The sequence below is a fragment of the Cronobacter universalis NCTC 9529 genome (genome assembly GCF_001277175.1).
Classification (GTDB): domain Bacteria; phylum Pseudomonadota; class Gammaproteobacteria; order Enterobacterales; family Enterobacteriaceae; genus Cronobacter; species Cronobacter universalis.
Genome location: NZ_CP012257.1, coordinates 1,720,791 through 1,949,271 on the forward strand (window position 1 = coordinate 1,720,791; position 228,481 = coordinate 1,949,271).

Sequence of the window (228,481 nt, forward strand, 5' to 3'; positions counted from 1 at the left end):
ACCGGTTATTCGTAGGGTGGGTAAGCGAAGCGCACCCACCGTGTAACGCCACATTTCCGAATCGTAGGGTGGGTAAGCGAAGCGCGCCCACCGTGTAACGCCACATTTCCGAATCGTAGGGTGGGTAAGCGAAGCGCACCCACCTTTACATCACGACATCGCGACGAAACTTACCGTCCCGCCTTTAACTTCTGGTAATACGACTCGTAAATCGCGCTGGCGTCGCCGACATCATTCTGCCATTCGCCTTTCTCAATGGTGGCTTCATCCGGGTAGAGCGACTTATCTTCCGCCACCTCTTTCTTCAGAAGCTTACGGGCCGCCAGGTTCGGCGTCGGGTAACCGATGGTCTCAGCGACCTGTTTCGCCACATCCGGGCGCAGCAGGAAGTTAATCAGCTTATGCGCGCCTTCAACGTTCTTCGCATTCGCCGGAATAGCCAGGCTGTCCATCCAGAAAATCCCGCCTTCTTTCGGCCAGACGACATCCAGCGGCGCGCCCGCCTGACGGGCGACCCACGCGGAGCCGTTCCACACCATGCCAAGGTTCACTTCGCCTTCCAGATACGGGTTCGCCGGGTTGTCGGAGTTAAACGCCGCCACGTTTGGCATCAGTTTTTTCAGCTCGTTATACGCCGCTTCAATCTCTTTCGGATCGGTGGTATTGCCGGAAAGCCCGAGCTTGCGCAGCGCCATCTGGAACACTTCGCGCGCATCGTCGGTCAACAGCAGGCTGCCTTTATATTCCGGCTTCCAGAGATCGGCCCAGGAGGTCACGCTCTTCGGATCGATGGCGTCGCTGTTCACGCCAATCGCCGTCGCGCCCCAGATGTAGGGGATGGAATAGTCGTTATTCGGATCGAAAGGCTTATTCAGCATCGCCGGATCCAGATTGTGGAAATTCGACAGCTTGCTCTTGTCGATCTTCTGGATCATTCCTTCTTTGCGCATCTTGTCGACAAAGTAGGTGGACGGCACCACGAGATCGTAGGCGCCCTGCTGATAGGTCTTGAGCTTGGCGTACATGGTTTCATTCGATTCATAGGTCGAATAGATAACCTTAATGCCCGTCTCTTTGGTGAACTGCTCCAGCAGCCCCGGCGGCACATACTCGGTCCAGTTGTAGAAATAGAGCGTATTTTTATCATCAGCATGCGCGGCGCTCATGCCGAACGCCAGAGCACCCGCGGCAAGCAGGTGGCGTGACCATTTTTTCATTTTACGTCCCCTGGGGTTAAGGCCTGGCGAGGCAGGCTTTTCGTTTTATCGCGAAGCATCAGCTGGCTTGCCAGTACGAGCACCAGCGACAGCATCAGCAGAATAGTGGCGAGCGCGTTCACTTCCGGCGACACGCCCACTTTGACCATCGAATAAATTTTCAGCGGCAGAATTTCATAGCCAGGCCCGGTCACAAACGACGAGACCACCACGTCATCCATCGACAACGTAAAGCTCAGCAGCCAGCCCGCCGCCACCGCCGGCATCGCCAGCGGCAGAATGATTTTGCGCAGAATAGTGATTTCGCTGGCGCCAAGATCGCGCGCCGCTTCAAGCATCCGCACGTCAAAGCCTTTCAGGCGTGAATAAACGGTCACGACCACAAACGGCAGGCAGAAGGTGATGTGCGAGAACAGCAGCGACCAGAAACCGAGCTGAATGCCCACCAGCATAAAGAGCACCAGCAGGGAAATCGCCATCACGATATCGGGCGACATCATCACCACAAACAGCATGCCGCTGACAAACGGTTTGCCGCGAAAACGGTAGCGGTAGAGCGCCACCGCCGTCAGCGCGCCGATAATGGTCGCGAACGTGGCGGAGAACACCGCCATCGTCAGCGAGTGTTGCGCGGCCTGTAACAGGCTGTCGTTATTCATCAGCAGGCTGTACCAGTTGGTGGTAAAGCCCTGCCAGTTAATGCCGAAACGCGAGCTGTTGAACGAGTTCACAATCAGGATCACGATCGGGATATACAGGTAAGCGTAAATGGCGGTCATAAAACCGCCGCGCAGCAGGCGACCGATCATTCCAGTTCCACCTTCTTGTTAAGCAGGCGCGCGGCGCGCCAGTACACCAGCAGCATCAGGCCCATCACCAGCGTCAGCGTAATGCTGGTCGCCGCGCCGAACGGCCAGTCGCGGATATTCAGGAACTGGCTCTTGATAACGTTGCCGATAAGCAGGTTTTTCGCGCCACCCATCAGATCGGAGACATAAAAGAGCCCCATCGCGGGCAGCATCACCAGCAGACACCCGGCGATAATGCCCGGCATCGTCAGCGGCAGAATAATGCGCACAAAGGTTTGCAGTTTGCTGGCGCCGAGATCTTTCGCGGCTTCGAGCAGCGGCTTATCGAGCTTCTCAATGCTGGAGTAGAGCGGCATCACCATAAACGGCAGCAGAATATAGACCAGGCCGATAATCACCGCCGACGGGGTATACATGATGCGCACCGGCGTGTCGATAACGCCAAGCCAGAGCAGAAATTCGTTCAGATAGCCGCGCGTGCTGAGAAACAGCTTCAGCCCGTAGATGCGGATAAGCGAGTTCGTCCAGAAGGGGACTATCAGTAAAAACAGCAGCAGCGGGCGCACTTTCGCCGGCAGCTTCGCCAGAAACCACGCAAACGGGTAGCCCAACACCAGACACGCCAGCGTCGCCTGTAGCGCCATATTCAGCGAATGCAGCAGGACCTGGAAATAGAGCGGGTCGAGCAGGCGCGCGTAGTTATCCAGCGTAAACACCAGGCTTACGAAATGCGCGTCGTCGCGGGTGAAAAAGCTGGTGGCGATGATCATCAGGTTGGGCAGGAAGACAAACAGCACCAGCCAGCCGACGATGGTGGCGATCACCCCATTCTGGAATTTACGCGAGATCTTCATCGGCCAGCACCACCTCCCAGCTTTCCACCCAGGTCACGGCCATTTTCTGATCGAGCGAGTGGTCGAAATCGGGGTCGTCTTCGTTGAAGAATTCGCTGACCAGCACCATTTTGCCGTTTTCCAGCTCAACGACAGATTCCAGCGTCATGCCTTTGTAGTTGCGCTCGCGCACAAAGCCTATCAGGCCGTCGGCTTCGCCATCGCCGTTGATCTCTTCTACGCGCAGATCTTCCGGGCGCAGCAGCACGTTGAGTTTCTGGCCCGCCGTCACCGGGAAGGCGACATACAGCACGCATTCGCGGCCCTCGACGTTTGCACGCACGCGCTGCGCGTCGATACGCTCGATAACGGTGGCGTCAAAGATATTGATCTCGCCGATAAAGCTCGCCACAAACAGGTTTTTGGGTTCTTCGTAGATTTCGCGCGGCGTGCCGTCCTGCTCGATGCGCCCGTCGCGCATCACCACGATGCGATCGGACATCGTCAGCGCTTCTTCCTGATCGTGCGTCACGAACACAAACGTAATCCCCAGCTTGCGCTGCAGCGCTTTCAGCTCGTTCTGCATCTGTTTGCGCAGTTTATAGTCGAGCGCCGAGAGCGATTCATCTAGCAGCAGCAGGCGGGGTTTATTCACCACGGCGCGGGCGATCGCCACGCGTTGTTGCTGGCCGCCCGAGAGTTGATGCGGTTTGCGCTGGGCAAATTCCTCAAGCTGCACCATCTTTAAAGCATCCATGACGCGCGGCGTTATTTCGGCGGCGGGCGTTTTTTGCATCCGCAGGCCAAACGCGACGTTCTCAAATACCGTCATATGTGGAAACAGGGCGTAGCTTTGAAAGACGGTATTGACGTGGCGATGCTCGGCGGGAACGTCGGTGATGTCTTGTGAATCGAGCGTGATACGCCCGGTATCGGCGTTCTCAAGGCCTGCGATAAGGCGCAGTATGGTGGTTTTACCGCAGCCGGAAGGGCCCAGGAGCGTGAGGAATTCACCATGATTGATGGTCAGTGAGAAATCAGAAATGACGGTTTTACCATCAAAGCTTTTCCCGATATCCGCCAGTTGCAGAAGCGGGGAAAGCGAGCGCGGCTGTGTATTCAATTTTTTGACTCTGTCCCGTAATAGACGCATCAAGAAGAAACCGGATGCGGGGTTTGTGATGAACCACCTTTGGGTCTGGCACATGATAAGGGCAGGCATTCTACGGCAAACCATTGAAATCGCCAATGCCGCAGACGCTTTCTTGCTGGTTTCACGCGGATTTCCGCGCGTGCTGTCAGGCCGGGCGCGCGAAGGGGGAAATACCTCCTTTTTGCCGGCAGGATTCTTGCTCTTCGCCGGGCGAAAGGTGACCTGAAACAATATTTGTCTTTAAATGCTTAATGATAATAACGTCACAAAATAACAGGGGTGAGAACATGGATAAATTACTCGAACGTTTCCTGCAATATGTCACTATGGATACCCAGTCACGGGCCGGGGTGAAGCATGTTCCCAGCACCGAAAGCCAGTGGAAGCTGTTAAACCTGCTGAAGAATCAGATGGAAGAACTGGGCATGGTCAATGTGTCGCTGAGCGAACACGGCACGCTGACCGGGACACTGCCGTCGAACGTGGATAAACCCGTCCCGCCCATTGGATTCATTTCTCATGTCGATACCTCGCCGGATTTCACCGCCAAAAACGTGAACCCGCAAATCGTTGAAAACTACCGCGGCGGGGATATCGCGCTCGGCACCGGCGAAGAGATCCTCTCGCCGGTGATGTTCCCGGTGCTGCATCAGTTGCTCGGCCATACGCTTATCACCACCGACGGCAAAACGCTGTTAGGCGCGGACGATAAAGCGGGCGTCGCGGAGATCATGACCGCCATGGCGACGCTTGCGCGGAAAAACATTCCCCACGGCGATATTCGCGTGGCCTTTACGCCGGATGAAGAGGTGGGCAAGGGCGCGAAACATTTTGATGTCGAAGCCTTTGATGCGCGCTGGGCGTATACCATGGACGGCAGCGGTATCGGGGAGCTGGAGTATGAGAACTTCAACGCCGCGTCGGTGACGATTAAGATCGTCGGCAATAACGTGCACCCCGGCAGCGCCAAAGGCGTAATGGTGAACGCGCTGTCGCTCGCCGCGCGCATTCATGCGCTGGTGCCCGCCGACGAAAGCCCGGAGTGCACCGAAGGCTACGAGGGTTTTTACCATCTGCATACCATGAAGGGCTCGGTGGATCGCGCCGAGATGCATTACATCATCCGCGATTTTGACCGTGAGAATTTCGAAGCGCGCAAACGCCGCATGATGGATATCGCGAAGCAGGTCGGCAAGGGGCTGCACCCGGATTGTTATATTGAGCTCGCGATTGAAGACAGTTATTACAATATGAGCGAGAAGGTGGCGGAGCACCCGCATATTATCGAGATAGCCCGCCAGGCGATTATCGATTGCGGCATTGAACCGCAGTTAAAGCCGATTCGCGGCGGCACCGACGGCGCGCAGCTGTCGTTTATGGGCCTGCCATGCCCGAACATTTTCACCGGCGGGTACAATTATCACGGCAAGCATGAGTTTGCGACGCTGGAAGGGATGGAGAAAGCGGTGCAGGTGATTGTGCGTATCGCCGAGTTAACCGCGCAGCGGGAGGCGTAAAGGCGCAAAAAAGGCGGGTGCGCTGACGCTTACCCGCCCTACAGTTTTAGTTGCCGTTCAGAGGATGTTGTAGGGTGGGTAAGCGAAGCGCACCCACCATTCACATCAAATCCATCGCGTTATGTCGTAGGGTGAGTAAGCGAAGCGCACCCACCATTCACATCAAACCCTTCACGTTATGTCGTAGGGTGGGTAAGCGAAGCGCACCCACCGTCATACGCTACCGCTGCTAGTCCGCGAAATACCAGTAGCCGCTGTTCACCAGCGCCGCCAGCAGCGCCAGGAACGACGGGTCTTCCAGCGCGTCGCCTAACATCGCCTCATTCACCACGACTTCATTGGCCAGCTGATGCAGCGCCGGGCGGTGCGGCGAGTCAATCTTCTCGCCGTTCACAAAGACTTCCTCGCCGATACGCAGCACGCGCAAGCCGCCGAGGCGCACCAGCGTGTCGCCCTGTTTCAGCGCGTCGTAAATTTCATCCGGCTGATACGGCGGCTCCGGCGGCGACACATCCAGCTCGTGACGCGACTGGGTGATAAACTCGCCAAACCACTCGTTGAAATTCGCCGGATCGCGGATCAGATCCAGCATCATCTCGCGCAGCTTATCGACTTCCGCAGGCACAATATCCGCGGCACATTCACGGGCCGGCACGTCCGGATCGCTGTAGCGCTGGCTACCGAGCTCTCGCTGCAACACATAATCGGCGAACCCGCTGATAAGCTCGCGGCCGCTCGGCGCGCGGAAACCGACCGAATAGTTCATCGAGTTTTCCAGCGAATAGCCTTCGTGCGGGAATCCCGGCGGAATATAGAGAATATCGCCCGGCTCCAGCTCTTCGTCGATCAGCGCTTCAAACGGCGCGACCTGCAGCAGATCCGGGTGCGGGCAGTGCTGTTTCATCGGCACTTTTTCGCCCACGCGCCAGCGGCGACGGCCGACGCCCTGGATAATAAACACATCGTACTGATCGAGATGCGGGCCAACGCCGCCGCCCGGCACCGAGAAGGAGATCATCAGATCGTCAATACGCCAGTCCGGCAGGGCGCGGAACGGGCGCATCAGCGCGGCGCTTGGCTCGTGCCAGTTATTGACCGCCTGCACCAGCAGCGACCAGTTGGTTTCGCCTAAATGATCGTAGCTCTGGAACGGGCCGTGGCTCACTTCCCATTTGCCGTCCTGATGACTGACCAGGCGGCTGTCCACCTCGTTCTCCATCGCAAGACCGGCCAGTTCGTCCGGGGAGAGCGGGTCGACAAAGTTCTTAATGCCGCGCTTTAACACCACCGGCCGTTTTTGCCAGTAGCGCTCAATGAAATCGGGCCAGTTTATCTCTACGTGGTAGTCCATATTGTATTCCGCAGGCTCTGAAGATGAGTCGGATTATAACGGACGCGCGTCACTCTGCGTGGTTGTCTGACAGGTTTTTTCGAAGCGTGGCGGAAGATTCGCCCACCGGCGGCTGCTGGCGGGCGAAAATCACTTCCATTCGCGCGCCGCCAAGCTCGCTGGTGCCGGTAAGGATCTGCCCGTTATACTGCTCCACCACTTCGCGCGCTACCGACAATCCAACGCCCTGGCCCGGGCGCAGCGTATCGGCCCGCTGGCCGCGGTCAAACACCAGCGCGCGCTTGCTTTCCGGAATGCCCGGCCCGTCATCCTCCACCACCAGATGCAGCGTGTCATCGGCCACCTGGGCGGTCACTTCGACGAACTCCAGACAATATTTACAGGCGTTATCGAGCACGTTACCCATCACTTCGAGAAAATCGTTTTTCTCGCCGATAAAGACAATTTCCGGCGAGATATCGAGCGTGATGCTGACGCCTTTGCGCTGGTAAACCTTATTGAGCGCGGAGGTGAGATTATCCAGCAGCGACGCCACCGGGTGCAATTCGCGGCTCAGCAGCATATTGCCGCTGCGCATACTGGCGCGATGCAGGTAGTAGCCTATCTGCTGCGAAATACGGCTGATCTGCTCCAGCATCACCGGCTCGGCCTGCTCCACGTCGGTTTTGCCGGTACGCAGCGACCGCAGCGTGCTTTGCAGCACCGACAGGGGCGTTTTCAGGCTGTGGGTGAGATCGGTGAGCGTCGTGCGGTATTTCTCATAGCGCTCGCGCTCGCTTTTCAGCAGCCGGTTTAGATTATGCACCAGGCTTGTCAGTTCGCGGGTGGTGTACGGGTTCAGTTGCTCGCGATGATGCTCTTCCAGCTCGCGCACTTCGCGCGCCAGCGCTTCTATCGGCCGCAGGCTCCACCACGCGGCGAGCCATAACAGCGGGATCACCAGCAGCAGATTCGCCGCCAGCACATAGATAAACCAGTTCCAGACGCTCCATGAGCTTTTCAGCTCGTCAGGGATGGTATCCACCACCACCACCGTCAGCGCGGGCATGGCGGCGGTTGCCGGGTAGACGTTCACCGCCACCGAGTGCGTGGTTTCGTCATCCCGGTCCGGATCGTAATCATTGAGCCGCTTTTGCAGGGCCCGGTTCGCGCCCAGCAGCGCGCGCGTATCGCTAAAGCGCGTCTCCAGCTCGTGAAAGCCGTTGGCGTTGAGCCATTCCGGACGGATCGCTTTCATCAGGCGCGGCACGTCGCGCTGCGACCAGAGCAGTTTGCCTTTTTCGTTATAGATAAAGGTCAGCGTCGGGCTCTGCCTGTCGATGTGATCGGGGATCTCGACGGTGAGTCTGCCGTTGTCAAAACGGGCAAGGGTGTAGAAGAGATTGCTCTCGCCGCGCAGCAGGCGGAAGGTGGTTTTATCGAAGCTCACGCTGTAGCCTACCAGCGCCACCATGCCGTAGGCGAGCGACAGCACCAGCACCACCGCCGCGGTCGCGAGTAAAAATCGCACCCGTAGCGAGAGCGGGAGAAAGTGGCGCAGGACGTTTTTATTCATTTAGCGCAGATCGAACCGGTAACCCTGGCCGCGCACCGTGGTGATCGCCTCGCCCGGATATTCCGCCTGAATCTTCTTACGCAGACGCCCCATTAATACGTCAATGGTGTGGCTTTCGCGAAGCTCTGCGTCCGGGTAGAGCTGGAGCATCAGCGAATCTTTGCTGACGACCTTGCCCGCGTTGCGGATAAGCGTCTCCATAATGGTGTATTCAAAAGCGGTCAGGCGGATCAGATTGTCATTAATGGTGACTTCACGGCGCGAGAGATCCACCACGAACGGCGACATTGAGATCACCTGCGAGGCGAGCCCGCTGTTGCGGCGCAGCAGCGCCTGCATTCTCGCCACCACCTCTTCGATGTGAAACGGCTTGGTGACGTAGTCGTCGGCGCCCGCGCCCAGCACTTCGACTTTATCCTGCCAGCCTTCGCGTGCGGTCAGCACCAGCACAGGGAGGGTTATCTCACCGGCGCGCCAGCGGCGGATAAGGCTCAGCCCGTCTTCGTCCGGCAGGCCCAGATCGACAATCGCCACGTCCGGCAGGTGTTCATTCAGATAATAATCGGCTTCTTTGGCGTCTTCGGCCGCATCCACCTGATGCCCGAGCTCAGAGAGCTGCACTTTCAGATGGTGCCGCAGCAGAGCGTTATCTTCGACGACCAGCACGCGCATGCGACGTCCCCTTATCAATCAATTATGTAAATAGTTTAACGCCAATTATTACTGAAAGGGCATAAACATTGGATAAACCAGCCAGGGATCGGCACGCGTGTGGAAAAGGCGAGGGGAGAGCGCAGCGCGCCACCCGAAGGTGGCGCGTAAGGGGGTTATTTCAGGTCATCGACCATCTGGATGGCGCGGCCGATGTAATTGGCCGGCGTCATCGCTTTCAGGCGCGTTTTTTCATCTTCCGGCAGTGCGAGGCTGTCAATGAACTGCTTCATGCCTTCGGCGTCGACGCGTTTGCCGCGGGTCAGCTCTTTGAGCTTCTCATACGGCTTCTCGATGCCGTAGCGGCGCATCACGGTCTGGATCGGCTCAGCCAGCACTTCCCAGTTGTGGTCCAGCTCGTCCAGCAGGCGATCGCGGTTCACTTCCAGCTTGCTCACGCCTTTCAGGGTTGACTGATACGCGATAAGCGCATAACCGACGCCGACGCCCAGATTACGCAGAACGGTGGAGTCGGTCAGGTCGCGCTGCCAGCGGGACACCGGCAGTTTGCTCGCCAGATGTTGCAGCACGGCATTCGACAGGCCCAGGTTGCCCTCGGAGTTTTCAAAGTCGATCGGGTTGACCTTGTGCGGCATGGTGGAGGAGCCGATTTCACCGGCGATGGTTTTCTGTTTGAAGTGGTTCAGCGCAATGTAACCCCAGACGTCGCGGTCGAAGTCGATAAGAATCGTGTTAAAGCGCGCCATGCAGTCAAACAGTTCGGCGATATAGTCGTGCGGCTCAATCTGGGTGGTGTACGGGTTCCACTGGATGCCGAGCGAGGTTACAAACTCCTCGCTGAACTGGTGCCAGTCCACTTCCGGGTACGCGGCGATGTGGGCGTTATAGTTGCCGACCGCGCCGTTGATTTTACCGAGGATCTCGACCTGCTGGAGCTGGCGGAACTGGCGCTCCATGCGGTACGCGACGTTCGCCATCTCTTTGCCCATGGTGGACGGCGTGGCGGGCTGGCCGTGGGTGCGGGAGAGCAGCGGGATATCGCGATACTGGTGCGCCAGATCTTTGACCGCGTCAATGATTTTACGCCAGAACGGCAGGATCACCTCTTCGCGCGCGGTGGAGAGCATCAGCGCATGAGAGAGGTTATTGATGTCCTCAGAGGTGCAGGCGAAGTGGATAAACTCGGACACCGCGTGCAGCGCCGGAACGTCAGCCACTTTTTCCTTCAGGAAATACTCAACCGCTTTGACGTCGTGGTTGGTGGTGCGCTCGATAGTTTTAATGCGCGCCGCGTCTTCTTCGCTGAAGCCTGCGACAATCGCATCAAGGAAATCGTTTGCGTTTTTGTCAAAAGCAGGAACTTCCTTGATCGCTGCGTGTGCGGCCAGCTTTTGCAGCCAGCGTACTTCAACCTGTACGCGGAATTTCAGCAGGCCAAATTCGCTGAAAATGGCGCGCAGCGCGCTGACTTTATCGCCGTAGCGTCCATCAACGGGGGAAACGGCGGTCAGTGAGGATAATTCCATCAGTCACTCCTGAGAGGTTAACATTGAGCAAGAATTTGTTTCGCCTGGGTGGTCAGACGATTACGGGAAAACATCAGTTGCAGGCGTCCGCCGCCGACCTGCTGCCAGAGCACCGCGGCGCGGATACCGGCGAGCAGCGTGGCGCGCACTTTCGCCTGAATCTGCGGGCTTTGCAGCACGCCGGGCGAGCCGTTGACCTGGATGCGCGGGCCGAGCGGGCTTATCACATCCACATAAATCCCGGCCATCGCGTTCATTAATGTGTCGGATTCCAGCCCGAAGTGCTCAAGCTGGCGGCTTAAATCCGCGATGCGGTTGCCAAGCGTATTCATCGCGCCTTTGCTGCCGGCAAGCTTACGTTCCAGCACCATCAGGCTTAACGTGTAGCGCGTCAGTTCCGCGCCCAGACCCTGACGGCTGCTGGTGTTCAGCATGCCAAGCAGCGTCTCAAGACCGATTTTCAGCCCGGCTTCGCGGCCGCCGAAAACGTCGAGCGTGGACGCCGGATTCTGGTCGATCACGCTGTTAAGCGAGACGCGCAGGGCCTCGCTGTCACAGGCGCCTTCATGCGCCAGTGACTGAACCAGGCGCGCCGACTGGCAGATGCCCGCCAGCGCAAGGGTGATGTCGTAGAAGTTCTTTGCCACACAGACTCCTTTTTATCGCGGCTGTTCATTCATGGCCGCGCAGGCGGCATCAGGCTTAAACCGGCAGCGGCAGGCGCTGTTCGATAATACCGCCGCCGAGGCACACTTCGCCGAGATAAAACACGGCGGACTGCCCCGGCGTGACCGCGGCGACCGGCTCGTCAAACAGCACTTCGATGCGATCGTCATCCAGCGGACGGACGGTGCAGGGAATATCCACCTGACGGTAGCGCGTTTTCACGGTGCAGGTAAACGGCGCGGCGACCGGCTCGCGATCCACCCAGTGCAGCTGCTGGGCGATAAGGCCCACAGACATCAGGCGCGGATGATCGTGGCCCTGGGCGACAATCAGAATATTGTTTTCGACGTCTTTATCCACCACGTACCACGGCTCTTCGCCGCCATCTTTGGTGCCGCCGATGCCGAGGCCTTTGCGCTGGCCGAGCGTATGGTACATGAGACCCTGATGCTCGCCGATAACATCGCCATCGACGGTCACAATTTTACCCGGCTGCGCAGGCAGATAGCGGCCAAGGAATTCGCGGAATTTTCGCTCGCCGATAAAGCAGATGCCGGTGGAATCTTTTTTCTTCGCCGTCACCAGGTCTAATTCCTCGGCGATGCGGCGCACTTCCGGTTTCTCCAGCTCGCCGACCGGGAACAGGCTTTGCGCGACCTGATCGTGGCCGAGCGTATAGAGGAAGTAGCTCTGGTCTTTATTGCCGTCGAGACCGCGCAGCAGGCGGCTTTTGCCGTCCACATCGGCGCGACGCACGTAGTGGCCGGTCGCGATGTAGTCCGCGCCGAGATCTTCCGCGGCGAATTCGAGAAAGGCTTTAAATTTGATCTCTTTGTTGCAGAGGATATCCGGGTTCGGCGTGCGTCCGGCTTTATATTCCGCCAGGAAATGCTCAAACACGTTATCCCAGTATTCCGCCGCGAAGTTGACGGTATGCAGCTCAATGCCGAGCTTATCGCACACCGCCTGGGCGTCTGCGAGGTCGGAGGCGGCCGTGCAATAATCCTCGCCGTCATCCTCTTCCCAGTTCTTCATAAAGAGACCTTCCACCTGATAGCCCTGCTGTTGCAGTAACCACGCGGAAACGGAGGAATCGACGCCGCCGGACATTCCGACGATGACTTTTTTCTGGCTGTTATCAGACATTGCACCACTCACGACTTAAAACAAAGGCGGCGTATTCTAGCACGCGCGGGCGGCGCAAACACCCCCTGAGCGCGCCGGGTTTGCCTTCGCGCGCGAAGAAAAGGGCTTAACGGCAATAATTGCGACGTGTCGGGGCTTACAGGAGAGGCGATAAAAGAGGGCGGGGGCGCGAGGCCCCCGCGGACAGGATTCAGGCGTAGCGGTCTTCGAGGCTGAACTGCTCGACGGTTTGCGCCAGCTGCTGCGCCTGCTCTTCGAGCGAGCTGGCCGCCGCCGCCATCTGCTGTACCAGCGCGGCGTTCTGCTGGGTCACGCCGTCCATTTCGTTGACGGCGATCGTCACCTGGCTGATGCCTTTCGACTGCTCATCCGAGGCGCTGACGATCTCGCCGATAATGGTTTGCACCGAATGCACCGCCTGGGTCATCTCCTGCATGGTTTTGCCTGCGTCATTCACCAGCTGCACACCGTTGGCCACGCGCTGGCCCGACTCTTCTATCAGCGCCGCAATCTCTTTCACCGCGTTGGCGCTGCGCTGCGCGAGGCTTCGGACTTCGCTTGCCACCACCGCGAAGCCGCGGCCCTGTTCGCCCGCGCGCGCCGCCTCTACCGCGGCGTTAAGCGCCAGGATATTGGTCTGGAACGCGATGCTATTGATCATCGTGGTGATATCGCTGATTTTCTTCGAGCTGTCGTCGATCTGCGCCATCGTCTGCACTACCTGGCCGACCAGCGTTTCGCCGCGGCTGGCGATCTGGGTGGCGTTGGCGGTGAGCTCGGTGGCGTGATGCGCGTTGGCGGCGTTATGTTTCACGGTCGCGCTGATCTGCTCCATGCTGGCGGCGGTCTGCTCCAGCGCGGCGGCCTGCTCTTCAGTCCGCGAGGAGAGGTTAATGTTGCCGCTGACGATTTCGCCTGCGCCCTGACGCACCGAGTCGCTCGCCTCTTTGATCTGCCCGACAATCCCGCGCAGCTGCGCCTGCATGGTGTTAAGCGCGTAGAACAGGCTGCCGCGATCGCCCGGTTTAACGGCAATCACGTTATCGAGCTTGCCGTCCGCCACCGCCAGCGCAATGGTCGCGGCTTCCAGCGGCTCGCCGCCCAGCGGCTTGAGCACTTTACGGCTAAAGACGATGCCCAGCAGCGCGCTCACCAGCAGAATGCTGACCACCATAAGGATAATGGCGTTCATCAACTGGCGATTCGCGGCGGCCATTACCTGGCTTACCGGCGCCACAATGCCCAGATACCAGTTATCCGTGCTGTTGCCGATAGTGACTGGCTGCCAGGTAACCAGCGCTTTTTCGCCAAGAATGGCATCGTCCTGTTCAACCACATGGCTGGTAAAACCGGCGGTGTCGCCAGGGAACGGTTTGCTGGTCAGCTTTTTATCCGGGTATGAGACGATTTTGCCTGCGGTGGAAAGCAGCATGGCGTAACCGCCGCCTTCCCAGGGTTTGATCTGATTCACTTTTTGCTGAAGCGACGCCAGCGAAATATCGGATGTCACCACGGCCTTGAGCTGGCCGTCGGAGACAACGGGCGCCGCCACCGAGGTCAGCAGCGTCGGCACGCCGTTGTAGGCGTAGCTGTAGGGTTCGATCAGCGTATCTTTCCGGGTTTTCTGCGGGATCAGGTAGTAATCGCCCTGGCCCGGCGTGAGATAGGAGAGCAGCGGATGAAACTGATAATTACCCGACTGGCCGTGGTCGACGAAAAACGCATAACGGCCTTTCGGCGCCTGACCGGGTTTGCCGGCAAACTCCGCATCGCGCCCGTCAAAAGCGTTTTCTTCAAAGATTACGGAAATGGAAAGATAGTCAGGGTTATCGCGCAGCGCGCCTTCCAGCAGTTGGTCGGCGACTTTACGGTCGGTGATACCGGCGCGGGGCAGGGACGCCATGCTGTGGCCAAGGTTATGCGCCACATCGCGCGCGTAGTTAAGTTCCTGCTGAATTCTCAGCGCTTCGCTCTGGGCAATCTGACGTAAATAGCTCTCCGCCAGCGCTTTTTGTTCGTTGCTGGACTGCCAGCTCAGCACGCCAATGGTGACGACAAACCCCAGCGTGATGGTTAATGCGCCCGTCAGCAGCATCTGCGCGCGGGTACTCATCTTTTTATGAACGGATTGTCTGGCCATCACGGCTCCTCAGGATCAACCACGAAATAGCATTAGTGTCCCTTCGTTACGAGCCTCCTGGTCAATGCTCTATCGGCGTGGATCCGGTGTTCTTTAATCGTGCGGAAAACGTGTCGGCCGGTGTAAAAACAGGCGCTTTTACTGCCGCGCAGCAGGAGCGCGCAAAGGCAGCGTGGAGAGATGGCGGAAGGTGCTGAGTGTAGCGGCAATCGGCAGCATGTTAAGCTGCCGTTAAAAGTTTCGGTGCGAAATAAATTGTGCTGAGGCGTTAACGCAGCGGCCAGTTGAACGCGCCGATAAGCGAGAGCGGATAGCGCTCGCCGCGCTGCCAGGTGCGGATGCTTTCCGCCACCAGCGGAGAGCGCAGGTTGCTCGCCGAGAGGATTTCGTCGGCGCTCACCCAGCGGCAGAGATCGATATCGCTGTCGTGCGGCTCGGTCGGCAGCGGCGCGTCGAGCTCAATACTGAACAGAAAGCGCAAAAAGGGCGTGTTGTCGGGCGCCAGCCACTGATGCAGACGCAGAAAATGCTGCGGCTCGGCATGGATGCCGGTCTCTTCCCATAGCTCGCGGCGGGCAGCTTCCACCAGTGTTTCGTCGGCCTCCAGATGGCCGGCGGGCTGGTTCCAGAGCGCTTTGCCGTTAATGGTCTCTTCCACGACCAGGAATTTGCCCTGCGCGTGAACCACGCAGGCGACGGTGACATGGGGTTTGAACATCCGGTTCTCCTTATTTGAGCGGAACTTCTCGCCACTGGCCGCAGGCCAGAGAGTCAAGAGTATAGTCGCCCGTCGCGTAACGAATCAGCCGGAGCGTCGGGAACCCCACATGCGCGGTCATGCGCCGCACCTGGCGGTTGCGTCCTTCATAGAGCGTGATTTTAAGCCAGCTGGTGGGAATGGATTTACGCTCGCGGATCGGCGGATTGCGCGGCCACAGCCAGGCGGGCTCTTCAACGCGCTCCACGCCCGCCGGGAGCGTCGGCCCGTCGTTCAGCGTCACGCCACTGCGCAACTGGGCCAGTGCGGCTTCCGTCGGCTCGCCTTCCACCTGCACAAAATAGACTTTGCCGGTGCGTTTGCCGGGCTGGGTTAATTTCGCCTGCAACGCGCCGTCGTTGGTCAGCACCAGCAGCCCTTCGCTGTCGCGATCGAGACGGCCCGCGGCATAGACATCCGCTACCGGGATGAAATCCTTCAGCGTCTGGCGGCCAGCTTCGTCAGTAAACTGCGGCAGCACATCATAAGGTTTATTGAAGAGGATCAGCCGTTTCGGGCCTTCGGGTTTGCGGCGCTTAGCGGAATGTTGTGAGCTGAATCGCTCAAGCCGGTGATTTCTAAAAGAAGTTTTCTTCATACTATTTTCAGGCTTTATCAATTGCCGCATTATACCCTATTCATAAGGGCGTGGCATGGGGCAGAACATTAAGGTAGTATTATCACGCCTATTACAAATCATTAACAAAATGAGTCACAACCAGAAGCGCTCGAAGGAGAGGTGAATGGAAAGCAAAGTAGTAGTTCCGGCGGAAGGTGAAAAGATCACAGCGCAAAACAGCAAGCTGAATGTCCCCCACAACCCGATCATCCCGTTCATTGAAGGCGACGGTATCGGCGTGGACGTGACGCCGGCGATGCTGAAAGTGGTCGACGCCGCGGTTGAGAAAGCCTACAAAGGCGAGCGTAAAATTTCCTGGATGGAAATTTACACCGGTGAGAAATCTACCCAGCTTTATGGCCAGGATGTCTGGCTGCCCCAGGAAACCCTGGATCTGATTCGTGAATATCGCGTTGCTATTAAAGGCCCGCTGACCACGCCGGTTGGCGGCGGTATTCGCTCCCTCAACGTTGCCCTGCGTCAGGAGCTGGACCTTTACGTCTGCCTGCGCCCGGTACGTTACTACCAGGGCACCCCGAGCCCGGTTAAACATCCGGAACTGACCGACATGGTTATCTTCCGTGAAAACTCCGAAGACATCTACGCCGGTATCGAGTGGAAAGCCGACTCCGCTGACGCTGAGAAAGTGATCAAATTCCTGCGTGAAGAGATGGGCGTGAAGAAAATCCGCTTCCCGGAACATTGCGGCATCGGCATCAAGCCGTGTTCTGAAGAAGGCACCAAACGCCTGGTGCGCGCGGCGATTGAATACGCCATCACCAACGATCGCGAATCCGTGACCCTGGTGCACAAAGGCAACATCATGAAATTCACCGAAGGCGCGTTTAAAGACTGGGGCTACCAGCTGGCGCGTGAAGAGTTTGGCGGCGAGCTTATCGACGGCGGCCCGTGGGTGAAAATCAAGAACCCGAACAACGGTAAAGAGATCGTTGTGAAAGACGTGATTGCCGACGCCTTCCTGCAGCAGATCCTGCTGCGTCCGGCGGAATATGACGTTATCGCCTGTATGAACCTGAACGGCGACTACATCTCTGACGCCCTGGCGGCGCAGGTTGGCGGCATCGGCATCGCGCCGGGCGCGAACATCGGCGACGAGTGCGCGCTGTTCGAAGCGACCCACGGCACCGCGCCGAAATACGCAGGCCAGGACAAAGTGAACCCGGGCTCTATCATTCTCTCTGCGGAAATGATGCTGCGTCATATGGAATGGTTCGAAGCCGCTGACCTGATTGTTAAAGGTATGGAAGGCGCTATCAACAACAAGACCGTGACCTATGACTTCGAACGCCTGATGGAAGGCGCTAAGCTGCTGAAATGCTCAGAGTTTGGCGACGCTATCATCGCGAACATGTAATCCAGATTCTGGGTTAGGTAAGAACGGGAGCCGGTTGGTTCCCGTTCGTTATTATTAGGTTTTGAACGGTTATCAAAATTTTATCAAAACAAGTTATCAAAACCCCACCCCAAAAACCTAAATTGCAATCGTCGTCCAGCCCTTACCTCGGTCGTCGTTATAACGATCGGTCTGCTGCTGCGACTTGTGGCCGAGCAACTTTTTAGTGTCAATCCCCTGTTCCTTATAAAGACGTTCAGATAGCGAGCGCTGCTCGTGGAATGTCGCTGGCGTTCCTTCCCTCCAGTCAATTTCTGCCTTATCCCGAGCCTTACTAAAATTCATGGTTAGCGTGTTCGGTTTAACTTGGGCGCCACGTTCTGCTTGCGACGTGGCCCTGAAAAAATGGACGAGGTAAGGGCTAACCGCATAATCCCGACAGCGCGCTATAACATCCCGCAAACTCCAATTAATGGCATTCAGGCGGAGCGATAATGGGATCGCTATTTTGCTTCCTGTTTTCTCCTGAACAATGTGTAAATGATCATCCCAGACATCGCTAAACTTCATTTTCGAAATATCACCAAGGCGCTGGCCGGTTACCAAAGCCAGCAACATAGCGTTACCCATATATTGATGGTTGGCGTCTGCAATCTCGAATATCCGCTGCCATTCCTCCAGACTGAGGCGCTGGCGGGTAACTTTTCGACGGGGCTTTTTAGTTGCTGAAGCTGGATCGTAAGTCTGTTTAAACAGGTTTTATTCACTCTCGTGAAAGGGGGCGGCCATCTGCACTGGCCGCCAGGTAGTTTCTCCACACAACACAGAAGTGCACCTGCGGTTCGGAGTCCCCCCGGGTGGATTGGGTTATGAACCCGTTACGCCCGACACAGCTGGCAGCCTCTTTTGTGAAGGCGGACCGGGTCGCGCATATGATGAGCGTGCTGATTGACCATGATCCGGATGCTGTCAGCCTCACCGGTCCGGCAATATATTATGATCTCGGCGATTCGTACTGTATGAATCCTTTCTGGAGCAACTGCCCGCACCGGATGGCGTGCATCGGTTGCGACTTTAATCTGCCAAAACAGAGCGCAAGAGGACTTCTGCTCGAAAGTAAGGCGTCCGTAAAAAGATATCTGGAGGAGGTGCCGCTGACGGTTGACGAGAGAGCCGTCGTGGAAGGAGATACGGAAAAACTGGAGGCTGCTCTGAGAAAAAGCGGTAAGGTTCTCATCCGGTAAAAACATTTGTCCGGACAGCATATTATCTCAGGTAAGTAGCAGCACAGTGCGTGAGTTCTGCCTCGTAACAGAAAGCCAGCAGTCAAAGCTTATTCGCTGAGCCATACCTCTTTTTGCCGCAGTCATTCCGGTTTGGATTATTTCTTTTTTCTGCCTGTAAAAAGATAGATAAAGGCCCTCTCTGGGCCCTGCCGGTCGGTTGAAATACAATCTTCTGGTATCAGCTGTAAACTATTTATTCAGCCATTTTTCCAGATGCTCAATCTCAGCCTTCTGTGCTTTGATGACATCTTCAGCCATCTTTCTCATTTCAGGATCTTTTCCGTACTTCAGTTCTGTTTCGGCCATGGCTATCGCGCCTTTATGGTGCTCTGCCATGCCTCTGGCAAAAGCCCTGTCTGCATCCTGCTCCTTCATCGCATCCATCATGCCGCGGTGCATATTCTGCATGCCGGCCATGTATTCTTTTGACGCCGGGGACATATGCATGTCCTGCGTCATCTTCATATCCGGCTTCTGGGCCATAGCCGCAACGGGCAGAACAACCAGCAGGGAAACCAGGGCTGTCTGTAATTTTTTCATGATCCATTCCTTTACTGGGCTAAGAGACTTCAGTTTAGTTAAGCACCCGGGATCGTTTCACAAAACCGGGAAAGAAATCCTTGATTTAAAGCAGTTCAGAATTATTACGGGCGACAGCCCGAAGAAAGCGCACATCAACGTAAATCATGCTGCCGGTATTTTTACCGTAAACGTAACGATGTCACCGTCCAGAAAAACCTGCAGCGTGCCATTGTGAGCCTGGACAACGGCACGCGTGATGGAAAGGCCCAGACCGGCACCGTCCGTGTTATGTTGCCTGGACGAGTCACCCCGGTAAAAGCGATCAAAAAGCCGGCCCAGATTTTCCTGTGTAATGGCTTCTGTACAGTTAGATATGTGAACAAACGCCATCCCGGCCTGCTGTTCAGCCCGGATCAGGATCGCCGCGCCGTCTGAAGAGTACTTTATGGCATTGGTTATCAGGTTGCTCAGCGCCCGGCGCAGCATCAGACGATCGCCCTTCATGCTGGCATCCCCTTCAAGCGCCAGGGTTTTACCGTTTTCAGCGGTCAGCGGCTCGAAAAATTCGATTAGTTCTTCGAGTTCTGCCTTTGCGGAAAAAATCTCATTTTCCAGCGCCAGCAGCCCGTTTTCAGACTTCGCCAGAAACAGCATGTCGCTGCTCATTCTGGCAAGCCGGCCCAGCTCCTCCAGGTTTGAGAAAAGCACTTCCCGGTAACTGGCAGCGTCACGCTCCCGGGACAGGGCAACCTGCGTCTGCATCATCAGGTTACTTACGGGAGTGCGCAGCTCATGGGCTATGTCAGATGAAAACTCTGTCAGGCGCCTGAAAGAGCCCTCCAGTCTCTCCAGCATGCTGTTAAACTCGACTACGGTAGGCATAAGCTCCGAAGGAAGGTGTCGGGCCGGCAGGCGCTCACTGAGATTATTAACGGTAATAGCCGAAGCCAGCCGGTTTATTTCATTCAGCGGCCGGAGTCCGATGCGGGTGGCAAGCCAGCCCAGCAAGACAGAAAGAAAAATCAGTCCCCCGTTAAGCCACATCAGCCACTCTTTCAGCTGGCCGATAAATTCATCATGAAAGCCAGTATCGTAGGCGGCTGTTATCAGCACGTCCTGGTGCCTGCCCGAGTTCTCTGTACCGATTTTTTTAATCATGACGTTATAGCGCCAGCCGTCTTCCTCCACCGTCTGCAGGATGTTCAGCTTCAGGGCCTCACCGGCAAAGCGCTCAGCCGGAACCGGGAAGCCGGGAGAGAAATAGTCGGCGAGTATTTGATTATCGGCAGTCCTGATCGACAGATAAAGTCCGCTGTGGCCCACCATGGCGTCGGCAAGCTTGCGGGCAAGCCCGGCGGTATCAAGCTTTCCGGTACGGGCTTCACTTTCCAGCAGTTCGGTAGCCAGCTCAAGCTTACCGGTCAGCAGCGTAAGATCCTGGCTGCGAAAGTAACTGCCCAGCGCGGCAACCAGCAGAACGCTGGTAAGCAGCCAGACGGACATCATGACACCGGCAAAGACCAGGCTAAGTCTGGAAGTCAGAGACCAGTTACGCTTCATTCTTCACGTATCTCCAGCACGTAGCCAATGCCACGCACGGTATGGATCAGCTTCGGGCTGAAGTCATCATCCACTTTGCTGCGCAGCCGCCGGACAGCCACATCAATTACGTTAGTATCACTCTCAAAATTAATATTCCAGACCAGGGAGGAGATGAGATTTCTTGGCAGCACTTCACCGCGACGCTGCAGCAGCAGCTCAAGCAGAACAAACTCTTTTGTGGACAGATGAATTTTTTTGCCGGAACGGCTGACGCTCCGGCGGGATATGTCCATCACCAGGTCAGCTATTTCGTACATGCCGGATGCCAGAGAGCGGTTACGCCTGAGCTGGGTCCGGATACGGGCCAGAAGCTCGGCAAAATCGAACGGCTTGAGCAGATAGTCATCGGCTCCCAGGTCCAGACCTTTGATTTTTTCGCTGACGTTATCCCTTGCGGTCAGAAACAGCACGGGCTCTTCGTGGCGGGCCATTCTCATCTGCCGCAGAATGTCCCAGCCGTCCAGGGAGGGCAGCATAACGTCAAGAATAATCAGGTCGTAGCGCTGCTGCAGGATATGCTCCAGCCCCTGACGGCCGTCATTCACGAGGGTGACGTCATACCCTGCTTCCTGAAGACCCTGTTTCAGGTAAGTCCCGGTTTTAATTTCATCCTCGACGATCAAAAGAGTGGTCATGGTATAAGGGCCCTGCAGCTGAGTGTCGTTACGCCATACCGTTACCGGGCGACAGCGTGCCAAGCCAGGCTACGGTCGCCAGAATCAGGATAGACACGCTGAACTCTGTAATAATACTTTTGCGCATCAGCGCAATACCCGTCTTATAGTGGCCCTGACTGAGCGCATTTTCCAGTGCCGGCGCAAGCCGGAAGCGGTTCGCGGCAGCCAGCAACAGCATGACGAAAAACAAGCCTGTCTTGATTAGCAGGAGCAGCCCGTAGTGGCTGCCCGGCAAAGAGTTGACCGGGTCTTCCACAATGAAGAAAAAGTTAATGACGGCGGTGATGACAATACTCAGCACAATCACCGTGCCGGCCCGGGAAAAGCCCGTCAGGGCTTCCGCAAGCTGCCGGACGTGGCTGGCCGTCTGCGCCTTTTTGATGCATAACAGAATGGCAAAGGCTGTCAGCGCGCCCACCCATGCACCGGCTGCCGACAGGTGGATGATATCGCTCAGCAGATGCAGATAGTAGCTCATACCGTCGTTCATGGCCGCATGACCACCCCATGCCAGGGTGGCCAGCGCTGTGCCTCCGGACAGCGTGAGAACGTAACGCGACAGAACGGCATTGCGCAGGCGCAGGCCCAGTCCGATGAAGGCCAGGACGAGTGCGGCAAGCCGGATAACCCAGCTGAGGCCGACCGCAGTCTCACCGATAACCATCTCTATGATGTGGAGCGTGATTTCACCTGCGTCGGCCACGCCACTCATCGCCTGCGCGACCAGCAGCATATTCGCCAGCGACAGAACAATGCCGACGGATATCAGAATAAAGAAGAACGACCAGACGCTGAATAAAGACACCGATTTTTTAAGCGTTCCCTTCACGGCATACAGTTCAAATAAAGGCAGCCCAAACAGAACCATAAGGTCAAGGTAAAGGAAAAAGCGGATGACAATAAAAGTCTGATCGTTCATGGCATTATTTCACGCTAAAGCTGACGTTGCCGGTGCGCGGGTGTGTATCGGAAGAGACCGCACGCCACTCCACCTTGTATGTGCCAGGCACTAGAGCTTTGGCCGGCGTGATCACCATGGTTTTCGGATCGCCACCGGCGGCCACTTTTGCCGCAACCGCCATCGGGGCATGAGAGGACATGCCGGGCATAGCGGTCATGACGAGACGTGCACCAGAAAATTTTGTGACCAGATTTTCAGTAAAGTGCAGCTCCACTTTTGAAGGCGCTGCCACCTGCGCTTTATCAGCAGGGACAGAAGAAGCCAGTTCCGGATGCGCCTGCGCGGCAAAAGCAGCAACAGAGGCGGCAACAGCGATGACGTAGCCAGCATAATTACGTTTCATATTCATACCTGTCTTGTTTGTTAGAATTAACTGCATCAGAACCACACGCGGGCACCGAGAAGAAAGCGCACTTCGTTGTCTTTCTCTCCTTCACGGGTCGCCATATCGGCCGTGTTGCCATAAAGCTGGCTCCACGATACGCCCACGTAAGGCGCAAACTCCCGCTTCACTTCGTAACGAAGGCGCAGGGAAAGCTCGGTACCGGACAGCCCTTTCCCGGTTTCACGCACCTCATCATCCTTTCCGTAAAAATTAGCTTCAAAAGACGGCTGCAGGATGAGCCGGCTGGTCAGCAGCACGTCATACTCTGCTTCAAACCGGAGCGCGGTGCGTCCCTGCTCACCGGCAAACGCGGTGAGTTCAGTTTCGAGATTATACAGCGGCATGCCCTGAAAGCCGGCGGCGGCCCATGTCTGGGGCCTGCCTGGTTTAAAATCCTGTCGGGCGCCCGCAACCACGTCCCACCAGGGCGAGATAGCGTGCCCCCACAGGGCCTGCACCTCCGCCGACTCGGTTTGTCCGTCGCTGGTTTCCCCTTCGCTGCGCAGCCAGAGACGATCTATATCCCCGCCGGCCCAGCCGCTGACGTCCCAACTGAATCCCCCGGCCTCATTATTTTTCTGCCACTCAAGCTGATCGGCCAGCAGATACCAGTTCACGTTGCTGTCATGCACCTTATGGCCGTGTACGTCCGGAAACGCAGCCCGGCGGTCGGCGTCCGTCAGCACCGGAACAGGCGTTCTGCTTTCAGTCGGGGCAGCAGGCTGCATGGACTCCATGCCTTCCATCCCGGACATGGGTTCCATATTGCCCATAGCGGAGTGGTCCATGCCCGACATTGCACCCATGTCATGCTCCTGCATGTTGTGCGCCGCTTCAGCCCGGGCATCAGGGGCGGCCGTAAGTGCACTGCCGGCAATGGCTGCGAAAACCAGCAGTCCGGCCGCCGGGCGGAAAAAGTTATATTTCATATCACCACGCTCAGAAGCTGACATCAGAAGTACCTCACTCATTAACCCGGACTTCACGGAACATGCCTGTTTCCATATGAAAAAGCAGGTGACAGTGGTAAGCCCAGCGGCCCAGCGCATCGGCCGTCACACGATAGCTGCGGCGCGTGCCGGGCGGCATATCAATGGTGTGTTTACGCACCAGAAAATTCCCTTCTTCATCCTCAAGGTCGCTCCACATTCCGTGCAGATGAATGGGATGCGTCATCATGGTATCGTTGATGAGCACGATGCGGACGCGCTCGCCATAGCGGAGCGTGACCGGCTCTGCATCGGAGAACTTGATGCCATTGAAAGACCAGGCAAATTTTTCCATATGGCCGGTAAGATGCAGTTCTATGGTGCGTGAGGGTTCGCGTCCGTCCGGATCGTCAAAAGTGCTCTTCAGGTCAGCGTAGGTCAGAACCCTGCGGCCGTTATTCCTCAGCCCGATACCCGGATCGCTGAGCTTCGGGACGGGCATCATGGCCTGCATGTCAACCAGGGGGTTGTTCGTTTCTGATGCCGGATGCTTCTGCATATCACCCATGCCGCCCATGCTGCTGTGATCCATGCCAGCCATACTGCCTGCCGGGGCGCTCTCCACAGCTGAACCATCCATGCTCTGCATGCTACCGCCGTCCATACCCTGCATCTGCCCGTGATCCATACCCCCCATGCTGCCGTGATCCATTCCCCCCATTCCCATATCATCCATGGTGAGCCAGGGACGAGGATCGGTGGAAGGAACCGGGGCAGTCATGCCTTCACGAACGGCAAGCGTGCCCCGTGCATAGCCGCTTCTGTCCATGGACTGGGCAAAGATGGTGCAGGCATCCTGGACGGGCTCCACAATGACATCGTAGGTTTCAGCCACGGCAATACGGAACTCATCCACGCTGACGGGGGTGACGTACTGGCCGTCAGCAGCCACCACGGTCATCTTTACGCCGGGAATGCGCACATCGAAGTAGGTCATGGCAGAGCCGTTGATAAAGCGGAGGCGGATTTTTTCGCCTTTACGGAACAGCCCGGTCCAGTTTTTACCCGGGCCCTGACCGTTCATGAGGTAGGTGTACGTCGCACCGCTGACGTCTGCAAGGTCAGTCGGGTTCATCTTCATTTCCGCCCACATCTTCCGGTCAGCCAGGGTATTACCCAGTCCCTTTTCCCGGGCATCCCGGAAAAAATCACCGGCGGTGGGCTTGGCGAAGTTGTAGTAGTCAGACTGTTTTTTCAGTTTTGCAAGAATGGTGGCGGCATTTTCATCTGACCAGTCGGTCAGCATTACCACATGTTCCCGGTCATATGTAAACGGCTCAGGCTCAGCGGAATCAATGATAATCGGGCCGTAAACGCCTTCCTGCTCCTGAAGACCGGAATGACTGTGATACCAGTAGGTGCCATTCTGCTTCACGCGGAATGAATAAATGAAGGTCTCATCGGGTTCAATACCGTGGAAGCTGAGGCCGGGTACGCCATCCATGTTGGCCGGCAGAATAATGCCGTGCCAGTGAATGGAAGTTGTTTCTTTCAGACGATTTTTAACCCGCAGCGTGACAGTATCACCTTCTTTCCAGCGCAGCAGGGGACCCGGCAGGCCGGCGTTGATGGTTTTGGCATAACGGATGTTTCCGGTGATATTCAGCGGCGTTTCGGCGATGAACAGGTCGAAATCGTTACCGGTAAGCGTGCGTGACTGTACCAGACTTACTGCCGAGAAAGCATCGAACGTCTTCATACCAAGACCGCCGACAATTCCGGCTGCTGTGATCCCTTTGATAAAATTACGTCGTGAACTTTTAAGCTGCATAATTGGGCTCCGGCAAAATGCAGTTTGTCCCGGGAGAAACTTTCTCGGCGCCGGAAGCATGAATAATGCAACCCGGCCTGGAACGTTATTTCTGTTACCGGAAAACTATCACAACTGAAACCCCGACTTGATTACATTTATGTCATGTCAGAACCTGCTGTTTTAAATTACATTTATGTCATTTTCGTTCACGGTATTTTTTTTCGGATACGATAAAAATCACTGAGACCAGTGTAGCTCTGGTCCGGGATTAACTGCGATTCCCATCCTGTAAACGTAAGGAAGTACGAATGAAAAAGATTATGCTTGTCGCCGCTGCGGTCCTTCTTTCCATTTCGGCCGCTCAGGCACAGCAGACTCCCATGGACATGTCCTGCTGTATGAACAAAAAGGCCCCGGCAGCCTCCGTAAATGAGCATGAACTGGCGATTCAGGCACATCAGGGCATGAATAACAGCAGTTCTGCCGCACATCAGAACATTATTGAAACGCACCGCAAGATGATGCAGGAAGATAAATAAGCGCAGATGACAGCCCGTAGCCTTAGCTGAAAAAACGCGGGCAAAAATCACCCGGATTTTGTCCTGGTTACTGTTGTTACAGAATGTGTTGTGCATTAACCCTCATTACACTGAGTTATCTGAAAAACTTTGTTGAGGCTGTAATCAGCCGGCCCGTCTGACTGTGGCGGGCTTCTTTTTAAAACCCTGTTTCACCCCTCTCCTGTTACCGTCTGTATAAAACGCTTTTGCAGCAATCAACATTTTGTTCCATGCTTACCACTTCTTTACATTTAACGATTACGGGAAGAAATTATGTCTGAACAATAACCGCAACTGCATTGAGGCCTGTTATATCTGCGCTGCAACCTGTGACTACTGCGCAACGTCCTGCCTGAAAGAAGAAAATATTGAGATGATGCGCGAATGCATCCGGGCGGACATGCAGTGCGCCAGCATCTGCCGCCTGGCAGCTGAGCTGATGACAATGGACAGTGAATTCGCTGCTCAGATTTGTAAGGTTTGCGCAGAAGCATGCCAGAAATGCGGTGATGAGTGCGCGAAACATGAGCACGAGCACTGTAAGAAATGTGCTGAAGCCTGTTACCGCTGTGCTGAAGAATGCCGGAAAATGGCAGCGTGACAGCAAATGGAAGCTGTCCAGTCGCAGCTTCCGGAAAGTACCGCCTGTCTCATTCCAGCCGGTGATTTTTGATACATACACCCGGCGTCAGGGTGGTAAAAATCACCGTTCTTACCCGGACTGCCCGCCATACAGCCAGAAGGGAAATGCCGCGTCCCTGTTCAGGCTTTTTTAAACTGACATCCCCTATATTAAATATCGCAAAAGCCCGGGCGTGTTTTTGCAGCCGGTCGGTACATATGCCCTCTGCCTTATCCACAAAAACGGGGGATAAGCCCTGTATAATTAATGTACAAATTTGTAGTGTACATCCTTTCAGAAAGATTTAAGTCTCGTGTTGAATTTCTATTCCACATAAACGGTGATATGAGCCAGCGGGTAATGACCACGCTTGAGGAAATGTGCCCGCGCGTCGAGGTATACAGCATCGATGAGGCATTCTGCGACCTGACGGGCGTGCGGAACTGCCGCGACCTGGCTGATTTTGGCCGGGAGATACGCGGCACCGTCCGGCGCAACACCCGGATCCATTGTGGTGTCGGTATCGCCCAGACGAAGACGCTGGCGAAGCTCGCCAATCGCGCGGCGAAGGAGTGGCCGCAGACGGGCGGGGTGGTGGACCTGTCGAACCAGGCGCGCCAGCGGCGGCTGATGGCGCTGATGCCGGTAGAGGAAGTGTGGGGCGTCGGTCGGCGTATCGCCAGAAAGCTGGAGGCAATGGGCATTAAAAACGCACTGCAGCTATGCGATACCGATATCCGCTTTATCCGCAAACACTTTAACGTCGTGCTGGAGCGCACCGTGCGCGAGCTGCGCGGCGAGCCCTGTCTGGAGATCGAGGAGTTTGCCCCGGCGAAACAGGAAATCGTCTGCAGCCGGTCATTCGGGGAGCGTATCACCGACTATGAAGCGATGCGCCAGGCTATCTGCAGCTATGCAGCGCGTGCGGCGGAAAAGCTCCGCGGCGAGCATCAGTTCTGCCGGTACATTTCGGTGTTCGTGAAAACGTCGCCGTTCTCTGCTGAGCCGTATTACGGCAACCACGCCGGGACCAAACTGCTGACGCCCACACAGGACACGCGCGACATTATCGCCGCGGCGACGCGCTGCCTCGATGCCGTATGGCGCGATGGGCATCGGTATCAGAAAGCGGGAGTGATGCTGGGTGACTTTTTCAGCCAGGGCGTGGCGCAGCTGAATCTGTTTGATGAGAACGCGCCGCGGGTGAACAGCGAGGCGCTGATGTCACTGATGGACAAACTGAACCAGCACGGGCGGGGAACCCTGTATTTTGCGGGGCAGGGGATCCAGCAGTCGTGGCAGATGAAGCGCGAGATGCTGTCGCCGTGTTACACGACACGGCTGGCTGATGTACCAACCGTACGGGCATGGTAAAAGGGATATCGTTCAGGCATTAAAGCAAAGAGAAGGTCCGCTTTGAGCGAAAAGCGGAATCCATCCTGCCAGCCCGCACAATGTCCAGTTAATAATTTTTAAATTAAGACACGCCATTTCACCGAAGAATAACATTTTCCTGACACCTGACCTTTGCGCTGGATAAAGCCTTTATTGCTGTAACACAAAGCGAGCGTGGATCTGGCGCATCGCGAACAGGACAAAAGGTGCATACACCATAACTGATATAGCACCTTGTTGGTGGGAGGCAGGATGCGTATCTGATGATAATGATTTATTTTGCGGAGTAGCTTAACGGTAATCTTTATCGTCCCAGCAATACCCGGCTGGAAAATTGTTTTTTGAGCTCAACGCTGTATGGGGCATTATAAAAGCTTACCCTCTGAAATTTATCATCAAATTCGTTATTCAGATGTTTATTCACAGGAATTGAACCAAAAACTTTATGGAGTTCGCTTTGCGTTTTCTCACTGACCAGCCAATTGACAAAAAGAGCAGACGCAGCGGGATGTGCTGAATTTTTAGCTATTACGACAGCGTTAGCTCCGGCAGGCATACTAAACCCGGGTACATAAAATTTTATACGTGATGTTACTGCACCTGTTTTTTTAAGAGTCAGCAGGTGATCTTCCCATGCAGGAGCCAAAACAAGCTCGCCATCATTGATGCGGGTAAGACTGTCTGCCTGAGATTTTGTGAGCGTGATCTTACTTTTATTTTTAATGAACCATTCCCATCCTTTATTCCACTGCTGCAGAACGGCTGGGTCTGTTTTATCAGTTAATTTATGCTCTCCCTGTCCCTGGAGTGTCAATACTCTCTGTATAAAAGCTTCACCGGCCCCGCCATTTTGCGGATCATTGTACCCAAACAAATTTGGATTGCTGTCGATGAAGCCCTGAAGCTCCTCCAGAGTCTGAGGAAGCTTTTTGTTCTGCATTTGCAGCGGGTCATACGCAAACCCGGTCTGGCTTCCCCAGAATGCAAGGCCATATCCGAGGAAGTCAGTACCATGGAGTTTACTGTAGCCATTCTGGTATTCGGGAAGCCAGGCTACCGGCGAAACGGTATAAGAATTAAGGACAACCGGCATCTGGCTCATCGTGAAACCTACTACGTCAAGCTTCCCGGTTGCTTTATTTTTTTCAGCCAGTATTTTATTAAGATTCCCGTCTATAGTAGATTCGGGAATGATAACTTTGATGCCATACTCCTGTTCAAATCCTTTTACAAAACTTCGCCATTGTGGCTTGAGATACCAGACATTAAAGCTAACTGATCCTTCTTTTTGCGCGCGGGAGACAACCTCGGCCCACGTCATTTCGGAAAGCTGCGCTCCCTCTGCCGCTGAAAAAGAGAGACAAGTAAGAATTATAACGGTAGTTAAAGTCCGAAAGCGTTTCATATTAACCTCTTAATATTTGCCAGTTGACTCAGCTGAATAATTATCCTTCAGCATTCTCTCAATAAAGATCATAAGGATGATGTTAGGAATGATGAGTATCATGGATACAACTGCTGCGTCTGGTCTTACAAACGCGTATCCCAGATAAGAATAAAGTATTGTCGGAATGGTAATAAAATCCGGCGAACCCAGTACGTAAGAGACAGAAAACTCCTCAAGGCTCCTGACGAAACACAGAATCAATGTCGCGAGGATAGCACTCCTCAGAAAAGGCAGATAAGCATTCCTGAATGTAGCCCACCTGTTCGAACCCAGATCGCGACTGGCGTCAATCATCTCCTGCGGAACAGCCCGAAAACCGGCGGAAAGTATTCTTATTGCATAAGGCAGCGCGAGCACAGTATGTCCTGTAACTATGCTGATAAAGGTGTTGTCGATATTGAGTTGCAAGATCATGGCACTGAAAAATATTCCGATCAGCATTCCCGGGATAACGAGGGGTATCAGTGTCAGGACTTCAGCTATTCCTTTTCCTCTGAACGGTATGCGACCGAAAGCATAAGCAGTAGGAAGAGCCAGTAACAGACTCAGGAGAGCCACTGTTAACGCTATCGAATAACTGTTGAACATAGCGTCAGGAAGCGATGTCGTCTGCCACATATTAACCCATCTCGTGAAAGAAAGGCTGTTAGGGAATATGTCAGGAAAACTCCAGGGATGAGCAGGGTCAACCATCGACCACAGTACCGCCATGCCCACGGGCAGCCCAAGCCATATAAAATTAGCAATGAGAAAAAAAACCACCGAAACTTTCATGACAGCACCGGTTTTTTTTCGACTCTTCATATTCATTTCAGGTCCCCTTTGCACGTCATAAAAGGTGTTATCAGTAACTTAACTAATATGCTGAACAAAAGTGAGGTTATCATGATGATCACGGCAATCACGGCAGCGTTATTCCATTCTCCGTACTCCATGGCTGTTGACTGCATCAGTCGCGCAAGCGAATAAACATCATGAGGCCCGGCGACAGAATAAAAAGCAAAGTCACCGATCGCATCAATGAATACAATGATTAATGCCACTTGCAGAGCGGGCAGGGTAAGTGGAAGTATAATAGTGATAAACCGCTGCCATTTATTTGCCCCTAAATTTCCCGAGGCGTATAAAATATCATTTTTCACTGCATTCACTGAACTGCTTATCAGGATCAGAGCAAAGGGCATGTTCTTCCATATCTGCAGGACAATGACTCCCGTTCCAAAACTGTCATTCTGCATACGCAGCGGTGTCCTGATAATGTTTGCAGCCAGGAGGAACTCATTAATAACACCATGAAAAGAGATGATATTAATAAACAAAAAGGCTGCAACCAGTCCGGGGATAAACATAGGTATACGCAATATGGCAATGATACTCTCTTTCATCGGCAGCGGCTTTCTCAGCCATAAAGCGATGGGGTATGCGAGAATAACGGCACCCAGTGCTCCCAGCAGTGAAACTTTAACTGAGTAAAGAAATGAGCTGATCAATACGGGATCGCGTAGCATCCCGGACCAGTACTGAAGTGTAAAATAACTGTTGCCCGTCAGATTAAAATAGCCAATGCTCTGCGCAATCAGAACATAAAATGTAGAGCCCATCAGCAGAAGGATTGTACCAAGCCCGCTCATCATAAGGAGCCAGGCGAATAATTCCTGCCGGATAGTAGTTTTCATGTTACTGGCTCCAGAAATACGATGGCGTTTTCAGGCAAATAGAAACATGCCTGCTCTCCGATTTTAAAGGAAGGTTTTTTTATAAGTTGCAGCCGCACGTCGGTTCCGTCACTTGTGTGCCCTGAAGCCTCGGTATGGCTTCCCATAAAAGCCATACTTTCAACCGTAATGGTAAAGTAATTAGCGCCTTTTTTGTTGTCGGGAATGTATATAGCATCTTCAGGCCGCCAGCATATCCAGCAATGGTCGCTTTCAGGTTCTCTCGAAGATCTGACGTAGAAGCCACCCATAGAAGTGGATACCCTGTAAAAACCGGGTTGTTCTGCTCTGCTTATGGTTGCCTTTATGATATTTGCTGCACCAATAAAATCGGCAATAAAGCGGTTTGCCGGATGATAGTATATCTCTTCAGGTGTGCCTGCCTGCGCAATGTTCCCGGCATTGAGCACCACAATTTTGTCCGACATGGATAGCGCTTCACTCTGGTCATGCGTCACATAAACTGATGTAAGATTGTGACGACCCTGAAGCTGCTTGATTTCATATCTCACACTTTCACGCAGCTTTGCATCCAGATTGGAAAGAGGTTCATCAAAAAGCATGACAAGTGGCTTCGTTACCATAGCCCTCGCGATCGCAACTCTTTGCTGTTGCCCGCCTGAAAGCTGAGAAGGCATTTTGTGTCTTTGTGATCCGAGCCCCATCTGTTTCAGAACGGTATTGATCGTCGCTTTTTGTTCGGCAAGGGGAATTTTCTTCTGCTTCAGACCATAAGCAATGTTGTGCATAACATTCAGGTGCGGGAACAAAGCATAGGACTGGAAACACATTGCGGTGCTTCGCCTCTCCGGAGGAAGTGTATTAATTGACTCACCGTTCAGGATGATGTTTCCACTGTCCGGAGTAACAAATCCCGCAATCATCTTCAGAAGTGTTGTTTTCCCGCATCCGCTCGGTCCAAGCAGGGTTACAAATTCTCCTTCTTCAACATCGAAAGAAATCTCTCTCGCCGCATAGTAATCATCAAAACGTTTGGTGATCTTTTCAAGTCTTAGTTTAGCCATCATGCAGTCTCTTGATATTCATCTAAAATAAGTTTAGCTATTAAACATTAAAATTTTGTGACAGAGAATAGAAAGCTGATTTTTTGCACTATATCTGTGTTAACTTTATGATTTTATTTGATAAAAAATAAATTAAAATTTCGCTGTTTTTTTAATTAAGTTTAGTTATTATACTTAATGCCAGTTGTTAATCTTTTTCTTCAGAAGGTGTAGAGCGTGTTCAACTTCCATCAGGCTAGTGAAGGTGTCGTGTTGGCGAACGGCCATCGCGGATACTCCAGCAGGTATCCTGAAAATACGTTATTGGCATTTGAAGGAGCTCGTCTGGCTGGTATGTCGAGCATTGAACTTGATGTGCACATGACCCTGGATGAGAAGATGGTGGTCACTCATGATTTCCGCATTGACAGAGTATCGGATGGCTCTGGTTATGTAGCAAATATGACGCTCGGCGAACTGAGGGCTTATAATTTTGGCGTCAGCGCGCTCACTGAAGGTACAAATGCCGCCATCCCGGTCCTGGATGACATCTTCGACTGGGCGATAAGGCACGATACGGGTCTTGTCGTGGAGATAAAACAGCGCAGTCGCCTCGACCGCTTTATTGAGAGATTCACTGAACTGGTTACCACCAAAACCGGCATAGTCGGAAGAATACAGTTACTCGGGTTTAACCATGTACTGCTTAATCAGATCAAGGACAGGGTTCCGGGACTGAAGATTCAGACAGTCTCACTTGAGCGATATAAAAATCAGCTTGAAGCGATTCTCAGTTCGAGCGCCGACTGTGTCTGTCTCGAATATGAACATACGCACATTGACGATCTGAAGGCGTATAAGCAGGCCGGGTTAGGTGTACGGCTTTATCTTCCACCGGGCAAGCTCGGTCTCGATACGCTGGAGTACTTCCGAGTTAAATTCGGGCATGATGTACGCAGCGAGATACTTTTCTGGATGAAAGAAGGCCTGATTGACATGGTCAGCCATGATGATGTCCTGTATGTCAAAAGACTCATAGATGACGCTGGGTTAAAATGCGCTTAAATAATTAACGCCCGGATACAGGAATTAATATGAATTTAGTCAGTGCACCTTTAGAACTGAGCGCTACACAGCGTAACCTGATCGACCTTATCAGAAATCACGGTACCGTTACACGGGCCGAACTCAGTCGCCTTTCAGGTCTTACGCCGGGAGCCATAACACAGCAATGTCGTGAACTGATTTTTTCCGGGCTGATTGTTGAAGGTGAGCCTGTGCACGATGGCAAGCGTGGCCAGCCTTCGTTACCCCTGCGCCTGAATCCAGGAGGGGCCTGCTCTGTAGGTGTTTCCTTCAGTCCTGGGTTTATTGACATTGCTGTCGTTGACTTAAGCGGAAAACCGCTCATACAGGTGTCAGAAAAACATACTGAAAATCGTGAAATAACCCTTACGGTCAATCAGGTTATACATATGGTTGCCGGTGCACTTAAAAAGAAACGTTTAAGTAACTCAAGGATACTGGGAATTGGATATGCCGTTCCCGGATTCCTGAAAAAAGACGGACGTAAAAGACAAACGGTAGCATGGCTTGATACCTGGAGGGAGGTTGACCTTCAGACGGTGTTTTCCGCAGCGTTACCGTACCCGACCTGGGTGGAAAACATCGTAAATGCTTCTGCTATTGCCGAGTATTACTCGGGTAATCACAGCAATATTTCTGATCTGGTCCTCATCGATCTGGGATATGGGATTGCTGCAGGCATTATTGCTGACAGCAAACTGTTGAGTGGGGGATTTTCGAATGCCGGAGAGTTGGGAATGAGTTTCCCTCTCGATCTGCCAAGGCCTTCTTATAAAGATTTGCTTATCACTCTTGAGAAGGCCGGTCTTAACCCCGGAGATCTTGATAGTCTTTATGACAGCGGAAATACAGTTATTGAGTGCTGGATAGCGCGGGTCTGTGATCAACTGGAACCCATTATATTCAGTTGTATCCAGTGGCTTGATCCTGAAGTTATCACGCTAGGCGGCGCCATGCCCAAACAAATCGTCGGTCGCTTGGTAAAGGAACTCAACAAAAGGGTAAGAGGAAAACTGGAGCCGTTACGGCCATCAGCACAAATCGAAGCTTCTGCTTTCAGTAAAGAGGGTGCTTCACGTGGTGCAGCAATGCTGCCGTTATATTACACACTTAATATTAAAAAATAGCAGCGCCACATTAGCGTTGCTCTGGTCTGCAGCATACGCCGGCCGTTATATTAATAAGAGAGGATGGGATATGTCACGTGATGTTGTGAGTTACGCACCCGATGTGGGAAGAAAATTTTCATCTTCGGGGTGTCCTTTACCTTTCCCGGGTAATACATTTCTGGGGCACCTTGAACAGCAGGGGGGAGGATTTGATACTTTTGACACTATTCTTAATGTATACAGAGTCCTTCCGAAAAGCAGATTTTTCAGGAAATTGGCGGTTCTCCCCACCAGCAGTTACCACATTACGCTTTTTGTTGGTGTAAACGAGTACGATCGTCGTTCAGGTCCATGGCCTGTCGGTATATCACGTAAGGAGTCGATGGAAAGCCTGAATACATCTTTTTTGAAGAAGCTTAAATTACGTCAGCCAGATATGTCAGCGCCCTTTGAATTTATTGTCGATTTAGATGCTCCATTGCCGGGAGAGAACGATAATCTTTTTATTCCACTTAAACCTGCCAGTCAGGAAATATATACCAGGCTACAAAATTTAAGGGATGAATTGTCAGATATAACGGGTATTCGTCGCGACGATCATAGTAGTTATCAGTACCACATTACCCTGGGGTATCTAGTGGCAACTCTTGATGAAGTGCAACTAACGGAATACAGAGCCAAAAACAGGGAGTGGAGAGAAATGATAGCGAAGGCCGGTAAAATTACCATTAAGAAATTTTATTTTTGCATTTTACAGGATATGTATTCATTCCGGAGCATTTGCGTAATCTAGATATGGTTTTGTTTACTTCCCGACAAGACAGTAATGAAATGCTCAGATAAAAGTTCGCCAGGTTAAACTGGACAGATTCAGGTTGAGCTGAATTCATAAAGAATTATTCAATTGCACTTTTATAAAGTTGAGGTTTTTCTGTGAACAAGACGTACATGCGGTGGATTTATTTAATTATACCTGTATTAATACTGACTGGGTGTGCAGGCTCTCCACTCGGCAACCTGATTTTTAATAAACGTTATCAGACCAGTAAAGATGTCTCTGCATCATGGGTAGGTGCATCGACAGATGAACTGATGATGGCTTGGGGACCACCACAAAACAGCCAGGCTCTGAGTAACGGAAGCAGCATACTGGTTTACCAATATGACTGGATTGTAAATGGATACGATTCAAGCATGTGGAACTATATTCCTGAGTATGCAAACTGTGAAAGGCGATTTCTGGTCGAGAATGGGATAATAACAAGATGGTATTCGTCCGGTGGCTGCCCAAAAAGACCTAAAGGAGCAAAATTGATTGATGGAAATGTACCAGTACCTGAACCAACGCTTTAGCTACTCCTGCTCTTGAACGGTATTTATTTGAAGGAGCCTTAAAGAAACCAAGGTTCACAAAGAGAGTGCCAGTAAAAAAACAAGGGGCGTTTCGGTTAGAAGGACAAAATTGACTAAATTTTTGTTCATAATCATTCAAAATCAAACCCAATCAATATAGGAAAAATGTTAAGGTCAATATTATGAAGACTCATATGGCAGTATTTGCATTGATGCTATTCGTTTCGGGATGTAGCTCCTTCAGCGGTGAGGATAAGTTTACCCGGAGTTATGTTTCAGCTCATATCACGCCTAATAAAACAACGGAGTCTGAAGTTAAGGCTCTCTATGGCACACCAGACAGACAGACATCCCATTCAGACGGTAGTTACGTATGGTCTTTTAATAAGGATGGTAATATGAGCACGCTTTCAACGGCTCTTTCTTACATTCCTGGAACCTCAGTGCTAAGCGGTGCCGTGAATAGTGCGACTATGGCACAGAACACCAAGGATGATATAAGTTCTGTTTCTGATAAAATGACAGGAAATTCAGAACACCGTAGTGACTCTTTAACCATTTATTTCACCAAAAACAAAATTGTCTCTGACTGGATTATGTGACTTTCTATTAATAAGCTGGGGGTAAATTACTTCAGGAGCGTATTTATACTTATTTGGAGCTTCCCTGATGCTCGTATCCGCCCTGTCCACCCGCCCGTCACCTCACCGGTAGCGAGTTGAAGCTAAAATAGATTATCACCAGGCCGAAGGTAAACAGGTCTTAAATATGAATGAAAATATACATAAAATAGCTGTTACTACTTTAGCAGCCTGGCTGCTTTCAGGATGCTCGACACTGGCTCCTGAGCGAACTGCAGCAGAAAATCTTATGGGGAAAAATGTTAGTGAGGCTTACAAGGTTTTTGGTAATCCATTGTTTATTAGTACGGAAACAAGTGTCAGCAAGGAAAGTAAGTTTTACGGCCATAATTTTTATCAGTTTTATTTTAAGGGTCTTGAATACGATCGGGAAAAATTCAACGGTTCTTATATGGACACATCACAAGGCCGTCCGGTTCTGGTTAATGAGTTCGAAACAGAACATGTGCAGGAGTCATGTAAGGTTGGATTATGGGCTGATCCAAAAACAGACATAATCGACTACTACGAAGTAAAAGGTAACTGTGGATGGGGAGGTTCGGGATTCGGTACAACCGGCATATTTCATTACTGGGGAATAAACTGACTTGCATACTTTCTGAGTATCAAACAGATCCCTAATCTTACAGGGATAACGCCTGTTAAATACCTGTGGGCATTCCCGGTGGGATAAAAAGCTTTTAACATATTACTGTTCAATGTCAGTAATAAAAAATCAGACATAATCCAAAGTCCGGAGTTAACATGATGAAAAAAATTATCTGTATTTCAGCTGTTTCTTTTCTTTTAAGTGCGTGTACTACGATGTCCCCTGATCTCGCAATCCCGATACTGCAGGCTGATACTTCCAAAATGCTAGGTTTAGGGTCTTCCGATGAAATCACTGTTACCAATGTTTCCATGTCTAAGCCTGACGCGCTCGGTTCTCAAGTGATATCGTACCGCGCAACTACCGATAAGGGGCGTATTTTGGACTGTGAGGCCCACGTGATTCCCGGCCTTCCGTTACAGGATCCAACCGTAAGCACTCCTACGTGTAAACCGGTTAAGACTTATAACAAATAAAATTATTAGTTTTCAAAGGCCTTAGTAAACGCGCGGGGCGGCTCAGAATGACGGACATGCAGCGGATGAGCCGTAATGAAACAGCATGATATATGCCAGTGTAATTTACCTTATACATGCATTTTGTACGGATGCCCGCGTTTTTACGTTCAAATATCCTCAACATCAGGGACTAACCCAGAAGAACATCATGAACAGACATGAAGTGAGATCCACGCTTTTCAGAAGTGCGGGATATGATGCGACTACAGGTGTGCTGGAACTGGAGTACCGGAACGGCGCGTGCAGGCGCTGGCTTGCCGTGCCGGCAAAAGTTTACCAGGCGTTCTGTGCGGCCGCAGACAGCGACACTTTTTTCAAAACCCGTATCGATGGTCGCTACCTATCTGATGCACGGTGAAAGCAGCTTTGAAGATGCCTGCATCGTCAAACGTTCAGTGCTGGCCATCTACTGTGCGTACTTAATTAAGCAATGTCCGCTTCTGGCACAATGCGGGCATTATGAAAGGGATGTGCTCAAGCGAACCTCCATTTAGCCTTGAAGTGGTTATCAAAACTCTACGTAAACTATGCAAAATCAATGAGTTATGGCGAAGGCAAAAATAATAAGTTTAGATGCTTATTAAGCATAAAAGTTTTTAAATTCAATCGGATGCAATGAATTTCTAAATCTACTGCTGCGTCATATGGAATGGTTCGAAGCGGCTGACCTGATTGTTAAAGGTATGGAAGGCGCTATCAACAACAAGACCGTGACCTATGACTTCGAACGCCTGATGGAAGGCGCTAAGCTGCTGAAATGTTCAGAGTTTGGCGACGCTATCATCGCGAACATGTAATCCAGCGTCTGGGTTAGATGAGAACGGGAGCCGAAGGGCTCCCGTTTTTTTATTCGTTTTCGAAAGATTATCAAAGATTTATCAAAACAGATTATCAAAACCCTCACTTAAACAGATGTCGCTTCCTGTTTTTCTGCGTTCGCCATAACAATTTAACGCATGACATATTCGCTAATGTAAGTAAATAACAGATATTTAGTTGTTTTACCTCCCAATATCAGGAACTGAAAAATCCGATTACCCTATCCTTAAGCCCCTTTATCCGGGATGGCTGGTTGTGTTCGCAATCTTGTCAATATACAAAAATAAACATTTTATTGTGCTATTAAAATCTTTGCATGTGTATTTATATGCTGGTAACACCATTTTATCTCTGTATATTTAAGTGGGATCTTTGGAGGCGCTATGCATAAACCTAATCCTGCGGCTGCCTTTCTTTTTTCTGGCGCTTTTGCCACGCCTGTATCTGCTGGTGATTCAATGTCTGTGAATGATGCGCCAGGCAAAGAGCATGGTGCGGAAATAATGCATGGAGTGAATGTAATGCTTAAGCGCGATATGAATAATTTTACGCTGGTAGCCTCAGGGAATGATATCCGGAATATCAATGATTCTGTGGGGGATATTTAAAAATATACATCTGTTATTCCGTGGGTAGGTTTTAACGTCACGCAAGATATAAGCCTGTATGCGGTTGTTGGCCTTGCTTGTTGTTCAAGACTGAAACCTAATCAAAGGCATGAGATTTATGGAACTGCATTTGATGCTGTTTTTTTACAACTTAACAGGCAGTTTATTATATTAATTATATATGCATATTTACTTGAAGTGTGCATTGAGCACAATAAATCCTCTGATTCTATATATTGCGACGCTTATTACCGGAGCACTCACCACATTCTGATTTAGGTTGAACAGCATTGAGCCTTAAAGCGAGGGGGTAATATGTCAGTATTGTTTTTATGCATTTTTCTGGTGATGCTAATGGTTGTTGTTTTTTATTTTGTTCGAATGAATAAAAAGAGTATGGATATAAGTAAATTCGCAGACTTACTTTATAAAGATGATAAAGAGAAATAAATATTTAAATGAGGTTGGGTAAGTGTTGACTAAAACTCAAAACAATTTTTTGTGGATGATTACAGAGAAATCAATCGGCGTAGTAGGTCTTTTCTTTATAAACGCTTTAGTCGCTAAATACCTGGGGCCTGCTGTTATTGGGCAAATGGCAATCGCTACTGCTATTTTTCAAATTGTTCAGGTTGCCGGCGTGTTTGGTAGCGATAGTATCTTCTATAAAAGAATAAGTACAAATTTAAAAAGCGGCATTGAATTAATGATGCCTGTATTTTTATTGAGAAGTGCGATATTTATCTTTTTTGCAAGCGCCTGTATGATGTTTTTGAATGCGAAGATGGATTTAACAGGGATGATATTAGCACTGTCAATATGTCTGGCTTACTATTTTTACACCATTGACACGTATACAAGTTTTAATGAGTCATTGTTGAATTCAAGAATAAATGCCCTTGCAAACGTAACTGGCCTTATTGCTGGTTTGGTAGCAAGGGCATTAATGGTTAAATATAAAGCACCGATTATACTTTTTGGATTGCCTCTTGTAATAATAAGTGCCATCCCTTATTTTCTGAAGTTGTATTTATTTCGAAAGCAATATGAAAATAAAGGAACAATGAAACATAAAGCTTTAAGGAAAAGATTTTTTCATCTGAGTTGTGCTGGAAGCATTCTCGTTATTCCTTCTGTCATTGCATCGATCTATCCGAGATTAAATATAATGGTAATTTCATTTCTGTATGGTAATCATGATGTCGGGATCTATTCAGTTTCCCAAACTCTTGCTACGAGTTGGAGTTTCATTTTATTATCGTTATTAACTTCTTGCCTTCCATCGATATTCCAGGATAAAAATTATCCGAAAATAATTAACCTGGGTGCCAGGTTACATCTGAATATCATTTTATTGTCGATTCCAGTAATGTTACTAATGACACCTTTGATAAGCTTTCTAATTGTTTACATATACGGAGGATCGTATAAAGGGTCGATAACTCCCTGCATTTTATTATGTTTCGCAACAGTATTGTCGACACTTGGTATGGCTTCATCGAAAATAATAATTAAGCTTTCGGGATATAGATTTCTACTATATAAAACTATATGCATATTATTTTTGAGTCTGGTTCTTTCCTATTTGTTTTCTCTCAGGTACGGATTGATTGGCGCTGCCTCAGCGGTTATCATCACTGAAGTTTGCTCTCTGACTGTTATTAACTATCTGTTCATGCAAGGCTTTATATTGTCAGTGCATATTGAGATGTTAAAAATGATATACGAACGCATACGAAATTTTTCTGGAGTAGTCAGATTAGATAAATCAAATTAAAGAAAGCCTCAAATGAATGAGTTAAATTAACAACAAGGATGGAAACTGTTTAGCCGGTAAGTGTCGCTAACCAATACGCTGCTGCTGCGCACGCTCTGAAGCCACCCAGCCAACGACCGCATCGATAAAAGCGCGTACCTGCGGCAATAAAAAGTGGCGATCCGGGTAAACCACGGCAATCTGCATTTCAGTCCCTATGGTCTCCCGCAGGACCGGGACAAGAGCGCCCTGCTGCAGGTGTTCACGAATCAACTCTTCAGGCAAAAGCGCAATGCCGCGGCTATTAATGGCAGCCTCACAAAGCAGGGAGATATCGTCCGCGAAAAAGGCGCCGTCCACCTTTACCCGGTCTCCGGAAATGAGAGGCCAGTACATATCGGGCAGCTCTCCACGGGCGAATCCCATCAGGCATTGATGATCGCTGAGGTCATTCAGGGTGACAGGAACCCCCATCTTTGAAAGATAATCCGGCGAGGCGACGGCAATAACCGGGTCGCGAAACAGCGTGCGGGCAATCAAACCAGGCTGCATTTGGCTACTGGCTCTCAGTGCAACGTCAAATCCTCCGCTTCGGAAATCGATATGATGACTGGAGGTGTGAACATGGACGCGCAGCAAAGGATGCTGCGCGATAAATTCACACAGCATTTCCCGGAAGCTTTTTTTCATACCGGGAGGAAGCGATACGCGTAAGTCGCCCCGTAAACCCCCTTCGATTCTGGACACGCTCTGCTCTGCCTGCCTTATCGCCTCAAGCGCGATGATAGCCTCTTTATAAAAGATGATGCCCAGATCCGTCAGCGCCAGACTCCGCGTTGTCCGCAGGAGCAGACGTGCATCCAGTTTTTTTTCAAGCTGCGCAATCCGACGACTCAGCGTTGCCCGGGGAATGCCCAGTTCAGCGGCGGCACGGGAAAGCGACTTCGCGTCGACGGTTTTCGTAAACGCAATGAGCTCGGAGGTTTCTGCAGTAAGCGCCATAAGGATCATTTTCGGTCAGATGATGACAATTTAAAGAGTATTGTCACGGATTCCGCTCAGCGGCAAGCTTTGCCTGCGACATCCGGGCACCAGTCTGATGCCTGGCCATTTATCCAGAACGTTATCCAGAAGGTGTGAAATGGCAGAAGAAAAGAAAATCATTGCAGTGTTTGGCGCAACCGGTCATCAGGGAAAAGGCGTGGTGCAGGCGCTAAAAGCCGCCAGTGAGTTCAGGGTGCGGGCGTTGTCCCGTAAGCCGCAGACTTATACCGGAGAGGCTGATGAAGCCCTGTATGCGGATCTTGAAAAGCCTGAAACGCTCAACGACGCCTTGAAAGGCGTATACGGCGTATTTCTGGTGACTGATTACTGGCAGCAGGGCACAGATGAGAAGAAGCAGGCAACATCAGCGATCGAAGCCGCAAAATCGGCTGGAGTGAAACATTTTATCTGGTCCACGCTTCCCGACATTGAATCTGTTACTCAGGGGGAATTCAAACTCCCGCAGTTTACCAATAAAGCCAGAATCGACAGTCTGGTAAAAGCGGCGGATTTCACTTATTACACCTTTGTCGTGCCACCAGCCTATTATCAGAACTTCACAGGCCCCTTTGGCCCACAAAAACAACAGGATGGTACCTATGGATGGATTCTGCCGATTAACCCTGACGTTCGCTGCATTCATATGGGCGATATAAACGAGCTTGGCAAAATTGTGGCCGGTGCGTTTGCAAATCCTGATATCGCCGGGCAGGGCGCTTACCTGCCGCTTGTCGGCGATTTCCTGAGCTTCAGTGAGATTGTAGAAACGCTAAACCGGCATGGACACCGCGTCACCTTTAAACAGGTTCCACGGGACGTCTATGCGGGTTTTTTTCCTGGCGCTGAAGCGCTGGGCGATACGCTGGCCTATTACGAGAAATATACCTATCTGGGGCCGGGTTCGCACGACGCTGCCATTGCCCTGGCAAACAGAGTCGCAGACTTTCATCCGGCCACGTTTGAATCCTGGGCCAGAGAAAACTTTATCCTTAACATGAAATAGATCCTCTCAGGTTGCCGCAATTTTTCACGGGTGGGTAATGATGTTGCGGCGATCCTGATTAATCACGTCTTCCAGCGAGGGCGAATCAGGGAACGATGCCCTTCAGGCGCCGCGGTAACCGAAATATTCATATATTTTTTGAATCCAGTATCACGTTTTACCCCTTGCGGATCTGGCACAAAAGGGAGCCTGAACCGTGGTGTATCGGATACCGTCACAGTCCAGAGAGACTCACCGATAAACCTGAAACTGATGCTGTCTGCTGTAACCGATAACGCCTCAAAATATCCTGTGGCGTATTCATTGCCCACCCGGACAACCTCTTTGATACCGCCACGAAGATCAATGAGCGCGACTGTCAGCGATTCTTCGAAAATAACGTCGTCAGTGAGAAAAAGAACATAACGCTGTTCATTGATCAGAACAGCTGCCTCCAGTATTTCTCCAGGGACAATAATCCCGGTGTTATTGCCATTAAGTACAACTTCAGAGCGGGCCTGTGACAAATTGGTCGCTTCCTGAACCTTCACCAACGAGAGTGAGTTAACCTGTTGCATCATTCATCCCATAAATGGCATCACCTTTATACATAATAACTTACAATAAGTTAGCCTCACTTCGCTTTCGCTGCAGAGAGCCGATACCGGAGATAAAACATGTTGATGTACACGACGATAGGGACAAACCACCTGGATCGTATGACGGCGTTTTATGATGCCATCTTTGACGTACTGGGAATCCCACGGATCCCCTCATGGACTGAAGGCTGGGCGACGTGGGGAGAGCCATTAGGTGAGGGCTTCAGTTTTTGCATCTGTCCGCCGTTTAACAAGAAACCGGCAACGGCCGGGAACGGCACGATGTTTTCCTTCAAAGCCAGCAGCGCGGAAGAGGTGAGAAAATTCCATGCGGCAGGTCTGCGCAATGGCGGAACGGATGAAGGAAAGCCCGGCGTCAGAGAGGCGTATGGCCCGGATTTTTACGTGGCTTATCTTCGTGACCCGGATGGACATAAGCTGGCGTGCGTTTGCTATCCCTTCAGCCCGGAAAGTGATAAACCCGCGCAACAGTGAATGTGGCGCTACGGGAAGAATAGCGGGCGGCAAAATGTCTTTTCCCTCAACCAGCCCAGGCGCAAAGCGTTATCAGCGATAGGCCCGGTCTGAACATCGACAGTTGCAGGGCGGCAGAGCGGGGATTATGAATCACGCAGAAAACATTTAAGCCCCTCAATAAAAGCCCGGACCCGAACAGGAAGATGTCTGCGGTTGGGGTAAATGGCGTGGATGGCAGCCTCTTCGCCCAGTGTTTCGGGAAGCACATGTACAAGGCGGCCTGCCAGAAGATCGCTTTCCACCATAAACGTGGGTAAAAAGCCGATACCCAGACCCATTATCGCCGCGGTGCGAATAGCGTCGCCACTGTCAAATCTGACGTGGTGGCGGCCGTTCAGCGTGATTTGCTCCTGCTGCGCATCAACCAGAGTCCATGCCGTGGATGCCGCTCCCAGTCCATAAACCAGGCGGCGATGGTTTTTCAGTTCCTCAAGCGATGCCGGTTCTCCACACTGACGCAGATAATCCGGCGACGCCAGAAGCAGTGGCCTTGTCCGGTCTATCACCTGCGTTATGTACTGATAGCTGGTAGCGCCATTGCCCACACGAAGCGCAAGATCGAACCCTTCTTCGACAAGATCCACCACCCGATCGCTGAAGCTGACCTCGATACTGACCCCCGGCGAAGCCTGTAAAAATTCACGGATAAACGGCAGCACAATCATTTTGCCGTAACCTTCTGAGACAGTCAGTCGGAGGATGCCTTTTGGTAGCGGCGCGTTCTGACGGATACTGGATTCGGCTTCTTCCAGGTCTTCCAGAATCTGACAGCAGCGGTGATAAAACTCGTGTCCCTCCGTCGTGAGAGACAGGCTGCGGGTGGTACGCTGAAAAAGCCGCGTCTCCAGGTAAGCTTCCAGACGCGCCAGCGCTTTGCCTGCCGCAGAACGCGTCAGCCCCATTGCCTTACCGCCCGCGACGAAACTCCCGGCTTCCGCCACCGCAACGAAGATACGTAATGCATGAATGTCCAGCCCGGCCCCGGTTGCGTTTCCCGAAGCGATTTTTCTGCCTGTCATTGGGGAACCTCTTTCGCCAATAGATTAAATACAATCCCATTGTAGAAATTACACAACAGAGGTTTCAATCATGCTCCCGAACAATGCCCAGGAGATCCTGAATAAATGGATCCATGTCGCCGGTCCCGTGGTAGAGAAATTGTATGGTCAGTCAGACGCGTGCTGGCCTGAGGTGCGCGCTCGCTATATGCAGGGGCTTGAAAAAATCTTTCCTGCAATCGACGGGGTGTCTTACAGCACCGTTACGTTAAAAAACGTACCGGCGATGCTCAGCGAGCCGCATGAACAGGCAGAAAACCGGGTGGTGCTTTACCTTCACGGCGGCGGTTATGTCCACGGCGGTGTCGAGGCATACCGTGGCCTTACTGGCCGCATCGCTGGCGGGCTGAAGGCCCGGGTTTACACGCCAGACTACCGGCAGGCGCCTGAATTTCCCTTCCCTGCGCCCGTTGACGATGCCTTTCTCGCGTATCGGGCCCTGCTTGATAGCGGCATCCAGCCTGAAGACCTCGTGCTGGTGGGCGATTCAGCGGGGGGAGCGATGGTGGTGACGATAATGCGCAGGGCCCGTGACGCGGGGCTGCCGCTGCCGGCGGGCGGGGTGGCGATCTCACCCTGGGCCGATCTTACCCATCGCGGTTTATCGGCGACCACGCGTGATGGGATCGATCCGCTCTGTCGCGTCGATTTTCTCAATGCGCTGGCACGATGCTTTCTGGCAGGCGAGCTGCCCACCCATCCTGATGCTTCCCCGGTTTACGCGAATGTTCACGGGCTTGCGCCGATCCTTATCCAGATCGGTGAGAATGAAGTCATGCTGAGTGGCGCTATCAGGCTTGCTTCAAATCTGGGGGAGGCGCGCGTGCGCACCACGCTCGAAGTCTGGCCCGGGATGTTCCATGTCTGGCATCTTCTGGCGGGTAACCTGCCGCAAGCCGATCGGGCGCTGCGTAACGCGCTTCGTTTTCTTGAGGACGCTTTTATTAGTGCGAAGGACGCGGCGAAACAAGATTAATAATACGGATATGTCAAAAGTGCGCTGAGTATGCGTCTCCAGGCCGTTCGCGCCATGAAAACCGTGGCGTATGGCCAGATAAAGCGGATCGAGAGAGGGAAAGAGAAAAGGGCTGAAATGTCAGCCCTTGCATTAATGGGTACGTGTTGAGCGGTATCAGAACCCAGGCGTGCGGGTCTGTTTGCTGTCCATAAACTTAATGCGCGCCTGGCTCCAGGAGGGGTCAGTGAGTTCGAGCGCGGTATTCGCCAGTTTCAGCGTGGCCTGGTTCATGTCATTGCTACACGCATCGCTCGCCATTTTTCCTGGATTCTTACACCACACCATGGGCGTGGTGTAGGTGCCGTTAGACTGAGGCCCATATTTTTCCAGGGCTGCCTTCTCCATGGCCGTTTTATTATCCGTTGACCACGGCAGCTTATAGGTAATCATGGATACCGCGAGAGGGTGCGCCGGATCTACCGGTACGCGGCCTTCAAAGTGCACCGAAAGCTCCACGCCATCTTTTTCATAGCCGACATACTGCGGCTGCTTATTGCCGGTTACGGGATTCATCATCGGGAATTTATCAACGTTCAGCGCGGATGCCGGGACATGGAAATGATCCGTCATCGCTTTCACGGCCTGATCGTAATCCATCCCCGTTTTGACACCGGCGACATCAAAGGTAGTCACATCAACGGCGCGAAGATTGTCGGCCTGCGCAAGCGGGGCGGCCAGCATTGAAAAGACAATAAGCGATGAGCAGCGTTTTAGCATGGCGAACTCCTGTTCTTTATTAAAATCCCTGCGTCTGTTCTCACGCAGGGATAACGGCGGAATGACGAACCTTACGCGAATCAGAAAGAAGATGAAAATGTTCCACGCCAGAATGTCCCCCCTTAATCTGGGGGGGACGACACTATTACGGCCTGGATGATGGTTGATGCATTTTACAGTACAGCGCCCCCAGTAATGAGAGATCCATCAGCAGGGCGTCTGCCAGCGTTAGTCCGCTGTACGTATTAACCACAAAGATAATGGCGCCGTTACATTAACGCGCCTGCCACGCCACAACACACCACCACCAGCCAGGGCGGCAGTTTCCAGAAGATGAGCGCCACCAGCGCCACCAGGGCAACGCAAACGTCTTGCGGGGTATGGATTGCGCTGGTCCAGACGGGGTTATAAAGCGCCGCCAGCAGTAATCCCACCACCGCCGCATTAATACCGGCCAGCGCGGCCCGCATCCGCACGTCGCCTTTTACGCGTTCCCAGAACGGCAGCGCGCCGGCCACCAGCAGAAAAGAAGGCGCGAAGATGGCCAACAGGCATAGCAGGCCGCCCTCCCAGCCCGAAGGGGAAGGGTTCATCGAGGCGCCAAGAAAAGCCGCGAAGGTAAACAGCGGGCCGGGCACGGCCTGGGCGGCGCCATAACCCGCCAGGAACGTGTCATTGCTGACCCAGCCGTTCGGTACGACGTCTGCCTGGAGTAACGGCAACACTACATGACCGCCACCGAAAACCAGTGAACCTGTCCGGTAGAAGGCGTTCACCATCGCGAGCGCAGGATGGGGACAGAAGGCGGCCAGCAGGGGTAATCCCGCGAGAAGTATCACAAACAGCACCAGCCAGACAGCGCCGGAGCGAAGCCCTGGTGAGACCGTCAGGGCCTCAGATTTTTCGTCCGCAGCAGGTTTGCAAACATACAGCCCGGCGAGGGCCGCCGCGCCAATTACCGCCAGCTGGCTCACCGCCGCAGGGAAAAGCAGGAGAACGCAGGCCGCCGTGGCCATTATGGTCACACGCGTGGCATCCGGGCAGAGCGTTCGCGCCATCCCCCATACGGCCTGGGCGACCACGGCTACGGCGACCACTTTAAGACCGTGCAGCGCGCCGGAAGGCACGATGCCGCCGGAGCCTGAAAGGCCCAGGGCAAAAAGGATAAGTAAAATCGCAGACGGCAGCGTAAAGCCTGCCCAGGCGGCCAGCGCCCCGGCATAGCCAGCCCGCGACAGGCCCAGCGCGATGCCCACCTGACTGCTTGCCGGGCCTGGCAGAAACTGGCAGAGCGCCACAAGGTCTGAATAGTGTTGATCGCTTATCCATTTGCGCCGCGCCACAAACTCATGCCGAAAATACCCCAGATGCGCAATCGGCCCGCCAAAGGATGTCAGGCCAAGCCGCAGGAATATCAAAAAGACGGCCAAAGGCGACTGGTCAGAACGCATGTCATGTTTCATCTCGTTAATTCCTGTGACGTAACCGTGCCCCGGTTTTTGTTTATCGCCGCTACCGGTAATGCATGAAGAGGATTCGCCGCGGGCGTAACCCTGCTGTTCAGACCATGTTGATGGTCCCGGTTAACCAGTCAGGCAGGTTTTCCCGGTACCAGTTCAGGTAGCGCGGTAGCGCCGCTTTTTGTCGCGCGTGAAGCAATATAACGACCTCGGTGACAATCCAGGCTTTGGCGAGGGCGATATCGCGCGCCAGCTCATTGACGTTATAGCGAGAAGCGAAGCGATTGTAACGCTCCGCCAGTTCAACAAACGCCCGCCGCGTGCCCATGCCTTTAATCAGCGGCGCCAGGTCAATCGCCGGGCTTCCTCGTCCGAACCTTTCCCAGTCGAACAGCACCAGATCGCCGTTCTCTCTTTTTCCCCAGTTGCCCGCATTGCTGTCGCCAGAAATCAGGCAATCCTGATAAAACAGACCCTCACTGTGGCGGTGAAAAAAGCGTAATTGCCGGGCGGCTGTCTCAGGTAATGCCAGGAGCGCCAGCGATGTTTCAAGCGCAGCGTCTGACCAGCCATGCTCGTGATAGCGCCAGCCGGGATCCGCAGGGTAACAATGTAAGCGCGAAAGCATGTCGAGTGCGCTGTCGGCTGCCGCCGTTTCCTGGTCAACAGGGTAGGGAATCGATTCAAGCGTCAGTTTTCGGAGCGCCGGGCTTGCGGCTAACAGGGCGGGCGTCTCCACTCCCGCCCCGGCGAGTTGCCGGGCGGCGTGATGATAAAAATGGTATTCGACATCGCCGACAGGGCATTTCTCGATAACCTGGCGGCCTGTCTCATCCAGCGTCGCGACGACGCGGGCTTCGCCCATTCTGGATAAATCATCAGACATGCGACCTTCCTTAAGCGTGGGCCGGTTAATATTTTCTGTTGCGGATGAATATAGCGCCAACAGGATGCGATGCCGCTGATGGCATTCATCTTAAGTGACAGTGAAGCGGCTGTTAACCCCGGCAGGAATGCGCCGCTCAGCTGAAAGAATCAAACAGCCGGGTCTGTTCGGTTACCCGGCTGTTTGGGACGAACAGGCTAACGGCGATGCCGTGTTGCTGTGTGCACCCGCGCCCTGCGCCCATGACGCTCTGTCAGTTCACTTTGAAGATATCCACGGTTTGCCTGAGCAGGTGAGACTGTTCTTTTAATGACATCGCGGCGGAGGAGGCCTCCTCAACGAGCGCGGCGTTCTGCTGCGTTACCGCGTCCATTTGCGTCACCGCGATATTTATCTGTTCAATGCCGCGGCTCTGCTCGCGGGTGGAGAGCGCCAGCTCAGACATTAACACCGAGACCTGATTGACCGAGGTGATGATGGCTTTCATACTTTCACCCGCACGGGTTACTTTTTCGCTGCCGGAAGAGATATGGGTGCCGGACTGCTCAATAAGCTCTTTAATTTCCTTCGCGGCGGCGGAAGAACGCTGCGCCAGGTTCCGCACTTCGCTGGCGACCACCGCAAATCCGCGGCCCTGTTCGCCGGCGCGCGCCGCTTCAACGGCGGCGTTAAGCGCCAGGATATTGGTCTGAAAGGCGATGCCTTCGATGATCCCGGTAATGGAATCGATGCGTCTGGCGCTTGATTCAATCTCCATCATAGAGCCCACGGCTTCTTCCACAATCTGATTTCCTTCCTGCGCCGATTGACGCATCGAACCCGCCAGCAGGTCTGCATTATGGGTGTTATCAGACGTGTGCTTCACGGTGGAGGTCAGCTGTTCCATGCTGGCCGCGGTTTCGCCGAGAGACGCCGCCTGCTCTTCGGTGCGGGCGGAGAGATCGATATTCCCGGCAGCGATTTCATCAGCCGCATGCGCCACGCTGTCGCTGGAATCGCGGACCTGAATGATAATCTCGCGCAGCGACTGGCGCATCTGCTCAAGCGCGGCGAGCATCCTGCCTGTTTCATCGCGGGAATGCGAAATAATCGGATCCTGCAACTCTCCCCCGGCCATTTTCTGACAGTGCGCGTGGGCGATATCTAACGGCTTGAGGATCCGACGCTGGATAAGAATAAACACCGCAAGCAGGATCAGAACCAAAATAAGCGTAAACCCACCCAGTAACGTAAGGCTGTATTTAAATTGTTCCTGCGCATCCAGATTAAGCTTATGCGCATAATCTTCACGAAATGAAAGCAGCTTCAGCAATTCATTTTCAAACTGATAATCCAGCGCTGGCACCGTGAAGCTGGCGAGCTGGTTAAATCTTTCCGCGTCATTATTCGCCGCGGCCTCCATCATCGGGCGCAAACCGTTTTCGAGGTAATTCTGCCAGGTCTGGCGATAGGGCGCTAAAATTTTCTCTTCTCCCGGCGCGCGGGGCGAAGCCATATACGAGTCGAACGTTTCCGTGGCGTGCTGTAAGAATTCCCTGGCGCCCTCCAGTGACGTTTCCGCCTGTGAGGTTTTTCCTGACGACTGATTAATCATGGCTTCCATCAGGCGAACACGTACCGTCCGGCTGTGGTTGATCGGATCGACCACCGAAAGCACAACGCGGATTTCTTTATTCACATCATCCAGCGCCTGATTGCTGCGCATTAAAGACCAGAGATTAGAGAATGCGCTGGCAAGGAAAATGACTATTAACGCGCCCAGCGTTAAAAATGAAAAAAGCCTTATTGTCATGTTCATTCCTTTTACATCCATTTTCATATTCGACGATACCTCTTCATTATGCGATCTCTATTAATCAAGGCATTTATCGGCGGCGGAATGGCGGCTTTTAGACGAGGAAAAAGTAAATAAAAGCAAAGAAGTGCAGGCAGACGTTTTGGCTTGTTAACCAAATGTTTTACGTTAACGGTTTATTATTAAAATAATGACGATTTCATTAAGGGGATGTTTACAGGATTGCGCTTCGTTAATACCTGTTTGCGAGGTTGTAATGAGGTATTTATCGGGTAATAAGCGGGTGGCGTTATTAACAGGAGAGGCGTGAATATCGCCGGGCATGTCGGGAGCAAAATATTATTAAAAGCACCAGCAAAACCGGCGCTTTTAACCGGGGGTGAAAAAAGAGCTTAGTATTGATTCGCTGGGGTTTGCGCGGAAACAAATAAATGGTTGCAGGCGGGGCAGATGAGCGTTTTTTTCTTGTTGACGCGGGCGGAGCTGTGTTCAGATTTTTCGTTGCATTTCGGGCAGGTAACGCGGCTTAAGTAACTGTCTTGCGATTTTCTTTTATGAATAGCCATAAGTATCTTCTTTGAATTGTGGAGGGTGCACCTTACACACATTGAGTACCAATAGCCCGATATTTATTTTTTAAATTAACGGCTGCTGCCTTTTTATACGACGCGACCACGATTCTGGTAGTTTCAGGGCGCGGGCCGCTGCGTATCGCACAGGTGCTGGTGGGAACCCTGTCATACTGCACGCGATAAAAACCGTCATCTGGCTGTTTACGACAGCACCGCACGGTCAATGCGGCGACTGCGGCAGTAGCAGTAGCGATTAAAAAAGCCCGGTGCGCAGCCGGGCTCCTGCGGGCAATAAGGTTAACCTTAAGGGCGCGAATGACCGTTATGACTCATCGCCATAATAGAGCGTGCCAATCTTAATTAATGGCCGGCCCTGCGCTTTACGGTGCAGGTTGGAGTCGCGCAGCGAATAAACACAGCCGCAATATTCCTGCTGATAAAACCGCTCGCGCTTGCTGATTTCAATCATGCGCGCCGATCCGCCCTGTTTACGCCAGTTATAATCCCAGTAGACCATACCTTCATAAGGCGCCGCGGCGCGGTGCCCACAGTCGTTAATTTGCTGCATGTTTTTCCAGCGCGAAATGCCGAGCGAACTACTGATCACCTTAAAGCCATTCTCATGCGCATAGAGCGCGGTACGTTCAAAGCGCATATCGAAGCACATGGTGCAGCGCACGCCGCGCTCCGGCTCCCACTCCATCCCTTTAGCGCGCTCGAACCAGTTATCGGTATCGTAATCGGCGTCAACAAAAGGAATGCCGTGCTGTTCGGCAAAGCGGATATTTTCCTCTTTACGCAGCAGATATTCCTTCTGGGGATGGATATTGGGGTTATAGAAAAAGATGGTGTAATCGATACCGGAAGCCTGGAGCGCCTCCATGACTTCGCCCGAGCACGGGGCGCAGCAGGAGTGCAGCAGCAGTTTTTGTTCCTCATTAGGCAGCGTAAGCGTGGGCCTGACAAACGCGTTCATCATTACCTCGTTCAGTGTTGTCATCAGACAAACCTTAACAATATTTTGCGCATGACGCACGTCGACGCGCCGTTTTACCCCACCGGCGCACGCAACGAAAGAGTAAGACGTGGCTTATGGTAATGACATAACGCAACGTTAAAAAAATAGCGCCGCGCTTTAAACGACTGCGGAAAATATATTTCAGAAAAATAAACGGAACACGCCGCGACATTTTTTTAGCGCCCCTGCTATTTATTTTACGGTGGCACTGGCGATAAACGCGCGCATGAACTAGCGGTTATCGCTTCCTTTCTTTAAATATATAGTTTTGTAAAAGACACAGTATTGCTTGCTTAAAAAATCAGGGCGTGCGTTAATGAACTCCTCGGTTTGATACGCAGAACCCGTGTGCAGTGGTTGGTACGAGTCCTCCACTTCAGTAGTGCTCATCTCCAGACGTTATCCTTCGATATCTCTTCTTTTGAGTTTCCTCTTAAGCACTGAATAATTCTGTCATGCAAACCATTTTTCGCCGCAAGGCTCAAGTATAAGGTATTAAATATGGCTAACAGAATGAATGGTTCAGTGAAATGGTTTAACGCGGATAAAGGCTTTGGTTTTATCGCACCGTCTGACGGCAGCAAAGATGTTTTCGTCCACTTTTCCGCAATCCAGAGCGATAATTTTCGCACGCTGACCGAAGGCCAGCAGGTTGAATTCTCGGTTGAAAACGGCGCGAAAGGCCCGTCAGCCGTGAATGTGGTGGCGCTTTAAAGACAACATGATCGCGGCAGGTTTGCATTTCAGATGTCCTGCGTGTCATGGCTCGCAGTATCGTACTTCCCGTTTCGACGTGACCGATAAAAATCCGCACGGCGCAAAATGCATATTTTGCAAATCCGCCATGCTGGTTGGGATCGCGGCGGCTGAACGTTACGACAGTTACGCGATGATGCATTCGGAAACGAATACGCACCGCTAAAAAAAGTCCCCATTCAGTAAAAAAAGCCCGCTTGCGGGCTTTTTCTTTTTCTGTTCCCGGCTGAAGGGAAATATTTATCACGCCGGGCAGAATTAAAAACGCGACGCCTGCGCGCCGCGCTTATTCCTTTGCGCTGATCAGTGCTTACGGGCCAGCAGTTGTTCCACCACGGCGCGGGCGGCCGTAATTTTCTGCGCCCGCTCCGGGTCGCTGTTAACGCCCGCCTCAAGGCCTGCGAAGTGGTGGCGCGCATTATCGACCACCCGTTCTTTCAGCACGGCGGGCACTTCCTCCAGTAATGACTGGAACAGAATTTCATACGCCAGAATGCGCGTCTGGAGTTTTTCAATAATTTCGTCAATCGAGCCCGTCATTTGTACCTCTTCTGGTGAGTGCGTCGGCGCTACGTTTCACTTTAGCCGCTTGACCGGGCGTTGGCGAGGGGGCAAGCGAGAAAAGCGTCCGGCGCCGGCAGGCCAGGCTACACTTTTTCTTTGTCCCATGGAAATGAGGAAAGCTTAATGCCTGACAATCGCCATCCCGACAGACCGCTTGCGGACGATAATGAGCATCACGGCTTGCCCGAAGATGCGCCGAACACGATAAACCCGTGGGAAGAGGATGACCTGCCGGAAAAAGAGGAGCCGCACGGACGTGAATCGCTGCGCGACGCGTGGCGCAAGGCGCCCTGAATTTACGCGCTTCAGAAGCCGCCTGCGGGCGGCTTCGTTTTTTTGCGCTCGCTCTCCTTTTTGTTACCCACCGAAATTTTGTTGTCGCATTCCCCCTCTACTTTTTCCAAAACCTGCCGATAACGATTTAAACCAAATTCAGGCACACGGATTGCCTGAAACCAGGCACCAGCGTGTTATCCCTTCGCTGCATGAGCCATCACACACAAGCGTACCTTTGAGGTAAATATGGATAACTTCCAGAAAGATATCGATGAGAGGGCGAATCTCGCTTTATCGAACAAATTCGAATTGCTTCTCTTCCGGCTGGGATCTGCAAGTGAAGAGGAGAAACCTGAGCTGTATGGTATTAACGTGTTTAAACTGCGCGAAATCGTGCCGATGCCGACCATTACCAAAGCCGCAGGCATGCAGGCGCCGCTGCTCGGCATGGCGAACATCCGCGGGCAGATAATCCCGGTGGTGGATCTGCCGGCGGTCGCAGGCTGTAAACCGACGACCGGGCTGAACCTGCTGCTGGTCACTGAATATGCGCGCAGCACCCAGGCTTTCGCGGTGGAATCGGTAGAAAACATCATCCGCCTCGACTGGAGCCAGGTGCATACGGCGGAATCGGGCGTCAGCTCACGCAACATCACCAGCATCGCGCGCCTCGACAGCGACAACCAGAGCAATGAACTGGCACTGGTGCTGGATGTTGAACAGATCCTTTATGACATCATCCCGTCGGTGCGCGACGGCCAGCCGAACACCGTGATGCAGGAGCGCAGCTTCAAACTGAAGCCGGGCGCGGTCGCTATCGTGGCGGAAGATTCCAAAGTGGCGCGCTCGATGCTGGAGCATGGGCTTAAGAGCATGGGCATCCCGGCGCTGATGCACACCACAGGCCTGGAAGCCTGGGAAAAAATCAAGCTGATGGCGAAAGAAGCTCAGGCGGAAGGGCAGTCGATCACCGATAAGATAGCGATGGTGCTGACCGATCTTGAGATGCCGGAGATGGACGGTTTTACGCTGACGCGTAACATCAAAATGGATGCGACCCTGAAGAAGATCCCGGTCGTGATCCACTCGTCGCTCTCCGGCAGCGCTAACGAAGATCATGTACGGAAAGTGGGCGCGGACGGCTACGTGGCGAAGTTTGAAATCAACGAGCTTTCCGCGGCTATCCAGCGCGTACTCGACAAAGTGGCGAGCTGACGGCCAGGCTCCGGCCACCCCGGAGCCCGCGCTTTTCAGACAGACGGTAAGCGCGCCGCGCCTGCGAAGGCTTTCTGGTCAGCTACACTTAATGTGTTAACTCTGATGGATACAGGAGGTCATCATGTTTTTTGGTTTCGGATACTTCGGTGAATCGCAAAAAGAGCAGGCTTTTCGCTTACAGGCTGAAGAGCAGGGGGGCGGTACGCCGGGCCCGGAAGGGGAAGTGACGCGCAAGCGTGACGACAGCGATGACGACGAGAAAGGGCCGTATCGCTCGGAAGACGACGCAAAATAAAAAAACCGCCAGCAGGCGGTTTTTTAATGGGCGCAAGGGGTCAGCGAAGCTTATCTTCCGCCTCTTCCAGCACCGCCTGCGCATGGCTGCGAATCAGCGCAAAGCGTGAGGCGAGCCCGGCGCGGGCGGCCGGAGTTTCGTCCGGTGTGATGTGGCAATATCCGCGCCCTGGCTGAAGCTCATGCGCCACGGCGGCCTCAAGCTGCGGATGCGCTTCCAGTGCCGCTTCGAGAGGGCGGTAGTCGAGCGGCTGAAAACGCCCGTCATCCCGAAAGCTGCGATACGGGGCTGTTAGCCCGCAGGCGGCAATATCCGCTGCCAGTCCCGGAACCCGTGCGACGATAGCGTCCATCCTGCCAAGTCGCGCCAGCGCGCAGGCGGCCCAGCTGCGGTCGCTGTTGTCCGCGTTCTCGTCATCCAGGTGCCCGCAGAGCGCGGTGATGGCCTCATCCGTGGCGTCGTTAATTTCGGCGATAAGTTTGCAGGCGTTCCAGCGCTCGCCTGGCGCATCACCGCGCACTACCGCCGCCAGCGGCGCCACGGCAGGGCGCCCGATAGCTTTCAGCAGTTCGTCATACCCCCCATACAGCGTGCCCCGGACGACGCCGAGCGCCAGTGGCACCAGCTCGCGAAGCTGCTCTTCGAGGGGCAGGGCGGTCAGACGGCGGCGCTCTTTTTCGTCGGCGTCATATTGCGGAAAATGACGCAGCAGCTGCGCGCGGGTGAGGCTCAGCGGGACCAGCTCACCGGCGTCGTCTTCGGCGATAATAATAAAATGCTTATCCACCACGCCTTCACGGATGAGTTGCTGACGCGCCTTTTTAGCGGCCTTCGGGAAGCGGCGCATAAAGTGGTCGTAAGTTTTCTCCCACACCGTAAAGGTGCCGTCGCGCGCTGCGAAATCTCCGCACTTCTGCGCCAGCCTTTCAGCGTGCTCATCTGGTTCGATGTTGTAAGGCAGATCTGCCGAAGACCAGCGCAGGCTCTCGGTTAGCGATTCTGACGATGAAGTATCGCCCTGCGCCTGATATTCCGCCACGCGCCGCGCGAGACTTTCCTCAGTCCCCACCGCGATGCAGGGCCAGTACAGGACGGATCCGTCGCCATAAAAAGCATGGAAGGTGGCGCCGTACAGACGCTCCTGCGGGTGCTGTTGATGCACGTTGCGAACCGCAGCGACCATCATCGTGACGGCAGCCTCTTCAAGGGCTTGCCAGTCGAAAGCCTGTTGTGCCATGCGTTTTCCTTGTGGGCGATGCAAAACCTGACGCAGTCTACCAGGATGACGGCGGGCGGGTAAGCTGCGCAAACCTGGGGGAACGCCATAAAAAAGGCGGCCAGAGGGCCGCCTGAGCATTATCGCGAGTTCAGCGCGCGCCACTGCTCCGCCAGAGCATCCAGCAGCTCGTAGCGTTTGCGGTACTCTGAGCGTTTTTTGCTGGCGACCTCTTCCAGCGGCTTACGCGCTGCCGTGAGCGGCAGCGTGAAGCAACGTGCGCCGCGCCGCTCGCCGCCGATCGATTCCCAGAACTCATCGTAGCTTGCAAAAAAATGCCGCCCCTTGCTGAAGCGATAGCGCAGCCCGCGAAAGACGTGGCCGTTATTGCTCACCGCTTCGAAGCGCGTCATCCCATGTTGCTGAATCATCAGCCAGAGCACTTCCATCAGCAGACGCTTCGGAAAGACGCCAAAGCAGGCTTTTGTGGCATCACGAATGGCTTCATGCGGCACGCCTCTGCGCGGCCCCTGCAGGCCGCCGATGGCGATGCCATAGCCCGTGGCGTCGCGCACCACGCTGAACGTCAGGCTGGCGAGCAGGACGTCATCACAGTACAGCCACAGCGTGCTTTCGCCTTCGCGCTCGGCTTTATGGGCCGATGAGGCGCTGATGACGACGGTTTTCTCTTTCGCCGCGAGGGTAAACAGCGGCTGCGGGCTGGTGGCGCAGAGCGCATCGGCAAGGCGCGTCGCCGCCTTGTCGCGGATGAAATCGTAGTGATTGATAATGGCGCCGGCACGCTCGCCCGCGCTTAACCCAAGACGCAGATAGTGACGATGAATTTTGCCAGGCAGCGTGTTCTGTACGCTCAGCAGTTGCTCAAAGCGCGGATTAGCGGCAAGCGCGTCCATAAAGCGCAGCGTGGCAGGCAGGTAGATAGCGCTGCGCAGCGCAAACTTCAGACGATAGCTTTTTTTCTGCCACAACCCGCCGGGCATCAACTGGCCGGTGGTAAGGGCTTTAATAATATCCATGCCGCTGCGTGGGGAGGGGGCAGCGTGAGAGGTGATGACCGACATAAGAAAAACCTGAAAAATGGCAACCAGCCAAGTATATCGGGCAAGCGCAACGGCTTTTTAAACGGTGGCTCAATACCTGTTAATCAGGCTAATTCCAGGGGAAAAGCGCATGAAAAAAATACCCCGCAAACGCAGGAAGGGCATAAAGGGCTGTCGTTATCCGCCGCACGGACAGGGCAATTATCCGTACCGCGCTATCATGGTGCCGTAAGCCACGTCTGCTGTGGGGTAAGATGAGGCTAAATCAGTGCAGTGATGTGGGTCATCACAATAACAGCGGTAGCATACCGAACAGGCGAAACGGAAGAATGAAGAAATCAGGGAGATTTGCCAGCAAAACGCACATTTTTTTGATCCAGAAATCTTTACATCGCGACATAAGAATGTTCTGATCTGCGCGTGACATTTATTGTTTATTGCGAACGCGGAAAGACCATGCAACAACTCAAGCCAGGCGCTCTCGCCATTATCATCGGCGCCCGTACCGCTGCCGGACGGGAGAATATCGGTAAATCTGTTGAACTGTTCAGCCTCTGCCAGCCGGGCGAGCGCTTTATCAATCCGGTTACGGGGTTTATGACCGAACTGCCAAAAGCCTGCGCGCGCCCGCTGTGGCTGGTGACCGGCGATGTCATGGCCGCTGACGGCCAGGCGGGTTTCGCCTTTGTGCGCGCCGAACACCTGATGCCGCTGGACGGTCAGTTGCTGCCGCTCGAAGAGACGGCGCTACTGCTCGATTAAGCCTTTTCAGCAAGCTCCCGGAGCCACGCCGCCAGGATTTGCGCGTGGTTCTGGCGCCTGTCTTTCGCCGCATACAGGAGAGTGAGCGTTCCTTTGCGGGAAATCGCCGCCAGGCGCTCGCCGTCTTCCTGCCGCGCCGTAAGCTCTTCACGGTAGCGCGCGCTGAAGTGCGTAAAATCGATAACCTCGCCGTGCAACGCCTTGCGAAGCGCCGTCGAAGGGGCCAGCGCTTTATTCCATTCGTCTAACGGCAGATCCGCTTTCTTTATGCCGCGCGGCCAGAGTCTGTCCACCAGCACCCGGTAGCCGTCCTGCGCGTCCGGCTCGTCATAAACGCGTTTCAGCGTAATCATGTTTGCCTCCTGGCGTATTGTTATGCACTGCCGGATTATCCGTCTGGCGAGGGTATGTGGCAAACCGCAGGACATGATTGCCCGAGACGTCTCGCAAAATTTATGCGCCATTGACTGCTGATTTTGGGTGTTGTTAGCGGCCGCGCAGATCGGTATGCTGACGCTCCTTATGTTGTGTTTAATTCACTCAGGCATAAGGAAAACCCCATGGAAACCTCTCCGCTCACTTCCACGCTGCGCATTGCGCTGGTCGGCGACTACAACAGCGCGACCGTCGCGCATCAGGCGATCCCACTCGCGATTGACGACGCTGCCGCCGTACTGGAACTCACCGCCGATTACGACTGGCTTGCGACAAAAGATATTAAAAGCCCGGAAGATCTGGTGGGCTATGACGCCATCTGGGTCGTGCCTGGCAGCCCGTATGAAAACGAAGATGGCGCGTTTATCGCCATCCGCTACGCCCGTGAAAACGCCATTCCGTTTCTCGGCACCTGCGGCGGTTTTCAGCATGCGGTGATTGAATACGCCCGTAACGTCCTGGGCTGGCGCGATGCCAACCACGGCGAAACCGCGCAGGACGGCAGGCTGGTGATCACGCCGCTCAGCTGCTCGCTGGTGGAGCAGACCGGCGAGGTGGAGCTGCGCCCGCATACGCTTATCGCGCGCGCTTACGGACGTGAGGAAATTGCAGAGGCGTATCGCTGCAATTTTGGCGTGGCGCCGGAGTTCGTCGAGGCGCTGAACGCGGACGCGCTGAAAGTTACCGGTTGGGATAACGACGGCGACGTGCGCGCCGTCGAGCTGACGACGCATCCGTTCTTTGTGGCGACGCTGTTCCAGCACGAGCGCGGGGCGCTGGAAGGACGTCCGGTGCCGCTGGTTCGCGAATTCCTGCGCGCCGCCCGCCGCTAACCTACGGCGCGCCGATTTCCCGCGTGCGCCCGGCAAACCCGCCCGCGATCGCCATCACCACGGCGAGCGCGGCGCAGACCATCAACGGCAGGCTCCAGCTGTGCAGCAGATCGTGGAGCCTGCCGATAGCGGGCGGCCCGCACGCCGCCAGCAGATACCCCACCGACTGCGCCATCCCCGACAGCGCCGCAGCCTGATGCGCGGAACTGGCGCGCAGGCCGATAAACGTCAGGCCGAGGATCATTGTCGCCCCTGAGCCGAAACCGAAAATCACCACCCACCAGGCGGCAAAATGCGGGAAAAACCACAACCCGACAGGGCTTGCGGCGCAGAGCAGCGCCGTGAGAATGGCGATGCCGCGCTGGTCTCGCAGTTTTGCAAGCAGCAGCGGCACCGCAATGCCCGGCACGGCGGTCGCCAGCTGCATCAGGCCATGCAGCGAACCGGCCTGCGCTTCGCTAAACCCGGCGCTTATCAGTATCGACGGCAGCCAGCCGATGACGATGTAATAGATAAGGGAGTTCACGCCCAGAAAGAGCGTGACCTGCCAGGCGAGCGCAGAACGCCAGATACTGCGGCTGCGCGTCGCCGCATTGCCGCCGACGGCATCATGTCGGGTGGCGCGCAACTGCGGCAGCCAGAGGAGCAGGGCGAGGAGCGGAAAGACAATCAGCGCCAGCAGCGCGCCGCGCCAGCCGCCGCTGAGTGTGGCAACCGGCACCACCAGCGCCGACCCTGCGGCCGCCGCAAGACCCATCGTCAGTGAATACGCGCCCGTCAGTTTCGCCACTTTCCCCGGAAAATCACGCTTAATCATGCCAGGCAGCAGTACGTTGCCGATGGCTATTCCACAGCCGATAAGCGCGGTGCCCGCAAAGAGCGCCGTCGCGCTGCCGGAGGCGCGCAGAAGAATGCCCGCGCTGATAATCAGCAACGCGCCGAAGAGGCTGCGCTCCATACCGAAACGCCGCGCGCTGCCCGCCGCCAGCGGCGACACCAGCGCGAAGGCGAGCAGCGGCAACGTCGTGAGAAGCCCGGTGGCGGCGGTCGAGAGCGAGAAATCGAGGCGAATGGCGTCCAGCAGGGGAGCCGCGCCGGTAAACGTAACGCGCAAGGTGGTGGCGATGGTCAGCAGGCCCGCCAGCAGCAGCCAGCCGCCGAGACGCGAAGAAATCAGGTTAGTCATTAATACCTCATGGGCGCGCAGGCCGCGTGGCGCTGCGCGAGTACGGCAGGTGAAAACAGGGGGTTAAACGCACGCCTACTGACGGCCAATCAGCAAGGAAACCAGCCCTGCGGCGATAAGCGGACCGACCGGGACGCCGCGAAAAAGCGCCACGCCAAGAACGGTGCCGACTAATAATCCGGCGACTATCGACGGCTGGCTGCTCATCAGCGCCACGCCCTTGCCGCCAAGCCAGGAGACAAAAACGCCCACGACGATAGCGACCAGCGATTTCCAGTTTAAAAAGGCGTGAAACAGTGTCGATGTGGGCAGCGTTCCGCTGGCGATGGGTGCCATTACGCTGATGGTCAGAATAATAATCCCGACGGTGACGCCCTGTTTCTCCACCCAGGGAAACCAGGCGCTGAGCGGCGTCATACGAATTACAATCAACACCAGTACGGACACCGTAACGGCCAGATTGTGGCTGACAAACCCAAGCCCGGCCAGCGCCAGCAGGATCAGCAGCGTGATATCAAACATGAAAAGCTCCTTGCCAGAAAAGGGTATGCACGGCCTGTCGTCATTATTCTGCAATCAAAAGGCGCTATCAGTGTGAGCAGCATCCCCCCGATGTTTACGCGATAAACCTGGAGAAACGATGAACGATCTGCTGTCGCCCGACGCGCTCTGGATAACCACGTTCTTTCTCGCTACCGCCGCCACGCTGATTATTGCGGTGCGGTATCTGGAGCGGCGCTGGTAGACGGCGCGCGATGGAAGGCCACCAGTGTCGGCCTGGCGAGGCGCAGATAGTCGGCGGTGTCCATGATAATCGATTTTTCGAGCAGGCCGGCATTAAAGGCGATTTCGTCATGGCGCTCAAATAACAGCGGGTCGGCCACCAGTCTGAGTTCCGGGTGAAAACTGAACGGCGGGATGGCGCCAAAGACGCAGCGGGTGAGTTCATCCACTTCCGCCGGGCTTGCGAGCGACGCCTTTGTCCCGCCCAGATGCTGCGCAAGCAGGGCGAGATCCGCCTGGAGGTCGGCGCCGAGCACCGCCAGCACAACTTGTTTCACCCCGTTGCCTTTGATTTTACAGACCAGCGCTTTCGCCCCCTGGCTTAGCGGCGTACCGCGAATTTCCGATACCGCCTCGCATTTACCCACCGCCTCATGCTCCATCACGCGAAAGCGCGCCTGGCCGTGGGTCAGTAAATCCACGAGCTGCTGGTGTATATCCATACCTTTCATTTTCTCGCCTCGTTTTCAGGATAATGAATGCAACCTTACTGGCGCTTCGCTTATTTTGCAACGCCGGGAAATTTTCACAAAATAAAAGCAAATAAAATAAACAAGCTAGGGTCATTTCACACAGAAAATATCATCCTGTCGTTTGGCTTACTTTGCAAAGCTGTATTACAGTCATAAGAGTGACTAATGAAGCTGGCGCCAGTGATAATGCGGATATTAATAACGCCGTCCTGACGCCTCGTAATAAGCGCAACGCCGGAATGTGGCGAAGCAGTTTCACAATCGGGGCTCTGGCGGGAATAACCCGTACAAAGCGACGTTTGCGGAAGAAATGCACGGAAGCGCGCTCTGACCGGTAAGCGTAATGATACCTTCGGCAGGCGATAATTTTTTAAAATTGACGTTTTTTCTGGTAACACTAACCCAATCTCGGAGGCTGTTATGGCTGAACATCGTGGTGGTTCCGGCAACTTTGCCGAAGATCGTGAAAAAGCATCAGAAGCGGGTAAAAAAGGCGGACAGCAGAGCGGCGGGAATTTTAAAAATGACCCGGAACGTGCGTCTGAAGCAGGTAAAAAAGGCGGCCAGAACAGCCACAGCGGCGGACGTAAATAATCCGGCACGTTGATTTTATCTGTGATCGCAGCAGCCTCAGGGCTGCTGTTTTATTTTGCCTGCATCGTCAGCAATAAGCGTAACGCCTGGCGGTCGACAGGGCGGGAAAACCACCAGCCCTGGCCGTAACAACCCGGGAAATTATCCTGCAAATAATCCACCTGCAACCGCTGCTCCAGCCCCTCAAATACCACTTTTTGCGGCATCGCTTTCAGCATCTCAATTAAATTAACCAGTAGCGTTTTATTAAGCGTCGGCGTGCCAATCGCCTCGGTAATGCTTTTATCCACTTTAACTTCATCTATCGACAGCCGCGACAGCCAGGATATCGTCGAATACCCGGTGCCGAAATCATCGAGCGCGATTAAAAACCCCTGCTGCTTGAATAAAGCGATCGCCGCTTCCATATGCGCCAGCGTCGCATTTTCCCGCTCCGTTATTTCCAGCATTATGCGATTCGTTGCAAGGCCGTTTTTCCGGGTGAGTTGCGTCAGAAAATCAAGATAGTGACGGGAGAAGAGATCGTTGAGGCTGATATTAATACTTAGCGTCAGGTCATAGGGTGTCAGCAATTCCGCCATCTCCGTAATGGCCCGCGTCGTGACAAATTCAGTGACCTTACTTATCATCCCTTCTTTTTCGGCCAGCGGAATAAAAATATCCGGCGAGATAGCCTCGCCATTATTATCATGCCAGCGAAGCAGCGCCTCCATGCCTTTCATTCGTCCCGTTTCAATCTCATAAATAGGCTGGTAAGCCACGCACATCTCACCGTTTTTTAAGGCGTTTTCCAGACGGGCCGGGAGAGAGGCTTTTTTGCCGCGGTAAAGCGCGAGGCCCACGCACAGCAGCAGGCCGACCGCAAGACCGAGCGCGGCAATCAGCAGAAGGGTATACCAGCGCGCCTGCAAAAGACCATAAGGGTGCGTGCCGGCAATAACGCAGATATCGTATTGCGTATTGCAATGCTCACGGGTGATGTAATACCAGGCATAGTGCGAGCCGGTGTCCGTTTCGGATAATAGCGCCTGCGTCGGCCCCAGCGTAAACCAGCGGCGGTCGCGCTGTGAATTTGTAATAATCGCGCTGTAATGCGCCGTCGCGGCGTCATTTTCAAAGCGGGTAAAAACGAAAGGAGAAAATATCACCAGCAGATTGTCGCGCCACCAGGCGCTGACGCTAATCGTTTCTGTCAGCGGCAGATTTAATAACCAGCGAGCGCCGTCGCGGCTGACGATATTTTCCGTTGCGGCCAGCGGCTGTGGGACAGGAAGATGGCCCCAGAGCGCCGAGCAGATAATCCCGCGCGCGCCGGTACGACCAACATCTTTGATCATCTGGTATTCCCACAATAATGTGCGCAGCGCATTGAGATCCGCTTCGCTGCAGGGGGAATAGTGGGCCATTTTCATCTCGCGGGCGGCAAGGTTGTTTGCCTGCTGTAAAAGCGTTACGCTGCGCTCCAGCACCGCCTGGCTATAATGGTCAATCCGGTTTGTTTCTAATCGCCAGTACACTATTTGCGCAACAGCCAGGACGGCGAATATGCTGGCGATGATTATCCCCACCATCCCGGAAGTTTTATTCAAGCCCAATGAGACCCTGTTAAACATGATTCACGGTGGTCCTGCGACGGCGCCGCGTCGTTATTTATAGTGCCGCTCACTATAACTGATAGCGAACCGGCTGTAAGTAAAATCTGTAGGGTTATTAATACAGAGGCGTTGTACTGCTAAATATTCTGAGCCAGAAGATTCATTTAATTAAGCAGGGCTGACATTAAAGTTAAGTGTTGCTTTAATTGCAGGTGAGAAATAAAAAGCGTTAAAGGCCGGCGCATGGCCGGCCCCGCTGGTTAACTCCAGTTTTCGCTGGCTTGTTTGTGAAACAGTTCCCGGAATACCGGGTAAATATCATCCTGATCGCGGATATGCTGCATAGCGAAATTCTCATATTTCGCCTGGAGATCTTCATATTCCCGCCACAGCGTCTGGTGGGCGCGGCGGGTGATTTCGATATAACTGTAATAACGCACCACCGGCAATATTTTCTTAGCCAAAATTTCGTGACAGAGCGGCGAGTCATCGGCCCAGTTATCGCCATCGGAGGCCTGAGCGGCGTAAATATTCCACTGCGCCGGATCGTAACGGGCTTTCACCACTTCATCCATGAGCTTCAGCGCGCTCGAAACAATGGTCCCGCCGGTCTCCTGTGAATAGAAAAACTCATGCTCATCGACTTCTTTCGCCTGCGTATGGTGGCGGATATAGACCACATCGACGTTTTTATAGGTCCGGCTCAGGAACAGATAGAGCAGAATATAAAAGCGTTTGGCCATATCTTTGGTCGCCTGATCCATCGAGCCGGAGACGTCCATCAGACAGAACATTACCGCCTGGCTTGACGGTTCCGGGCGTTTCTCAAAATTTTTGTAACGCAGGTCGAAGGTGTCGATAAACGGCACGCGTTCGATTTTGGCGCGCAGCTCGGCGATCTCCTTACGTAACCGCTCCTCCTCAAGCAGTTGCGCCGGTTCGCTTTTCAGCGCGTCTTCCAGATTCGCCTCCAGCTCACGCAGCGCGCGGCGCTTGCCGGCCGTCATCGCGGTGCGGCGCGCCAGCGAGTTTTGCAGCGAGCGTACCACGCTGATGTTCGCGGGCACCCCGTTGGAGGTGTAGCCGGAACGGTGGGTTTTATATTCGTTTAACTGGCGATGCTGATTCTTTTTGAGATTCGGCAGGGCGAGATCTTCGAACAGGAGGTCGAGATATTCATCTTTGGAGATCTGGAAAACAAACTCGTCCTGGCCCTCGCCATCGGCGCTCGCCTGGCCCTGGCCGCTACCTCCGCCGCCGCCGCCGCCCTGCGGGCGCTCGATGCGATCGTTCTGGACGAAATGGTCGTTACCCGGATGCACGCGATGGCGCAGGCCGCCGCGCCCCTGATGGAACATCGGTTCGCTGATATCGTCATTCGGAATGGAAACGGATTCGCCGCTCTGGATATCGGTCACCGAACGCTTGTTGATCGCCTCGGAGATCGACTGTTTGATTTGTGCTTTATAACGGCGCAAAAAGCGCTGACGGTTTACCGTGCTTTTGTTTTTGCCGTTAAGACGTCGGTCTATGAACCAGGTCATATGCCCCCCGTACTGCATTGCCAACTTTATGCCGAACCGATATCGCCGCAAGCGCGGCGCGCTCCGGCGTACGGTTCGCTTCGTTGTAAACCCGGTCGGCGCGAACGCCGCCGGGCGATTCATCAGGACGATTTACGCACGCGCAGATACCATTCGCAAAGCAGACGCACTTGTTTGCGGGTATAGCCTTTTTCCATCATGCGATCGACAAAATCATCGTGTTTTTTCTGCTCATCAGTTGACGTTTTAGCATTAAAGGAGATAACCGGCAGCAGCTCCTCGGTGTTCGAGAACATTTTCTTCTCGATAACCGTGCGCAGTTTCTCGTAGCTGGTCCAGTTCGGATTGCGACCATTATTATTGGCACGGGCGCGCAGCACGAAGTTGACGATTTCGTTACGGAAATCTTTCGGGTTGCTGATGCCCGCCGGTTTCTCGATTTTCTCCAGCTCCGCGTTGAGCGATTCGCGATCAAACAGCTGACCGGTATCCGGGTCGCGATACTCCTGATCCTGGATCCAGAAATCCGCGTAGGTGACGTAGCGGTCAAAGATGTTCTGGCCATATTCGGAGTAAGACTCCAGATACGCCGTCTGGATCTCTTTACCGATAAACTCGGCATATTTCGGGATCAGATAGCCTTTCAGGAATTCCAGATAACGCTCGGCCTGCTCCTGCGGGAACTGCTCGCGTTCGATCTGCTGCTCCAGCACATAGAAGAGATGCACCGGGTTCGCCGCCACTTCGGTATGGTCGAAGTTGAAGACGCGTGAGAGGATTTTGAACGCGAAGCGGGTGGATAGCCCGTTCATGCCTTCGTCCACGCCCGCGTAGTCGCGATACTCCTGATAAGACTTCGCTTTCGGATCGGTGTCCTTGAGGCTTTCACCGTCATAGACGCGCATTTTTGAGTAGATGCTGGAGTTTTCCGGCTCTTTCAGGCGCGACAGAATGGAGAAACGCGCCAGCGTCTCCAGCGTGCCGGGCGCGCATGGCGCGTGCGACAGCTCACTGTGGTTAAGCAGTTTTTCGTAGATTTTGATCTCTTCCGAAATACGCAGGCAATAAGGCACCTTGACGATATAGACACGGTCAAGGAACGCCTCGTTGTTTTTGTTATTACGGAAAGTGACCCATTCCGATTCGTTGGAGTGCGCCAGAATGATGCCGTTGAAGGGCAGGGCGGAAATCCCCTCCGTCCCGTTATAGTTCCCCTCCTGCGTCGCCGTTAGCAGCGGATGCAGCACTTTGATCGGCGCTTTAAACATCTCGACGAATTCCATCACGCCCTGGTTGGCGCGGCACAGCGCGCCGGAGTAGCCGTAGGCGTCCGGATCGTTTTGCGCGTGGTGCTCGAGCTTACGGATATCCACTTTACCCACCAGCGCAGAGATATCCTGGTTGTTTTCATCGCCCGGCTCGGTTTTCGCGATAGCGATTTGCTCAAGAATAGACGGCCAGACTTTAACAACGCGGAATTTGGTAATGTCGCCGCCAAACTCATGCAGCCGTTTCGCGGCCCACGGCGACATAATCGTGCCGAGATAGCGGCGCGGGACGTTGTACTCTTTCTCCAGAATTTGCGCGTCTTCCTGCGGATTGAACAGGCACAGCGGGTGATCGTTAACCGGGCTGCGCTCGCCGTTAGCGCTCAGCACATATATAGGCACGCGCTGCATCAGCGATTTCAGACGCTCGGCGAGCGACGATTTACCGCCGCCCACGGGCCCCAGCAGATAGAGGATCTGTTTCTTCTCTTCCAGACCCTGCGCCGCATGTTTCAGGTACGACACAATCTGCTCAATGGCCTCTTCCATGCCATAGAACTCTTCAAACGCCGGATACCGGGCGACCACCCGGTTTGAAAAGAGACGGGAAAGCCGTGGCTCCTGGGCAGTATCCACCATCACTGGCTCACCGATGGCCATCAATAGCCGTTCCGCCGCATTTGCATATGCACTGCGATCCTGCCGGCAAACGGTAAGAAATTCCTGCAGTGTGAACTCTTCGTCCTTGGCAGCTTCATAGCGCTGGCGATAGTGATCGAATATATTCATGGCATGCCGTCCTTTCGTTTTTTAGCACAGGTTAAAGAGCCGTTCATATGAATAGTGGAGGCTCCAGGAAGACGTATTCTGAGTACAGCAACCCTAATGCCAACTTAAGCATTTTTTTGCGCGTTGCACTGTGCTACTGCGGTCAGGGTAATGCACCTTCTTAATTTTAAGCGTAGATGGCATTTGAAAATCTTGCATGCCGCCTTATGTGACATTCAGTGATATATCAAGCACTCATCCCGTTGTTTCTGCTACAGCATTTGCATACGACATGCGGATTAACGCCAAAGTCATAAAATTGCAAGGCGGCTGTCACGCGAAAATGCGAGGCTGCGCGATCCAGTGATGTAAAGAAGTGCGAAAAAATTTGGGGTGAAGCGTAAGGGGCGGTTACACTTCGCGAGCCGATCATTTGACTAAAGGACTTGATGGATTGTGAGCACATTCAAATTTCTGGCACTGGGTGCCGTGATGGCTTCAGCCGCTACCTTTGCGCATGCAGAAGGAAAACTGTCAGTTGGCGCGGGTGCAGGATGGGTAGTGAATCCTTATAAACAGTACGACCGCGACGTTTACCCTCTGCCGGTTATCAACTATGAAGGCGATAACTTCTGGGTACGTGGGCTGGGCGCGGGATACTACCTGTGGAATGACACTGCCGATAAACTTTCCATTATGGCGTATTACTCGCCGCTGCACTTCAAGCCGGGCGACAGCGACAACAGCGCGTTACGCCGTCTGGACGAACGTAAGTCCACGCTGATGGCGGGCCTCTCTTACGTACACAATACGCCGTATGGCTATCTGCGCACCTCTCTCGCGGCCGATACGCTGGATAACAGCAACGGTATCGTGTGGGATCTGGCGTGGCTCTATCGTTATACCAACGGCGGCCTGACCCTGACGCCGGGCATCGGTGTCGAGTGGAGCAGCGAAAACCAGAATGACTACTACTATGGCGTGAGCGGCAAAGAGTCGCGCCGCAGCGGGCTTAGCCGCTATGATGCTGACGACGGCTGGGCGCCGTATGCCGAGCTGACCGCCGTCTATCGTCTCTCTGACAGCTGGAGCGTTTACGGCAGCGGCCGTTACACCCACCTGAGCGACGAAGCGAAAGACAGCCCGATGGTAGACCGTTCCTGGTCTGCGCTGCTCTCTACCGGCGTGACTTACACGTTCTGACGAGCAACGCTATTTTGGGGCGCCTTATGGCGCCCTTTTTTATGGCGCAGGCTCAGGAGAAGTGGGGAAGGGGGATTAAAAAACGGCCCCGCTAATCGCGAGGCCGTTGGTTATCAGGCTTGCTTAACCACGCGCAGCGTCTGGGAGAGGCGTGACGGTTTATCTTCACGCGTCTGCTGCGGTTTCGTGACGCAGGCGGTTTCCACGCAGACAAAGGTTTTGTAACCGTCGTCCGGCATGTCGCCCATGCTGGCAGAGAGCGCCGGGCCGGGGTTCCAGCCCACCACATTACTGTTGTGATGATGCACCACTTCAATGGTGCGGTTAAGCGCACCGTCGTGGATCAGGCTGCACCCTTCCGGGCCCAGGTAGACGCGATCGGTACGGTCCGGGAACGCCTGTACGCCGCCGTTGAGTTTGCCTTCCTCGCCGCCATTCACTTTGTCGATATACGCTTCGCCAAGACCGCTCACTTTCACTTCAGCGATATCGCCAACGTTGAAATAGGAGTGCAGCGCGGAGGTGGTTTCAAATTCGCCGTGCGCTTCCAGTTCCATTTCACAGGTCTTGCCCAGTTTGTAGCGCGCATAAAGCGTGAAGTCATGCGGCCAGTACTGGCGGCTCGCATCGCTGGCGTGCAGTTCAAACGTCAGCACGACGCCGTTGTCATCTTCATTATGGGCGCTCAGGTTCCACGGCAGGTTGCGGGCGAAACCGTGCGAAGGCAGATCTTTTTGCGCCGAAGGGCCAAACCACGGCCAGCAGATCGGCACGCCGCCGCGGAGCGCGACGCCTTTTTTAAACGGCGTGTTGGCGCTCAGCCATAACACCTCTTCTTCGCCAGCCGGTTTCCAGCACAGCAGGTGCGCGCCCTGCAACGCCACGGCGGCGCGAACCTGCGGGTGGTCGATAACAATAATATCCAGTTCGTCATGCTGACGACGGGAGAGGTAAGGCGTTAACTGCTCAGACACCGGTAGGGCAAAAAGCGTATTGATCATTTCTGGCAATCCTCTGTCTTAAATCCAAATAAAAAGGGCGACCGAAGTCGCCCTTAAGATCAGAATCTCATCTCACTTATTTGGAGATGTGAGCGATCAGGTCCAGTACTTTGTTGGAGTAGCCGGTTTCGTTGTCGTACCAGGAAACCAGTTTCACGAAGTTGTCGTTCAGTGCGATACCCGCTTTAGCATCGAACACGGAAGTGCACACTTCGCCGTTGAAGTCGGTGGAAACCACGTCATCTTCGGTGTAACCCAGAACGCCTTTCATTTCGCCTTCAGCGGCTTTCTTGATTGCGTCTTTGATCTGCTCGTAGGTCGCTGCTTTTTCCAGGCGAACGGTCAGGTCAACAACAGATACGTTCGGGGTCGGAACGCGGAACGCCATACCGGTCAGTTTGCCGTTCAGTTCCGGCAGTACTTTACCTACAGCTTTAGCAGCGCCGGTAGAGGACGGGATGATGTTCTGAGCCGCGCCACGGCCGCCGCGCCAGTCTTTGTGAGACGGGCCGTCAACGGTTTTCTGAGTCGCGGTGGTCGCGTGAACGGTGGTCATCAGACCTTCGATGATGCCGAAGTTGTCGTTGATAACTTTCGCCAGCGGTGCCAGGCAGTTGGTGGTGCAGGATGCGTTGGAAACGATATCCTGGCCTTCATATTTATCAAAGTTAGCGCCACGAACGAACATCGGGGTGTTGTCTTTGGACGGGCCAGTCAGAACAACTTTTTTCGCGCCAGCGGTGATGTGTTTACGTGCGGTTTCGTCGGTCAGGAAGATACCGGTTGCTTCAGCAACCACGTCCACGCCCACTTCGTCCCACTTCAGGTTAGCCGGGTCTTTTTCAGCGGTAACGCGGATTTTTTTACCGTTAACGATCAGATGACCGTCTTTAACTTCAACGGTACCGTCGAAACGACCGTGAGTAGAGTCATACTTCAGCATGTAGGCCATGTAGTCAGCGTCTAACAGGTCGTTGATTGCAACGATCTCGATGTCAGAACGTTTCTGAGCGGCACGGAAAACAATGCGACCGATACGGCCAAAACCGTTGATACCTACTTTGATAGTCATATATTCCACCAGCTATTTGTTAGTGAATAAAAGGTTGGCTGTAAAATTACAAAAACCTTACGCAGCGTCAAGCGGAATCGTGTCAATCATTGCGACAAATCAATCCTGTGGACAAGCTTTGCACGACTGACTCACCTCACTCTTCCTTTTGGGCTCAGGTCCATATGGGGACGCTGACAGGAATTTAAAAGGGCGTCGAAAACAAAAGTGTGATGCTGGTCACATTTGCCTGTCTGCTGCATTTTCAGTGCTAAGTTTAGACCAAAAGTGTACGCGTTACTGTTAATGTTTTGTTAGAATATTACAGGTAATGTAACTGCTTAAACCCCCCGAGATGTCACCTTATGGCCAATCAAAACTCCCAGGACGATCTGAAAAATACCCTGACGGAAATGCAGTTTTACGTCACCCAGAATCACGGCACGGAACCGCCGTATACCGGGCGTTTGCTGCATAACAAACGCGATGGCGTCTACCACTGTCTGGTGTGCGATGCGGCGCTGTTTAACTCCGGGACCAAGTATGATTCCGGCTGCGGCTGGCCCAGTTTTTACGAGCCGGTGAGCGAAGACGCGATTCGTTATATCAACGACTACTCGCACGGTATGCAGCGCATTGAGATCCGCTGCGGTAGCTGCGACGCGCACCTGGGGCACGTTTTCCCTGACGGCCCGCAGCCCACCGGCGAGCGCTACTGCGTCAATTCGGCGTCGCTGAGCTTCACCGATGACGATAACGGCGAGCAAATCAAAGGCTGAAGAATCGATTCAGCAAATTATTCCACTGGAGCGTGATGTTATGAACCTGGAAGACCTGATTAGCAGCATGACGCCGGAAGTGTACGAGCGTCTCGCGACCGCCGTTGAACTCGGAAAATGGCCCGACGGCGTGGCGCTCACCCCCGAGCAGAAAGAGAACAGCCTGCAACTGGTGATGCTCTGGCAGATGCGCCATAACACCAATCCGCAGCATATGACGATCGGCACTGACGGCCAGCTGGTGATGAAAAGCAAGCAGCAGCTTAAGGCGGAGTTCGGCATTAACCAGCAGCCGATCGCCACGCTTAAGCCAGAGTGAGCTGACGTGTGCTGAAGCATAAAAAAGGCCGCGGATCGCCCGGCGGCCTTTTCTTTATGTTGCAACGTATGCCTGATGAGGCTTACGGCTGGGTTTCGCGCCAGTCGTCGAGCGTATAGAGCGTGGCGCCGCTCGCCGCCATCTCCTGAAACGCCAGCATACTGGCCTGCGGCGTCAGGTTCACGCCCCGGCAGCCGTCCGTAATCACATTCACCGAATACCCCAGGCTCAGCGCGTCGAGCGCCGTGTATTTGACGCAGTAGTCGGTGGCAAGCCCCATGACGATCAACTCGCTTACGCCGCGCTCACGCAGCCATGCGTCGAGCGCGGTTTTCTGACGGTGTCCGTTATCGAAAAACGCGCTGTAGCTGTCGATAGCCGGGTTTTCGCCTTTATAAAAGCGCTGTTCAATGGCTTTCTGGTTCAGGAGCGGATGGAGCGCCGCGCCCTCGCTCTCCTGAATGCAGTGATCGGGCCACCAGGTTTGCGGCAGGCCGTCGAGCGTGCCTTGCGTGAACGGCTCGGCGTGCTGAACAGAGGCAAAACTGCCGTGGTTCGCCGGGTGCCAGTCCTGGCTTGCCACCACCGGCTCGCCGCGGCTCTGGCACCATGCAATCATCGCGTTCGCGATATCCACCGTGCTGTCGCCTTCCGCGACCGCCAGCGCGCCGCCGGCGCAAAAATCGTTTTGCAGATCCACCAGCAGCAGGGCGCGTGAGTTCATACCATGCTCCTTTTAGTCGTCCGGGGTCAGTTCGCCGCGCAGGTTACGCATCATCGCTTCGCGGATCGCCTGCGGCTCCAGCCCCTGGCTTAACAGATAGTGCAGTTTGGTCAGCGTCGCCTCGACGGTCATGTCGAAGCCGCTGATGACGCCGGCATGGGCCAGCGCGTTGCCGGTGGCGTAGCCGCCCATGTTTACTTTGCCGGACATACACTGCGTCAGGTTAACCACCACAATCCCGCGCGAGCACGCTTCCTGCAACTCTTTCAGGAAATCGCCATGCTGCGGCGCGTTGCCGACGCCGTAAGAGCGCAGGATCAGCGCCCGCACCGGCTGGCGTAAGAAGTTACGCACCACGTCAGCGGAAATTCCCGGATAAATGGTCACCACGCCGATAGGCTGCGGCGTAATGGTATGCACGCGCAGTTCGCCGTGGCCGTGTGGGGCAGGCGGCGTATTCAGGCGACGAATATGAATGCCCGCTTCCAGCAGCGGCGGCAGATTAGGGGAGGCGAAGGCGTCAAAACCATCGGCATGGGCTTTAGTGGTGCGGTTGCCGCGATAGAGCCGGTTGTTGAAGAACAGCGTCACTTCGCTAATCGGGTAGTTCGCCGCCACGTAGAGGGAGTTCAGCAGGTTGATCTGCCCGTCGGAGCGCAGCTCCGCCAGCGGGATCTGCGAGCCGGTCACAATAACCGGCTTGCTGAGATTCTCCAGCATAAACGACAGCGCCGAGGCCGTGAACGCCATCGTATCGGTGCCGTGCAGGATAACAAACCCGTCATACTCATCGTAATGGGCTTTAATGTCTTCGGCGATATGCTGCCAGTCCTGCGGCGTCATATCGGAGGAGTCCATCAGGGGCGCATATTCGTGAATGGTGAAATCCGGCATTTCGGGGCGGTGGAACTCCGGCATCTGCGCCAGCTGCTGCTGGAGATGGCCGGAGACGGGAATGTAGCCGTGTTCGGAGCGTTGCATACCGATGGTGCCGCCGGTATAGGCAACGTAAATCGATTTCTTTTGCATAGGTTAGCTTTCGTTGTGCATAAACCCGCGCAGTATAGAGGCGCTGCGCAAAAAAATCAGCCCGGCGCTGGCCGGGCTGTGACAGGGTCGACGCTGACGCGTTAGCGCACGTCGCCGCAGGTCAGGCAGAAGGCGTAACGGTTCTGCGGATCGTTAAAGGCGGCGAGCTTATCGCCTTCCTTCTTGGCCGCCAGCGCCGCATCGGCCACCGGCGCAGGCAGCCAGGCCTGAAGCGCCTGCGGCAGCATCGCGTGCACCGAGCCGGTCAGGTTGGCAATCACCATATCGATAAAGCCCGGCTCATCCTGATAGAAATCGAGATGCCAGGTTTTCAGCTTCGCAAGCTCGGCGGCTTTCTTCACGGCGTCGTCGAAATCGCCGAGGCTGTCCACCAGACCGTTTTGCTTCGCGTCTTCACCCGTCCAGACGTGGCCCTGGGCTATCTGGTCGATCTGCTGCGGCGTTTTGTTACGCGACTGCGCCACCAGGCCGATAAAGCGCTGATAGCCGTTTTCGATGGTCAACTGCATCAGCTTCTGCACTTCCGGCGGCAGGGCTTTGGTGACCGCCACATCCGCCAGCGGCGAGGTCGCCACGCCGTCGGTATGCACGCCAATGGAATCCAGACTGTTTTCCACCGTGTTGATAACGCCAAAGATGCCGATAGAGCCGGTGAGCGTGCTGGGGTTCGCAACGATGTAGTTAGCGGGTGTGGAGATCCAGTAACCGCCGGACGCCGCCATGCCGCCCATCGACACCACCACCGGTTTACCGGCTTCTTTCGCTGCCGCCAGCTCCTGGCGGATGGTTTCTGAAGCCGTCACGCTGCCGCCCGGGCTGTTCACCCGCAGCACAATGGCTTTCACTTTCGGATCCAGACGCGCGTCGCGGATCTGCGCGGCAGTGGTATCGCCGCCGACGTTCCCCGGCGTCTCTTCGCCATCCATGATGGCGCCATTAGCGAACACCACGGCAATGCTCTCGCCCTGTTCGGACGGCTTGTTCACCGGGTAGTCGTAAATACTGACGGCGCGGAAATCTTTATCCTTGTCGCTCCAGCCAAACTGTTTCACCAGCGCTTTGTCGATGGCCGCGCTGCTCGCCAGTTCATCCACCAGCTTATTGTCGAGCGCGTATTTCGCGGTATCGCCGCCTGCGGCTTCAAGACCCGCAATCATCGCCTGAGCGCCAGGGAAGATCTGGCTTGCCGGTACCTGACGGTTAGCCGCGATCGTGCCGAGGTAGTTCTGCCACAGTTCGCCAATCCAGCGGCTGTCGGCTTCACGGGCGGCGGGCGACATATCGTCGCGGATAAACGGCTCGACGGCGGATTTATAGGTGCCGACGCGGAACACATGCGTGGTCACTTTCAGCTTATCGAGCAGGGATTTGTAGTAGAGGCCATTGGTGGCGAAGCCGTGCAGATCGACGGTGCCCTGCGGCGAGAGCCAAATCTTGTTGGCGAAGCTCGCGAGGTAATACTGGCCCTGGCTGTAGCTTTCGCCGATGGCGTACACCGGTTTGCCGGCGTCGCGGAATTCACGCAGCGCCTTGCCGATATACTGCATCGACGGCTGGTCGGCGCCGGCGAAATCTTTCAGATCCAGCACGATGCCGGTGATATTGCGGTCGTCTTTCGCCTGGCGGATCGCGTTGACGATATCAAACAGCGAATTTTCCTGTAAGCGGTCGGAGCTTGCGCCAAAGAGCTGACGGCCCAGCGCGCCAAGCTTATTATTGACCGACGGTTTATCCACCACCACGCCGCTGATATCAAGCAGCAGCGCGCCGCGTCCGGGCTCAGACGGGCCGCTGTTAAACTGCATCCAGACGCCGACGCACACCAGCACCAGCAGCAGAAACAGCAGATTCATCACCAGCTCTCTGATGATATTGAGCAGGCGCCAGGTCCACTTAAAGAATCCGGCAATAATTCGCCAAAGGGTACGCATTTACTCTCCCTAATCCGTGAATAACGGGGAACCCCGTAACCTCCCGCTACAGGCGGGACGCCGACAAAGTGTAAATACCACGGGCGGGCTTGTCAGCAGGAAACGCGGGCAGGGTGTAACAAAACATACCGCTGTGTTAATTTTATGAGTAAAAATCATCAAAGGAGAGTTGAGATGGATGCATTAGATATGCTGGTCAACCGCCGCAGCGCCTCACGTCTCGCTGAGCCTGCGCCAACGGGCGACGCGCTGGAAAACATTCTGCGGGCGGGCCTGCGCGCGCCGGATCACGGCACATTACAGCCATGGCGTTTCTTTATCATTGAAGGCGAAGGGCGCGAGCGTTTCAGCGCGCTGCTGGAGAAAGCCGCCATCGCTGACGGCCAGGATGAAAAGGCCATCGACAAAGCCCGCAACGCGCCGTTCCGCGCGCCGCTGATCATTACCGTGGTCGCGCATTGCGAAGAGCACCACAAAGTGCCGCGCTGGGAGCAGGTGGTCAGCGCCGGTTGCGCGGTGATGGCGATGCAGATGGCGGCGCTCGCCCAGGGCTTTAACGGCATCTGGCGCAGCGGGCCGTTCACCGATAACGCTTTGGTGCGCGAGGCGTTTGAATGCCGCGAGCAGGATCAGATTGTCGGTTTTCTCTACCTCGGCACGCCGCAACTGAAGGCCTCCACGACGATTAACCTGCCGGATACCGCCCCCTTCGTGCGTCATTTCTGAAGCCCGCGCGCAAAACTGTCTGGATTGTGAGCGAAAGCGGCGCAATTCAGACAGCCATACTTACCACCCCGTCTTTCTGGCGCTACCATAAGCGCGCTTTATTTATCGAATGATAACGATCACCTGATTCTGACCAAACAAGGAGCGGTCCATGAGTGAGCAAGCGATTCGTCTGACCCAGTACAGCCACGGAGCAGGTTGCGGTTGTAAAATTTCCCCGAAAGTGCTGGAAACCATCCTGCACAGCGATCAGGCGAAGTTTATCGACCCCAACCTGCTTGTCGGCAACGAAACGCGCGACGACGCGGCGGTGTACGATCTCGGCAACGGCACGAGCGTTATCAGCACCACGGACTTCTTCATGCCTATCGTGGACAACCCGTTCGATTTTGGCCGAATCGCTGCGACCAACGCCATCAGCGACATCTACGCGATGGGCGGCAAACCGATCATGGCGATTGCGATCCTCGGCTGGCCGGTTAACACGCTCGCGCCGGAAATCGCGCGCGAGGTGGTGGAAGGCGGCCGCTTTGCGTGTCAGCAGGCGGGCATTGCGCTCGCGGGCGGCCATTCCATCGACGCGCCGGAGCCGATTTTCGGCCTGGCGGTCACCGGCGTCGTGCCGACCGAACGCGTGAAGAAAAACAGTACCGCCGAGGCGGGCTGCAAACTCTTTCTCACCAAACCGCTGGGTATCGGCGTGCTGACTACCGCTGAGAAAAAATCGCTGCTGCGCCCTGAGCATCAGGGGCTGGCGACAGAAGTCATGTGCACCATGAATAAAGCGGGCGCTGATTTCGCAGAGATCGACGGCGTGCGGGCGATGACTGACGTGACTGGCTTCGGGCTGCTGGGCCACCTCAGCGAAGTGTGCCAGGGCGCGGGCCTGCAGGCGGAGCTCTGGTATGAGGCTGTGCCGAAACTGCCGGGCGTGGAAGAATACATCGCGCAGGGCGCGGTGCCGGGCGGCACCAGCCGTAACTTCGCGAGCTACGGCCACCTGATGGGCGACATGCCGGACGCCTGGCGCAGTTTGCTGTGCGATCCGCAAACCTCCGGCGGCCTGCTGCTGGCGGTGGAGCCAGCAGCAGAAGCGCAGGCGCAGGCCGTGGCGGCGGAGCATGGCATCACGCTCAGCGCCATCGGCGAGCTGAAAACCGCGCGCGGCGGCCGCCCGATGGTGGAGATTCGCTAATCGATGCGGTTGTTTATTGCCGAAAAGCCCAGCCTGGGGCGCGCCATCGCCGACGTGTTGCCGAAACCGCACCGCCGGGGCGACGGGTTTATTGAGTGCGGGAACGGCCAGGTGGTCACCTGGTGCGTCGGACACCTGCTGGAGCAGGCGCAGCCGGACGCCTATGACAGCCGCTATGGCCGCTGGAATCTCGCCGACTTACCCATCGTGCCGGAAAAGTGGCAGCTTCAGCCGAAACCGTCGGTCGCAAAGCAGCTCAATGTGATTAAAAAGCTGCTGCGCGAGGCGCAGGAGATTGTTCACGCAGGCGACCCGGATCGCGAAGGGCAACTGCTGGTGGACGAAGTGCTCGACTACCTGCAACTGCCCGCGGAAAAGCGCCAGCAGGTGCGTCGTTGCCTGATTAACGATCTCAACCCGCAGGCGGTGGAGCGCGCCATCGATAAGCTGCGAGAGAACCGCGAGTTCGTGCCGCTCAGCACCTCGGCGCTCGCCCGCGCCCGCGCCGACTGGCTGTACGGCATTAACATGACGCGCGCCTGGACGCTGCTCGGGCAGAACGCGGGCTATCAGGGCGTGCTCTCGGTAGGCCGCGTCCAGACGCCCGTGCTGGGGCTGGTGGTGCGGCGCGACGAAGAGATTGAAAACTTCGTCGCCAAAGATTTCTTTGAGGTCAAAGCGCACATCGTTACGCCCGCGCAGGAGCGCTTCACCGCGCTCTGGCAGCCGAGCGAGGCCTGCGAGCCGTATCAGGATGAAGAAGGGCGGCTCCTCAACCGCGCGCTGGCGGAGCATGTCGTTAAGCGCATTGAAGGACAGCCTGCGGTTGTCACCAGCTACAACGACAAGCGCGAAAGCGAAGCCGCGCCGCTGCCGTTCTCCCTCTCGACGCTGCAAATCGAGGCCGCCAGACGTTTCAACCTGAGCGCGCAGATGGTGCTGGATATCTGCCAGAAGCTGTACGAAACCCACAAACTCATTACGTATCCGCGCTCCGACTGCCGCTACCTGCCGGAAGAACACTTCGCGGGCCGCCATGCGGTGCTGAAGGCGATAGGCGTACACGCGCCGGATCTCCTGCCGCAGCCCGCGGTCGATCCTGAGCGCCGCAACCGCTGCTGGGATGACAAAAAAGTGGACGCGCACCACGCTATTATCCCCACAGCGCGCAGCGCGCCCGCGTCGCTCTCTGACGGCGAGGCGAAAATCTACGGGCTTATCGCCCGTCAGTACCTGATGCAGTTCTGCCAGGACGCGCAGTTTCGCAAATGCGTGATTGAGCTTGAAATCGCGGGCGGCAAATTTATCGCCAAAGCGCGCTTTCTGGCGGAGACGGGCTGGCGCGCGCTGCTGGGCGCGAAAGAGCGCGACGAAGAGAACGACGGCACGCCGCTGCCGGTGGTGGCAAAGGGCGACGAGCTGCACTGCGAACGGGGTGAGGTCGTCGAACGCCAGACCCAGCCGCCGCGCCACTTTACCGACGCCACGCTGCTCTCGGCCATGACCGGTATCGCGCGCTTTGTGCAGGATAAAGATCTGAAGAAGATCCTGCGCGCCACCGACGGGCTCGGCACCGAAGCGACCCGCGCGGGCATTATTGAGCTTTTGTTTAAACGCGGTTTCCTTGAAAAGCAGGGGCGCTATATCCACTCGACGCCCGCCGGGAAAGCGCTGATCCACGCGCTGCCGGAGCTTGCCGCGCGCCCGGACATGACCGCGCAGTGGGAGTCGACGTTGACGCAAATCAGCGAGAAGCAGTGCCGCTATCAGGATTTCATGCAGCCGCTGGTGCACACGCTCTACACGCTGATTGACCAGGCCCGCAGCGCCCCGGTGCGTCAGTTCCGCGGTCTGGTGGCGCCCCAGCAGGCGCAAAAACGCCGCGCGGGCAAGGGCGGCAAAAAGCCTGCCGCCCGTAAACGCAGCGGCGCGCAACCGGCGACGGAGTAATTCCGTCGCGCTAAACTCCGGGCCGGATGCGCCGATACTCTCTACACAGGAGCGCGACGCGCTATAGTGAAATCAGGAACATCATAAGAGGGGAAACGGGGTGTCAGTGAAAAAGAGCTTACTGGCGGCGCTGGCGCTGCTGGCCACACTGCCGGCGGGTGCCGACAGGCTGCGCCCGGATGTGCAGGTCAACGTGCCGGAAGAGGTGTTCAGCACCGGCGGCCAGCGTTCGCAGCAGCAGTGTATTCAGTGCTGCGTCTATCAGGATCAGAACTACTCCGAAGGGGCGGTGATCAAAGCCGATGGCGTGCTGTTGCAGTGCCAGCGCGACGAGAAAACCCTCAGCACGAACCCGCTGGTGTGGCGTCGCGTGCGGACATAAACGCCTCAAGCAGTGGAATATCCGCCGGGGCGAGCGCATAGCCGAACGCCTCGCGCGGTTCACACCAGACGAGCGCGCTATGGCACAACGCCTGCGGCTCGCCGTCAAAATCATCTACTCGCCACGCATGTAACCGGATAACCCGCCCGGAAACCTCACACGTGTGGCTTGCGACATACGCGCCGATACGCGCGCTTATCGCCAGCTCTTCGGCAAGCTCACGCGCCAGCGCCGCTGGCTGGCTTTCGCCCGGCTCCACTTTGCCGCCGGGAAATTCCCACAGCCCCGGCAGATCGCCGTCAGGCGAGCGCTGCGCCAGCAGCACCTGGCCGTCGCGCACGAGTATCGCCGCCACGACATCAATGATTTGCATGGTAATTTTCCGCAAAAGCTCCTCCCCGGACAGGAGGAGCGGAACAGATTACAGCGAGAAAGTCGCCCAGACCGGCGCGTGATCGGATGGTTTTTCCATCGCGCGGATATCGTAATCGATGCCGGTCTCAGCCAGACGCGCCATCAGCGGATCGCTCGCCAGCAGCAGGTCGATGCGCAGGCCGCGGTTATCGTCAAAGCCTTTCGAGCGGTAGTCGAACCAGGAGTAGCGGTCGCTCGTTTCCGGGTTGGCGTGACGGAACGTATCTTTAAGCCCCCAGTTCAGCAGGCGGCCCATCCATTCGCGCTCTTCCGGCAGGAAGGAGCATTTGCCGGTACGCAGCCAGCGCTTGCGGTTCTCTTCGCCGATGCCGATATCCAGATCGCCGGGGCTGATATTCATATCGCCCATAATCAGCACCGGTTTATCGTTGCTGAGCGCCGTCTCAAGATAGTCCTGCAAATCCTGATAAAACTTCGCTTTGGCCGGGAATTTCACCTCGTGATCGCGGCTCTCGCCCTGCGGGAAATAGCCGTTGATGACTGTGATATCGCCAACAGAAGAAGGGATTTCGGCCATGATGATACGGCGCTGGGCTTCTTCGCCGTCGCCCGGAAAGCCGCGGCGCACGGAAACCGGCGGGGCTTTGGTCAGCAGCGCCACGCCGTAGTGGCCTTTCTGGCCGTGATAAAACACGTTGTAGCCCAGTTTCGCCACCTCTTCGAGGGGGAACATATCGTCGTGAACTTTGGTTTCCTGCAGGCCGATCACGTCGGGCTGATGCTGTTCCACCAGCGCGGCAAGCTGATGAGGGCGGGCACGCAGGCCATTGATGTTAAAAGAGATGAATTTCATAGTCGCGAACACACTGGATGAACAAGAGTGGCGCGATGGTAACAGAAAAACCGCCCGCGCGTCTCCCGGCCCGGCAAGGTTGTGACGATTGTTAAAAGCGGCGCGAACCCCATTCTTTTGCACCATGACGGCGCGAATGCCCTGAAATGGGGCGCGTTATCATGGCAAATCCCGGTCACGATCACAAATCCAGAACAATATTTTATCAATGCATAAAAGTGCGGATTTTTTTATGGCGAAGGCCGCTTTGTCATAAAAGTATTCACTTTTTATGCAATAAAAGTGAATAGTATAAGCATGTAACTCGTTGATTTAACGTCGCTGCCTCTCTGGTATGCATTTTCTCCTCTGGCTGGCACGAAGCGTGCAATCTACAGTAAGAGCGTAAATGCACATTTAATTAACAACTAAACAACCTTTTATTTACCGGACGAGGTCGCTATGTCGCAGTCAATTACCCGCCAGAACTTTGATGAGTGGATGATCCCCGTTTATGCTCCGGCCGCGTTTATTCCGGTACGGGCCGAGGGCTCCACGCTCTGGGATCAGGAAGGCAAAGAGTATATCGATTTCGCGGGCGGCATCGCGGTAAACGCGCTCGGGCACGCGCACCCGAAACTGCGCGAGGCGCTGGAAACCCAGGCGGCGAAAATCTGGCATACCGGCAACGGGTATACCAACGAGCCGGTGCTGCGCCTCGCCAAACGCCTGATTGACGCCACCTTCGCCGATCGCGTCTTTTTCTGTAACTCCGGCGCGGAAGCCAACGAGGCGGCGCTGAAGCTCGCCCGCAAATATGCCCACGACCACTACGGCGCGCAGAAAAGCGGCATCGTGGCCTTTAAAAACGCGTTCCACGGCCGCACGCTGTTTACCGTCTCCGCTGGCGGCCAGCCTGCGTATTCCCAGGATTTCGCGCCGCTGCCGCCGCAAATCAGCCATGCCGTGTTTAACGATCTCGATTCCGCCGCGGCGCTGATTAATGACGATACCTGCGCGGTGATTGTCGAGCCGGTGCAGGGCGAGGGCGGCGTGGTGCCTGCTACTAAAGCCTTCCTGGAGGGGCTGCGCGAGCTGTGCGATCGCCACAACGCGCTGCTGATTTTCGACGAAGTGCAGACCGGCGTGGGCCGCACCGGCCACCTCTACGCTTATATGCATTACGGCGTGACGCCGGATGTGCTCTCCACCGCCAAAGCGCTTGGCGGCGGCTTCCCGATTGGCGCGATGCTCACTACCGAGCGCTGCGCGGCCGTAATGGGCGTCGGCACCCACGGCACCACTTACGGCGGCAACCCGCTGGCGGGCGCGGTCGCGGGCCAGGTGCTGGATCTGGTTAACACGCCGGAGATGCTGGATGGCGTCAAAGCGCGTCACGACGCGTTTGTCGAGCAACTCAACGCCATTAACCAGCGCCTCGGGCTGTTTAAAGAGATCCGCAGTCTGGGGCTTTTGATCGGCTGCGTACTGAAAGACGACTATGCGGGCAAGGCGAAGGCGATTTCGCTCGCGGCCGCGAAAGAAGGCGCAATGGTGCTGATTGCGGGCGCTAACGTGCTGCGTTTCGCGCCCGCGCTCAACATCAGCCATCAGGAAATTGAAACCGGGCTCGCCCGCGTGGCGCGCGCCTGCGAAAACTGGCTGAAGGAGGGCGCGTCATGATGGTGATTCGCCCCGTCGCACACCACGACGTTCCGGCGCTGCTGCGCCTCGCTGCAAAAACCGGCGGCGGATTGACCTCGCTGCCGGTAGATGAAAAAACGCTCAGCGCGCGCGTCGAGCGCTCCTTGCAAACCTGGCGCGGTGAACTGCCGCCAGGCGATCAGGGCTATGTCTTTGTGCTGGAAGATACGCAAAGCCGCACCGTGGCTGGCATTTGCGCCATTGAAGTGGCCGTCGGGCTTAGCGAGCCCTGGTATAACTACCGCGTCGGCACGCTGGTGCACGCTTCGAAAGAGCTGAATGTCTACAACGCGCTGCCGACGCTGTTCCTCAGCAACGATCACACCGGCAGCAGCGAGCTCTGCACGCTGTTTCTCGACCCGGAGTGGCGCAAAAACGGCAACGGCTATCTGCTCTCCAAATCGCGTTTTATGTTTATGGCCGCGTTTCGCGAACGCTTTAACGAAAAAGTGGTGGCGGAGATGCGCGGGGTGATTGACGAACACGGCTACTCGCCATTCTGGGAAAGCCTCGGGCAGCGCTTCTTCTCAATGGAGTTCAGCCGCGCCGATTATCTCTGCGGCACCGGCCAGAAGGCGTTTATCGCCGAACTGATGCCGAAACATCCCATCTATACCCAGTTTCTTTCCGAAGAGGCGCAGTCGGTTATCGGCCAGGTCCATAAAGACACCGCGCCCGCGCGCGCCGTGCTGGAGGCCGAAGGCTTTCGCTATCGCAACTATGTCGACATCTTCGACGGCGGGCCGACGCTGGAGTGCGATATCGACCGGGTGCGAGCTATCCGTAAAAGCCGCCTCGTGGAAGTGGCGGAAGGCCAGCCGGTCACAGATGATGAACTGCCCGCCTGTATGGTCGCCAACGAAAATTACGATAACTTCCGCGTGATGTTGATCCGCGCCAGACCGGACGCCGACAGGCTGATTCTGGACGCCCCCACGCTGGATGCCCTGCAATGTCGCCACGGCGATCGCGTACGCCTGGTGCGCCTGTGCCCTGAGGAGAAAAAAGTATGAGTTTATGGATCAACGGTGAGTGGACAACGGGGCAGGGCGAAGCGCTGGAAAAACGCGATCCGGTGGGCGGCGGCCTGCTCTGGCAAGGACATGCGGCGGACGACGCGCAGGTACAAGCGGCCTGCGCCGCCGCCCGCGCGGCGTTCCCGGCCTGGGCGAAGCGGCCTTTCGCCGAACGTCAGGCTATCGCCGAGCAATTCGCGGCGCTGCTGGAGGCGAATAAAACCGAACTGACGCGCATCATCGCGCTCGAAACCAGCAAACCGCGCTGGGAAGCGGCCACCGAAGTGACCGCGATGATCAATAAAGTGGGCATCTCGCTCAAGGCGTACCAGACCCGCACCGGCGAACAGCATTCGCCGATGCCGGACGGCGCGGCCACGCTGCGCCACCGCCCGCACGGCGTGCTGGCGGTCTTCGGGCCGTATAACTTCCCCGGTCACCTGCCAAACGGCCATATCGTTCCGGCGCTGCTCGCGGGCAACACGCTGGTGTTTAAACCGAGCGAACTGACGCCGCACACCGGCGAGGCCGTGATGAAACTCTGGGAACAGGCGGGCCTGCCAGCGGGCGTGCTGAATCTGGTGCAGGGCGCGCGCGCGACCGGCCAGGCGCTCTCCGCCCGGCCGGAACTCGACGGCCTGCTCTTTACCGGCAGCGCCGGCACCGGTTATCAGCTGCACCGCCAGCTGGCGGGGCAGCCCGAAAAAATTCTGGCGCTGGAGATGGGCGGTAATAACCCGCTGATTGTCGAAGATCCTGACGATATCGACGGCGCGGTGCATCTGGCGATCCAGTCGGCGTTTATCACCGCCGGGCAGCGCTGCACCTGCGCGCGCCGCCTGCTGGTGAAACGGGGTGGTGCGGGCGACGCCTTCCTGGCGCGCCTCGTTGAGATCGCCGGGCGTCTGCGCCCTGACCGCTGGGACGCCGAGCCGCAGCCGTTTATGGGCGGGCTCATCAGCGCGCAGGCGGCGGAGCGGGTGCTGGAAGCCTGGCAGGGGCATCTGTCGCGCGGCGGCAAGCCGCTGTTAACGCCAGCCCTGGTGCAGGCGGGCAGTTCGCTGCTCACGCCGGGCATTATTGAACTGACCGGCGTGCGCGACGTGCCGGATGAAGAGATCTTCGGGCCGCTGCTGGGCGTCTGGCGTTATGACGATTTCGACGAAGCGATTACGCTTGCCAACGCGACCCGCTACGGACTTTCCTGCGGGCTGATTTCGCCGGTTCGCGAAAAATTCGACCAGCTGCTGCTGGAAGCGCGCGCCGGTATCGTGAACTGGAACAAACCGCTGACGGGCGCGGCGAGCATAGCGCCGTTCGGCGGCGTCGGGGCGTCGGGCAACCATCGTCCGAGCGCCTGGTACGCCGCGGATTACTGCGCCTGGCCGATGGCCTCGCTGGAAAGCCCGACCTTCGCGCTGCCGCAGACGTTAAACCCCGGTCTCGATTTCAGCGGGAAGGAGCAGGCATGAAAGCACGCGAAGTCAACTTTGACGGGCTGGTGGGGCTGACCCACCATTACGCCGGACTCTCTTTCGGTAACGAAGCCTCGACGAAGCACCGCTTTCAGGTGTCAAACCCGAAGCTTGCCGCGAAACAGGGGCTCGCGAAGATGAAAGCGCTGGCGGACGCCGGTTTCCCGCAGGCGGTGATCCCGCCGCAGGAGCGCCCGAACCTCGCGGCGCTGCGCCAGATTGGCTTTACCGGCAGCGATCGACAGGTGCTGGAGAAAGCCTGGCGCGCCGCGCCGCATCTGCTCTCCGCCGCCAGCTCGGCATCGTCGATGTGGGTGGCGAACGCGGCAACGGTCTGTCCGTCCGCCGACGCGCTGGATGGCAAAGTGCACCTGACGGTGGCCAACCTTAACAATAAATTCCACCGCGCCAGCGAAGCGCCAGGCACCGAACGGCTGCTGCGGGCGATTTTCCGCGATGAATCCCGTTTCGCCGTGCACGGCGCGCTGCCGCAGGTGGCGATGTTCGGCGACGAAGGCGCGGCCAACCATAACCGGCTCGGCGGCGACTACGGCGAGCCGGGGCTTCAGCTTTTCATCTACGGGCGCGAAGAGAGCGGGGCGCTGGTGCCCGCCCGTTATCCGGCGCGCCAGACGCTGGAAGCGTCGCAGGCTGTGGCGCGGCTTAACCAGGTGGATCCGCAGCGCGTTATGTTCGCGCAGCAAAACCCGGCGGTGATCGACCAGGGCGTGTTCCATAACGATGTCATTGCGGTTTCCAACCGCCAGGTGCTGTTCTGCCATGAGCACGCATTTTTGCATCAGCAGACGCTGTTCGACGCGCTTGCCGAAAAAGTACCGGGCTTTACGCCGCTGGTGGTGCCCGCAGGCGAGGTGTCGGTGCAGGACGCGGTGGAGACCTACCTTTTCAACAGCCAGCTGCTGAGCCGCGACGACGGTTCCATGATGCTGGTGCTCCCTGAGGAGTCGCGCCGCCACGAGGGCGTCTGGCGTTATCTGAATACGCTCGTGGCGGCGGATAACCCGATCAGCGAGCTGAAAATTTTCGATTTGCGCGAAAGTATGGCCAACGGCGGCGGCCCGGCCTGTCTGCGTCTGCGCGTGGTGCTGACCGACGACGAGCGCCAGGCGGTGAACCCGGCGGTGATGATGAACGACGCGCTCTTTACGCGGCTTAACGCGTGGGTCGACAAATACTACCGCGACCGGCTGACGCAGGAAGACCTGGTTGACCCGCAGTTGCTGCGCGAAGGGCGCGAGGCGCTGGATGAACTGACGCGCCTGCTCTCGCTCGGCAATGTCTATCCGTTCCAGCAGTAAGGAGACGCCGTGGACGATTTTATTGCGAAGACGCTGCGCGGCGAGACGCCCGTGCAGACCACGCAGCAACGCGGCGGCGTGGCTATTGAGTGGCTGGAGGAAGGCATTCTGCAACTGACGCCCGCCGGTGACGTGCGCGGCGCGCTGGTGGTGAGCGCGGGCATTCACGGTAATGAAACCGCGCCGGTCGAGATACTGGAGCAGCTACTGGCGCCGCTGGTGCGCGGCGAACGACCGCTCGTCTGGCGGCTGCTGGTGGTGCTCGGCAGCCCGGCGGCGCTGCGGGCCGGTCGCCGGTTTGTCGATTACGATCTCAACCGTCTGTTTGGCGGGCGCTGGCAAACCGCCACGCCGGGGGTGGAAACCGCCCGCGCCGAACGTCTTGAGCAGGCGCTGGCGACGTTTTTCGCGGCGGGCGATGAAACGGTGCGCTGGCATCTGGATCTGCATACCGCCATTCGCGCGTCGCGCTTCCCGCGCTTTGGCGTACTGCCTGCGCGCACTACGGCGTGGCCGGAGGATTTTCTCGCCTGGCTTGGCGACGCCGGGCTCCAGGCGTTGGTGTTTCACCGCGCGCCGGGCGGCACCTTTACGCATTTCTCGTGTGAGCGCTTTGGTGCGCTGAGCTGCACGCTGGAGCTCGGGAAGGCGCTGCCGTTCGGCCACAACGATCTCAGCCAGTTCGCGCCAACGCAGCGGGCGCTTTCGGCGCTGCTGGACGGCTCGACTGCCTCTGCCGGTACGGATGCGCCGCGCCGCTTTGAAGTGGCGCAGCAAATCACCCGGCGCAGCGAGCGCTTTGTGTTGCATATGTCCGCTGAAACGGAAAACTTCACTGCGTTTAACGCTGGCACGCTGCTGGCGGAAGATGGCGAAGAGCGCTATTACGCGCAGGACGATGAGCGGGTGTTGTTTCCGAACCCGTCCGTCGCGCTGGGTTTACGCGCCGGATTAATGCTCAGGGAAATAAAATAATTCGCGGCCCAGGGCGGGCCGCGAAAATAATGCGGATAATTCTGAACCGGGCGCTTTATTTTGCAGCGGCGCCCTTATATACTGCGCTCACACTCTCTTCACAATCAACCGGTTGTGATATTTCAAAAATTTTCTCCTCCGTTTTTCCTTATTTTCTCCATAATCGCACAATAATTGTTTTTTATGCTTTCACTGTTTTACTCAGACTCTGACTGATTGACGAATCTGCCCGTAGAATTAATCTCGTCAAGGCGACAATCTGTTGCTGAATTAACTGAAAGTAAGGACAACATTATGCGTAAATTAACGGCTATCTTCGTTGCTTCTACCCTGGCGCTTGGCGCGGCTAATCTGGCGCAGGCGGCGGAGACCCCGGCACCTGACGCGAATAACGCACCGATGATGCACCATAAAGGTCCGCGCGGCCCGCATCACGATATGATGTTTCAGGGGCTGAACCTGACCGATGCGCAGAAGCAGCAAATTCGCGACATCCGTAAAGCCCAGCGCGAAAAATTCGAGCGTCCGTCTGTGGAAGAGCGTCGCGCGATGCACAACCTGATCGCCAGCGACAGCTTCGATAAAGACAAAGCGCAGGCCCAGATCGACAAAATGGAAGCGGATCATAAGGCCCGTATGCTGGCGCACATCGAAACCCAGAACAAAATCTATAACGTACTGACCCCGGAGCAGAAAAAGCAGTTTAATGCCAATTTTGAGAAGCGTCTGACAGAACGTCCGGCTCCGGAAGGTAAAATGCCAGCAGATTCAGAATAATTTCTGACTGGCTTAAGACCGCCGGTTTTGGTCAGCGCCCTTTGACGGCGCTGGCCAGGGCCGGCGGTTTTTCTTTTCCCGCGCCTCTTGCCACGTAATTTCTGCTGGTTATCATTCTCGTTGCCGCGTCGCGGCAGTTTTTGCCTGCGCATCGTAAAGGATCCGCGACCGTCATCCTCTGACGTGCCGTTCGCCAGGCGAACAAAATGTATAACGATATTTTTCGCCGCAGCCTGTCTGCGGCGATTTGCGCATGATGCGTTTCCAGGAGTGGGAATGGAATTTTTCGACATCAAAAAAATGCCGGTAAACCTGTGGCGTAACGGCGCAGGTGAAACCCGCGAGATCTGCTGTTTTCCGCCGAGCCGCGATTTTAACTGGCGCGCCAGCATTGCGTCTCTCGCCAGTAATGGCGAATTTAACGTCGTGCCGCAGGTGGATCGCGTGGTGACGCTGCTGGATGGCGGTGAAATCACCCTGCTGGGGGGCGGCGCGTTTCGCCACACCTTAAAGCGACATCAGCCGTTTACGTTCGCGGGCGAGCACCCGGTGCGCGCGGAGCTGACCGACGGGCGCATGTCGCTGGACTTCAATCTGATGACCCGCCGCGACCGCTGCCGCGCGCAGGTGCGCGTCGCCGATCGCACGTTTACCACCGGCCGCGCGCGCGGCGGTATCGTGTATGTCCTGAGCGGCGCCTGGCAGCTTAACGATAAACTGCTGACGCCGGAGCAGGGCGCCTGGTGGCAGGAGGGGAGCCATACCCTCCGGCTGCTGAAAGCCGAAGGGCAGCTGTTGTTCAGCGAAATAACCTATCTCTGAGACGCCTGCGCGCCGATTTCCACTATCTCATGCTCGCCGCTGATAAGCGGCTTGCACAGAATGCGATAGCCGTCGTTATCGAAGCCCTGCGGCGCGCGGGAGATATTCGCCGCGTCGCTTAACGAGGCTACCGATCCCAGCCAGTACCAGTTATGGATGATATGGTACTGGGTCATCTCGCCGAAACTCTCCCGCAGCCCGACCGGGCCCTCCCACGGCCAGCAGATAACGCGCATCCGCTCCAGCGCGTCCATCAGGCGCGCGTTGTGCGCCTCAAGCGGCTCTTTGCCGCAGCAGGCGCCCGCGCAGCGTTTCAGCGCCGAGCGGAAACAGGCGCGCCCCGGGCGCACCGACTCCAGCCCCAGCAGGCCGTAGCAGAGCTGTTGTTCGTCGGCGATAGACTGCAACGTGCCGAGCGCCGCGCGGCGGCTCGAAAAGAGACCATACAGACCCGGCTGGTGCGAGAAATCGACATCGCGCGCGTAAACCACTTCTGGCTTTTCGCCCTTGAACTGCAAGGAGCAGAGCTGGCGGTTACGGCGCAGGCGCTTATTGAACAGCGGCTGTTGCTCTTTGATCATCTGCGCTTCTAGCAGCAGCGCGCCGATTTCGCCCGCGGTGCGGATAAACGTGATGCGCCGCGACTGACGCAGCATGGAAGCTTCGTCCGGGGTACGCAGATGCGACAGCACCCGGCTGCGAATATTGACGCTCTTGCCGATATAAAGCGGCATAGTTTCGCTTTCGCCATGAAAAACATAGACGCCGGGGTGCTTCGGCAGATCTTCAAGCCACGGACGCAGGTGTTCGGGGTATTCATAAATTGCCGCTTTTTCAAACTCCAGCCGCGGCGCGCCTGTACGCCTTACCACATCACTCTCCTGAATACTGTTTACTTATCCAGTCTATCAGGGAATGTGTGGTTGAAAAAGCGTCATTTTCAGGTCGGGTTACGGGTGGCGAGCCAGCAGAGCAGCGAGCCTGCCACCACCATCGCCACACCCTGCCAGAAGGCGATACCCGGCGTAAGGCCCAGCCACAGGCTTGCCAGCAGCGCCGAGAGCACCGGCGTGAAGTAAGAGGCGGTAGCCAGCAGCGTCATGTTGCCGTGCTGAATACTGTAATTCCAGGCGGCGTAGGCGACGGCGGTGGAAAGCCCCATAAAGAGCAGTTGCGCGACGGCATGAACCGACAGCTGCATGGTCGGCTGCGGCGCAAGGCAATATTGCAGCCACAGGACAGCGGCCGTGGCGCAGAAAAAGAGCGCCACGCCGTTCTGGCCGTTGCTCCAGCGGCGCGTCAGGTTGCAGTACAGCGCCCAGACCAGCGCGGCGCTGAACGCGAGCGCGTAAGCAACCGGATTATCCTGCATGTTGAGCCACAGCTGCGCGGGCGACCAGCCGCCGTCGCCTTTCAGCACCTGAAACACGCCCGCGATCGCAAGCAGCAGGCCCGGCCAGAGCCAGACGCGGCAGCGCTGGCCGTTGATGAGCGCCGCCAGCAGCACCGTCAGGCTCGGCCAGAGGTAGTTGATCATCCCAAGCTCCAGCGACTGCGCGCGGGTATGCGCAAGCCCAATCGCCAGCGCGAGGCAGATTTCATAGCCAACGAAGAGCACACCGCCGATCGCTAAATAGCGACGCGGTAAGCGGCCAGGGTGAATGAGGCCGGGCGACACCATCAGACACAGCGAACTGACGGTATAAATCAGCGCTGCGCCGCCCACCGGGCCGAACGCCTCGCTGATGCTGCGCAATAAACCAACAGACGTGCTCCAGAGCAGAATGGCCAGCAGGCCCGGCAGCGTGGCGCGCTGCGTTGAAACTGACATACGTCATCCGTGAAAAAAGTGCGGCGGTACAAAACGTAATGATGAGAGGGACGACACTCCCCGGCCGTGCCGGGGAGGTTGCCGCAACGCGATTACTGTTTCCAGAAGTCGTCGAAAATCGTGATCGGCGGGCGACGCTTGTGCTCGGTTTTCACATACCAGCCGTCGATGATCTGGCTGATTTTCTCATCGATCGGTTTGCCTTCCAGATAATCGTCGATGTTGTCGTACGTCACGCCGAGCGCCACTTCATCCGGCAGGGACGGGCGGTCGTCTTCGAGATCGGCGGTCGGCACTTTAAGATAAAGGTGTTCCGGGCAGCCCAGGGTTTTCAGCAGCAGTTTGCCCTGACGTTTATTAAGGCGGAACAGTGGGTTGATGTCGGTGCCGCCGTCGCCATATTTAGTGAAAAAGCCGGTGACGGCTTCGGCCGCATGGTCGGTGCCCACGACCACGCCTTTGGTCATCCCGGCGATGCTGTATTGCGCTTTCATACGCTCACGCGCTTTTTCGTTGCCGCGAACAAAATCGCTCAGTTCAATGCCTGCTTCGCGCAGCGCTTTTTCGCTCGCCTGTACCGCTTCTTTAATGTTAACCGTCAGGACCTTATCCGGCTGAATAAACGCCAGCGCATCCTGACAATCTTTTTCGTCAAACTGCACGCCGAAAGGCAGGCGCACCGCGATAAACTGGTAGCCCTGATCGCCGGTTTCATCGCGAAGTTCGCTGATGGCAAGCTGGCTCAGTTTGCCCGCGAGCGTGGAGTCCTGGCCGCCGCTGATGCCGAGCACCAGGGTTTTCAGGAACGGATAGGTTTTCAGGTAGGCTTTGAGAAAATCGACGCTGCGGCGAATTTCTTCATTGGCGTCGATCTGCGGTTTTACACCAAGTGCCTGAATAATTTCTTGTTGTAGTGCCATTTACCCCTCCAGTCTTGTTTGCCTGCAACGCGCAGGCATTGAAACAGTGATCTGTTAAAGCTAACCCGTTGTGGGCAAAACGACAAGTTGTCGCCGCCCGGCGCGGCGCCAGGTGGTTTTTACATAATCAGTATTGCCTGAGGGAATACTCTTAATTTGGCACTCTTTCAGGTAACAAGTTGAAAAATGTTATTTTATATTCCAGGCTTATCTGCACACGCTGAAAAAAAGAGGATGACACAATGAACAAGAAGTTTGCAGGGTTTCTGGGTGCAGCGGCTGTTATGACGATGCTGGCAGGGTGTACCGCTTACGATCGTACCGCCGATCAGTTCACCCAACCGGTGGTAAAAGATGTGAAAAAAGGCATGAGCCGTCAGCAGGTAATGCAGATCGCGGGTAAACCGTCTTCTGAAGTGACCATGATCCATGCTCGCGGTACCTGCCAGACCTATATCCTGGGCAGCCGCAACGGTAAAACCGAAACCTATTTCGTCGCGCTGGATGAAACGGGCCATGTGCTGAACTCCGGCTACCAGACCTGTGCCGAGTACGATACCGATCCGCAGGCGCCGAAGAAGTAATCGCGCTGCTGACAGAAAAACCGGCTCCGGCCGGTTTTTTTATGCCTGCGTGTTGTGGGATGCGCGCTGGCAAATAAAAAACGCCGCGGTAAGCGGCGTTTTTGTGTAGCGCAGGCGGCGGTTACGCCGGGATGGCCGCCACTTTTGGCGTGCGCGCCCAGACGCGATGGCAGGCGAGCTGGTGGATGAAATCATCCATAAAGCTGCCTGAGGCGTCGTCGGCTTCGACAATCCCTTCCTCGCCCGTGTCCGGCACCGACAGTCGGCTCTTCAGCCCGCGCGCGTCGCCCATCAGGCCGATCGCTTTCAGGTGTTTATACGCCTCCAGCAGGTAATAGACCGCATCGCCGTTATCGGCAAGGGCGCTCGCAGCACCACCCGGCACCAGCACGGCGTCTACGGTCACGGACGGCGAGCCGGCGAACGTGCCTGCCACTTCCAGTTGCGAGCCGTCATCCGCCGTCACGCTGCCCATACGACTGTACAGCAATTTGGCATGTACGCCGTGCGATTTCAGCGCCTGTAACATGGCGAGCAGATCGGCGGCTTTCACATGGTCATTCAACAGGACGGCGACCACACGCCCTTTCACGGTCCCGCCCGGTACGGCATAGAGGCTCAGCGACGGATCTTTTTTCAGGCCATTAACATCTTTCGGCGGCGCGACATGCATCTGCTCGTCGGTGAGCGTAATGCCAAGGTTAGCGGCGACAGGATGCGCCAGTGAAATATCGATATGGCAGAGGTGATCCACCACGCGCTCGCGGATATAGCCGCGCACCACTTTGCTGAGTTCAAAGCTGAACGCGTCGATGATATGGCGCTGCTCCACCGGCGTCTGGCTTTGCCAGAAGAGGCGCGGCTGAGAGTAATATTCGCCAAACGACGGGCTGCGCTCGCGGATCTTGTGGCCCTCGATGCGTTCCTGATGGCTTTCAAATCCGCCTGCTTTCGGCGCAGGCGGCGTTTCGCGCGGCCAGTTATCGTTAATCGAGTTTGGTTCGTAATTGGCCGGATTGGTGTCGATATCCATCCGGTGCATGCCGTCGCGCTGGAAATTATGGTACGGGCAGGTCGGACGGTTAATCGGGATCTCGTGGAAGTTCGGCCCGCCGAGACGGCTTATCTGGGTGTCGGTGTAAGAGAACAGACGCCCCTGGAGCAGCGGGTCGTTGCTGAAATCCAGTCCCGGCACGATATGGCCCGGATGGAACGCCGCCTGTTCGTTTTCAGCGAAGAAGTTATCCGGGTTGCGGTTCAGCACCATTTTGCCGACCAGCTGCACCGGCACCAGCTCTTCCGGGATGAGCTTAGTGGCGTCGAGCAGGTCAAAATCAAACTTAAATTCGTCCTCTTCCGGGATCAGCTGCACGCCGAGTTCATATTCCGGGTAGTCGCCCGCTTCGATGGCTTCCCAGAGATCGCGCCGGTGGAAATCCGGATCGCGCCCGGTGAGCTTCTGCGATTCATCCCAGATAAGCGACGCTTTGCCCGCCACTGGCTTCCAGTGGAAGCGCACAAAGGTGCCTTTGCCTTCGGCGTTGATAAAGCGGAAAGTGTGAATGCCAAAGCCTTCCATGGTGCGGTAGCTGCGCGGAATGCCGCGGTCGGACATCGCCCACATGACGTTGTGCAGCGTTTCCGGCTGAAGCGACACGTAATCCCAGAAGGTGTCGTGCGCGCTCTGGCCCTGCGGAATGGCCCAGTGCGGCTCCGGCTTCACGGCATGGACGAAATCCGGGAACTTATGGGCGTCCTGAATGAAAAAGACCGGCGTGTTGTTGCCGACCAGATCGAAAATCCCTTCTTCGGTATAAAACTTGGTGGCGAAGCCGCGAATATCGCGCACCGTATCCGCCGAGCCCGCGCCGCCCTGTACCGTCGAGAAACGCACAAACACCGGCGTGATTTTTTGCGGGTCGCTTAAGAACGCGGCTTTGGTGATATCGCTCAGGCTTTTGTATGGCTGAAAGTAGCCGTGGGCGGCAGAGCCGCGCGCATGCACGATGCGCTCGGGAATACGTTCATGGTCAAAGTGGGTGATTTTTTCCCGCAGGATGAAATCTTCCAGCAGCGTCGGGCCGCGGGTGCCGGCGCGGAGCGAATTCTGATCGTCAGCGATACGCACGCCCTGGTTGGTCGTCAGCGCCTCGTTCTCACCGCCTTTGCGGAAGGTCTCCAGCGCGCCGAGCTTATCGTTCGTCACCTGCGGCGCCTTCAGGCTGCCGGGCGCGGTCGGTTGCTCGCCCGGCGGGGTGGGCGCCGGGGAAGGGCGATGGGAGCCATCGGCAGGCGCCAGCGACCCCATGCCCGGCTGGGATGAGCGCGCGTCGTGGAACGGGGCTTCATGGTTAGGGCGTTTCTCATCATTCGACATTGAACTCGTCTCCTTTCCTTTTTCTTAAGCAGTCGGATGGCTGCATGAAATGTAAGGTAACTATAGAACAGCACTGAAGTTCTTGCGGAAAAGGCGACGGCGTAAAAAACGGCAAATGCACCGCGCAGCGCACGCAGGATGCGACGCAGGGCCGTCCGATCCGCTATCATAGTGGTTTATCTTTTGTTTGCAGCCAGTGAATCCGACGCTTATGAAACCACTTCGTCATCAGAATCGTCCCGTTATCAGCTATGTCCCACGCGTGGAGCCAGCTCCGCCAGATCATGCGGATCGCATGGAGGGGTTTGACGATGTCTGGGTGCTGAAGGGCAAATATGTGGCGTTTGTGATGTCCGGGGATCGTTTTCGCCGCTCTCCCGTCTTCAGCAGCCCGGAAGCCGCCCAGCGCTGGGCCAATCAGCTCAAGCAGGATGAGGTATAGGGCGGAATTTTTGCCCGGCGCGACGCGCAGAAGAAAGAAGTCGCCTGAAACAACAAAGCCCGCCGGACAGCGGGTTTTTATTTGCCTTTAAAATGCACTTGCGCACTGTGCAGGTGGGCGTTAAAGTGATCGGGAAAGGAAACAGGGAGGTATCAATGGAATGCAGAAGCATATCGGCAGTTTTCGTGACGCCTGGCTGGCGGCTTTTTTCGTGTATTCGATGCCACACCGCAACATTCCGGCAGAGATTCATAACACACTGGCGCGCAAACTCGACATCATCAACGCAGCAACCTCATACCTCGATCTCCGCTCGCCGCCTGGCAACCGGTTTGAGGCGCTGAGCGGTAAATTGCAGGGGTATTCATCGATTCGGGTCAACCATCACTACCGGCTGATTTTCAGATGGGTGGAAGGCAAAGCGGAAGAGCTCTATTTAGATCCGCATGATTACTGATTGCGGCGTGCCGCAAAGTTAAGGAAATACACATGAAACAGGCAACCAGAAAGCCCACGACGCCCGGCGAGATCCTGGTGTACGAATACCTGGAGCCGCTCGGCCTTAAAATCAACGAGGTGGCGGAGATGCTTTGCGTCCATCGTAATAGCGTGAGCGCGCTGGTAAACAATAACCGCAAGCTCACTACCGATATGGCGTTTCGCCTGGCGAAAGCGTTCGGCACCTCTGTCGACTTCTGGCTTAACCTGCAGGCGGCTGTCGACCTGTGGGAAGTGGAAAATGATATGCGCATTCAGGAAGCGTTCAGCCGCATCATACCCGCCGCGGAGTTTATCGCCCGGCGCGACACGCAGAAGAAAGAAGTCGCCTGAAACAGCAAAGCCCGCCGGATGGCGGGTTATCAGCGCTGAACGTCTATAAAATAAAACCCCGGCGCGCAGGCCGGGGTTGATAACAACATCATCTTACGTGATTAACGGTGCGCCAGTTCGGCCTCGTCATCGCTGTTCAGGATGGCTTTATCCGTCTGCTTCAGCCACTGGCTGGTCAGCGTGCCGGCGGTCATGGAGCCGCTGACGTTGAGCGCGGTACGGCCCATGTCGATCAGCGGTTCGACGGAAATCAGCAGCGCCACCAGCGTAACCGGCAGGCCCATCGCCGGCAGTACGATCAGCGCAGCGAAAGTCGCGCCGCCGCCGACGCCCGCCACACCGGCGGAGCTTAAGGTCACGATGCCGACGAGCGTTGCGATCCACACCGGGTCGAGCGGGTTAATGCCGACAGTCGGGGCGACCATCACCGCCAGCATGGTCGGGTAGAGACCCGCGCAGCCGTTCTGGCCGATCGTCGCGCCAAAGGAGGCTGCGAAAGAGGCGATGGATTCCGGCACGCCCAGACGACGCGTCTGCGCTTCCACATTCAGCGGAATGCTCGCCGCGCTGGAGCGGCTGGTAAAGGCAAACGTCAGCACCGGCCACACTTTGCGGAAGTAGCGCAGCGGGCTGACGCCGTTTACCGCCAGCAGGATACCGTGCACCACGAACATGATGCCGAGGCCCAGATAAGAGGCGACCACAAAGCTGCCGAGCTTGATGATGTCCTGCAGGTTGGAGCCTGCGACGACTTTGGTCATCAGCGCCAGTACGCCGTATGGAGTCAACTGCATCACCAGACGCACCAGCTTCATCACCCAGCTCTGCAGGATGTCGATAGCCGCCAGCACGCGTTCGCCTTTCGGCGCGTCGTCTTTCAGCAGTTTCAGCGCCGCTACGCCCAGGAACGCCGCGAAAATCACCACGCTGATGATGGACGTCGGGCTCGCGCCGGTCAGATCGGCAAACGGGTTTTTCGGAATGAAGGAGAGAATCAGCTGCGGTACGGTCAGATCGGCGACTTTACCGGCGTAGTTGGTCTGAATGGCGTTCAGACGCGCGGTTTCCGCGCTGCCCTGCACCAGACCTTCCGCCGTCAGGCCGAAGAGATTGGTCACCAGCACGCCGACCAGCGCCGCGATAAGCGTGGTGAACAGCAGGGTGCCGATGGTCAGCACGCTGATTTTACCCAGCGACGAGGCGTTATGCAGACGCGCCACGGCGCTCAGGATCATCGCGAACACCAGCGGCATCACAATCATCTGCAGCAGCTGCACATAGCCGTTACCGACAATGTTGAACCACTGGATGGAGGTTTTCAGCGTCTCGCTGTCAGAACCATAAATGGTATGCAGCGCGAGACCGAAGACCACGCCCATGGCGAGACCGAGTAATACTTTTTTTGCCAGGCTCCACTGCGTATGGCGCGTGCGCGCCAGCAACAGCAGCAGAACCACGAACGCGACAACGTTCGCTATCAGTGGAAGATTCATCCCCGTTCTCCTGATTTTTTTATAACCGGCACGGCCGAAATGGCATGCCTTTATGCCGCAAAGGGTATCAGAATCAAAAGAGGGTGCCTTATATCCAAATGGAATGGTTTATATCAAAACGCAATTTCAGTTTATTTACTGTTCCATCTGGTGATGAATAAAGCGATTAAAGGTGTTTTGCAGTGAATTAATGGCGGCCGACGACCACTTCATTGCGCTGCTGTCGGTCATGCTTTGCGGCATCCATACCGCCCAGACGAACAGCGCCATGCATAATACGCGCTCAAGCTGATTGCCTTTCTGCGGATAGAGGAGCGGCAGGCGGAAGCGCCAGCGGCAGGGCCAAAGTAGCGGCACGCCGGCGGGCGTTATCATATCGGCGAGAATATGGCTGAGATAGCCGAGCACCAGCCCTTGCAGCGCATCGGCAGGCAGTATCCAGGTTTCCGGCACTTTTAACAGAAAGAGCGTAAGGCCGCCGAAGACCGCGAGCAGACTGTGCGTAAAGCCCCGGTGGCCGAACATTCGCGCCACGGGTTTTGATATCCATTTCAGCCGCTGCCCCAGAAACGACTTCGGGTGATCGATATCCGGCAGCAGGCAGGTGAGAATGGCGGAGGGAACAATATGCCACCAGTCGCCCTGCGCCAGCACAGGGGTCAGCTCGGCATTTTTGGCAAATACCGCGCAGGCAATCGAAAAAAGCAGGTGGCCTTCCGCCGTCATGATAAAACCCTGAAACTGTCAATCTATCCAGTATAGGGTTTTTATACAGTAGAGAAAAGTGGTGACGGTGTAACACTTTGTCACCGCAGCCCCCGTAACGCCTTGCCTCGAGGCTAACGGGCGAGCCAGCCGCCATCCACCGCCAGGGTGTAGCCATTGACGTAATCCGACGCCTTTGAGGCGAGGAAGATAACCGGCCCCTGCAAATCTTCGGGCGTTCCCCAGCGGCCTGCCGGAATACGTCCCAGGATTTCCTCATTGCGTTCCGCGTCTTCGCGCAGCGCCTGCGTGTTATTGGTCGCCATATAGCCCGGCGCGATGCCGTTAACGTTGATGCCATAGGGCGCCCATTCATTGGCGAGCAGGCGGGTCAGGCCCAGCACGCCGCTTTTCGAGGCGGTATAAGAGGGCACGCGAATGCCACCCTGAAAAGAGAGCATCGAGGCGACGTTAATGATTTTTCCGCCGCTACCCTGGGCGATGAACTGCCTGGCGACAGCCTGAGAAAGGAAGAACAGGGCTTTCAGGTTGAGATCCATCACCTCGTCCCAGTCTTTTTCGCTGAAATCGAGCGCGTCGTCGCGGCGGATGATCCCGGCGTTGTTTACCAGAATATCGATACGGCCCAGCGCCCCGACGGCCTCGGTGACGAGCGGCTGCACCGGCGCCGTGGCTAAATCGGCCTCGATGGCGACAAAACGGCGGCCCAGCGCGTGGACTTTGGCGGAGGTTTCCCGCGCTGCCCTGCGACTGACGCCTGCGATATCGCACCCGGCGGCGGCGAGCCCGAGCGCCATGCCCTGTCCCAGCCCGGTATTGCACCCGGTCACCATCGCCACTTTTCCGGCAAGCGAGAATTTATCCAGCATGTTCCGTTCCTCTTTGGCTCATCATTGCGGCGCAGGGAAATTCCCTTTCGCATTCAGAGCAATGATAGGAGCCGCCGGAAGAAAAGACAAAGCTAAATGAAACTGTGTTTTAAAAATATGACGGCGGGCATTTTTTTATGGAAGAGAAAAGCAAAAACCGCCGCCAGGCAGCGGCGGTGAGTGGTTTAACCTTTCAGATGCCAGGGCTCGAGCTCGGTCAGCGAGTTCAGCCGGACGTTGGCGAGCGCCCAGCGCGCATCGCTGCGGTTCTCTTCGGCCGGGACGACAATGGAACGCATACGCGCCGCTTTGGTGGCGACCATGCCGTTGACGGAATCTTCCAGCGTCACGCAGCAGAGCGGATCGACGCCAAGTTTCGCCGCCGCATCCAGGTAGACCTGCGGGTGCGGCTTGCTGTAAGGCAAATGTTCGGCGGAAGCGAGCACGTCAAACTGGTCGCGCAGATCAAACAGCGTCAGTACGCGCTCCAGCATCCGCAGCGGCGAGGCGGAGGCGAGGCCGACCTTCAGCCCCTGCGCTTTACAGAGCGCAATCGCGTCCGCCACGCCCGGCAGCAGCGGGCGTTTTTCTTCCACCAGCGTCATGGCGCGGGTGATAATGCGCTGCGTCACTTCATCCACCGACGGGCCGTTCCACGGCTGCTGCGCGAACCACAGCGCCACCACCAGATCGATGCGCAGCCCCAGCGTGTCGGGCAGCTCGTGGCGGCGGGAGGTATCGACCCCGAGCGTCGCGATCACTTCGAGCTCCGCCTGGTCCCAGAGCGGTTCGGAGTCAATCAGTAAACCATCCATATCAAAAATAGCGGCGAGGATCTGTCGCGGCGAAGACATCGTGTCACTCCTTCTTGTTACGCGGGAAAGGTTAATGAATAGCCGGAAAAACGCGTTATGGCTACCGCTTTCCGGCCATGTGCCGGAAAGTTCAGGCGAAAAGGCGCTTCACAGGGTAAACTTAGGCGAATCTGTCGCGTCGCTATCAAGGGGAAAGCATGACGTATCAACAAGCTGGACGCATTGGTGTCTTAAAACGCATCGCCGGATGGGTGATTTTCATTCCTGCCACGCTCTCCACGATTATCTCCGTGCTGAAATTCATGTATCAGCACAGCGAAAAGCAGCCGGGCATTAACGCCGTAATGATGGATTTCGCCCATGTGATGATCGAAATGGTGCGTTTTAACACGCCGTTCCTGAATCTTTTCTGGTACAACTCGCCGCAGCCTGATTTCACCCGTCACGCGAATATCAGTTTCTGGATCATCTATATTCTGATTTTCGTCGGTCTGGCGTTACAGGCGTCCGGCGCGCGCATGTGCCGCCAGGCGCGTTTTCTGCGTGAGCATGTTGAAGACAGCCTGATCCTTGAGCGCGCCAAAGGCGAAGAGGGACTGACCCGCGACGCGCTGGAGTCGCGCATCGTGGTGCCGCGTCACACCATTTTCGTGCAAATCTTCCCGCTCTATATCCTGCCGGTGATAGTGCTGGTGCTGGGCTACGTGTTTTTCTCTCTGCTCGGGTTTCTGTAAACACGCGCGCGGCGGCGCGCCTTTCTCATATGCCCAGAACGCGGGTTAACGCCTGTTGCGCGGCGACCAGATGCTGACCGCCGAAGAGCGTCGCGCGGTTTAACAGCGTATAGAGCTGATAAAGCGGCTGGCGTTCAAGAAAGCCGGCGGGCAGCGGCAGCACTGACTGGTAACCGTCGTAAATCTGCGGCGGCTGCTCGGGGTGCAGCGGCAGCATCGCCAGATCGCATTCGCGATCGCCCCAGTAGCAGGCCGGGTCGAAAATATACGGCCCGTCCGGTCCCAGCGCGCAGTTGCCGGACCATAAATCGCCGTGCAGCAGCGAAGGCGCGGGCTGGTGCGAAACCAGCTGTTGATGAACCGCGTCCACTATTCTGTCGATATCGCCGAACTCCATGCCTTTTTCCGCGGCCAGCTCCAGCTGCCAGCCGATGCGTTGTTCGGCGAAAAAGCTCGCCCAGCGGCGCTGCCAGGCGTTAGGCTGCGGCGTGGTGGAGAGGTGGTTGTCGTAATCCAGACCGTACTGCGGCTGTTCGCTCCACTGGTGCAGGCGCGCCAGCTGCTGGCCCAGCAGAAAGGCGTTATGGGCGTCAAGGGGTTTCGGCGGCAGATATTCCAGCAGAAGAAAGCTATATTCACGGTCGCTGCCGACGGCGATAACGTCCGGCACCGTGACCGTTTTACTGCGCGCCAGCAGGTTGACCTGATCGGCTTCGGCGGTAAAGCAGGGCAACAACGTCGCATCATCGCATTTCACGAAGATAGCGCGCCCTGCCCAGTCGATTCGCCATGCGGCATGAATTTCACCGCCCGGCAGTTCGGTTCGCTGGCTGATTTCACCGGCGCCCAGCTGTTCGTTTAACAAACGCGTAATGGCATGCCACATGATTACTCTCCCAGGTTTCCCGTAAAGAAAGTCAGCTTAACGCGCCCGCACGGATGAAAATCTGCGCGGGCGCACAACCTGCCGCGCACGGGCGGCGTTACACGGTATCGTTGTCGCGCAGCCAGGCTTCAAACGTGGTGACGGTCACCTGCGGCTTCTGGTCGAGCGCCGCCTCGCCAAGTCCTTCGGCCAGCGCAGCCACCTCGTCCTGACTGAGCGCGCTGACCAGCCCGAACGTATTGGTGCCCAGCTCGTGAATTTTGCCGTCGTCGTCGGCAAGCGTGAGCTGGAAACCGCCGCGCGTCAGGTGGTTATTCAGCTCATTAATATCGGTCAGGCTTTTCTCATGAAACGTAACGGTGACGACATAGCGGGTCACTTCACTCATGGCGAACCTCATTGTCAGCAATAAAACGCCAGCCCGGCAGGGCTGGCCTGTAAGTTAGCGTGTCAGCCAGTGATAGATGCGATCGGTGTTTTCCATCGAGCAGAGCCGCGTGCCCTGATTGATGGTGGCGGCGCTACCGGCGGCCACGCCGTAACGCACCATATCCAGCAGCGGGGCGTCCTGGGCCAGGCGCAGCGTCATGGCGCCGACCATGCTGTCGCCCGCGCCGACGGTGCTCTGGCTTTTCATCGGCGGCGGCACGACCTGAACGCAGTCTTTACCGTCAACGCCGAGCGCGCCCTGCGGGCCCAGCGAGACGACAACGCGGCGGGCTTTGCCTGTCTTCACCAGCTCTTCCGCCGCCTGGCGTACGTCGTCAGGCGCGGTCAGATCGCGTTTCACCAGCGCCGCCAGCTCTTTCTGGTTCGGTTTGACCAGTTCGATATCGCCAATCTCCAGCGCGGCGGCCAGCGCGTCGCCGGAGCTGTCGACAATCAGGCGAATCCCCTGCTGGCGGGCGGCTTTTATCAACTGCTGGAGTTTTTCCACGCTGACGCCAGGCGGCAGGCTGCCGCTTATCACCAGAATGGCGCCCGATTCGATCGCCAGCACTTTTTCTTCCAGCTGGCGAAGTTCATCGTCCGTAAGGGTGGCGCCAGGCATGACGAAGCGGTACTGCTCGCCGCTCGACTCGACATGCACATGAAGATTCTGGCGCGTCCAGTCGCGGGCGGAAACCGTCTCTACCACCACATGCTCATCATTGAGCAGCGAGACCAGATGTTCGCCGGTCGCGCCACCCGCGGGGAAGAGGGCGGTCGCGTTGCCGCCCAGATGGACGATTGCGCGTGCGACGTTAATACCGCCGCCGCCGGGTTCAAACACCGGCGCGCTACAGCGCAGTTTCCCTTCCGGATAGATTTGCGGCGTGATTGTGGCGCTGTCGAGCGAGGGCGCCAGCGTTAGCGTATAAATACGTACCATATCGCCTCCGTTTTTTTAGACTGCCCTAAGCGTAGCACCCGACAGCCAGACGGTGAGCGAATAACGTGCTGATTTTGCCTGAATCCCGGTTTAAATCAGATGACGACGCTATATAAATAAAAGTTTATTTTTCAGAGTGCGCTTATTCTTAAATGTCGAAAGGAATTCATTGCTAAGCCAGAGGGCTCTTTTTATAATTCGTTACCTTTCTGTGGGCGGATTTTATTGATCCAGAGAAAAAGTTACGGGACCGTAATGGTCCTTTTTTTTGTTGTATGGACCTGAAAATCAACATGAAGCTTTTTAAGACAGTACCCCTGGCAATGCTGCTGGCGGGTGGCGCGCTGCTGAGCCAGCACGCGATGGCTGATAATACCGTTTTTACTGTCATGGACGATCCTTCCACCGCGAAAAAACCGTTTGAAGGTGATTTAAACGCGGGTTACCTGGCACAAACCGGCAACACCAGAAGTTCTTCTTTAACGGCTGACAGCAATCTGACCTGGTATGGCAATACCACCGCCTGGTCGCTGTGGGGCAACGCCAGCAACACCTCTTCGAACGACGAACGCTCTTCCGAGAAATATGCCGTCGGCGGACGTAGCCGTGTGAACGTGACCGATTATGACTACCTGTTTGGCCAGGCGAGCTGGCTGACGGACCGTTATAACGGTTACCGCGAGCGCGACATCCTGACGATGGGTTATGGTCGTCAGTTCCTGAACGGACCGGTACACAGCCTGCGTTTTGAATTCGGTCCGGGTGTGCGTTACGACGAGTACACCAACGGCGACACCAAAACCCAGGGCCTGGGTTATGCTTCCGGCATCTATACCTGGCAGCTGACTGATAACACCAAATTCACCCAAGGCGTTTCCGTGTTCGGCGCTGACGATACCACCGTTAACTCCGAAACGGCGCTGGACGTGGCTATCAACGAGCATTTCGGTCTGAAAGTGGCATATAACGTGACCTGGAACTCCAGCCCGCCGTCGAGCGCGCCGGATCATACCGATACCCGCACTTCGGTGACGCTGGGTTACCGTATGTAAGACGCTTTCGCAAAAGCGTGATAAAGGCTGGCGCTGCCAGCCTTTTTTATTGCGCCGCTTTAGCATTGCGTGTGTTTTCACCGCCGTGGTTTATTTGTATCCCTCTTTATTTTCAATGGCCTGGAACCGTGTTCAGTTTCTTTGACGACGCACGCCAAATAATTTGACTGTTCGAAAGTGTGATCTGGATCTACCATTTGCAGACAGGTGGTGAATAAAACGTCACCCATTTTTATGCTGCAAAAAAGAGATAATAAAGATGAATACAATCAAAACCGCGACCGCCGCCCTCGCGCTGAGCGTGCTTTCCTTCAGCGCCTTTGCTGCCCCGACGACCCAGCCCTCGAATAACGCCCCCTATGCCGGATGGCGCGCAAGCGACATTGAAGCAGGCACAAATATTCAGCCTGGCGCGGCCACGACCGGCCAGTCCATGAACGATGCGTTTAACACGCAGACGCTGGTCGCAGGCGACTGGTCCTGATGGAGCCCCGCTCCATAACTAATCTGTAAAAGAATCTGTAAAAGCCGGATCGCCCGATCCGGCTTTTTATTTCTGCTCCGTTTCATCACGTTTCTTAATATTACTTAGCTGTTTTCATCGCCAGTCCGTGGCCATTCCGTGCTAATAATTTCATTCTTATCAGAATAATTCTCTGCGCCTGCAATTTTGGGGCCCTCCTGGTCGCGCTTCAGCGCAGGAAAAATATCCCTGGCGTAATCAGGTATTTTCGTCTGGTGTCAGTTTGCTTGCTAATTAAATATGCCGAATGAATGGTCTAAAACGCGATAAAATAAACTGTGAAGTTGATCGCAAATTTGTTCGCTGTTAGGGTAAAGAAGGGTCAGGCATCTGAAAACGCAGGTAAGCACATTCGGATGTGTCATTACTAACAGCGGGAAGAGATCCTGCTACGCTCTTAAAGGAAGTCCTGGAAAGATAAGGCTTCTTTATCGCTAAGGAAGCGGACTACGGAGGCGGCTTTCACCGTCAACCAAGTCAAAGAGCGAATTCAATGAGGATGGATATGAAGCTTAAAAGAAAAAAAGTAGAACCGATCTCTCTGAGTGACGTCACGATTATTGATGATGCGAAACTTCGTAAAGCGATTACCGCAGCCTCGCTTGGTAATGCGATGGAGTGGTTTGATTTTGGTGTGTACGGCTTTGTGGCCTACGCGCTCGGCAAAGTGTTTTTCCCGGATGCCAATCCCAGCGTGCAGATGATCGCCGCGCTGGCGACATTCTCGGTTCCCTTTCTTATCCGTCCGCTCGGCGGGCTGTTCTTCGGTATGCTCGGCGATAAATATGGCCGCCAGAAGATCCTCGCGATAACCATTGTGATTATGTCCGTCAGTACATTCTGTATCGGGCTTATTCCGTCGTATGCGTCGATCGGTATCTGGGCGCCTATCCTGCTGTTGCTGTGTAAAATGGCGCAGGGCTTCTCGGTAGGCGGCGAATATACCGGCGCGTCGATCTTCGTTGCGGAATATTCGCCGGACCGTAAGCGCGGCTTTATGGGCAGCTGGCTTGATTTCGGTTCCATCGCGGGCTTCGTGCTCGGCGCGGGCGTGGTGGTGCTTATCTCCGCAATCCTGGGGGAAGATAACTTCCTGAGCTGGGGCTGGCGTCTGCCGTTCTTCCTGGCGCTGCCGCTGGGCCTGATTGGTCTCTATCTGCGTCACGCGCTGGAAGAGACCCCGGCGTTTCAGCAGCATGTGGATAAACTGGAGCAGGGCGATCGTGAAGGGCTTCAGCACGGCCCGAAAGTCTCCTTTAAAGAGATTGCGACGAAACACTGGCGCAGCCTGCTGGCGTGTATCGGTCTGGTGATTTCCACCAACGTGACCTACTACATGCTGCTCACCTATATGCCGAGTTATCTGTCTCATAATCTGCACTATTCCGAAGAACACGGCGTGCTGATTATTATCGCGATTATGATCGGCATGCTGTTTGTGCAGCCGGTGATGGGGCTGCTGAGCGACCGTTTCGGCCGCCGTCCGTTTGTTATTTTCGGCAGCGTCGCGCTGATGGTGCTGGCTATCCCGGCCTTTGTGCTGATTAACAGTAACGTGATTGGCCTGATCTTCTCCGGTCTGCTGATGCTGGCGGTGATCCTCAACTGCTTTACCGGTGTGATGGCCTCCTCGCTGCCTGCGATGTTCCCGACGCATCTGCGTTACAGCGCGCTGGCGAGCGCCTTTAATATCTCGGTCCTGATTGCCGGTCTGACGCCGACGCTGGCGGCCTGGCTGGTTGAAAGCACCGAAAATCTGATGATGCCGGCCTATTACCTGATGGTGGTGGCGGTGGTAGGACTGATTACGGGCCTGACCATGAAAGAGACCGCGAACCGTCCGCTGAAAGGCGCGACGCCTGCGGCATCGGATATCCAGGAGGCGCGCGAAATACTGCGTGAGCACCATGACAATATCGAACAGAAAATCGAAGATATTGATAAAGAGATTGCCGAGTTGCAGGAGAAGCGAACCCGTCTGGTGGATCAGCATCCTCGCATTAACGAGTAAAGTTAAAGCCCCTGCGGGGGCTTTTCTTTTGGCTATTTTTGCTTCCCGTTTATTCCTTTCTGATTATTTCTTCTCCTTTAAGCCGTTTCATAATTCCGGCTTCTGCCGTTTCCCCGCGCCAGATTGTGCTCAGTAAAATCTTAATAGCTTGATTCTCAAAGTCAGAATGTGAATGATCGCCGTACACACACCAGCAATGAATAACAATGAAGACAACCCTTTTAGTTTGCTGCTTTTATCTCAGCAGCACAGTCCCTGCCAGCGCCGTGGTTCTGGGCCGCGAATATAATACCTGGTATGAAAAAGACGCGGTTTTATATGATATGACGCAGACCGCGGATGGCAGCCCGGTCATGCTGAGTATCTCCCAGGCGGGTTACCGAACGGCCAATATGGTGATTTCGTCCCTGACGGCGGGTAAATGCCCTGGCGCGGCCAGAACGCTTGAAATCAATAACGATACCGTCTCTGCCGACTATTTTTGTACTGAACAAGGTACAGAAAAGATTGAGCACTATCTGGTTCGCGATGCCGATAAAGTCAACGCGCTGGTGGATCGGCTGCGTTCAGATTTTACGGTGATGAGCCAGAGTGAGATTAAAATCTGGGCGGCGAACATTAAAACGCCAAAATACGGTATGACGCCGCGTCTGTGAACCAGACGGCGAGCGCAGGGCGCATAAGAGCAGCGCTGCGTAAATCCTGATTTTTACAGTTTGTAAACCCAGCGATACAGCAGAAATGAGGTGACAGTTTGCGAATTGGTGACATAAATCACTGCTTATGAATAATGTATCAGTGATTGTCACGGTTTTTGAAATTGAATTCATTTTTTACCGTGGAGCTAAAACCTGTGGAGAACCTTCATAATGAATAAAATTTCAGCGCTCATGTTAGGCCTGGTCGCGACCGGTTGCATTTCCGCCAGTGCATTCGCCGTTGAAAAAGCTTCCGAAAATATCGCGCCTTTTCCAAAAGCAGAAAAAGGCATGGTCCGCCAGGTGATCGAGTTACCTGAGCGCCAGGATGAGTCCTCTTATAAAGTTGAGCTGGTTATTGGTCAGACGCTTGAAGTCGACTGTAATAAACATCTGCTGGGCGGAAAATTCGAGCGTAAAACGCTGGAGGGGTGGGGTTATGACTATTACGCCTTTGAGCCCGCGAAGAACGCCGACGGCTCGGTAATGTATACGTCCACCATGATGGCTTGCCCGGACGGTAAAAAAGAGAAGAAATTCGTCACCGCTAATCTCGGTGAAAATAGCCTGCTGAATTACAACAGCAAGCTGCCGGTGGTGGTGTATGCGCCTGAAAATATCGACGTGAAATACCGTCTCTGGAAAGCGGACGATACCCTCTCTGACGCCAGCAAGAAGTAAGCGTAAACACGCGATTTCTGCAACGTCAGACAGGCAAAGCGTCACCTGTCTGACGTAGCTTCACTGCTCCTCACCCACGCATTCTTTTTGACGATTTTTGCGCTCTGCATTAGATTTGCCTGACCCCTTAACCGGCTGACGCAGGGACGCAAATGAAAATTGATTTTTCACCGCTTAATGACACGCACATTACCGCGTGCGCTCATCTCTACTGTAAGGTCTACAAAGAAACGCCCTGGTTCGAAAAGAGCGAGCCGGAGCCGGTCATTGCTTTTATCCGGGAACATCTGAACAACAATTATTTCAGGGGTTACATTGCCCGGCATGACGATAATATCGTCGCTGTTAGCATCGGTTTCAGGAAACCGTGGCCGGGCGGCGTTGAGTATTATATTGATGAGTTTTTCGTCGATCCTGACTATCAGGGAAAGGGGGTCGGTAGCGCACTGATGAATTTCATCGCCGATCGTTCTTCAAACGAAGGATTGAATGCGATCATTCTCAACACCCATAAAGCCTATCCTTCCGATTTCTTTTACAGAAAAAACGGCTTCGACGAGCATCAGGGGCTTATTATTCTTTCCCGAACGCTTGCGTGATATCAGCGCTTCAGCGCGTATTTCCTGAACGAATCAAGGCACAAATATCCTGCATCACATTGCGTGCGGTCTGACTGATGCCGCTAAGCTGAAAGAAACCATGTATCACACCGGGATAGCGTTGCGCCGTGCCGGGGATCGATGCCTCGGTATGCTGTGCAATGAATGCCTGGAACGCCAGTGCTGCACTGAATGTTAATTAACGAGAACGTGATATCTCACGTGCTACATGTTTATTGCCAGCGCTTGCAGGACGGTCTTAAGCCAGTCGGTCGCGCCGCGTTTACCACTGCGTTGATGCGAATAAATTTTCACTTCAAACGCAGGTACCCTGAAAGGCAATTCGAATAGCCTGATATCGATTGCCGGCAGCAGTTTCTTCGCGGCGAAGCGAGGAAGCGCCATCAGCAAGTCGCTTTCTGCAACGATAAACGGCGCGCCAAGCATAGAAGGGGTTTTGAGCGCGATCTGGCGCGTATAGCCCATCTGTTCCAGCTGTGTATCAAGCACGCCCTGCTTTTCATTCCAGGGCGTCACCACCAGGTGTCTGGCAGCGAGATAATCCTCAAGCGTCAGCTGCGCTCTGCTGGCGTTGCTGATAACGACATAGTCATCTTCGAGCCAGTTGATTTCGTCTAACTCCGGATGCCGGATATCTTCCGGCGCGCTGAATCCGAGCGCCAGATCCATTTCGCCCGCCAGCAGTTCAGTCAGCGCCGGGCTGTGCGGTAAATACCGTAGCTCGAAACGCAAGCCGGGCGCCTCACGCTGCAGCCGGTGCATAAGGGTCGGGAAAATGCAAAACGCAGTGAAGTCGGTGATGGCAATCTGTAAGCACTCTGTGCTGCTGGCCGGATCAAACTCGGGCTGCGGAGTCAGTTCCTGATTGAGAAATTTCAGTGCCGAAGCAATGGAAGGCGCGAGCTGGGAGGCGTATACGCTGGGGCACATACGATGGCCCTCGCGGTAAAATAACGGGTCATTGAGCGTGATGCGCAGTCGCGACAGCGCGTGGCTCAGAGCCGACGTGCTCATCGCCAGCTCATCAGCTGCCTTACGAACGGAACAGTGCCGATAGATAGCGTCAAAAACCGGTAAAAGGTTTAAATCAAGACGCCGCAAAGCGGGATGCATAATATTCATCATTGAGTGATTTCATTGCACTTAATTCTCCTGACATTACCCCGTATGCTTAACGCCATCAATGTCTGCCCATAATGAGATACCAGGAAAACCAATGAGCTATAAAATTCGCGCGGCCCGTCCGGAAGATGCAACTGCAATTTACGAGATGATTTATGAGCTGGCGGTGTATGAAAAAGCCCCGCAGGAAGTGGTGACTACGCCAGACGAGATCAGGCAGACGCTTTTTGGCGCAGACAGCAAAACGGAAGCGCTGATATGTGAAATTGATGATAAAGCCGTAGGGTATGCCGTTTTCTTTACCAGCTATTCCACCTGGCTTGGGCGTAACGGGATTTATATGGAAGATTTATATGTTTCCCCTGAGTATCGCGGCAAGGGCGCGGGAAGGGGGCTGTTAAAACATATCGCGCAGTGTGCGGTGCAAAGGCAGTGTGGCCGTCTTGAGTGGAGCGTGCTGGACTGGAATCAGCCTGCCATCGATTTTTATCTCAGCATTGGCGCGGCGGCGCAATCTGAATGGGTACGCTATCGCCTTGATGGGGAAGCGCTGTTGCAGTTTGCCGAATAAAAACGCCTTTCCTTGCCGGCGTGGGCGCCAGGCCCCTGAGCATGGATAGCTTTATCTATTTTATTAGTGTTACCATGGTTATAGACGCAAAGCACGAACGACATACGGATGAGGCTTTGCGCACCAAAGTGTGTACCAATTTGGCGAATGTTGGTCAGATGGTTACATAACTTGTTGAATAAAAACTACTTTTTTATCATATGTGATCTTGCGTGTGGGTCACCACTGTGAATAAGGATTTATAATGCCTGTTATTACGCTTCCTGATGGCAGCCAACGCCATTACGACCATGCTGTCAGCCCCATGGATGTTGCCCTGGATATCGGTCCGGGTCTCGCGAAAGCCTGTATCGCAGGCCGCGTGAATGGTGAGCTGGTGGACGCCCACGACAGTATCGAACAGGACGCTCAGCTCGCGATTATTACCGCGAAAGATGAAGACGGTCTGGAAATCATCCGTCACTCCTGTGCGCACCTGCTGGGTCATGCGATCAAACAGCTGTGGCCCCATACCAAAATGGCGATTGGCCCGGTTATCGACAACGGCTTCTATTACGATGTCGATCTCGACCACACCCTAACTCAGGAAGATATCGACGCCCTCGAAAAGCGTATGCACGAGCTGGCGGAGACCAATTACGACGTCATCAAGAAAAAAGTGAGCTGGCAGGAAGCCCGCGAAACGTTTGTGAAGCGTGGCGAGAACTACAAAGTCGCTATTCTTGATGAAAATATTGCCCGTGACGATAAACCGGGGCTGTACCACCACGAAGAATATGTGGATATGTGCCGCGGTCCGCACGTACCGAACATGCGCTTCTGCCATCACTTTAAGCTGATGAAAACCGCAGGCGCCTACTGGCGTGGCGACAGCAGCAACAAAATGCTGCAGCGTATCTACGGTACCGCCTGGGCGGATAAAAAAGCTCTGAATGCGTATCTGCAGCGTCTGGAAGAAGCCGCGAAGCGCGACCACCGTAAAATCGGCAAGCAGCTCGACCTGTATCATATGCAGGAAGAAGCGCCGGGTATGGTGTTCTGGCATAACGACGGCTGGACGATTTTCCGCGAGCTGGAAACGTTTGTTCGTTCAAAGCTTAAAGAGTACCAGTATCAGGAAGTTAAAGGTCCGTTCATGATGGACCGCGTGCTGTGGGAAAAAACCGGCCACTGGGATAACTATAAAGACGCGATGTTCACGACCTCTTCCGAGAACCGTGAATACTGCATCAAGCCGATGAACTGCCCGGGGCACGTGCAAATCTTTAATCAGGGTCTAAAATCATACCGCGACCTGCCATTGCGTATGGCGGAGTTCGGTAGCTGCCACCGTAACGAGCCTTCGGGCGCGCTGCATGGCCTGATGCGCGTACGCGGTTTCACGCAGGATGACGCCCATATCTTCTGTACGGAAGAGCAGGTGCGCGACGAAGTGAACGGCTGTATTCGCATGGTTTATGACATGTACAGCACCTTCGGCTTTGAAAAAATCGTCGTTAAGCTCTCCACGCGTCCGGAAAAACGCATCGGTACGGACGAAATGTGGGACCGCGCAGAAGCCGACCTTGCGGTGGCGCTGGAAGAGAACAATATCCCGTTTGAGTATCAGCCGGGTGAGGGCGCGTTTTATGGCCCGAAAATTGAGTTTACGCTCTATGATTGCCTGGACCGCGCATGGCAGTGTGGTACCGTACAGCTCGACTTCTCGCTCCCGTCGCGTCTGAGCGCGTCTTATGTGGGCGAAAACAACGAGCGTCAGGTGCCGGTGATGATTCACCGCGCGATTCTGGGCTCAATGGAACGTTTTATCGGTATCCTGACCGAAGAGTTCGCCGGGTTCTTCCCGACATGGCTTGCTCCGGTACAGGTCGTGGTGATGAATATCACCGATTCGCAGTCTGAATACGTTAACGAATTGACCCGTAAACTACAAAATGCTGGCATTCGTGTAAAAGCAGACTTGAGAAACGAGAAGATTGGCTTTAAAATCCGCGAGCATACATTACGTCGTGTCCCATACATGTTAGTTTGTGGCGATAAAGAGGTCGAAGCAGGCAAAGTGGCCGTTCGTACCCGCCGTGGTAAAGACCTCGGTAGCCTGGACGTTAACGACGTAATCGAAAAGCTGCAGCAAGAGATTCGCAGCCGCAGTCTTCAACAACTGGAGGAATAAGGTATTAAAGGCGGAAAACGAGTTCAAACGGCACGTCCGAATCGTATCAATGGCGAGATTCGCGCCCAGGAAGTTCGCTTAACAGGTCTGGAAGGCGAGCAGCTGGGAATTGTGAGTCTGAGAGAAGCTATCGAAAAGGCTGAAGAAGCTGGAGTAGATTTAGTTGAAATCAGCCCTAACGCCGAGCCGCCAGTTTGTCGTATCATGGACTACGGCAAGTTCCTTTATGAAAAGAGTAAGTCTTCTAAGGAACAGAAGAAGAAGCAAAAAGTTATCCAGGTTAAGGAAATCAAATTCCGTCCTGGTACAGATGAAGGCGACTATCAGGTAAAACTCCGCAGCCTGATTCGCTTTCTCGAAGAAGGCGATAAGGCCAAGATCACGCTCCGCTTCCGCGGTCGTGAGATGGCCCACCAGCAAATCGGTATGGAAGTGCTTAACCGCGTGAAAGACGATTTGCAAGAACTGGCAGTAGTCGAATCCTTCCCGACGAAGATCGAAGGCCGCCAGATGATTATGGTGCTCGCTCCTAAGAAGAAACAGTAAGGCCTTCAAGTAGCATTTTCTGTGGAGCCTTTGGGCTTCACAGATTTTGTTCGCCTACGTTTCGTTTAATTAACAATGCGAAGTGGATGTAATTAAGATGCCAAAAATTAAGACCGTACGCGGTGCTGCTAAGCGCTTCAAAAAAACCGGTAAAGGTGGTTTTAAGCACAAGCACGCTAACCTGCGTCATATTCTGACCAAAAAAGCGACCAAGCGTAAACGTCACCTGCGCCCGAAAGCCATGGTTTCCAAAGGCGATCTGGGTCTGGTAATCGCGTGCCTGCCGTACGCATAAGCCGTTTAACTTTTAACTTTTTTACAGAATAGAAACAGGAGAGCACTATGGCTCGCGTAAAACGTGGTGTGATTGCACGTGCACGTCATAAGAAAATTTTGAAACAAGCTAAAGGCTACTACGGTGCGCGTTCTCGCGTATACCGCGTTGCCTTCCAGGCTGTTATCAAAGCAGGTCAGTACGCTTACCGTGACCGTCGTCAACGTAAGCGTCAGTTCCGTCAGCTGTGGATTGCACGTATCAACGCAGCAGCACGTCAGAACGGTATTTCTTACAGCAAATTCATCAACGGCCTGAAAAAAGCCTCTGTTGAAATCGACCGTAAGATCCTGGCTGACATCGCCGTATTCGACAAAGTGGCATTCACTGCCCTGGTTGAAAAAGCGAAAGCAGCTCTGGCGTAAGCCAGTTGAAAGAGGGAGCGTGGCTCCCTCTTTTAATTTCTGCCATATCAATCTGTTGACATTTTTACTGGCGGGCCTTTCAATAGGGTAATTCGCCATTACGCCTCAGGGTAACGCAAGCATGAACGCTGCCATTTTCCGCTTCTTTTTTTACTTTAGCGCCTGAATCAGAGGGGCTTTGCGCGTAAGAAAAGAAACGGAAAATCAACGCCAGAAGCCTCCATCAGGAGGCTTTTTTTATATCTGCCATTTATGGGTCTGTTTCAAGTGGCAGGCGACATAAGGCGCCGCAGGCTTACGCGGCCGCGAGGCGTGTCACCTGAAACAGAAGAATAACAAGACAGAGTTCAACAAACCGGCGCAAGCGCCGAATAACGAGGAAAACCATGCCACATCTCGCAGATCTGGTTGCCAGTGCACAGGCGGCCATAACCAGCGCCCAGGATGTTGCCGCGTTAGATAACGTACGCGTCGAATATTTAGGGAAAAAAGGGCATCTGACCCTTCAGATGACCACCCTGCGCGAGCTGCCGCCGGAAGAGCGTCCGGCGGCGGGCGCGGTTATCAACGAAGCCAAAGAGCAGGTTCAGCAGGCGCTGAACGCCCGTAAAAATGAGCTGGAAAGCGCCGCGCTGAACGCCCGTCTGGCGGCAGAGACCATCGACGTTTCGCTCCCTGGTCGCCGCGTTGAGAATGGCGGTCTGCATCCGGTTACCCGTACCATCGATCGTATCGAAACGTTCTTCGGTAAGCTGGGTTTTACCGTGGCGACCGGCCCGGAAATTGAAGATGACTACCACAACTTCGACGCACTGAATATTCCGGGTCACCACCCGGCGCGTGCGGACCACGACACCTTCTGGTTCGACGCTACCCGTCTGCTGCGCACTCAAACTTCCGGCGTGCAGATCCGCACCATGAAAAACCAGCAGCCACCGATCCGCATCATCGCGCCGGGCCGTGTTTATCGTAACGACTACGATCAGACCCACACCCCGATGTTCCATCAGATGGAAGGGCTGATCGTCGATACCAATATCAGCTTTACCAACCTGAAAGGCACGCTGCACGACTTCCTGCGTAACTTCTTTGAAGAAGATCTGCAGATTCGTTTCCGTCCGTCCTACTTCCCGTTTACCGAGCCGTCCGCTGAAGTGGATGTCATGGGTAAAAACGGCAAGTGGCTGGAAGTGCTGGGCTGCGGCATGGTGCATCCGAACGTGCTGCGTAATGTCGGCATCGATCCGGAGGTTTACTCCGGCTTTGCGTTCGGTATGGGCATGGAGCGTCTTACCATGCTGCGCTACGGCGTGACCGATCTGCGCGCTTTCTTCGAAAACGATCTGCGTTTCCTCAAACAGTTTAAATAAGGGCAGGACAGAACAATGAAATTTAGCGAACTGTGGTTACGCGAGTGGGTAAATCCGGCCCTCGACAGCGAGGCGCTGGCGAATCAAATTACGATGGCGGGGCTCGAAGTGGACGGCGTCGAGCCGGTCGCGGGCGTGTTTCACGGCGTGGTCGTCGGTGAGGTCGTTGAATGCGGTCAGCACCCAAATGCCGACAAACTGCGCGTCACGAAAGTTAACGTCGGCGGCGATCGTCTGCTGGATATCGTCTGCGGCGCGCCGAACTGCCACCAGGGCCTGAAAGTGGCCGTGGCGACCGTTGGCGCGGTATTGCCGGGCGATTTTAAAATCAAAGCGGCGAAACTGCGCGGCGAGCCGTCCGAAGGGATGCTCTGCTCGTTCTCTGAGCTCGGCATCTCCGACGATCATAACGGCATTATCGAACTGCCGGCAGACGCGCCGATTGGCACCGATATCCGTGAATATCTGAAGCTTGACGATAACACTATCGAAATCAGCGTCACGCCGAACCGCGCTGACTGCCTCGGTATTATCGGTGTGGCGCGCGATGTCGCGGTGCTCAACGCCGAGCCGCTGAATGCGCCGGACATCGCGCCTGTCGCGGCCACCATCAACGATACGCTGCCGATTCAGGTCGATGCCGCAGACGCCTGCCCGCGCTATCTGGGCCGCGTCGTGAAAGGCATCGATGTGACCGCGCCGACGCCGCTGTGGATGCGTGAAAAACTGCGCCGCTGCGGCATTCGTTCTATCGATGCCGTCGTTGACGTCACTAACTACGTCCTGCTTGAGCTGGGCCAGCCGATGCACGCGTTCGATCTCGACCGTATCGACGGCGGCATTGTGGTGCGTATGGCGAAAGAGGGCGAAACGCTGACGCTGCTGGACGGCAACGACGCGACACTGAACGCCGATACGCTGGTGATTGCCGACCATCAGAAAGCGCTGGCGATGGGCGGTATTTTCGGCGGCGAACACTCCGGCGTTAACGGCGAAACCCGCAACGTGCTGCTGGAGTGCGCGTTCTTCGCGCCGCTCGCCATTACCGGCCGCGCGCGCCGTCACGGCCTGCATACCGACGCCTCTCACCGTTACGAGCGCGGCGTTGATCCGCAGTTGCAGTTCAAAGCGATGGAGCGCGCCACGCGCCTGCTGCTCGATATCTGCGGCGGTGAAGCGGGCCCGGTGATTGATGTTACCAGTGAAGCCCACCTGCCGACGCGCGAGACCATCACGCTGCGCCGCAGCAAACTCGATCGTCTGATCGGCCATCACATCGCGGATGCGCAGGTGACCGACATCCTTAAGCGCCTCGGTTGTGAAGTTACTGCAGGACAGGACGAATGGCAGGCGGTCGCGCCGTCATGGCGTTTTGACATCGCGATTGAAGAAGATCTGGTGGAAGAAGTGGCCCGCGTTTACGGCTACGACAACATTCCGAACGAGCCGGTGCAGGCCTCGCTGGTAATGGGCAACCACCGCGAAGCGGAGCTGTCGCTCAAGCGCGTAAAAACGCTGCTAAACGATCACGGCTTCCAGGAAGTGATCACCTACAGCTTCGTCGATCCGAAAGTGCAGCAACTGCTGCATCCGGGTGAAGAGGCGCTGATCCTGCCAAGCCCCATCTCCAGCGAAATGTCGGCGATGCGTCTGTCGCTGCTGGCCGGTCTGCTCACCACGGTCGTCTACAACCAGAACCGTCAGCAGAGCCGTGTGCGCATCTTTGAAACGGGGCTGCGCTTTGTGCCTGATACGCAGGCAGACCTCGGCATCCGCCAGGATCTTATGCTGGCAGGCGCGCTGTGCGGCAACCGTTATGAAGAACACTGGGATCTGGCGAAAGCCAGCGTTGACTTCTACGATTTGAAGGGGACGCTGGAGTCGGTTCTGGAACTTACCGGTAAATTATCTGAAATTGAGTTCCGTGCGGAAGCCATAACGGCCTTGCATCCCGGCCAAAGTGCTGCCATTTATTTAAAAGGCGAACGCATTGGTTTTATTGGCGTTGTGCATCCTGAGCTTGAGCGTAAGCTTGACCTCAATGGCCGTACGCTGGTGTTTGAGCTGCTCTGGAACAAGGTTTCCGAGCGTGCTTTACCGCAGGCGCAGGAGGTTTCCCGCTTCCCGGCGAACCGCCGCGACATCGCCGTTGTGGTGGCTGAAAACGTACCGGCAGCAGATATTTTGGCCGAGTGTAAGAAAGTTGGCGCAAATCAGGTAGTTGGCGTAAACTTATTTGACGTGTACCGCGGTAAGGGTGTTGCGGAGGGTTATAAGAGCCTTGCCATCAGCCTGATCCTTCAGGATACCGGCCGTACACTCGAAGAAGACGAGATTGCCGCTACTGTTGCGAAATGTGTAACGGCACTAAAAGAGCGATTCCAGGCATCATTGAGGGATTGAACCTATGGCGCTTACAAAAGCTGAAATGTCAGAATATCTGTTTGATAAGCTTGGGCTTAGCAAGCGGGATGCCAAAGAACTGGTAGAGCTGTTTTTCGAAGAGATCCGTCGCGCTCTGGAAAATGGCGAGCAGGTAAAACTCTCCGGTTTCGGTAATTTTGACCTGCGTGATAAGAACCAACGTCCCGGACGCAACCCGAAAACCGGTGAAGATATTCCCATTACGGCTCGCCGTGTGGTTACCTTCCGCCCGGGGCAGAAGTTGAAAAGTCGCGTAGAGAACGCTTCGCCGAAAGAAAGTTAATCTGACCTGACCAAAAAGGCCGCATCCCGCGGCCTTTTTTCTTTGCCCTGCGTAAAGCGAGCCGTAAAATCAAAGGCATGAAACCTCAACTGGCCTCACTTTCCCTCTGCATCCATACCCAACGCCGCCGCGAGCGACGCGTGCTGACGGGCCTTACGCTGGCGCTGCTGCTGGCAGTCATGGTAAGCCTCTGCGCGGGCGACCTCTGGCTCTGGCCTGCGGCGTGGTCCAGCGACGCAGGAAAGCTCTTCGTCTGGCAAATCAGGCTGCCGCGAACGCTCGCCGTCGTGCTGGTAGGCTCGGCGCTGGCGCTCTGCGGCACGATGATGCAGGCGCTGTTTGAAAACCCGCTCGCAGAACCAGGCCTGCTCGGCGTCTCCAACGGCGCGGGCGTGGGGCTGGTGGCGGCGGTCATGCTGGGCGGCGGCGTGCTGCCGGGCTGGTCGCTCGGGTTATGCGCCATCGCGGGGGCGCTTATCGCGACGCTTATCCTGCTGCACTTCGCGAGGCGTCATCTTTCCACCAGTCGTTTGCTGCTGGCGGGCGTCGCGCTCGGCATCGTCTGTAGCGCGCTCATGACCTGGGCCGTCTACTTTTCCACCAGTCTCGATCTGCGCCAGCTCATGTACTGGATGATGGGCGGTTTCAGCGGCGTCGACTGGCAGCAGGGCTGGCTGATGCTCGCGCTGCTTCCGCCGCTTGTCTGGGGCGGGATGCAGGCGAGGGCGCTCAATATGCTGGCGCTTGGCGAAACGTCCGCGCGCCAGCTTGGCCTGCCGGTCTGGCTGTGGCGTAACGTACTGGTTATCGCGACGGGCTGGCTTGCGGGCGTCAGCGTGGCGCTGGCGGGCGCGATTGGTTTTGTCGGCCTTGTGGTGCCGCATATGCTGCGTCTGTGCGGCATCGCCGACCACCGGGCTTTGCTGCCTGCCGCGATGCTGGCGGGCGGCGGGGTGTTGCTGGTGGCCGATATCACCGCACGCCTCACGCTTGCCGCCGCAGAGCTGCCGATTGGCGTGGTCACTGCCACCCTGGGCGCGCCGGTATTTATCTGGCTATTATTAAAGGCTGGACGCTAGTTCCATCACACTTTTCTTAAGGGGAAGCTATGCAACACGACATTCTGAATACCGAAGTGACCACCATTGACGGTGAAACCATTTCGCTTGAGCAGTACAGAGGCAAAGTCCTGCTGATCGTCAACGTCGCGTCAAAGTGCGGCCTGACCCCGCAATATGAGCAACTGGAAAATATTCATAAAGCCTGGGAGCCGTCCGGTTTCCGCGTGCTGGGCTTCCCCTGCAACCAGTTCCTGGGCCAGGAGCCGGGCAGCGAAGACGAGATCAAAACCTTCTGCAGCACCACTTACGGCGTGACGTTCCCGATGTTCAGCAAAATCGACGTCAACGGCGACAACCGCCATCCGCTGTATCAGAAGCTCATCGCCGCCGCGCCGAAAGCCGTCGCGCCGGAGCAGAGCGGTTTCTATGAGCGTATGGCGAGCAAAGGCCGCGCGCCGCTCTACCCGGACGACATCCTGTGGAATTTCGAAAAATTCCTCGTCGGACGCGACGGTCATGTGATCCAGCGCTTCTCGCCGGATATGACCCCGGAAGATCCGATTGTAATGGAAGCCATTAAGCTGGCGCTGGCGAAGTAATGACGCCTTTGATGCAACTGCGTGACGTGGCGGTGGGCGGCCGGCTTGGGCCGCTTAGCGCGACGCTTGAGGCGGGCGATATCGTCCATCTGGTCGGCCCCAACGGGGCGGGCAAAAGTACGCTGTTGCATCGTATGGCGGGCCTGTCTGATGGCGCAGGCGAGATCCTCTTTAACGGTAAAGCGCTTGATTCGCTGAGCGCGGCAACGCTGTCGCGCCAGCGGGCGTATCTGGCTCAGCAGCAGACGCCGCCGTTCGCCATGCCGGTGTGGCACTATCTGACGCTCCACGGCGGGGCGCAGTGCGCCGCCGCGCTGGAAGAGGTGACGTATGCCCTGATGCTTGACGACAAGCTGGCGCGTCCGGTTAACGCGCTCTCCGGCGGCGAATGGCAGCGCGTGCGCCTCGCCGCCGTTATCCTGCAGGTCCACCCGCGCAATCATGCCCACGGCAGACTGCTGATCCTGGACGAACCGATGAACAGCCTGGACGTCGCGCAGCAGGCCGCGCTCGACCGGCTGCTCTTTACGCTGCCGCAGGCGGGGATCGCGGTGGTGATGAGCAGTCACGATCTCAATCATACGCTGCGCCACGCGCACCGCGTCTGGCTTCTGCGCGAGGGCAAAATGCTCGCGCAGGGCGCGCGCGATGAGGTGATGACGCCGTCCCGGCTCGGCGAGGCTTACGGCGTGCCGTTTCGCCGTCTTCAGGTGGACGGCCACAGCCTGCTTATCAACGCGCTCTGAGCGCGACCATCTTGCCAGCCGGCGCGCTGGCGGCTACATTAGCGAAAAATCACAAGGCCAGAGGATTTGCCTGAAAAATGCGGCTATGGATCTTTCTTGTTGCGACGCTGCTGCTGGCGGGATGTAGCTCCCACCGCGCGCCGCCGCCAAACGCACGACTTTCCGACTCCATCACCGTGATCGCCGAACTCAACGACCAGCTTAACCACTGGTACGGCACGCCATACCGCTACGGGGGCATGAGCCGCGGCGGGGTGGATTGTTCCGGTTTTGTGATGATGACCTTTCGCGATCGCTTCTCGCTGAGGCTGCCGCGTGAAACCCGCCAGCAGGCGGAGATCGGCACTGAAATCGATAAAGACGAGCTGCTGCCTGGCGACTTAGTCTTTTTCAAAACCGGCTCCGGGCAAAACGGCCTGCACGTTGGCATCTACGACACCGATAACCAGTTTATCCACGCCTCCACCAGCCGCGGCGTAATGCGCTCCTCTCTGGATAACGTCTACTGGCGCAAGAAGTTCTGGCAGGCGCGCCGTATCTGATCCTCGCCCGCCGCGCCCGCGGCGGGACGCTCCTGTTTCTCCCGTTTCTGCTTTTTTTATAAGCATAATGAGAGCGCTCTCACAATGAGTCGCCTATAGTCTGCGCTACAGTCACTCCGAATTGAGAGCGCTCTCATTTAAACGTTACGCAACGGGGAATTCGCATGAATCAGGCAACGCGAGGCGCGCCATGAGTCTCTGTACCGGATTAATGGCGCTGGTTGAGCGCCGTATCGCGACGCTCGCCGGACGTATCGGGACCCAGCGGCATATTATCGCCATTCGCGATGGCTTCATCTGCGCCATGCCGTTTCTCATCATCGGCAGCGTCATGCTTATCATCGCCAATCCGCCGTTTGATCAGGCGACAACCTCAGCGTTCGGCAGGCTCTGGCTCGGCTTCGCCAACGCGCACTGGAACACTCTCACCATGCCGTTTTTCATGACGACGGGATTGATGAGCGTCTTTGTCTCCATCGGAACGGCGTATAGCCTCGCGAAATCGTACCAACTGGACGGGCTGATGGCCGGGCTGCTCTCCATGACGGCTTTTCTGCTTGCCGCCGCGCCGCAGGCCGATAACAAACTGTCGCTCGATTTCCTCGGCGGGCAGGGCGTGTTTATTGCGCTGTTATGCGCTATCTGGTCGGTGGAGCTGACGCGGCTGCTTAAAAAATATGGCATTACGCTGCGCCTGCCGGAGCAGGTGCCGCCCGCCATCGCGCGCTCGTTTGATCTGCTGCTGCCGATGACCGGCATTCTGCTCACCGTCTACCCGTTAAGCCTGGTCATGCAGAGCGAATTCCAGATGCTTATCCCGGCGGCGGTGATGCAGCTTTTCCAGCCGGTGATCGCCGCAGGCGACAGCCTGCCCGGGATTTTACTCTGCGTGCTGCTGGCGAATCTGCTCTGGTTTGCCGGTATCCACGGCGACAATCTGGTACAGGGGTTACTGAACCCGCTGTTTATGGCGAATATCGCCGCCAACGCGGCGCTGCTCTCCCAGGGCGCGCAGAACAACGGGAGAACCTCATGACCAAACAGGCTATCAAAATCGCCATCATCGGCGGCGGCAGCAGCTATACGCCGGAGCTGGTGGAAGGACTCATCGCCCGCAAAGAAAGCATCGCGCTGCATGAGCTCGCGCTGGTGGATGTCGAAGCGGGGCGCGAGAAAGTGGAGATCATCGCGGGCCTGACGCGGCGGATGCTCGACAAAAACGGCCTGGCGCATGTGCGCGTCACGGTGCATTTCACGCCCGATGAGGCGATTCGCGGCGCGCGGTTTGTCCTCACGCAACTGCGCGTCGGCCAGCTCCCGGCGCGCGCCGCCGACGAGCGGCTCGGACTGAAATATGGGCTGATAGGCCAGGAGACCACCGGCGTCGGCGGCTTTGCCAAAGCGCTGCGCACCATTCCGGTGTTGCTCGATATCGCCCGTAAGGTAGAGGCGCTGGCGCCGGACGCCTGGATAATTAACTTTACCAACCCGGCGGCGATTGTCACTGAGGCGGTCCAGCGCCACAGCCGGGCGAAAATCATCGGGCTGTGTAATGTCCCCGTCACCATGCACCATATGATCGCCGCCATGCTCGGCGCGCCGTCGCAGGAGGTCGCGCTGCGGTTTGCGGGACTCAACCATATGGTGTGGGTGCATCAGGTGACGGTGCGCGGCGAGGACCGCACGCAGGAGGTGCTCGATAAGCTGTGCGACGGGGCGACGCTCACCATGAACAATATTCAGGAAGCCCCGTGGCCTGCGCCGCTGCTGCGCGCGCTCGGCGCCATTCCGTGCCCGTACCACCGCTATTTCTACTTAAGCCGTCAGATGCTGGAAGAAGAAGTGGAGGCGGCGCGCGGCCGCGGTACCCGCGCCGAACAGGTGATGGCCGTTGAGCGCGAACTCTTCGGGCTTTACAGCGATCCGCACCTGGCGCAGAAGCCGGAGCAGCTCAGTTTTCGCGGCGGCGCGTTCTATTCGCAGGTGGCGCTGGAGCTTATCGACGCCATTCATAACAACCGCGGCGCGACGCTTGTGGTCAACACCGCCAACCGCGGGGCTATTCACGGACTGCCGGACGACGCCGTGGTGGAAACCAACTGCGTAGTGGACGCGCAGGGCGCGCATCCGCTGGTGTTCGGCGCGCTGCCGCCGGCGATGCACGCCTTAACGGTGCAGGTGAAAACGTATGAGCGGCTCACCATCCAGGCGGCGGTGGAGGGTTGCCGCGACAGCGGCCTGCTGGCGCTCGTAACCAACCCGCTGGTGGGCGACGCGACGCTTGCCGAATCGCTGCTTGATGAAGTGCTGACCCTTAATCACGACTACCTGCCGCAATTCCGGGGATAAGCTCACCCGGCGGGAAAATTTCGGGTACTATCAGGTGGCCTCGCAGATGAAAGGGATCGCCTGATGGTTACTCTGGAAGATGTCGCCGCCCATGCGGGCGTGTCCCGCGCCACGGTTTCGCGCGTGGTGAATGGCGACAGTAAAGTTAAATCACAAACCCGCGCGCGCGTCGAAGCGGCGATTCAGGCGCTCGGGTACTCGCCTAACCCGGCGGCGCGCGCGCTGGCCTCCAGTCAGAGCCACACCATCGGGCTCGTTACCACCTCTTACCGCGGCGGCTTTTTCGGCGCGCTGATGGATACCGTACAGAGCGAGGCGCAGCGCCACGGCAAACAGCTGCTGGTGACGCAGGGGCGCGATAGCGCGCAAAACGAACGTGACGCCATCAGCCAGCTCTACAATCTGCGCTGCGATGGCCTGCTGCTGCACCTCCGTATGCTGGAAGACGACGCGCTGCGCGAGATGGCGGCGGCGGGGCGGCGCTTTATCATACTGGACCGCGACGTGCCGGGGCTGGAATCGCGCTGCGTCACGTTTGATCATCATGGCGCGAGCGCGCTTGCCACCCGTTATTTTCTGACGCGCGGCCACACGGCGATTGCCTGCCTTCACGGCCCGCTGTCGCGCGCCTCCAGCCAGTTGAGGTTGCAGGGCTTTCTTGATGCGATGAAAGCGGCAGGCCTGACGCCGGTGGCCTGTCTGGAAGGCGATTACTCGCTGCAGGGCGGCTATCTGCAAATGCAAACGCTGCTTGAGCGTACCCGTCCGACCGCCATTTACTGCTGTAATGAGGAGATGGCCGTGGGCGCGATGCTGGCGATTAATGAAAAAGGTTTAAGGATCCCGCACGATATTTCCTGTATCTGTTATGACAGCGGCGAGCGCGCCGATTTTGTTCGTCCACGTCTGACCAGCGTTCACTTTCCTATTACGGAAATGGCGCGTTACGGCGCAAGAAAATTACTGGAAGAAGAAACTGAGCGGCAAATATTCACGCCAAAAATGGTGGAGCGTGATTCTGTAAAGGATCTGACTAACGCTGGTATCAAATGAAATACCAGGATAAGCTCTTTCTGTAAGGAGTAATCTGAAATTGATGCCGAAACGGCAGGATAAATAGTTTAACAGAATCAACCTGGTTGCACGTAGTAGTGACTTAATCCAGTATAGCGGGTTCCTATTAATAACGCGCAGGGCAGACAATATGATTGTTTCGCTCGATACACGGTATCAGTCTTATATGCTGTTCGCCCCGATCGCCCATACCTCCGGGGGGCTGATGGGCATGGAAGTTATTGCCCATTTTACGAGCCTGAATGCACAGGTTCGCTTTCCGACGGAATTCATTATCCCGCGAATTAATCCTGAAGAAAGATTAATGCTTTTTTACGAAAAAATAAGTTTGCTTGAAAAGTGGCGTGAGGCATTTATAAAAAATTCACTTTTCGCCGTCGTAAACATTGATCATAAGATCGCCAGCGCCATTTTATCCAGTCCAACATTACGGGCCCGTCTCGCGCAATTACCGTTTCTTGAGTTAGGTATTAATGAGAATTTTCCTGAACTTAATAAAGGTAAAGAAAATAAAACGATGTTTTCGCTGTCGCGTTATTTTCCATTAATGCTGAGCAACTTTGGCGCCGGGGCCGCAACGGGGCGGGCGATTTTCGACGGGCTGTTCCGTCGCGTGACGCTGGATAAAACGTTCGTGCAGAAACGCCGCGCGGGCGGGATGTTTGAGCCTTTTATGTATGCGATCGCCAATCAGGTCGGGCCCTGCTGCCAGACGCTGATCCTGCCTGGCGTCGATAATGACGAGGCATTACTGGAGGCGCGCCGCCTCGGCTTTAATGGCGCACAGGGCACGCTGTGGCCCGCTATGGATGGCGAAACCCTCGTTCTGACGCTCGCCATGGCGCAATAACCTTAAACCTGCACCGTGTTTAACGCCTCCATAACGCACTACACTTAGTGCAGGAGGAGCCATGAGCCAACATCCCCGTTTTACCGCCACCTGGCGCGATGAACTGCCAGGTTTTTATACTGAACTGACGCCCACGCCGCTGAACAACAGCCGTCTGCTGTGGCATAACGCGCCGCTGGCGCAGGCGCTGGAGCTCCCGGAAACGCTGTTTGACTATCAGGGCCCCGCAGGCGTCTGGGGCGGCGAAACGCTGCTGCCGGGCATGGCGCCGCTGGCGCAGGTGTACAGCGGCCACCAGTTTGGCGTCTGGGCGGGCCAGCTCGGCGACGGGCGCGGCATTCTGCTCGGCGAACAACAACTCAGCGACGGCCGCAAGCTGGACTGGCATCTGAAAGGCGCGGGCCTCACGCCCTATTCGCGAATGGGTGACGGCCGCGCGGTGCTGCGCTCCACGGTGCGCGAATTTCTCGCCTCGGAAGCGATGCACGGGCTTGGCATTCCCACCACCCGCGCGCTCAGTATCGTTACCAGCGACACCCCGGTGCGACGTGAAACCACAGAGCGCGGCGCGATGCTGATGCGCATCGCCGAAAGCCATGTGCGTTTCGGCCATTTCGAACACTTTTACTACCGCCGTGAACCGGAGCGCGTGCGTGAGCTGGCGCAGTACGTTATCGATCATCACTTCGCGCATCTGGCGCAGGAGGAAGATCGTTTCGCCCTCTGGTTTGGCGAGGTGGTGACGCGCACCGCGCACCTGATGGCGAGCTGGCAGTGCGTCGGTTTCGCGCACGGCGTGATGAACACCGATAACATGTCGATCCTCGGGCTGACGATGGATTACGGTCCTTACGGTTTTCTCGACGATTATCAGCCGGGTTTTATCTGCAACCATACGGATTACCAGGGGCGTTACGCGTTCGACAATCAGCCGGGCGTCGGGCTGTGGAACCTGCAACGTCTGGCGCAGGCGCTCTCGCCGATTATTCCGGCCGAGCGGCTTAACGCGCTGCTGGATGACTATCAGCCCGTACTGCTGCGCGAGTGGGGCCGCCAGATGCGCGCTAAGCTTGGCTTCACCGTCGAAAAAGAGGGCGACAACGACTATCTGCACGAGCTGCTCACCCTGATGGCGCGCGAAGGGAGCGACTACACGCGTACCTTCCGGATGTTGAGCGAGACCGAGCAGCGCTCGTCCGCCTCGCCGCTGCGCGATGAGTTTATCGACCGCGCCACGTTCGACGCCTGGTTTGCCCGCTACCGCGCGCGGCTGGAAGAAGAGGGCGTTGACGATGACGCGCGCCAGCGGCTGATGAAATCCGTCAACCCGGCGCTGGTGCTGCGCAACTGGCTGGCGCAGCGCGCCATCGAGGCGGCGGAGCGCGACGACGCGAGCGAGCTGTCGCGGCTGCTGGAGGCGTTGCGCTATCCCTTCGCCGACCGCGACGATGACTATACCCATCGCCCGCCGGACTGGGGCAAACGTCTGGAAGTGAGCTGTTCAAGCTAAGCGCTTAACGCAGGCGCGTAAAAAAGGGAAACCGCGGGTTTCCCTTTTTATTATGGATGCAGGAACACTACTCAGAGACGGCTTTCCACCGCCCGGGCGAGCCGCTCCAGCAGCGTTTCGCTGTCATCCCAGCCGAGGCACGGATCGGTAATCGACTGGCCGTAGGTCAGCGGCGTGCCGGGCGTAATTTTCTGGGTGCCTTCCACAATAAAGCTTTCCACCATCACGCCTGCGATCGCCGTTGACCCCGCGCGGATCTGCCCGCAAATATCGTCGCAAACGTCGAGCTGACGGCGGTGCTGTTTCTGGCAGTTGCCGTGGCTGAAATCCACCACCAGCCGCTCCGGCAGGTTAAATTCCCGCAGGGCCTCGCAGGCCTCGTTAAGGGCCGCGGCATGATAGTTCGGCGTTTTGCCGCCGCGCATAATGATATGCCCGTAAGGGTTGCCGCTGGTCTGGTAAATGGTCATCCGGCCATGTTTATCGGGCGAGAGAAACATATGGCTGGTGCGCGCCGCGCGAATGGCATCCACCGCGATACGCGTATTGCCGTCGGTGCCGTTTTTGAAGCCCACCGGACACGAGAGCGCGGAGGCCATTTCGCGGTGGATCTGGCTCTCGGTGGTGCGCGCGCCGATGGCGCCCCAGCTGATGAGATCGGAAATATACTGGCCCACTACCATATCGAGAAACTCGGTGGCGGTCGGGACCCCCAGCGCGTTCACCTCCAGCAGCAGACGGCGCGCCTGTTCAATACCGTGATTGACGCGGTAGCTGCCGTTGAGATCCGGATCGGAAATCAGCCCTTTCCAGCCCACCACGGTGCGCGGTTTTTCAAAATAGGTACGCATCACGATTTCCAGGCGGGAATCGTATTTCTCCCGCAGCCGCGCCAGACGGCGGGCGTAATCAATGGCCGCTTGTGGATCGTGAATCGAACAGGGGCCGATAACCACCAGCAGACGCGGGTCATCGCCGTTAAGGATTTTTTCAATACGGCGGCGGGCGTCAAGCACATGGCCTGCGACCGCCGGCGTCACGGGGTAGCGTTCTGCGAGTTCCGCCGGGGTAATCAGGCTGTCGATGCGCGCAGTACGAAGTTCATCGGTTTTAATCATGGGTGTCTCAAAATCTGTTGCTTCATCGGCATCAGCGCCGGAAGTGATGGGCATCACGATAAACCAATCCGCCCTGAATACAAGGCTCTTAAAAGATTCACCGGGCCAGGTGATGCAACCCTAACACAGACTTTTGCACCTTTGTACTAGTTTATCAGTACATGCGGCGATTGAGCCCCATGATGTCGAGGATTTTGGTGGCGATCTCTTCCACCGAATAGTTCGTGCTGTTGAGATAGCGGATCTGATGTTTACGGTAAAGCGCTTCCACTTCGGCGACTTCCATCCGGCACTGGCGCATCGAGGCGTAGCGGCTGTTTTCGCGCCGCTCTTCGCGGATCGCCGCCAGCCGCTCCGGATTAATCGTGAGCCCAAACAGCTTATGCTGGAACGGGCGCAGCGCCGCCGGGAGATTCAGGTTATCCATATCATCGGCGATAAAGGGATAGTTGGCGGCCCGGATGCCGAACTGCATCGCGAGATAGAGACTGGTGGGCGTTTTGCCGCAGCGCGAGACGCCAAGCAGGATCACCTGCGCCTGATCGAGATTGCGCATCGAAATACCGTCGTCGTGCGCGAGGGTGTAATCAATCGCCGCGATGCGCGCGTCATACTTAATCAGATTGGCGGGGTTCAGGCCGTGGGTGCGGTGGGCGACCGGCGTCGGGTCGAGCCGGAGTTCTTGCTGAAGCGGCGCGACCAGCGCCTGAACGATATCCTGGCAGAACCCCTGGCTTTGCAGAATAATCTCGCGCACCTCAGGCAGCACGATGGAGTAGAACACCAGCGGGCGCACGCCGGTCTGCTGATAGATGGCGTCGATCTGCTCTTTCACCGCTCTGGCGCGGCTTTCGTTTTCCACAAACGGCAGGGTAATGCTGTTGATGCTGACCGGAAATTGCGACATCACCGCATGGCCTAATACTTCCGCGGTGATAGCGGTTCCATCGGAAATATAAAAAACCTGGCGATCGACAACATTATCCATTGTATCCGTCCTTAATTCAGGTTGAGTATCATCTTAAGCATAAAATAATGCACAGGCAGAGAGCATGGCACTTCTCTCATTTTTAATAATGAAACGCTGTTTTTATTTTCAGTGAAAGCCACGTTTCGCTTTCTAAATATCACTGTAAATCATAGCTCGCCAGAGTAAGCCAGCCTAATCAAGCAGTTACCCAATCCGGAATTTATCTGAAAATTTGAAATTTTCAATTTGCTTGAACGATTCACCGTTTTTCCCGCAGCGTTTTCTATGCCAGGCTAAAACGGCTGTCAGGTGTTTCTTAATTCCGTTCATATCATAAAAGGATTGCTTCGATGTCCAACAATGGCTCGTCATCGCTCATACTTTGGTATAACCAGCTCGGCATGAATGATGTAGACAGAGTTGGGGGCAAAAACGCCTCCCTCGGTGAAATGATTACTAACCTGTCCGGTATGGGCGTCTCTGTGCCTAACGGGTTTGCGACCACCGCCGTGGCGTTTAATCAGTTCCTCGAAAGCCGTGGCGTTAACCAGCGTATCTATGAGCTGCTGGATAAAACCGATATCGACGACGTGACTGAACTGGCGAAAGCCGGCGCGCAGATCCGCCAGTGGATTATCGACACCCCTTTCCAGCCGGAGCTGGAGCAGGCGATCCGCGAAGCCTATGAGCAGCTCTCCGCCGATGACGCCGACGCCTCCTTTGCGGTGCGCTCGTCCGCCACCGCTGAAGATATGCCGGACGCTTCCTTCGCGGGCCAGCAGGAAACCTTCCTGAACGTGCAGGGCATCGATGCGGTCATGGTGGCGGTGAAACATGTGTTCGCCTCGCTGTTTAACGACCGCGCCATCTCTTACCGCGTGCATCAGGGATACGATCACCGCGGCGTCGCGCTCTCGGCGGGCGTGCAGCGCATGGTGCGCTCCGATCTCGCCGCCTCCGGCGTGATGTTCTCCATCGACACCGAATCCGGCTTCGATCAGGTGGTGTTTATCACCGCCGCCTACGGTCTTGGCGAGATGGTGGTGCAGGGCGCGGTCAACCCTGACGAATTCTACGTGCATAAACCGGGTCTGGCGGAAGGGCGCCCGGCGATCGTGCGCCGCACCATGGGCTCGAAAAAAATCCGTATGGTGTATGCCGATACCCAGGAGCATGGCAAGCAGGTGCGCATCGAAGATGTGCCGCAGGCTGAACGCGACCGTTTCTGCATCACGCCGGAAGAAGTGCAGGAGCTGGCGAAACAGGCCGTACAGATTGAGAAACACTATGGCCGCCCGATGGATATCGAGTGGGCTAAAGACGGGCACACCGGCAAGCTGTTTATCGTGCAGGCGCGCCCGGAAACCGTGCGTTCGCGCGGCCAGGTGATGGAGCGCTACACGCTGCATTCCCAGGGCAAAGTCGTGGCCGAAGGCCGCGCCATCGGCCATCGCATCGGCGCGGGCACCGTGAAGGTGATCCACGACATCAGCGAGATGAACCGCATTCAGCCGGGCGATGTGCTGGTCACCGACATGACCGACCCGGACTGGGAACCGATCATGAAAAAAGCGGCGGCGATTGTCACCAACCGCGGCGGGCGTACCTGTCACGCGGCGATCATCGCCCGCGAGCTGGGCATTCCGGCGGTGGTCGGCTGCGGCGACGCCACTGAGCGCATTAAAGATGACGAAAAAGTGACGGTTTCCTGCGCCGAAGGGGATACCGGCTACGTCTATGCCGATCTTCTCGATTTCAGCGTGAAAAGCTCCAGCGTTGATACGATGCCGGATCTGCCGCTGAAAGTGATGATGAACGTCGGCAACCCGGACCGCGCCTTTGACTTCGCCTGCCTGCCGAATGAAGGCGTGGGCCTGGCGCGTCTTGAATTTATCATTAACCGCATGATCGGCGTGCACCCCCGCGCGCTGCTGGAGTTTGACCAGCAGGAGCCGACGCTGCAAAACCAGATCCGCGAGATGATGAAAGGCTTCGACAGCCCGGTGGAGTTCTACGTGGGACGTCTGACGGAAGGCATCGCGACGCTTGGCGCGGCGTTCTGGCCGAAGCGCGTGATTGTGCGTCTGTCCGACTTTAAATCTAACGAATACGCCAACCTGGTGGGCGGCGAGCGTTACGAGCCGCATGAAGAGAACCCGATGCTCGGCTTCCGCGGCGCGGGCCGCTATGTCGCCGACAGCTTCCGCGACTGCTTCGCGCTGGAGTGTGAGGCGGTGAAACGCGTGCGCAACGAGATGGGCCTCACCAACGTGGAAATCATGATCCCGTTTGTGCGTACCGTGGATCAGGCGAAAGCGGTAGTGGACGAACTGGCGCGCCAGGGGCTGAAGCGCGGCGAGAACGGGCTGAAAGTCATTATGATGTGCGAAATCCCGTCCAACGCCCTGCTGGCAGAGCAGTTCCTTGAGCACTTCGACGGCTTCTCGATTGGCTCTAACGACATGACGCAGCTCGCGCTCGGCCTCGACCGCGACTCCGGCGTAGTCTCTGAGCTTTTCGATGAGCGCAACGACGCCGTCAAAGCGCTGCTGTCGATGGCGATCCGCGCCGCGAAAAAGCAGGGCAAATATGTCGGCATCTGCGGTCAGGGCCCGTCGGATCACGAGGATTTCGCCGCCTGGTTAATGGAAGAGGGGATCGATTCGCTCTCGCTGAACCCGGATACCGTGGTGCAGACCTGGCTGAGTCTGGCCGAGCTTAAGAAATAACTGCGATATATTTTAAAAACCCGCCTGATGGCGGGTTTTTTATTTGTAACAGGTAATTTGCACCACATCACAAATACGGGAAAAAGCAAAAAATCATAAACTGGCTGTGGATTTCTGCAATTGTTGGGGGGCGGCGCGTTCACAATACTTAGGCCTGATATCGCACCCGTGGTTTGCGTGCGAGAAACACGCTTTCTAACGTTGATAAGGCCAATAATAATGAACCTCACCTCTGCTCTTACGACAAAAGATAAAATAGGATACGGCTTAGGCGATATGGCGAGCGCGCTGGTCTGGCAAACCGCCACGCTATTTCTCGCGTATTTCTATACCGATGTTTTCGGCCTGCCCGCCGCGATTATGGGCACTATGTTTTTACTGGTCAGGGCGGTGGACGCGTTTGTCGACCCCTGTATCGGCGCGCTGGTGGATCGCACCCGCACCCGCTATGGACGCTTTCGCCCGTGGCTGCTCTGGTTCGCCATTCCATTTGGCGTCAGTTGCCTGATCACCTTCTACGTGCCGCAGGCAGGCGAAACCACCAAAATTGTTTACGCCTGCGTCACTTACAGCCTGCTGAGCCTCGTCTATTCCGCCATTAACGTCCCGTATTGCGCCATGCCAGGCTCGCTGACGATGGACCCGCGCGAGCGCCACTCCCTGCAATCCTGGCGCTTCGGACTGTCGTTTATCGGCGGGCTTATCGTCACCGTTATCGCGCTGCCGATGGTCGACTGGCTCGGCAGCGGCAACGCCCAGAAAGGCTATTTCTACGCCATGGGGCTGATGGGATTGCTGGGCGTGGTGCTCTTTTTCTGCTGTTTTTTCATGACCCGCGAACGCTATCTGCCGGTGAATGACGCCGGTAGCTCAATGCTGAAAGATTTAAAACTGCTGGCAGGCAACAGCCAGTGGCGCATCATATTCCTGTTCAATATTTTATTATTAACCGCGGTGGTGACGCGCGGTTCAGCGACGATGTATTACGTGAAGTATGTTCTGCTGCGTCCGGACCTGGTGTTTGTATTTATTGTCTCCGGCATGGTGGCGAATCTTACCGGTGCGTTATTATCGGAGCGCCTGCTCGGGAAATATGACCGGGTGCGTTCTTACCAGTGGATGATTATTAGCTTCGTGGTTCTTGCCGCGCTGATCTTCTTTATTCCCCCCACCGCCGTCTGGTTAATTTTCGCCATCAATATTGTCTTTAGCTTTATTCAGAACCTGACCACGCCGTTGCAGTGGACCATGTTTTCCGACGTGGTGGATTACGAAGAGCACCGCAGCGGGCGCCGCCTCGACGGCCTGGTGTTCTCCACCGCGCTGTTCGCCATCAAGCTGGGCCTGGCGCTCGGCGGCGCAGTGGTCGGCTGGATCCTTGGCATGGTTGACTACCTGCCAAACCAGGCGACCCAGAGCGCCAGCGTGCTGACCACCATTAACGCGCTGTTTACGCTCATCCCGTGCGCGCTCTTTTTACTGATGGCGCTGCTGCTCTGCTTCTATCAGCTCAGCAGCCGCCGCGTGGCCGCCATCGCCGCGGAGCTGGTGCAAAAACGCCAGTTACGTGAAGACACCCCTTCTCTCAAGCCTGCCATTCAGGAGTAACTGATGACAATCTATAAGGACCCAACCCGTCCGGTGGCTGAACGCGTCGCCGATTTGCTTGCCCGTATGACGCCGGAGGAGAAATTCGCCCAGATGCACGCTTACTGGCTGGTGTTGTCGCCGGATGGCGATCACCGCGAGCGTACCGACCTGAGCGATGAGTTTTCCGGGGCCACCCAGCAGGCGGCCCTGGCGGAGCGGCTGAAGCGCGGCGCAGGACAGATAACCCGCCCGCTCGGCACCCATATTGTCGCCCCCCGCGAAGGCGTGCGCGCCGCTAACCGACTACAACGGATGCTGGTGGAAGAGACCCGGCTTGGCATTCCCGCCATGTTCCATGAAGAGTGCCTGGTGGGACTGTTGTGTAAAGACGCGACGCTGTTCCCGTCGTCGCTCAACTACGGATCGACCTGGGACCCGGAGCTGGTGGAGCAGGCCGCGCAGGCGATAGGCCAGGAGGCGCGCGCCGTCGGCTGCCATCAGGGGCTGGCGCCGGTACTGGACGTATCCCGCGACATGCGCTGGGGCCGCACGGAAGAGACCTTCGGCGAAGATCCGTGGCTGGTGGGCCTGATGGCGACGCGCTACGTAAAAGGACTACAGGGGCCGCATCGCGATCTGCTGGCGACGCTGAAACACTATGTCGGCCACTCGTTTAGCGAGGGCGCGCGCAACCATGCGCCGGTGCATCTGGGGTATTGCGAGCTTAGCGACACTTTCCTGCTGCCGTTTGAGATGGCGGTAAAGCTGGCGCACGCAGGATCGGTGATGCCCGCTTACCACGATATCGACAACGTGCCGACGCACGCGGACGATTTCCTCCTCACTAAAGTGCTGCGCGAACAGTGGGGCTTCGACGGCATTATTGTCGCCGACTACGGCGGCGTGAGCCTGCTGCATCAGCATCACGGCGTGGCGCAGGATGCCGCGCACTCGGCGGCGCTCGCCTTTAACGCCGGCCTGGATATCGAGCTGCCGAAAGATGACTGCGCGCGCCATCTGGCGCAGGCGCTGGAGCGCGGGCTGATAACGATGGACAAAGTGGATGAGATTGTCGCGCGCGTGCTGGCGGAGAAATTCCGTCTCGGGCTGTTTGAACATCCTTATGCCGATGAGAACGACATCGTGCTGCAAAGCGATGATACGCGCCGCATCGCCCGCGAGGTGGCGGCGCGATCCCTGACGCTGCTTGAAAACAACGGCGTGTTGCCGCTCCGGGGCGCGCCGCGCGTGGCGGTTGTCGGGCCGACGGCGGACGATCCGCTGGCGCTGCTGAGCGGCTACAGTTTCCCGGTGCATCTCATTATCAGCGACATGCTGGAGCAGACCAGCCAGGTGACGACGCCGCTGGCGGCGCTGCGCGAACAGCCCGGCATCGCGCTGACGGGTTATGCTAAAGGATGCCATATCATTGAAAAACGCATGGCGGGCGCGCCGGTCTTCCCCGGCGACAGCGGCGAAAAACCGATGCAGCAGTCGCCGGTCTCAGATGACGTATCGCTGATCCCGGAGGCGGTGCGGCTCGCCACCGAAAGCGACGTGGTGCTGGCGTTTGTCGGCGATCTTTCGGGGCTCTTCCAGAGCGGCACCGTGGGCGAAGGTTCCGACACCGACAGCCTGCAACTGCCGGGCGTTCAGCAACAGCTACTGGAAGCGCTGGTGGAGACCGGCAAGCCGGTAGTGGTCGTGATGACCGGCGGGCGGCCTTATCACCTGGGCGGGCTGGAGTCGCATGTGGCGGCGTGGGTGATGGCCTGGGCGCCAGGGCAGGAGGGCGGCCACGCGATTGCGGATCTCTTAACCGGTAAGCGCGAACCGCAGGGCAGGCTGGTGGTGTCGGTGCCGAAAAGCGCCGGCGCGATGCCTTACTACTACAACCACAAGCTCAAGAGCGGCGGCACGCCTTACGCGTTTCACTTCGGCTCGCGCTACCCGTTCGGCTACGGCAAAACCTGGACGACGTTCCGCTATGGCGAGCTGGAAATCGCGCAGGCGCGCGTGCCGATGCACGGCGACGTTGAGGCATCCGTCACCGTGATCAACAGCGGCGCGCAGCCGGGCAGCGAGGTGGTGCAGCTCTATGTGCGCGATAAAGTGGCGTCGCTGGTGCGGCCGGTGCAGGAGCTGAAAGCCTTCGGGCGGGTCTCGCTTGCGCCTGGCGAGCGCGCGCGCGTCACGTTCCGCATCCCTGTCGATATGCTCAATTTCACGAGCCGCGACGGCGTTCGCATCGTTGAGCCAGGCGAGTTTGAAATCCGCGTCGGCGCCAACAGCGGCGATATTCGCAGCCGCGGCACTGTGACAGTGGAAGGCGAAACGCACGAGCTCGGAAATAACTGGCGCATGCTGAGCGAGTGTTATATCGAGCAATAATTAATCAACAGCAGAATAAAAAAAAGCCCATCGTGGGAGATGGGCAAAGACTACACACAGCAATTCGTTGTTTCACTCAGGGGATTTCCATGTTTATAAATCAAGGCGTTGATTTATAACCGTGGATTAATAGTAGGCTTATCCATTTTTAGCGTCGATCAGATTCGTCTCAATAGTTCAGCGTTAATGAATTATTAAAGACTCAAAGGACGGGATTTACGATAAATCACGGGTCTGACCAGTAGGGGAGTGAAATAATTAATAAGCAATACTTAAGTAAAAGGCGGGTTTCCCCGCCTGCGTTTTTAATGTGCTGTTTTCTCTTTGTCGCTCTCTTCGAGTGCTTCGATCACCGTTTCTGAATTATCTTCCGGCAGCGGCGCTTCGCGCACCCAGACGGAGAACAGTCGCCAGGAGACCGCCAGCAATACCGGGCCGATAAACAGGCCAATCATGCCAAATGCAATCAATCCGCCGATAACCCCTGAGAGGATCAGCACCATTGGCAGGTCGGCGCCCATACGAATAAGCACCGGGCGGATAACGTTATCGAGCGTGCCGACCACGGCGCTCCAGACCAGCAGCACGGTGCCCCAGGTGGCGTCGCCGCTCCAGTAGAGCCAGATAATCGCCGGAACCAGCACCGGCAGCGGGCCAAGCTGCACCAGACAGCTTAAGATCATCACGACCGTCAGCAGCGTCGCGTAGGGGATGCCGGAAATCGCCAGCCCGATACCGCCCAGCACGCCCTGCACCAGCGCCGTGACCACCACGCCGAGCGCCACGGCGCGGATCGCCTGGCCTGCCAGCAGAACGGCCGCGTCGCCGCGCTTTGAGGCAAGACGAATGGCGAAGTGCCGAATGCCGAACGCCACCTGCTCGCCGCGCCAGTAGAGCAGGGCGCTGAACAGCAGCATCAGGCCGCAGTGCATCAGCAGCCGGCCAAGATGCGCGGCCTGGCCGATAAACCAGCCGGTCGTGGTGCCAAGATACGGACGCACTTTCGCCATGATGGCCGTGCCGCCGCTCTCCACGAGGTTATGCCAGCCGAGATAAAGTTTATTGCCGATATAGGGGATGCTGTTAAGCCAGGCCAGATCCGGGATCGTCATCTTGCCGGAGGTCAGCCAGTGGATAAACGGCCCGCTGCTGTCCACGAGACTGTTAACCAGCAGCGCCACCGGGATGACAAACAGCATAATAAGGATAAGCACCATCACCAGGACGGCGAGTGAGCGTCTGCCCCACAGCATCTTCTGCAGCCGCAGCAACAGCGGCCAGGTGGCGATGACCACCGTCCCTGCCCAGGCGAATCCCAGAATAAAGGGCTGCACAATCCACAGGCAGGCGATGATCATGACCGAGAGAAACAACACGGACAGCAGAATTTGCGGCACGTCCATGGGCTGTCGAAGTTTTACCATAAACCACATTCACCTTTTGTCATTCGCGTTACGCCCGAAAGGGCGCTCCCGCCCCACGCGGGGCGCTCCTATGATGAGTGATTTCCGCGCATTTGGATAGCCGCCTCCCTGGCGCATTTCTGGCAGGCATGACATATAAAAATGTGATACAACCTTGAAGGCACAACGCAAACGATAACTTCCAACATCTCATTGTCAGGCAGGTTCAGGATCCATGATCCCACAAATTTCTCAGGCGCCAGGGCTGGTACAGGTGGTGCTGAATTTTTTGCAGGCACTGGAGCAACAGGGTTTTACCGGCGATACCGCCACGAACTACGCCGATCGCCTCACGATGGCGACCGACAACAGTATCTACCAGCTCCTTCCCGACGCGGTGATTTTCCCCCGCTCCACCGCCGATGTGGCGCTGATGGCGCGTCTCGCCGCCGAACCGCGCTTTAAATCGCTTATTTTCACCCCGCGCGGCGGCGGCACCGGCACCAACGGCCAGTCCCTGAATCAGGGGATCGTCGTGGATATGTCGCGCTACATGAACCGCATTATTGAAATCAACCCGGAGCAGGGTTGGGTGCGCGTCGAAGCGGGCGTTATCAAAGATCAGCTCAATGAATATTTGAAGCCCTTCGGTTACTTCTTCTCGCCGGAGCTCTCCACCAGCAACCGCGCCACGCTTGGCGGGATGATCAATACCGATGCCTCCGGGCAGGGCTCGCTGGTGTATGGCAAAACCTCCGATCACGTACTCGGCGTGCGGGCGGTGCTGCTGGGCGGCGATATTCTGGATACCCAGTCGATGCCGACCGCGCTTGCCGAAGAGCTGGGCCGCGCGCAGACCACGCTCGGGCGCGTCTACCACACCGTGCTGGAGCGCTGCCGCGAGCAGCGCGCGCTGATTCTGAAAAAGTTTCCGAAGCTCAACCGCTTCCTGACCGGCTACGACCTGCGCCACGTCTTTAACGACTCACTTTCAGAATTCGACCTGACCCGTATTCTGTGCGGATCGGAAGGTACACTGGCGTTTATTACCGAAGCGCGGCTCGATATTACGCCGCTGCCGAAAGTGCGCCGTCTGGTCAACGTCAAATATGACTCGTTCGACTCGGCCCTGCGCAGCGCGCCTTTTATGGTCGAGGCGCAGGCGCTGTCGGTGGAAACCGTGGATTCACGGGTGCTGAACCTGGCGCGGGAAGATATCGTCTGGCATTCGGTGCGCGAGCTGATTACCGACGTTCCCGATAAAACGATGCTCGGTCTCAATATTGTGGAATTCGCAGGCGACGACGAAGCGCTGATTGACCAGCGCGTTGAAGCGCTGTGCGCGCGGCTCGATGAGTTTATGGCGCAGGAGCAGGGCGGCATCATCGGCTGGCAGGTCTGCCGGGATCTCGCGGGCGTTGAGCGTATCTACGCGATGCGTAAAAAAGCGGTGGGGCTGCTCGGCAACGCCAAAGGGCTCGCCAAGCCGATCCCGTTTGCCGAAGACACCTGCGTGCCGCCGGAGCATCTGGCGGATTACATCGCGGAGTTTCGCGCGCTGCTGGACGGTCACGGGCTGAGCTATGGCATGTTTGGCCATGTTGACGCGGGCGTGCTGCATGTGCGTCCGGCGCTGGATATGTGCGATCCGCAGCAGGAAGTTCTGATGAAGCGCATCTCCGATGAAGTCGTGGCGCTTACCGCCCGCTACGGCGGTCTGCTGTGGGGCGAGCACGGCAAAGGCTTTCGCGCGGAATACAGCCCGGCGTTTTTCGGCGAAACGCTGTATGACGAACTGCGGCGCATCAAGGCGGCGTTCGACCCGGACAACCGCCTGAACCCCGGTAAAATCTGCGCGCCGTACGGCCTCGACGCGCCGATGATGAAAGTGGACGCGGTGAAACGCGGCACGTTTGATCGCCAGCTCCCGCTCGCGGTGCGCACCTCCTGGCGCGGCGCGATGGAGTGCAACGGTAACGGCCTGTGCTTTAACTTTGACGTGAAAAGCCCGATGTGCCCGTCGATGAAAATCACCAGCAACCGCATTCACTCGCCGAAAGGGCGCGCGACGCTGGTGCGCGAGTGGCTGCGGCTGCTCTCCGATCGCGGCGTCGATCCGCTGGCGCTCGAAAAAGCGCTGCCGCAAAAGCGCGCCAGCCTGCGCTCGCTCATTGAGCGCACCCGCAATAGCTGGCACGCCGATCGCGGCGAATATGACTTCTCGCACGAGGTGAAAGAGGCGATGAGCGGCTGTCTCGCCTGTAAAGCCTGCTCGACCCAGTGCCCGATTAAAATCGACGTGCCGGAGTTCCGCTCGCGCTTTTTGCAGCTCTACCACACGCGTTATCTGCGTCCGGTGCGCGATCACCTGATTGCGACGGTGGAAAGCTACGCGCCGCTGATGGCCCGCGCGCCGAAAACCTTTAACTTCTTTATGAGCCAGCCGTGGGTGCGCACGCTCTCGGAACGGCATATCGGCATGGTCGACCTGCCGCTGCTCTCCACGCCGACGCTCCAACAGCAGCTGGTAGGGCACCGCAGCGCCGGCATGACGCTGGAGGAGCTGGAGCGGCTGCCGGAGGCCGAAAAAGCCCGCACCGTGCTGGTGGTGCAGGATCCCTTCACCAGCTATTACGACGCGCAGGTGGTAGCCGATTTCGTGCGGCTGTGCGAAAAACTCGGATTCCAGCCGGTAGTGCTGCCGTTCTCGCCGAACGGCAAAGCGCAGCACATCAAAGGCTTTCTCCAGCGCTTCGCCCGCACCGCGCAGAAAACCGCCGATTTCTTAAACCGCGTCGCGGCGCTCGGCATGCCTATGGTGGGCGTCGATCCGGCGCTGGTGCTCTGCTATCGCGATGAATATAAACAGACGCTTGGCGAGGCGCGCGGCGAATTCCATGTGCAACTGGTGCACGAGTGGCTCACCACGGCGCTGGCGGAGCGTCCGGTCGCGCCGGTGGGCGGCGAGCCGTGGTATCTGTTCGGTCACTGTACCGAAGTGACGGCACTGCCAGGCACCGCCGGGCAGTGGGCCGCGATTTTCGCGAAATTCGGCGCGAAGCTTGAAGGCGTTAACGTCGGTTGCTGCGGCATGGCGGGCACTTACGGGCATGAGGTGAAAAACCACGCCAACTCGCTTGGGATCTATGAGCTCTCCTGGCATCAGGCGATGCAGCGGCTGCCGCGCACGCGCTGTCTCGTCACGGGTTATTCGTGCCGCAGCCAGGTGAAACGCATCGAGGGCAGCGGCGTGCGCCATCCCTTGCAGGCGCTACTGGGAATGATTGTATGATCTGGCGACGTACCGCGACGCTTGACGCGCTCAACGCCATGGGCGCGAATAATATGGTCGGGCTGCTTGATATCCGCTTTACCCGGCTGGATGACCGTAAAATCGAAGCCACCATGCCGGTGGACCACCGCACGCATCAGCCGTTCGGGCTGCTGCACGGCGGCGCGTCGGTGGTGCTGGCGGAAACGCTCGGCTCGGTGGCGGGCTATCTCTGCACCGAGGGCGAGCAGAACGTCGTCGGGCTTGAGGTCAACGCGAACCATCTGCGCAGCGTACGCAGCGGCCGCGTGCGCGGCGTCTGCCGCGCGGTGCATGTCGGGCGACGCCATCAGGTGTGGCAGATAGAAATTTTCGACGAGCAGGACCGCCTCTGCTGTTCCTCACGGCTGACGACGGCTGTGGTGTAGTTTTCTCTCATCGATATAAAAAGCGCCATCACTGGCGCTTTATTTTTCAGTATTTCTTTACCAGCCTGTCGATTTTTTCCTGATATTCGTCGGCATTGCCGAGGCTTCTGCCCTGAACAATGCTGACGGAGACAGAGTACAAGTTAGCGACCCGGTTAGTGCGATCAAACTCAACATAGAGGCGGTTTGACTCCCCGGATTCCGTTCCTTTCGCCATATTGTAAAGCGGGATATAAGAGGACGCGTCGCGGGAAATTTCGGTTTTGCTGTAGATCCACAGTAAATCGCCGTTATCGGTAAATGTAGCATCGCGAGGCTGGCCCAGCAGTGACACCACGTTGCTCTGATTGTCGCCTTTATTGAGGTTTGCGAACGCGCTGTTTTTAGCGTTCACCGGATCTTTTTCGTAGTTATTTTCTTCCCGGAAATTATTGGTAATCACAGTGTGGTTAACAATCTTATCGCTGTTGTCGTAAGCCACAATCAGGTAACGATGCGCATAGGTTCCGGTCAGCCCGTTCAGATGACCAATATATTGCGCCAGCGCGTATTTACCATCAGGGAAGCTTTTTGTGCGCAGATCGCGTTTTTTTACGGGTTCACCAAACGTCTGGTTCACGTCCCGCAGCGTCATTTTTCCATCGACAACGCGCGTACTGACTTGCTGATCGCTTTCGCTGTCATTCGCGAGGGCTTTATTGCCGTGTATCCATGCCGAGCATGAGGTCAGAGAGAAGGTAACTAATGTAGCGGCCACTACTGCTTTAATTTTCATCCTGTTAATCCATTTATTTAAAAGCGTTATGCTTGTTTAAACAGAGCATCCTCACGCAGCAACGCCGTGGGCCGCGAGAATCAGCCCTCCTTGTTATATCAATCTCCACTGTGGATTAAGGTGTATCGGCAACGCGCTTTGTTTCTTTACGGATTTCAGTTCGGTATCCAGCTCAGGGGGAGAAGAGAAGCGTTTCGATACCTGATTTTGACTCATTTCGCTAATCCGCAATGCCCATTGGCTCTCTCAGCTTCTGTGTTTATTTATTACATATTTATCAGTATGAGTTATTTTTTTTGGAGAAAACGAGATAACAGGAATGTTAAAACTTTTCTTATCGGTGTAATTTAATGAAAACAAATTCTGTGTGCGGTGATGTTGTCTCTGGTCGTAAACGCCTGCAGATCAACGCTATTGGTTCCGGCATCGTGAGTTAAAACACCACCACCGGCGTGGATAACGCAGACCACTCCAGTGTGGCTGGCACCGCTGAACAGAATAATTTCATACTCAGGGAGCGGCTGACAACGATGCAGAAGCAACTGGATGGGAGGCGGAAATATATTAAAGAGGAATCATTTAAAATTGATCGGCAGCACGTTTTATTATAAATCATTTGATGTTTGACTGTCAGTGAAAATAACATGTTATAGGTAATAAACACGGAGGGAATATGCTGACTGGATTTAATCTCAAGTCTGATCCTGATTGTGCTGAGTATGTTTATGGCTGGGGAGTATGGCGTAGTTTTCCCTGGGATTTGGCCGGGATATTCCCAGCAAGAGAACAAGCAGAGTTAATCGCAGAGAAGAAAGGCGCTGACTACGAAATCGGATGGGGTAAACATCGCCTTGGTAGTCAGAGTTTTGAACCGATTTAATAGCCGGTAAATATACTTATTCGATAAATAAATGAAGTGTGGAGGACATATGTTTCCTGAATACAGGGAGCTGATTTCCCGTTTGAAAAAAGAAAATCACCGCTTTCAGACTTTATTTGAAAAACATAATGCTTTAGATCATGAGATCGCAAGGCTTGAGCAGAATATCGGAAGCGGATGTGGAAGTGAAATTATACGGCTTAAGAAAGAGAAGCTGTATATAAAAGATTGCCTGTACAAAATTCTTATAGAAGAAAGTCGCAGCAATAACATCTGAAAATGAAATAGAAGACCAGCGCATCCGCTGGTTTTTTTATTCCGCTACCAAGCAGTATCGGTATAAACGTTACCGGTTGACCAGCACACAGGCTGGTGCACAGGAGCTAAAGTTGGCGTGAGCGGTGGCAGTTATGGTCGCGATAAGGGGAGAGGGTGAAAGTAAGACGACTGCCACTTATCAGCGACAGTCGGGCAGATCCATATCTTTATATTTTTACTGATGATTAAAACAAGAATGTCATGGAACCATTAATAAAGGAATAATCGTTACCCGTTTTAAATTCCGGCGACACACGGTTAAATGATAAGGTGAAAGCGACAGGAGAATAACCTACAGTGGCCCCAAGCTGATACTCATCAACAGTATGATTAAGGGTGACGGTTTCGTTTTTAGTGAGAAGCGTTTGCCCTTGTAATGTATAGTTGCGGTCAACCTCACGGCGTTCCAGCCCGGCAAATATTTTATATATAAAACCGCCATTGTTTGATGTATGCATTAATCCACGCGTCGCCAGCAGACCATACCCGTTATCTGAGTTCAGCGTTTTGTCATTGCCAATGGCAAGCGTTGCACCGTATCCCACATATTCAAAAAGATTTCCACTTACCGCAGATATTTCTGGATAAATACCAACATGTGTTCCCATGATATCCACATCAGGAGTCAGTGACAGCATTCCTTTAACCGTGTATCCATAGCGATTTTCGATTTGATCATCCCAGGCTTGATATTTTTCAGCATTGATAATTTGATGCGCTTTATTCTGGACTTGTTGACCGCCAGCATCAGGTCCTGTCACGCCAAAGTCTGTACCTAAGCGATAGCGAAACCAGCTATTCGCTAAGGCATTCCATTCAACACCCGTGTAAAGAAATGCACTAAAAGCCCTGTCTCCAGTTATCGCTGTTGGTAGCCTTTTATTCTCTCCTGATGGAGAATAAATATCTTGCGCCAGATGGAGCGATAACTGACCAGAATCAGTAATATCATGGCTGTAACCCAGGAACAGACCTTGAGTATAATCATCGCGGGCTTCATCTTTATGACTATAGATTTTGTTGAGCAAAGGCTGAAAGACGCCTGCGTCATCATTTGACAATGATAATGCAACGCTATCAGCATGAACGGCAGGCGTCATTAAGAACATGGTGAATAATGCCACACTGGTTAATGACTTGCTCATAATCAGTCTCCTCAGAAAGGTTTTTATCCATCGTGCAGGTACGGTCTGGCATATAAATTAACATAAAGTAAACATGTTCTTTTATGCAACAGAATGCTGTCTGTCTTTTATTTTTTTATCACTTTATACTTTTGAAGTGTGGTAAAGAATTTTCGGGAGGGAGTAATGGATTTCTTATATTCTCAGAAGTTTATGAAGTGAACGCCGTCAGGAATCGATTACACTGCAAATAGTAAACCGGGACGGTAACAATAAAGCATTAATCCCGGTGAGAGAAACCAGAGGTCTTAAACTTTACCCTGTAGAGTATTGTCCATGTGCTAAAGGGTATGGTGTAATTCATATTACCGGCTGCAATGTAATAATCATGCGCTATTCGGGTGTGCTTGTTGATACAAAAAAACCGCATATTACTATGCGGTAATCCATCGACAGAAACATTAAGCATTTCTGATTTTCGCCAGTATGCTGTGGTAAATAGCTAAGTTTTTGTTACGTGTCATAGCTTAACTGTGCCAATCTTGTTATTTTATTATCATTTTGTTTGTGTTTTGTTCGCGATTAGACGGCATAATATCGATATGAGAATAAACTATTTTACCAAACCGTACGGGCAAATAGCTATTCTGCAGTTTAGATCATTGGTGCACCTGTCTCCTTTAGTGCTTTTCCTTCCCGGACATTCATTGCTCCGCTCGATTATTTCTCAAAAGATTTTGTTAAAAGGGGTGACGTTATAAATGGTTATCGGAAAGAATTTTCCATCGATATAAATTCCTGAGTTAGTCTGCATGACACTGGAACCAGGAGGCAGAAAGACATCAGATTCATACCAAATAATAAGCTTTATTTTACACCACAGGATTGAAAATGAAATTCTGGCGGAAGCACATACGATAGTATCAACAACTAACCATTCCATATTAGACACCTTAACATTATCAATGAGAGTGATTTGTAGGTGAGAAGTGTAGCCATTTATTTATAACTCATTGAAAAAGATCGACTTTTTAATTACCAATTTGATTTGTGAGTCATTGATTTTATTATTATAATGCCCTTTCTGCTGAAAATTTTTGTTTCACTTTTTTAATATTTCTTTATTTTTTTAAAGACTCATTAAATCTTTGATAAAATCACATCTATAGATTTTGTCAGAGCGTCAGGTGAGTATTCAGGCTGCGGTAATACATGTTCGCTATTATGCATAGTGACATGGCTCACTATTTTCATCCTTTATCAGATAGGGCGAGCAGCATGTATGTCGATGGGCGCTTCCCATCAGCAAAGCAAAGTATGTTGCATTTGGGAGACCAGTTATAGCGATGCTGCAGAGTTATGTCTCTCGTATGCGCCAGGGGGAGAAGGTTTTCGTTTAGTGAAAAATAGCGGTGGAGGTCTGATAAGAATCTCACTTTCTTAAGCAATGTTATTCATTGAAAAAGTGGCGTGTCAGGCGTGCTTATGTGATAAAATGACAAAGTAAAAATGCCCGTATTAGCTATTTATGGTTCATTAACTATAAGGTTGGCTGACAATGAATACGCTATTTTTTCGATTATTCATCTTCATCGTTATTTTCATGCCTGGTGTTTTCCCGTTACATGCGCAAGGGGCTAATAAAATGAAGCTTGAACGCGTGGTGATCGTCAGTCGCCACGGAGTCAGAGCGCCAACAAAGTTCACGCCGTTAATGCAAGAGATTACACCTTACCCCTGGCCTCAATGGGATGTTCCGCTGGGCTGGTTGACGACCCGGGGCGGTGAACTCGTCACCGAACTGGGGCGATATCAAAAAAGCGTACTCATCGATAAAGGGATTCTGGAAAGTAACGCATGTCCTTCACCAGAGCAGGTGGCCGTTATTGCGGATACCGATCAACGTACGCGTAAAACCGGTGAGGCATTTCTGGCTGGATTTGCGCCGGGATGTCAAAATAAAGTTCATTATCAAAAAGAGCACGATAAGAAAGATCCCTTGTTTAATCCCGTAAAAACGGGGGTGTGCTCGTTTGATATATCAAAGACTCAGGACGCGATTCTGACGCGTGCTGGAGGAAATATTGAACGGTACACGCAGCGTTATGACTCTGCATTCCGTACTCTGGAACAGGTTCTCAATTTCTCACAGTCAGCATCATGCAAATCAACACATCAGCCGGGTTGTACGCTCCCGGGAGTCTTACCTTCAGAACTCAGGGTTTCTTCAGATAACGTATCGCTATCCGGCGCATGGAGTCTGTCTTCCATGCTGACGGAAATATTTCTGTTGCAAGAGGCGCAGGGAATGCCAGAGGTCGCGTGGGGGCGCATTCACGGTGAGAAAGCATGGACAGAGTTATTAACTCTGCATAATGCTCAGTTTGACCTTTTGCAAAGAACGCCCGAAGTTGCCCGTACCAGAGCAACTCCACTACTCGATTTGATAAGCCGGGCATTAATCAGTAATGGGGTAACAGAAAATCCTTACGGCATTAAATTGCCCGTCTCGTTATTATTTATTGCGGGTCATGATACCAACCTTGCCAATCTCAGTGGGGTATTCAATCTTAACTGGTCTTTACCCGGTCAGCCTGATAATACGCCTCCTGGCGGTGAGCTGGTTTTCGAAAGATGGAAGCGAGTGAGTGATAATACTGACTGGATTCAAATTTCTTTTGTTTATCAGACCCTTCAACAAATGCGAGAGTTTAAGTCTTCTTCATCGTTCTCTTCCCCACATAAGATTGTGCTTACGTTACCCTCCTGTCAGGATAAAAATGCTGAGGGAATGTGTGCATTGAAAGCCTTTAGTGACATTGTGCAGACAGTACGTGTTCCCCAATGTGCGGTAATGGCTGATATAAACCGATAAAGAGACTGCGCCGGGCATTCGGGAGATTAAGGGCGGCTGTGACAGCCCGGTGCACGTTTAAAAGCGAATTTGGGGGATTTCAGGTGTGCATTCTGGGGCAAAGTAGTCTCAGGGACGCGTTTGGCGGCAAAATAATGTCCGCACCGCTCCGTATTTATCCGCTACACCATTCAGTCAGCTAAAAATCTATGTGTTTGATTTATCCCTGTCCATGAGATCTATAGCATAAATAGGTATAAACGATACATCTTTTCTTCAGGCCCTCACGCTGCCGCTTAATCTCTTCGTTTCGATTCTTAATTCATTGATAAGTAAAAATTTTTATCCGTCATTTTTGCCCGCTGCACGCTTGCGGAGAGGGTCTATGCTTAATGAAAGTGTTCAAAAAGTGCCGTTTAGAGTAATACCCCTGATCCACAGAGGTTGAAGTGAGAATTATTACCACTAACATAGCGTTATCGCCCGAAAGGCACTCACTCCAGGAGGCAGACCTATGGAATCACAAACAGGTACGTTCAATCCCGCCGAGTTTAACTGGCAGGGCCTGACGATGACCCCAGACGCGGCCAGACATATTCGCGACTTAATGGCGCAGAAACCGGGTCTGCTGGGTGTGCGTCTGAGCGTCAAACAGAGCGGCTGCGCCGGGTTTGGCTATGTGCTCGATACGGTCAGCGAGCCGAAAGACGAAGACCTCGTGTTCGAGGCCGATGGCGCGCGGCTTTATGTTCCGCTACAGGCCATGCCGTTTATCGATGGCACGGAAGTGGATTACGTGCGCGAAGGCTTAAATCAGATTTTCAAATTCAATAACCCTAAAGCGCAGCATGCGTGCGGCTGCGGCGAAAGTTTTGGGGTCCAGGCGGAGTAATTATGTCCCGTAACAGTGAAGCAACTGACGATGTGAACACCTGGAGCAGCCCCCTGAACTATAAAGAGGGCTTCTTTACCCGGCTTCAGACCGATGAACTGGCAAACGGCATCAATGAAGATGTGGTGCGCGCCATTTCAGCCAAACGCAACGAGCCCGAGTGGATGCTCGAATTTCGCCTGAGCGCGTATCGCGCCTGGCTTGAGATGGAAGAGCCGCACTGGCTGCATGCGCATTATGACAAACTGAATTATCAGGATTACAGCTACTACTCGGCGCCCTCATGCGGCCATTGCGACGACGCCTGCGCCTCACAGCCAGGCGCGGTGCAGCAGCCGGGCGGCAACAATAACAGCTACCTGACGCAGGAAGTGGAAGAGGCGTTTAACCAGCTCGGCGTACCGGTGCGCGAAGGGCGCGAAGTGGCGGTGGACGCCATCTTCGATTCCGTTTCCGTCGCCACCACCTACCGCGACAAGCTGGCGGAGCAGGGCATTATCTTCTGCTCGTTCGGCGAAGCGATTCACGATCATCCGGAGCTGGTGAAGAAATACATCGGCACCGTCGTGCCGTCGAACGATAACTTCTTCGCCGCGCTGAATGCCGCGGTCGCCTCCGACGGCACCTTTATCTACGTGCCGAAAGGCGTGCGCTGCCCGATGGAGCTCTCGACCTATTTCCGTATCAACGCCGAGAAAACCGGTCAGTTCGAACGCACCATTCTGGTGGCGGACGAAGGCAGCTACGTGAGCTACATCGAAGGCTGTTCCGCGCCGGTGCGCGACAGCTACCAGCTTCACGCGGCGGTGGTGGAAGTCATCATCCATAAAGACGCCGAAGTGAAATACTCGACGGTGCAGAACTGGTTCCCCGGCGATAACAACACCGGCGGTATCCTGAACTTCGTGACCAAGCGCGCGCTGTGCGAAGGCGAGAACAGCAAGATGTCCTGGACGCAGTCGGAAACCGGTTCGGCCATCACCTGGAAATACCCGAGCGTCATCCTGCGCGGCGACAACTCCATTGGCGAGTTTTACTCGGTGGCGTTGACCAGCGGTCATCAGCAGGCCGATACCGGCACCAAGATGATCCACATCGGCAAAAACACCAAATCGACGATCATCTCCAAAGGCATCTCCGCCGGGAAAAGCCAGAACAGCTACCGCGGCCTGGTAAAAATCATGCCGACCGCCACTAACGCCCGTAACTTCACGCAGTGCGATTCCATGCTGATCGGCCCCGACTGCGGCGCGCATACCTTCCCGTATGTCGAGTGCCGCAATAACAGCGCCCAGCTTGAGCACGAAGCGACCACCTCACGCATCGGTGAAGACCAGCTGTTCTACTGCCTGCAGCGCGGGATCAGCGAAGAAGACGCTATCTCGATGATCGTTAACGGCTTTTGTAAGGATGTCTTCTCAGAGCTGCCGCTGGAATTCGCGGTCGAAGCGCAAAAATTATTAGCCATTAGCCTTGAGCACAGCGTCGGCTAAGGTAAGAAAAAGGATAAGACATGTTAAGCATCAAAGATTTACAGGTCAGCGTGGAAGAGAAGGCGATCCTGCGCGGTTTAAACCTTGAAATAAAACCCGGCGAAGTGCACGCCATCATGGGGCCGAACGGCTCCGGCAAAAGTACGCTGTCCGCGACGCTCGCCGGGCGTGAAGATTATGAAATCACCGGCGGCGAAGTGCGTTTCAAAGGCAAAGATCTGCTGGAGCTGTCGCCGGAAGAGCGCGCGGGCGAAGGCATCTTTATGGCGTTTCAGTATCCGGTGGAAATTCCGGGCGTCAGCAACCAGTTCTTCCTGCAAACTGCGCTGAACGCGGTGCGCGAATACCGCGGCCAGGAAGAGCTCGACCGTTTCGACTTCCAGGATCTGATGGAAGAGAAAATCAAGTTGCTGCAAATGCCGGAAGACTTGCTGACCCGTTCCGTTAACGTCGGTTTCTCCGGCGGTGAGAAAAAGCGTAACGACATTCTGCAGATGGCGGTGCTGGAGCCGGATCTGTGCATTCTTGATGAAACCGACTCCGGCCTTGACATTGACGCCCTGAAAATCGTCTCCGAAGGGGTTAACGCGCTGCGCGACGGCAAGCGTTCGTTCATCATCGTCACCCACTACCAGCGCATTCTGGACTATATCAAGCCCGATTTCGTCCATGTGCTGTATCAGGGACGGATCGTGAAGTCTGGCGACTTCTCTCTGGTCAAACAGCTGGAGGAGCAGGGCTATGGCTGGCTTACCGAACAGCAGTAACGCGCTGCAACAGTGGCATCGCCTGTTTGAAGCGCAGGGCGGGGAACGCTCGCAAGAGGCGCGCGAGCATCTGCAACAGCTGCTGCGCCTTGGCCTGCCGACCCGTAAGCATGAAGACTGGAAATACACGCCGCTCGACGGTCTGCTGAAGCACGACTTCGTCGCACCCGTCGCCGCGGCGCTGAGCCGCGAAGAGCTCAGCGCGCTGGCGCTGCCCGTCGACGCGCTGCGCCTGGTGTTCATCGATGGCCGCTTCGCGCCGGAGCTGAGCGACGCGACCGATAACAGCGGCTTTGAGATTAGCGTAAACGACAGCCGCAGCGGGCTTCCCGCGCCGGTGCAGCCGGAGGCGTTTTTACACCTTACCGAAAGCCTGGCGCAGAGCGTGACGCATATTCGCGTGGCGCGTAACCAGCAGCCGTCGAAAGCGCTGTTGCTGATGCATATCAGCGCGGGCCGCGCGGGCGATGAAATCAACACCGTGCATTACCGCCATCATCTGGAGCTTGCCGAAGGCGCGCAGGCGACGGTTATCGAACATTACGTCAGCCGCGACGAAAAGCCGCACTTTACTGGCGCGCGCCTGACCATGCAGGTGGGCGCTAACGCGCAGCTTAATCACTACAAGCTCGCGTTTGAAAACCCGGTGAGCTGGCATTTCGCGCATAACGATCTGGTGGTTTCTCAGGACGCGCACGCCGCCAGCAGCAGCTACCTGCTGGGCGCGGGCGTGTTGCGCCACAACACCAGCACGCAGCTCAACGGCGAAAATATTACGCTGCGCGTGAACAGCCTGGCGCTGCCGGTGAATAACGAAGTGTGCGACACCCGCACCTGGCTTGAGCACAACAAAGGCTACTGCAACAGCCGTCAACTGCACAAAACCATCGTGCGCGATAAAGGCCGCGCAGTCTTTAACGGGCTGATTAAAGTGGCGCAGCACGCCATTAAAACCGACGGCCAGATGACCAACAACAATCTGCTGCTCGGCAGGCTGGCGGAGGTGGACACCAAACCGCAGCTGGAAATCTACGCCGATGACGTGAAATGCAGCCACGGCGCCACCGTGGGCCGTATCGACGACGAACAGATGTTCTATCTGCGCTCGCGCGGCATTAACGAACAGGCGGCGCAGCAGATGATCATTTACGCGTTCGCCGCGGAGCTGACCGAAAGCATCCACGACGAGGCGCTTAAACAGCAGGTGCTGGCGCGTATCGGCCAGCGCTTTGCAGGGGGAGAGGCATGAGTTTTTCTCTACAGCAGATCCGCAGCGACTTCCCGGTGCTGACGCGCGAGGTTAACGGCCAGCCCCTGGCCTATCTCGACAGCGCCGCCAGCGCGCAGAAGCCGACGGCGGTGATTGAGGCCGAGGCGGAGTTCTTCCGTCACGGTTACGCGGCGGTGCATCGCGGCATCCATACCCTGAGCGCGGACGCGACCCAGCGAATGGAAGCCGTGCGCACCCGCGCGGCGCAGTTCATTAACGCGCGCCTGCCGGAAGAGATTGTATTCGTGCGCGGCACCACCGAGGGGATCAACCTCGTGGCGAACAGCTGGGGCAACAGCCAGCTGCGCACGGGCGATAACCTGATTGTTACCACGATGGAGCACCACGCCAATATCGTGCCCTGGCAGATGCTCTGCGCGCGTACCGGCGCTGAGCTTCGCGTGTTGCCGATTAATGAGGACGGCACGCTACAGCTCGATAAACTGCCGTCGCTGATGGACGAGCGCACCCGCCTGCTGGCGGTGACGCACGTCTCCAATGTGCTCGGCACCGAAAACCCGATCGCGGACATTATCGCGACGGCGCACCAGGCGGGCGTTAAAGTGCTGGTGGACGGCGCGCAGGCGGTGATGCACCACAAGGTTGACGTACAGGCGCTGGATTGCGATTTCTATCTCTTCTCCGGCCATAAACTCTATGGGCCGACCGGGATCGGCATTCTGTACGCCAAAGAAGATATTCTCCAGGCGATGCCGCCGTGGGAAGGGGGCGGGGCGATGATCGCGACCGTCAGCCTGACCGAAGGCACCACCTGGGCGGCGGCGCCGTGGCGGTTTGAAGCCGGAACGCCGAACACGGGCGGCATTATCGCCCTTGGCGCGGCGATGGATTATGTCGACGCCATTGGCCTTGAGAATATTCACGATTACGAGCGCACGCTGATGGCTTACGCGCTGCGCGAGCTACAGGCGGTGCCGGACTTACAGATTTATGGCCCGGCGGAGCGCCTTGGCGTCATCGCGTTTAACCTTGGCAAACACCACGCCTATGATGTTGGCAGTTTTCTGGATAATTACGGTATTGCGGTACGTACCGGCCACCACTGCGCGATGCCGCTGATGGAGTTCTACGGCGTGCCTGCGATGTGCCGCGCGTCGCTCGCGATGTACAATACCGAAGATGAAGTGGACCGGCTGGTCGCCGGGCTTATCCGCATTCATCGTTTGTTAGGCTAAAAGGAGCGAGAATGGCTGGTTTGCCGGAGAAAGAAAAACTGCTGCGTAACTTTAACCGCTGCGCCAACTGGGAAGAAAAGTATCTCTATATCATCGAGCTGGGCCAGCGCCTGGCGCCGCTCGATGACGCCGAGCGCACGCCCGCGCACCGCATCCAGGGCTGTCAGAGTCAGGTCTGGATTGTGATGAATCCCGGCGAGAATGGGCTGATAGAGATGCGCGGCGACAGCGATGCGGCTATCGTCAAAGGGCTTATCGCCGTGGTCTTCGCGCTCTATCAGCAGATGACCGCGCAGGATATCGTGAACTTCGACGTGCGCCCGTGGTTTGAAGAGATGTCGCTGACCCAGCATCTTACCCCGTCCCGCTCTCAGGGCTTGGAAGCCATGATCCGCGCGATTCGCGCGAAAGCGGCCGACCTGAGCTAATCTTAAAGCACGGCTTTCACCTGTCACGCGCGGCCCTCCGGGCTTCGCGGATGCATTCCGGCCTCGCCGGTGAAAACAGGTCGTGCTTATGAAACAGATCTTTTCTTTCCCGCTGTTCGCGCTGCTGCTGATGGGCGCGACGCCGGCGTCGGCGGTGGATTATCCGCTCCCGCCGCCCGGCAGCCGCCTGATTGGCCAGAACCAGACCTGGCTTGTTCCCCCAAACAGTCAAAGCCTGGAGAAAATCGCCGAGCGGTATCAGACCGGCGTGCTGTTGCTGCTGGAAGCCAATAACACGGTTGACCCTTATCTGCCGATGCCGGGCAGCGAGCTCATCATCCCTTCGCAAATGCTGCTGCCCGACACGCCGCGCGAGGGGATTGTGGTTAATCTTGCTGAGCTGCGTTTGTATTACTATCCGCCCGGCGAGAACCGCGTGGAGGTTTATCCGATAGGCATTGGCCTGACGGGGCGCGAAACGCCGGTCATGACCACACGCATTATTCAGAAGATCCCAAACCCTACCTGGACGCCGACGGCCGCCATGCGCGCCCGTTCCCAGGCGCAGGGTATTACGCTGCCTGCCGTGATACCCGCCGGGCCGAATAACCCCTTAGGGCGCTTTGCGCTGCGTTTACAGCAGGGCGGCGGCGAATATCTCATTCACGGCACCAATGCCCGCAGCAGCATCGGGCTGCGCGCCAGCTCCGGCTGTATCCGTATGCGCGCGGCGGATATCAAAGCGCTGTTTAGCCAGGTGGCGTGGGGCGCGCGGGTGCAAATCATCAATGAGCCGGTGAAATACTCGACGGAGCCGGACGGCAGACGCTATGTGGAAGTGCACCAGCCGCTCTCGCGCAGCGATGCCGACAATCCGCAGACGATGCCGGTGGCGATTAACGCCGCTTTCGGACAGTTTATTGACGACGCGGGCACCGACGCGGTGGCGGTGGATAACGCGCTGACGCGCCGGGCGGGTTATCCGGTAGCCGTAGACGCGCACAGCGCGCTGCCCGCGCCCGTGACGACGATACAGAGCGTCAGAGCCACGGTGACGACGCCGGGTGGCGAGACGCTCTCTGAGAGCATGAATGCATCTTCGGGACGTGCGATTGCGCAGTAACGCTGTCAGGGAGTTTTAAAACGATGAAGGGCGTGGTGCGCCAGAAAGGGAGCATACCACCAGAGAACAAGCGGCGGGGCGAGGGGCAGGGGAGAGGCAAAAAAAAATGGCGCACAATGTGCGCCATTTTTCTTTCACACGGTACTATTACTTACGGTATTTAGTAGCCATGTTGTCCAGACGCTGGTTAGCGCGAGCTGCGTCGTCTTTAGCAGCCTGAACGTCGGAACGCATTGCGTTCACGTCGTTGCTCAGCTGGTCAACTTTAGCGTTCAGAGTCTGAACGTCAGAAGACAGCTGATCGATTTTAGCGTTGCTGGAGCAACCAGCCAGCAGAGTAGAACCCAGGATTACCGCGCCCAGTACCAGTTTAGTACGATTCATTATTAATACCCTCTAGATTGAGTTAATCTCCATGTAGCGTTACAAGTATTACACAAAGTTTTTTAGGTTGAGAATATTTTTTTGATGGGAATACGCTTAATTTTGATCGTTCGCTCAAAGAAGCATCGACATTGCGCGGATCATTAAAAAAATTGAGGGAAAACAGCTAACTTTCATCGGATTCATCTTAGAAAAAAACAGACTTAAATAGTGAAATCCGATTTGCTTTTTTATTCACAGCGTCTATTTAAGACAAATTAAAAAGGCGCCTTTCGGCGCCTTTTTAATCATATCTAAAAAAGGGTGGATATTATTACAGGACGTGAACAGACGCAGTATTGGTCGTACCGCTCGGTACCAGCGCGCCAGAGACCATCACCACCACATCGCCTTTCTTCGCCAGACCGCTTTCCAGCGCGGCGTCTTTACCCAGACGGTAGAAATCGTCGGTAGAGGAGATCTCTTTCACCAGCTGCGGCACTACTCCTTTGCTCAGCACCAGCTGACGCGCGGTCAGTTCGTTGGTGGTCAGCGCAAGGATAGTCGCGTCCGGGAAGTATTTACGAACGGACTTCGCGGATTTACCGCCTTCGGTCGCCACCACAATCAGCGGCGCTTCCAGTTTCTCGGCCGTTTCTACCGCACCGCGGCAGACGGCTTCGGTGATGCGCAGTTTACGGCTGTCGTTGTTGAACTCCAGACGGCTGGTCATCACGCGGTCGGTACGCTCGCAGATGGTCGCCATAATAGTCACGGCTTCCAGCGGGTATTTACCTTTGGCGGATTCGCCAGACAGCATCACGGCGTCGGTGCCGTCAAGAATGGCGTTCGCCACGTCGCCAGCTTCAGCGCGGGTCGGACGCGGGTTCTTGATCATAGAGTCCAGCATCTGAGTCGCGGTAATAACCACTTTGCGCGCGCGGATGCATTTCTCGATCATCATCTTCTGCGCGAAGATCACTTCTTCAACCGGGATTTCCACGCCCAGGTCGCCACGCGCCACCATGATGCCGTCAGACGCTTCGAGGATGTCGTCGAAGTTGTTCAGGCCTTCCTGGTTTTCGATTTTGGAGATGATCTGGATATGTTCGCCGCCGTGCGCTTTCAGGTGCTGGCGAATCTCTTCGACGTCAGAACGCTTACGAATAAAGGAAGCCGCCACAAAGTCGACGCCCTGTTCGCAGCCGAAGATCAGGTCTTTCTTATCTTTTTCCGCCAGGGCCGGCAGCGCGATGGAAACGCCCGGCAGGTTAACGCCTTTGTTTTCGCCCAGATCGCCGTTGTTCAGCACTTTACAGATCACTTTGTTGCCTTCGATGGCGGTGACTTCCATGCCAATCAGGCCGTCATCCACCAGCACGGTATTGCCGACGGAGAGATCTTTGGTGAAGCCTTCATAGGTCACCGCAACGATTTCGCTGTTGCCGACAACGGATTTGTCAGTGGTGAAGGTAAAGGTCTGGCCCGCTTTCAGAGAGACGTCGTTGCCGCCTTCCAGTTTAATGGTGCGGATTTCCGGACCTTTGGTGTCCAGCAGGATAGCGGCCTGTTTGCCGGTTTTCGCCAGAACATTGCGCAGGTTTTTGATGCGCTGACCATGTTCTTCGTAATCGCCGTGGGAGAAGTTAAGGCGCATTACGTTCATGCCCGCGTCGAGCATTTTGGTCAGCATTTCTTCGGATTCGGTTTTCGGGCCGATGGTGCAAACAATTTTCGTCTTTTTCATGACAGTCTTAATCTTTAGTTGAAGGATATGGAAATCATGCCCTGCGGCGTGCTCTGCCGTTCGGGTAAACTTGTGTTGCGAAAGTTGTGATGCCACAGCCTAAGGATAGGTGACATCAAAAAAGCGTGCAGGAGAATGTGTGCTTGAGGTTCAGCCAGGCGGCGGGTGAGCGATTGTTCGACGGTAAAGGCGATATCCAATGTGCTGAAACCATTCAAGTTAGAATGCCCGCATTATAGCTTCCACACGCGCAGAAAGGAATTAAAAACGCTGTTTCATAATGGAAAAGCTGTGACCGCTTCGTTTCTGTTGCTTGTCGGTTAAGGAAGGATGACAAAACGTTATCCCGCCGTCTTTATTGTACAACTTCCTTGTGAGGGGCTTCGCAAATAGCATAAGAATTGTTCGAAATATATTCGCCCGGCCAAAACGTTTCGGAATATCTATTATCGTTTATACACGAGCTCAAACAATAATTATTTTCACAAGCACCTGTGGCTGTGTTGTTTGATTTTTATTCATTAATTAATTCCCCAGAGTAACCAATCCCTACTAATATCTGTCTTAAGAAAGAGCCTATAGCTTCCGTTTTTCCTATTGAAAAGCCGCAAAGATTATGTTTTCAGCGTCTGGTTTACTGCCGTTTTAATATATTCTCCCCGCCCTAAAATAGCCTTATTTGCGTATTGCAAGGTAAGGATAATCCTAAAAGAGTGTCTCTCTAGAAGAGCTAAATGCTTGTAAAGTTTAGCTTTAGTGAAAAGTCACTGAGAGTGACATTTTTGCATATTGCTGATTTTAAAGGCTTTTTATATTTGGTAAAAATTTGCAATAAGTAACGATGTAGCTACACTAAAACCAGCTTTATGACGGCTCAAGGGATGGGCAAGATGTCGGATAAATAACTGCCTCGGGCAACAACGCTCCGAGAATTGACGTGTGTCTGATACACGGCGGGTTAATTATTTAATAGCAGCATAACCCTGATACTGATAATTAAGGTAGGTATGGCGATGACGCTTTCTTCATCTGCCAGTAATGGCTACGCCTTTATTTTACCCCCGGAAATACCCACGCAGCAGGGTCCGGAAGGCATTTTTTACGATTTTAACGACGGCGCCAGGCTACTGCTTCCGGCAGGCGACTGGCGCGTCGAAATAAGCGATGACGAAACGGGAAATATACTTTTTGCGAGTGATATCGCCGAAGGCTGGGTGATTAGCACCAAAAAATACTATGTGCCGTTTCGGTTGCAGGTCTGGAAGAAAGGGGAGAGCGAGCCGCTGCTCGATCACGCGCTCGATATGCGCGACAAACCGGTTTTGATCTCCTTTCCGACCGGTACGCTGGGCGACCTCGTGGGATGGGTGCCTTACGCTGAACGCTTTCGTCAGACTTACGGCTGCCAGGTGGAATGCACCATGGCGCAGCCGATAATCGATCTTTTCGCGCCAGTCTACCCGGAACTGCAGTTTTACGCGCCGGAGCGCTGGGCGAGCCAGCGCACTCACCGCGAACCGCCTTACGCCACCTGGCGCGTCGGACTGTTCTTTCAGGGCGATCTCGACAAACAGCCGTTTGACTTTCGCGCCGTCGGTTTGCACCGCACGGCCGGGCATATTCTGGGTGTCGACCCGAGCGAAATCGTTCCCGATCTGCGCGTGAATTCGCCGCGCCAGATAGCCGAACCCTACGTCTGCATCGCCACGCAATCCACCAGCCAGGCCAAATTCTGGAATAACGGCAGCGGCTGGCATGAGGTTATCGAATTTCTGAAAGCGCAGGGCTATCGCGTCCTGTGCATCGACAAAGAGCGCGTCGTCGGACGCGGCTACGTCTGGAACAAAATCCCGCACGGCGTAGAGGATTTCACCGGCAACCTGCCGCTGCGCGACCGCGTGGCGCTGCTGGAACACGCGGAATTTTTCATCGGCCTCGGCAGCGGTCTTTCCTGGCTTGCCTGGGGCTGTCGCATTCCGGTGGTGCTGATTAGCGGTTTCAGCCTGCCGGCCAGCGAGTTTTACACCCCCTGGCGCGTCATCAACACCCACGTCTGCAACGGCTGCTGGGATGACGTGCGGCTTAATTTTGACCATCAGGACTATTTCTGGTGTCCGCGCCACAAAGGCACGGACCGGCAGTACGAGTGTACGCGTTTTATCACGGGTAAACAGGTGATTGGCCATTTACGTCGGCTGATCTCTCTGAAAAGCAACCCATTCGACATCAAAACAACAGCATTGGCAGACCCAAATCAGCACGCCGCATAACGGCGTCTGAGCGGGTTTCGAGGGCATCAACATGAAGAGAAGTCTTAATTGCAGTTACCGGCTGGTGTGGAGTGAAGTCCAGCGTGCGTTTATCGTGGTCTCCGAGCTCACCAGAGCGAAGGGCAAACGCGCCAGCGGGGCGGTGTTGTTGACGGCGGCGGTAGGGAGTTCGCTTGCCAGCGGCGGGGCGTTCGCGTTTACGCCCGATGTCACCTCGTCGGTGCAGGATGAGCTGGTGCAGAACGGCACCCAGCAGGTTCTGGTCGGCGGGACGACGACGAATCATACTATCGGCGCGCTGGGCAATCAGATTGTCGCGGGCGGCCTTGCACAGAAAACCACGCTGAACGACGGCGGCGTACAGGTTGTCCGCCAGCAGGGCGTGGCGACCGGCACCACCATCAACGATGGTCTGCAGGTGATTGAAAAAGACGGCCAGGCGCAGAGAACCGTGATCCTGGACGGCGGCGTGCAGCAGGTGGAGGGTTCTGCCGTCCATACCGTGGTCGGCAACGGCGGCGAACAGCATGTGCTGACCAGCGGTACGGCGACCACCACCATCATCAACAACGGCGGCACCCAGTCGGTTGACGGCACGTCCATCTCCGCCGTGGTCAACGATGGCGGTCATCAGCTGGTTGAGCGCGGCGGTTACGCCCGTAACACCACCGTCAACGACGGCGGCATCCAGTATGTCAGCGCAGGCGGCTCATCCTCTGACGGCGTGATTTTCGGCGGCGGCATCCAGCAGGTCTCCGGCACCGCGTCCGGCACCAGCATCAACGACGGCGGCAGCCAGCAGGTCCAGGTCGGCGGCCAGTCCCGCGACGCGCAGATCAATAACCGCGGCACCCAGGCGGTGGACGGCACGGCGATTTCCGCGATTGTAAAAGATGGCGGCACCCAGATAGTCAACCGTGGCGGCCTTGCGAAAAACACCCAGGTCAACAGCGGCGGTCTGCAGCATGTGTCGCTTGGCGGCGCGTCTGCCGATGCCCACCTCTTCGGCGGCACGCAGCAGCTGGCGGGCACGGCTTCAAATACCCAGATCGACGCCGGCGCCGAGCAGCATATCGAAGCGACCGGGCTTTCCGTCAGCGCGACGGTCAACAGCGGCGGTCTGCAGAATGTCGACGGCACGGCTAATTATGCGACCATCAAAGACGGCGGTGTGCAACTGGTGCAGACCGGCGGCCATGCCAACAGCACCGTGGTGCGCGACGGCGGCATCCAGGACGTGGCGCTGGGCGGCTCGGCGTCTGACTCCATTCTTCTCGGCGGCACCCAGCAGCTCGCGGGCAACGCGGGCGGCACCATCATCGGCGACGGCGGCGTACAGCATGTGAAAACCGGCGGCTCGGCGTCCGGCTCGCTGATTAACGCCGGCGGCTTACAGCGCGTCGACGGTACCGCGAAAGACACCACCATCAACGACAAAGGCATCCAGCTGGTCAACAGCGGCGGCCTCGCGGACAACACCGCGGTTCACAGCGGCGGCCTGCAATACATCGCCCAGGGCGGCGCGGCCTCGGAAGGCGTCGTCTTCGGCGGCGGTATTCAGCAGGTGTCCGGCACCGCGTCAGGCACCAGCGTCAACGACGGCGGCTCCCAGCAGGTGCAGGTGACCGGTAAAGCGATCGGCACCCAGATCAACAATCGCGGTACCCAGTCGGTTGACGGCACGGCAATTTCTGCCGTGGTAAAAGACGGCGGCACTCAGCTTGTTAACAGCGGCGGCCTGGCGAAAGATACCCAGGTCAACAGCGGTGGCCTCCAGCACATCGCGGTGGGCGGGGCGTCTGCTGACGCGCACCTCTACGGCGGCGTTCAGCAGCTCGCGGGCACCGCGTCTAACACCCAGATCGATGCGGGCGCGGAACAGCATATCGAAGCGACCGGTAAATCGGTCAGCGCGACCGTGAACAGCGGCGGCCTGCAAAACGTCGACGGCACCGCCAATTTCGCGACCGTGAACGACGGCGGCACCCAGCTGATTCAGGTCGGCGGCCACGCCAACAGCACCGTCGTGCGCAGCGGCGGCGTTCAGGATGTGAAACTCGGTGGCGCGGCCTCTGGCTCCATTCTGCTTGGCGGCACCCAGGAGCTGGCGGGCACCGCGGGCGACACCATCATCGGCGACGGCGGCGTACAGCATGTGCAGGTGGGCGCGAACGCCTCCGGCACGCTTATCAACGCAGGCGGTTTACAGCGCGTGGACGGCACCGCGAAAACCACCACCATCAACGATAAAGGCATTCAGCTGGTCAACCGCGGCGGCAAAGCGGACAGCACGACGATTAACAGCGGCGGCCTGCAATATGTGGCGGAAGGCGCTTCCGCCTCCGACAGCGTCGTCTTCGGCGGCGGCATCCAGCAGGTGTCCGGCAACGCGTCCGGCACCAGCGTGAACGACGGCGGCTCGCAGCAGGTGCAGGTCACCGGTCAGGCGACCGGCACGCAGATCAACTCTCGCGGCACCCAGGCCGTTGACGGTACGGCTATTTCCGCCATCGTCAAAGACGGCGGCACCCAGATTGTTAACAGCGGCGGTCTGGCTAAAAACACCCAGGTCAACAGCGGCGGTCTGCAACACGTCTCCGTGGGCGGGGCCTCTGCCGACGCGCACCTCTTTGGCGGCGTGCAGCAACTGGCGGGCACCGCGTCCAACACGCAGATCGACTCTGGCGCGGAGCAGCATATCGAAGCGACCGGTAAATCGGTCAGCGCGACCGTGAACAGCGGCGGTCTGCAGAATGTGGATGGCACCGCGAACTACGCCACTATCAACGACGGCGGCGTACAGCTGGTGCAGAACGGCGGCCACGCCAACAGCACCGTGGTGCGCGACGGCGGCGTACAGGATGTGAAATTCGGCGGCGCGGCGTCTGATTCCGTTCTGCTCGGCGGCATTCAGTCGGTCTCCGGCACCGCGGGCCGCACCGTGATCGGTCAGGGCGCTATTCAGCATGTGAAAACCGGCGGTCTGGCTTTCGCATCGCTGGTGAACGCGGGCGGTCTGCAACGCGTCGACGGCACGGCCACCTCGGCGGTCGTGAATAAAGACGGCATCCAGCTCGTCAACAGCGGCGGTCTGGCGCGCGCCACCACGGTCAACAGCGGCGGCCTGGAGCATATTAACTTCGGCGGCGCGTCTTCCGACGGCGTTATCTTCGGCGGCGGCGTGCAGGTGGTCGCGGGCATGGCGTCCGGCACCAGCATCAGCGACGGCGGTCTCCAGCTCGTCACCAAAACCGGTATGGCGAACGATACCCACGTCAACCGCGGCGGTGTACAGAGCGTTGACGGCACCGTGACGTCCGCGGTCGTGAAAGACGGCGGTACGCAGATCATCAATAACGGCGGCCTGGCGCGCGGTTCTATTGTGACCGACGGCGGCCTGCAGCACATCAACAAAGGCGGCGCGTCCTCTACCGCGAAAATCTTCGCCGGCGGCACCCAGGTGGTGGCCGGTACAGCGTCCGGCACCAGCATCGGCGACCGCGGCACGCAGCTCGTGCAGGAAAGCGGTAAAGCGGTGGACGCGCAGATTAACCAGGGCGGCACCCAGGCGGTTGACGGTACGGCTATCTCTGCGGTCATCAACGACGGCGGCCTGCAAATCGTCAACGTCGGCGGTCTGGCGGCGGGCTCTATCGTCCACAGCGGCGGCGTCCAGCATGTGAAACTGGGCGGCGCGGCGTCTGACGGCACCGTCTTCGGCGGCGGCACGCAGCTGGTTGAAGGCACCGCGTCCGGCACCAGCATCAGCGACGGCGGCGTACAGCTCATCATGGCGAGCGGCCAGGCGAAAGGCACGCTGGTCAACAGCGGCGGCGTACAGCGCGTGGACGGCCAGTCCTTCGATGCGGTGATTAATAACGGCGGGCAGCAGATTGTCGACCCGTACGGCTGGTCGCGCAGCACCGTGATTAACGCCGGCGGCTCCCAGATCCTGAGCAACTCGGCAGTGGCTATCTCTACCGTGATGAACGGCGGCGAGCAGCACGTTAACAACGGCGCGCAGGCGCTGGCGACCCGTCTGCTGGGCGGCACGCAGAATATCAGCAGCGGCGGCAAGGCCTTCGATACCCGCGTCGAGAAAGGCGGCGTGCAGAACGTTAATTCCGGCGGCTACACCTACGGCGGCACCATCTCCACCGGCGGCAGACAAAACGTCTTTACCGGCGGCACTACCGATTTCACCTTCGTGGATGGCGGCCTGCAGGTCGTTGACGGCACCTCTATTGTCAGCATCGTTAAAAATGGCGGGCGTCAGATAGTCAACAAAAATGCCAACGCTGAAGTCTCGATTGTTATTGATGGCGGCGTGCAGGATGTTTATGGCACCACCACGGGCTCGGAAATCACCAGGGCGGAGCAGCGCGTGTATGAAGGCGCGAACGTCACCTCGACTTGGCTTAACGACAATGCGAAGCAGACCGTCTACAACGGCGCGGTGGTTACCGAAACCCGTAACCGCGGCGGCGAGCAGAACCTGCTGAGCGGCGCTCGCGCCGTCAACACGGTGATGGAAACTGGCGCGGTTCAGAACATCGCCGCAGGCGCGACGGCGGTTAACACGTCGCTGATTAACGGCTCCGTGCAAAACGTGCGTGGTACCGCAGACGGCGCAGATTTCTCAGCCAACACGGTGCAGAACGTTTACCGCGGCGGGGTAGCGAAAAACACCGGCCTCTATTCCACCGGTGTGCAGAACATCTACAACGGCGGCCAGACCTTCAATACCAATATTGAAAACGGCGGCATTCAGAACGTGCTGACCGGCGGTACGGCGACCAGCACCACCATCAACCTGGGCGGTACGCAGAACGTCAACAGCGGCGGTACGGTTATCTCGACCATCATCAAGGCGGGCGGGATCCAGAACGTCAATGACGGCGGGATTGTTATCGACAACACCGTGGTCGGCGATCAGGTCGTCAACAACGGCGGTACGGTGGCCTCGTCTACCGTCAGCGAAAACGGCAGCCAGAGCGTGACGCTGGGCGGTACGGCTATCGCGACCACCGTGACCAAAGGCGGCGTACAGTTTATCCGTAAAGGCGGCGTGGCCGACCAGACCATCATTCAGCAGGGCGGTATGCTGGCGGTGGCGGATGCCGCCGAGGCGACCAACATCGACCTCAACAGCGGCGCGGGCATTATCGCCAGCACCGACACCACCGTTAACGGCACCAACGCGCAGGGTCAGTTCTCCATCGCTAACAAGCTGGCGAACAGCCTGCTGCTGGAAAGCGGCGGCGCGCTCACGGTCGCGGCGGACGGTATCGCCAACAACACCGTGGTGCAGAACGGCGGTAAACTCAGCGTGGCGGATGGCGGTATCCTGACCGGCACCACGGAGCTGAAAGACGGCTCCTCCATCGCGGGCAACGTCACCAACACCGGCAAGCTGAGCGTGACCACCGATAAGAGCGACAACACGATTGCCGCGAATATCAGCGGTACCGGCAGCCTGTATAAAGAGGGCGACGGCAAACTGACCGTCAGCGGCATTCTGAACCAGACCGGCGGCACCTGGCTGCAGAGCGGTACGCTGGTGTTCAGCGGCCTGGAAGCGGTGACGGACGTTATCGCGCAGCTTGGCACCTCGCTGCAACTGACCAACGGCACCTCGCTCACCGGTATGATTGACCCGACCGATCTGACGGTAGATGCAGGCTCCACCTGGCTGATGACCGGCAACTCGCTGCTTGACGACCTGACGCTGGGCGGCAACATCGATTACCAGGCACCGACGGGCGCGTTTGTTCCGAAAACCCTGACGGTCACTAATCTGACGGGCAACGGCGGCACCATCACCCTGAACACGCTGTTCCAGGGCGGTACGGCGACCACCGACAGCCTGATCATCAACGGCGGCACCGCGACCGGCAACACCCGCATCGCCATCCGTAACCAGGGCGGTCTGGGCGCACGCACCACCGGCGACGGTATCCAGGTCGTGAACGCCATCAATGGCGCGACGACGACGGACAACGCCTTCAGCCTTGCCAATAACCTGCAGGCGGGGGCGTATAACTACAGCCTGCGTCAGGGCGCTGGCAACGAAAGCTGGTATCTGACCACGGCGTCCGGCAGCGGCAACGAAAACGGCCCGCAGAACTACCGTTCGGCCATGTACCTCTACAGCTCGCTCTATGCGCAGGCGATGGACTACGACAGCGCGCTGCTTGGCTCGCTCGACAGCCGTCGTTACGCGGCGCGCAGCCCGTCCGGGGATGGCAGCAACGTGTGGGCGCGCTTCCAGGCCGGCCAGCTGAACCATGAACATGGCGGTTCGGATCTGCGTAACGGCAACACGCCGGAAAGCAAAGGCGGCTACACCTTCCTGCAGATCGGTAGCGACCTGTGGAGAGGCCAGGCGTCCTCCATGGAATGGGGTGTCGGCATCTACGGTGCGGCGGGTCTGTCAGCTATCGACGTTCAGCGCAGCGAGAAATCGAAAGCGGGTACGGTACGTGACGACGCGTACAGCGTCGGTCTGTATGTTAACGGCGTGCATGAGAGCGGCTGGTGGGTTGACGTGGTGGCGCAGGGTACGCGTCATAACTTCGATACCAACCCGCGCGACGGCGACGGTATGAAGACGCACGGCTGGGGCTATGTCGGCTCCTTCGAAACCGGCCTGCCGTTTGATATCGGCAGCGGTCTGGTGCTCGAACCGCAGGTGCAATACCAGTACCGCGGCGTGAACCTGAAAGATGGTGGCGACGATGCCGCTGACGTGCAGTTTGGCGACGGCCACAGCCAGCAGGTGCGTGCCGGTCTGCGCTTTGGCAACAACGCGACGCTGAAAGAGAGCGGCAAACCGGTTCCGGTGAGCTGGTGGGTGCGTCCGTCCTTTATCCAGACGTTTGACTCCAAAGGCGACGTGAACGTGAGCGCGCCGGGTGTGGCAGGTAGCGAGGTCTCCTTCAATCCGGATCAGGACGGCACCGCCGCCGCGCTGGATGTGGGTCTCGACGGTCAGATCCGCGACAACGTGACGCTGGGCGTTCGCGCCGGCTACACCAAAACCATCGACGACGCCGGCACCGGCGGCTACGGCGGCCAGGTGACGCTGAAAGTCAGCTTCTGATAACAGGCAATGTGAACAGCCGCCCCACACGGGGCGGCTTTTTTTTGCGTGTAATAAAGGAAGAGGAATGGATGTGGTGGCGGCATCAGCGTCACGTGGTTCGTAGGGGGGGTAAGCGTAGCGCACCCACCGTTTACGTTTTGGGAAAATACCGGGAAAGGGAAATAGTCCAGGCCGGTGTACGCGTTCCGTTCGCCATAACGCCGCCTTTATATGGGCGCTCATCTCACGCGAACGTGCAAAGGGGGCTCGCCGCCGCCCCCTTTGCAATCCCGGCTCCCGGCGGAAAATCGCCCCTGCGGGGAAGCCTCGCCTTATTCCCTCCGGCCACGGGTCGGGCATGACAATACCTCCCTGTATTGTCATGCCCTCGCACCGGGTCCCTCCGGTGCGCCCCGGCCTGCGGCGAAACGGCGAAGCCGATTTTTTTTAGCCGGAGCAAAACCACCAACATCGCCGCCGCGTGGTTCGTAGGGTGGGTAAGCGAAGCGCACCCACCATGACCATCACACGCCCAGCCGATCGCGCAGGCTGTAATACGCGGCACCCATCGCGGTAAACGGGATCTGGAACGAGCGCCCGCCGGGGAACGGATAATGCGGCAGCGTCGCGAACGCGTCGAAACGCTCGGCGTCGCCGCGCAGCGCCTCGGCGATAAGCCTGCCGGCAAGGTGCGTACAGGTCACGCCGTGGCCGCTGTCGCCCTGCATATAATAGATGTTGTTCTCAAGCCGCCCGAACTGCGGCATTCGCGAGAGCGTCAGCAGGAAGTTCCCCGTCCAGCGGTAATCAATTTTCACGCCTTTCAGCTGCGGGAACGTCTTCAAAAGCTTCGGCATGATCAGCCGGTCAATGTCATCCGGGTCGCGCGCGCCGTAGACCACGCCGCCGCCATACAGCAGACGGTTGTCCGCCGTCAGACGGTAATAATCGAGCAGATAGTTACAATCCTCGACACAATAATTATTCGGCAACAGCGACGCCGCCACGTCCGGGGCCAGCGGCTCGGTCGTCACTACCTGCGTGCCGCACGGCATACTGCGCCGCGCGAGCGCAGGCTCAAGACGCGTGCCGAGATAGGCGTTGCCCGCCACAATCACATAGCGCGCCGTCACCTGGCCCTGCGCGGTTTTCACCACTGCAGGCTGGCCGTGTGTAATACTCACCGCCGCCGACTGCTCGAAAATCTTACCGCCGAGCGAGCGAATCGCTTCCGCCTCGCCGAGCGCCAGGTTCAGCGGATGAATATGGCCGCCGTTATGGTCAAGCAGCGCGCCGGTATAACGATGGCTCGCGATTTCGCCGCGCACCGCGTCGGCATCCAGCAGCTCAAGACGGTTATTGCCGTAGCGCTCCCAGGTGGCCTTTTGCTCCATCAGCCCGAGATATTGCTTGCGGTTCAGCGCCACAAACATCCCGCCAGGGCGGTAGTCGCACTGAATGTCGTAACGCGTAATGCGCTCGCGGATGATCTCGCCGCCCTCAAACATCATGCTGCCGAGCATTCGCGCCGTTTCTGCGCCGTAGCGCGCCTCGATAACGTCGATATCGCGGCTGTAGGAGTTCACCACCTGGCCGCCGTTGCGCCCGCTCGCGCCAAACCCAATCCGCGCGGCCTCCAGTAACACCACGTCATAACCTTGCTCCACCAGATGCAGCGCCGACGAAAGACCGGTATAGCCGCCGCCGACAATACAGACATCGCACTGGAGCGACTCCGTGAGCGTCGGGAAGGGCGCATGCGGGTTGGCGCTTGCGGCGTAGTAGCTGTTTACATGTTCAGTCATGACTGTGCTCCAGGCTCATCCAGATGGTTTTCAGTTCGGTGAATTTTTCCAGCGCGTGCAGCGATTTATCGCGCCCGTTGCCGCTCTGCTTATAGCCGCCGAACGGCACGGTCATATCGCCGTCGTTATAGTTATTGATAAACACGGAACCCGCCTTCAGCCGCCGGGCCATACGGTGGGCGCGGGAGAGCGAGCGGGTCCAGACGGCGGCGCCGAGCCCGTAGTCGCTGTCGTTCGCGAGCCGCAGCGCTTCCTGCTCGCTGCTAAACGTGGTGACCGCCAGCACCGGACCGAAAATCTCCTCGCGGGCGACGCGCATCTGATTATCCACGTCGGTAAAAATCGTCGGGCCGACGCAGGCCGGGTGGGGCTGCGCGCAACCATCGAGCCACAGCGTCGCGCCCTCGGCCTGGCCAAGCTCAATATAGCGACGCACGCTGGCGGCGTGATCGTCATCGATCAGCGTGCCCATGGTGGTCTGCGGGTCGAGCGGATCGCCCGGCGTAAAGCTTTGCGCATGGGCTTTCACGCACGCCAGAAACGCGTCTTTAATGGAGGCTTCCACCAGCAGGCGCGTACCGGCGATGCAAACCTGACCCTGGTTATAGAAGATCCCGGCGGCAGCCGACGCCGCGGCCTGGTCGAGATCCGGGCAGTCGGCGAAGACGATATTGGCGCTTTTGCCGCCCGCTTCGAGCCAGACGCGCTTCATGTTCGATTCGCCCGCGTCTTTAAGGAGCTGTTTGCCGGTGCGGGTGGAGCCGGTAAAGGTCATCACGTCCACATCCGGGTGCAGCGAGAGCGCCTGGCCCGCCTCGTGGCCGAAGCCCGGTATCACATTCAGCACGCCGTCCGGCAGCCCCGCTTCACGCGTAAGCCCCGCAAGGCGCAGCGCCGAGAGCGGCGATTTCTCAGACGGTTTGAGCACCACGCTGTTACCGGCGGCAAGCGCCGGGCCCAGCTTCCAGCAGGCGAGCAGCAGCGGGAAATTCCAGGGCACCACGGCCGCCACCACGCCGACCGGCTCGCGCACGATCATCGCAAGCGACGCGTTATCGGTGGGCGCCACCTCGCCATAGAGTTTATCGACCGCTTCGGCGTACCAGCGCAGCGCGCGGGCGGCGCCTGGAATATCATCACGCAGGCTATGGCGAATCGGTTTGCCGGTGTCGAGCGACTCCAGCAGCGCCAGCTCCTCGTGATGCTGCTCCATTAGCGCGGCCAGGCGCATGAGCGCCGCTTTGCGCGCGGCGGGCGCCGCCTGCGACCAGTCGCCGCGCTCGAACACCGCGCGGGCGCTCGCCACCGCGGCGTCAACGTCGCGCTTCGCGCCGCGTGCCACCTCAGCAAGCGTCTCGCCGGTGGCCGGGTTGACGACGGTAAAGGTGTCGCCGCTCGCGGCCTGGCGGTAAGCGCCCTGATAAAATAACCGGCCTTCGATGGACAGCCGCGCCGCCTTATCCTGCCAGTAGCTTAAATTGTGAAATTCCATAGCCTCTCCTGTTATAACAAAGGGTTAGCGCGTGTAAGGCGGCGGTTCCGCCTGAATTTTCGACGCAGAAGCCCGCAGGCGAAAAAAGCCCGTTTAGCTCAGGTCAGATGCGGCCCGTGTCAGGCGCGCCCGGCGTCTTCTTCCAACCGAACGCGCTGAACGGTTATCAGAAGGTGGTGGGCGTATGCGCGCTGATGATGCGGCAGATCCCGGCCGAGGTATTGCTGAAGCTGTGAGGTATGCCGGTGTTGATGGCATAGCTCTGGCCTGCGGTCAGGTGAAACGTCTGGCCGTTGACGGTCAGCACGATTTCCCCTTCCAGCAGGGTGCCAATCTCTTCACCCTGATGTTTAATCCTCTCCCCGGTCGTGGTGCCGGGCTGGTAGGTTTCAAAGAGCATCGCCAGCGTGCGATGCGGATCCCCGTTATGAATCAGCTTCATCGAGACGCCCTGGCTGCCTATCTCAATCAACTCATCCTGATTGATGACGACCTGCGGTTCGTCCGGTTTTTCTGGTTCGGCAAAAAATTCCGACAGCGAAAGCCCGTACACCTTCAGCAGCTTTTGCAGCGTACTGATGGCCGGACTCACTTTGTCCTGTTCAATGGTGCTGATAGCGCTATGCGTAAGCCCGGAAAGTTCAGCGACGCGGCGCTGCGACAAACCCAGTTGCTGGCGGATCTGCGCTAAACGCTTCCCCGGCGCCAGGGTGACATCGCTCATAGAGTCTCTTCCTTCATAGTAACGTCAGGCGGGTCGGGGCTTTTCGGCCCGAAACCCCCGACAGGCGGTAATAAAACCTTCAAACAACAGCCGCGAGAGTGCGTACTCGCTGCTGTTCCATTCCGGGTGCCACTGCACCCCCAGTGCAAACGGGTGATCGATAACGCTTGCAGCTTCCACAAGGCCGTCCGGCGAGCGCGCTTCCACGCGCAGCCGCGCGCCCAGCGTGCGGGCACCCTGGCCATGCAGCGAATTTACCCAAAACGTGTTGCAGCCCGGTATCAGTTTGCCAAGAAGCCCTCCCGGCACCACCTGTACCTCGTGCGAGGGCGCGTACTGCTGATCCAGCGGCAGTTCAGGATCTTCGCGGTGTTCCAGCAGTTCCGGCTCGTCAAACAGCCGACGATACAGCGTCCCCCTGGTGGCGACAACCAGTTCCTGAAGCCCGCGACAGATGGCGAAAAGGGGGATGCGCCTTTCCAGCGCGCGCTCAATCAGCGCGATGCTCAGAGTGTCCCGCCCGGGGTCGGCGGCAGGCTCATCGCCGTTTTCACCATACAGGTGCGGCTGGACGTTGCTGGGGCTGCCCGGCAGCATAATGCCGTCAAGCTCCGCGAGCAGCTGATCGAGGAGTACGGGTTCAGCGACGATATGGGGCAGGGGCACCGGCAAGCCGCCAGCGTTCAGCACGGCGTTAATGTACTTCTCTTGCAACGTCTGGCTTGGGTGCCCCTTGATACTGTTTCTGCACATCACGACGCCTATCATCGGCCTGTTAAATATAATGCCCATACAATCCTCTCGCGCTGGTCTAAATTATGCACAAACGCCACGTTTGCACCGCCATTTGTTCAATATTTTCTCAATCTAGCAGCGCTGTAACTAAAATTCAAACGTCATTTAACATTTGAAAAACATTTATGTTGCATCTAGATTCTAAAAATGGAAATTATATCGAACGGTCTGAATGCCCTGACCGGTATCTGCAACAACGGCGGTGAATCATGGAAACCAATATTGTGGAAGTAGAGAACTTTGTGCATCACAGTGAAGAGAGGCGAACCAGTGCGTTTGCGCGCGAAGTGAATGCCTACCTGGAGCGTTACCCGTTGACCGAGTATGTCGACGTAATGCTGACGGATCTCAACGGCAGTTTTCGCGGCAAACGCATTCCTGTGACGGGTCTTTTGAAAGTCGAGAAGGGTTGTTATTTCCCGGCCTCGGTCTTTGCGATGGATATTCTGGGCAATGTCGTGGAAGAGGCGGGGCTGGGGCAGGATCTCGGCGAGCCGGACCGCCGCTGCGTGCCGGTCCTGGGAAGCCTGGTGCCGTCGGCCACCGACCCGGAGTATCTCGGGCAGCTCCTGCTCACCATGCAGGATGAAGATGGTACTCCCTTTGACGTTGAGCCGCGCAATGTGCTTAACCGCCTCTGGCAGCAGTTGCGCCAGCGCGGTCTGCACCCCGTGGTAGCGGTAGAGCTGGAGTTCTATCTCATTGACCGCCAGCGCGACGCCGAAGGCTATCTCCAGCCGCCGTGCGCGCCCGGCACCCAGGATCGCAACACCCAAAGCCAGGTCTATTCGGTGGACAATCTCGACCGCTTCGCCGATGTGTTAAGCGATATCGACGAGCTGGCGCGCATGCAGCAGATCCCCGCCGACGGCGCAGTGGCCGAAGCCTCGCCAGGCCAGTTTGAAATCAACCTTCACCACACCGACAACGTCTTACAGGCCTGCGATCACGCGCTGGCGCTCAAGCGCCTCGTGCGGCTGGTGGCCGAAAAACACGGCATGCAGGCCACCTTTATGGCCAAACCCTATGAAGAGCACGCCGGCAGCGGGATGCACATTCACATCAGCATTGTCGATGACAACAGGCAGAACGTGCTGGCGCTTCCTGACGGCGAAGATTCCGACCTGCTTAAGCAGGCGCTCGCCGGCATGATCGACATGATGCCCGCCTCGATGGCGCTGCTGGCGCCGAACGTTAACTCCTACCGCCGCTTCCAGCCGGGGATGTATGTCCCGACGCAGGCCTCCTGGGGTCACAACAACCGCACCGTGGCGCTGCGCATTCCCTGCGGCGATCGCGACAGCCACCGCGTGGAATATCGCGTGGCGGGCGCGGATGCGAACCCTTATCTCGTGATGTCTGCGGTGCTTGCAGGTATAGTGCACGGCCTGGAAAACGACTTGCCGCTGCCCGAGGCGGTGGAAGGCAACGGTCTGGAGCAGGAAGGAACGCCGTTTCCTATCCGCCAGAGCGACGCCCTGTACGAATTCCAGGTTCATCCGGCGATGCGCGAGCGGCTGGGCGCGCGGTTTTGCGAGGTCTTTCACGCCTGCAAAAACGACGAGCTTATCCAGTTCGAGCGGCTCATCACCGAAACGGAAATTGAGTGGATGCTGAAAAACGCCTGACGGCTGGCCTGAAACTTTCCCCGCTTTTATGGCAGGCGGGCGTTATCCAGGCTACAGGTTGTTTATACCCAAAGCGGATTCAGTACGCACCATGCCGCGCCACAGAAGGCCGCGGCGAAAGCTCGCCGGGCCTGTCGTGCCGGCGTTTCCGGTGTCGCGTGAAGGAATAGCGCGCGGCAGCGGTTTACAGACGACGTTCAGGATACGTTACGAGGATAATGAGATGGTGCCACTTTATGTCTGTCCGCTGCGCGCGGGCACCCGCCTGAGCCGCAGTAATTACGGGCCCGCGCCCGAGGCTTTGCTTCATCCGCGTTTTCAGCGCGCGTCACGACGACTCCCTCCGGCCTCTGTTTCACGACGAATCACAGAGACGAAAGGGGGAACGCGCGATGGCGATTAACTACGATCTCAACGTTGCCGCGGCGCGTCCGCAGCTGCGCAAATCGCTTAAACTCTGGCAGGTGGTGATGATGGGCCTGGCCTATCTGACCCCGATGACCGTGTTCGATACCTTCGGCATTGTCTCCGGCATCAGTAACGGCCATGTGCCGGCCTCCTATTTACTGGCGCTGGCGGGCGTGCTGTTTACCGCCATCAGTTACGGCAAACTGGTCAAACGCTTCCCGACGGCGGGCTCCGCCTATACCTACGCCCAGCAGGCGATTAACCCGCACGTCGGGTTCCTGGTGGGCTGGTCGTCGCTGCTCGATTATCTGTTCCTGCCGATGATCAACGTCCTGCTGGCCAAGCTCTATCTCTCCGCGATGTTCCCGGAGGTGCCGCAGTGGATCTGGGTGGTGCTTTATGTGGGCATCATGACTGTCGCGAACCTCAAAAGCGTCAACCTGGTGGCGAACTTCAATACGCTGTTTGTCATGGTGCAGGTGGCGATCATCGCGGTATTTATTTTCCTTGTGATCCACGGCCTGCATAAGGGCGAGGGCACAGGCACCATCTGGTCGGTACAGCCGTTTGTCAGCGAAAATGCGCAGCTGTTGCCGATTATCACCGGGGCGACCATCGTCTGTTTTTCGTTTCTCGGTTTCGACGCCGTGACGACGCTCTCAGAAGAGACGCCGGATGCGGGCAAGACCATTCCGCGCGCGATTTTCCTGACGGCGCTTTACGGCGGCGTGATTTTCATCGCGGCCTCGTTTTTTATTCAGCTCTTTTTCCCGACGATGGGGCGCTTTAAGGAGCCGGATGCGGCGCTGCCGGAGATCGCGCTCTACGTGGGCGGCAAGCTGTTCCAGTCGGTTTTCCTCTGTTGTACGTTCGTAAACACGCTGGCGTCCGGCCTTGCGTCGCACGCCAGCGTGTCGCGCCTGCTGTATGTGATGGGCCGCGATAACGTGTTCCCGGAAAAGGTGTTCGGCTATGTGCACCCGAAATGGCGCACGCCCGCGCTGAACGTGATTCTGGTGGGCGTGGTGGCGCTGAGCGCGCTTTCCTTCGACCTGGTGACCGCGACGGCGCTGATTAACTTCGGCGCGCTGGTGGCGTTTACGTTTGTGAACCTCTCGGTGGTGAATCACTTTTTCCTGCGGGAAGGGCGCAATAAAGGCTGGAAGGACCGGATTAACTTTCTTGTCCTGCCGCTGGTGGGCGCGCTGACGGTCGCGGTGCTGTGGCTGAACCTGGAGAAGAGTTCGCTGACGATGGGGCTTATCTGGGCCGCGCTGGGGCTGATGTATCTGACATGGCTGACGCGCCGTTTCCGCCGCCCGCCGCCGATGTTTAAGGGTGAATGAGCCGTTCAGCGGTGGTGTATACGGTGGGTGCGCTGCGCTTACCCACCCTACAAGAGAAGCCCACCGTCGTCGTAGGACGGGTAAGCGCAGCGCACCCGCCAGTAAACGAAAATCACCGTCATCGTAGGGCGGGTAAGCAACGCGCACCCGCCATCGAGCATGTATTCAGGTGATATATACCCGGTCGGTGAACGCGTTCCGTTCGCCCTGATGTCACCCGCATATGAAGGGGGCTCTCACGCGAACGTGCAAAGGGGGCTCGCCGCCGCCCCCTTTGCAATCCCGGCTCCCGGCGGAAAATCGGCCTCATGGGCCGATTTTTTTTTAGCCGGAATAAAACCAACACCTTACCGTTCGTTTTGTGGCCGGGTAAAAAAACGGTGGGTGCGCTTCGCTTACCCACCCTACAAGGGAAGCCCACCGTCGTCGTAGGGCGGGTAAGCAACGCGCACCCGCCAGCAAGCGAAAACCACCATTACCGTAGGGCGGGTAAGCGCAGCGCACCCGCCATCGAGCATCTATTCAGGTGATATATACCAGGTCGGTGAACGCGTTCCGTTCGCCCTGATGTCACCCGCATATGAAGGGGGCTCTCACGCGAACGTGCAAAGGGGGCTCGCCGCCGCCCCCTTTGCAATCCCGGCCCCGGCGGAAAATCGGCCTCATGGGCCGATTTTTTTTTAGCCGGAATAAAACCAACACCTTACCGTTCGTTTTGTGGCCGGGTAAAAAAAACGGTGGGTGCGCTTCGCTTACCCACCCTACAAGTGAAACCCACCGTCATCGTAGGGCGGGTAAGCATCGCGCACCCGCCAAAACCCCAAACGCCTATAACGCTTCTTTATCGATTCCCAGCCGCTTCATTCTGGAAAGCAGCGTGGTGCGCTTCACGCCCAGACGCGCGGCGGCGCCTTTCGGCCCGGCGATCACGCCGTTGGTTTCCTTCAAAACCCTTGTTATCCGCGCCACCTCGTCTTCGCCGTCGCGCACCTCGACGGCCGGCGGCGCGGCCGGTTTTTTCGCCGGGCGCAGCGTCAGCTCCGGCAACGAGAGCTGCAACACATTGCCGCGCGTCAGCAGGACCGCGCGCTCAATCACATTCTCCAGCTCGCGCACGTTGCCCTGCCACTCCATCTCGCTCAGGACGTGCAGCGTTTCGGCGGGAATACTGTCGATGCTGCGGCCCAGACGGCGCGCGATCTTAAAGGTGAACGCCTTCACCAGCAGCGGAATATCCTCCGGGCGCTCGCGCAGCGGAGGCAGGTGGATCGGGAACACGTTCAGGCGGTAATAGAGATCGCTGCGAAACTCGCGGTCCGCCACCATCTGCCGTAAATCGCGGTTGGTGGCGGCAATCAGCCGCACGTCGGTCTGGATGACTTTGTTGCTGCCGAGCCGCTCAAACTCCTGCTCCTGCAACACGCGCAGCAGCTTCGGCTGCAAATCCAGCGGCATATCGCCCACTTCATCCAGAAACAGGCTGCTTTTATCAGCGAGCTCAAAACGCCCGATGCGCTGGGCGCTGGCGCCGGTAAACGCGCCGCGCTCGTGGCCAAAGAGATCGCTTTCCAGAAGCCCTGCGGGCATCGCCGCGCAGTTCATCTTCACCATGCGCCGCCCGTTGCGGTCGCTCAGGTTATGAATCGCGCGCGCGATAAGCTCTTTGCCGGTGCCGGTTTCACCCAGGATCAGCACTGTGCTGTCGCTTTTGGCGACCATCTCCACCTGCTTCATCACGGCCATCATCGCATCCGAGCGCCCGATGATCTCGCCGAAATCCGCCGGAACATTATTAATCTGCTCGGTCAGCGCCAGGTTTTCATCCACGAGCCGCTCTTTAAGGCGGTGGATCTCCTGGTACGCCAGCGCGTTATCCACCGCAATCGCGATGCGCTCGGCAATCTGGCGCAGCAGTTTGAGGTTGGCGGCGGTGAAAATATGCTCCTCGCACTGCGCGAGCTTCAGCACGCCCAGCATCTTCTCGCCGAACATCAGCGGCAGCAGACAGATGGTCTGGATCTGGTTATCCCACATCTCAAACAGCATCTGTTCGTAAGGCGCGAGATCGTCGCGCTGGTGCAGATTCACCAGCAGCATTTCGCGCGAGCTGAACACGCGCGCCGAGAGCGTGCCTTTCTCCTGCACCTCGCTCTGATCGTGCAGCGGCGCGGCCTCATCGACATAGTGCGTGGAGTAAATCGTCAGTTTGCCTTTGCGCGCCGCCGGCAGGACGATACTGATGGAATCGATGCTGAAATAGCGGTGGATCTCGTGAGAGATCTCGGTCACCAGTTCGTCGAGATGCAGTTTGGAGAGCACCGCGTTAGTGATGGCGACCAGAATGCGAAAGTCGTCGCGCTCGCGGCACAGCAGCGCGTAATCCTGGCTGTTGCCAAGCCGCGTCTGGATTTGTTCCGCCGCGACGCTCACGATTTGCGTGAGTGTTTGTAGCCGTGAAAACGCTTTTTCGCTAAAGCTTTCGTGCGTGTCGCGAATAAACTCGCAGCCGCCGAAAATATGCCCTTCGGCGGCGAGCGGCGCCAGGCAGTAGTAGCCAAACGCCGAGTAGAGCGGGAGCGCGGCAAGCTGCGGCCAGGTCTCGGCGAATTCGTCATACCGGCAGTGCAGCACCTCGGGGCGCGAGAGCAGCCGACGCACCGGGCCGTGAGAGAGCACCGTTTCGTCTTCATACGTCACGGCATTGCCGACGCTGTCGACGCTGTAAAAACAGGTACGCTGATGTTTCGGGTGATACAGCAGAATGTTAACCCGATCCGCCATGCCGGAGGCGTTGAGCAGCGATTTCAGCGCCTCCGCCAGCGCGCAGAGATCGGGCTGGCGCATCAGAGTGCGAGTGATGTCGAACAGCCCTTGCTGGCCGAGATCGCTCATGGGTGTGTATGACATTGGCTCATCCAGAATGCGTTCGCAAAATGCAGAAACGTAAATCAATATTGTAGGCACAGCCTGTTTATCAGGTTCTTGCGCAAAAACAGGGTTTAGCAGATCCGGGGTAAAGGTTCGCTATGCGGCAGATCAAGCGTGCGCTTCACGCCGTAAATACCGGCGAGACGTACCCCTTTTTGCGCCACCACCTCGCCAATGATGGCCGCGTCCTGCCCCAGCGGATGCGCGCGCAGCGCCGCCAGCGCGTGTTGCGCCTCCTCGCGCGCTACGCCTATCACCAGTTTGCCTTCGTTGGCGAAATTCAGCGCATCCAGCCCGAGCAGCTCGCAGACGCCGCGCACGGCGGGTTTCAGCGGCAGCGCGCGCTCCTGTAATTCGATCCCGCACCCCGCGCTTGCCGCGAACTCATGCGCCACGGCGTTAACGCCGCCGCGGGTAGCGTCGCGCAGGGCTTTCACGCCCGGCACGGCGCGCAACTGCTGAATGAGCGGCGAGAGCAGGGCGCAGTCGCTCGCCAGTTCCCCTTCAAGCCCCAGCTGTTCACGCAGGTTAAGGATAGTCGCGCCGTGATCGCCAAGCGTGCCGGAGACCAGCAGCACGTCGCCGGGCGCAAGCTGCCGCGCGCCCCAGTGAATATCGGCGGGGATAGCCCCAAGCCCGGCGGTGTTGATAAAGAGCTTATCCGCCGCGCCGCGCGGCACCACTTTGGTGTCGCCGGTGACAATCTGGATGCCTGCCGCGCGCGCCGTCGCGGCCATGCTGTGGGCGACTTTTTCAAGCGTCGCCATCTCCAGGCCCTCTTCAAGAATAAAACCGCAGGAGAGCCAGCGCGGCACGGCGCCGCTCACCGCGACATCATTGGCCGTGCCGCAAATCGCGAGCTTACCGATGTCGCCGCCGGGGAAAAACAGCGGATCGATAACATAGCTGTCGGTGGAGAACGCCAGCCGGTCGCCTCTGGCCGTCAGTTCGGCGAGCGGCAGGCGCGCCTGATCTTCCTGCTCCGCCAGCCACGGATTTGCAAATGCCTGCATAAACAGGCGGTCGATCAACTGCTGCATCGCCTGGCCGCCGCTGCCGTGGGCGAGAGTAATGATGTTCATGCGTCGCACTCCTCTGAACGATACTGATACCAGGCGGCGCAGGCTCCTTCCGAGGAGACCATCAGCGCGCCAAAGGCGTTTTGCGGGTTACAGCGCCTGCCGAAGAGCGGGCACTGGGCGGGTTTACAGCGGCCTGTCAGTACCTCGCCGCAGCGGGCGTCGGGGGAATCATTGACCTGCTGCGGCGCGGGCGCGAAATGCGCCTCGGCGTCAAAGGCCTGAAACGGCGCGCGAAGCCGCACGCCGGAGTGGTTTATCACGCCGAGCCCGCGCCATTCGCTGTCGCCCTTGACGCAAAACACCGTGTCGATCGCCTGCTGCGCCGCCGGGTTGCCCGCGTCCGGCACCACGCGGCGGTACTGGTTTTCCACGCGGCTTTCTCCGGCGATGCGCTGCTCGACCAGCATCAGCACGCCCTGTAGCAGATCCAGCGGCTCAAAACCGACCACCACCAGCGGGCGCGCGAAACGCCCGGCGATGAAACTATACGGATCGGTGCCTATCACCATGCTGACGTGCCCTGGCGCCAGAAACGCGTCAATCTGGTTATCCGGCTGCTCCAGCAGGCTTTGCAGCGTCGGGATAAGCGTAATGTGCTGGCAGAAAAAGTAAAAATTGCGTACGCCGCGCGCTTTCGCCTGGATAAGCGTCAGCGCGGTGGCGGGCATGGTGGTTTCAAAGCCTAAGCCGAAAAACACCACCTCGCGCTCTGGCTGCTGTTCGGCGATTTTCAGCGCGTCCATCGGCGAATAGACGATACGCACGTCCGCGCCTTCGGCTCTCGCCTGGAGCAGCGAGCCGTTTTTGCCCGGCACGCGCATGGCGTCGCCGAAGGTGCAGAAGATAACGCCGGGGCGGCGGGCGATTTCGGTGGCGTTGTCGATGCGTCCCATCGGCAGTACGCAGACCGGGCAGCCGGGGCCGTGGATAAACTCGATGTTCTCCGGCAGCAGGCGGTCGAGGCCGAATTTAAAAATGGCGTGGGTGTGGCCGCCGCACACTTCCATAATGCGCAGCGGTTTCTGCGCCGTGTGGCTTAAGCGCGGCGCGCGCTCGCACAGCCGGTCCATCAGGCGCAGCACCCGTTCCGGGTTGCGGTATTCATCGACATAACGCATCAGCGGTTCTCCTCGCCATACAGCAGCGCGCCGACATCCGGCTCCACCTCAAACATCGTTTGCAGCGCCTCCAGCGTCTCGCGCGCCTCGCGCTCGTTAATCAGACTCATGGCGAAACCGACATGCACTAGTACCCACTGGCCGAGGCGCGGCTGGCCGTTCTCGTCATGCGTGCCCACCAGCGTTAAGTCAACCTCGCGCCGCACGCCGCACACCTCGACGCGGGCGAGATTGCCGGCGAGCAGTTCACAGATTTGCCCCGGAATGCCTATGCACATCGCTGTTCCTCCAGCCAGGCGAGCCACGCGCTCATGCCGTCGCCGCGCGTGGCGGAGACCAGCAGGATAGTGATGTTCGGGTTGACCTCGCGCGCGTACGCCATGCATTGCTCGACGTCGAAGTTCAGGTACGGCAGCAGGTCGATTTTATTGAGCAACATGAGAGAGGCGGCGGCGAACATATGCGGGTACTTGAGCGGCTTATCTTCGCCCTCGGTTACCGAGAGCACCGCCACTTTGTGGCGCTCGCCGAGATCAAACCCCGCCGGGCAGACCAGGTTGCCGACGTTTTCAATAAACAGCACGCCGTTATCGGCAAGCGGCAGCCGCGCCATCGCGTCCTCGACCATCTGCGCGTCGAGATGACACCCTTTGCCGGTATTGACCTGAATCGCCGGCGTACCGGTGGCGCGAATGCGCTCGGCGTCGTTCACCGTCTGCTGATCGCCTTCGATAACGGCGCAGGGCGTGGCGTCGCGCAGGCGTTTGAGGGTCTCGGTGAGCAGCGTCGTTTTGCCGGAGCCGGGGCTGGAGACCAGGTTCAGCGCCAGCTGGCCGCGCGCGGCGAGCCGCTGGCGGTTGCGCTGCGCAATCTGGTTGTTTTTATCGAGCACGTTAATTTCAATCTCCACCATTTTGCGCTGGCTTAAGCCGGGCGCATGGGTGCCCGCCTCGCCGTGGCCGTAATCGAGAGCGCCATCTGGCGCTACGTCAGGCGAGAACGCGTTCAGGCTTATCGTGGAGATGGGCGCCGCGGCGCGCGGCGCGGCGGCAAAGGGGGCGGCGCGAAACGGCGAATGCGGGTTGCGCTCATCGCCTTCTATATACAGGTTGCCGTGCTGGCAACCGCAGGTCGTACACATCTTCTACTCCTGTTCTATTTCCAGACGCTTGATTTGCACGCTGTCATCGGCATCGATGCGCAGATCCGCGCTGTGGCAATGCGGGCAGCGGCGTACCAGCGTCGTCAGTAACTGAACGTTGCGCTGGCACTGCGGGCACCAGCACTGCGCCTCCTGCTGGCTTAAATGCAGCGCGCAGCCTTCGGCGCGGGTGTCGCGGCACGCCAGATCAAAGCAAAACTCCAGCGCGCTGCGCTCAACACAGGAGAACGCGCCGATTTCCAGCCACACGCCGGTGATCTTGCGCGCGCCAAGCTGCTGCGCCTGCTGTTCAATAATTTCCACTGCCCGCTGGCAGAGGGTGAGTTCGTGCATAACGCCTCCGGTACGTTTCGCGTTTGCGAATGCCATACGTTATGCAATAACGGTGCCAGCGCAGGAGAAGGGGGCGGGAGGCTGTCGCGGCGGGTGTCGAGGCTGTCGAAATGACATGTCATGACAGGCGGCGTGATGTGACGCTTCAGAATAAACCTTTTAAAAACAGTTAATTAAAAAATGGCATGGTTCCTGCTAAAGAGGGTTATCTCTGTTAAATGAGCTAACCACTATGATCCTGTCCGAACTTAGCCAGAAGGCGGAATTTATCGCCGACCGTCACCGCGCGTTACAGACGCACTGGCACACCTACTGCAATACGCTGGTCCAGGCCATTACGCTGTCGCGCCAGAAGCTGCATCACTCGCTCGGCTGCGAGCCGCAAAACGGGTTGTGCTTCTTTCTCTTTGAGCATTTCGCCATCCGCGTGGAGCAGGCCGAAGGCTTTCACTGCCGCACCATTAACTACCTGATAGCCCGCCGCGACGGCAGCGAAGAGACGCTGCTCGCCACCGCGCAGCTCGACGCAAAAGGCATGCTGGACGGCGCGGTCGATATCCGCGACCGCGAGCGGGTGCTGGCGCACTACCTCGACAAAATCGGCGCGCTGGTCGACGGGCTCTATGACGCCGTCCAGCAAGACGCGCCGCTGCGCATCAGCGAGATCCTGGCGGCCCGCGACGCGTCGTCACATTAACCGGGCGAGGTGTCGCCGACTGTCGAAATCGTCCGTCGTCGTCACTTTTCGTCAAAAATGTCCATCACCTGAGGAACACCTGGTGAACCGTTTTATCATTGCCGACTCCACGCTTTGCATCGGCTGCCACACCTGCGAGGCCGCCTGTTCAGAGACGCACCGCCTGCATGGACTGCAATCCAGGCCGCGCCTGACGGTTATGCGTAACCAAAAAGATTCCGCCCCGCAGCTGTGCCACCACTGCGAAGACGCGCCGTGCGCGCAGGTCTGTCCGGCGAACGCCATCACCCGCGAGGCGGGGGCGATTCAGCTCAATGAAAGCCTGTGCGTGAGCTGCAAACTCTGCGGCATCGCCTGTCCGTTCGGCGCGATTGAATTCTCCGGCAGCCGCCCGCTGCATATCCCGGCCAACGTCAACAGCCCGAAAGCGCCCCCCGCGCCGCCTGCGCCTGCGCGCGTCGGCGCGTTTCTCGACTGGACGCCGGGCGTGCGCGCCGTGGCGGTGAAGTGCGATCTCTGCCAGTTCGACGCGGACGGCCCGGCCTGCATACGCACCTGCCCGACCGGGGCGCTGAAGCTTGTCGATAACCACGACATCGCCCGCGCCAGCCGCCGTAAACGCGAGCTGACCATTAACGCCGATCTCGGCGACTTATCGCTGCTGCTGCAACCGCGCGGAGGAGAATAATGAACGCGATTTTCTTATATCAGGGCGCGCTGGCGGCCTTTGGCGCCGGGCTCGCGCTCGCGCTGCTGAGCGCCTGGCATAAGCCGCTCAGCGCGCTGTTTGCCGGTCTCGGCGGCGCGCTCGGTTGCCTGTGCGCGCTGGCGACCGGCGGCTGGCTGCTGCTCAACGTGAACGACGGGCCGCTTACGACGCATATCGGCGCGCTTGCGGCGCATCTCACCGCCTTTAACGCCATCTGGCTGGCGACACTCGGCCTGTCGGGCTTCTTTATCTGCCTGTTTACGCTTATCCATTCGCGCGACGGCCAGGCGCGCGCCAGCGGGGCGCTTATCAACCTGCTGCTTGGCGCCGCGACGCTCGCGGTGACCGCGCAGAGCCTCGCCGCGCTGGTGGTCATGGCGGAAATCATGGCGCTCGCCGCCGTGTTCCTGACCGGAGACAGCGCGGGCGGCAAGCTCTGGTTTGCGCTGGGGCGTCTCGGCACGTTGCTGCTGGCGCTCGCCTGCTGGCTGCTGTGGCGGCAGTACGGCACGCTGGACGTGCTGGCGTTAAGTTCGCTCACCGCCGGGCAACCGTTTAGCGCGGTCACCTGGCTCTCGGGGCTGGCAGGCTTCGGGCTGCTCGCAGGCGTGATTCCGCTGCACGGCGGCGTGGTGCAGGGCCATGCGCAGGCCGCCGCGCCCGCCGCCGCGCTCTTCTCCGCCGTGGTGCTGAAAGTGGGGCTCTACGGCATCCTGGTCTTTTCGCTGATGAACGCCGCGCTGCCGCTCTGGTGCGGCGTGCTGGTGCTGCTGCTCGGCATGGTGACCGCGTTTATCGGCGGGCTTTACGCGCTGCTTGAGCACAACATCCACCGGCTGCTGGCGTACCACACGCTTGAGAACATCGGCATTATCCTGCTGGGGCTCGGCGCGGGGCTTGCGGGGATTTCGCTTGGCGAGCCTGCGCTGGTGGCGCTCGGCCTGGTGGGCGGGCTCTATCACCTCTTCAACCACAGCCTGTTTAAAACCACGCTGTTCCTCGGCGCGGGCGCGGTCTTTCACCGCACCGGCCTGCGCGATATCGAAAAGCTCGGCGGTATCGGCAAAACCATGCCGCTTATTTCGATCTCCATGCTGGTGGGCCTGATGGCGATGGCCGCGCTGCCGCCGCTGAACGGCTTCGCGGGCGAGTGGGTGATTTATCAGGCGTTCTTTGACCTGGGCGCGCAGCCGCTGTTTATCGCCCGTCTGCTCGGGCCGCTGCTGGCGGTGGGGCTGGCGATTACCGGCGCGCTGGCGGTGATGTGTATGGCGAAGGTCTACGGCGTGACGTTCCTCGGCGCGCCGCGCACGCAGGCGGCCGCGCAGGCGACCGATGCGCCCTGGCTCATGCGCCTTTGTGTGATGGGGCTGGCGCTGTGCTGCGTGGCGGGCGGCGTCGCCGCGCCGTGGCTGTTGCCGCTGCTGGGCCGCGCCGTCCCGCTGCCGATCGTCACCGCCGGCACCACCGTCTCTCAGCCGGTGATCACGCTGCTGCTGGCAGGCTCGCTGCTGCTGCCGTTCCTGCTGGCGACGCTCTTCAAAGGCGATCGCCTGCCGTCGCGCACGCGCGGCAGTGCCTGGGTGTGCGGCTACGATCACGAACCGGAGATGGTCATTACCGCGCATGGTTTCGCCCGGCCCGTTAAGGCCGCCTTCGCGCCGCTGATTCAGCTGCGCCATATCCTTAATCCGGCGCGCCTGCTGCCGGGCTGGCAGAGCGCCAGCCTGCCGCTGCTGTGCCGTCGTCTGGCGGCGGTCGAACTGGCCGTGCTGCTGGTCGTCGTGATTTCACGGGGAGTGTGAGATGCAAAACCTGATTTTCCCTCTTTTACAGGCGCTGGCGCTCTTTGCCTGCTCGCCGCTGCTCGCGGGCGTCACCCGCGTGGCGCGCGCGCGTCTGCATAATCGTCGCGGGCCCGGCGTGCTTCAGGAGTATCGCGATCTGCTGAAATTGCTGGGCCGCCAGAGCGTCGCGCCCGCGGCGTCCGGCTGGGTGTTCCGGTTTACGCCGTACGCCATGCTGGCGGTGATGTTCACCATCGCCGCCGCGCTGCCGGTCGTGACCGTTCGCTCGCCGCTGCCGGGCGCGGGCGATCTCATCACGCTGATTTATCTCTTCGCCATCGCGCGCTTCTTTTTCGCCATTGCCGGGCTGGATACCGGCAGCCCGTTCACCGGGATCGGCGCAAGCCGCGAGGCGATGCTGGGCGTGCTGGTGGAGCCGATTCTGCTGCTCGGCCTGTGGGTCGCGGCGACGGTGGCGGGGTCAACGCACATCAGCCAGATCGCCGCGCGCGTCTGTGACTGGCCCGTCGCGCACAGCCTGACGCTGGCGCTGGCGCTCGCCGCCTGCGCCTTCGCCACGTTTATTGAAATGGGCAAGCTGCCGTTCGATCTCGCCGAAGCGGAGCAGGAGTTACAGGAAGGCCCGCTGTCGGAGTACAGCGGCGCGGGCTTCGCGCTGCTGAAATGGGGCATAAGCCTCAAACAGCTGGTGGTGTTGCAGATGTTCGTCGGCGTATTTGTGCCCTGGGGCCAGATGCTGACCTTCAGCCTGAGCGGCATGGCGATAGCCCTGGCGCTGGCCGTCGTCAAACTGCTGGCAGGCGTGCTTATCATCGCGCTCTTTGAAAACAGCATGGCGCGTTTGCGTTTTAACGCCGTTTCGCGCGTCACCTGGACCGGTTTCGGCCTGGCCTTTTTAGCTTTCGTCTCCTTGCTGGCGGCGTGATTAGAGAACTGAACAATGTCTGAAGAAAAAACAGGGCAACACTATCTGCGCGCGCTGCATGAGGCGTTTCCCGGCGTGGTGCTTGATGAAGCCTGGCAAACCAAAGACCAGCTGACGGTCACGGTGAAAATCAATTATCTGCCGGAAGTGGTGGAGTTTCTTTACTACCAGCAGGGCGGCTGGCTCTCGGTGCTGTTCGGCAATGACGAGCGTAAGCTCTGCGGCAGCTACGCGGTCTACTACGTGCTCTCGATGGAGCAGGGCGTGAAGTGCTGGATAACGGTGCGCGTCGAGGTGGACGCGAATAAACCGGAGTTTCCGTCCGTAACGCCGCGCGTGCCCGCCGCCGTCTGGGGCGAGCGTGAAGTGCGCGATATGTATGGTCTGGTCCCGGTCGGCCTGCCGGATGAGCGCCGCCTGGTGCTGCCGGATGACTGGCCGGACGACCTCTATCCGCTGCGCAAAGACAGCATGGATTACCGCCAGCGCCCGGCGCCGACCAGCGATAAAGAGACCTATGAGTTCATCAACGAACTGGGCGATGCCAAAAATAACGTGGTGCCCATCGGCCCGCTGCATGTCACCTCCGACGAGCCGGGCCACTTCCGGCTGTTCGTGGATGGCGAAAACATCATCGACGCCGACTACCGGCTCTTTTACGTCCACCGCGGCATGGAAAAACTCGCCGAAACCCGCATGGGCTACAACGAAGTGACGTTTCTCTCCGACCGCGTCTGCGGCATCTGCGGATTCGCCCACAGTACGGCCTACACCACCTCGGTGGAAAACGCGATGGGCATTCAGGTGCCGGAACGCGCGCAGGCGATCCGCGCGATTTTGCTGGAAGTCGAGCGGCTGCACAGCCACCTGCTGAACCTCGGCCTGGCGTGTCACTTTGTCGGCTTCGACTCCGGCTTTATGCAGTTTTTCCGCGTGCGTGAAACGTCCATGAAGATGGCGGAGATCCTGACCGGCGCGCGTAAAACCTATGGCATGAACCTGATTGGCGGCATTCGCCGCGATCTGCTGAAAGACGACATGACGCAGACCCGCCAGCTGGCCCAGCAGATGCGCCGTGAGGTGCAGGATCTGGTGAGCATTCTGCTCAGCACGCCGAATATCGAACAGCGCACGGCGGGCATTGGCCGTCTCGACCCGCAGATCGCCCGCGATTTCAGTAACGTCGGGCCGATGGTGCGCGCGAGCGGCCACGCCCGCGACACCCGCGCCGATCACCCGTTTGTGGGTTACGGCCTGCTGCCGATGGAAGTGCACAGCGAACAGGGTTGCGACGTTATCTCTCGCCTGAAAGTGCGCATCAACGAGGTGTTCACCGCGCTCAATATGATTGACTTCGGGCTGGATAACCTGCCCGGCGGGCCGCTGCTGGTGGAAGGGTTTACCTATATTCCGAACCGCTTCGCGCTTGGGTTTTCCGAAGCGCCGCGCGGCGATGACATTCACTGGAGCATGACCGGCGACAACCAGAAGCTTTACCGCTGGCGCTGCCGCGCGGCGACTTACGCCAACTGGCCGACTCTGCGCTACATGCTGCGCGGCAATACGGTGTCTGACGCGCCGCTGATTATCGGCAGTCTCGACCCATGCTACTCCTGCACCGACCGTATGACGGTGGTGGACGTGCGCAAGAAGAAAAGCCAGGTGGTGCCGTACAAAGAGCTGGAGCGCTACAGCATTGAGCGCAAGAACTCGCCGCTGAAATAGGCGGCCACGGTGGGTGCGCTGCGCTTACCCACCCTACGGGGGATGGCTCGCCTGTTAATCCTGGCGTGTAAGCGGTAGCGCACCCGCCGGGTAAAACCGCCGCAAAGTGACCGTAGGGCGGGTAAGCGGCAGCGCACCCGCCAGGTAAAACCGTCGCGCAGGCGACAGGAGACAACATGTTTACCTTTATCAAAAAAGCCTTAAAAACCGGCGTGGCGACGCAGCCTTATCCGCTGCAACCGATGCCGGTCGATAAAAATTTTCGCGGCAAGCCGCAGCACAATCCGCAGCAGTGTATCGGCTGCGCGGCCTGCATCAACGCCTGCCCGTCCAATGCCTTAACGGTCGAAACCGACCTTCAGCACGACCGCCTCGACTGGCAGTTCAATCTCGGCCGCTGCATCTTCTGCGGCCGCTGCGAAGAGGTCTGCCCGACGGCCGCCATTCGCCTGACGGCCGAATATGAGCTGGCGGTCTGGCGCAAAGAGGATTTTCTCCAGCAGGCGAGCTTCGCGCTCTGCCGCTGCCGCGTCTGCCAGCAGCCGTTCGCGGTGCAAAAAGAGGTGGATTACGCGATAGCGCTGCTCGCGCACAACGGCGATGAGCGCGCCGAGCGCCATCGCGCGAGCTTTGAAACCTGTCCTGACTGCAAACGCCAGCAGGGCCTTGCGCCCTCGGAGCTTATCGATCTGACCCGCGAAATGAAGGAGGCGGTGTGATGAACCTGCTCGGCCCACGCGATGACAACAACATTCCGGTGCCCGTGACGGTGGAAGAATCCATCGCGCGCATGAAAACCTCGCTACTGAAAAACATCAAGCGCTCGGCGTATGTTTACCGCGTCGACTGCGGCGGCTGCAACGGCTGCGAAATCGAAATTTTCGCCATGCTCTCGCCGCTCTTTGACGCCGAGCGCTTCGGCATCAAAGTCGTGCCGTCGCCGCGTCACGCCGATATTCTGCTGTTTACCGGCGCGGTGACCCGCGCCATGCGCTCGCCCGCGCTGCGCGCCTGGGAATCGGCGCCCGATCCGAAAATCTGTATCTCTTACGGCGCGTGCGGCAACAGCGGCGGCATTTTCCACGATCTCTACTGCGTCTGGGGCGGCACCGACAAAATCGTCCCGGTAGATGTTTATATCCCCGGCTGCCCGCCGACGCCCGCCGCGACGCTCTACGGCTTTGCGATGGCGCTCGGCCTGCTGGAGCAGAAAATCCATGCCCGCGCGCCTGGCGACGAGGACAATCAGGCCGCCGCCATTCTGCACCCGGAGATGGTGCAGCCGCTGCGCGTGCGTGTCGATCGCGCCGCGCGCCGCCTGGCGGGGTATCGCTACGGGCGCCAGATTGCCGACGACTATCTGCGCCACCTGACGGCAGGCGAGCAGAGCGTGGCGGGGTGGCTGTCGCAGGAGAACGATCCGCGGCTTAGCGAAATCGTCGCGCAGCTTGAGGCGGTGGTGGCGCAGGAGCGCATCGGATGAGCGAAACCGTGGTGTTCAGCCGCCTGTCGCGCAAGTTCGTCGATGAAAACGATGACACCCCGCCGCAGGCGCAGCAGGTTATCTACTACAGCCTGGCGATAGGCCATCATCTGGGCGTGATCGACTGCCTCAAGGCGTCGCTGGTCTGCCCGTTTGAGGCATACGAGGCGTGGATCGCCACCCTCGCGCCCGGCGAGGCGCAGCGCAAAATGCAGGGCGTGCCGCGCTACGGAGAGATTGTTATCGACCAGAACCATGTCTCGCGGCTGGCGCGGGCGTTTGACGAGGCGCTGCCGCGCCAGAACGCGCAGCAGCAGGCGTGGAGCCGCGAGCTTTTAGGGCTGCTTCAGGCCATCCAGCGGGAGCCGGCGGTGTATGTGATGGTAAGGAGGGATCGTGACTGACGTTTTATTGTGTGTCGGAAACAGCATGATGGGCGACGACGGCGCGGGGCCGCTGCTCGCCGAGAAATTCCGCGCCGCGCCGCAGGGCGAATGGGTGCTGGTGGACGGCGGCAGCGCGCCGGAAAACGATATTGGCGCCATCCGCGAGTTGCGCCCCGAGCGGTTGTTGCTGGTGGATGCCACCGAGATGGGGCTCGACTCTGGCGAGATCCGAATTATCGATCCGGATGATATTTCAGAGATGTTTATGATGACGACCCATAACATGCCGCTGAATTATCTGGTGGATCAATTGCGCGAGGATGTGGGTGAGGTGATTTTTCTCGGCATCCAGCCCGACATTGTGGGGTTTTATTACCCGATGACCGACCCGGTGAAACGCGCGGTCGACACCGTGTATGACCGTCTGGCGCAATGGACCGGCAAAGGTGGGTTTGCGGCGCTGGCAGTGGAGGAAGGCGTGTAGCCAGGCGGGATGGCGGGTGCGCCGCGCTTACCCGCCCTACCAATTATGGTTCGCACGTAGGGTGGGTAAGCGAAGCGCACCCACCGTTTTTCCGCCCCGAGTGTTAATTAGTTGGTAAGGTGGATGGTTTTGCTCCGGCTAAAGAAAATCGGCCCCTGAGGGCCGATTTCCGCCGGGAGCCGGGATTGCAAAGGGGGCGGCGGCGAGCCCCCTTTGCACGTTCGCGTGAGGGAAGCGCTCATATAAAGATGACATTGTGGCGAACGGAACGAATTCACCAACCTGATATATCAAAAACTGGATGGCGGGTGCGCATTCGCTTACCCGCCCTACGTTGAGAATGTTTTTTGTAGGGTGGGTAAGCATCGCGCACCCACCTTTAATTTCCCAGGACTAATCTCCCTCATTCATCGCCTCAACCGTTAAAAATCAATGCCTCCCGCTTACCGGAACGTTCCGAAAGCGCCTGCCGCCCACCAGGAATCCTCTGAATAAAAAAAGCGCGGTGCAGCATCGTATACAGTTGATGGAGTGGAGGGAGAAACTGATGAACAGACAAGATATTTATTCGTTCAAGAACTTTGATTTTCTGGCGAGCAGTTTTGCCCGTATGAACGGAGAAGGACGCCGTATCGATATCGACGCCGTCACCGGCAATATGAGCGAGGCGCAGTCCGCCTGGTTCCGTGAACGTTACAATCACTACCGTAAACAAGGGCTGCCGCGCAATCTCAGCGTCGCCCGTAATGAAACGGAGCTGTGCGCGTAACGCCGTAAAAAATGTACGACCGACGAAGCGGGTAATCAGACCCGCTTTTTTGTTGCCTGAAACCCGTCACTCTCATCGTCATAAATGTCGATGACACCTCCGGTCAAACACCTCTCGAAAATAAAACTATTTAAAATCAGTAAATTAAAATCTGGCATGGATCGTGTATTAACAAGTGGGTTCAACCCACAGCCGGAGATCATGATGAACCGCTTCATCATTGCTGATTCAAGTAAATGTATAGGATGCCGCACCTGCGAGGTGGCGTGCGTGGTGTCGCACCAGGAAAACCAGGACTGCGCCGCGCTTACCCCGCAAACCTTTCTGCCGCGCATTCATGTCGTCAAGGGCGTGAATGTCTCTACCGCCACCATGTGCCGCCAGTGTGAAGACGCGCCGTGCGCCAGCGTCTGCCCGAACGGCGCTATCAGCCGCGACGGCGATTTTGTCCATGTCCATCAACAGCGCTGCATCGGCTGCAAAACCTGCGTCGTGGCGTGCCCTTACGGCGCGATGGAAGTCGTGGTGCGCCCGGTGGTACGCAACAGCGGCGCGGGCCTTAACGTGCTGGCCGAGAAAGCCGAAGCCAACAAATGCGATCTCTGCCATCACCGCGCCGAAGGCCCGGCCTGCATCGAGGCGTGCCCGACTAACGCCATCGTCTGCATCGATCGTAACCGCCTGGAAGCGCTCAGCGCCGAACGCCGCCGCCGCGCCGCGCTCGATGGCCTCTCATCCCTGGCTTTTTAAGCCGCCGATTTCACTTTTAACAGGTCTGTTACTGATGAAAAAAATCACCAGCGTCTGTCCGTACTGTGGTGCGGGTTGCAAACTCAAGCTCGTTGTGGACAACAACAAAATCGTTCGCGCCGAGGCCGCCGAAGGCGTCACCAACCAGAACCAGCTCTGCCTGAAAGGCTATTACGGCTGGGATTTCCTTAACGATACCCAGCTTCTGACGCCGCGCCTCACCCAGCCGATGATCCGCTACCAGAAAGGCGGCGCGCTTCAGGCGGTCTCCTGGGATGAAGCCATTCGCTACACCGCAGAGCGCCTCTCGGCCATCAAAAAGCAGTACGGCCCGCGCGCCATCATGACCACCGGCTCTTCGCGCGGCACTGGCAACGAAACCAACTACGTGATGCAGAAATTCGCCCGCGCGGTGCTCAACACCAATAATGTCGACTGCTGCGCGCGCGTCTGTCACGGTCCGTCGGTGGCGGGGCTGCAGCAGACGCTCGGCAACGGCGCGATGAGTAACTCCATCGGCGATATTGAAAACTCCAAATGTTTGCTGGTGTTTGGCTATAACTGCGCCGATTCGCACCCGATTGTGGCGCGTCGCGTGCTGAAAGCCAAAGAAAACGGCGCGAAGGTGATTGTCTGCGACCCGCGCAAAATCGAAACCGCGCGTATCGCCGATCAGCATCTGCAAATCAATAACGGCTGCAACATGGCGCTGGTCAACGCCTTTGGCTACGTGCTGCTCGAAGAAGCGCTCTATGACAAAGAGTATGTGGCGCGCTACACCGAAGGGCTGGATGCCTACCGCGAGACGGTAAAAGATTACGCGCCGGAAGCGGTCGAGCATCTCACCGGCGTCAGCGCGCAGCAGATCCGCCAGGCGATGCGTACGTTCGCCGCCGCGCCGTCCGCCACCATTATGTGGGGCATGGGCGTGACGCAGTTCGGTCAGGCGGTGGATGTCGTTAAAGGCCTCTCAAGCCTAGCGCTGCTCACTGGTAATCTCGGGCGCGAGCATGTCGGCGTCGGCCCGGTGCGCGGCCAGAATAACGTGCAGGGCGCGTGTGACATGGGCGTGCTGCCGAACCAGTTCCCCGGCTATCAGGATGTCGAAGACGCGGCGGTGCGGGAAAAATTCGCGCGCGCCTGGGGCATCGATCCGGCCGTGATGGACGACAAAATCGGCGTGCGCATCACTGAGGTGCCGCACCTGGCGCTCGAAGGCAAAGTCAAAGCCTACTACATCATGGGCGAAGATCCGCTCCAGACCGAAGCCGATCTCGGCCTGGTCCGTCAGGGCTTCGACGCGCTCGATTTCGTGGTGGTGCAGGACATCTTTATGACCAAAACCGCCGAAGTGGCGGACGTTCTGCTGCCCGCCACCTCCTGGGGAGAACATGGCGGCATCTTTACCTGCGCCGACCGCGGCTTCCAGCGCTTCGAGGCGGCGGTGGAACCTAAATATAACGTCAAACGCGACTGGGAAATCATCAGCCTTATCGCCACCGCGATGGGCTACCCGATGCATTACGACAATAACCAGCAGATCTGGGACGAAATGCGCGAGCTCTGCCCGCTCTTTTACGGCGTGACGTACCAGAAAATGGGCGATATGGGACATGTGCAGTGGCCATGCCCGACGCTGGATCACCCCGGCACGCCGTACCTCTACGCCGGGAATCACTTCGACACGCCGACCGGCAAAGGCCAGCTTTTCGCCGCCCCGTGGCGCGCCCCGGCGGAACAGCCGGACGCCGACTACCCGCTGGTGCTCTGTACCGTGCGCGAAGTGGGGCACTACTCCTGCCGCTCGATGACCGGCAACTGCGCGGCGCTGCAAACGCTCGCCGACGAGCCGGGCCGCGTGCAGATGCACCCACAGGACGCGGAACGCCTCGGCGTGCGGGACGGCCAGCTGGTGTGGGTGAACTCCCGTCGCGGGCGGGTGATCAGCCGCGCCGATGTCAGCGAGCGCATCAACCCCGGCGCGGTCTACATGACCTACCAGTGGTGGATCGGCGCGTGCAACGAGCTCACCCAGGATAATCTCGACCCGGTCTCCAAAACGCCGGAAACCAAATATTGTGCGGTGAATGTCGAGGCTATCGCCGATCAGCGCGAGGCCGAAGCCTATGTCCAGACCACCTATACCAGCATGAAGGCGCGCCTGCGCGACGCCGCCGCGGTATAGCTCAGCCTGCGCGGGCCTCGCGCCCGCGCGTTTTCAACGAGACGATGAATCTTAACGGTACGATTTTACGCATTCAGGGCCGGGTGCAGGGGGTGGGCTTTCGCCCCTTCGTCTGGCAACTGGCGCAGCGGTTAGCGCTTACCGGCGATGTCTGCAACGACGGCGCGGGGGTGGAAGTGCGTCTCACTGGCGGCGAAGGGGCGTTTATCGCCGCGCTGTGGCAGCACTGCCCGCCGCTCGCCCGTATCGACAGCGTCAGCGCCGCGCCGTATCGTTGGCCGCAGCCGCCCGACGCGTTTTCCATTCGCGAGAGCGGCGGCGGGGCGATGCGCACGCAAATCACCCCGGACGCCGCCACCTGCCCGCAATGCCTGCGCGAACTCAACGATCCCGCAGACCCGCGCTGGCGCTACCCGTTTATCAACTGCACCCACTGCGGCCCGCGCTTCACCATTATCCGCGCGATGCCTTACGACCGCCCCAACACCGCGATGGCGGGCTTTCCGCTCTGCGCGCCGTGCGACGCGCAATACCGCGATCCGGCCGACCGGCGCTTTCACGCGCAGCCCGTGGCCTGCCCGACGTGTGGCCCGCAGCTGAGCTGGGCGAGAGGTGAACAGAGGGCACAAAAAGAGGCGGCGCTTGAGGCCGCCATCGCCGCGCTTAACGCAGGCCAGATTGTCGCCATTAAAGGCATCGGCGGGTTTCATCTCGCCTGCGACGCGCAAAATGCTGACGCCGTGGCGCGCCTGCGCGAGCGTAAGCATCGCCCGGCCAAACCGATGGCGGTGATGCTGGCGCATGCCGAAGGGCTGCCGGATGACGCCCGCGCGCAACTGACCACGCCCGCCGCCCCGATTGTGCTGGTGAATAACGCGCACCTGCCGCCGCTGTGCGAGGCCATCGCGCCAGGGCTTAACGAAACCGGCGTGATGCTGCCCGCGAACCCGCTCCAACACCTGCTGATGCAGGGCGTCGGGCGTCCGCTGGTGATGACGTCCGGCAACCGCAGCGGCGAGCCGCCCGCGCTCACCAGCGCGCAGGCGCTCTCGCAGCTTAGTGAGATTGCCGACGGCTTTTTGCTGCATAACCGCGAGATCCTGCAACGGATGGATGATTCGGTGATGCGCCCCGGCGGCGAGATGCTGCGCCGGGCGCGCGGCTTTGTGCCGGACGCCATCCCGCTGCCGCCGGGCTTTACCGATATCCCCGCCACGCTCTGCCTCGGGGCGGATCTTAAAAATACCTTTTGCCTCGCGCGCGGCGGCGAGGCGGTGTTGAGCCAGCATCTCGGCGATCTCAGCAATCCGCAGACCGAAGCGCAGTGGCGCACGGCGCTGGCGCTGTTTCGCGACATTTACGATTTTCACCCGCGGCAGGTAGTGGTGGATGCGCATACGGGGTACCACAGCCGCGCGCTTGGCGAGGCGATGGGGCTGCCGGTGAAACGCGTTCTGCATCACCATGCGCACATTGCCGCGTGCCTTGCCGAGCACCGCTGGCCGCGCGACGGCGGCGCTGTCGTTGCGCTGGCGCTCGACGGCATCGGCATGGGCGAGGGCGGCGCGCTGTGGGGCGGCGAGTGTTTGCTGGTGGATTACGCACGCTGCGAGCGGCTCGGCGGCCTGCCTGCCGTGGCGCTGCCGGGCGGTGACCTCGCGGCGCGTCAGCCGTGGCGTAACTGGCTGGCGCACTGGCAGGCGTTTGTGCCGCAGTGGCAAACGCTCCCGCAGGCCGCCGCTCTCCTTGATAAACCCTGGGTGCCGCTCACGCGCGCGATGGCGCGCGGCATTAATGCGCCGCTCGCGTCATCGATGGGGCGGTTATTTGACGCCGTGGCGGCAATGCTTGGCGTGGCGCCTGAGACGCAAAGCTATGAAGGCGAGGCGGCCTGCCGCCTGGAAGCGCTGGCAATGCGTCACGGGCCAGTGTCGCATTCAGTGACGTTGTCACTTAATGGCGATGCGTTTGACATGCCCGCCTTCTGGGCCAGTCTGCTGGCATTTGACGCATCAGCGGGTGCCCGCGCCTGGGCCTTTCACGACGCGCTTGCCTGCGGGCTGGCGGCGCTTGCGCGCCGTCACGCCAGCGCGCGCGGCATCCACACCATCGCCTGCGGCGGCGGGGTGCTGCATAACCAGCTTCTGCGCGAACGACTCGCGTTTTACCTTCACGATTTCCGGCTGCTGCTGCCGCAAGCGTTGCCCGCGGGCGACGGCGCGGTGGCGTTCGGCCAGGCGGCGATTGCCGCCGCCGCGTTTTCATCACTTACAGGAACGACGTCATGCTGACTCAATTGCGTAATCACCCGCCCCGCGCGCTGGCCCTGGTGGCCGCGCTCGGCCTTGCCAATCTGGCCGCCTGGATCTGGGCGTTTTATGCCTTTCACGACACTCCCGCGCTGATGGCCGCGAGCCTGCTGGCCTGGGGTTACGGGCTGCGCCACGCGGTGGACGCCGACCATATCGCCGCCATCGATAACGTCACGCGCAAAATGATGCAGCAGGGTAAACGCCCGTGTGGCGTCGGGGCGTGGTTTTCGCTAGGCCACTCCAGCATCGTGGTGCTGGCGTCCGTCGCCATTGCCGCGACCGCCGCGGCGGTAAAAGACGAGATGGCCTGGTTTCACGACGTAGGCGGGGTGATTGGCACCACTGTCTCGGCGGCGTTTCTGCTGGCGATGGCGCTGGTGAATCTCGTTATCCTGCGCGGTATCTGGCGCAGCTTCAGCAGGCTGAAACGCGGCGAGCCGCTGAATGATGGCGCAGACGCCCTGACTGCAGGCGGGCCGATGAGCTGGCTGTTTCGCGCGACCTTCCGGCTGGTGAGCAAAAGCTGGCATATGTATCTGGTTGGTTTTCTTTTTGGGCTCGGCTTTGACACCGCGACTGAGATTGGCGTGCTGGGCATCTCGGCGGCGGGCGCGTCAAACGGCATGTCGGTCTGGTCGATTCTGGTCTTCCCGGCGCTCTTTACCAGCGGTATGGCGCTTATCGACACGCTCGACAACCTGGTGATGGTGGGCGCGTATGGCTGGGCCTTCAGCAAGCCGCAGCGCAAGCTCTATTACAATATGACCATTACCGGCACGTCGGTGGTGGTGGCGCTCTTTATCGGCGGGCTGGAGGCGCTGGGGCTGCTGATGGATAAATTCGGTCTTTCCGGCGGCCTCTGGGATTGGGTGGCCGGCGTGAACGATAATCTTGGCGACGCCGGGTTTATCGTGGTCGGTCTGTTCATCGCCTGCTGGGCGCTGTCGATTCTGAACTACCGCCTGAAAGGCTACGACGCGCTGCCTGCGCGCTGAGCCGCAACGCGCCTTTCGTCACGTCACTTTTGACGACAGGCGCGCCCTCGACACGTATTTTCCTCTCCAACCCGCATGCGGCGCGCTTTCCGGCAGCTGGCACGCTTTCTGCATTATCCGCTCCACTATTTACGCAGTTAACTCTGGAGCATGACCGATGAAAAAAGTCGTTACGGTTTGCCCCTATTGCGCGTCGGGTTGCAAAATCAACCTGATCGTCGATAACGGCAAGGTCGTTAAGGCGGAAGCGGCAATGGGGAAAACCAATCAGGGCGATTTATGCCTGAAGGGCTATTACGGCTGGGATTTTATCAATGATACCCAGATCCTCACTCCGCGCCTGAAAACGCCAATGATTCGCCGTGAGCGCGGCGGCCGGCTGGAAGCGGTCTCCTGGGAGGAGGCGCTGGACTATGTGGCGCAGCGCCTCGGCGACATTAAAGCCAAATATGGCCCGGACGCCATCATGACCACCGGCTCCTCGCGCGGCACCGGCAACGAAACCAACTATGTGATGCAAAAATTTGCCCGCGCGGCGATCGGCACCAATAACGTCGATTGCTGCGCGCGCGTCTGACACGGCCCCTCGGTTGCAGGTCTGCACCAGTCGGTCGGTAACGGCGCCATGAGCAACTCCATCACTGGCATTGAAAATACCGATTTAGTCTTTGTATTTGGGTACAACCCGGCGGATTCGCATCCGATCGTCGCCAATCGCGTGATCAAAGCGAAGAAAAACGGGGCGAAAATTATCGTCTGCGATCCGCGGAAAATCGAAACCGCGCGGATTGCGGATATGCATCTGGCGCTGAAAAACGGCTCCAACATCGCGCTGTTGAACGCGATGGGGCACGTGATTATCGAAGAAGATCTCTGGGACCACGCCTTTGTATCGGCGCGTACTGAAGGCTTTGAAGAGTATCGCAAAATCGTCGAGAGCTATACGCCGGAGTCGGTGGAAGCCATCACCGGCGTCAGCGCCAGTGAGATCCGCGAAGCGGCGCGGATGTACGCCCGCGCGGAACGTGCGGCGATCCTCTGGGGCATGGGCGTAACGCAGTTTTATCAGGGCGTCGAGACGGTGCGTTCACTCACCAGCCTCGCGCTGCTGACGGGTAATCTTGGCAAGCCGAGCGCGGGCGTTAACCCGGTGCGCGGGCAGAATAACGTACAGGGCGCGTGCGACATGGGCGCGTTGCCGGATACCTATCCGGGCTACCAGTACGTGAAATTCCCGGAACACCGCGAGAAGTTCGCCAAAGCCTGGGGCGTGGCGTCGCTGCCTGCGCATACCGGCTATCGCATTAGCGAGTTGCCGCACCGCGCGGCGCATGGCGAAGTGCGCGCCGCCTACATCATGGGCGAAGATCCGCTGCAAACCGATGCTGAACTCTCGGCGGTGCGCCAGGCGTTTGAAACGCTGGAACTGGTGATTGTGCAGGACATCTTCATGACCAAAACCGCCTCGGCGGCGGACGTGATTTTGCCTTCCACCTCCTGGGGCGAGCATGAAGGGGTCTATACGGCGGCGGACCGCGGCTTCCAGCGCTTCTTTAAAGCGGTGGAGCCGAAGTGGGATCTGAAAACCGACTGGCAGATAATCAGCGAGATCGCCACCCGGATGGGCTATCCGATGCATTACGACAACACCAAACAGATCTGGGATGAGCTGCGCGCGCTGTGCCCCGATTTTTATGGCGCCACTTATGAAAAAATGGGTGAGCTCGGCTACATTCAGTGGCCGTGTCGCGATGAATCAGAGGCCGATCAGGGCACCGATTACCTGTTTGAGAAGGAGTTCTCCACGCCGAACGGGCTCGGGCAGTTCTTCACCTGTGACTGGGCGCCGCCGCTTGACCGGGTGAACGAGGAGTATCCGCTGGTGCTCTCCACGGTGCGCGAAGTGGGGCACTACTCCTGCCGCTCAATGACCGGCAACTGCGCCGCGCTGGCGGCGCTGGCGGATGAGCCGGGTTACGCGCAAATCAACAGCGCCGACGCAAAACGCCTCGGCATTGAAGACGAGGCGCTGGTGTGGGTGGTGTCGCGCAAAGGCAAAGTCATTACCCGCGCGCAGGTGAGCGACAGGCCGAACAGAGGGGCGGTCTACATGACGTACCAGTGGTGGATCGGCGCCTGTAACGAGCTGGTGGCGGAGAACTTAAGCCCGATCACGAAAACGCCGGAGTATAAGTACTGCGCCGTGCGGGTTGAGCCGATAGCCGATCAGCGAGCCGCCGAGCAGTATGTGATTGACGAGTACAACGCCCTGAAAACCCGGCTGCGGGAGTCCGCGCAGGGTTAAATAACGAATCCCCCGGCAGGGGGATTTTTTTGCCCGGCATTCAGCCTTCCGGCATCCGCGCGCGGCATTCGGCCAGGACAAACTGGCGCAGCCAGCGGTGCGCCGGATCGGCATCGAGACGTGGGTGCCACATCTGCGACACGGTAATAGGCCGGGTCGCCACAGGCAATTCAAACCACGTAAGCCCGGTGTCGCCCGGCAGATTAATCAGAAACGAGGCGGGCACCAGCGCCACCAGATCGGTGCCGCGCGCGACGGCGAGCGCCGCCGGGAACCCCGGCACCACGGCGGCGATATGCCGCGTAACCCCGTGTTGTGCGAGCGCGTCATCGACCGGCCCGGTAAAGACGCCGCGCCGCGACGCCGCCACATGGCTCCACGCGGTGTAATCTTCAGGCGTCACGTCGCGGCCCGCGAGCGGATGGCCGCTTCTCACCACGCCCACGAAGCGGTCGCGGAAGAGCCGTTGCTGTTTGATCTCCGGCCCCATTTCACCCGGCACGCCTATTTCCAGATCCGCTTCGCCTTCACGCAGCGGCCGGTCGCTTTTTACCGGCTTTGGCGCAAAGCGCAGGCGTACGCCGGGCGCGCACCGGGCGGCCGCGGCAATCAGCGCCGGGCCGAACGCCTCCACAAAACCGTCATTGGCGCGCAGGGTAAAGGTCTGCTGGTGGCTGACGATATCAAACGCCTGCGGCGCGGGGCGCAGCACGGCGCGCGCGGCGAGCACCGCGCCCTGGGTGCGTTCGCGAAGAGAGTCGGCGTAGGGCGTGAGCACCATCTGGCGGCCGGCGCGTACCAGCAGCGGATCGCCGGTGGCCTCGCGCAGACGGCTCAGCGTGCGGCTCATCGCCGACGCGCTTAAGTTCAGGCGACGCGCCGCCGCAGCCACGCTTTTCTCGGCGAGCAGGACATCCAGCGCAAAAAGCAGATTTAAATCCGGGTCATTCATCGTCAGGCTCCGGGCGCATGATGACAGATGGCGTTTCATGCAGGTTTATAGTGCAATCGTTGCGTCTTCCGCTATGTATCGCCGGAAAGTAGAGTGAACGCAAGCACACATTTTCGGAGTGACCATGACGTTATTTACTGACCTGCCCGGCGATGAAGGGCTGCCGGGGCGCGAGCGCGCGCTGGCGATGATCGCGGTGATGACCAGTACCACGATGGCGGTTTTTGATGGCGCGATGGTGAATATCGCGCTGCCGGAGATGGCCCATGCCCTGAATGCGACGGCGGCGCAGACCGTCTGGGTGGCGAACGGCTATCTGCTCTCGGCGGCCATGACGCTGGCGATTTTCGCCGCGCTGGCCGGGCGGCTCGGCTTTCGCACGCTGTTTGCCGCAGGCGTCGGGCTGTTTACGCTCGCCTCACTCGGCTGCGCGCTCGCGCCGTCGCTCCCCTGGCTGGTCGCAATGCGTCTGTTACAGGGCGTGGGCGGGGCGGCGACGCTCAGCATTGCGCCGGCTATTTTGCGCACCGTGTTCCCGAACCGGCTGCTCGGGCGCATTCTCGGCATGAACGCGCTGCTTATCGCCACCAGCACGGCCATCGCGCCGGTGCTGGGCGGGGCGCTCCTCGCCACGCTCGGCTGGCCGTGGCTGTTTGCGATTAATATCGCGCCGGGCGCGCTGGCGCTGTTTCTCGCGCTGCGCACCTTACCGGATGAGAAGCAGCCCGCGCGCGGGCCGTTTGACGTGCCGGGCGCGCTGCTCTCGGCGCTGATGCTGGGCGCGGCGGTGATGGCGTCAGACGCGCTGTCGCTTAAGGCGCTGACAGGCTTCGGCGCGCTGGCGCTGGCGGCGGGCCTGCTGCTGGCCTGGCGGCTACCGCGCGCGCCAGAGCCGCTGTTACCGCCACAGCTTTTTGCCAACGCGCGGTTTACGCTCGCGGCGCTGACCTCGCTGGCGTCGTTTGTGAGCCAGGGGATGACCTTCGTGGCGCTGCCGTTTCTGTTCCAGAGCGTGTACGGCTTTAGCGCGCTGCACGCCGCGCTGCTCTTTACCGCCTGGCCGGTAGGGATCATTCTGGTGGCCCCGCACGCCGGGCGGTTGGCTGACCGCTACGCGCCCTCGGCTATCGCCACCGCAGGTCTGGCGCTTTTTGTGGCGGGCTTGGTGGCGCTGGCGCTCCTGCCTGCGCACGCCGCCGCCTGGGATATCAGCCTGCGCGGATTGCTGTGCGGCATTGGTTTTGGCTGCTTTCAGAGCCCAAATAATCGCGAGATGCTGGCCGGCGCGCCCCGCGAGCACAGCGGCTATGCCTCCGGCGTACTGGCGATTATGCGCACCTTCGGCCAGTGCCTGGGCGCAGCGCTGGTGGGCGTGATCCTCACGCTTGGATCGCCTGCGGCCAGTGGCGTCGCCGGCGCTGCCGGGGTGCGTCTTGCGTTATGGATTGCCGCCGCCGCCTCGCTGCTGGCGCTGGCGTTTAGCCTTAGCCGGTTAGACAAAAGGCGGACGGCGTAATCCACTGCTTTCTGGTTTATATTGCGAAATGAAAGCGTGTTTCTGGTTGGTTTTGTCGGATAATTTTTTAACCGAACGGGGTATGGCGGCATAAAAAACCAGTAAACCGATCAATTCGTCTGCCTGCGTGTCATTTTCGCTACTTCGTGCCGGAGAAACGCAAATTACGCTACATTAATCGCTATTGGCAATTGATTGTTAATTTTCTATTGGTAATTCCGATCTCATGATAGGGTGGTTTGAGGGGCTGTACACCCAGCCAACACCAGCTACAGCGCCTGTTTACCCACCGTGCTTCACCCGTCAGGGTGGCACACGAGCCTGATACTTAAGCAAGGTAAACCTTTCCAAAGGTCGCGCTCCGGCGTGACCTTTTCTTTTTACGCGATCGCAGAAACGTTATTCCCGTAAGCACCATTTCTGGCGCTATCAAACGACCGGTAACGCCGTGGCACATCGCGTGCCTCATCTGATCTTTCTTTAAGGATGCTTATGCTTGACGTGATGTTATTCGGCCATGGATGGGCTGGCGAACTGGCCGAAGTGGCAGAAGGCGCCAGGACGTTGACGCAACCCTCCCGCGAAACGGGTGAGGGTGCCATTACCTTTTTTATCACCGTCTGGCTTTCGGACGACGGCGTGGCGTATCTGACCGGCACCGCAGACCTGGAGCCTTATGGCGACGATATTAAGGCGGCCGTCGCGCGCTGGCAGCCGAAACCCGCCCCATTCCCGCGTTACTAAGCGGGTTATAAAATCAGGCGCGCCCGCGCTGCCTGTGTTAAGGTCGATTTTTAATCACACCAGAGGGCTAACGTATGCCAAAGAATGTCGTGACAATTTTGCCAGGCGGACAGGTTGAGCATGTGGCTGTGGATGATGAGCTGCAGGTCATGCGGATCAGCGGAGAAAAGGGCGCCACGCTTGAGTTGCCGATTGAAAGTTATAAGCTCGACGGGGAGACCTATCTGGTAGCGCGGTTTTCCGGGCTGGTGAGCGATCAGGAAACCGAAAACGCGATCCGACAGTTTTATTAATTCTTCGCTACGGGGGCCTGGCCCCCGTAGCGGTTATTCTCGGTCAGAATTGCTTATCGCTGGTGAGAGAGGATGAGAGTTTACGCAAGGCTTCAATATCCAGTTCCGGCTTCTCGTTATCCAGCACACAGGCAATCGATAACAGCTCGTTAAACTGGTTGAGTAATATTTCAGTATCCGATTTAAACGCGTTATCTTCCGCATCCAGCGCCGCATTGATGGCTTTTTTAACGCCCTCAATCATTTCATCCATTCCGCCGTTTTTCCCGATGGTCATCAGCATGGCGCTTAACAGCAATGCCTGCGCTTCTACCTGGGCCGTGAGAATTTTCGCTTCTGCATCCATTTTCGAGATTTTAGCAATCATGCTGTAAATCACATTATTCATGGCACTTCCTCCTTTTGCCCGTCCAGCATATCAGCGGGGCGGGCACGGGCAATGTTGTGTAGTCTTAAATCAGCGCAACGCGCCGCAAGAATGCTGAACGCAACGGCCTGTGCCTGGCGCGCAGGTGTGGTTCAGAGAAAGTTGTTAAATGATGTCATTAAAAGAGAGAGGGTACCTATTATATATACGATAATGGGCCCGTCTGTCTGCATATTCACATGTAAAAGCGCGGGCGTAATCTCACAATAAATAGCGCGTAACGCCATGCCGGCGAGCGCATCTGAAAAGAAACGTTATTGGCGAGGAGACGTACATCATGAAAAAAATGAACGGCCAGTGTCACTGCGGCACGGTAAAATTTACCGTGGAATTAACGGACGGGCTGAATACCGCCCGACGTTGCAACTGTTCTTATTGTCGGATGCGCGGCGCCATTACGGTGTCGGCGCCGCTTACCGGTATTACGGTGCTGGAGGGTAAGGAAAAACTCACGGAGTACCGTTTTAATACCCGCCAGGCAGCGCACTATTTCTGTTCGGTGTGCGGCATTTATACTTTTCACCAGCGGCGTTCAAACCCGGATCAATATGGCGTGAATGTGGCTTGCCTTGAAGGCGTTTCGCCATTTGATTTTCCTGAAATCAAAGTCACGGAAGGCATCCATCATCCGAACGACGGCGGTGGCGGGGTGGCTGGCTATTTACGCTATACGCCTGCAGAAAAGTGACGGCCTGCGCCCGAAAACAGCGGTGCCGTCACGCCGGTATCAGGCGATAACCGTCGCCTGCCTGCTGCACATACGCAAAACCCTGGCGGCCGGTGTGCATCCCGGCAATCAGCAACCTTTCGCGGGCGGCCTGCGCCAGCACCGTCTGGCGCGTGATTTCAGCCTGCGCCGGGTCGTTATCAAACGCGATAGTCACCGAGGGATGCGCCGTCTGGATAAACGGGTAGTGCACGATATCGCCCCAGATAAGCAGACTCTCTGCGCATGAATCGATCCGTAAACCGGTATGGCCCGGCGTATGGCCCGGCAGCGGGACAGGGCGCACGCCCGGCGCGATGTCAGCGTCATCCGTAAAACGCAGGCGCGGCGCGTAACGCTCAAGCGTGCGGCGCGCCAGCAGGATATTGCGCTGCGTGCGTTCATTCGCCGCCAGCAACCGCGCCTCGTCCTGCCAGAAGGCCGCCTCCGCAGGGTGCAGGCAGAGGGCGGCATGCGGGTAAGCGGGTTCGCCGTCTTCGCGCAGCAGGCCGCCGAGATGATCCGGGTGGCCGTGCGTCAGGAACACGGTGTCGATATCCTCAGGCGCGACGCCGGACGCGCGCAGGGCAGCCGATAATCCTCCCCCGGCGTTATTCCTGCCGCCGGTTCCGGCGTCAACCAGCATGACGCGGCCGTGCCCACGGATAAGATAACTGCTGATATCTATCGTGGCGTGCGGCGTAACGCCGTGGCTGCTCTGTATTTCACCGGCGGCGGCCGCATCGATGCCCGCAAGCAACTCAAACCCCACGGCCATCGCGCCGTCGAAAAGCGCCGTAACCTGATAATCGCCAACCTGGCGTGACGAAAATGTATGACCTTCCATGCGAACCTCCGGTAAATACGCGCAATCAGTTGATTTTTCATCATGCTAACGGCTGCGCATCGCCTTCTGAAGCGATACTATGTCACGCTTTGATGACTTTTCGTCACGGACTGGCGCATAAGGAGCGCGTATTCATGCGCAGAAAAATCCCCGGCAGCGCATCGCTGCAGGCGTTCGAGGCGGCCGCCCGTCACGGTAATTTCGCGAGAGCCGCCGAAGAACTCGCGCTCACCGAAAGCGCCATCAGCCGCCAGATTGCGCGGCTGGAAGCGCTGCTCGACTGCAAGCTGTTTGACCGCACCGGCAGCCGCGTCAGGCTTAACCCGACGGGCGCGCGCTATGCCGTGCGCGTGCGGCAAACCCTGGCGCGGCTCGATATGGACGCGCAGTACATCCGCGGCATCCCTGAGGGCGGCCAGCACCTGGAGCTGGCGGCGCTGCCGACCTTCTCCAGCCGCTGGCTGATCCCGCGCCTCGGCGGGTTCCGTGAGCGTCACCCGGACATCACGCTTAACATCGCCGCCCGGACTGATCCGTTTATTCTGAGCGGCAGCGGCTTTGACGCCGCGCTGCATTTTGACCATCCGGCCTGGGCCGGAATGCGCGTCACGCGGCTGTTTGAAGAACGGCTGCTGCCGGTGTGTCACCCGGCGCTGCTGACCACCGGGAACCTCAATACGCTGCCGCGCATCCACCGGCGGCAGAACCCGCAGGCGTGGCAGGAGTGGGCGAATGAAACCGGTACCGCGCTGGAAAACCCGGCGCAGGGCGTGCGTTACGACTTACATGAGATGGCGATCGCCGCCGCGCTGGCAGGACAGGGCGTGGCGCTGGTGCCGCGCAGGTATGTGGAAGATGAACTGGCGCGCGGCGCGCTGGCGGCGCCCTGGCCGGAAGCGGTCAGCCTCAGCAAAACGTTTTGTCTGATAAAACCGGCGGAATCGGGTATGAACGATCCGGCGCTGGCGGCGTTCGAACAGTGGTTGCGGGACGAGATGGCGGCAGAAGGACTCGTGTAACTGACGGGCAATAACAGGGGCGGTCGGGAAAGCGCCGGTAAGCGTGATGCCCACCGGCGATAAGGTTACGAACGCAGCGGCTCGCCGCGCACCGGACGGTCGCCCGCCACAAAATAGCGGGCGGTGCTGCGCGGCAGCGGCGTGCGGCCACGGATGTTATCCGCGATTTTTTCGCCGATCATGATGGTGGTCGCGTTCAGGTTGCCGGTGATAATCAGCGGCATGATGGACGCATCCACCACGCGCAGGCCTTCCAGCCCGTGCACGCGGCCTTCGCCATCCACAACGGCCATCTCATCGCTGCCCATTTTGCAGGTGCCGCACGGGTGATAGGCGGTCTCGGCATGGTTGCGGACAAATTCGTCGAGCTGTTCATCGGTCTGGCAGTCGATGCCCGGACTGATTTCCCGGCCGCGGAATTTATCCAGCGCGGGCTGGTTGATTATCTGGCGCGTGATGCGAATGGCGTCGCGGAACTCCTGCCAGTCCTGCTCGTGCGACATGTAGTTAAACAGGATCGCCGGATGCTGGCGCGGATCGCGCGATTTAATGCGCACGTGGCCGCGGCTCGGCGAGCGCATGGAGCCGACGTGGCACTGGAAACCGTGCGCTTCGACGGCGTTCGAGCCGTTGTAGTTAATCGCCACCGGCAGGAAGTGGTACTGAATGTTCGGCCAGGCGAACTCTTCGCGGCTGCGGATAAACCCGCCGCCTTCAAAGTGGTTGCTGGCGCCGATACCGGTGCCGTTAAACAGCCACTCCGCGCCGATTTTCGGCTGGTTCCACCATTTCAGCGCCGGGTAGAGCGAGACCGGCTCTTTACATTCGTACTGCAGATACATCTCCAGGTGATCCTGCAGATTTTCGCCGACGCCCGGCAGATCATGCACCACCGGAATATCACATTGTTTCAGCAGTTCCGCATTACCGACGCCGGAGCGCTGGAGGATCTGCGGCGAGGCGATGGCGCCCGCGCAAAGCAGCACTTCGCGGCGCGCATGCACTTCCTGCGGCGTGTTGCTCGCGCCGTGAAGATACGCCACGCCCACCGCGCGTTTGTTCTCAAAAAGAATGCGGTCGGTTGTAGCATGGGTGATGATTTTCAGGTTCGGGCGCTGCTTCGCGGTATCGAGATAGCCGCGCGCGGTGCTGGAGCGGCGGCCCTTCGGCGTGACGAAGCGATCCATCGGGCCAAAGCCTTCCTGCTGATAGCCGTTCAGATCGTCGGTGCGCGGATAGCCCGCCTGCACGCCTGCCTCAATCATCGCTGCGAACAGCGGGTTGTTGCCCGGCTTGCAGGTGGTGATGCTGACCGGGCCGTCGCCGCCGTGGTAGTCGTTCGCGCCGATATCGCGCGTCTCCGATTTACGGTAGTAGGGCAGGCAGTCGAGATAGGTCCAGCGCTCAAGACCAGGCTGCTGCGCCCAGTTGTCGAGATCCATCGCGTTGCCGCGGATATAACACATACCGTTAATCAGCGACGAGCCGCCGAGTCCCTTGCCGCGCCCGCACTCCATGCGGCGGTTGTTCATATACGGCTCAGGCTCGGTTTCATAGGCCCAGTTATAGCGTTTGCCCTGTAACGGGTACGCCAGCGCCGCCGGCATCTGGGTGCGGAAATCAAAACGATAGTCAGGACCGCCCGCCTCCAGCAGTAATACAGTGACATCGCTGTCTTCGGTCAGTCTTGTTGCCAAAACATTCCCTGCGGATCCGGCTCCGATAATGATGTAATCAAATTCCATTAGTCGTTCCTCAGGTTAAAAGGTGGATCAAAATACGGACTGAAAGCGGGTCATCTCGACCTGCACGGATTTCACCTGCGTGTAGTTTTGCAGGGTCATCAGCCCGTTCTCACGGCCAACGCCGGAGTGTTTGTAGCCGCCGACCGGCATCTCGGCCGCGGATTCGCCCCAGGTGTTGATCCAGCAAATACCGGCTTCAATCTGGTGAATCACGCGGTGCGCGCGGTTGAGATCCTGCGTGACGACGCCTGCGGCGAGGCCGTAGTCGGTGGCGTTGGCGCGGCGAATTACTTCGTCTTCGCGCTCGTAAGTCAGAATCGACATCACCGGTCCGAAGATCTCTTCGCGCACGATGGTCATGTCATCGCGACAATCGGTAAAGACGGTGGGCTCAACCCAGGCGCCGTTATCGAACCCGGCGCCGGTCATACGTTTACCGCCGCACAGCACGCGCGCGCCTTCACGAATCCCGGTGTCGATGTAGCGCATGACGTTATCGCGGTGCGCGAAGCTCACCAGCGGGCCGAAGTTGGTGGCGGGATCGTTTACGTCGCCCGCTTTGATACGCGCCACGCGCGCGGCGATTTTCTCTTCAAAGGCCGCCTGCCATTTCGCCGGGATAAACACGCGCGTGCCGTTGGTGCAGACCTGGCCTGAGCTGTAGAAGTTAGCCATCATGGCGATGTCGGCGGCGAGATCGAGATCCGCATCGTCAAAAATGATGAGCGGCGATTTACCGCCCAGCTCCATCGTCACGTCTTTCAGCGTCGAGCCCGCCGCGTTCGCCATCACTTTTTTGCCGCTGGCGACGCCGCCGGTAAATGACACTTTATCGATGCCCGGATGTTCGGTCAGCAGTTGCCCGGTGACCGCGCCGCTGCCGTTTAGCACGTTAAAGACGCCGTCCGGCACGCCCGCTTCGGTGTAGATTTCCGCAAGCTTAAGCGCGGTGAGCGGCGTCACTTCGCTCGGCTTGAAAATCATGGCGTTGCCGGCGGCGAGCGCCGGGGCGGATTTCCATAGTGCAATCTGGATCGGGTAGTTCCACGCGCCGATGCCCGCCACCACGCCGAGCGGCTCGCGGCGGGTATAGACGAAAGAGCTTTCGCGCAGCGGGATCTGCTGCCCTTCGAGCGAGGGGATAAGCCCGGCGTAGTACTCCAGCACGTCGGCGCCGGTGACGATATCGACCGCCTGGGTTTCGCTCAGCGGTTTACCGGTGTCGAGCGTTTCCAGCGCGGCCAGTTCGTCATTGCGCTCGCGCAGGATATCAACCGCGCGGCGCAGGATGCGCGAGCGCTCCATCGCGGTCATGGCCGCCCAGACTTTCTGGCCTTTGCGGGCCGCTTCGACGGCGCTGTCGACATCGGCCTTGCCTGCTTCATGCACCTCGGCGAGCACGTCGCCGTTCGCCGGGTTGATGGTCTGGAAGGTGTTACCCGCGGCGGAGGGTACATATTTGCCGTCAATATAAAGCGGCTGTTCTGCGAATCGGGACATCATTCCTCCTTCTCATGGGGTGCTGCGCCAGCCAGTTGCTGGCGGATGAATTGGGTGGTGAGTGTGCGGGCGGTCTCCAGATTGAACGGCTGGCCGCTGAGCGCCGCGCGCAGCCACAGGCCGTCGATAAGCGACGCCAGCCCATGCGCCGCCAGCCGCGCCTGTTCGCGCGGCAGCTCGCGGCGAAACTCGGCGGCGAGCGTCGAAAACAGGCGGCTGCTGCTGACGCGCTCCAGACGACCGAGCTGCGGCTGATGCATGCTGCTGGCCCAGAAATCGAGCCAGGCTTTCATCGCCGCGCTGTGCACCTGGGTGTCATCGAAGTTGCCTTCAACAATCGCCAGCAGGCGCGCCTCGGTGCTGGCCTGGGCCAGCGGTCTGAGACGGGCGGCGACGGCGTCGCGAAGCTGGCGGGTGATATCGCGCATGGTCGCTTCGAGCAGGCCGTTTTTGTCCTTGAAGTAGTGGCTGATAATGCCCGCCGAGACGCCCGCCCGCCGCGCGATCTGCGCGATGGTGGCGTCGTTGATCCCAACATCATTAATGGTGCTTAACGTTGCATCAATTAACTGCCTGCGCCGTATCGGCTGCATTCCTACTTTGGGCATGACCCGGACTCCGCTTCACCACGTTGTTAATATCTATTAGAACTTTTTTTGATTGGACGTTCAATATAAAAAAAGAAATTGTTAAGATACTGTGATTGATTTGTCGCAAAAGCGAAACGGTACGCTACGCTAAAAGGCGATTAATCACCGTCGTGAACTATTGGAAGGGAGAAGAGACGCGCCTTGCGGGGCGGATAACAAGAAACACGCGAACGCTTTCATTTTTGACAGGACATTAACCAGAGGTAACCGATGACTAATCCACCTGCCAGTGAAAAAAACAGAATTAACCCCGTGGTGTTTTACACCTCAGCCGCGCTGATTCTGACTTTTTCACTGGTCACCATCTTCTTCAGTGAGCTGTCTGCGGCCTGGATCCAGACGGCGGTCAACTGGGTCTCGGCGACGTTTGGCTGGTATTACATGCTGGCCGCCACGCTCTATATCGTTTTCGTCATTTACATGGCCTGCTCGCGTTACGGCGATATCAAACTCGGGCCAGAGCAGTCAAAACCCGAATTCAGCCTGCTGAGCTGGTCGGCGATGCTGTTTGCCGCAGGCATCGGCATCGACCTGATGTTTTTCTCCGTGGCCGAGCCAGTCACGCAGTACATGCAGCCGCCGACGGGGGCAGGGCAGACTATCGAGGCCGCGCGCCAGGCGATGGTCTGGACGCTGTTTCACTATGGCCTGACGGGCTGGTCGATGTACGCGCTGATGGGGATTGCGCTCGGCTACTTTAGTTATCGCTATAACCTGCCGCTGACCATTCGCTCCGCGCTGTACCCGATTTTCGGCAAACGCATTAACGGACCAATCGGCCACACCGTTGATATCGCGGCGGTGATCGGCACCATTTTCGGCATCGCGACGACGCTTGGCATCGGGGTGGTGCAGCTTAACTATGGCCTGAAAGTGCTGTTCGATATCCCGGAAGGGCTGACGGCGCAGATGGCGCTGATTGTGCTGTCGGTGATTATCGCCACCATTTCGGTGACGTCGGGCGTCGATAAAGGTATTCGTTTTCTCTCGGAGCTGAACGTTATTCTGGCGCTGGGGCTTATCCTGTTTGTGCTCTTCATGGGCAAAACGGATTTCCTGCTGAACGCGCTGGTGCTCAATATTGGCGATTACATCAACCGTTTTATGGGGATGACGCTCAATACCTTCGCCTTTGATATGCCGCGCCAGTGGATGAACAGCTGGACGCTCTTCTTCTGGGCCTGGTGGGTGGCGTGGTCGCCGTTTGTCGGGCTGTTCCTGGCGCGCATTTCGCGCGGGCGCACCATTCGCCAGTTCGTGCTCGGCACGCTGATTATTCCGTTTACCTTTACGCTGCTGTGGCTTTCGGTGTTCGGCAATGCGGCGCTGTATGAGATCATTCACGGCGACGCAGGCTTTGCGCAGGAAGTTATCGCCCATGCCGAACGCGGCTTCTACAGCCTGCTGGCGGAGTATCCGGCGTTTAAACTGAGCGCGTCGGTTGCGACCATCACCGGCATGCTGTTTTATGTGACGTCCGCCGATTCCGGCTCGCTGGTGCTCGCGAACTTCACGTCGAAGCTGAAAGACATTAACAGCGACGCCTCAAACTGGCTGCGTATTTTCTGGTCGGTCGCCATCGGCGTGCTGACGATGGGGATGCTGATGACCAACGGCATCTCAGCGCTGCAGAACACGACGGTTATCATGGGGCTGCCGTTCAGCTTCGTCATTTTCTTCATCATGGCCGGGCTCTATAAATCGCTGAAGGTCGAAGATCACCGCCGCGCCAGCGCCAGCCGCGATACGGCGCCCTATATTCCATCGGGCAATGACCGCCTGAGCTGGAAAAAACGCCTGTCACGCCTGATGAACTATCCGGGGACGCGCTATACCCAGCAGATGATGGAAACCGTGATTTACCCGGCGATGGAAGATGTGGCGAAAGAGCTGGAGCTGCGCGGCGGTCGCGTGACGCTGAGAAAAGTGGCACCGGACGACGAGACGCCGCTGGGGTATCTGGATCTGCGCGTGCACCTCGGCGAGGAGCAGGACTTCATCTACCAGGTCTGGCCGCAGCAATATTCGGTGCCGGGCTTTACCTACCGCGCCCGCCGCGGGAAATCGCACTATTTCCGTCTGGAAACCTTCCTGCTGGAGGGCAGCCAGGGCAATGACCTGATGGATTACAACAAGGAGCAGGTGATTATCGATATTCTCGACCAGTACGAGCGTCACCTGAACTTTATTCATCTTCATCGCGAAGCGCCGGGGAATAACCTGGTCTTCCCGGAAGTGTAAAAATGAACAAGGCCACGCGAGTGGCCTTCTTTAATCCCGGTTCTGAATAAAGAGACCGCTATGACAGGCCGGGACGGGAGGCGCAGGACGATACCGGCGATTATCGCAACCGCATGGTTAAAACAGACACTGGCGACAGATCAGCGCGGTTTCTGCTCGTGTTGTCGCCTGCGCGCGCGACAGATGCGCGCGTGATTTTCATCCGCCCACTGGACGAGTTTCTGCATTGGCTCAAGAAATGACTCTCCCAGCGCGGTCAGCCGGTATTCCACGCGGGGCGGGACTTCCGGGTAAACCGTCCGGCTGATATAGCCATCCGTCTCCAGCCGCTTAAGCGTACGGGAGAGCATCTGGCGCGAGATATCGCCAATTTCGCGGTTAAGCTCGTTAAACCGTACCGTACGCCCGGCGAGCGCCTCAAGAATAAGCAGGCTCCATTGATCCCCTATCTGGTTAAGTACATCGCGAATCGGGCAGGGCTGCCCGAACTGCGTGATGTCGTCACGTTCTTCTTTCGTCATTTTTCTGCGCCAGTTCCCGGTTACCAGTCAGTCTCGTGTGACTGAGTATGAAAAAGATGACCTCTTGTTGAGGTAGCTTGCGCAATGTACCATCCGTTCGCCTCACGGTCTATTTATGTGACCAGGTATGAACAGGCGACTTTATGGCGCGATCCCGCGCCATTGCTTCAGTGAATAACAACAGGAGATAACGATGAAAAAAGTCATTCAGGGGGTTCTGGCGGCGGCGTGTCTGTTTTCGGGGGTGGCCGTGGCGGCTCCATCGCCCGCCGCGAATCAGTCTGGGGTGGAAGAGGCGAACCGCCAGCTGGTACTGACCTTCTACGACCGCTTCTTTAACCGTCACGACCTCGCAGCAGCAGAGGTTGTGGCGGATAACTATCGCCAGCACAACCCGGAAGTGCCGGATGGTAAAGCGCCTTTCGTGAACTACTTTACCGGCTTCTTCCGTGATAACCCGCAGTCAGGCGCCAGGGTTATCCGTAGTGCTACCGACGGCGACCTGGTGTGGCTACAGGTGCATTCCACTAACGGGAGCAAAGATCGCGGGCAGGCCGTGCTGGATATTTTCCGCGTCAGTAACGGCAAAATCGTCGAGCACTGGGACATTATTCAGGATGTGCCAGAAAAAGCGGCGAATCAGAATACGATGTTCTGATGATGAGGCGTTGCGTCCTGCGTGGTTTTTAATGCCTGATATCTGCTTACTGAAGATATCGTTATCCGTCCCCTGGCCTGACGTTTTGCTTGTCTGAGGATTTTCCGAAATCGCCATCAAGCCGCATCGTTAAAACATTTTGCGGCGCTCGTCCGGGCAGAAAAAAGCGATACAGGCAATACTGAAAGTCTTTTTAGCCGGTTTATCAGCGGGATGAACCGCTGATAAATAAAACAGATGAGGGACATCTGATGCTGAAACCCAGCGACTACGCCAAAGCAGACGGTTACAACGAACTGGTTCATGCCATTGGCACCACGCCCGCCAGCCATCTCATCGCGCACACGGTCCGCGCGCTGGATGTACAGGACAAAGAGATGCTGGGCGGATTACTGACGCTTGAATGCAAGAAGCTGGCCCGGCTGGCCGGCCACTTTGCAAGGCTTACCCCGGCGCACCCCGGAACGCCCATGCAGATAACGGAAGAAGAGGCGATCGAAGAGGCCGCGCAGTGGATTGCCGGCGCCTCGACCTCGTCGGCAGTCACCGCGCCGTTGATTAAAAGCTATCTCTCCCACTACCTGAACTTTGGGTTTTCAATCTCATCGCTTGCCGATGTCGAAGAGCTGCACCGCCGGGTCGCGCCGTCGGCGGTTTCAACCCCCCGCGGTATTGTGCCTAATGACACGCCGGTGCCGTCTTCGTTTGCAGGGCGGGAACTCTTCAGCCAGCAGCTTGGCATGAGTACGGTGTCTGCCGGTTCGCCGCATTATCCGCAATGCCTTTTCGCCTGGATCACCGGCTGGCATCCGTTCCCCGACGGTAACGGCAGAACGGCGCGCGCCGCCTATGCGATCGCCTCCATCAGAAACCGCACCTGGCGGCCGCTCACCAAATCGGATGAAGATCGCCTGAGCGGGTTGTAACGGGCTGCGCGATCGCGTGTGATGAAAATATAAAACGACATCTTTCTTCGCCGGGGGCGAATGTTCTCCGGCGCGATACCACGCTAATGCTGTTTTCAGGAGCCACGCGATGAAACTGATTCTGACGATGGTGTTATCCGGAGGGGTAATGCTCAGCGTTCCGGCACTGGCCTCAGGCGAGGAAAGCTGGCAGGCGCTGTTTTCGGAGATGAATAAGGCGTGTGTAAGCGCGGCAGGGGGAAAGGATGTGCAAACCTCGAAACCCATTCTCTTCCCGGATGAAACAGGTATGGCAGGGTTACTGATGAAAAGCACCATGCCGAAGATGAAACAAAAAATTAGCCTGATATGCCTCTACGATAAAGCCAAAAAGAAAGCGTTTGTCAGCGAATATACGTGGTGATGGGCACGAATTCGCTGCGCTAAATTCCTTCTGTAACATTGCGCGCCTCCGCCGCAGGCCCCGTTTTATAAACCGGGCTGGGTTTAATTAAGGTTCTGCTGTTATCTGTTTGTCGAAATATATTTGTTTGGCGAATTATAAGCGTGGCATAGTTAAACTGGAGAATCCATTATTACGGTGGATTTTATTTCTCAGCGTTACCCTGCTCTGGTGGCGGACGATTTTTAATTTCCCCCCTTTTTATTTGGTTTTTTGTTGTCCGGGCGTGGATATTATTTTATCAATGCCTGCCGCTATTTTTGTCTTTAAATATACATGGTTTCTTTAATCCTGAAGTTTATTGGATAGCGTTTGTGACTTTTATTCGTTTTTGAAATGCGGTGTAACATCTATAAGTATTGAGCCTCTTGTTAAACTTTTCTCCGCGCGTAACATATTTAAAGTGATTAATTTCACCTGCCGTAAAGAATGCGGCAGAGAATGCGGCAGGGATTGTCGCTGACGTTCCCTGTTCTTTCCGTCAACGCCTAATAGCTTTTATGAAGGAACATGTCATGTCTGGTTCATTTCAGGAAGAAATTCCTAAAGCCCGTATTAATCTCAAATTAAATCTGCATACCGGCGGCGCTCAGAAAAAAGTTGAGCTGCCGCTTAAATTACTGGTGACCGGCGATTTCAGCAATGGTCAGGAGCACAGGCCGCTTTCTGAACGTAAAAAAATCGACGTCAATAAGAATAATTTCGACAGCGTACTTTCCGAATTATCACCGGCCGTGAATCTCGCGGTGGAAAATACCCTTGCAGGCAACGGCAGCGAAGAAAATGTGCGCCTGACGTTCCGCCAGATGAAAGATTTCGAGCCGGAGCAGGTGGCGCGGCAAATTCCCCAGCTGAAAGCCATGCTCGCGATGCGTAATTTACTGCGCGATCTGAAATCCAATCTCCTGGATAACGCCACCTTCCGAAAAGAACTGGAAACCATCTTAAAAGATCCGGCGCTGAGCGATGGCTTGCGCGTGGAACTGGCTTCGCTGGCCCCGAAAAACGCCTGAGGCGAACCGGGTTTATTACGGATTACTGAGAGAAATGCTGATGTCTGTTCAGAACACCCCTTCTTCTGTCGGCGAAACGCAGGTGCTGGAAACCGCCGGCGGCGTCTACGCCTCGCTGTTTGAAAAAATCAATCTCCACCCGGTCGCCGCGCTTGGCGATATCGATACCTGGCAGGACAGCCAGCGTCTGGCGGACGCCTCCGCCGATGAGCGCGTGACCGCCGCGGTTCAGGTCCTTCTGGAGCGCCTGAAACAGTCTGGCCAGAAGGTCGAAAAGCTCGACAAAACGCTGCTCGATCACCACATCGCCGGGCTGGACTGGCAAATCAGCCGCCAGCTGGACGCGGTGATGCATCACCGCGAATTCCAGAAAGTGGAATCTCTGTGGCGCGGGCTCAGGCATCTGGTGGATCGCACCGATTACCGCCAGAACGTGCGCACCGAAATCCTTGATATCTCCAAAGAGGATCTGCGCCAGGACTTCGAGGATGCGCCGGAAATCATCCAGAGCGGCCTCTACTGGCACACCTACACGGCGGAATATGACACGCCCGGCGGCGAGCCGGTAGGCGCGGTGATCTCCTCGTATGAGTTTGACGCCAGCGCGCAGGATATGGCGCTGCTGCGCAATATCTCTAAAGTCTCCGCCGCGGCGCACATGCCGTTTATCGGCTCGGTCGGCCCGAAATTCTTCCTCAAAGACACGATGGAAGAGGTGGCGGCGATTAAGGATATCGGCAACTACTTTGATCGCGCCGAATACATCAAGTGGAAATCCTTCCGCGACACCGACGACGCCCGCTATATCGGTCTCACCATGCCGCGCGTGCTGGGTCGCCTGCCGTATGGCCCAGACACTGTGCCGGTGCGCAGCTTTAACTATGTGGAAGAGGTGAAAGGCCCGGATCACGAGAAATACCTGTGGACCAACGCCTCGTTCGCGTTTGCCGCCAATATGGTACGCAGCTTCATTAAAAACGGCTGGTGCGTGCAGATCCGCGGCCCGCAGGCGGGCGGCGCGGTGCAGGATCTGCCGATCCATCTCTACGATCTCGGCACCGGCAATCAGGTGAAAATCCCGTCGGAAGTGATGATCCCGGAGACGCGCGAATTCGAGTTCGCGAACCTCGGTTTTATCCCGCTCTCTTACTACAAAAACCGCGACTACGCCTGCTTCTTCTCGGCGAACTCCGCGCAGAAACCGGCGCTGTACGACACCCCGGACGCCACCGCCAACAGCCGCATCAACGCGCGCCTGCCTTACATCTTCCTGCTGTCGCGCATCGCGCACTATCGCAGCGACGCGCGGCTGCGCCTGACGGTGCCGGTGCATTTGCTGCCGGAACCAAAACTTGCGAAACATAACCGCATCCAGCTTGGCCGCACGGGTCTTCTGGGGCTGAAAGAGGGCCAACTCAGCGACAACCGCCAGTACATCACGGTCAGTCTGGGATGCTTCGAAAGTCTGACCTGCGCGGTAACGCCTCCAGCCTGGGACGGCGGTTATCGCTTCGACTAGTCACTTTTCTGAAAGGAATATTTCTATGCCAAACAAAGGATGGCATGCGCTCACCTTCGCGTTGTGCTGCGTTATAACAGGCTGTGGTCTTACCCAGGCGGTGAAAGACGGTACGGTCAATATGGCGAAATCGGTCTTCTACAAAAAGATCAAAACGCTACATCTCGATTTTTCTCCGCGCGCGGCGCTAAACGTCGATGGCGACCAGACGCCGCTTGCGACCATGGTCAGGGTCTACCAGCTTAAGGATCGTAAAACTCTCGATGCGGCCGATTACGGCTCGTTATTGCAAAACGCCGACACGGTACTGAAAGACGATCTGCTGACTTCCCGCGAGATATTAATCATGCCGAAGGGCAACGTCACGCTCGATATGCCGATGGAGGAGAACGCGCAATTTGTGGCGGTGGTGGGGCTGTTCAACCACCCGGATGTCAAAGATAAGCGCTGGCGGCTGGTGCTGACTCGCGACGATCTTGATCCCGACAAGCCGAGATTGGTGGAACTGGGCGACGGCTGGCTGAATCTGGTGGAGACCAGGGAGTGATTAATGGACACGGAGCATGAGTTTAAGACGAAGAAAAGCCTCTCGCGGTATGTGCTTACTATCCACAACAGTGACATAACGGCAGATGTGCTGCGCTTTCGCGGACGCGAGGCGTTAAGCGAGCCGTTTTGCTGGAATATCGAATTTACCACCCCGAAGGCAGACATACGGCCAGAACAGGCGCTGATGAAATACGCAAGCCTCGGAATGCAGGGCGGCAGAACGGTTTACGGCATTATTACCCGGCTGGAGTGGTTCTCCACCAGCGCAGATCAGTCGCACTACAGCGTGACGCTCTCCTCCCGGCTGGCGCTGCTGTCTCACACGCGTCAGTGTCGCGTGTTTCTCAACCAGTCGGTGCCGGAAGTGGTGGAGCAGGTGCTGCGTGAGCATGGCCTGGAAGGGGAGGATTTTGATTTCCGGCTGGAGCGGGAATACCCGGAGCGCGAGCTTATTACCCAGTGGCGCGAGACTGACCTTGGGTTTATTCAGCGGCTGCTGTCAGAAGTGGGGATCTGGTGGCGCACGGAGATGGACAACATGCGCGGTCTGGATGTGACTATTTTTGCCGACACCCAGCTTAACTATCATTTTGACGTTCGCCTGCCGTACCGCGAGCCGTCCGGCCTGCATGACGGCGCGCAGGAGGCGGTGTGGGGCGTGCGGACCTGGCATAACGCCGTCACCGGCGGGGTGCAGACGCGCGATTACCATTACCCTGACGCCACCACGCCGCTGGACGCCACCGTCAGGGTGCGCAGCGCGGCGATCACCACCGGTGAGCATTACCGCTACGCGGAGCCGTACCAGGCGCAGGGCGATGACACCGATCCCGAGCCCGACAGCGAGAGCGGGGCGTTTTACGCGCGTATCCGTCACGAGCGTGAGCTGAACCCCTCGCTGCGTGTGCATCTTTTCAGCAACGCCTGGGCGCTCACGCCGGGGATGGTGCTGGAGCCGCAGGGCGACGTCATCCGCGCGCTGAAAGAGGGGGTGATTATCACGCTTACCACCTTTCGCGCCTCGCGCGATTCGCGGCTGCACGTGTCGGTGTGGGGGATGCCGTACAGCGAACGCTACTGCTACCGCCCGCCAGAAATCCCGCGCCCGGAAATACACGGCACGGTGCCGGCGCGGGTGGAAAGCCGGGACCCGAAGGACACATACGCCTGGCTGGACGACGCGGGCCGTTACCGCGTGAAGCTGGACATGGACCGCGGGGACAGCGATAGCGGTTACAGCTACCTGTGGGTACGCCTTGCGAAGCCGTATGCGGGCGAGACGTACGGCTGGCACACGCCGCTGCTGGCCGGCACAGAGGTGTCCGTCGCCTTTGACGGCGGCGACCCGGACCGGCCGTATATCGCGCACGCGTTTCATGATTCGGCGCACCCGGATGTGGTTAACCGCGACAACCGCAGCCGCAATATCCTGCGCACGCCAGCGCAGAATGAGCTGCGCATGGAAGATAAACGGGGCGAAGAGCATATCCACCTGACCACCGAGTACGGTAAAACGCAGCTCGGTGAAGGCCGGCTGGTGGACGGGCAGGATAAACCGCGCGGGGCGGGCTTTGAACTGCGCACCGACGAATACGGCGTCATCCGCGTGGCGAAGGGGCTGTTCATCAGCGCCGACGGCCAGCAGAAGGCCGCAGGCGAGGTACTGGACCGGGAAACGGCGCTGAAGGAAATCGACCTGTGCCTGCAGCAGATAGCACAGCTCTCCGCTGCGGCAGACGCGGCGAACGCGCTGCAGGCGGACATCGCCAGCCAGAGCGCGATGTTCGGCGAACGGCTGAAACCCCTGAACGAAATGATACACATGTCCGCACCGGCAGGGATGGCGTTCACCAGCGGAGAGCACATGCAGCTTACGGCCACAAAAAACGTGGCGGTGAATGCTGGCGGCGATATCAGCATGGGCGTTATGGGCAACATGACCACGCTGGCGGGTGAAAAACTGGGGCTGTTCGCCCGCAGCGGGCCGCTGAGCCTGAAATCGGGCGAAGGCCCAGTGGAGGTGCAGGCGCAGAACGGCGGCATGCAGCTGGCGGCAGAGAAGAAACTCACCCTGACGTCGGTGAGTGATATCTCCTTTGCAGGCAAAAAGCGCATCACCTTAATCGGCGGCGGATGTTACCTGAAGCTGGAGGCCGGGAAAATAGAATACGGGACACCGCAGGTATATCTGAGGAAGGTGGAGAAAACTTATCTGGGAGCGAGTAAATCCCGGCAGGTTGAATTCCCCTATCTGCCCGGTAAGGGGGGTATTTATAGCAGAGGTTTTATTCTGCTTGATGACAGAACAAATGTGCCAGTCGCAGGAATAAGATACCTATTGGCGTTGTCATCAGGAGAACAACTAGAGCATTATTCAGATAACAAAGGATGTACTCATATTGTGAGCCATAAAGAGCAATGTGAAGTTGAGTTGACGGTTTTAAGACAAGAATCTTTGATAATAGGTTAATATCATGAGTGAGATAAAAGTTATATCCAGCCTCACTGAACAGGAGGATAATCAGCAAAAAGTGCCTGTTCGGTTGTTTAAAATAACAGACATACCTGAGGTAATGGAAAGTATGGGGTGGGTTGTTGCAGCAAGATTCATGAGAAAATGGTTTTACGATCCGTTTTATGAAATGAGCAAGGAAGAGAAACTTAACAAAGTTGACATGGCTCTAATAGATAAATGTCATATAGTCGATGATATCTCGTTTGAGTGGCTTTGTACTGCGTCTGAAAGAGTATCGCCAGTAATTGACGATGTTCTGGAAAGCATTTCTATAGTTCGAGAGTTTAATGATACTTTAGGTAAAATAGAGGGAGGGGTTAAACAGCTTTCCAATGGGCTGATAGCAATAATTAATTGTCTGTATAAACAAGGTTTGGTTGATTTAAAAACATATTCGATAAAAAATATAGCGCTTGATTATGAAGAATTATCCGCGATTGAGCTTGATAGAAAAAGTCAATTTAATTACTTCTCAATCGGGAGTACTTTATGGGAGAAAGCTACTGATGAATTAGATGATGTTTATGGTGCGCTTGGAAGTTTTATCGTTAAAATTGCCTTTTTAAACCTAATAGTATCTAGTGATAACGACGGTTTTTATAGGATTGAGATTAATCAAATTGGTTTATATGTGAGGGATACCTATGAATTTATGAATAATGGGAATGATCAGCCTCTTGGTTATTGGGGGTGGCATGGTGTAATAAAACCTGGTTTAATAAATGAGCTTTTTGAAAGTGAAGTGGTCAGTAAAAATGGTAATGATTATTATAGAGTAACTAATAATTCATTTGTTGAGTATAGACAAAAATGCAAAAAAGAAAGCAACATGAAAACAGGGGATTTTTTTGTTTATTCCACAGTTAAAAAAATACCTGTAGATGTCATTGTTCATATCAGTAAATTAGATTTGTTAGAATACCAGTCGAGGAGTGATAAAGTTGCGTAGTTTTTTTAAAAAAGTAGTGATATTTTTTTAGGGGTTTTTTTTATAATACTATCTATGCTATTTGCAATTAAAATATTAGCTTATAAAACGGCCACGCCAAGCGGGAAAATATGGAATTACTCGCACTCATGCTATTTTGTTTCATATATTCCTAACTATAAGCCCTTTGGTATCGCTGGTCGTTTTTTAAAGTTTTTTTCTAATCAGTCTTTTTTTATTGTTTATAGTAAGGCCGGCGATAAGTTAAAAAGCTCCGCATGGTATTTCTGGGAGTATCAGTTCTCTGATATGGTTTCGCCAAAATGGTCGGGGATTGATTTTGTTTATCCAACTGATCAAGGCATGTCAGGATGGACTTTACATGAGTGTGAAGGTAAAGCATGACAGTGAAGTACTACTCAAAGGATATTAACCAGAACTTAAAAAAATAATAGAATATAAATACTGCGGCGTATCGTTTATTTTGACGTCCGCCTGCCATACCGCGAGCCGTCCGGCCTGCATGACGGCCTGCATGACGGCCTGCATGACGGCGTGCAGGAGGCGGTGTGGGGCGTGCGTACCTGGCATAACACCGTCACCGGGCGGGTGCAGACTCGTGATGATCATTACCCCGCCGCCACCACGCCGCTGGACGCCACCGCCAGGGTGCGCAGCGCGGCCATCACCACCGGCGAACACTACCGCTACGCGGAGCCGTACCGGACGCAGGGCGATGACACCGATCCCGAACCGGAAAGCGAGAGCGGAGCGTTTTACGCCCGGATTCACCATGAGCGTGAGCTGAGCTACTCTCTGTGTATATCTCTTGAGCAACGCTTGCGCGCGTGTTCAACGAACGGCTGAAACCGCTGAACAAGGTAATTCACGTCAGGCGGCGGAAAGATGACTTTCACCCGTTTGACCAGGAACCCTCATCGTATCCGCATAATACAAAATGATGATAAGACACTGTCGGAAATACTGACTGAAATGCATTGCATCAGAAGATTTAAGACGAACAGAAAGGGGAAACCTGAAGACTACTGAATGGTGCGTCCGAGTGGACTCGAACCACCGACCCCCACCATGTCAAGGTGGTGCTCTAACCAACTGAGCTACGGACGCACATTAGGATGGTGCGTTCAATTGGACTCGAACCAACGACCCCCACCATGTCAAGGTGGTGCTCTAACCAACTGAGCTATGAACGCATTGCTGTGTGACAGCGGGGACGAATATTAACGGCAGCCCCGGCGCCTGGCAAGGGGCAAACGTCAATTTTCTTTCATATTTCACGCGATTGCCGCCTATTTGCGCAGAATGATGACAAAGTGATCGGCGTGGCGGGCTAGTCTGTACCCAGAGGATAAAAAAGCCGCCCTGAGGGGCGGCCAGTAATTAGCGCGCGGCGCGCGCCAGGATGGTTTCCGACGGCAGGCGTTGCAGGTAACGCATGCGCCACATCATCATGATGGCGGCCGAGGTCAGGCCGAGGATAAAGCCGAACCAGAAGCCCGCCGGGCCCATTGGTTCCACAACCCAGTCGGTCAGCCCCAGGATGTAGCCGCTCGGCAGACCCAACACCCAGTAGGCGATAAACGTAATAAAGAAAATTGAGCGCGTATCTTTATAGCCGCGCAGCACGCCGCTGCCGATCACCTGAATGGAATCCGAAATCTGGTAAATCGCCGCCAGCAGCATCAGGTGCGAGGCGAGGGTAACCACTTCCGGGTTGTCGTTATAGAGCAGGGCGATGGGCTCGCGGAACACGACGGTAAAGAGCGCTGTCCCCACCGCGAGGCAGATGCCGACCACAATACCGGTGCGTGCGGAGGTCTGCGCCTCAAGCGTCGACCCCTGGCCCAGACGGAAACCCACGCGAATGGTCACCGCGGCGCTCATCGACATCGGCAGTACAAACATCAGCGAACTAAAGTTGAGGGCAATCTGATGGCCCGCCACATCGACAATCCCGAGCGGCGACACTAACAGCGCCACGACCGCAAACAGCGTGACTTCGAAAAACAGCGCCAGCGCCACCGGCATCCCAATCTGCGCCAGACGACGGATAACCGGCCAGTCAAAGCGGCTGGCGTCCGGTTGCAGGCGAATATCACGCATCGAGCGCGCGTGTTTCACCCACAGACGCATACAGAAAAACATCACCCAGTACACCGACGCCGTCGCCACGCCGCAGCCGACGCCGCCCAGTTCCGGCATGCCGAAATGACCGTAAATGAAGATATAGTTCACCGGAATATTCACCAGCAGCCCGATAAAGCCCATCGCCATACCTGGCGTGGTTTTGGCAAGCCCTTCGCACTGGTTACGCATCACCTGGAAGAAAAGATAGCCCGGCACGCCCCACAGCAGCGCACGCAGGTAATTCACCGCGGTATCGGCGAGTACGGGATCGATGTTATGCATCGCGCGGATGATATGACCGGCGTTCCATAACACAATCATGATAAGCACCGACACCAGCCCCGCCAGTACAAAACCTTGCTGTACCTGATGCGCGATGCGGTCGCGGCGGCCTGAGCCGTTAAGCTGAGCGATGACTGGCGTGAGCGCCAGCAGCAGGCCATGGCCGAAGAGGATGGCAGGCAGCCAGATCGAGGTCCCGATGGCGACCGCCGCCATATCCGTGGCGCTGTAGCCGCCGGCCATGATGGTATCGACAACCCCCATTGAGGTCTGGGCGATTTGCGCGAAAATCACCGGGATTGCCAGAGCTAATAACTGACGCGCTTCGACAAAATACTTCTGCACGAGAACACCTGTATATTGTTGTTATTTGAGAGACAAAAAAGCCGCCGCAACGGGCAGCAAGAAGAAAATGCAGGGGAATGAGTCAGACTATTGTAGCGAGAGTTCACTATTAAGCCAGTGAAATAATGCGCTTAAGGCCGCTCAGGCTGGCAAGGGCATATTCCACCTGTTATTGTTCTGGTTATGAATCTCGCGGCCGCGCGCCGCCATGTAAGCGAATCCAGGAGTGGCAAAATATGTTTACCGGTATTGTTCAGGGCACCGCGAAAATCGTGGCTATCGATGAAAAACCGAATTTCCGCACCCATGTGGTGGAGCTGCCGGATGAGCTGCTGCCGGGGCTTGAGACCGGCGCATCGGTGGCGCACAACGGCTGCTGCCTGACGGTAACGGAAATTAACGGCAACCGCGTCAGCTTCGATTTAATGAAAGAGACGCTGCGTATTACCAATCTCGGGGATTTACAGCCGGGCGACGTGGTGAACATTGAACGCGCCGCGAAATTCAGCGATGAAATTGGCGGTCATTTAATGTCCGGGCATATTATGACCACGGCGGAGGTTGCGAAGATCCTGACGTCGGAAAATAACCGGCAGATCTGGTTTAAAATTCAGGACCCGACGCTGATGAAGTATATCCTGCACAAAGGCTATATCGGCATCGACGGTATCAGCCTGACGGTCGGGGAAGTGACGGCGACGCGCTTCTGCGTTTTCCTGATCCCGGAAACACTCCAGCGCACCACGCTTGGCACCAAAAAGCTGGGTCAGCGGGTGAATATTGAAATCGATCCGCAGACCCAGGCCGTGGTGGATACAGTTGAGCGTGTATTAGCGTCTCGCGAAGCCGCGGCGGCGATTACCGCGCAGCTGCATCCCGCAGAATAAGATCTCGCTGGTGGGCTCAGGCGCTCACCAGCGTACCCCGCACCCGTTCGCCCGGCGCGCCGCCGGAAAGCAGCGCCACCGCCTGCCGGGCGATACTCTCCAGCGAATACCCGATGGCCGGAACGCTCTCCAGCCCCATTCCGCGCCCTGAACTCTCAAGACTGAACACCAGCACCTGCCCTGGCACCGCGAAACGGTATTCGCGCAGCATCGCCACCGCTTCGCGCGCCTGGCTGTCGTCGGTCACCAGCAGCGCATTAAACTTCACGCCGCTGTTGATAAGCTTTTGCAGGGCGATACGCAGCACCGTCTCATCTTCGATGACGCGCTGACGATGAAACGGGATCAGGTGGTTTTCCGCCGCCTGGCGATACCCCTGTAAAATCTCCGCCGCCGCGTCGCCCGCCGGAAAGTTAATCAACGCGATATCGCGCCGCTGGTGGCTGCATAAATACTGCACCGCCGTCTGGGCGGCAAAGAGCCAGTCGAACTGAATGCCCTGCGACGTGGCGGCGCTTAAACAATCCACCAGAATCACATCATCATCAAGCGCGGGCAGAGGAAAGCGGGCGCCGACAATCATCAGCGCGTCGCACAGGCCGGAATTGAGTTCGGCGCGGGCGCGCGTCACTTCCTGCGCGGAACTTGCAAAGCGCAGCAGCAGATGTTTGCCGTGTCGGCTGAGCTCTTTTTCCAGCGCCTGTAACCAGCAGGTGGCCTGTTGAATATGTTCGCTGGCGCAAATCACGCCGATACAGTGGGTCATCTGGCTGGAGAGCGACTGCGCAATGGCGTTCGGCTGATAGTTCAGCATCTCGGCGGCGCGCAGCACCGCGAGACGGCTCTCTTCCTTCACGCCGCGATTGCCGCTCAGCACGCGGGAAACGGTGGCTTTCGAGACGCGCGCCAGGCGCGCGACATCATTAATGGTGGACATCGTGTTTTCCTGCAAAGCGTGGCGACGCGAAGGCCGCCACTCGGTTACTCATCAAACCCGTTCCTGGCCGCCACCTGGCGGTACCACTCGCCGCTCTTTTTGATCGTACGTTTCTGGCTTTCCAGATCGAGCGATACAAAGCCGTAGCGGTTCTTGTAAGCGTTGCACCAGGACCAGTTATCAATAAAGGTCCACATGTGGTAGCCCAGACAGCGGCTGCCTTCGCTGATGCCCTTATGCAGCCATTTCAGGTGATCGCGCACAAACTCGATGCGGTAATCATCCTGAATCTGCCCGTCGCGCTCAAAGCGCTGTTCATTCTCAACGCCCATGCCGTTTTCCGAGATATAGCAGCGCGGGTTGCCATACTCTACACGCAGGCGGGTGAGGATGTCGTAGACGCCTTTCTCATAAATCTCCCAGCCGCGGTACGGGTTCATTTTGCGGCCCGGCATTTCATAAGCGCTGAAGAACCACTCCGGCATAAACGGGCTGTCCGGGTTGACCTGCGAATCGCGGCACTGTATGCGACGCGGCTGATAGTAGTTGATGCCGAGCAGATCCACCACACCCGCCGCCAGCAGCTCTTTATCGCCGGGCTGGCACGCTGGCAGCTGATCATACTGCGCCAGCAGCGCCACTAAATCCTCCGGGTAACTGCCGCGCAGCGCCGGGTCGAGGAAGCTGCGGTTAAACATCAGATCGGCGATATGCGCCGCTTTTACGTCCGCCGGGTTTTGCGAACGCGGGTAAGAAGGGGTGAGGTTCAGGATAATGCCGATTTCGCCGCCGTCGTTACGCTCGTGATAGGCCTTCACTGCGCGGGCGTGGGCCAGCATCGTGTGATAGGCCACCGTCGCGGCACGGCGGAAATCAACGACGTTCGGATAGTGGAAGTCATACAGGTAACCGCCTTCCACCGGCACAATCGGCTCGTTGAAGGTGAACCAGTGAGTGACACGGTCGCCAAACAGCTCAAAGCAGGTGCGGGCGTAAGCTTCAAACGCGTCGATGACTTTGCGGTTCTCGAAGCCGCCCTGTTCCTGAAGCGACAGCGGCATATCGAAATGGAACAGGTTAATAAACGGCGTGATGCCCTGGCGCAGCAGCTCATCAATCACCTGGTTATAAAAGGCGACCGCCTCCTGGTTTACCGCGCCGGTGCCGTCCGGGATCAGGCGCGCCCAGGAGACAGACGTGCGGAAGGTGTTGTGATTAAGCGCTTTCAGCAGCGCGATATCTTCTTTCCAGTGCTGATAAAACGTGGAGGTCTGCGCGGGGCCAACGCCGTGGTGAAAACGCTCCGGCTGCAGGCGGAACCAGTGGTCCCAGGTCGTGGGCGTTTTGCCGTGGCTCAGACTTTCACCTTCGGTTTGCGGCGCCGAGCTGGCGCTGCCCCACCAGAATCCTTCAGGAAATGAGTAGTGCATATCCATCCTCATAGCTCAGTCAGGCGCCTGCCGGAAGGGCCGGCGCGGTAAAATCAGGCGTTATTCGTGACAGTGTCACCTTCGGTATTATCTTGTGCCGCTTCCTGCTTTTGCAGCGTGCGCTCGTAGGCTTTCACAAACGGGTAGTACATCAGCGCCGACATCACCATACAGATAAGACACATGACGACCGGGCTGAAGGCCCAGTTAGCGGCCCAGGACGCGCCGATGGGCGCGGGCGTGGTCCACGGCGTCAGCGAAACCACCTGCGCCAGCCAGCCCAGTTTGGTCGCGGTCCAGGCAAGAACGGCGTTTACCATCGGCACCAGAATAAACGGCAGGAAAAAGACCGGGTTCATGATGACCGGCGCGCCAAACAGAATCGGTTCGTTGATGTTAAACATACTCGGCACGACGCCCATTTTACCGATCGTACGCAGGTGCACCGCGCGGCTGCGCAGCAGCAGGAACGCCAGCGGAAGCGTGGAGCCGACGCCGCCAATGAGCAGGTAGTGATCCCAGAACCCTTGCAGGTAGATATGTGGCAGCGCCTGGCCCGCCGCCAGCGCGGCCTGGTTGGCGGAGAGGTTCGCCATCCAGAACGGATTCATGATGCCGGTGACAATCAGCGCGCCGTGAATACCGGCAAACCACAGGATCTGACAGATTAAAACGGAGATCAGGATCGCCGGCAGGGAGTCCGACGCGGCCACCAGCGGCGAGAGCAGGTGCATAATCGCTTCCGGCAGGATCATGCCGGTAGTGGATTCAATCAGCAGGTTGAGCGGGTGGAGCGTGAAGACAATCACCACCACCGGGATCAAAATCTCAAACGAGCGCGCGACGCCGGTCGGCACCTCTTTCGGCAGGCGGATAGTAATATTGTGGCGTTTCAGGAAGGCATACATTTCGCTCGCGTATATCGCCGTGATAAGCGCGGTGAAAATGCCCTGGCCTGAGAAATATTGCGTGGAGATCTGCCCGTCTTTATAAGGCGCCGCCACCAGCAGAAACGCCATAAACGCCAGCAGGCCGGTCATGATCGGATCAAGCTGATAGTGCTTGCCGAGGCTTGCGCCAATCCCGACCGAGATAAAAAAGGTCATCACGCCCATGCTGAGGTTAAACGGCAGCATCAGCTGTTCACGGTATTTCAGCGAGATATCAAGCCACGCGCGGCAAAAGCCGATTTGCGTATCCGGCGAGAAGGGCGGAAAGATAAAAACCAGCAGAAACGAGCCGATGATCATAAACGGCAGGGCGGCCAGGAAACCGTCCCTGATAGCCACCACATGACGCTGCGAGCCCATCGCGCCCGCCAGCGGCGTAATTTTGTTTTCAATAACATGGACCATACTCTGGTACAGACTCATGACGTGTTTCCTTTATCAGGCAGGGGGAGAACTGCGCTCAGTTTGAAACAAAATGGAAACCGGTTTCCATGCGTCTGTCGCCTGTTTGTCGCCGGGATCACTTTTATGGAAGGAAACGTCGTGAAAGCGTGAGAAGCGTCACAAAGCAGGGAAGAGAAAGTGGTAAAAACGCCCCGGCGTGCGCCGGGGTGAACGCTTAACGGGCGACGCGCAGGCCGTTTTCCACGCCGCGGCTAAAAACCACCTGCCACAGCTGGATATCCCGCGCGCGAAATGCGCCCGCGCAGGCGTTGAGATAATAGGTAAACATACGTTTAAACCGCTCGGAGTAGTTATCAGCAATTTCCGGCCAGGCCGAGAGAAAACGCGCATACCAGGCCATCAGCGTTTTATCGTAGTCCGCGCCAAAGTTATGCCAGTCTTCCATCACGAAGTGCGGCTCGCTGGCGGCCGCAATCTGGCGCGCCGACGGCAGGCAGCCGTTCGGGAAGATGTACTTGTCGATCCACGGATCGACGTTGTTATCCGTTTTCCGCGAGCCGATGGTATGCAGCAGGAAAAGCCCGTCAGGTTTGAGATTGCGGTCGGCAACATCAAAATAGGTGGCGTAGTTTTTCGGCCCGACATGTTCGAACATGCCCACCGACACGATGCGGTCAAACTGGGAATCGAGATCGCGGTAATCCTGCAAGAGAATGGTGACGTCCAGCCCCTCGCAGCGTTCCTGCGCCATTTTCCGCTGCTCGGCGGAAATGGTCACGCCAGTGACCGACACGCCATAATGCCGCGCGGCATATGCTGCCAGACCGCCCCAGCCGCAGCCGATATCCAGCAGCGTCATGCCGGGCTTAAGCTGAAGCTTTTCGCAGATAAGTTTTAACTTCGCCTGCTGGGCGTCCTCAAGGTTATCGGCCTCTTTCCAGTAGCCGCAGGAGTACTGCATATACGGGTCGAGCATCCGGCTGAAGAGATCGTTGCCGAGATCGTAATGCTCTTTGCCGACAATCCAGGCGCGCTTTTTCGACTGCAGATTAAACAGACGGGCGCCGAGAATGCGCAGCGTGTCTTTCAGATGGTGCGGCAGCTGGTCTTCAAGCCCTGCGCGCAGCACTTTGGTGAAGAAGAGATCGAGACGCTCGCACTCCCACCAGCCGTCCATATAGCTTTCGCCAAGACCGAGAGAGCCTTCCTGTAACACACGTTTAAAAAAGTCAGGATTTTTCACCTGAATGTCGGAAGGGGCGCTGCCGTTAACGGCGATCCCGGCCCGGCTGAGCAGTTCAGTTGCGATGCGATACCAGTGGTTGTCCGGTATGCTGACTTCTTCTATACACGATGAACTCATAGCTTCTCCATCACTGATGTGATCAGAACCTTCAAACAGCGTAGTCGCAATTTTCGGTATGTGAGAAATATCACGGAAAGGTCCGCGAGCCTGATATCCGACGTAGAACAGAGGAAGGGAGATGACCCTTGCCAGAAATGTCATTCAAAATAAAAACGGGAGCCAGCGGC

212 protein-coding genes, 2 tRNA genes, 1 other RNA gene, 9 pseudogenes and 1 other annotated feature are annotated in these 228,481 nt (G+C 56.9%); of the genes and pseudogenes, 125 read left to right on the forward strand and 99 right to left on the reverse strand.

Annotated features, from left to right (window positions below; all coding sequences use genetic code 11):
• Positions 1-170: 170 nt before the first annotated feature.
• Genes potD through potA form a run of 4 tightly spaced genes read right to left on the reverse strand, consistent with a single transcriptional unit; the run spans position 171 to position 4,012 of the window.
• Positions 171-1,217, reverse strand: coding sequence for a spermidine/putrescine ABC transporter substrate-binding protein PotD (potD, locus tag AFK65_RS07860; RefSeq protein WP_007707996.1), 1,047 nt, complete (start codon positions 1,215-1,217; stop codon positions 171-173).
• Positions 1,214-2,026: a spermidine/putrescine ABC transporter permease PotC gene (gene potC, locus AFK65_RS07865; RefSeq protein WP_007707999.1), complete on the reverse strand. Its 813-nt coding sequence runs from the start codon at positions 2,024-2,026 to the stop codon at positions 1,214-1,216. The genes potD and potC overlap by 4 nt, the downstream gene beginning before the upstream one ends.
• Positions 2,023-2,880, reverse strand: coding sequence for a spermidine/putrescine ABC transporter permease PotB (gene potB / locus AFK65_RS07870; protein WP_032804504.1), 858 nt, complete (start codon positions 2,878-2,880; stop codon positions 2,023-2,025). Before potB ends, potC begins: the two co-directional genes overlap by 4 nt.
• Positions 2,864-4,012 carry a spermidine/putrescine ABC transporter ATP-binding protein PotA gene (gene potA / locus AFK65_RS07875; protein WP_038857441.1) on the reverse strand — a complete coding sequence of 383 codons (1,149 nt, stop codon included), beginning with the start codon at positions 4,010-4,012 and terminating at the stop codon, positions 2,864-2,866. The genes potB and potA overlap by 17 nt, the downstream gene beginning before the upstream one ends.
• 287 nt (positions 4,013-4,299) lie before the next feature.
• Between potA and pepT the strand changes: the two genes are divergently transcribed.
• Positions 4,300-5,529: a peptidase T gene (pepT, locus tag AFK65_RS07880; protein ID WP_007708009.1), complete on the forward strand. Its 1,230-nt coding sequence runs from the start codon at positions 4,300-4,302 to the stop codon at positions 5,527-5,529.
• Between the two features lie 229 nt (positions 5,530-5,758).
• Here the strand turns inward: pepT and AFK65_RS07885 are convergent, their stop codons facing one another.
• The 9 genes from AFK65_RS07885 to rluE form a co-directional block, all read right to left on the reverse strand.
• A complete protein-coding gene (locus tag AFK65_RS07885) occupies positions 5,759-6,880 on the reverse strand; it encodes a ribosomal protein uL16 3-hydroxylase (protein WP_007708012.1) in 1,122 nt (373 codons plus the stop codon).
• 49 nt (positions 6,881-6,929) lie between these two features.
• Positions 6,930-8,435 (reverse strand): two-component system sensor histidine kinase PhoQ, encoded by a 1,506-nt coding sequence (gene phoQ, locus AFK65_RS07890; RefSeq protein ID WP_007708015.1) that lies wholly within the window; start codon positions 8,433-8,435, stop codon positions 6,930-6,932.
• Positions 8,436-9,107 carry a two-component system response regulator PhoP gene (phoP, locus tag AFK65_RS07895; protein ID WP_007708018.1) on the reverse strand — a complete coding sequence of 224 codons (672 nt, stop codon included), beginning with the start codon at positions 9,105-9,107 and terminating at the stop codon, positions 8,436-8,438.
• A 155-nt stretch (positions 9,108-9,262) separates the two neighbouring features.
• Positions 9,263-10,633: an adenylosuccinate lyase gene (purB, locus tag AFK65_RS07900; RefSeq protein ID WP_007708021.1), complete on the reverse strand. Its 1,371-nt coding sequence runs from the start codon at positions 10,631-10,633 to the stop codon at positions 9,263-9,265.
• 17 nt (positions 10,634-10,650) lie between these two features.
• Entirely contained in the window at positions 10,651-11,280 is a 630-nt protein-coding gene (hflD, locus tag AFK65_RS07905; protein WP_007708024.1) for a high frequency lysogenization protein HflD, read from the reverse strand.
• A gap of 55 nt (positions 11,281-11,335) precedes the next feature.
• Positions 11,336-12,445 carry a tRNA 2-thiouridine(34) synthase MnmA gene (gene mnmA, locus AFK65_RS07910; RefSeq protein WP_007708027.1) on the reverse strand — a complete coding sequence of 370 codons (1,110 nt, stop codon included), beginning with the start codon at positions 12,443-12,445 and terminating at the stop codon, positions 11,336-11,338.
• 190 nt (positions 12,446-12,635) lie between these two features.
• A complete protein-coding gene (locus AFK65_RS07915; RefSeq protein WP_038857436.1) occupies positions 12,636-14,585 on the reverse strand; it encodes a methyl-accepting chemotaxis protein in 1,950 nt (649 codons plus the stop codon).
• A 268-nt stretch (positions 14,586-14,853) separates the two neighbouring features.
• Entirely contained in the window at positions 14,854-15,303 is a 450-nt protein-coding gene (locus AFK65_RS07920) for an NUDIX hydrolase (RefSeq protein WP_007708035.1), read from the reverse strand.
• A gap of 10 nt (positions 15,304-15,313) precedes the next feature.
• Positions 15,314-15,970, reverse strand: a complete 657-nt coding sequence (rluE, locus tag AFK65_RS07925; RefSeq protein WP_032804512.1) for a 23S rRNA pseudouridine(2457) synthase RluE — start codon at positions 15,968-15,970, stop codon at positions 15,314-15,316.
• A gap of 115 nt (positions 15,971-16,085) precedes the next feature.
• On the opposite strand from rluE, the gene icd reads away from it, so the two are divergent.
• Positions 16,086-17,336 (forward strand): NADP-dependent isocitrate dehydrogenase, encoded by a 1,251-nt coding sequence (gene icd / locus AFK65_RS07930; protein WP_038857434.1) that lies wholly within the window; start codon positions 16,086-16,088, stop codon positions 17,334-17,336.
• Positions 17,337-17,453: 117 nt separating this feature from the next.
• Here the strand turns inward: icd and AFK65_RS07935 are convergent.
• Positions 17,454-18,056 (reverse strand): annotated as a pseudogene (locus tag AFK65_RS07935) (tyrosine-type recombinase/integrase); the annotation flags it as partial.
• Between the two features lie 137 nt (positions 18,057-18,193).
• Here AFK65_RS07935 and AFK65_RS07940 point away from each other — a divergent pair.
• Positions 18,194-18,559, forward strand: a pseudogene (locus tag AFK65_RS07940) (site-specific recombinase); the annotation flags it as partial.
• Between the two features lie 231 nt (positions 18,560-18,790).
• On the opposite strand, the gene copM reads toward AFK65_RS07940, so the two are convergent.
• From copM to AFK65_RS07975, 7 genes are all read right to left on the reverse strand, one after another.
• Complete coding sequence (gene copM / locus AFK65_RS07945) at positions 18,791-19,141, reverse strand: CopM family metallochaperone (protein ID WP_007708050.1); 351 nt, start codon at positions 19,139-19,141, stop codon at positions 18,791-18,793.
• A 144-nt stretch (positions 19,142-19,285) separates the two neighbouring features.
• A complete protein-coding gene (locus tag AFK65_RS07950; RefSeq protein WP_007708053.1) occupies positions 19,286-20,683 on the reverse strand; it encodes a heavy metal sensor histidine kinase in 1,398 nt (465 codons plus the stop codon).
• Positions 20,680-21,360 carry a heavy metal response regulator transcription factor gene (locus AFK65_RS07955; protein WP_007708057.1) on the reverse strand — a complete coding sequence of 227 codons (681 nt, stop codon included), beginning with the start codon at positions 21,358-21,360 and terminating at the stop codon, positions 20,680-20,682. Before AFK65_RS07955 ends, AFK65_RS07950 begins: the two co-directional genes overlap by 4 nt.
• Positions 21,361-21,388: 28 nt before the next feature.
• Entirely contained in the window at positions 21,389-22,321 is a 933-nt protein-coding gene (gene copD, locus AFK65_RS07960; RefSeq protein ID WP_038857430.1) for a copper homeostasis membrane protein CopD, read from the reverse strand.
• A gap of 4 nt (positions 22,322-22,325) precedes the next feature.
• Entirely contained in the window at positions 22,326-22,706 is a 381-nt protein-coding gene (gene copC, locus AFK65_RS07965; RefSeq protein WP_007708063.1) for a copper homeostasis periplasmic binding protein CopC, read from the reverse strand.
• A gap of 35 nt (positions 22,707-22,741) precedes the next feature.
• Entirely contained in the window at positions 22,742-23,569 is an 828-nt protein-coding gene (locus AFK65_RS07970) for a copper resistance protein B (RefSeq protein WP_144421413.1), read from the reverse strand.
• A gap of 142 nt (positions 23,570-23,711) precedes the next feature.
• Positions 23,712-25,508, reverse strand: a complete 1,797-nt coding sequence (locus AFK65_RS07975) for a copper resistance system multicopper oxidase (RefSeq protein ID WP_007708071.1) — start codon at positions 25,506-25,508, stop codon at positions 23,712-23,714.
• A 290-nt stretch (positions 25,509-25,798) separates the two neighbouring features.
• Here AFK65_RS07975 and AFK65_RS07980 point away from each other — a divergent pair, with 290 nt between their 5' ends.
• The 4 genes and pseudogenes from AFK65_RS07980 to umuC all read left to right on the forward strand — a co-directional run.
• Positions 25,799-26,029, forward strand: coding sequence for a hypothetical protein (locus AFK65_RS07980; protein WP_032804514.1), 231 nt, complete (start codon positions 25,799-25,801; stop codon positions 26,027-26,029).
• Positions 26,030-26,327: 298 nt separating this feature from the next.
• A complete protein-coding gene (locus AFK65_RS07985) occupies positions 26,328-26,651 on the forward strand; it encodes a four-helix bundle copper-binding protein (RefSeq protein WP_032805322.1) in 324 nt (107 codons plus the stop codon).
• Positions 26,575-26,826, forward strand: coding sequence for a hypothetical protein (locus tag AFK65_RS22040; RefSeq protein ID WP_162139049.1), 252 nt, complete (start codon positions 26,575-26,577; stop codon positions 26,824-26,826). Before AFK65_RS07985 ends, AFK65_RS22040 begins: the two co-directional genes overlap by 77 nt.
• Positions 26,827-27,011: 185 nt before the next feature.
• A pseudogene (gene umuC, locus AFK65_RS07990) lies at positions 27,012-28,046 on the forward strand (translesion error-prone DNA polymerase V subunit UmuC); the annotation flags it as partial.
• Between the two features lie 325 nt (positions 28,047-28,371).
• Here the strand turns inward: umuC and AFK65_RS07995 are convergent.
• Genes AFK65_RS07995 through AFK65_RS08010 form a run of 4 tightly spaced genes read right to left on the reverse strand, consistent with a single transcriptional unit; the run spans position 28,372 to position 32,254 of the window.
• Positions 28,372-29,472, reverse strand: coding sequence for an ABC transporter substrate-binding protein (locus AFK65_RS07995; protein ID WP_007708084.1), 1,101 nt, complete (start codon positions 29,470-29,472; stop codon positions 28,372-28,374).
• Positions 29,473-29,481: 9 nt separating this feature from the next.
• Positions 29,482-30,324, reverse strand: a complete 843-nt coding sequence (locus tag AFK65_RS08000; RefSeq protein WP_007708086.1) for an ABC transporter permease — start codon at positions 30,322-30,324, stop codon at positions 29,482-29,484.
• Positions 30,321-31,190, reverse strand: coding sequence for an ABC transporter permease (locus AFK65_RS08005; RefSeq protein WP_007708089.1), 870 nt, complete (start codon positions 31,188-31,190; stop codon positions 30,321-30,323). Before AFK65_RS08005 ends, AFK65_RS08000 begins: the two co-directional genes overlap by 4 nt.
• Positions 31,187-32,254, reverse strand: a complete 1,068-nt coding sequence (locus AFK65_RS08010) for an ABC transporter ATP-binding protein (RefSeq protein ID WP_032805323.1) — start codon at positions 32,252-32,254, stop codon at positions 31,187-31,189. The genes AFK65_RS08005 and AFK65_RS08010 overlap by 4 nt, the downstream gene beginning before the upstream one ends.
• 216 nt (positions 32,255-32,470) lie before the next feature.
• On the opposite strand from AFK65_RS08010, the gene AFK65_RS08015 reads away from it, so the two are divergent.
• The 10 genes and pseudogenes from AFK65_RS08015 (at position 32,471) to AFK65_RS08040 (ending at position 40,733) form a co-directional block, all read left to right on the forward strand.
• Positions 32,471-33,298, forward strand: coding sequence for a glycerophosphodiester phosphodiesterase (locus AFK65_RS08015; RefSeq protein WP_032804516.1), 828 nt, complete (start codon positions 32,471-32,473; stop codon positions 33,296-33,298).
• Positions 33,299-33,327: 29 nt separating this feature from the next.
• Complete coding sequence (locus tag AFK65_RS08020) at positions 33,328-34,446, forward strand: ROK family transcriptional regulator (RefSeq protein ID WP_038857419.1); 1,119 nt, start codon at positions 33,328-33,330, stop codon at positions 34,444-34,446.
• Positions 34,447-34,516: 70 nt separating this feature from the next.
• Positions 34,517-35,221 (forward strand): DUF1868 domain-containing protein, encoded by a 705-nt coding sequence (locus AFK65_RS20880; RefSeq protein ID WP_081639383.1) that lies wholly within the window; start codon positions 34,517-34,519, stop codon positions 35,219-35,221.
• Between the two features lie 140 nt (positions 35,222-35,361).
• Positions 35,362-35,781, forward strand: coding sequence for a hypothetical protein (locus AFK65_RS20885; protein WP_226993390.1), 420 nt, complete (start codon positions 35,362-35,364; stop codon positions 35,779-35,781).
• A 182-nt stretch (positions 35,782-35,963) separates the two neighbouring features.
• Positions 35,964-36,383: a hypothetical protein gene (locus AFK65_RS20890; RefSeq protein WP_071602524.1), complete on the forward strand. Its 420-nt coding sequence runs from the start codon at positions 35,964-35,966 to the stop codon at positions 36,381-36,383.
• A gap of 166 nt (positions 36,384-36,549) precedes the next feature.
• Positions 36,550-37,008 (forward strand): hypothetical protein, encoded by a 459-nt coding sequence (locus AFK65_RS08030; protein WP_144421399.1) that lies wholly within the window; start codon positions 36,550-36,552, stop codon positions 37,006-37,008.
• Positions 37,009-37,677: 669 nt separating this feature from the next.
• Entirely contained in the window at positions 37,678-37,887 is a 210-nt protein-coding gene (locus AFK65_RS08035) for a KTSC domain-containing protein (protein ID WP_032805325.1), read from the forward strand.
• 271 nt (positions 37,888-38,158) lie between these two features.
• Positions 38,159-38,326: pseudogene (locus tag AFK65_RS20900) on the forward strand (NADP-dependent isocitrate dehydrogenase); the annotation flags it as partial.
• A gap of 405 nt (positions 38,327-38,731) precedes the next feature.
• Complete coding sequence (locus AFK65_RS21755) at positions 38,732-38,956, forward strand: hypothetical protein (protein ID WP_144421400.1); 225 nt, start codon at positions 38,732-38,734, stop codon at positions 38,954-38,956.
• Positions 38,957-39,428: 472 nt separating this feature from the next.
• Positions 39,429-40,733 carry an oligosaccharide flippase family protein gene (locus AFK65_RS08040; RefSeq protein WP_007708106.1) on the forward strand — a complete coding sequence of 435 codons (1,305 nt, stop codon included), beginning with the start codon at positions 39,429-39,431 and terminating at the stop codon, positions 40,731-40,733.
• Positions 40,734-40,799: 66 nt separating this feature from the next.
• Here AFK65_RS08040 and AFK65_RS08045 read toward each other — a convergent pair whose 3' ends face one another.
• Positions 40,800-41,714, reverse strand: coding sequence for a LysR family transcriptional regulator (locus AFK65_RS08045; protein WP_007708109.1), 915 nt, complete (start codon positions 41,712-41,714; stop codon positions 40,800-40,802).
• A 139-nt stretch (positions 41,715-41,853) separates the two neighbouring features.
• Here AFK65_RS08045 and AFK65_RS08050 point away from each other — a divergent pair, with 139 nt between their 5' ends.
• On the forward strand, positions 41,854-42,759 hold the full coding sequence (locus AFK65_RS08050) for an NmrA/HSCARG family protein (RefSeq protein WP_007708113.1): 906 nt from the start codon (positions 41,854-41,856) through the stop codon (positions 42,757-42,759).
• 62 nt (positions 42,760-42,821) lie between these two features.
• On the opposite strand, the gene AFK65_RS08055 is transcribed toward AFK65_RS08050, so the two are convergent.
• Positions 42,822-43,319, reverse strand: a complete 498-nt coding sequence (locus AFK65_RS08055; RefSeq protein WP_236692223.1) for a hypothetical protein — start codon at positions 43,317-43,319, stop codon at positions 42,822-42,824.
• 96 nt (positions 43,320-43,415) lie between these two features.
• Between AFK65_RS08055 and AFK65_RS08060 the strand changes: the two genes are divergently transcribed.
• Complete coding sequence (locus tag AFK65_RS08060; protein WP_032804521.1) at positions 43,416-43,832, forward strand: VOC family protein; 417 nt, start codon at positions 43,416-43,418, stop codon at positions 43,830-43,832.
• A gap of 125 nt (positions 43,833-43,957) precedes the next feature.
• On the opposite strand, the gene AFK65_RS08065 is transcribed toward AFK65_RS08060, so the two are convergent.
• Positions 43,958-44,893, reverse strand: coding sequence for a LysR family transcriptional regulator (locus AFK65_RS08065; protein ID WP_007708119.1), 936 nt, complete (start codon positions 44,891-44,893; stop codon positions 43,958-43,960).
• A 70-nt stretch (positions 44,894-44,963) separates the two neighbouring features.
• Between AFK65_RS08065 and AFK65_RS08070 the strand changes: the two genes are divergently transcribed.
• The gene (locus AFK65_RS08070; RefSeq protein ID WP_007708122.1) at positions 44,964-45,908 is read left to right on the forward strand and encodes an alpha/beta hydrolase; all 945 of its coding nucleotides are present in this window, start codon (positions 44,964-44,966) and stop codon (positions 45,906-45,908) included.
• A 156-nt stretch (positions 45,909-46,064) separates the two neighbouring features.
• Here AFK65_RS08070 and AFK65_RS08075 read toward each other — a convergent pair whose 3' ends face one another.
• The 6 genes from AFK65_RS08075 to AFK65_RS08095 form a co-directional block, all read right to left on the reverse strand.
• A complete protein-coding gene (locus AFK65_RS08075) occupies positions 46,065-46,667 on the reverse strand; it encodes a hypothetical protein (protein ID WP_007708126.1) in 603 nt (200 codons plus the stop codon).
• A 269-nt stretch (positions 46,668-46,936) separates the two neighbouring features.
• Entirely contained in the window at positions 46,937-48,130 is a 1,194-nt protein-coding gene (gene chrA, locus AFK65_RS08080; RefSeq protein WP_007708128.1) for a chromate efflux transporter, read from the reverse strand.
• Positions 48,131-48,227: 97 nt separating this feature from the next.
• Complete coding sequence (locus AFK65_RS08085; RefSeq protein ID WP_038857408.1) at positions 48,228-49,013, reverse strand: phosphotransferase family protein; 786 nt, start codon at positions 49,011-49,013, stop codon at positions 48,228-48,230.
• A gap of 253 nt (positions 49,014-49,266) precedes the next feature.
• Complete coding sequence (locus AFK65_RS08090; RefSeq protein WP_038857407.1) at positions 49,267-50,805, reverse strand: methyl-accepting chemotaxis protein; 1,539 nt, start codon at positions 50,803-50,805, stop codon at positions 49,267-49,269.
• A gap of 395 nt (positions 50,806-51,200) precedes the next feature.
• On the reverse strand, positions 51,201-51,374 hold the full coding sequence (locus tag AFK65_RS22095) for a YnfU family zinc-binding protein (protein WP_007696555.1): 174 nt from the start codon (positions 51,372-51,374) through the stop codon (positions 51,201-51,203).
• Positions 51,375-51,702: 328 nt separating this feature from the next.
• Positions 51,703-52,356, reverse strand: a complete 654-nt coding sequence (locus AFK65_RS08095; RefSeq protein ID WP_038857544.1) for an epoxyqueuosine reductase QueH — start codon at positions 52,354-52,356, stop codon at positions 51,703-51,705.
• Between the two features lie 543 nt (positions 52,357-52,899).
• Between AFK65_RS08095 and cspE the strand changes: the two genes are divergently transcribed.
• Together cspE and ymcF are read left to right on the forward strand one after the other, a co-directional pair.
• Positions 52,900-53,112, forward strand: coding sequence for a transcription antiterminator/RNA stability regulator CspE (gene cspE, locus AFK65_RS08100; RefSeq protein WP_007696560.1), 213 nt, complete (start codon positions 52,900-52,902; stop codon positions 53,110-53,112).
• Complete coding sequence (ymcF, locus tag AFK65_RS08105) at positions 53,096-53,320, forward strand: cold shock small protein YmcF (RefSeq protein WP_007696561.1); 225 nt, start codon at positions 53,096-53,098, stop codon at positions 53,318-53,320. Before cspE ends, ymcF begins: the two co-directional genes overlap by 17 nt.
• 137 nt (positions 53,321-53,457) lie before the next feature.
• Here ymcF and AFK65_RS08110 read toward each other — a convergent pair whose 3' ends face one another.
• Entirely contained in the window at positions 53,458-53,694 is a 237-nt protein-coding gene (locus tag AFK65_RS08110) for a hypothetical protein (RefSeq protein WP_004385763.1), read from the reverse strand.
• Positions 53,695-53,841: 147 nt separating this feature from the next.
• Here AFK65_RS08110 and AFK65_RS22100 point away from each other — a divergent pair, with 147 nt between their 5' ends.
• Complete coding sequence (locus AFK65_RS22100) at positions 53,842-54,012, forward strand: hypothetical protein (protein ID WP_007696562.1); 171 nt, start codon at positions 53,842-53,844, stop codon at positions 54,010-54,012.
• An 11-nt stretch (positions 54,013-54,023) separates the two neighbouring features.
• On the opposite strand, the gene AFK65_RS22320 is transcribed toward AFK65_RS22100, so the two are convergent.
• Positions 54,024-54,158: a hypothetical protein gene (locus AFK65_RS22320; protein ID WP_256596275.1), complete on the reverse strand. Its 135-nt coding sequence runs from the start codon at positions 54,156-54,158 to the stop codon at positions 54,024-54,026.
• Positions 54,159-54,240: 82 nt separating this feature from the next.
• Between AFK65_RS22320 and AFK65_RS08115 the strand changes: the two genes are divergently transcribed.
• A complete protein-coding gene (locus tag AFK65_RS08115) occupies positions 54,241-55,209 on the forward strand; it encodes a chemotaxis protein (RefSeq protein ID WP_007696563.1) in 969 nt (322 codons plus the stop codon).
• Between the two features lie 124 nt (positions 55,210-55,333).
• The gene (locus AFK65_RS22105) at positions 55,334-55,507 is read left to right on the forward strand and encodes a hypothetical protein (protein ID WP_007670864.1); all 174 of its coding nucleotides are present in this window, start codon (positions 55,334-55,336) and stop codon (positions 55,505-55,507) included.
• A 40-nt stretch (positions 55,508-55,547) separates the two neighbouring features.
• Here the strand turns inward: AFK65_RS22105 and AFK65_RS08120 are convergent, their stop codons facing one another.
• Positions 55,548-56,744 (reverse strand): DUF4303 domain-containing protein, encoded by a 1,197-nt coding sequence (locus tag AFK65_RS08120; RefSeq protein ID WP_038857406.1) that lies wholly within the window; start codon positions 56,742-56,744, stop codon positions 55,548-55,550.
• Between the two features lie 119 nt (positions 56,745-56,863).
• Positions 56,864-57,805 (reverse strand): VirK/YbjX family protein, encoded by a 942-nt coding sequence (locus tag AFK65_RS08125; protein WP_038857404.1) that lies wholly within the window; start codon positions 57,803-57,805, stop codon positions 56,864-56,866.
• Between AFK65_RS08125 and AFK65_RS22215 the strand changes: the two genes are divergently transcribed.
• Both AFK65_RS22215 and AFK65_RS08130 read left to right on the forward strand, forming a co-directional pair.
• A complete protein-coding gene (locus AFK65_RS22215) occupies positions 57,785-58,042 on the forward strand; it encodes a hypothetical protein (RefSeq protein ID WP_162139048.1) in 258 nt (85 codons plus the stop codon). The genes AFK65_RS08125 and AFK65_RS22215 overlap by 21 nt on opposite strands.
• A gap of 198 nt (positions 58,043-58,240) precedes the next feature.
• Positions 58,241-58,546, forward strand: coding sequence for a hypothetical protein (locus AFK65_RS08130; protein ID WP_007696574.1), 306 nt, complete (start codon positions 58,241-58,243; stop codon positions 58,544-58,546).
• Here the strand turns inward: AFK65_RS08130 and AFK65_RS08135 are convergent.
• Entirely contained in the window at positions 58,543-58,899 is a 357-nt protein-coding gene (locus AFK65_RS08135; RefSeq protein WP_038857403.1) for a DUF488 domain-containing protein, read from the reverse strand. The genes AFK65_RS08130 and AFK65_RS08135 overlap by 4 nt on opposite strands.
• A gap of 207 nt (positions 58,900-59,106) precedes the next feature.
• Here AFK65_RS08135 and AFK65_RS08140 point away from each other — a divergent pair, with 207 nt between their 5' ends.
• Complete coding sequence (locus tag AFK65_RS08140; RefSeq protein ID WP_007696582.1) at positions 59,107-59,814, forward strand: CTP synthase C-terminal region-related (seleno)protein; 708 nt, start codon at positions 59,107-59,109, stop codon at positions 59,812-59,814.
• 1 nt (position 59,815) lies between these two features.
• On the opposite strand, the gene AFK65_RS08145 is transcribed toward AFK65_RS08140, so the two are convergent.
• The 3 genes from AFK65_RS08145 to AFK65_RS08155 all read right to left on the reverse strand — a co-directional run bounded on the left by AFK65_RS08145 (position 59,816) and on the right by AFK65_RS08155 (position 62,235).
• Positions 59,816-61,000, reverse strand: coding sequence for a CynX/NimT family MFS transporter (locus tag AFK65_RS08145; protein ID WP_038857402.1), 1,185 nt, complete (start codon positions 60,998-61,000; stop codon positions 59,816-59,818).
• 75 nt (positions 61,001-61,075) lie between these two features.
• Entirely contained in the window at positions 61,076-61,522 is a 447-nt protein-coding gene (locus tag AFK65_RS08150) for a DUF441 domain-containing protein (protein ID WP_007696586.1), read from the reverse strand.
• 188 nt (positions 61,523-61,710) lie between these two features.
• On the reverse strand, positions 61,711-62,235 hold the full coding sequence (locus AFK65_RS08155) for a YbaK/prolyl-tRNA synthetase associated domain-containing protein (protein WP_007696588.1): 525 nt from the start codon (positions 62,233-62,235) through the stop codon (positions 61,711-61,713).
• A 441-nt stretch (positions 62,236-62,676) separates the two neighbouring features.
• Between AFK65_RS08155 and AFK65_RS20910 the strand changes: the two genes are divergently transcribed.
• A complete protein-coding gene (locus AFK65_RS20910; protein WP_007696594.1) occupies positions 62,677-62,850 on the forward strand; it encodes a con-10 family general stress protein in 174 nt (57 codons plus the stop codon).
• Positions 62,851-62,900: 50 nt separating this feature from the next.
• Here the strand turns inward: AFK65_RS20910 and AFK65_RS08160 are convergent, their stop codons facing one another.
• From AFK65_RS08160 to yeaG, 3 genes are all read right to left on the reverse strand, one after another.
• On the reverse strand, positions 62,901-64,421 hold the full coding sequence (locus AFK65_RS08160) for an EAL domain-containing protein (RefSeq protein WP_032804525.1): 1,521 nt from the start codon (positions 64,419-64,421) through the stop codon (positions 62,901-62,903).
• Between the two features lie 284 nt (positions 64,422-64,705).
• Positions 64,706-65,989 (reverse strand): YeaH/YhbH family protein, encoded by a 1,284-nt coding sequence (locus AFK65_RS08170; protein WP_007696612.1) that lies wholly within the window; start codon positions 65,987-65,989, stop codon positions 64,706-64,708.
• A gap of 122 nt (positions 65,990-66,111) precedes the next feature.
• Positions 66,112-68,046: a protein kinase YeaG gene (yeaG, locus tag AFK65_RS08175; RefSeq protein WP_004386628.1), complete on the reverse strand. Its 1,935-nt coding sequence runs from the start codon at positions 68,044-68,046 to the stop codon at positions 66,112-66,114.
• Positions 68,047-68,517: 471 nt separating this feature from the next.
• Here yeaG and AFK65_RS08180 point away from each other — a divergent pair, with 471 nt between their 5' ends.
• The gene (locus AFK65_RS08180) at positions 68,518-69,228 is read left to right on the forward strand and encodes a MipA/OmpV family protein (RefSeq protein WP_369835003.1); all 711 of its coding nucleotides are present in this window, start codon (positions 68,518-68,520) and stop codon (positions 69,226-69,228) included.
• Between the two features lie 113 nt (positions 69,229-69,341).
• On the opposite strand, the gene AFK65_RS08185 is transcribed toward AFK65_RS08180, so the two are convergent.
• Positions 69,342-70,229 carry a D-hexose-6-phosphate mutarotase gene (locus AFK65_RS08185; protein ID WP_038857401.1) on the reverse strand — a complete coding sequence of 296 codons (888 nt, stop codon included), beginning with the start codon at positions 70,227-70,229 and terminating at the stop codon, positions 69,342-69,344.
• A 76-nt stretch (positions 70,230-70,305) separates the two neighbouring features.
• A complete protein-coding gene (gene gapA / locus AFK65_RS08190; RefSeq protein ID WP_038857398.1) occupies positions 70,306-71,301 on the reverse strand; it encodes a glyceraldehyde-3-phosphate dehydrogenase in 996 nt (331 codons plus the stop codon).
• Between the two features lie 344 nt (positions 71,302-71,645).
• On the opposite strand from gapA, the gene msrB reads away from it, so the two are divergent.
• The gene (msrB, locus tag AFK65_RS08195) at positions 71,646-72,059 is read left to right on the forward strand and encodes a peptide-methionine (R)-S-oxide reductase MsrB (protein WP_007696627.1); all 414 of its coding nucleotides are present in this window, start codon (positions 71,646-71,648) and stop codon (positions 72,057-72,059) included.
• Positions 72,060-72,099: 40 nt separating this feature from the next.
• The gene (locus AFK65_RS08200; RefSeq protein ID WP_004386623.1) at positions 72,100-72,378 is read left to right on the forward strand and encodes a YeaC family protein; all 279 of its coding nucleotides are present in this window, start codon (positions 72,100-72,102) and stop codon (positions 72,376-72,378) included.
• Positions 72,379-72,460: 82 nt separating this feature from the next.
• Here AFK65_RS08200 and pncA read toward each other — a convergent pair whose 3' ends face one another.
• The 3 genes from pncA to sppA form a co-directional block, all read right to left on the reverse strand.
• Positions 72,461-73,102, reverse strand: a complete 642-nt coding sequence (gene pncA, locus AFK65_RS08205) for a bifunctional nicotinamidase/pyrazinamidase (protein ID WP_038857396.1) — start codon at positions 73,100-73,102, stop codon at positions 72,461-72,463.
• A gap of 12 nt (positions 73,103-73,114) precedes the next feature.
• The gene (gene ansA / locus AFK65_RS08210) at positions 73,115-74,131 is read right to left on the reverse strand and encodes an asparaginase (RefSeq protein ID WP_004386621.1); all 1,017 of its coding nucleotides are present in this window, start codon (positions 74,129-74,131) and stop codon (positions 73,115-73,117) included.
• Between the two features lie 101 nt (positions 74,132-74,232).
• Positions 74,233-76,083: a signal peptide peptidase SppA gene (gene sppA / locus AFK65_RS08215; protein ID WP_038857394.1), complete on the reverse strand. Its 1,851-nt coding sequence runs from the start codon at positions 76,081-76,083 to the stop codon at positions 74,233-74,235.
• A gap of 174 nt (positions 76,084-76,257) precedes the next feature.
• On the opposite strand from sppA, the gene AFK65_RS08220 reads away from it, so the two are divergent.
• From AFK65_RS08220 to AFK65_RS08235, 4 genes are all read left to right on the forward strand, one after another.
• Positions 76,258-76,809, forward strand: coding sequence for an NAD(P)H nitroreductase (locus tag AFK65_RS08220; RefSeq protein WP_007696638.1), 552 nt, complete (start codon positions 76,258-76,260; stop codon positions 76,807-76,809).
• Positions 76,810-76,960: 151 nt separating this feature from the next.
• Positions 76,961-78,004: a selenide, water dikinase SelD gene (selD, locus tag AFK65_RS08225; RefSeq protein WP_038857392.1), complete on the forward strand. Its 1,044-nt coding sequence runs from the start codon at positions 76,961-76,963 to the stop codon at positions 78,002-78,004.
• Positions 78,005-78,007: 3 nt separating this feature from the next.
• Entirely contained in the window at positions 78,008-79,954 is a 1,947-nt protein-coding gene (locus AFK65_RS08230; RefSeq protein WP_038857389.1) for a DNA topoisomerase III, read from the forward strand.
• 100 nt (positions 79,955-80,054) lie between these two features.
• Positions 80,055-80,336: a DUF1496 domain-containing protein gene (locus AFK65_RS08235; RefSeq protein ID WP_007696654.1), complete on the forward strand. Its 282-nt coding sequence runs from the start codon at positions 80,055-80,057 to the stop codon at positions 80,334-80,336.
• Here the strand turns inward: AFK65_RS08235 and AFK65_RS08240 are convergent.
• Both AFK65_RS08240 and xthA read right to left on the reverse strand, forming a co-directional pair.
• Positions 80,296-80,709, reverse strand: a complete 414-nt coding sequence (locus tag AFK65_RS08240) for a pyrimidine (deoxy)nucleoside triphosphate diphosphatase (protein ID WP_007696657.1) — start codon at positions 80,707-80,709, stop codon at positions 80,296-80,298. The two genes, AFK65_RS08235 and AFK65_RS08240, sit on opposite strands and share 41 nt — an antisense overlap.
• Positions 80,710-80,757: 48 nt before the next feature.
• Positions 80,758-81,564, reverse strand: a complete 807-nt coding sequence (xthA, locus tag AFK65_RS08245; protein ID WP_007696660.1) for an exodeoxyribonuclease III — start codon at positions 81,562-81,564, stop codon at positions 80,758-80,760.
• Positions 81,565-82,005: 441 nt separating this feature from the next.
• Here xthA and astC point away from each other — a divergent pair, with 441 nt between their 5' ends.
• From astC to ves, 7 genes are all read left to right on the forward strand, one after another.
• Positions 82,006-83,226 carry a succinylornithine/acetylornithine transaminase gene (gene astC / locus AFK65_RS08250; protein WP_038857386.1) on the forward strand — a complete coding sequence of 407 codons (1,221 nt, stop codon included), beginning with the start codon at positions 82,006-82,008 and terminating at the stop codon, positions 83,224-83,226.
• Positions 83,223-84,260 carry an arginine N-succinyltransferase gene (astA, locus tag AFK65_RS08255; protein ID WP_007696669.1) on the forward strand — a complete coding sequence of 346 codons (1,038 nt, stop codon included), beginning with the start codon at positions 83,223-83,225 and terminating at the stop codon, positions 84,258-84,260. The genes astC and astA overlap by 4 nt, the downstream gene beginning before the upstream one ends.
• A complete protein-coding gene (astD, locus tag AFK65_RS08260) occupies positions 84,257-85,735 on the forward strand; it encodes a succinylglutamate-semialdehyde dehydrogenase (RefSeq protein WP_038857384.1) in 1,479 nt (492 codons plus the stop codon). The genes astA and astD overlap by 4 nt, the downstream gene beginning before the upstream one ends.
• Positions 85,732-87,057 (forward strand): N-succinylarginine dihydrolase, encoded by a 1,326-nt coding sequence (astB, locus tag AFK65_RS08265; protein ID WP_038857381.1) that lies wholly within the window; start codon positions 85,732-85,734, stop codon positions 87,055-87,057. The genes astD and astB overlap by 4 nt, the downstream gene beginning before the upstream one ends.
• A gap of 9 nt (positions 87,058-87,066) precedes the next feature.
• Complete coding sequence (astE, locus tag AFK65_RS08270; RefSeq protein ID WP_038857378.1) at positions 87,067-88,032, forward strand: succinylglutamate desuccinylase; 966 nt, start codon at positions 87,067-87,069, stop codon at positions 88,030-88,032.
• 294 nt (positions 88,033-88,326) lie between these two features.
• Positions 88,327-88,809, forward strand: coding sequence for an ATP-independent periplasmic protein-refolding chaperone Spy (spy, locus tag AFK65_RS08275; RefSeq protein WP_007696679.1), 483 nt, complete (start codon positions 88,327-88,329; stop codon positions 88,807-88,809).
• Between the two features lie 276 nt (positions 88,810-89,085).
• Complete coding sequence (gene ves / locus AFK65_RS08280) at positions 89,086-89,631, forward strand: environmental stress-induced protein Ves (protein ID WP_038857374.1); 546 nt, start codon at positions 89,086-89,088, stop codon at positions 89,629-89,631.
• Here the strand turns inward: ves and cho are convergent.
• The 3 genes from cho to nadE all read right to left on the reverse strand — a co-directional run bounded on the left by cho (position 89,622) and on the right by nadE (position 92,382).
• Entirely contained in the window at positions 89,622-90,503 is an 882-nt protein-coding gene (cho, locus tag AFK65_RS08285; RefSeq protein WP_038857371.1) for an excinuclease Cho, read from the reverse strand. The genes ves and cho overlap by 10 nt on opposite strands.
• Before the next feature lie 68 nt (positions 90,504-90,571).
• Positions 90,572-91,462: an aromatic amino acid DMT transporter YddG gene (gene yddG / locus AFK65_RS08290; protein ID WP_038857368.1), complete on the reverse strand. Its 891-nt coding sequence runs from the start codon at positions 91,460-91,462 to the stop codon at positions 90,572-90,574.
• Between the two features lie 92 nt (positions 91,463-91,554).
• Positions 91,555-92,382: an ammonia-dependent NAD(+) synthetase gene (gene nadE / locus AFK65_RS08295; protein WP_007696687.1), complete on the reverse strand. Its 828-nt coding sequence runs from the start codon at positions 92,380-92,382 to the stop codon at positions 91,555-91,557.
• A gap of 242 nt (positions 92,383-92,624) precedes the next feature.
• Here nadE and osmE point away from each other — a divergent pair, with 242 nt between their 5' ends.
• The gene (osmE, locus tag AFK65_RS08300; protein ID WP_007696690.1) at positions 92,625-92,966 is read left to right on the forward strand and encodes an osmotically-inducible lipoprotein OsmE; all 342 of its coding nucleotides are present in this window, start codon (positions 92,625-92,627) and stop codon (positions 92,964-92,966) included.
• A gap of 121 nt (positions 92,967-93,087) precedes the next feature.
• Here osmE and katE read toward each other — a convergent pair whose 3' ends face one another.
• On the reverse strand, positions 93,088-95,343 hold the full coding sequence (gene katE, locus AFK65_RS08305) for a catalase HPII (protein ID WP_038857366.1): 2,256 nt from the start codon (positions 95,341-95,343) through the stop codon (positions 93,088-93,090).
• Positions 95,344-95,554: 211 nt separating this feature from the next.
• Between katE and cedA the strand changes: the two genes are divergently transcribed.
• From cedA to AFK65_RS08320, 3 genes are all read left to right on the forward strand, one after another.
• Entirely contained in the window at positions 95,555-95,785 is a 231-nt protein-coding gene (gene cedA / locus AFK65_RS08310; protein WP_038857365.1) for a cell division activator CedA, read from the forward strand.
• Positions 95,786-95,945: 160 nt separating this feature from the next.
• Positions 95,946-96,242, forward strand: a complete 297-nt coding sequence (locus AFK65_RS08315; RefSeq protein ID WP_007696702.1) for a type II toxin-antitoxin system RelE/ParE family toxin — start codon at positions 95,946-95,948, stop codon at positions 96,240-96,242.
• 32 nt (positions 96,243-96,274) lie between these two features.
• Positions 96,275-96,616 (forward strand): HigA family addiction module antitoxin, encoded by a 342-nt coding sequence (locus AFK65_RS08320; protein WP_007696705.1) that lies wholly within the window; start codon positions 96,275-96,277, stop codon positions 96,614-96,616.
• A gap of 101 nt (positions 96,617-96,717) precedes the next feature.
• Here AFK65_RS08320 and AFK65_RS08325 read toward each other — a convergent pair whose 3' ends face one another.
• From AFK65_RS08325 to hxpB, 4 genes are all read right to left on the reverse strand, one after another.
• Positions 96,718-98,109 (reverse strand): L-cystine transporter, encoded by a 1,392-nt coding sequence (locus AFK65_RS08325; RefSeq protein WP_007696707.1) that lies wholly within the window; start codon positions 98,107-98,109, stop codon positions 96,718-96,720.
• A 135-nt stretch (positions 98,110-98,244) separates the two neighbouring features.
• Positions 98,245-98,835: a metal-dependent hydrolase gene (locus AFK65_RS08330; RefSeq protein WP_007696709.1), complete on the reverse strand. Its 591-nt coding sequence runs from the start codon at positions 98,833-98,835 to the stop codon at positions 98,245-98,247.
• Between the two features lie 113 nt (positions 98,836-98,948).
• A complete protein-coding gene (gene kduD, locus AFK65_RS08335) occupies positions 98,949-99,704 on the reverse strand; it encodes a 2-dehydro-3-deoxy-D-gluconate 5-dehydrogenase KduD (RefSeq protein WP_007696711.1) in 756 nt (251 codons plus the stop codon).
• A 185-nt stretch (positions 99,705-99,889) separates the two neighbouring features.
• A complete protein-coding gene (gene hxpB / locus AFK65_RS08340; protein WP_007696714.1) occupies positions 99,890-100,558 on the reverse strand; it encodes a hexitol phosphatase HxpB in 669 nt (222 codons plus the stop codon).
• Positions 100,559-100,716: 158 nt separating this feature from the next.
• Here hxpB and AFK65_RS08345 point away from each other — a divergent pair, with 158 nt between their 5' ends.
• Positions 100,717-101,253: a YniB family protein gene (locus tag AFK65_RS08345; RefSeq protein ID WP_007696717.1), complete on the forward strand. Its 537-nt coding sequence runs from the start codon at positions 100,717-100,719 to the stop codon at positions 101,251-101,253.
• Positions 101,254-101,278: 25 nt separating this feature from the next.
• Here AFK65_RS08345 and AFK65_RS08350 read toward each other — a convergent pair whose 3' ends face one another.
• The 3 genes from AFK65_RS08350 to pfkB form a co-directional block, all read right to left on the reverse strand.
• Positions 101,279-102,139: a fructosamine kinase family protein gene (locus tag AFK65_RS08350; protein WP_007696719.1), complete on the reverse strand. Its 861-nt coding sequence runs from the start codon at positions 102,137-102,139 to the stop codon at positions 101,279-101,281.
• A 97-nt stretch (positions 102,140-102,236) separates the two neighbouring features.
• Positions 102,237-102,527, reverse strand: a complete 291-nt coding sequence (ghoS, locus tag AFK65_RS08355) for a type V toxin-antitoxin system endoribonuclease antitoxin GhoS (RefSeq protein ID WP_007696722.1) — start codon at positions 102,525-102,527, stop codon at positions 102,237-102,239.
• A gap of 54 nt (positions 102,528-102,581) precedes the next feature.
• Entirely contained in the window at positions 102,582-103,511 is a 930-nt protein-coding gene (pfkB, locus tag AFK65_RS08360) for a 6-phosphofructokinase II (protein ID WP_007696725.1), read from the reverse strand.
• A gap of 293 nt (positions 103,512-103,804) precedes the next feature.
• On the opposite strand from pfkB, the gene AFK65_RS08365 reads away from it, so the two are divergent.
• The 6 genes from AFK65_RS08365 to AFK65_RS08390 all read left to right on the forward strand — a co-directional run bounded on the left by AFK65_RS08365 (position 103,805) and on the right by AFK65_RS08390 (position 109,075).
• Positions 103,805-104,563: a DUF481 domain-containing protein gene (locus tag AFK65_RS08365; protein ID WP_032805336.1), complete on the forward strand. Its 759-nt coding sequence runs from the start codon at positions 103,805-103,807 to the stop codon at positions 104,561-104,563.
• A 259-nt stretch (positions 104,564-104,822) separates the two neighbouring features.
• Positions 104,823-105,047: a hypothetical protein gene (locus AFK65_RS08370; protein WP_007696731.1), complete on the forward strand. Its 225-nt coding sequence runs from the start codon at positions 104,823-104,825 to the stop codon at positions 105,045-105,047.
• A gap of 544 nt (positions 105,048-105,591) precedes the next feature.
• Positions 105,592-107,097: a glycine betaine/L-proline transporter ProP gene (proP, locus tag AFK65_RS08375; protein WP_007696733.1), complete on the forward strand. Its 1,506-nt coding sequence runs from the start codon at positions 105,592-105,594 to the stop codon at positions 107,095-107,097.
• A 206-nt stretch (positions 107,098-107,303) separates the two neighbouring features.
• Positions 107,304-107,753 (forward strand): hypothetical protein, encoded by a 450-nt coding sequence (locus tag AFK65_RS08380; RefSeq protein WP_007696736.1) that lies wholly within the window; start codon positions 107,304-107,306, stop codon positions 107,751-107,753.
• A 213-nt stretch (positions 107,754-107,966) separates the two neighbouring features.
• Entirely contained in the window at positions 107,967-108,476 is a 510-nt protein-coding gene (eco, locus tag AFK65_RS08385) for a serine protease inhibitor ecotin (RefSeq protein ID WP_007696738.1), read from the forward strand.
• Positions 108,477-108,628: 152 nt separating this feature from the next.
• The gene (locus AFK65_RS08390) at positions 108,629-109,075 is read left to right on the forward strand and encodes a GNAT family N-acetyltransferase (protein ID WP_007696739.1); all 447 of its coding nucleotides are present in this window, start codon (positions 108,629-108,631) and stop codon (positions 109,073-109,075) included.
• 10 nt (positions 109,076-109,085) lie between these two features.
• Here AFK65_RS08390 and AFK65_RS22220 read toward each other — a convergent pair.
• Both AFK65_RS22220 and AFK65_RS08395 read right to left on the reverse strand, forming a co-directional pair.
• Positions 109,086-109,208, reverse strand: a pseudogene (locus tag AFK65_RS22220) (alpha/beta hydrolase); the annotation flags it as partial.
• 92 nt (positions 109,209-109,300) lie between these two features.
• Entirely contained in the window at positions 109,301-110,221 is a 921-nt protein-coding gene (locus AFK65_RS08395; protein ID WP_007696740.1) for a LysR family transcriptional regulator, read from the reverse strand.
• A 91-nt stretch (positions 110,222-110,312) separates the two neighbouring features.
• Between AFK65_RS08395 and AFK65_RS08400 the strand changes: the two genes are divergently transcribed.
• From AFK65_RS08400 to selO, 18 genes and pseudogenes are all read left to right on the forward strand, one after another.
• Positions 110,313-110,789 (forward strand): GNAT family N-acetyltransferase, encoded by a 477-nt coding sequence (locus AFK65_RS08400; RefSeq protein ID WP_007696741.1) that lies wholly within the window; start codon positions 110,313-110,315, stop codon positions 110,787-110,789.
• 244 nt (positions 110,790-111,033) lie between these two features.
• Positions 111,034-112,962 (forward strand): threonine--tRNA ligase, encoded by a 1,929-nt coding sequence (gene thrS / locus AFK65_RS08405; RefSeq protein ID WP_007696742.1) that lies wholly within the window; start codon positions 111,034-111,036, stop codon positions 112,960-112,962.
• A 3-nt stretch (positions 112,963-112,965) separates the two neighbouring features.
• Positions 112,966-113,508: a translation initiation factor IF-3 gene (gene infC, locus AFK65_RS08410; RefSeq protein WP_012905609.1), complete on the forward strand. Its 543-nt coding sequence runs from the start codon at positions 112,966-112,968 to the stop codon at positions 113,506-113,508.
• A gap of 97 nt (positions 113,509-113,605) precedes the next feature.
• Positions 113,606-113,803, forward strand: coding sequence for a 50S ribosomal protein L35 (rpmI, locus tag AFK65_RS08415; protein WP_001124225.1), 198 nt, complete (start codon positions 113,606-113,608; stop codon positions 113,801-113,803).
• 47 nt (positions 113,804-113,850) lie between these two features.
• Entirely contained in the window at positions 113,851-114,207 is a 357-nt protein-coding gene (gene rplT / locus AFK65_RS08420) for a 50S ribosomal protein L20 (RefSeq protein ID WP_000124850.1), read from the forward strand.
• Positions 114,208-114,323: 116 nt separating this feature from the next.
• Positions 114,324-114,448 (forward strand) — a sequence feature (Phe leader region).
• Positions 114,329-114,373 carry a pheST operon leader peptide PheM gene (gene pheM, locus AFK65_RS22005; protein ID WP_106120997.1) on the forward strand — a complete coding sequence of 15 codons (45 nt, stop codon included), beginning with the start codon at positions 114,329-114,331 and terminating at the stop codon, positions 114,371-114,373. (Overlaps the previous feature by 45 nt.)
• Positions 114,449-114,593: 145 nt before the next feature.
• On the forward strand, positions 114,594-115,577 hold the full coding sequence (gene pheS, locus AFK65_RS08425) for a phenylalanine--tRNA ligase subunit alpha (protein WP_038857359.1): 984 nt from the start codon (positions 114,594-114,596) through the stop codon (positions 115,575-115,577).
• 15 nt (positions 115,578-115,592) lie between these two features.
• Positions 115,593-117,980: a phenylalanine--tRNA ligase subunit beta gene (gene pheT, locus AFK65_RS08430; protein ID WP_007696748.1), complete on the forward strand. Its 2,388-nt coding sequence runs from the start codon at positions 115,593-115,595 to the stop codon at positions 117,978-117,980.
• A gap of 4 nt (positions 117,981-117,984) precedes the next feature.
• Positions 117,985-118,284: an integration host factor subunit alpha gene (ihfA, locus tag AFK65_RS08435; RefSeq protein WP_007676383.1), complete on the forward strand. Its 300-nt coding sequence runs from the start codon at positions 117,985-117,987 to the stop codon at positions 118,282-118,284.
• A 77-nt stretch (positions 118,285-118,361) separates the two neighbouring features.
• Positions 118,362-119,363: a vitamin B12 ABC transporter permease BtuC gene (gene btuC / locus AFK65_RS08440; protein WP_007696751.1), complete on the forward strand. Its 1,002-nt coding sequence runs from the start codon at positions 118,362-118,364 to the stop codon at positions 119,361-119,363.
• Positions 119,364-119,392: 29 nt separating this feature from the next.
• Entirely contained in the window at positions 119,393-119,944 is a 552-nt protein-coding gene (locus tag AFK65_RS08445) for a glutathione peroxidase (RefSeq protein WP_007696753.1), read from the forward strand.
• On the forward strand, positions 119,944-120,690 hold the full coding sequence (gene btuD, locus AFK65_RS08450) for a vitamin B12 ABC transporter ATP-binding protein BtuD (RefSeq protein WP_007696756.1): 747 nt from the start codon (positions 119,944-119,946) through the stop codon (positions 120,688-120,690). Before AFK65_RS08445 ends, btuD begins: the two co-directional genes overlap by 1 nt.
• 77 nt (positions 120,691-120,767) lie before the next feature.
• A complete protein-coding gene (locus AFK65_RS08455) occupies positions 120,768-121,232 on the forward strand; it encodes an NlpC/P60 family protein (protein WP_038857358.1) in 465 nt (154 codons plus the stop codon).
• 190 nt (positions 121,233-121,422) lie between these two features.
• A pseudogene (locus tag AFK65_RS08460) lies at positions 121,423-122,247 on the forward strand (PTS transporter subunit EIIC); the annotation flags it as partial.
• A gap of 17 nt (positions 122,248-122,264) precedes the next feature.
• The gene (locus AFK65_RS08465; protein ID WP_038857357.1) at positions 122,265-123,581 is read left to right on the forward strand and encodes a 6-phospho-beta-glucosidase; all 1,317 of its coding nucleotides are present in this window, start codon (positions 122,265-122,267) and stop codon (positions 123,579-123,581) included.
• A 63-nt stretch (positions 123,582-123,644) separates the two neighbouring features.
• On the forward strand, positions 123,645-124,634 hold the full coding sequence (locus tag AFK65_RS08470) for a LacI family DNA-binding transcriptional regulator (protein WP_038857356.1): 990 nt from the start codon (positions 123,645-123,647) through the stop codon (positions 124,632-124,634).
• 151 nt (positions 124,635-124,785) lie between these two features.
• A complete protein-coding gene (locus AFK65_RS08475; RefSeq protein ID WP_007696766.1) occupies positions 124,786-125,505 on the forward strand; it encodes an EAL domain-containing protein in 720 nt (239 codons plus the stop codon).
• 61 nt (positions 125,506-125,566) lie between these two features.
• Positions 125,567-127,015 carry a protein adenylyltransferase SelO gene (gene selO / locus AFK65_RS08480; protein ID WP_007696768.1) on the forward strand — a complete coding sequence of 483 codons (1,449 nt, stop codon included), beginning with the start codon at positions 125,567-125,569 and terminating at the stop codon, positions 127,013-127,015.
• Between the two features lie 71 nt (positions 127,016-127,086).
• Here the strand turns inward: selO and AFK65_RS08485 are convergent, their stop codons facing one another.
• Positions 127,087-128,133 carry a 3-deoxy-7-phosphoheptulonate synthase gene (locus tag AFK65_RS08485; RefSeq protein WP_032804540.1) on the reverse strand — a complete coding sequence of 349 codons (1,047 nt, stop codon included), beginning with the start codon at positions 128,131-128,133 and terminating at the stop codon, positions 127,087-127,089.
• A gap of 154 nt (positions 128,134-128,287) precedes the next feature.
• Positions 128,288-129,121 carry a posphoenolpyruvate synthetase regulatory kinase/phosphorylase PpsR gene (gene ppsR, locus AFK65_RS08490; protein ID WP_007696771.1) on the reverse strand — a complete coding sequence of 278 codons (834 nt, stop codon included), beginning with the start codon at positions 129,119-129,121 and terminating at the stop codon, positions 128,288-128,290.
• Positions 129,122-129,453: 332 nt separating this feature from the next.
• Here ppsR and ppsA point away from each other — a divergent pair, with 332 nt between their 5' ends.
• The 3 genes from ppsA (at position 129,454) to AFK65_RS08505 (ending at position 135,813) form a co-directional block, all read left to right on the forward strand.
• Positions 129,454-131,832 carry a phosphoenolpyruvate synthase gene (gene ppsA, locus AFK65_RS08495; protein WP_007696783.1) on the forward strand — a complete coding sequence of 793 codons (2,379 nt, stop codon included), beginning with the start codon at positions 129,454-129,456 and terminating at the stop codon, positions 131,830-131,832.
• A 219-nt stretch (positions 131,833-132,051) separates the two neighbouring features.
• Positions 132,052-133,440 carry an MFS transporter gene (locus AFK65_RS08500; RefSeq protein ID WP_007696795.1) on the forward strand — a complete coding sequence of 463 codons (1,389 nt, stop codon included), beginning with the start codon at positions 132,052-132,054 and terminating at the stop codon, positions 133,438-133,440.
• A gap of 3 nt (positions 133,441-133,443) precedes the next feature.
• Positions 133,444-135,813, forward strand: a complete 2,370-nt coding sequence (locus AFK65_RS08505) for a glycoside hydrolase family 3 N-terminal domain-containing protein (RefSeq protein ID WP_007696797.1) — start codon at positions 133,444-133,446, stop codon at positions 135,811-135,813.
• 15 nt (positions 135,814-135,828) lie between these two features.
• Here the strand turns inward: AFK65_RS08505 and rprA are convergent.
• Both rprA and ydiK read right to left on the reverse strand, forming a co-directional pair.
• Positions 135,829-135,936, reverse strand: an RNA gene (gene rprA, locus AFK65_RS20915) — antisense sRNA RprA.
• A 182-nt stretch (positions 135,937-136,118) separates the two neighbouring features.
• Positions 136,119-137,237 carry an AI-2E family transporter YdiK gene (gene ydiK / locus AFK65_RS08510; RefSeq protein WP_038857542.1) on the reverse strand — a complete coding sequence of 373 codons (1,119 nt, stop codon included), beginning with the start codon at positions 137,235-137,237 and terminating at the stop codon, positions 136,119-136,121.
• Positions 137,238-137,451: 214 nt separating this feature from the next.
• Here ydiK and ydiJ point away from each other — a divergent pair, with 214 nt between their 5' ends.
• Together ydiJ and menI are read left to right on the forward strand one after the other, a co-directional pair.
• Entirely contained in the window at positions 137,452-140,508 is a 3,057-nt protein-coding gene (ydiJ, locus tag AFK65_RS08515) for a D-2-hydroxyglutarate dehydrogenase YdiJ (protein WP_038857353.1), read from the forward strand.
• Entirely contained in the window at positions 140,505-140,915 is a 411-nt protein-coding gene (gene menI / locus AFK65_RS08520) for a 1,4-dihydroxy-2-naphthoyl-CoA hydrolase (RefSeq protein ID WP_038857352.1), read from the forward strand. The genes ydiJ and menI overlap by 4 nt, the downstream gene beginning before the upstream one ends.
• A gap of 46 nt (positions 140,916-140,961) precedes the next feature.
• Here menI and AFK65_RS08525 read toward each other — a convergent pair whose 3' ends face one another.
• Positions 140,962-141,690: a hypothetical protein gene (locus AFK65_RS08525; protein ID WP_007696810.1), complete on the reverse strand. Its 729-nt coding sequence runs from the start codon at positions 141,688-141,690 to the stop codon at positions 140,962-140,964.
• A 474-nt stretch (positions 141,691-142,164) separates the two neighbouring features.
• Here AFK65_RS08525 and AFK65_RS22360 point away from each other — a divergent pair, with 474 nt between their 5' ends.
• The 4 genes and pseudogenes from AFK65_RS22360 (at position 142,165) to AFK65_RS08530 (ending at position 142,847) form a co-directional block, all read left to right on the forward strand.
• Entirely contained in the window at positions 142,165-142,215 is a 51-nt protein-coding gene (locus tag AFK65_RS22360; protein ID WP_321969862.1) for a hypothetical protein, read from the forward strand.
• Positions 142,194-142,301: pseudogene (locus tag AFK65_RS22410) on the forward strand (hypothetical protein); the annotation flags it as partial. The gene AFK65_RS22360 and the pseudogene AFK65_RS22410, both read left to right, overlap by 22 nt.
• Before the next feature lie 62 nt (positions 142,302-142,363).
• Positions 142,364-142,570, forward strand: coding sequence for a hypothetical protein (locus AFK65_RS20920; protein WP_032804545.1), 207 nt, complete (start codon positions 142,364-142,366; stop codon positions 142,568-142,570).
• A gap of 49 nt (positions 142,571-142,619) precedes the next feature.
• Positions 142,620-142,847: a YdcH family protein gene (locus tag AFK65_RS08530; protein WP_007696817.1), complete on the forward strand. Its 228-nt coding sequence runs from the start codon at positions 142,620-142,622 to the stop codon at positions 142,845-142,847.
• A 226-nt stretch (positions 142,848-143,073) separates the two neighbouring features.
• Here AFK65_RS08530 and AFK65_RS08535 read toward each other — a convergent pair whose 3' ends face one another.
• Both AFK65_RS08535 and AFK65_RS20925 read right to left on the reverse strand, forming a co-directional pair.
• Positions 143,074-143,997 carry a lipid A deacylase LpxR family protein gene (locus tag AFK65_RS08535; RefSeq protein WP_226993505.1) on the reverse strand — a complete coding sequence of 308 codons (924 nt, stop codon included), beginning with the start codon at positions 143,995-143,997 and terminating at the stop codon, positions 143,074-143,076.
• 742 nt (positions 143,998-144,739) lie between these two features.
• Positions 144,740-144,955, reverse strand: a complete 216-nt coding sequence (locus tag AFK65_RS20925) for a hypothetical protein (RefSeq protein WP_236612731.1) — start codon at positions 144,953-144,955, stop codon at positions 144,740-144,742.
• Positions 144,956-145,570: 615 nt separating this feature from the next.
• Here AFK65_RS20925 and AFK65_RS08540 point away from each other — a divergent pair.
• The 8 genes from AFK65_RS08540 (at position 145,571) to ldtE (ending at position 154,035) form a co-directional block, all read left to right on the forward strand.
• A complete protein-coding gene (locus AFK65_RS08540) occupies positions 145,571-146,887 on the forward strand; it encodes an AppA family phytase/histidine-type acid phosphatase (protein ID WP_007696822.1) in 1,317 nt (438 codons plus the stop codon).
• A gap of 493 nt (positions 146,888-147,380) precedes the next feature.
• Complete coding sequence (gene sufA, locus AFK65_RS08545) at positions 147,381-147,758, forward strand: Fe-S cluster assembly scaffold SufA (RefSeq protein ID WP_007696825.1); 378 nt, start codon at positions 147,381-147,383, stop codon at positions 147,756-147,758.
• A 2-nt stretch (positions 147,759-147,760) separates the two neighbouring features.
• A complete protein-coding gene (gene sufB, locus AFK65_RS08550; RefSeq protein WP_007696828.1) occupies positions 147,761-149,251 on the forward strand; it encodes a Fe-S cluster assembly protein SufB in 1,491 nt (496 codons plus the stop codon).
• 20 nt (positions 149,252-149,271) lie between these two features.
• Entirely contained in the window at positions 149,272-150,018 is a 747-nt protein-coding gene (sufC, locus tag AFK65_RS08555) for a Fe-S cluster assembly ATPase SufC (protein ID WP_004386232.1), read from the forward strand.
• Positions 149,993-151,267: a Fe-S cluster assembly protein SufD gene (gene sufD / locus AFK65_RS08560; RefSeq protein ID WP_038857349.1), complete on the forward strand. Its 1,275-nt coding sequence runs from the start codon at positions 149,993-149,995 to the stop codon at positions 151,265-151,267. The genes sufC and sufD overlap by 26 nt, the downstream gene beginning before the upstream one ends.
• On the forward strand, positions 151,264-152,484 hold the full coding sequence (sufS, locus tag AFK65_RS08565; protein ID WP_007696835.1) for a cysteine desulfurase SufS: 1,221 nt from the start codon (positions 151,264-151,266) through the stop codon (positions 152,482-152,484). Before sufD ends, sufS begins: the two co-directional genes overlap by 4 nt.
• 11 nt (positions 152,485-152,495) lie before the next feature.
• Positions 152,496-152,912 (forward strand): cysteine desulfuration protein SufE, encoded by a 417-nt coding sequence (gene sufE, locus AFK65_RS08570; protein WP_007696850.1) that lies wholly within the window; start codon positions 152,496-152,498, stop codon positions 152,910-152,912.
• An 88-nt stretch (positions 152,913-153,000) separates the two neighbouring features.
• Positions 153,001-154,035: a L,D-transpeptidase LdtE gene (gene ldtE / locus AFK65_RS08575; RefSeq protein WP_038857348.1), complete on the forward strand. Its 1,035-nt coding sequence runs from the start codon at positions 153,001-153,003 to the stop codon at positions 154,033-154,035.
• A gap of 147 nt (positions 154,036-154,182) precedes the next feature.
• On the opposite strand, the gene lpp is transcribed toward ldtE, so the two are convergent.
• The 3 genes from lpp to AFK65_RS22475 all read right to left on the reverse strand — a co-directional run bounded on the left by lpp (position 154,183) and on the right by AFK65_RS22475 (position 156,261).
• Complete coding sequence (gene lpp / locus AFK65_RS08580; RefSeq protein WP_002443218.1) at positions 154,183-154,419, reverse strand: murein lipoprotein Lpp; 237 nt, start codon at positions 154,417-154,419, stop codon at positions 154,183-154,185.
• A 313-nt stretch (positions 154,420-154,732) separates the two neighbouring features.
• A complete protein-coding gene (pykF, locus tag AFK65_RS08585; RefSeq protein ID WP_007696856.1) occupies positions 154,733-156,145 on the reverse strand; it encodes a pyruvate kinase PykF in 1,413 nt (470 codons plus the stop codon).
• A 14-nt stretch (positions 156,146-156,159) separates the two neighbouring features.
• The gene (locus tag AFK65_RS22475) at positions 156,160-156,261 is read right to left on the reverse strand and encodes a hypothetical protein (RefSeq protein ID WP_421757417.1); all 102 of its coding nucleotides are present in this window, start codon (positions 156,259-156,261) and stop codon (positions 156,160-156,162) included.
• A gap of 891 nt (positions 156,262-157,152) precedes the next feature.
• On the opposite strand from AFK65_RS22475, the gene AFK65_RS08590 reads away from it, so the two are divergent.
• A complete protein-coding gene (locus AFK65_RS08590; RefSeq protein ID WP_007696859.1) occupies positions 157,153-158,415 on the forward strand; it encodes an autotransporter strand-loop-strand O-heptosyltransferase in 1,263 nt (420 codons plus the stop codon).
• A gap of 31 nt (positions 158,416-158,446) precedes the next feature.
• Positions 158,447-165,517, forward strand: a complete 7,071-nt coding sequence (locus AFK65_RS08595; protein WP_038857346.1) for an AIDA repeat-containing protein — start codon at positions 158,447-158,449, stop codon at positions 165,515-165,517.
• Positions 165,518-166,023: 506 nt separating this feature from the next.
• Here AFK65_RS08595 and AFK65_RS08600 read toward each other — a convergent pair.
• The 4 genes from AFK65_RS08600 to puuD form a co-directional block, all read right to left on the reverse strand.
• On the reverse strand, positions 166,024-167,304 hold the full coding sequence (locus AFK65_RS08600) for an NAD(P)/FAD-dependent oxidoreductase (protein WP_038857344.1): 1,281 nt from the start codon (positions 167,302-167,304) through the stop codon (positions 166,024-166,026).
• Positions 167,297-168,796: an aldehyde dehydrogenase PuuC gene (gene puuC, locus AFK65_RS08605; RefSeq protein WP_038857343.1), complete on the reverse strand. Its 1,500-nt coding sequence runs from the start codon at positions 168,794-168,796 to the stop codon at positions 167,297-167,299. The genes AFK65_RS08600 and puuC overlap by 8 nt, the downstream gene beginning before the upstream one ends.
• Positions 168,797-168,962: 166 nt before the next feature.
• A complete protein-coding gene (gene puuR / locus AFK65_RS08610) occupies positions 168,963-169,520 on the reverse strand; it encodes an HTH-type transcriptional regulator PuuR (RefSeq protein WP_007696881.1) in 558 nt (185 codons plus the stop codon).
• 24 nt (positions 169,521-169,544) lie between these two features.
• Entirely contained in the window at positions 169,545-170,312 is a 768-nt protein-coding gene (puuD, locus tag AFK65_RS08615) for a gamma-glutamyl-gamma-aminobutyrate hydrolase (RefSeq protein ID WP_007696884.1), read from the reverse strand.
• 212 nt (positions 170,313-170,524) lie between these two features.
• On the opposite strand from puuD, the gene AFK65_RS08620 reads away from it, so the two are divergent.
• Positions 170,525-171,943 (forward strand): glutamine synthetase family protein, encoded by a 1,419-nt coding sequence (locus AFK65_RS08620; protein ID WP_007696887.1) that lies wholly within the window; start codon positions 170,525-170,527, stop codon positions 171,941-171,943.
• Between the two features lie 392 nt (positions 171,944-172,335).
• On the forward strand, positions 172,336-173,697 hold the full coding sequence (locus tag AFK65_RS08625) for an APC family permease (RefSeq protein WP_007696890.1): 1,362 nt from the start codon (positions 172,336-172,338) through the stop codon (positions 173,695-173,697).
• Between the two features lie 828 nt (positions 173,698-174,525).
• Here AFK65_RS08625 and flhA read toward each other — a convergent pair.
• The 6 genes from flhA to hypA all read right to left on the reverse strand — a co-directional run bounded on the left by flhA (position 174,526) and on the right by hypA (position 180,320).
• A complete protein-coding gene (gene flhA / locus AFK65_RS08630) occupies positions 174,526-176,604 on the reverse strand; it encodes a formate hydrogenlyase transcriptional activator FlhA (protein WP_038857342.1) in 2,079 nt (692 codons plus the stop codon).
• A gap of 92 nt (positions 176,605-176,696) precedes the next feature.
• Entirely contained in the window at positions 176,697-177,707 is a 1,011-nt protein-coding gene (gene hypE / locus AFK65_RS08635) for a hydrogenase expression/formation protein HypE (RefSeq protein WP_038857341.1), read from the reverse strand.
• Positions 177,704-178,825 carry a hydrogenase formation protein HypD gene (gene hypD, locus AFK65_RS08640; RefSeq protein ID WP_007696904.1) on the reverse strand — a complete coding sequence of 374 codons (1,122 nt, stop codon included), beginning with the start codon at positions 178,823-178,825 and terminating at the stop codon, positions 177,704-177,706. Before hypD ends, hypE begins: the two co-directional genes overlap by 4 nt.
• Positions 178,825-179,103, reverse strand: coding sequence for a HypC/HybG/HupF family hydrogenase formation chaperone (locus tag AFK65_RS08645; RefSeq protein WP_007696908.1), 279 nt, complete (start codon positions 179,101-179,103; stop codon positions 178,825-178,827). The genes hypD and AFK65_RS08645 overlap by 1 nt, the downstream gene beginning before the upstream one ends.
• Complete coding sequence (hypB, locus tag AFK65_RS08650) at positions 179,094-179,966, reverse strand: hydrogenase nickel incorporation protein HypB (protein WP_038857338.1); 873 nt, start codon at positions 179,964-179,966, stop codon at positions 179,094-179,096. Before hypB ends, AFK65_RS08645 begins: the two co-directional genes overlap by 10 nt.
• A gap of 3 nt (positions 179,967-179,969) precedes the next feature.
• The gene (hypA, locus tag AFK65_RS08655) at positions 179,970-180,320 is read right to left on the reverse strand and encodes a hydrogenase maturation nickel metallochaperone HypA (RefSeq protein WP_007696913.1); all 351 of its coding nucleotides are present in this window, start codon (positions 180,318-180,320) and stop codon (positions 179,970-179,972) included.
• A 232-nt stretch (positions 180,321-180,552) separates the two neighbouring features.
• Between hypA and hycA the strand changes: the two genes are divergently transcribed.
• The 15 genes from hycA (at position 180,553) to fdhF (AFK65_RS08745) (ending at position 197,853) form a co-directional block, all read left to right on the forward strand.
• A complete protein-coding gene (gene hycA / locus AFK65_RS08660; RefSeq protein ID WP_007696915.1) occupies positions 180,553-181,017 on the forward strand; it encodes a formate hydrogenlyase regulator HycA in 465 nt (154 codons plus the stop codon).
• A gap of 82 nt (positions 181,018-181,099) precedes the next feature.
• Entirely contained in the window at positions 181,100-181,705 is a 606-nt protein-coding gene (locus tag AFK65_RS08665; protein ID WP_007899483.1) for a 4Fe-4S dicluster domain-containing protein, read from the forward strand.
• Entirely contained in the window at positions 181,705-183,531 is a 1,827-nt protein-coding gene (gene hycC / locus AFK65_RS08670; protein WP_038857334.1) for a formate hydrogenlyase subunit 3, read from the forward strand. Before AFK65_RS08665 ends, hycC begins: the two co-directional genes overlap by 1 nt.
• Before the next feature lies 1 nt (position 183,532).
• A complete protein-coding gene (locus AFK65_RS08675; RefSeq protein ID WP_038857330.1) occupies positions 183,533-184,459 on the forward strand; it encodes a respiratory chain complex I subunit 1 family protein in 927 nt (308 codons plus the stop codon).
• 15 nt (positions 184,460-184,474) lie between these two features.
• Complete coding sequence (gene hycE / locus AFK65_RS08680; protein WP_038857328.1) at positions 184,475-186,184, forward strand: formate hydrogenlyase subunit HycE; 1,710 nt, start codon at positions 184,475-184,477, stop codon at positions 186,182-186,184.
• A 176-nt stretch (positions 186,185-186,360) separates the two neighbouring features.
• Positions 186,361-186,903: a formate hydrogenlyase complex iron-sulfur subunit gene (locus tag AFK65_RS08685; protein WP_007696959.1), complete on the forward strand. Its 543-nt coding sequence runs from the start codon at positions 186,361-186,363 to the stop codon at positions 186,901-186,903.
• Positions 186,900-187,667 (forward strand): NADH-quinone oxidoreductase subunit B family protein, encoded by a 768-nt coding sequence (locus AFK65_RS08690; RefSeq protein ID WP_038857325.1) that lies wholly within the window; start codon positions 186,900-186,902, stop codon positions 187,665-187,667. Before AFK65_RS08685 ends, AFK65_RS08690 begins: the two co-directional genes overlap by 4 nt.
• The gene (locus tag AFK65_RS08695) at positions 187,664-188,071 is read left to right on the forward strand and encodes a formate hydrogenlyase maturation HycH family protein (RefSeq protein WP_007696965.1); all 408 of its coding nucleotides are present in this window, start codon (positions 187,664-187,666) and stop codon (positions 188,069-188,071) included. Before AFK65_RS08690 ends, AFK65_RS08695 begins: the two co-directional genes overlap by 4 nt.
• Positions 188,064-188,537, forward strand: coding sequence for a hydrogenase maturation peptidase HycI (gene hycI, locus AFK65_RS08700; protein ID WP_007696968.1), 474 nt, complete (start codon positions 188,064-188,066; stop codon positions 188,535-188,537). Before AFK65_RS08695 ends, hycI begins: the two co-directional genes overlap by 8 nt.
• Positions 188,538-189,084: 547 nt before the next feature.
• Positions 189,085-189,306 (forward strand): cell surface composition regulator GlgS, encoded by a 222-nt coding sequence (gene glgS, locus AFK65_RS08710; protein ID WP_007696971.1) that lies wholly within the window; start codon positions 189,085-189,087, stop codon positions 189,304-189,306.
• A gap of 204 nt (positions 189,307-189,510) precedes the next feature.
• Positions 189,511-190,056 carry an electron transport protein HydN gene (hydN, locus tag AFK65_RS08720; RefSeq protein ID WP_007696973.1) on the forward strand — a complete coding sequence of 182 codons (546 nt, stop codon included), beginning with the start codon at positions 189,511-189,513 and terminating at the stop codon, positions 190,054-190,056.
• A 34-nt stretch (positions 190,057-190,090) separates the two neighbouring features.
• Positions 190,091-192,241, forward strand: coding sequence for a formate dehydrogenase subunit alpha (gene fdhF / locus AFK65_RS08725; RefSeq protein ID WP_038857321.1), 2,151 nt, complete (start codon positions 190,091-190,093; stop codon positions 192,239-192,241).
• 44 nt (positions 192,242-192,285) lie between these two features.
• Positions 192,286-194,532 carry a carbamoyltransferase HypF gene (gene hypF, locus AFK65_RS08730; protein ID WP_038857320.1) on the forward strand — a complete coding sequence of 749 codons (2,247 nt, stop codon included), beginning with the start codon at positions 192,286-192,288 and terminating at the stop codon, positions 194,530-194,532.
• Complete coding sequence (locus AFK65_RS08735; RefSeq protein ID WP_038857318.1) at positions 194,526-195,548, forward strand: HoxN/HupN/NixA family nickel/cobalt transporter; 1,023 nt, start codon at positions 194,526-194,528, stop codon at positions 195,546-195,548. Before hypF ends, AFK65_RS08735 begins: the two co-directional genes overlap by 7 nt.
• Positions 195,549-195,705: 157 nt before the next feature.
• The gene (gene fdhF, locus AFK65_RS08745; RefSeq protein ID WP_081639382.1) at positions 195,706-197,853 is read left to right on the forward strand and encodes a formate dehydrogenase subunit alpha; all 2,148 of its coding nucleotides are present in this window, start codon (positions 195,706-195,708) and stop codon (positions 197,851-197,853) included.
• Between the two features lie 40 nt (positions 197,854-197,893).
• Here the strand turns inward: fdhF (AFK65_RS08745) and AFK65_RS08750 are convergent, their stop codons facing one another.
• The gene (locus AFK65_RS08750) at positions 197,894-198,805 is read right to left on the reverse strand and encodes a LysR family transcriptional regulator (RefSeq protein ID WP_038857314.1); all 912 of its coding nucleotides are present in this window, start codon (positions 198,803-198,805) and stop codon (positions 197,894-197,896) included.
• A gap of 124 nt (positions 198,806-198,929) precedes the next feature.
• On the opposite strand from AFK65_RS08750, the gene AFK65_RS08755 reads away from it, so the two are divergent.
• The 3 genes from AFK65_RS08755 (at position 198,930) to AFK65_RS08765 (ending at position 201,358) form a co-directional block, all read left to right on the forward strand.
• Positions 198,930-200,321, forward strand: coding sequence for an MFS transporter (locus tag AFK65_RS08755; RefSeq protein WP_038857537.1), 1,392 nt, complete (start codon positions 198,930-198,932; stop codon positions 200,319-200,321).
• 492 nt (positions 200,322-200,813) lie between these two features.
• Positions 200,814-201,065 carry a hypothetical protein gene (locus AFK65_RS08760; protein ID WP_007696993.1) on the forward strand — a complete coding sequence of 84 codons (252 nt, stop codon included), beginning with the start codon at positions 200,814-200,816 and terminating at the stop codon, positions 201,063-201,065.
• Positions 201,066-201,139: 74 nt separating this feature from the next.
• On the forward strand, positions 201,140-201,358 hold the full coding sequence (locus AFK65_RS08765; RefSeq protein WP_012124949.1) for a hypothetical protein: 219 nt from the start codon (positions 201,140-201,142) through the stop codon (positions 201,356-201,358).
• A gap of 43 nt (positions 201,359-201,401) precedes the next feature.
• On the opposite strand, the gene iraP is transcribed toward AFK65_RS08765, so the two are convergent.
• A complete protein-coding gene (iraP, locus tag AFK65_RS08770) occupies positions 201,402-201,746 on the reverse strand; it encodes an anti-adapter protein IraP (protein WP_007697030.1) in 345 nt (114 codons plus the stop codon).
• A gap of 316 nt (positions 201,747-202,062) precedes the next feature.
• Between iraP and AFK65_RS08775 the strand changes: the two genes are divergently transcribed.
• On the forward strand, positions 202,063-202,473 hold the full coding sequence (locus AFK65_RS08775; protein WP_007697031.1) for a GFA family protein: 411 nt from the start codon (positions 202,063-202,065) through the stop codon (positions 202,471-202,473).
• A 28-nt stretch (positions 202,474-202,501) separates the two neighbouring features.
• On the opposite strand, the gene AFK65_RS08780 is transcribed toward AFK65_RS08775, so the two are convergent.
• Complete coding sequence (locus tag AFK65_RS08780) at positions 202,502-203,338, reverse strand: MBL fold metallo-hydrolase (protein ID WP_007697034.1); 837 nt, start codon at positions 203,336-203,338, stop codon at positions 202,502-202,504.
• A 134-nt stretch (positions 203,339-203,472) separates the two neighbouring features.
• Here AFK65_RS08780 and AFK65_RS08785 point away from each other — a divergent pair, with 134 nt between their 5' ends.
• Complete coding sequence (locus tag AFK65_RS08785; RefSeq protein WP_038857312.1) at positions 203,473-204,357, forward strand: LysR substrate-binding domain-containing protein; 885 nt, start codon at positions 203,473-203,475, stop codon at positions 204,355-204,357.
• Positions 204,358-204,422: 65 nt separating this feature from the next.
• On the opposite strand, the gene betA is transcribed toward AFK65_RS08785, so the two are convergent.
• The 3 genes from betA to betI are packed head-to-tail and all read right to left on the reverse strand — an operon-like array spanning position 204,423 to position 208,210.
• A complete protein-coding gene (betA, locus tag AFK65_RS08790; RefSeq protein ID WP_038857310.1) occupies positions 204,423-206,102 on the reverse strand; it encodes a choline dehydrogenase in 1,680 nt (559 codons plus the stop codon).
• A gap of 27 nt (positions 206,103-206,129) precedes the next feature.
• Positions 206,130-207,602 carry a betaine-aldehyde dehydrogenase gene (gene betB, locus AFK65_RS08795; protein ID WP_007697042.1) on the reverse strand — a complete coding sequence of 491 codons (1,473 nt, stop codon included), beginning with the start codon at positions 207,600-207,602 and terminating at the stop codon, positions 206,130-206,132.
• Positions 207,602-208,210, reverse strand: a complete 609-nt coding sequence (gene betI, locus AFK65_RS08800; RefSeq protein ID WP_038857309.1) for a transcriptional regulator BetI — start codon at positions 208,208-208,210, stop codon at positions 207,602-207,604. Before betI ends, betB begins: the two co-directional genes overlap by 1 nt.
• A 252-nt stretch (positions 208,211-208,462) precedes the next feature.
• Here betI and AFK65_RS08805 point away from each other — a divergent pair, with 252 nt between their 5' ends.
• Positions 208,463-210,493 carry a choline transporter gene (locus AFK65_RS08805; RefSeq protein WP_007697045.1) on the forward strand — a complete coding sequence of 677 codons (2,031 nt, stop codon included), beginning with the start codon at positions 208,463-208,465 and terminating at the stop codon, positions 210,491-210,493.
• A gap of 140 nt (positions 210,494-210,633) precedes the next feature.
• Here the strand turns inward: AFK65_RS08805 and AFK65_RS08810 are convergent, their stop codons facing one another.
• On the reverse strand, positions 210,634-211,014 hold the full coding sequence (locus tag AFK65_RS08810) for a winged helix-turn-helix transcriptional regulator (RefSeq protein WP_007697048.1): 381 nt from the start codon (positions 211,012-211,014) through the stop codon (positions 210,634-210,636).
• A 193-nt stretch (positions 211,015-211,207) separates the two neighbouring features.
• Here AFK65_RS08810 and AFK65_RS08815 point away from each other — a divergent pair, with 193 nt between their 5' ends.
• The 10 genes and pseudogenes from AFK65_RS08815 to AFK65_RS08855 form a co-directional block, all read left to right on the forward strand.
• On the forward strand, positions 211,208-211,672 hold the full coding sequence (locus AFK65_RS08815) for a nuclear transport factor 2 family protein (RefSeq protein ID WP_007697051.1): 465 nt from the start codon (positions 211,208-211,210) through the stop codon (positions 211,670-211,672).
• Between the two features lie 251 nt (positions 211,673-211,923).
• Complete coding sequence (locus tag AFK65_RS08820) at positions 211,924-212,598, forward strand: hypothetical protein (RefSeq protein WP_038857307.1); 675 nt, start codon at positions 211,924-211,926, stop codon at positions 212,596-212,598.
• A gap of 109 nt (positions 212,599-212,707) precedes the next feature.
• Positions 212,708-213,001 (forward strand): hypothetical protein, encoded by a 294-nt coding sequence (locus AFK65_RS08825; protein ID WP_007697057.1) that lies wholly within the window; start codon positions 212,708-212,710, stop codon positions 212,999-213,001.
• 554 nt (positions 213,002-213,555) lie between these two features.
• On the forward strand, positions 213,556-214,053 hold the full coding sequence (tssB, locus tag AFK65_RS08830; protein ID WP_007697060.1) for a type VI secretion system contractile sheath small subunit: 498 nt from the start codon (positions 213,556-213,558) through the stop codon (positions 214,051-214,053).
• 34 nt (positions 214,054-214,087) lie between these two features.
• Positions 214,088-215,347, forward strand: a pseudogene (gene tssC / locus AFK65_RS08835) (type VI secretion system contractile sheath large subunit); the annotation flags it as partial.
• 250 nt (positions 215,348-215,597) lie between these two features.
• On the forward strand, positions 215,598-216,119 hold the full coding sequence (gene tssJ / locus AFK65_RS08840) for a type VI secretion system lipoprotein TssJ (RefSeq protein ID WP_007697068.1): 522 nt from the start codon (positions 215,598-215,600) through the stop codon (positions 216,117-216,119).
• Between the two features lie 3 nt (positions 216,120-216,122).
• Positions 216,123-218,591, forward strand: a complete 2,469-nt coding sequence (locus AFK65_RS08845; protein ID WP_007697072.1) for a type VI secretion system Vgr family protein — start codon at positions 216,123-216,125, stop codon at positions 218,589-218,591.
• Between the two features lie 4 nt (positions 218,592-218,595).
• Positions 218,596-219,585, forward strand: coding sequence for a DUF6402 family protein (locus AFK65_RS08850; RefSeq protein ID WP_007697073.1), 990 nt, complete (start codon positions 218,596-218,598; stop codon positions 219,583-219,585).
• Between the two features lie 54 nt (positions 219,586-219,639).
• Positions 219,640-219,969 carry a hypothetical protein gene (locus tag AFK65_RS20935; protein WP_072025650.1) on the forward strand — a complete coding sequence of 110 codons (330 nt, stop codon included), beginning with the start codon at positions 219,640-219,642 and terminating at the stop codon, positions 219,967-219,969.
• 78 nt (positions 219,970-220,047) lie between these two features.
• Positions 220,048-220,395: pseudogene (locus AFK65_RS08855) on the forward strand (type VI secretion system Vgr family protein); the annotation flags it as partial.
• 220 nt (positions 220,396-220,615) lie between these two features.
• Here the strand turns inward: AFK65_RS08855 and AFK65_RS08860 are convergent.
• From AFK65_RS08860 to mdtK, 3 genes are all read right to left on the reverse strand, one after another.
• Positions 220,616-220,692, reverse strand: a tRNA-Val gene (locus AFK65_RS08860).
• A gap of 9 nt (positions 220,693-220,701) precedes the next feature.
• A tRNA-Val gene (locus tag AFK65_RS08865) sits at positions 220,702-220,778 on the reverse strand.
• A 187-nt stretch (positions 220,779-220,965) separates the two neighbouring features.
• On the reverse strand, positions 220,966-222,339 hold the full coding sequence (gene mdtK, locus AFK65_RS08870; RefSeq protein WP_038857306.1) for an MdtK family multidrug efflux MATE transporter: 1,374 nt from the start codon (positions 222,337-222,339) through the stop codon (positions 220,966-220,968).
• 236 nt (positions 222,340-222,575) lie between these two features.
• Between mdtK and AFK65_RS08875 the strand changes: the two genes are divergently transcribed.
• Positions 222,576-223,226, forward strand: a complete 651-nt coding sequence (locus AFK65_RS08875; RefSeq protein ID WP_007697077.1) for a riboflavin synthase — start codon at positions 222,576-222,578, stop codon at positions 223,224-223,226.
• A gap of 16 nt (positions 223,227-223,242) precedes the next feature.
• Here AFK65_RS08875 and AFK65_RS08880 read toward each other — a convergent pair whose 3' ends face one another.
• From AFK65_RS08880 to cfa, 4 genes are all read right to left on the reverse strand, one after another.
• Entirely contained in the window at positions 223,243-224,163 is a 921-nt protein-coding gene (locus AFK65_RS08880; RefSeq protein WP_038857305.1) for a LacI family DNA-binding transcriptional regulator, read from the reverse strand.
• 44 nt (positions 224,164-224,207) lie between these two features.
• Positions 224,208-225,593, reverse strand: a complete 1,386-nt coding sequence (locus AFK65_RS08885) for a glycoside hydrolase family 1 protein (protein ID WP_007697092.1) — start codon at positions 225,591-225,593, stop codon at positions 224,208-224,210.
• A 53-nt stretch (positions 225,594-225,646) separates the two neighbouring features.
• Positions 225,647-226,966, reverse strand: a complete 1,320-nt coding sequence (locus tag AFK65_RS08890) for a PTS sugar transporter subunit IIC (RefSeq protein WP_007697095.1) — start codon at positions 226,964-226,966, stop codon at positions 225,647-225,649.
• A 196-nt stretch (positions 226,967-227,162) separates the two neighbouring features.
• Positions 227,163-228,311, reverse strand: a complete 1,149-nt coding sequence (gene cfa / locus AFK65_RS08895) for a cyclopropane fatty acyl phospholipid synthase (RefSeq protein WP_038857304.1) — start codon at positions 228,309-228,311, stop codon at positions 227,163-227,165.
• Positions 228,312-228,481 lie beyond the last annotated feature (170 nt).

Coding starts and splice junctions, on each gene's coding strand:
- AFK65_RS22105 (WP_007670864.1), top strand. CDS start 55,334: ATGTTTTTTGGTTTCGGATACTTCGGTGAATCGCAAAAAGAGCAGGCT.
- tssB (WP_007697060.1), top strand. CDS start 213,556: ATGTCTGGTTCATTTCAGGAAGAAATTCCTAAAGCCCGTATTAATCTC.
- mnmA (WP_007708027.1), bottom strand. CDS start 12,445: ATGTCTGATAACAGCCAGAAAAAAGTCATCGTCGGAATGTCCGGCGGC.
- potC (WP_007707999.1), bottom strand. CDS start 2,026: ATGATCGGTCGCCTGCTGCGCGGCGGTTTTATGACCGCCATTTACGCT.
- AFK65_RS08620 (WP_007696887.1), top strand. CDS start 170,525: ATGGAAACCAATATTGTGGAAGTAGAGAACTTTGTGCATCACAGTGAA.
- copD (WP_038857430.1), bottom strand. CDS start 22,321: ATGAACGATCAGACTTTTATTGTCATCCGCTTTTTCCTTTACCTTGAC.
- pfkB (WP_007696725.1), bottom strand. CDS start 103,511: ATGGTACGTATTTATACGCTAACGCTGGCGCCCTCGCTCGACAGCGCC.
- AFK65_RS07920 (WP_007708035.1), bottom strand. CDS start 15,303: ATGTTCAAACCCCATGTCACCGTCGCCTGCGTGGTTCACGCGCAGGGC.
- cfa (WP_038857304.1), bottom strand. CDS start 228,311: ATGAGTTCATCGTGTATAGAAGAAGTCAGCATACCGGACAACCACTGG.
- potA (WP_038857441.1), bottom strand. CDS start 4,012: ATGCGTCTATTACGGGACAGAGTCAAAAAATTGAATACACAGCCGCGC.
- AFK65_RS08775 (WP_007697031.1), top strand. CDS start 202,063: ATGAAAAAAATGAACGGCCAGTGTCACTGCGGCACGGTAAAATTTACC.
- puuD (WP_007696884.1), bottom strand. CDS start 170,312: ATGGGCATTATATTTAACAGGCCGATGATAGGCGTCGTGATGTGCAGA.
- AFK65_RS08590 (WP_007696859.1), top strand. CDS start 157,153: ATGGCGATGACGCTTTCTTCATCTGCCAGTAATGGCTACGCCTTTATT.
- betB (WP_007697042.1), bottom strand. CDS start 207,602: ATGTCCCGATTCGCAGAACAGCCGCTTTATATTGACGGCAAATATGTA.
- astB (WP_038857381.1), top strand. CDS start 85,732: ATGAAAGCACGCGAAGTCAACTTTGACGGGCTGGTGGGGCTGACCCAC.
- AFK65_RS08180 (WP_369835003.1), top strand. CDS start 68,518: ATGGCTTCAGCCGCTACCTTTGCGCATGCAGAAGGAAAACTGTCAGTT.
- cspE (WP_007696560.1), top strand. CDS start 52,900: ATGGCTAACAGAATGAATGGTTCAGTGAAATGGTTTAACGCGGATAAA.
- betI (WP_038857309.1), bottom strand. CDS start 208,210: ATGCCCAAAGTAGGAATGCAGCCGATACGGCGCAGGCAGTTAATTGAT.
- yeaG (WP_004386628.1), bottom strand. CDS start 68,046: ATGAATATATTCGATCACTATCGCCAGCGCTATGAAGCTGCCAAGGAC.
- AFK65_RS20880 (WP_081639383.1), top strand. CDS start 34,517: ATGTCACGTGATGTTGTGAGTTACGCACCCGATGTGGGAAGAAAATTT.
- katE (WP_038857366.1), bottom strand. CDS start 95,343: ATGTCGAATGATGAGAAACGCCCTAACCATGAAGCCCCGTTCCACGAC.
- copM (WP_007708050.1), bottom strand. CDS start 19,141: ATGAAAAAATTACAGACAGCCCTGGTTTCCCTGCTGGTTGTTCTGCCC.
- puuR (WP_007696881.1), bottom strand. CDS start 169,520: ATGAGCGATGTCACCCTGGCGCCGGGGAAGCGTTTAGCGCAGATCCGC.
- hydN (WP_007696973.1), top strand. CDS start 189,511: ATGAACCGCTTCATCATTGCTGATTCAAGTAAATGTATAGGATGCCGC.
- astD (WP_038857384.1), top strand. CDS start 84,257: ATGAGTTTATGGATCAACGGTGAGTGGACAACGGGGCAGGGCGAAGCG.
- AFK65_RS08380 (WP_007696736.1), top strand. CDS start 107,304: ATGAAGACAACCCTTTTAGTTTGCTGCTTTTATCTCAGCAGCACAGTC.
- AFK65_RS22100 (WP_007696562.1), top strand. CDS start 53,842: ATGCCTGACAATCGCCATCCCGACAGACCGCTTGCGGACGATAATGAG.
- spy (WP_007696679.1), top strand. CDS start 88,327: ATGCGTAAATTAACGGCTATCTTCGTTGCTTCTACCCTGGCGCTTGGC.
- tssJ (WP_007697068.1), top strand. CDS start 215,598: ATGCCAAACAAAGGATGGCATGCGCTCACCTTCGCGTTGTGCTGCGTT.
- AFK65_RS08400 (WP_007696741.1), top strand. CDS start 110,313: ATGAGCTATAAAATTCGCGCGGCCCGTCCGGAAGATGCAACTGCAATT.
- glgS (WP_007696971.1), top strand. CDS start 189,085: ATGAACAGACAAGATATTTATTCGTTCAAGAACTTTGATTTTCTGGCG.
- AFK65_RS08815 (WP_007697051.1), top strand. CDS start 211,208: ATGAAAAAAGTCATTCAGGGGGTTCTGGCGGCGGCGTGTCTGTTTTCG.
- AFK65_RS08145 (WP_038857402.1), bottom strand. CDS start 61,000: ATGACTAACCTGATTTCTTCGCGTCTCGGCGGCTGGCTGCTGCTGGCG.
- pncA (WP_038857396.1), bottom strand. CDS start 73,102: ATGAACTCACGCGCCCTGCTGCTGGTGGATCTGCAAAACGATTTTTGC.
- AFK65_RS08810 (WP_007697048.1), bottom strand. CDS start 211,014: ATGACGAAAGAAGAACGTGACGACATCACGCAGTTCGGGCAGCCCTGC.
- AFK65_RS08760 (WP_007696993.1), top strand. CDS start 200,814: ATGCTTGACGTGATGTTATTCGGCCATGGATGGGCTGGCGAACTGGCC.
- AFK65_RS08525 (WP_007696810.1), bottom strand. CDS start 141,690: ATGAAAATTAAAGCAGTAGTGGCCGCTACATTAGTTACCTTCTCTCTG.
- icd (WP_038857434.1), top strand. CDS start 16,086: ATGGAAAGCAAAGTAGTAGTTCCGGCGGAAGGTGAAAAGATCACAGCG.
- AFK65_RS08755 (WP_038857537.1), top strand. CDS start 198,930: ATGACGTTATTTACTGACCTGCCCGGCGATGAAGGGCTGCCGGGGCGC.
- pheT (WP_007696748.1), top strand. CDS start 115,593: ATGAAATTTAGCGAACTGTGGTTACGCGAGTGGGTAAATCCGGCCCTC.
- AFK65_RS08110 (WP_004385763.1), bottom strand. CDS start 53,694: ATGACGGGCTCGATTGACGAAATTATTGAAAAACTCCAGACGCGCATT.
- hypA (WP_007696913.1), bottom strand. CDS start 180,320: ATGCACGAACTCACCCTCTGCCAGCGGGCAGTGGAAATTATTGAACAG.
- hypF (WP_038857320.1), top strand. CDS start 192,286: ATGAATCTTAACGGTACGATTTTACGCATTCAGGGCCGGGTGCAGGGG.
- AFK65_RS08030 (WP_144421399.1), top strand. CDS start 36,550: ATGAATGAAAATATACATAAAATAGCTGTTACTACTTTAGCAGCCTGG.
- AFK65_RS08325 (WP_007696707.1), bottom strand. CDS start 98,109: ATGAATCTTCCACTGATAGCGAACGTTGTCGCGTTCGTGGTTCTGCTG.
- AFK65_RS08880 (WP_038857305.1), bottom strand. CDS start 224,163: ATGTCCACCATTAATGATGTCGCGCGCCTGGCGCGCGTCTCGAAAGCC.
- AFK65_RS07885 (WP_007708012.1), bottom strand. CDS start 6,880: ATGGACTACCACGTAGAGATAAACTGGCCCGATTTCATTGAGCGCTAC.
- AFK65_RS07975 (WP_007708071.1), bottom strand. CDS start 25,508: ATGCAGCTTAAAAGTTCACGACGTAATTTTATCAAAGGGATCACAGCA.
- AFK65_RS08050 (WP_007708113.1), top strand. CDS start 41,854: ATGGCAGAAGAAAAGAAAATCATTGCAGTGTTTGGCGCAACCGGTCAT.
- AFK65_RS08785 (WP_038857312.1), top strand. CDS start 203,473: ATGCGCAGAAAAATCCCCGGCAGCGCATCGCTGCAGGCGTTCGAGGCG.
- AFK65_RS08735 (WP_038857318.1), top strand. CDS start 194,526: ATGCTGACTCAATTGCGTAATCACCCGCCCCGCGCGCTGGCCCTGGTG.
- AFK65_RS08825 (WP_007697057.1), top strand. CDS start 212,708: ATGAAACTGATTCTGACGATGGTGTTATCCGGAGGGGTAATGCTCAGC.
- AFK65_RS08200 (WP_004386623.1), top strand. CDS start 72,100: ATGAACCTGGAAGACCTGATTAGCAGCATGACGCCGGAAGTGTACGAG.
- AFK65_RS08115 (WP_007696563.1), top strand. CDS start 54,241: ATGGATAACTTCCAGAAAGATATCGATGAGAGGGCGAATCTCGCTTTA.
- potD (WP_007707996.1), bottom strand. CDS start 1,217: ATGAAAAAATGGTCACGCCACCTGCTTGCCGCGGGTGCTCTGGCGTTC.
- btuD (WP_007696756.1), top strand. CDS start 119,944: ATGACGCCTTTGATGCAACTGCGTGACGTGGCGGTGGGCGGCCGGCTT.
- ghoS (WP_007696722.1), bottom strand. CDS start 102,527: ATGAGTGAAGTGACCCGCTATGTCGTCACCGTTACGTTTCATGAGAAA.
- astC (WP_038857386.1), top strand. CDS start 82,006: ATGTCGCAGTCAATTACCCGCCAGAACTTTGATGAGTGGATGATCCCC.
- AFK65_RS08875 (WP_007697077.1), top strand. CDS start 222,576: ATGTTTACCGGTATTGTTCAGGGCACCGCGAAAATCGTGGCTATCGAT.
- AFK65_RS08455 (WP_038857358.1), top strand. CDS start 120,768: ATGCGGCTATGGATCTTTCTTGTTGCGACGCTGCTGCTGGCGGGATGT.
- chrA (WP_007708128.1), bottom strand. CDS start 48,130: ATGAAACATGACATGCGTTCTGACCAGTCGCCTTTGGCCGTCTTTTTG.
- AFK65_RS08150 (WP_007696586.1), bottom strand. CDS start 61,522: ATGTTTGATATCACGCTGCTGATCCTGCTGGCGCTGGCCGGGCTTGGG.
- hycE (WP_038857328.1), top strand. CDS start 184,475: ATGTCTGAAGAAAAAACAGGGCAACACTATCTGCGCGCGCTGCATGAG.
- fdhF (WP_038857321.1), top strand. CDS start 190,091: ATGAAAAAAATCACCAGCGTCTGTCCGTACTGTGGTGCGGGTTGCAAA.
- AFK65_RS08485 (WP_032804540.1), bottom strand. CDS start 128,133: ATGATTAAAACCGATGAACTTCGTACTGCGCGCATCGACAGCCTGATT.
- AFK65_RS08530 (WP_007696817.1), top strand. CDS start 142,620: ATGTTTCCTGAATACAGGGAGCTGATTTCCCGTTTGAAAAAAGAAAAT.
- ves (WP_038857374.1), top strand. CDS start 89,086: ATGGAATTTTTCGACATCAAAAAAATGCCGGTAAACCTGTGGCGTAAC.
- kduD (WP_007696711.1), bottom strand. CDS start 99,704: ATGCTGGATAAATTCTCGCTTGCCGGAAAAGTGGCGATGGTGACCGGG.
- AFK65_RS22475 (WP_421757417.1), bottom strand. CDS start 156,261: ATGTCACCTATCCTTAGGCTGTGGCATCACAACTTTCGCAACACAAGT.
- lpp (WP_002443218.1), bottom strand. CDS start 154,419: ATGAATCGTACTAAACTGGTACTGGGCGCGGTAATCCTGGGTTCTACT.
- AFK65_RS08600 (WP_038857344.1), bottom strand. CDS start 167,304: ATGACTGAACATGTAAACAGCTACTACGCCGCAAGCGCCAACCCGCAT.
- AFK65_RS08120 (WP_038857406.1), bottom strand. CDS start 56,744: ATGGCACAACAGGCTTTCGACTGGCAAGCCCTTGAAGAGGCTGCCGTC.
- AFK65_RS08000 (WP_007708086.1), bottom strand. CDS start 30,324: ATGAATATGAAGAGTCGAAAAAAAACCGGTGCTGTCATGAAAGTTTCG.
- AFK65_RS07950 (WP_007708053.1), bottom strand. CDS start 20,683: ATGAAGCGTAACTGGTCTCTGACTTCCAGACTTAGCCTGGTCTTTGCC.
- AFK65_RS08095 (WP_038857544.1), bottom strand. CDS start 52,356: ATGAACGCGTTTGTCAGGCCCACGCTTACGCTGCCTAATGAGGAACAA.
- AFK65_RS21755 (WP_144421400.1), top strand. CDS start 38,732: ATGCATAAACCTAATCCTGCGGCTGCCTTTCTTTTTTCTGGCGCTTTT.
- flhA (WP_038857342.1), bottom strand. CDS start 176,604: ATGTCATACACACCCATGAGCGATCTCGGCCAGCAAGGGCTGTTCGAC.
- AFK65_RS08070 (WP_007708122.1), top strand. CDS start 44,964: ATGCTCCCGAACAATGCCCAGGAGATCCTGAATAAATGGATCCATGTC.
- AFK65_RS08535 (WP_226993505.1), bottom strand. CDS start 143,997: ATGTTCTTAATGACGCCTGCCGTTCATGCTGATAGCGTTGCATTATCA.
- ydiK (WP_038857542.1), bottom strand. CDS start 137,237: ATGGTAAAACTTCGACAGCCCATGGACGTGCCGCAAATTCTGCTGTCC.
- AFK65_RS08475 (WP_007696766.1), top strand. CDS start 124,786: ATGATTGTTTCGCTCGATACACGGTATCAGTCTTATATGCTGTTCGCC.
- hxpB (WP_007696714.1), bottom strand. CDS start 100,558: ATGTCTTCGCCGCGACAGATCCTCGCCGCTATTTTTGATATGGATGGT.
- AFK65_RS08320 (WP_007696705.1), top strand. CDS start 96,275: ATGAAACAGGCAACCAGAAAGCCCACGACGCCCGGCGAGATCCTGGTG.
- ihfA (WP_007676383.1), top strand. CDS start 117,985: ATGGCGCTTACAAAAGCTGAAATGTCAGAATATCTGTTTGATAAGCTT.
- AFK65_RS08140 (WP_007696582.1), top strand. CDS start 59,107: ATGGAAACCTCTCCGCTCACTTCCACGCTGCGCATTGCGCTGGTCGGC.
- AFK65_RS08220 (WP_007696638.1), top strand. CDS start 76,258: ATGGATGCATTAGATATGCTGGTCAACCGCCGCAGCGCCTCACGTCTC.
- AFK65_RS08185 (WP_038857401.1), bottom strand. CDS start 70,229: ATGATCAATACGCTTTTTGCCCTACCGGTGTCTGAGCAGTTAACGCCT.
- ldtE (WP_038857348.1), top strand. CDS start 153,001: ATGAAACAGATCTTTTCTTTCCCGCTGTTCGCGCTGCTGCTGATGGGC.
- AFK65_RS08350 (WP_007696719.1), bottom strand. CDS start 102,139: ATGTGGCATGCCATTACGCGTTTGTTAAACGAACAGCTGGGCGCCGGT.
- AFK65_RS08780 (WP_007697034.1), bottom strand. CDS start 203,338: ATGGAAGGTCATACATTTTCGTCACGCCAGGTTGGCGATTATCAGGTT.
- AFK65_RS08170 (WP_007696612.1), bottom strand. CDS start 65,989: ATGACCTGGTTCATAGACCGACGTCTTAACGGCAAAAACAAAAGCACG.
- AFK65_RS08470 (WP_038857356.1), top strand. CDS start 123,645: ATGGTTACTCTGGAAGATGTCGCCGCCCATGCGGGCGTGTCCCGCGCC.
- sufD (WP_038857349.1), top strand. CDS start 149,993: ATGGCTGGCTTACCGAACAGCAGTAACGCGCTGCAACAGTGGCATCGC.
- AFK65_RS08065 (WP_007708119.1), bottom strand. CDS start 44,893: ATGACAGGCAGAAAAATCGCTTCGGGAAACGCAACCGGGGCCGGGCTG.
- AFK65_RS08820 (WP_038857307.1), top strand. CDS start 211,924: ATGCTGAAACCCAGCGACTACGCCAAAGCAGACGGTTACAACGAACTG.
- AFK65_RS08315 (WP_007696702.1), top strand. CDS start 95,946: ATGCAGAAGCATATCGGCAGTTTTCGTGACGCCTGGCTGGCGGCTTTT.
- phoP (WP_007708018.1), bottom strand. CDS start 9,107: ATGCGCGTGCTGGTCGTCGAAGATAACGCTCTGCTGCGGCACCATCTG.
- rplT (WP_000124850.1), top strand. CDS start 113,851: ATGGCTCGCGTAAAACGTGGTGTGATTGCACGTGCACGTCATAAGAAA.
- AFK65_RS20925 (WP_236612731.1), bottom strand. CDS start 144,955: ATGGAATGGTTAGTTGTTGATACTATCGTATGTGCTTCCGCCAGAATT.
- proP (WP_007696733.1), top strand. CDS start 105,592: ATGAAGCTTAAAAGAAAAAAAGTAGAACCGATCTCTCTGAGTGACGTC.
- AFK65_RS20910 (WP_007696594.1), top strand. CDS start 62,677: ATGGCTGAACATCGTGGTGGTTCCGGCAACTTTGCCGAAGATCGTGAA.
- AFK65_RS08500 (WP_007696795.1), top strand. CDS start 132,052: ATGAACCTCACCTCTGCTCTTACGACAAAAGATAAAATAGGATACGGC.
- AFK65_RS08540 (WP_007696822.1), top strand. CDS start 145,571: ATGAATACGCTATTTTTTCGATTATTCATCTTCATCGTTATTTTCATG.
- osmE (WP_007696690.1), top strand. CDS start 92,625: ATGAACAAGAAGTTTGCAGGGTTTCTGGGTGCAGCGGCTGTTATGACG.
- ymcF (WP_007696561.1), top strand. CDS start 53,096: ATGTGGTGGCGCTTTAAAGACAACATGATCGCGGCAGGTTTGCATTTC.
- AFK65_RS08750 (WP_038857314.1), bottom strand. CDS start 198,805: ATGAATGACCCGGATTTAAATCTGCTTTTTGCGCTGGATGTCCTGCTC.
- rpmI (WP_001124225.1), top strand. CDS start 113,606: ATGCCAAAAATTAAGACCGTACGCGGTGCTGCTAAGCGCTTCAAAAAA.
- iraP (WP_007697030.1), bottom strand. CDS start 201,746: ATGAATAATGTGATTTACAGCATGATTGCTAAAATCTCGAAAATGGAT.
- AFK65_RS22040 (WP_162139049.1), top strand. CDS start 26,575: ATGAGCACGAGCACTGTAAGAAATGTGCTGAAGCCTGTTACCGCTGTG.
- phoQ (WP_007708015.1), bottom strand. CDS start 8,435: ATGAATAAAAACGTCCTGCGCCACTTTCTCCCGCTCTCGCTACGGGTG.
- AFK65_RS08155 (WP_007696588.1), bottom strand. CDS start 62,235: ATGAAAGGTATGGATATACACCAGCAGCTCGTGGATTTACTGACCCAC.
- AFK65_RS07980 (WP_032804514.1), top strand. CDS start 25,799: ATGAAAAAGATTATGCTTGTCGCCGCTGCGGTCCTTCTTTCCATTTCG.
- AFK65_RS08330 (WP_007696709.1), bottom strand. CDS start 98,835: ATGACGGCGGAAGGCCACCTGCTTTTTTCGATTGCCTGCGCGGTATTT.
- hypB (WP_038857338.1), bottom strand. CDS start 179,966: ATGTGTACGACCTGCGGTTGCCAGCACGGCAACCTGTATATAGAAGGC.
- sufB (WP_007696828.1), top strand. CDS start 147,761: ATGTCCCGTAACAGTGAAGCAACTGACGATGTGAACACCTGGAGCAGC.
- AFK65_RS20890 (WP_071602524.1), top strand. CDS start 35,964: ATGAAGACTCATATGGCAGTATTTGCATTGATGCTATTCGTTTCGGGA.
- sppA (WP_038857394.1), bottom strand. CDS start 76,083: ATGCGTACCCTTTGGCGAATTATTGCCGGATTCTTTAAGTGGACCTGG.
- gapA (WP_038857398.1), bottom strand. CDS start 71,301: ATGACTATCAAAGTAGGTATCAACGGTTTTGGCCGTATCGGTCGCATT.
- hypD (WP_007696904.1), bottom strand. CDS start 178,825: ATGCGTTATGTCGATGAATACCGCAACCCGGAACGGGTGCTGCGCCTG.
- AFK65_RS20920 (WP_032804545.1), top strand. CDS start 142,364: ATGCTGACTGGATTTAATCTCAAGTCTGATCCTGATTGTGCTGAGTAT.
- AFK65_RS08370 (WP_007696731.1), top strand. CDS start 104,823: ATGAATACAATCAAAACCGCGACCGCCGCCCTCGCGCTGAGCGTGCTT.
- AFK65_RS07955 (WP_007708057.1), bottom strand. CDS start 21,360: ATGACCACTCTTTTGATCGTCGAGGATGAAATTAAAACCGGGACTTAC.
- AFK65_RS08850 (WP_007697073.1), top strand. CDS start 218,596: ATGAGTGAGATAAAAGTTATATCCAGCCTCACTGAACAGGAGGATAAT.
- nadE (WP_007696687.1), bottom strand. CDS start 92,382: ATGGCACTACAACAAGAAATTATTCAGGCACTTGGTGTAAAACCGCAG.
- sufA (WP_007696825.1), top strand. CDS start 147,381: ATGGAATCACAAACAGGTACGTTCAATCCCGCCGAGTTTAACTGGCAG.
- AFK65_RS08685 (WP_007696959.1), top strand. CDS start 186,361: ATGTTTACCTTTATCAAAAAAGCCTTAAAAACCGGCGTGGCGACGCAG.
- AFK65_RS08625 (WP_007696890.1), top strand. CDS start 172,336: ATGGCGATTAACTACGATCTCAACGTTGCCGCGGCGCGTCCGCAGCTG.
- AFK65_RS08390 (WP_007696739.1), top strand. CDS start 108,629: ATGAAAATTGATTTTTCACCGCTTAATGACACGCACATTACCGCGTGC.
- potB (WP_032804504.1), bottom strand. CDS start 2,880: ATGAAGATCTCGCGTAAATTCCAGAATGGGGTGATCGCCACCATCGTC.
- AFK65_RS08395 (WP_007696740.1), bottom strand. CDS start 110,221: ATGATGAATATTATGCATCCCGCTTTGCGGCGTCTTGATTTAAACCTT.
- AFK65_RS07970 (WP_144421413.1), bottom strand. CDS start 23,569: ATGCAGGAGCATGACATGGGTGCAATGTCGGGCATGGACCACTCCGCT.
- AFK65_RS08675 (WP_038857330.1), top strand. CDS start 183,533: ATGCAAAACCTGATTTTCCCTCTTTTACAGGCGCTGGCGCTCTTTGCC.
- copC (WP_007708063.1), bottom strand. CDS start 22,706: ATGAAACGTAATTATGCTGGCTACGTCATCGCTGTTGCCGCCTCTGTT.
- AFK65_RS22095 (WP_007696555.1), bottom strand. CDS start 51,374: ATGGCTATTCATAAAAGAAAATCGCAAGACAGTTACTTAAGCCGCGTT.
- AFK65_RS08645 (WP_007696908.1), bottom strand. CDS start 179,103: ATGTGCATAGGCATTCCGGGGCAAATCTGTGAACTGCTCGCCGGCAAT.
- ppsR (WP_007696771.1), bottom strand. CDS start 129,121: ATGGATAATGTTGTCGATCGCCAGGTTTTTTATATTTCCGATGGAACC.
- AFK65_RS08445 (WP_007696753.1), top strand. CDS start 119,393: ATGCAACACGACATTCTGAATACCGAAGTGACCACCATTGACGGTGAA.
- AFK65_RS08075 (WP_007708126.1), bottom strand. CDS start 46,667: ATGCTAAAACGCTGCTCATCGCTTATTGTCTTTTCAATGCTGGCCGCC.
- selD (WP_038857392.1), top strand. CDS start 76,961: ATGAGTGAGCAAGCGATTCGTCTGACCCAGTACAGCCACGGAGCAGGT.
- menI (WP_038857352.1), top strand. CDS start 140,505: ATGATCTGGCGACGTACCGCGACGCTTGACGCGCTCAACGCCATGGGC.
- AFK65_RS08055 (WP_236692223.1), bottom strand. CDS start 43,319: ATGATGCAACAGGTTAACTCACTCTCGTTGGTGAAGGTTCAGGAAGCG.
- ppsA (WP_007696783.1), top strand. CDS start 129,454: ATGTCCAACAATGGCTCGTCATCGCTCATACTTTGGTATAACCAGCTC.
- AFK65_RS08005 (WP_007708089.1), bottom strand. CDS start 31,190: ATGAAAACTACTATCCGGCAGGAATTATTCGCCTGGCTCCTTATGATG.
- hycA (WP_007696915.1), top strand. CDS start 180,553: ATGATCCTGTCCGAACTTAGCCAGAAGGCGGAATTTATCGCCGACCGT.
- AFK65_RS08125 (WP_038857404.1), bottom strand. CDS start 57,805: ATGTCGGTCATCACCTCTCACGCTGCCCCCTCCCCACGCAGCGGCATG.
- AFK65_RS08890 (WP_007697095.1), bottom strand. CDS start 226,966: ATGAGTCTGTACCAGAGTATGGTCCATGTTATTGAAAACAAAATTACG.
- AFK65_RS08345 (WP_007696717.1), top strand. CDS start 100,717: ATGACGTATCAACAAGCTGGACGCATTGGTGTCTTAAAACGCATCGCC.
- ansA (WP_004386621.1), bottom strand. CDS start 74,131: ATGCAAAAGAAATCGATTTACGTTGCCTATACCGGCGGCACCATCGGT.
- sufE (WP_007696850.1), top strand. CDS start 152,496: ATGGCTGGTTTGCCGGAGAAAGAAAAACTGCTGCGTAACTTTAACCGC.
- AFK65_RS08805 (WP_007697045.1), top strand. CDS start 208,463: ATGACTAATCCACCTGCCAGTGAAAAAAACAGAATTAACCCCGTGGTG.
- cedA (WP_038857365.1), top strand. CDS start 95,555: ATGAAACCACTTCGTCATCAGAATCGTCCCGTTATCAGCTATGTCCCA.
- AFK65_RS08035 (WP_032805325.1), top strand. CDS start 37,678: ATGAACAGACATGAAGTGAGATCCACGCTTTTCAGAAGTGCGGGATAT.
- AFK65_RS08240 (WP_007696657.1), bottom strand. CDS start 80,709: ATGCAAATCATTGATGTCGTGGCGGCGATACTCGTGCGCGACGGCCAG.
- xthA (WP_007696660.1), bottom strand. CDS start 81,564: ATGAAATTCATCTCTTTTAACATCAATGGCCTGCGTGCCCGCCCTCAT.
- AFK65_RS08160 (WP_032804525.1), bottom strand. CDS start 64,421: ATGGTGGGGATAATCATCGCCAGCATATTCGCCGTCCTGGCTGTTGCG.
- AFK65_RS08085 (WP_038857408.1), bottom strand. CDS start 49,013: ATGTCTGATGATTTATCCAGAATGGGCGAAGCCCGCGTCGTCGCGACG.
- AFK65_RS08465 (WP_038857357.1), top strand. CDS start 122,265: ATGACCAAACAGGCTATCAAAATCGCCATCATCGGCGGCGGCAGCAGC.
- AFK65_RS07995 (WP_007708084.1), bottom strand. CDS start 29,472: ATGAAACGCTTTCGGACTTTAACTACCGTTATAATTCTTACTTGTCTC.
- ydiJ (WP_038857353.1), top strand. CDS start 137,452: ATGATCCCACAAATTTCTCAGGCGCCAGGGCTGGTACAGGTGGTGCTG.
- AFK65_RS08045 (WP_007708109.1), bottom strand. CDS start 41,714: ATGGCGCTTACTGCAGAAACCTCCGAGCTCATTGCGTTTACGAAAACC.
- rluE (WP_032804512.1), bottom strand. CDS start 15,970: ATGCGGCAATTGATAAAGCCTGAAAATAGTATGAAGAAAACTTCTTTT.
- eco (WP_007696738.1), top strand. CDS start 107,967: ATGAATAAAATTTCAGCGCTCATGTTAGGCCTGGTCGCGACCGGTTGC.
- btuC (WP_007696751.1), top strand. CDS start 118,362: ATGAAACCTCAACTGGCCTCACTTTCCCTCTGCATCCATACCCAACGC.
- AFK65_RS08060 (WP_032804521.1), top strand. CDS start 43,416: ATGTTGATGTACACGACGATAGGGACAAACCACCTGGATCGTATGACG.
- sufC (WP_004386232.1), top strand. CDS start 149,272: ATGTTAAGCATCAAAGATTTACAGGTCAGCGTGGAAGAGAAGGCGATC.
- pheS (WP_038857359.1), top strand. CDS start 114,594: ATGCCACATCTCGCAGATCTGGTTGCCAGTGCACAGGCGGCCATAACC.
- thrS (WP_007696742.1), top strand. CDS start 111,034: ATGCCTGTTATTACGCTTCCTGATGGCAGCCAACGCCATTACGACCAT.
- betA (WP_038857310.1), bottom strand. CDS start 206,102: ATGGAATTTGATTACATCATTATCGGAGCCGGATCCGCAGGGAATGTT.
- AFK65_RS08505 (WP_007696797.1), top strand. CDS start 133,444: ATGACAATCTATAAGGACCCAACCCGTCCGGTGGCTGAACGCGTCGCC.
- AFK65_RS08020 (WP_038857419.1), top strand. CDS start 33,328: ATGAATTTAGTCAGTGCACCTTTAGAACTGAGCGCTACACAGCGTAAC.
- pykF (WP_007696856.1), bottom strand. CDS start 156,145: ATGAAAAAGACGAAAATTGTTTGCACCATCGGCCCGAAAACCGAATCC.
- astA (WP_007696669.1), top strand. CDS start 83,223: ATGATGGTGATTCGCCCCGTCGCACACCACGACGTTCCGGCGCTGCTG.
- AFK65_RS08765 (WP_012124949.1), top strand. CDS start 201,140: ATGCCAAAGAATGTCGTGACAATTTTGCCAGGCGGACAGGTTGAGCAT.
- AFK65_RS08010 (WP_032805323.1), bottom strand. CDS start 32,254: ATGGCTAAACTAAGACTTGAAAAGATCACCAAACGTTTTGATGATTAC.
- AFK65_RS20935 (WP_072025650.1), top strand. CDS start 219,640: ATGCTATTTGCAATTAAAATATTAGCTTATAAAACGGCCACGCCAAGC.
- hypE (WP_038857341.1), bottom strand. CDS start 177,707: ATGAACATCATTACTCTCGCCCACGGCAGCGGCGGCCAGGCGATGCAG.
- AFK65_RS08135 (WP_038857403.1), bottom strand. CDS start 58,899: ATGATTACGCTGAAACGCGTTTATGACGAGCCGGACGCGCAGGACGGC.
- hycC (WP_038857334.1), top strand. CDS start 181,705: ATGAACGCGATTTTCTTATATCAGGGCGCGCTGGCGGCCTTTGGCGCC.
- pepT (WP_007708009.1), top strand. CDS start 4,300: ATGGATAAATTACTCGAACGTTTCCTGCAATATGTCACTATGGATACC.
- AFK65_RS08130 (WP_007696574.1), top strand. CDS start 58,241: ATGCAACAACTCAAGCCAGGCGCTCTCGCCATTATCATCGGCGCCCGT.
- AFK65_RS08695 (WP_007696965.1), top strand. CDS start 187,664: ATGAGCGAAACCGTGGTGTTCAGCCGCCTGTCGCGCAAGTTCGTCGAT.
- AFK65_RS07915 (WP_038857436.1), bottom strand. CDS start 14,585: ATGGCCAGACAATCCGTTCATAAAAAGATGAGTACCCGCGCGCAGATG.
- yddG (WP_038857368.1), bottom strand. CDS start 91,462: ATGTCAGTTTCAACGCAGCGCGCCACGCTGCCGGGCCTGCTGGCCATT.
- puuC (WP_038857343.1), bottom strand. CDS start 168,796: ATGGAATTTCACAATTTAAGCTACTGGCAGGATAAGGCGGCGCGGCTG.
- AFK65_RS08595 (WP_038857346.1), top strand. CDS start 158,447: ATGAAGAGAAGTCTTAATTGCAGTTACCGGCTGGTGTGGAGTGAAGTC.
- AFK65_RS08090 (WP_038857407.1), bottom strand. CDS start 50,805: ATGACAATAAGGCTTTTTTCATTTTTAACGCTGGGCGCGTTAATAGTC.
- AFK65_RS08845 (WP_007697072.1), top strand. CDS start 216,123: ATGGACACGGAGCATGAGTTTAAGACGAAGAAAAGCCTCTCGCGGTAT.
- AFK65_RS08365 (WP_032805336.1), top strand. CDS start 103,805: ATGAAGCTTTTTAAGACAGTACCCCTGGCAATGCTGCTGGCGGGTGGC.
- selO (WP_007696768.1), top strand. CDS start 125,567: ATGAGCCAACATCCCCGTTTTACCGCCACCTGGCGCGATGAACTGCCA.
- msrB (WP_007696627.1), top strand. CDS start 71,646: ATGGCCAATCAAAACTCCCAGGACGATCTGAAAAATACCCTGACGGAA.
- purB (WP_007708021.1), bottom strand. CDS start 10,633: ATGGAATTATCCTCACTGACCGCCGTTTCCCCCGTTGATGGACGCTAC.
- sufS (WP_007696835.1), top strand. CDS start 151,264: ATGAGTTTTTCTCTACAGCAGATCCGCAGCGACTTCCCGGTGCTGACG.
- AFK65_RS08885 (WP_007697092.1), bottom strand. CDS start 225,593: ATGCACTACTCATTTCCTGAAGGATTCTGGTGGGGCAGCGCCAGCTCG.
- AFK65_RS08230 (WP_038857389.1), top strand. CDS start 78,008: ATGCGGTTGTTTATTGCCGAAAAGCCCAGCCTGGGGCGCGCCATCGCC.